This window comes from Microvirga terrestris, assembly GCF_015694425.1.
GTDB lineage: Bacteria > Pseudomonadota > Alphaproteobacteria > Rhizobiales > Beijerinckiaceae > Microvirga > Microvirga terrestris.
In genome coordinates this window covers 1-229,859 of sequence record NZ_JADQDN010000004.1, presented here as the reverse complement: position 1 = coordinate 229,859, position 229,859 = coordinate 1, and the positions used below count along the sequence as shown (strand labels likewise).

Here is a 229,859-nt window from a genome sequence, read left to right as displayed (position 1 = left end):
GGTGGAATCCAGAGCGGCAAAACCAGCCTCACGGTGAAAGGGATCAGCGTTCCGGCGGCTTCATTCGTTGCGGCAGGCAAAACCTCGATCAGATCCGATGACTTCGATCTCTTGAAGAAAATCCTGTCCGGGAACGATAAGATCACGGGCGGCAATGGCCTCTACATGTTGAACAAGTATGTCGGGGACAAGCTGGAAGGCTTTGGCGGCAATGATGTGCTGTACGGACGCGTGGGAGCGGACCGGCTTTATGGTGGCACCGGAGCCGATACTTTCGTCTTCAAAAAAGTCAAAGAAAGCACTGTGGCCTCGAGTGGCCGCGACACGATCTATGACTTCTCTGCCAAGCAAAAGGACAAGATCGACCTGAAGGCCATCGATGCCAAGACAGGTCTGGGCGGCAACCAAGCCTTCACGTTCATCGGTAAGAACGGCTTTCAAGAGAAAGCCGGCGAGCTGCGCTACGACAAGGTCTCGGGCGGTTCCGTTGTGAGTGGGGATGTGAATGGCGATGGAAGCGCGGATTTTGCAATCTATGTGAAGGGTGTCTCCATCCTCTCCAAGGGCTACTTCATTCTCTAAGCGGCCGGTGAGCCGAAGTACGGTCAAGGTTACTCTGGCGCCTTACCCCGACGGGAGCAGGCGCGTCTCCAAAGAGCCGCTCCCAGGTTCTGGCCGAAACGACGATGGCAGGCTATCCAGATGGCCCGATCCAAGGTTGCCCCTACGGATCGAACCTAAGCGCCGGCCTTCGGGAGGCGCTTCTTTTTTGGTCTGATATGCGCGAGCGCCCTGTTCTCTGTTCATGCAAGACCGACGGCATGCCCTGACCCCGCGACAGTTCGGCTGGGTGGAAGCCGTGGAAATCGCGCTATACTCCTATGGAGGCAATCCCTAGGAAGACCTGTGGCATGGTAATCGCTTACTCGGCAGCCGCTTTGATTGGCGGTCTCATAAGCTGCGCCCTGCTGTGGCCCTATGGTGTTGCCATTGCGCTTCTGAGCATGCCGTTCGCAGGGAGCTTGCTCGCACTCGCCGTTGCGGTTCTGATCTACAGGCGAGCCTCAAATGACACTGATACGAGCAATGATCGCGCGGTCTATGTCGAACAGCGCCAGAAGCTACGAACAACGCAAAGCCGTTAGCAGGTCCGGGTGACCGTGCAATCCTAGTCTCCATCTCCTTCATTCAGGCGTGGCCATGTCCTTAAGGGCCGGGGAGCGCGCGGATGTACCGCCTTCCAGGCTCTCTTTCCCTCGACAGCAGCAAGTGGTAGTCCCGGCGTCCTGAAGGGAACGAGGAAGTTGGCCATGGGTGTGAGCGGTGCGTATGAATCCTCCGATGCGCTGATCGGGCGCTTTCTCGCCCTGCATCCCAAGGCCATCGACCTCTCGCTCGGACGCATCCAGCGGCTGCTCGCCCGTCTCGGACATCCTGAGCGCCGCATGCCGCCGGTGATCCATGTGGCGGGCACCAACGGCAAGGGCTCGACCATCGCGTTCATGCGGGCGATCCTGGAGAGCGCTGGGCTTGCCGTCCATGTCCATACCTCGCCCCATCTCGTGCGCTTCCATGAGCGCATCCGGATCGGGCGCATCGGCGGTGGGCAGTACGTCACCGAGGACCGGCTCGTGGAAGCCTTCCGCCGCTGCGAGGCGGTGAATGCGGGCGAGCCCATCACCGTGTTCGAGATCACGACCGCCGCGGCCCTGCTGATCTTCTCCGAGGAGCCCGCCGACGTGCTGCTGCTCGAAGTGGGCTTAGGGGGGCGCTTCGATGCCACCAACGTCATCGACAGGCCGGCCGCGGCCGTCGTGACGTCCATCGGCCACGACCACGCGGACTATCTCGGCACGACGCTGACGGCGATTGCCGGAGAGAAGGCCGGCATCTTCAAGCGCGGCTGTCCGGCGGTGATCGCGCCGCAGGATTACCAGGAGGCCGACCGGACCCTGCGCGATGCAGCCGAGCGCATCGGCGCCTCGCCAATCCTCGTCGGCCAGCAGGATTTTTCCGTGCATGAGGAGGGCGGCCGCCTCGTCTATCAGGACGAGAAGGGCCTCTTGGACCTGCCGCGCCCGAAACTCATCGGCCGCCACCAGTTCATCAATGCCGGCACGGCCATTGCCGCCCTGCGCGCTGCCGGCTTCGAGGGCTTCGAGACTGCGGCCTTCGAGGCGGGCCTCACCCGCGCCGACTGGCCCGGCCGCCTGCAGCGCCTCAATCGAGGCCGCCTGCCGGAGATCGCGCCCAAGGATTGCGAGATCTGGCTCGACGGCGGACATAACCAGGATGGCGGCCGGGTGCTCGCCGCCGCCATGGCCGACCAGAGCGAACGCTCCGACGCGCCGCTCGTGCTGATCGCCGGCATGCTCGGCACCAAGGATGCCCAGGCCTTCTTCAAGAACTTTTCGGGGCTGGCCCGGGAGGTGATCGCCGTGCCAATTTCCGGCCAGATCGCCGCGCGCCCAGCCGAGGAGGTTGCCTCCATCGCGGCAAGCGTGGGCCTCACGACATCGATTGCGTCCAGCGTCGAATCCGCCCTCGCGGCGCTCCACAACTACGTCTGGGACCGCCCGCCCCGCGTGCTGATCTGCGGCTCGCTCTATCTCGCCGGCGAGGTGCTGGCGGCGAACGGGACACTGCCGGAATAGGGCTGGATCCAGCTAATCATTATCCAAAATCGGATCAGGCAGGTTGTACTGCTCCCAGAGGCGCTTCGGGATTGCCTTTGTAACAGTGAACGCGAAATCCTGCACGGCCTGACGGTCCCTGCTGAAGCCACAGTTGAAGGTCAGGCCATACCATCGTCGATCGCTGCGAAACGCTGCTCCTTCGGCCACGAGCCTGTTGTTGTCGATCCTCACATCCGCCTTCGCATAGGCGACGATCCGGTCCGGGTGAAACTGCTTGAGTGAGGCCGCGATCTGAGCCATCGCCTCCAGGCCGCAAAGCTGCTCCAGCCGGGTGTCTTCCTCGAACAGCGGCAGCATTCCCCGCATCTTTCGGCTGAGCGGGTGAGCGAGAGCGTCCCCCGATAGAATCCTAGTTGCGCGGATCGTGGTGCCTAGCCGAGCAGGGGTCTGATCGCTGCTCCCGGCGGGGTTGGTAAGGGCCTCGACCTGCTCAGGCGTCCAGACCTCGACCGCAAGACCTTCCTGGAGGGGAGGGCGCGGATAATCGAAAGGCCGTGCGAAGATCAGAAGCAGGAGAGCATGGACGACCGACGAGACAATGATTCCGTACGTTCCGACATGCGGCAGGGGGATACACGTCGTCCAACGCCGTACGGTTCTTGTGTACGACGCGTGTTCCAGAACGCCCTCCCGCCATGGCCTAGCTTGGCCTTATCGGGAGACATTGTAGCAAGAGTGGGGCAAGCGCTGATGAGAACGGAACGCTGTCGGAATAAGCCCAAGAGGGTCATCCCGGATCGGTTTCGCTATCCGGGATGACGATAATCAAAAGAAAAGGGGCCTTTCGGCCCCTTCCTTCATCTCAGATCGTCTCAACCAATCAGGCCGAAGCCTGGATCCAGCGGGAGAGCTCACCCTTGGGGGCGGCGCCGACCTTCTGGGCCACGACCTTGCCGTCCTTGAACAGCATGAGCGCCGGGATCGACCGGATGCCGAGCTGGGAGGAGATCTGCGGATTCTCGTCCACGTTGAGCTTGGCGATCTTCACCTTGCCGGCCATCTCGTCGGAAATCTCTTCCAGAGCCGGGCCGATCATGCGGCAGGGACCGCACCACTCGGCCCAGAAATCGACCACGACGGGCTCGGAGGATTGCAGGACATCCTGCGCGAAGTTTGCGTCGGTCACCTTAACGGTCGCCATACCATCACCTTTGACGTTGAATGCGACTCAATAACGAGCCGCTCGGCTATAGGGCCAAGGTAAGAACCGGCCTTGTTGGAATCAAGCGAGGGCACCGGCCCTCACGCCGCTTTGATGAGGGTAAGTGCCGATTCCAGCTCCGGTTCCATGAGCTCGTGGATCACCGGGCCCGAGGTCCAGATCAGGAAGGTGCGGATTGGCCTCCCCGGATAGATCTCGGCCAAGAGCCTCCGGTAGAGCGCAAGCTGCGCCACGTAAGATTGCGGTGGCGGCTGGCCGGGGCGGGGCGGGCGGGCCGTGGTCTTGAAGTCGGCCACAAGGACCTCGCCGTCCAGCACGGCGAGGCGGTCGATCTGGCCCGAAACCATGAGTTCGCCCGCACCCGTCAGAACACGCCCGGCGATGGGGGCTTCCGCCCGCGAGCCGTTGCCGAACAGGGGCTTCAGGTCCCGATGATCGAGAACGTCCAGCGCGTGGGCCAGGATCGATTCGCGCAACTCCGCAGCCAATCGCGGGGCGCGGGCCTTCACGTAGGATCGCGCCATGCTCGCCCGGTGCTCCGGAGACAGGGCGGGCAGGCGCTCCAGCAGGGCATGGACCAGAGTGCCGCGTAAGCGAGCCTCGGGGGCATAGGGCCCGTCGCCCGGCCGGGTCATGCGGTCGGCAGCGCCCAGCGCGCTGGAGGGACGGATCGGGGGCAGGGCCTCGGGTTCCGGCGCCACCGCTCTGGTCAGCCAGTCCGGCACGGCGATGGGATCGAGCGGCGGAACATCCGATTCGGCCGCAAGCGTGCGGGCGAGTGGCGAGCCGTCGCGCCAGACTGAGATCGCGCCATAGGGGGCCTCGTCGAGCTCCAGGCCGCCGGCCTTGGTCACGAGGCCATGACGGATCATCTCGCACCAGGCCTCCTGCGGCGATTCCTTCTTGCCCGTGAGATAAGGCGCGATCACCAGCCGGTCCTTGGCGCGAGTCATCGCCACATAGAGCAGCCGGTTGTGCTCCTCGTGGCCCTTCGCATGCAGGATCTCGCGGGCCTGCATCATCACGCTGGAATCGGAGGTTTTGCCCGGCGCCCAGACAGGGATCTTATGACCTGTTTTCGTTTGCAGCTGCAGCAGTGGCGGATCGCGGCCGAGCACCTCGCAGCCGTCGATGAGCACCACCACGGACGCTTCCAGGCCCTTGGCGCCGTGCACGGTCATCACGCGCACTTCGTCGTTCACGGAATCGAGATCGCGCTTGATGGTGTGATCGGCGGATTCGAACCGGCTCAGGAAGTAGGTGAGCGACGGCGTCTCCGTCATCTCGAACTGATGCGCGAAGCACAGAAAGGCGTCGATGGCATCGCCCGCCTCGCTGCCCAGCCGCGCCACGAGGAGCGAGCGCCCGCCGCGGGGGCCGAGCAGGGTGGCAAAGAAGCCGAAGGGGCCATGGATCCTGACAAGCTCGCGCCACGCACTGAGCGCCTCGCATCCGCGCTTGGCCTTCGCATCGCCGTTGTCGGCGTGACGCGTCAGCGCCGCGTGCAGCGATTCCTCTTCCGAGCGGCTGGCGGCGATGCGGATGAGGTCGTCGTCGTTCAAGCCGACGAGCGGCGATTTCAACGCGGTTGCGAGCGTGAGGTCGTCATCCGGCAGCAGCGCCGCTCGGCCTGCGGCCACGAGATCGAGCACGGCGATGTGCTCGCCGATGTTGAGCCGATCTGCGCCCGCCACCGGTACGCCCGCTTCCTTGAGGGCGCGGATCACCGCCTCGAACGCCGCGCCGCGCTTGCGCACCAGCACGAGAATGTCGCCGGCCTTCCACACGCGGCCCATCTCGTCGCCCTTGGTGGTCCAGCATTTCGCGGCCTGCGCGATGCGCCGCGCCACCACCACGGGAGGCGATTGCTGCTCGGGCTCGTCGACCGGCAGCACCCAGGCCTCGGGCTCTTCCTCCTCGGCCGGTGTCTCGACGGGCCACAGCTCCACGAGGCCCGGCGCATGCGGACGCGCGCTCTCGTGAACGGTGCCGACGGCCTTGTCCTCGAAGGACAAGCCCTTGAAGTGCCGGTCGACCGCAAACGTCGCATCTACGGCCGAGAGCACCGCTCGGCCTGAGCGGAACGACATGGTGAGCGACACGTCCTCGAAGGCGAGTTCCGCCTCGCGCACCTTTTGCGACCAGCTGCGGCGGGTGGTTTCGAATTCCTGCGGGGCTGCGCCCTGGAAGCCGTAGATCGACTGCTTGGGATCCCCCACGGCAAAGAGCGTGCGCACGCGCCCGCCCGCCGCTCCCGCGCCTGCGGTGAAATCCTCGGTGATCTTGCGCAGGATCTCCCATTGCTCCGGGTTCGTATCCTGTGCTTCGTCGATGAGCACATGATCGATGCCGCGATCAAGCTTGTAGAGCACCCAGGCCGTGTCGCCGCGCGAGAGCAGCGCCAGGGTCTTGTCGATGAGATCCTGGAAGTCGAGGGCGCCGAGGCGCATCTTCGCCTGCTCGACGCGCGCGTGGATTTCGGCCGCAAGCGTGAACAATGCGCCCGTGCGCTCTGCCGCGCGGGCGGCCTTGCGCTTGTCGATGAGCGAGCAAACGCGGTCCTGCTCGCGCAAAAGCTCGTCCTTCAGGCTCTCGCTCACGTCCTTGGTGAGGAAGGCCGAGCCCTTGCGCGGCGTGCCGCCATCCGTAAGGAAAACCGAGAGATAGTTCTCCAGCTTCTCAGGTAAATCCTTGGCCTCGGCGGCTGCAATGAGGGAGGCAGCCCGCTTCTGGTCGGTTGCTTTTCCGCCGAGCAGTTCCTGGGCGATGGCAGGCCAGTTCTCCGGCTTGAGGCCGCCTTCCAGCATGGTGCGCTCGATGAATTCGAGCGTCTCGTCCGGCCCCAGCCCGAGCTCCCTGCGCAGCCGCGCGGGGCCTGTCGGGTCATGCAGGAACGTCTTGCATTTCAGGGCCGCGTTGATGGCGGAGGCGAGCGCATCGCCCACCGCATCGACGCTAATGATGTCGAGGGCTTCGGCGAGTGCCGGATAGTTGCCGCTTGCCGCATCGGCCATCACGTTGGAGGTCGCCTGCGCCAGCATCTCGTCGGTCTGGCTCTCGTCGAGCACGGCAAAGCGCGCCGGCACGTTGGCCTCGAACGGCACGAGATGCAGAAGCCGTTCGCAGAAGGCGTGGATCGTGTCGATCTTCAGGCCGCCCGGCGTTTCCACCGCGCGGGCGAAGAGCGTGCGCGCGAGCTTCACTTGGCGACGCGTCGGCCTCTCGCCTTCCAACTCCGTCAGCTCCGCGACGAGGCTTTCCTCGTCCAGCGTCACCCACCGCCCCAAGCGCTCGAAGACGCGGATCGCCATGTTGGCGGCAGCCGCCTTGGTGAAGGTGAGGCACAGGATGCGGCCTGGCAGCGAACCGCTCAGCAGCAGGCGCACGACACGATCCGTGAGCACCTTGGTCTTGCCGGCGCCCGCATTGGCCGACACCCAGGCGGAGGCGCGCGGGTTCGCGGCGCGGCGCTGCGCATCCTTGGTGTATTGCGGGATGACGAGATCGGTGCTCATTCGAAGCCCTCACCGCCGCCGGCACTCGCAAGCGACCATTCCTTCACGCGCGCCAAGTGATCGTATTCCGAGAAGCGCCGCGCATATTTCGGGAAGGGCCGCGAGAGGTAAGCCGCTTCGCCCTTGGCGTAACGCACGATCATTCCCTCGAAGCGGCGGCGATGCTCTTCGACGATCTCTGCGACGGGACGGGTCTCCTTGCCGGATGGCCCGATCTCGCGCGGCTTGATCGGCTCGCGCCCGCCGGTGGTGTGGATGTAGATGAGATCCGGCGTCTCCTTCGCCTTCGGCAGGCCCTTGAAGGCACCCTTCATCAGCATCATCGCTTCGAGCGTGAGCTGCGGCGAGAAGCCGGCATAGACTTCCTTGATGCCGGGCGGCTGGCCCGTCTTGAAGTCGATGATGGCAAAGCCGCCGTCGCGGCGATGCTCGATGCGGTCCGCGCGGGCGCGTAAGCTGAAGAGCGAGCCGTCCGGCAGAGGGATCGACAGGGAGCCTGATCGCTCCGCATAAACATCGACCAGCATGGGACGGCGCGCCTGCTCCCACACGACGAATTCGGTGGCGAGCCGCGTAAAGCGCGGCCACCATTCGGCGTAGAGTTCGGGATAGGCTTCCGCAATGTCTGCAAACTCGACTTGACCGAGACCCAGAAGGATTTCCAGGGCATGAGCAGGAATGGCCTTCGGGTATTGCGTGCCGAATTGGCCGAGCACCTCGTGGATGATCGTGCCGCGATCCGCCGCGCTCGGCGTCACGGCAATCGCATCGAGCGCATCGAGCTTGAGGATGTGGCGCGCAAAGATCGAGTAAGGGTCGCGCACCAGCGTCTCGATTTCCGTAACGCTCAAACTGCGCGGGAACAGCGCTGGGTCGGGCTTGGGTTTCGGGCGCGGCAGCGGCGGCGCGGGCTCGGGCGTGTCGAGGGTACGGGCCAGACGGCGATAGACGTTGCCCACCTTCGTCATCTGCTCCCACGTGTCCTTGCCGGTGAAGGCCTTGAGCCGCTGGAGGAAGCGTGAGGGGACCATGGGCGAGCCGTCGCGCTTGTGAGCGCGGGTGATCACCACGTCGTGCGTGCCGAGCGCCTGCACGAAATCGTGTGCGGTCTGGCCGATGCGCCGCTCCGGCGGCATCAGGCCCACGCGCGAGCGCATGGGCCGGTTGAGGAAAGCGTCCGTCACCGTGCGCGGCGGCCAGGTGCCTTCGTCCAATCCGCCGAGCACCACGCGGTCGACAGACAGCAAGCGTGCTTCAAGCAGGCCGAGGATCTTCAGGCGGCGATGGGTCGAGCGCGGCGAGGGGCTCAAACTGCGCTGCTTGGCGAGTGCGTTGAAGAAGGTGGGATAATCGACGAAACGGCCTGCGAGCGGGTGGCCTTCCTCCGCGCGGATATCGGACTGTTCGAGATCGTCGAAGAGCGCCGCGAGCGCTTCCTTCGAAGCATCGGCGTCGGGCTCCTCTGGGGCATCGTCGGGTCCTGCCCAGAGCTCCTCGACCGCCCGGCGATGGTGCTCCACCAGCGCCATGAGATCGAGCTTGCCCTCGCCGTGAACGGCCGGCGTGAAGGTCTCGAAGGCGACGCCGAGGCGCTGCAGCAATTCGTCCGCGAGATCCCAATCGGCCTCCGTCAGGCGCTTCACCGGACGCGGTGCGCGACGGTCCCTCTCGGCGCGACGGCTGGCGAGCGCTGCACGGATGCCCTCGATGCCGAGCGCAGGCGCAGGCCCGCGCAGCACGCCGATCTCGAGCACGCTGGCGGCATGTTCAATGGTTTCACGCGACAAGCCCAGACGCACCATCGGGTGCGCGATCAGAGCGAGCAGCCGCACGGGTCGCAAGTCGTCGGCAGCCGCTTCCGCCGCAAGCCGCGCCAAGCGCCCGGCCGGTGTGTCGGAGAGGGGAATGCCGGCGGAATCGTCCACGCTCAGGCCCCAGCGGGCGAGTTCCGCCGTTACGCGCGCGGCAAGCGCGCGGTCGGGTGTGACGAGGGCGGCCGTCTTGTGGGGATGAGCGATGGTTTCGCGCAACGCGATGGCGATGGACAACGCCTCTTCGCGCTCGTCCGCCGCCTCGATGATGGCGAGACCCTCACAGCCGCTGCGGCTCATGGCAACGCGATCCTCCGACGAGATCAGCGACCAGCGATCCGTGGTGTCGGCCGGGCGCAGGGCTTCGGAGAGGAGATGATTGCGCGCTCTCGCGGTCTCCGGCGTGTCGCCGAGCACGGTGACGGCGGGGCGTGGAATGCGCAGGTGCTTGTCGAGGAGACGGCGGAGCGAAGCCTGCGGATGGCTGTGCACCGGATCGCTCTCGTCATCGCCATGCCCGCCGATGGTCGACCAGCTCTCCTCGTCGAGATCCATGTCGAGACCGGGCAGCACGATGGCGCCCTTGGGCAGCCGCGCGATCACGCCCATGAGGTTTGCGGTCGCCGGCACCGAGCCGGTCGAGCCCGCGACGATGATCGGATGCTCTGGATTTTCACGAGTGAGGCGCTTCGCTTCCGCCTCCAGCAGGGCGTTGCGCCGCTGGGCCGGGTCGCTCGCCTGCCGCTCGGCCAGGATGTTGGGCCAGTTCTCGCTGGCGATCTGCACGAAGTGGCGGGTGATCTCGAAATACTTCGAGTAGTCGGCATCCACCGCCCCTTCGAGGGCATGCCAGTCGATGCCTTCCGTGGTGAAAGCATCCATCAGAGTCTCGAGATCGCCCGCGAGGTTCACCGCATCGGCCGGCGAGGCCGGGACCATGAAGGGCACCTCGGGGCCGATCTGCAAAAGCGCGCGGTCGACTTCCGCCGACCAGCGCTGCACGAGGCGCGTGAGGATGAGCCGGCGCTCCAGGGGCGGGATCGGCGGTTTCAGGCTCGCGGGTTCCTGCAAGGGCGTGCCCTCTAACCCCGTCAGCTCGAACTCGGCCTCGTCGGTCTCGCCCAAGGGGACGATGCGCGGCAGGAGCTGCGCCCGGCCGTCGCCCCGTTCGGCCAGCAGCGCGATCAGCGCGCGGGTGGCGCGGCGGTTGGGAACATAGATCGTGATGTCGGCAAGAGCCGCGGGATCATCCGGCAGAGGGCCGACGAGACGGCCGTCGAACAGCGCGTCCACCAGAGTCGGCAGGAAGGCGCAACCTGGAGGAATGGAAAACACGCGCGGTACGCTCGGCACGAAGAAACCTCATCGCTTGCTGGCGGCGAGGCATCGTTCGGCCTCGGCAATCGCCTGCGGCTCTCCAACATGCAGCCACTGCCCTTCCAGGCACAAGCCGTAGAGGCGGTCCTTCGCGATGGCCCGGTCGTAGAAGGCGTTGGCCGAGAACGCTCCATCGGGCGTGCCGTGAACCAGTTCCGGCTTCACGATAGCGACGCCCGCATAGGCGAAAGGAGCGTTGTCGTCGGTTCCGCGACGGCGCAGGCGGCCGTCGGGATCCTGGTGAAAATCACCCCGGCCTTCGAATCCGATGCTTGTGGATAACGGTGCGACAAGCATCAGGATGTCCATCCTGTCCGGATCCCAGGCCTGCACCAAGCGTAGCAGATTCGGCTCCTTGCCCTCGATCCAGAGCGAGTCGGAGTTGAAGGTGATGAAGGGTTCTTCGCCCAAAAGCGGCAGGGCCTTCTTCACGCCGCCGCCGGTTTCGAGCAGTTCGCTGCGCTCATCGGAGATCACGATGCGGGGTGTTCCGCGGCCGCGCAGGTGAGCTTCCAACATGTCGGCGAAATGGTGCACGTTCACCACCGCCGTCTCCACGCCCGCCTCGTGCAGCTTGTCGAGGGCGAAGTCGATCAGGCTCCGGCCCGCCACCTTCACCAGCGGTTTCGGCATGGTGGCCGTAATCGGCAGCATGCGTTTGCCCAGACCTGCAGCGAGGACGATGGCTCTGTGGGGTGCGCGCGGCGAGGTCTGGGGCAAGTTGCTGACTCAGGATTCGGGAGGGGGTTCATCCACGGGCGGGATGAGCCGCGGCAGGTGGGTCTCATACCAGCCTTTGAGCTTCCCCAGAGCCGGATGGGCGAGGTTGCGAATGAGGTAGGATTCGATCCGCGGCAGGTGCTTCAGGTAATGCGGCTTGCCGTCCCGGCGGTCGAGGCGAGCGAAGATGCCGAGGATCTTGGTGGCGCGCTGGCCCGCCATGATGGCGTAGGCACGGGCGAAGGCCGACACGTCGAAGCTTGAATCTGCGGTCTTCCGGTCGCGGGCATAGAGGCCGATGAGCTTGAGTTCGAGATCCGGCGGCACGGTTACGCGCGCATCCTGCAGGAGCGAGGCGACGTCATAGGCGGGCGAGCCCAGCACCGCGTCCTGGAAGTCGATCATGCCGACGCGCTGGAGGCCTTCGCGTTTCGGCAGCCAGATCAGGTTGGGCGAGTGGTAGTCGCGCAGGGTCCAGGTGACAGGCGCGGAGAGAACCTCGCCCAGGGTTTCGGTCCAGAGATTGACGAACTCCGCCCGCACCGAGCCCGAGAGCTGCGTGCCGATGATGTGCGGCACATACCAGTCGAGCAGCAGCTCCACCTCGATGAGAAGCGCTTCGAGATCGTAGGCGGGAATCGCGTGGTCGACGCCCTCGGCGACAGGCAGCACCTGTGGCAGGGTCTGGCCGTGGAGCTGCGCGAGAAGCCGCGTGGCCTCACCGTAGCGCTCAGGGATCGGGCCGTTCTCGTCGGTCACGGGCTCGGCGCCGAGATCCTCGATGAGGAGAAGGCCCGCCTCCAGATCCTCGCCATAGATGTAAGGCGCGCTGAATCCTAAGGCCCGCAGGCCCTTGTCCATGGCGACGAACGCATGAACCGTCTCGGCGAGCTTCGCGATCGTCGTGTACGGCTTGCCGCGCCGCACGGCAGGCCCGACCGGGCGCGGCGGCGAGACCATCAGGAGCGCGGTCGAGCCGTCGGGCTTCACGAGGCGCTCGTAGGAACGGATCACGGAGGCGTCAGCCGTCATGGGCTGGCGCCTGGCATCGCCCCAGCCGCAGCGCTCCACGAGATTGCGATAGGCCTTCATGCGCTGAAGGCGCGACGCGAAGGCGCCGGTGCCGGTGAGCATGACGAGCCGGCCCTTGCCCTGACCGCCGGGAGCAAAATCGAGGCGGATGTCGAGATGCTCGGGCTTCAGCGCATCCTCGGCGCGCTCCGGCCACTCGACGAGGGAGACGGCGTTCTCCGTCGTCTCGTCCCAGCCCAGCTCCACCAGTTCGTAGCCGCCGGACAGGCGGTAGAAATCCGCGTGGACGATGGGGCTGCGCGGGCCGTCATAGACCTGCATCAGGGTGAAGGTGGGGCTCGGGACCTCGAGCTCCGGATCGCCCGCAAGAATGCGCACGAGGGCGCGGGCGAGCGTCGTCTTGCCGGCGCCGAGACCGCCCGAGAGGGTGACGAGGTCGCCGGGTTTGAGCTCCTCGGCCAGGATGCGGGCGAAGCCCTCCGTCGCCTCGTGGTCGGGAAGCGTCACGATCCATGCGGCCTGCAAAAGATCCTGCTCGGGCATGAGGGCGGGTCCATTCACCATCGCTGTTCCTACTCGGCTGCGATGGGAGTTAGCGCAGATTGCGCGGATCGGCCATCGGACGGGGTCTCGTGCCGCTCGTTCGGGAAGATGCAGGTGACGGTGGTGCCCATGCCCGGCGCGGACGAGATCTCGATGCGTCCGCCATGAAGCTCCACGAAAGAGCGCACGATGGACAGCCCCAGGCCCACGCCGCGGTGGCGGGTGCCCAATGTGTGACTCTCGAACCGCTCGAAGACCCGGGCCTTGACCTCCGGCGGAATACCGCGGCCCTGGTCCTTCACCTCGAAGATCACTTCGCCGCCGCGCTTGCGGGCCGAGACGCGGATCGTCTGGCCGGGGGAGGAGAAGCCGACCGCATTGGACAGCAGGTTGAACAGGATCTGGCGAACGCGCTTGCCGTCGGCGACAAACGTGCCGATGTCGTCCGGCGTGTCGATGACGAGGTTGAGTGAGGATTCGGCAAGCCGGTCCTCCAGCCCGCGCATGGCGGCCTCGATGGTGGAGCGGATGTCGACGATCTCAGGAGTTAGCTCGAGCGAGCCCGTGTCGATGGAGGCGAGATCGAGAATGTCGTTGAGGATCGCCAGCAGCGCCGCCGAGGAGCGCATGATGTGATCGGCATAATCGCGCTGGCGCGGATTGAGCGCGCCCACCGTCTCGTCGCCGAGAAGCTGCGTGAAGCCGATGATGTTGGTCAGCGGCGAGCGCAGCTCGTAGGACACGTGATGCACGAATTCGTCGCGAAGCCGCGAGGCGCGTTGCAGAGCGTCGTTGCGCTCGGTGAGCGCGCGCTCCACGTTCACGCTCGCGGTCACGTCGGTGAAGCTCAGAAGAGTCGCGCCGTCCGGCAGGGGCTGCGCGGTGCAGTCGAGCGCCGAACCGTCATGCCGCTCGATGCGGCAGGAAAGACCCATTCGCATGTCGGCCAAACCCGCCACCGCGCCACGAATGTCGATCCAGGGCTCGTCGCGGGTTGCCAGCGGACGGCACGCCTTGATCACCGTGTCGATATGCGGGTTCGCGGCCGTCATCTCGGCCGCGAGACCCCACATGTCCGCGAAGGCGCGGTTGTGCAGCTTGAGGCGTCCGTCCGAGCCGAACACCGCAACGCCTTCCTTCAGGGTGTCGAGGGTCTCGCTCTGCACGCGGGTGAGCGAATGCACCTGCGAGGCCAGCTCGAAGCGCTCGCTCACATCGTCGAAGAGATAGGTCACGCCGCCTTGCGGATTGGGATTGACGACCACGCGCAGCGTCCGCCGGTCGGGCAGATGCCACCAGGTCTCCTGCTGCTCGACGGAGCGGTAGCCTTGCAGGAAATCGGTCTTCCAGGCGCGAAAATCCGCCTGCTCGGGGAGCTTTCGCGCGGCGCGCAGGCGGTCGAGGACTTCGCTGTCCGAAGGACGCAGGGCAAGGAAGGCGGCGTCGAGTCCCCAGAGGCGCTGATAGGCGGAATTGCTGAAGATGAGGTTCTGCGCGCCGTCGAAGATCGCCACCGCCGTGGGCAGCTGATCGAGGGTGCGCACATGGGCGTCCATCTGGCGCTGCAGATCGGTGCGAACGGCTTCCAGCTCCGACACGTCGACCGCAATGCCCGCGCTGCCGCCGGCGGTGGGGCGTTCGATCACGTCGAGCACGGCCCGATGTCCGGCAACGACGGCCGTCACGCGGCCGGAATAGGTAGCGCCGGAGAGGCGCTGACGGCGCGCCTCCTCGCGGGTCGGCGCGCCGAGGAGTTCGAGGGAGCGGCCGATGGCATCGTCGAGATCCTTGGCCTCGACGGAGCGCAGATAGGCTTGGTTCGCCCAGAGCAGCTTATCGTCCGCATCGCGGATCCAGAGAGGATAGGCGACGTCGTCGAGCAACATCGTCATGGAACGCAGGTCGCTGCGCGCGGTCGCCAGCTGTCCCTGGATTTTCAGGAGTTCGGCCCGGTCGCCCGTCACGTCGCGCAGGCGTAGGATCGCCCGGCCGCCGATGGTGCGGCCTTCCACGTCGATAAACCGGGTTCCGGCGCAGCGCGCCGTGAGGCGGAAGGCCTGACCCCGGAGCTTGAGCTGATCGAGAGCGCTTTCCACGGCGGCCGCATCGGCCGGGCTGAGCCAGGTGCCGAAGGCCAGAGCCCGCTGGGCCGGCGCATTCTCGCCGATGATGGACGGATCGCCCTGGAATCGCGGCTCCCCGTCGCGGCCGTGCCAGCTGATCAGCAGCTGACGCTCCGAGCCCATGAGGAGAGCCGCGAGGTCGTCGGCGCCGCGCAGGGCCGCAATCTCGTTTCTCAAGGAGCGCTCGATCCGCACCACGCGCTTCTGCTCGCGCATCAGCAGCAGTGAGGTCGTGGTGGAGAAAGCCACAAGGCCCATGAAGAGGCCGAAATAGACCGCGTTGTGCAGATCGAAGCTGTGCAGGAAGCCGAGAAGGTCGGTGGCCTTCTCGGTCAGGGGCGCCAGCAGGTCGTCGGCCAAGGCAGCATGGGAGGTCCCGGCGAGCAGGATCAAGGACAGGGACGTCCGCGCGGGTCCGACGAGAAGGTTTCTCCCGTCTCCGCTGCTTTCGTGTCGTTCCCCGAGCCCGGCCATGCCGTTGCTGCCCTTCCCGTGTTGGCGGCCCGACTATCAGGCCAAGTTGGATCAATCCCCGGCCGCGCCTTTCGACGCCGCAGAGGTCAACCGTCTACGCATGAACGGAACTGCCGGCGCAGGTTCGATGCCGAAGCACAGCCGGTCGATTCGTGTTCACTCTAGACCACCCCTGACTCCGCCAGGAAGAGGGTTAACACCGGCTTAAACTTCCTTTGGAGAACCTGTGCGCAATTCGTCGAACCATATTGCAATCCGGTCACACACATGCCGGTGCGACAGGTTGTCGATTCGGCGAAAGTCGGGCCAAGAAAAAAGCCCGGCAGAGCCGGGCTTTCGATCTTCATGAGGGTCAGGCCGATCAGTAGCGGTAGTGATCCGGCTTGAACGGGCCTGTCTCGGACACGCCAATATAGGAGGCCTGGTCGGGGCGCAGCTTGGTGAGCTTCACACCGATCTTTTCAAGGTGCAGCGAGGCCACCTTCTCGTCCAGGTGCTTCGGCAGGGTGTAGACCTTCTTCTCGTACTTGCCGGCATTGTTCCAGAGCTCGATCTGGGCGAGCGTCTGGTTGGTGAACGAGGCCGACATGACGAAGGACGGGTGACCCATGGCGTTGCCGAGGTTCACGAGGCGGCCTTCCGACAGCAGGATGATGCGGTGGCCGTCCGCGAAGGTGATCTCGTCCACCTGCGGCTTGATGTTGTTCCACTTGAGGTTCTTGAGGCCGGCAACTTGGATCTCGTTGTCGAAGTGGCCGATGTTGCAGACGATCGCCCGGTCCTTCATGGCCCGCATGTGGTCGAGGGTGATCACATCCTTGTTGCCGGTGGCGGTGACGAAGATGTCGGCGCGCGGAGCCGCGTCCTCCATGGTCGTGACCTCGTAGCCTTCCATGGCAGCCTGAAGGGCGCAGATCGGGTCGACCTCCGACACCAGCACGCGGCAGCCGGCTTGGCGCAACGAGGCAGCCGAGCCCTTGCCCACGTCGCCGAAGCCCGCCACCATGGCGACCTTGCCGGCCATCATCACGTCCGTGCCGCGGCGGATGCCGTCGACCAGCGACTCGCGGCAGCCATAGAGGTTGTCGAACTTCGACTTGGTGACCGAGTCGTTGACGTTGATCGCCGGGAAGAGGAGCTTGCCCTCCTTGGCCATGATGTAGAGGCGGTGAACGCCCGTGGTGGTCTCTTCCGACACGCCCTTGATCGAGCCTGCGACTTCGGCAAACCAGCCCTTCGGCTTCTCCTTGAGGAGACGCCTGATGAGCGTGAACAGGACTTCTTCCTCTTCAGCCCCGGGCTTGTCGAGGAAGGCCACGTCGCCCTGCTCGGCGCGCAGGCCGAGATGAACGAGCATGGTGGCGTCGCCGCCGTCGTCCAGGATCATGTTGGGAACGCCGCCGCCGTGCCAGTCGAACAGCTTGGCGGTGTAGTCCCAGTACTCCTCCAGCGTCTCGCCCTTATAGGCGAAGACCGGGATGCCGGCGGCCGCGATGGCGGCGGCGGCGTGGTCCTGGGTGGAATAGATGTTGCAGGAGACCCAGCGGATGTCGGCGCCGAGAGCCTTCAGGGTCTCGATCAGCACCGCAGTCTGGATGGTCATGTGAAGCGAACCGGCGATGCGCGCGCCCTTGAGGGGCTGCTTCGGGCCGTATTCCTCGCGGACAGCCATGAGGCCCGGCATCTCGGTCTCGGCGATCGAGATCTCCTTGCGGCCGAACTCAGCCAAGCCGATGTCTTTGACGATGTAATCCTGTGCCATGACGGCCTCTCTTCTGCGCAGTTCCGGGTGAATTGGCGCCGTCTCTACCAGAGAGCCGCGGCAGAGGCAATCAAGATATAAAGATGTCTTTATATGTTTTCTGAGTTCACTCGTCTTCGCCGAACCTGTTGGCGAGGAGGTCGTCGATAGCCTGCAGGCAGGCCGGCGCATCCGCTCCCTTCGCCATGACCGTGATCGTGGTGCCCTGGGCGGCCGCGAGGGTGAGCAGGCCCATGATGGAGCGTCCGCCCACGGTCTCGCCGCAGCGGGTGACGGTCACGTCGGCGTCGAAGCGCTCGACGGTCTGGACGAATTTGGCCGAAGCGCGGGCGTGCAGGCCGCGGCGGTTGATGATGGGCAGTTCACGGACCTCGGCCCCGTCAGGCACAAGAGCAGGGGGGCAATCCTCATCGCTGAGCCGGTCCATGCTGGTTACTTTCCCGAGAGGACGCGCGAGGCGATGTTGATATATTTGCGCCCCGCTTCCTGGGCATGGGATACCGCGTCGGTCAGGGGTTCCTCGTCGCGCACGCTGGCAAGCTTGATGAGCATGGGCAGGTTGATGCCGGCCACCACCTCGACGGAGCCGCCATTCATGCAGGACAGGGCCAGATTGGAGGGGGTGCCTCCGAACATGTCCGTCAAAACCACAACCCCCTGGCCCGAATTGACTCGGCACACGGCATCCATGATGTCCTTGCGCCGTGTCTCCATATCGTCATCAGGGCCGATCGTGATCGTTTCAAGCTGCTCTTGAGGCCCCACCACATGCTCAAGCGCCGCCTTGAATTCGGTCGCGAGCTGCCCGTGGGTGACGAGCACCATTCCAATCATAATGTTACAGGTCCGAACGCTCCGAGAGCGGAGCCGCTATTTTGTGCACCGCGAAGCCAAGCGCAAGAGCAATGAGAGCAAAAGTTCATCACAGTGTCACGACCGTGTCGCAAACACCACTCAGGCAGGCCACAGCAATGTCCACCGAGACTGCTCCGGCCTGCATCCGAATGCGAGGGACCATGACGCCGCAGAGGGTGACCTGCCCGTCCTGCTCGCCCGGGTAGCGGGCCAGGCTTTCGCAGAGGTCGATCACGAGGCGAATGACGGCCGCAGGCTCATGGGACTGCCGGACGATCCCGAGGCCGAACACCTCGATGCACCCGTTGAGCGGCTCGACCGGCTCGGCGACGAGCCGGCCATGCCGCGCTTCGATCCTGGTCCGGTCATCGCTGACGAGGCGCCCGAAACGGCCCGTCTGGAGAGCCCGGGACACCACTTCGCGGGCCAGCGTCGACTTGCCGGAGCCCGACGCGCCCCGGATCAGGAGGCCGGCTTCCCCGATGAGCACGCAGCCCGCATGGATGATCTGAGGATCGCTCACGGTCCGGCCTTCTCTGCCGCGCGTCTGTCGCGATCCTTGTCCTTCTTTCCCTGGTCCCTCCTGGCCCTGCCGCCCTCCACGGGAAGGCGGATGACGAAGCGGGCGCCGAGACGCCGGGGCTCTCCGCTCTCATCGGGCGGCCCAAGCCGGTTCTCGGCCCGGATCGTGCCCCGGTGCGCTTCTATGATCTGGCGGGAGATGGACAAGCCAAGTCCCGAGTTCTGGCCGAAGCCCTGCTCGGGCCGGTCGGTGTAGAAACGCTCGAAGATGCGGTCGAGCGCATCGGGCTCAATGCCGGGCCCGCCGTCCTCCACCAGGATCTCCACATCGTTCCGGCGCCGGCGCATGGAGACCCTGACGGTCTCGTCGGGTGGGGAGAAGGAGCGGGCATTGTCGAGCAGGTTGTTGAACACTTGGCCGAGGCGGCTGTCGTGGCCGAGCACCAGGAAGGCATCGCGATTTTTGGCCGCGTTCTCGATATTCAGCGTGATGAGCGCATCGTGCTCCTGGCGGCGCTCATTGGAAACCGACACCACAGCCTCGAGCAGGCGCGTCATGTCCACGGGCTCCGCATCGGCGCGGGCGAGTTCCGCATCGAGGCGTGAAGCATCCGAGATGTCGCTGATCAGCCGGTCGAGGCGCTTCACGTCATGCTGGATGATCGACAAAAGCCGTTCGCGGGAATCGTCGCTGCGGGCAAGCGGCAGAGTCTCCACTGCGCTGCGCAGGGAGGTCAGGGGATTTTTCAGCTCATGCGCCACGTCCGCCGCGAAGCTCTCGATGGCATCGATGCGGTTGTAGAGGGCCTTGGTCATGTCGCGCAGGGCACCGGACAGGTGGCCGATCTCGTCGGCGCGGGCGGTAAAGTCGGGGATCTCCTGACGTGATTTCGTGCCCCACCGCACCCGTTCCGCGGCCTCCGCCAGGCGCCGGACCGGGCCGGCGATCGCGCCGGCGAGGAACAGCGACAGCACGATCATCACGATTGCGGCCACCAGGAAGACCTGGAGCAGGGCGAAGCGTTCGGACGCGATGATGGCGTCGATGTCGCCTTCCTGGGTCGAGAGCAGGAGAGCGCCTTGCACGGTGCGGAAGCGCTGGATCGGCACGGCTACCGACACGATGGTTTCGCCGCGAGCGTTGACGCGCACCTCGCTCGCCTGCTGGCCTGCATAGGCCTGCTGCACTTCGGCCAAGGACTTGCCGTTCACCGGTCCAGCTTCTTCCTGCACCGGCCGTTTGGTGCGCCGGAACATCTTGCGGATGCTGTTCCAGGTGCGCTCCATGACGGTCATCGTGTCCTCCACGGTGGCCACCGGAGGAAGGTCCATGCGCAGGATGTCGCCGCGGGAGTAGAACGACCGGGAATCGAGCAGGAGCATGCCCTCGCGGTCGAAGATGCGGGCGCGGGTCTTGGTTGGCGTCACCAAGCGCCTCAGGAGAGGCGCGACGCGTTCCGGGTTGATGGAGAATTCGAGGGACGAGAGCGATTCGTCGTTGAAGCGCTCCGTTTCTCCGGCCTGCATCTGCAGCAGTTGGTCCGGATCAATGGTGATGGTGTTGGTCTCCACCGTGGCGGAGCCGGCAATGGCGCCGGCGATGATCTCACCCTGGGTGAGCAGGCTCTGCACCCGGGCCTCGATGAGACCCTCACGGAACTGATTGAGATAGAGGAAGCCAACGAGAAGGGCCACGAGCCCGGCCAAGTTGAGCACCACGATCCGGCGCGTCAGGCTGGACGAGGCACGCTGCACGAGCATGCGGCCGAACTGCTTCAGCCGTTCTAGGGTGCTCTGTGGAGCAGGCGGATCGTCGAAACCCGCCTCGACGTGGATGGGGTCAGCCTTCATGCCACTCGTTTAGGCACAACCCGATGGGATGAACCGGATCATGCCGTCTTTCCAGGTTGCTCGCGCTTTCAGCGTCAGGCTTCCTTGAAGCGGTAGCCCACGCCGTAGAGGGTCTCGATCATTTCGAAACTCTGGTCAACCGACTTGAACTTCTTGCGCAGGCGCTTGATGTGGCTGTCGATGGTCCTGTCGTCCACATAGACCTGATCGTCATAGGCCGCATCCATGAGCGCATTGCGGCTTTTCACCACCCCGGGACGCGTGGCGAGCGCCTGCAGGATCAGGAACTCGGTCACGGTCAGGGTGACCGGCTCGTTCTTCCAGGTGCAGGCGTGGCGCTCCGGATCCATCTTGAGTTGCCCGCGCTCCAGGGCCTTCGGATCGGCTTCCTTGGGGGCGCTCTGGTCCTTGGGAGCGAAGCGGCGCAGCACCGCCTTCACGCGCTCGACCAGCAGACGCTGGGAGAAGGGTTTGCGGATGAAGTCGTCGGCGCCCATCTTGAGGCCGAACAACTCGTCGATCTCTTCATCCTTCGAGGTCAGGAAGATCACGGGAAGGTCGGATTTCTGCCGCAGGCGGCGCAGCAGCTCCATGCCGTCCATGCGCGGCATCTTGATGTCGAAGATGGCCAGATCCGGCGGCGCGTGCTTGAGCCCGTCCAGGGCGGACGCCCCATCGGTATAGGTCTGGATGCGGTAGCCCTCCGCCTCGAGGGCGATGGAAACAGAGGTCAGGATGTTGCGATCGTCATCGACAAGGGCGATCGTTGGCATGAACTCTTCCTTAGCTTGGCACGGACGAATGTCCGCTTTTTGCCTCGTATGACAACGCAGAAGGCCCTAAAACGTCCCCAACTGCGCCTTTCTCGTGGCATAAATATGGTTTTCCCCTGGGTGTGGACCAGGGGCAGTCTTCATAGTGGGGTCTAAGGATCGCCGCTTCAACCGTGGATGAACGGCACATTACAGATCGCACAGTTTTACCCGGTGCCTCAGTGCGGAGCGCTGCCTTGAGGCTTGGGAAAGCCCACGTTTCCGCTTGGGCAGTCTGTCAATCATACGAAAGAACTCCCTAAAAGCTCGAGAATCCTTGAAAATGGGGCTGTCAGGCGTCTGGTTCTGGCAAAAATAGAATGCGATGAAACGGCTTGAGTTGACGGTCTCGTCAGCTGACCTAAAGAAGGTTCTATGTTCAAGCGAGGCGGCAAAGTTTTCGCCGCATTGTTTGAGCCATCCCATGTGACGGCCATCGGACGGCGGCACATCCGGCTGCGCGGCGACTGGCAATCAGGAGACATCTTCCGTGGAAAATATCGGCGTCTTCAACAGCGCGCAGGGCGCTGAGGTCTTTGGCCTCCGCAATCTCAAACGGGTCTACTGGAATCTCGAGGCGCCCGCACTCTACGAGCAGTCCCTGACCCGGGCTGAGACCAAGCTCGTGAAGGGCGGCGCGCTCCTGGCCGAAACCGGCGTCCATACGGGCCGGTCGCCCAAGGATAAGTTCGTGGTGCGCGACGACGCCACGGAAAGCACCGTCTGGTGGGACAACAACGGCTCCATCACCCCGGGCCATTTCGACACCCTGCTCGCCGATTTCCTCGCTCATGCCGAGGGCAAGGAGCTGTTCGCGCAGGACCTCTACGGCGGCGCCGACCCAAGCTACCGGGTCAAGGCGCGGGTTTTCACGGAATTCGCCTGGCACTCGCTCTTCATCCGCAATCTCCTGATCCGTCCCGAGCAGGGCGAGCTCGCCGATTACGTGCCGGGCCTCACCATCATCGACCTGCCGTCCTTCAAGGCCGATCCGGCCCGTCACGGCTGCCGCACGGAGACGGTGATCGCCTGCGACTTCAAGCGCAAGATCGTGCTCATCGGCGGCACGTCCTATGCGGGCGAGATGAAGAAGTCGGTCTTCACCTATCTCAACTACGTGCTGCCCTCGCAGAACGTCATGCCCATGCACTGCTCCGCCAATGTGGGCAAGGAAGGTGATGTGGCGGTGTTCTTCGGGCTCTCCGGCACCGGCAAGACCACGCTATCCAACGATCCGAACCGCATCCTGCTCGGCGATGACGAGCACGGCTGGGCCCCGAACGGCGTGTTCAACTTCGAGGGCGGCTGCTACGCCAAGACCATCCGCCTCTCCCGCGAGGCTGAGCCCGAGATCTTCGCGACCACCGAGCGCTTCGGCACGGTGCTGGAGAACGTGATCGTCGACCCAACGACGCGGATCCCCGACTTCGACGATGCGTCGCGCACGGAGAACACGCGCTGCGCCTATCCGCTCGACTTCATCCCGAACGCGAGCGCGACCGGCCGCGCGGGCATTCCGAAGAACATCGTGATGCTCACCTGCGATGCGTTCGGCGTGCTGCCCCCGATCGCCAAGCTCACGCCGGCCGAGGCCATGTATCACTTCCTCTCGGGCTACACGGCGAAAGTGGCCGGCACGGAGAAGGGCGTGAAGGATCCGGAGGCCACCTTCTCCACCTGCTTCGGCGCGCCGTTCATGCCGCGCCACCCGTCCGTCTACGGCAATCTGCTGCGCGATCTGATCGCCAAGCACCATGTGGATTGCTGGCTCGTCAATACGGGCTGGACCGGCGGCAAGTACGGGGTGGGCCGGCGCATGCCGATCCGCGTCACCCGCCGCCTGCTCACCGCAGCTTTGGATGGTTCGCTCTCCCGCGCCGATTTCCGCCGCGACCCGTATTTCGGCTTCGCCGTTCCGACCTCCGTGCCAGGCGTCGAGCCGCACATCCTGTACCCGGTCAAGACCTGGCAGAACAAGGCGGAGTTCGCCGAAACGGCCAAGCGCCTGATCGACATGTTCAACGAGAACTTCAAGCGCTTCGAGGGGCACGTGGATTCCGATGTGCGCTCCGCAGGGCCGCAGACCTCGATTGCGGCCTGAGAGAAGTTATCTCTTCCCTGAAATCGTGTAGAAGGCGGCCAGCGGCCGCCTTTTTCATGTGGTGCACCCGATGACCGAAACCCGATCCGAATTTCTGGACATCCTGTCCACGCGCCTGGGCGGCCAGCATGTCATCCGCGATGCCGCTTCCATGGAGAGCTATCTCGTCGAGGAGCGGACGCTCTATCGCGGCACCGCCCTGGCGGTCGTCCGTCCCGGCAGCACGAAGGAGGTAGCCCTCGTTGTGCGCGAATGTGCGAAGGCGGGCATCGCCATCGTGCCTCAAGGCGGCAATACGGGGCTGGTCGGCGGGGGCGTGCCGCACAATGGCATTGTTCTGTCGCTTGCGCGCCTCGACCGCATCCGCGAGGTCGACCCGTTCAACGCCACCATCACGGTCGAGGCCGGCTGCATCCTCAGGGCAGTGCAGGACGAGGCCGAGCGGGCGGATTGCCTGTTTCCCCTGTCGCTTGCCTCCGAAGGCTCTTGCCGGATCGGCGGCAACATCGCCACCAATGCGGGCGGCGTGAACGTACTGCGCTACGGCAACACCCGTGATCTCGTGCTCGGGCTCGAGGTCGTGCTGGCCGACGGGCGCATCTGGAACGGGCTCAAAGGCCTGCGCAAGGACAACATGGGCTACGACCTGAAGAATCTCTTCGTCGGGTCGGAGGGAACGCTCGGCATCGTCACGGCGGCAGTGCTGAAGCTGTTTCCGGGGCCGAAGAGCCGGACGGTGGCGCTCGTTGGCTGCGCATCGCCCCATGCGGCGCTCGACCTCTTCGACCGCCTGCGCCGGCGCACGGGCGATCAGCTCACGGCTTTCGAGTTCATGCCGCGCTTTGCGCTGGAGATCGTCCTCAAACATGCGGCCGGGGCCGTTCCTCCGCTGTCAGGCGAGCACGAGGCCTATGCCCTGATCGAGCTGTCATCACCGGATCCCGCGATCGACCTGCGCGAGCGTGCCGAGGCTGTTCTGGGTGAGGCCCTGGAGATCGGCACTATCGAGGATGCCGTCATCGCCGCGAGCGAGGCCCAGGGCGACGCGCTCTGGCATCTGCGCGAGAGTCTGTCCAATGTGCAGAGGCTTGAGGGCGGATCGATCAAGCACGATGTTGCCGTGCCCGTGTCGAGGGTGGCGGACTTCATCGTCACGGCCACCCGAGCCTGCGAGGAGGCGCTGCCCGGCGTGCGGGTCTGCGCCTTCGGGCATTTCGGCGATGGCAACATCCACTTCAACCTGAGCCAGCCCGTCGCCATGGAGAAGGCCGCGTTCCTCGCCCAGTGGGAGCGATTCAACCGCATCGTCCACGACATCGTGCATGGCATGAACGGCTCGATCTCTGCCGAGCATGGGGTGGGCCTCATCAAGCGCGACGAGCTCTTGCTCTACAAGGACCCGGTGGCCCTTGCCCTGATGCGGACCCTGAAAAGAACGCTCGACCCCCAAAACATCCTGAATCCTGGGAAGGTCTTGGCCTTGGAGGCGGATCTGCCGTCCGCTCTGCCTGTCGACTCATAGCTCCCTGGGATGAGCGGCGTGTCAGCCTTGACCTGCTGATGCCCATGCCTACGATGACATAGCCGGGCTTAAGCGTGCCGGCCAACGACGATAGGGAAGGAAGCCCCGTGGCCTCAGTCGAGATTCACAACATCCAGAAAAGCTTCGGGGCCGTATCGGTCATCCAGGGCGTGTCCTTCGATATCAAGGACGGGGAGTTCGTCACCCTCGTCGGGCCGTCCGGCTGCGGCAAGTCCACGTTGTTGCGCATGATCGCCGGGCTGGAGAACATCTCCAGCGGCGAGCTGCGCATCGGACCTCGGGTGGTCAATGACGTGCCGCCGAAAGAGCGCGACATCGCCATGGTGTTCCAGAATTACGCGCTCTATCCGCATATGACGGTCGCGGACAACATGGGCTTCTCCCTCAAGCTCAAACGGGCGTCGAAGGCCGAAATCAAGAAGCGGGTCGACCGCGCGGCCGATATCCTCGGGCTGACCAAGCTTCTCGACCGTTATCCGCGCCAGCTCTCAGGCGGCCAGCGCCAGCGCGTCGCCATGGGCCGCGCCATCGTGCGCGATCCGCAGGTCTTCCTCTTCGACGAGCCTCTGTCCAACCTCGATGCCAAGCTGCGGGTGGCCATGCGCACGGAGATCAAGGCCCTGCACCAGCGCCTCAAGACCACCACGATCTACGTGACCCACGATCAGATCGAGGCCATGACCATGGCCGACAAGATCGTGGTGATGCACGATGGCATTGTCGAGCAGATCGGCGCGCCGCTTGAGCTCTACGACCGCCCGGCCAACCTGTTCGTGGCAGGTTTCATCGGCTCGCCCGCCATGAACTTCCTCAAGGGTCACCTGCAGGGAGGCCGCTTCGTCGCCCAGGACGGCACCGCCCTGCCGGTCACCGTTCCACCTGCGGCTTCCGACGGGCAGGCTGTCGTCTACGGCATCCGGCCGGAGCATTTCATCCTCGATGAAGTCAATGGCCTGCCTGCGGAGGTCGCCGTCGTCGAGCCGACCGGATCGGAGACTCAAGTGTTTGCCAGGCTCGCCGGTACCGATGTGGTGGGCGTGTTCCGCGAGCGAGTCGACGCCCAGCCCGGCCAGCAGATCCGCATCACGCCTGATCCGAAGCTCGTGCATCTCTTCGACGAACGGACGGGCCAGCGCCTCTGATTCACGGCAGGAGGCGATCATAGACGTTCTGGTCATCGGCGCCGGTGTGGTGGGCCTCGCTGCCGCTCGGGCCCTCGCCCTGCGCGGCCACAGCGTGATCGTGGTGGAAGCTACGGGGGGCATTGGCAATGGCGTGTCCTCGCGCAACAGCGAGGTGATCCATGCGGGGATGTATTATCCGTCCGGCTCGCTGCGCGCCCGCCACTGCGTCGAAGGGCGGCGCAGGATCTATGCCTTCTGCGAAAGCCATGGCGTGCCGCATGCGAAATGCGGCAAACTTATCGTGGCCACCAACGATCTCGAACTGGCCAAGATCGAGGGCATCTACGAGCAGGGGCTGGCGAACGGCGTCGAGGGCTTGTCCTTCCTGACCGGCGAAGAGGCGCGGCAGCTTGAGCCGAACCTCTCCTGCACCGGCGCGGTGCTCTCGGGAGAGACCGGTATCATCGACAGCCACGCGCTGATGCTCGCGCTTCAGGGCGATCTGGAGGATGCCGGCGGCGTCATTGCCTTCCATGCGCCGGTTGAGCGCATCACCCGCAGCGGCAAGGGTTGGAACGTGCAGGTGAGTGGCGCTGACGCAACGGAGATTGCGGTGGATGCCGTGGTCAACGCAACCGGCCTCGGGGCTCAGGCACTTGCTCGTGTGACGGAGGGCTACCCGGCCGAGCGCGTGCCGCCGCTCGTGCTGGCCAAAGGCAATTATTTCGGCTGCCTCGGCAAGCCCGCCTTCTCGCGGCTGGTCTATCCGGCCCCTGTCGACGGCGGTCTCGGAACCCATGTGACGCTGGATCTTGCCGGCCGCATGCGATTTGGGCCTGATGTGGAATGGATCGAGCGTGAGGAATACGAAGTCGATCCGCGCCGAGCTGAGAGCTTCTACGCCTCCATTCGGCGCTACTGGCCAGGTTTGCCCAACAGCGCATTGGTGCCGGACTATGCAGGCATCCGCCCCAAGCTCACCGGGCCGGGCGAAAAGGCCGCCGATTTCACGATCGACAGTCCAGCGGAGCATGGACTGGACGGTCTCGTTCACCTCTTCGGCATCGAGAGCCCAGGACTGACGTCGTGTCTCTCGATCGCCGAGGATGTGGCGGAAAGGTTGAGTGCTTAGGATTTTTGCTGTCATTCCCGGCTCAGCTCTCACGAGCCGCCCCGGAATGACAGTAGTGAGTTTTAAGCCCTGAAGAACAGCAGCGTCAGCAGCAGGAATGTCGGGATCAGAATGGCGCCCGACCAGAGCAGGTAGCCGAAGAAGCTCGGCATCTTCACGCCGCCCTCGCGGGCGATCGCATAGACCATGAAGTTGGGTGCATTGCCAATATAGGAGTTAGCGCCCATGAACACGGCGCCGGCCGAGATTGCAGCCAGCGTCATTGCGCCTGCCGTCATCAGCTGCTGCGGGTTGCCGCCGGCGAGCTCGAAGAACACGAGATAGGTTGGCGCATTGTCGAGGAAGGACGAGAGGCCGCCTGAGAGCCAGAAATAGGCGGCGTTGTTGGCGCTGCCATCTGGGTTCGTCACGAGGGCGACGAGGGGGGCGAAGGCCCCGCTGGCGCCGGCCCGCAGCATGGCGAGTACGGGAATGATGGCGATGAAGATGCCGGCAAAGAGCTTCGCCACCTCCTTGATCGGCCCCCAGGAGAAGCCGTTCTCGGCCCGGTTGGCCTCCGAGGTGACTTTCAGCGAAACGATGGTGACGGCGATCATGATGAGATCGCGCAACGTATTGGCGAGTTCGATCTCGGTGCCGAGCACCGTCATGCGCCCCAGATCGACCGTGGCGCTCATGAGGATCGCCGCGATGATGATGAGGATCAGCAGGAAGTTGAAGCCGCCTACGACGCGCACCGGGTTGTCCGGCGTCGGGTCCGGCCGTATGTGGCCTTCCCGGCGGTAGATCACCAGATCGATCACGAAGAACAGGACGAGCAGGAGACCGCTGGCGAAGAGCGTCTCGGGAAAGAGATGCGTGGTCGTCCAGAAGAAGTCGACGCCGCGCAGGAAGCCGAGGAAGAGCGGCGGGTCGCCCAGCGGCGTCAGCGAGCCGCCGATATTCGACACCAGGAAGATGAAGAACACGATCACGTGCACGTTGTGCCGCCGGTCGTCATTCGCGCGCATCACCGGACGGATCATCACCATGGAGGCGCCGGTGGTGCCGATGAAGCTCGCCAGCACCGTGCCGATGCCGAGCAGGATCGTGTTGGTGCCTGGCGCGCCATGGATGTTGCCGCGCACGAGAATGCCGCCCGCCACCGTGAACAGGGCGAGCAGCAGCAGAATGAACGGGATGTATTCAAGAAGCGCCGTATGGGCGAGCGCATGGATCGCCGTCGTCGGTCCGAAAGCGACAGCCATGGGAACCAGCACCAGCAGGCCCCAGAGGGCTGCGATCTTGCCCTGGTGGTGCTCCCAGAAATGAGGCGCCAGCAACGGGAACAGCGCGATGGACAACAAGATGCCCACGAAGGGCAGGGCCCAGACGACCCCGAGGCTCGCGCCGTCGAACTCGGCCGCAAGGGCAACCTGAGGCAGGAGGGTCAGGGCGGCGGCGAGCGCCAAGCTCAGAGGGCGAAACATGCGGAGGGTCCCCAGCGGCCGGTGGCCGGCTCGTTCTTCAAAGATCGAGAACAGCTTGTAGGGGAACGGATTTGAGGCTGCAACGGCGTGGCCGTTAACCGGCTATTCACCATAAGTCAAAGATAGTACAACATCGTTACAAAGCCTTGCTGTGCCAGGGGGTTGCCAGCCGATGTGCCGCTTTCTCGCCTACCGGGGGGAGCCGATCTTCCTCGACGAACTCGTCTGCGCCCCGGCCCATTCGCTGGTGCACCAGTCGCTGCACGCGGTCGAGGCCAAGACCGGCACGAACGGGGACGGGTTCGGCATCGGCTGGTATGGCGAGCGCCCGGAGCCCGGCGTCTACCGGGAGGTCCGCCCCGCCTGGTCCGACGAGAACCTGCGCAGCCTGTGCGAGCAGGTGCGTTCAAAGCTCTTCTTCGCTCATGTACGCGCCTCAACCGGCACCTCGACCACGCGGGCGAACTGCCATCCCTTCACCCATGGCCGCTACCTGTTCATGCATAACGGCCAGATCGGCGGTTACGGGCGCATCAAGAGGCGCCTCGAATCTCTGATCCCGGACGAACTCTACGACCGGCGCCTCGGCACGACGGATTCGGAGGCGATCTTCCTCACGGCCCTTGCCAACGGGCTGGCCGAAGAGCCTGTGACCGCCATGGCCAGGACGCTCAAAATCGTGCGCGGCCTGATGACCGAGGCTGGGATAGAGGAAGCCCTGCGCTTCACCGCTGCCTTCACGGACGGCGAGAGCCTCTGGGCCTACCGCTGGGCCTGCGATGCCAAGCCGCCGACCCTCTATTTCCGCGAAGATAACGGCAACCTTCTGGTCGTGTCAGAGCCCATCGACGACAAGACAAAGGGCTGGCGCGAAGTGCCCAAGGGCTGCAGCCTTCTGGCCAAAGGGGGCAGCATCGCGGTGGAATGTCTGAATGAGGCCATGGGCCGGCTGGCGGCCTGACAGCCTCAGGCGTTCAGCCTGTTCATGGGCTGGGCAATCAGCGACTGCAGCGCGCCTCTCAATGCTTCCATCTGCAGGTCGGTCTCTGCCTGAATAACGCTTTCATCCGGTGCGTGAAGGGCCCGCAGGCGCGCGTTCTCGGCCTCGAGCCGCTCGTTTTCCGCCATGAGGATCGCCACCTTTTCCTGAGCGATGCGAAGGCGGGCCTGCGCGTCGTTGCGCTCTTCCTCGCGCAGCTGTGCGCGGTCGCGCCAGAGGCGGGCGGCAACACTGCCTGCTTCATCACTCATGGCCGGCTCCTCACAGAATCGACGGGTCGTTGGGAAGCGCGATCCTAGAGGCCAGGTCTTAATCGATCGTTGGTGACCGGATGGGGAGCTATGGCTCAAGAACGGGGATGGCCGCGACACTCTCGCCCGACAATGCCAGCCTTGCATGGCGTTCATGGGCCTGCTCGACCCAGTCGGCCGCGATGGACTGGTTGAGAAAGAAGGGTATCAGGCGGCCCTCGTCATGAGCTTTCAGGAACTCTGCCAGAGCTGCGTGCTCGATCCGCCTGTCCTGCGCGGTCTGCAGGCTTTCGGCCCGATCCTCCGAGTGCTCCTCGGCCAGGAAGAAATAGGCTGGAGCATAGCCGGGATGTTCCTTGATGAAGGCAATGAGCCTCGCCTTGCGCTCCGCGCCGTCGAACTGCAGGGCATGGACCAGGGCCGTCGCGCGGGTCGGAACATCCTCATTCAACTCGGCATAGACCTGCCGGGCGATGAACCGCCCTTCGTGGGCCCGCACCAGTGCCGCATAGCGCAGATGCGGATCAACGAATTCAAGGCCCATCCGGGCCAGAGTGTAATATGCGCGATGTGCCCCGATGGACTCGCCTTTCGCCTCAAGGAGCAGGGCGTTGTGATACAGGCCGGGCGCGGAATGCGGATCGTCGATCTGTCCTCCTCTTTGCACAAGCCCTGAGAAGGCCTCAATCGGATTGGTGGGCAGCAGGAGCGTCTGAGCACTCTGCTGGACCGGACGCAGAATCCCGGCTTCGGCTGTCAGTAGGTCCATCGGCCTTGAAGGCTGGTCCTGGGAGACAAGCCCGCCTGCGCCTACGAGGACGATGAGGCAGGCGCTTGCCAAAACCAGGGTGGACATGGCCGGGGTCCGCAGAGAAGAGCGCTGCGGATCCAACGGGATAGCTGCATCCGGGCCGGGGATCGCAAAAGCATGGACCGGGAAGGGGATGTTCTTAACCTGCCGCTCGCCGATGTCGACGAAGGGGACGGCGATATGACCGGAGACGGCCTCATGCACGGCTCGCGAGAGGCAGATGCCTCCCGGCGCAGCCAGAGTCTCCAGCCGGGCCGCGATGTTGACGGCCATCCCGAGGAGATCGTCCTGGCGCTCGACCACCTCGCCCACCGAGATGCCGATGCGGAACCTCACCCGCTTGTTCGGCGCAGAGGGAAGGTTCTGGGCCCTCATGTAATCCTGGATGTCGATGGCCGTACGCGTGGCCTCCACGGCGCTGTCGAACTCGCACATGATCGAGTCCCCGGCCGTGTTGAAGACGCGCCCACCATGATGGGTGACAAAGTCATCCAAGACGTTGCGATAGGATGCGAGCTGCTGCAGCGTTCCGTCCTCATCCTCCGCGATGAGCCGGGAGAAGCCCACGATGTCTGCAGCGAGAATGGCAGCCACCTTCCGCTTCATGGGCGGCCTTTGCGGCGCATGAAGGCTTCAGAGCGAAGCTGTGATGGTCCCCTACATCCCGGCAAGATGAGGCCCCGTTGTTTATATGTTACAATATAGCGCCTGCCGAAGAGGAAGGAAAGAGGCTCCTCCGGAATTGTTATTGGCCAGGCCCGTCCCGAACTCCCGCCTTAACCATCCAGTTCAGGATAGCGCCGAAAGATGCCTTCCTCGTTGAAGGGAATACGCCGTGGGCTTGCGAGGTAAGATTTGATCCGTGATCTTTCCGCTACGGCGATACGCAGGGCTGCGACACGGGGCGCTTTCTTCAAGGCACGCTTCGTGGCTTTGGGGAATGCGTAAGACAAGCCCTCGACAGCCTGAAAGAGAGACAGGTCGACATAGGTGAGCGATTTGCCGACGAGATGCGCGGATCCGGCCGGATTGCGGGCGAGGATCGTTTCGAACCAGTTCAAGAATTTTGGAATGCGGTCATCCCGGAACTCCTGCGCCCGTCGGAGCGCCTCCACTTTCTGGTCCTCGTAATACAGGCTGATACCCACCGGGTGATGAGTGTCGTGCGCCTCCGCCACGACATCACTGAGCGTGAGCTGGATCTGATGCGTCCACAGGCCTCCGGCCGGATCCTTCGGGGCGAGGCCGTGGCGGGCGCCGAGATAGAGCAGGATCGCGGCCGTCTGGCCGATGACGGTCTCGCCGTCCTTCAGGAAAGGCGGCGCGAAGGGCGGATGATCCACGCGCTCCATCATGCGCATCATAACGGCAAGGCCCTCGGATTCCCGCGCTACGTCGGTGTAGTCGGCGCCCGCTTCCTCAAGCGCCAGTCGCACGAACTCGCCGCGCCCCTGGATCGTGGGCCAATAGTAGAGTTCGTAGGCCATCATATGGCTCCTGAATCGGTCATAAGGATGAGCGATTAAAGCCGGCTTGCGCGAGGAGTTCCTTCTTCAATCCATCGTGACCGGGTGCACAGGACGTCCCGTCTGTGCGAAAGAGTCGATATTCGCCAGGGTGATTTCGGAGATGTTGGTGAGCGCCTCCTGGGTGAAGAAGGCTTGGTGGCCGGTTAACAGCACGTTCGGAAAGGTGAGGAGGCGTGCGAACAGGTCGTCTCGGATGATCTCAGCGGAATGGTCACGGAAGAACAGTTCGCTCTCTTCCTCGTAAACGTCGAGAGCAAGGCTGCCGATCGCGCCGCTCTTCAACCCGGCGATGACTGCGTGAGTGTCGATGACGCTCCCGCGGCTGGTATTCACCAGCATCACACCAGGACGACAAGTGCTGATCGCGGCCTTGTCGATGAAATGATGAGTCTCTGGGGTCAGCGGGCAATGGAGCGTGATAATGTGGGATTGACCCAGAAGCTCTGCCTTCGAAACGTAGCGGGCTCCCAGAGCCTCTACATCGGGATTCGGGTAAGGATCGAAGGCGAGACAATGGCAGCCGAAACCCTGGAGAATGCGCAGCACGACTTGGCCGATCTTGCCCGTGCCGATCACCCCGACGGTCTTGCCATGGAGATCGAAGCCGAGCAGCCCCTCGAGGGAGAAGTTGCCCTCACGCACGCGGTTATAGGCCCGGTGAGTCTTGCGGTTCAGCGTGAGGATGAGGGCAAGGGTATGCTCGGCGACCGCGTGGGGCGAGTAGGCCGGCACTCGCGCGATCATGATTCCGTTTGCGCTCGCTGCCTTGAGATCTACATTGTTGAAGCCGGCGCAGCGAAGAGCGATCAGGCGCACTCCATTCTTGGCAAGGTGTGCAAGACAGCGGGCATCGAGGGTATCGTTGACGAAGGCGCACACTGCTTGGGCCTCTCCGGCCAGCGGTGCAGTCGCTGCAGAGAGGCTTGGCTCGTAATAGTCGAGCTCATGGCGATGAGCGTTGGCCGCGTCGAGAAAGCGGCGGTCGTAGGAGGTGGTGCTGAACACGGCAACGCGCATGGGAGCCTCCTGATAGAGCCTGCTCTTGGCGAGACAGTCTCATTCTAGCGCCTTCTCGCACGGAGGGTATCTAATTTCGTGCGGGCGTGTCTTGCGCTGCAAGACCGAGCAGCGCTTCACCCTCAAGACGAAGGTGCCGGTGGGAAAGATCGCGCATGCCGATGGACTCATAAAAGCGAAGTGCCGGGCGATCTTCCTCAACGAAGAGTTCGATCCGCTCCCAGCCTCTCTCCCGAGCCGTTTGCGCCACAGCCGCCATCAGCCGTCGCGCTGCACCCGACCGTCTTTCCGGCGGGGAGACATAAAGTGCGTGCACGATTCCCATCGGCTTGCCACGCCAGCCTGCATAACCGCGAAAGAATGAGACGAACCCGATGGGCCTCTCCGCGCGTTCGGCGATAAAGGCTTCGAAGAGTGGGTCGGGTCCGAAACCATCATTCCGAAGGCGCTCCGGGGATGTCCATGGAGCCTGCCCGGGCAGATGATCGTCGACCAATCCGGCCATGAAGCGGAAGATGGTTTCAGCGTCGCCAATGACAGCCTTTCGGATATTGAGTTCCAAAGCTGTCATGGCGAGCTTAATGTGCCTCGTCCCAGTTCTGCGCGGCTCGTGCGTCCACTGCGAGCGGCACCTTCAGCGACACGGCCGGGAAGGGGGCTTCCGTCATGACGCGGGAGATCACCGGCAGGCTGGCCTCGACCTCGTCGTCGGGCACCTCGAACACCAGTTCGTCATGCACCTGCAGCAGCATGCGGGCGGAGAGGCGCTCGGCTTTGAGCGCATCCTCCATGCGGATCATGGCACGGCGGATGATGTCGGCAGCGGTGCCCTGGATCGGTGCGTTGATCGCCTGACGCTCCACGCCCGCGCGCTCGGACGGGTTGCCGGACCGGATCTGCGGGTAGTGGCAGATGCGCCCGAACAGCGTGGTCACGTAAGTCTTCTCGCGCACGAATTTCTTCGTGTCGTCGATATAGGTGCGGATGCCCGGAAAACGCTCGAAATACTGCTTGATGAAAGCCGAGGCTTCCTGGTTGCCGATGCCCAGACGAACGGCCAGGCCGAAGGCCGAGATGCCGTAGATGATGCCGAAATTGATGGTCTTGGCCTGACGGCGCAGGTCCGACGTCATCTGGTCGAGCGGCACGCCGAACATGGCAGACGCCGTCGCCGCGTGAATGTCGACGCCGTTGGCGAAGGCCTCCTGCAATTGCGGAATGTCGGCGATGTGGGCGAGCAGGCGCAGCTCGATCTGGCTGTAATCCGCCGAAATGATCTTGTGGCCTTCCTGCGCCACGAAGGCCTTGCGGATCTTGCGGCCCGCTTCCGTGCGGATCGGGATGTTCTGCAGGTTCGGATCCGACGAGGACAGGCGCCCCGTCGTGGTGGAGGCCAGCGAGAACGAGGTATGAACCCGCTTGGTCTCAGGGTTCATGTGCTCCTGCAGTGTGTCCGTATAAGTGGACTTCAGCTTGGAGAGTTGGCGCCATTCGAGGATCTTGGCCGGCAGCTCGTGGCCGGCCTGCGCCAATTCGTCGAGAAGCGTCGCGGGTGTAGCCCACTGACCAGAGGGCGTCTTCTTTGCGCCGGGCAGGCCCATGCGGCCGAACAGGATGTCGCCGATTTGCTTCGGTGAGCCGAGCGAGAATTTTTCGCCCGCCATCTCGTGAATCTCGTCTTCGAGGCGCGCGAGAGACTGCGAGAAATCGCCCGAGAGGCGGCTGAGGATCTGCCGGTCGACCATGATGCCGCGCATCTCCATGCGGGCGAGCACGTCCACCATCGGGCGCTCCAGCGTCTCGTAGACGGTGGCGCGGCGCTCGGCGACGAGGCGGGGCTTAAGCACGTGCCAGAGCCGCAGCGTGACATCCGCATCCTCGGCCGCATAGGCCGTGGCTTTGCCGATCTCGACTTTGTCGAAGGTCACCTTGTTCCGGCCCGTGCCGGCCACATCCGAGAAGGTGATCGGCGAGTGGCCGAGATGCCGGCGCGAGAGCTCGTCCATGCCGTGCGAGCCCTTGCCCGCATCGAGCACGTAGGAAATCAGCATGGTGTCGTCGTAGGGCTGCACCTCGATGCCGTGGCGCTTGAACACGATCCAATCGTATTTCATGTTCTGGCCCACTTTAAGAACGGACGAGTCCTCCAGCATCGGGCGGATCGCATCGAGCGCGTCGGTGACGGGGATCTGCCCCTTCACGAGGCCGCCGCCGAAGAGATCGGATTCGTCCCGGTGCTGCAGCGGAACGTAGCAGGCCTTGCCCGGCGCCAGCGCCAGGGAGAAGCCAACGATGTCCGCGCGGTTGGCGTCGAGATCGCTCGTCTCAGTATCGACCGCCACATGGCCCTGCTCGCGGGCGAGCGCCACCCATTCCTTCAGGCGCTCCAGGCTGGTGACGGTCTCGTAGGCCGTCACGTCGATGGGCACGGAAGAGGCTTCCGTCGCGCGCTTTCCGGCTAGTTGCGACGGCGTGCCGAGGCCCTCGACGGGTTTGCGGAGCGTCGCGGTCTCCGGCAGGTCGAGGCCCGCAAAGGGATCGACCTCGCCCGAGGACGCATCGGCCTTCTCGAAGAACGGCACCGCATCGTCGGTGGGAGCCGTCACGCCGGTGCCGGTCCAGCGGATCGCCTCGCCGCCTGGCATCAGGCGCGGGTCGGGTGGGATCGCCGAGGGGTCGGCCTCATAGAGCTCTGCCACGCGGCGCGTAATCGTGTTGAACTCCATGGCCTTGAGGAAGCCCACCAGCGTCTTCGGATCGGGGTCCGGCACGCGCAGCTCGTCGAGCGGCACCGGCACGGGCGCTTCGCAATCGAGCGTCACCAGCTTCTTGGACAGGCGCGCGATCTCCGCGTTGGCAATCAGGCTCTCGCGGCGCTTGGGCTGCTTGATCTCGGGCGCGCGCTCCAGCAGCGTTTCGAGATCGCCGTATTCCTTGATGAGCTGGGCTGCGGTCTTCAGCCCGATGCCGGGCACGCCCGGCACGTTGTCCGAACTGTCGCCCATGAGCGCCAGCACGTCGCCGATCTTGTCCGGCGGGATACCCTCCCACTTCTCGATCACGGCGGCCTCGTCCAGATTGCGCTCGGGCCGGTAGCCCGGCTTGCCCTTGGAGCCGGACTCGAAATCGTAGAAGCACACCTTTGGCCCTACGAGCTGCATCAGATCCTTGTCGGACGAGATGATGAGCACGTCCGCCCCGCGCGCCTTCGCCTGCTGGGTATAGGTCGCGATGAGATCGTCCGCCTCGTAGCGCTGCAGCTCCACCGGCTCGAGCCCAAAGGCGCGGATCGCCTCGCGCATGATCGGCATCTGGACCTTCAGGTCCTCCGGCGCGTCCGGCCGGTGGCCCTTGTAGTCCTCGTAGAGCTCCTTGCGGAACGAGCCCTCGGACTTGTCGAGCACGATGGCCAGATGCGTGGGCTTCAACCCCGCCGCCCCGTCGCGCATGAACTGGAGCAGCTTGGACACGAAAAGCCGCACGGCCCCCGTGGGCATCCCGTCCGAGGAGCGGGAATTGTACTTCTGGTCCTGGTTCATGGACTGGAAATAGGCCCGGAAGATGAAGGACGAACCGTCGACGAGAAACACATGATCGCCGGCTTGGACAGGACGGGAGGACGAAGGCATCGGGTCTCGGGGGCTTTGGGGCTGCTCTACAGAGGAAGAAATAGCGGGTCCGGGGGCGGATGGCTATGGCGTCGGCGGACCGAGCGTCTCTGTGAGCTGTCAGACCCGATCCGGGGCAGGGTGCCGCTGAGGCCGGATCGCGTCTCACTCCGGAGCGGTAGATTTAGGTGGCGATGGATAAGGAGTCTTTCTTCAGAAAAGTCTTTGAAATCAGATACTATTTCCCCATGACGTAACGAGACTCGATCTTTCGCAGGTGCTCTCAAGCTTTACCTTGTGCGTCAACGCACATGAGCACCCCTTTACAAGCTATAACCTTGCATTAAGTGTGGCCACTGCATATTACAACATCACAAGGGCCGCCATGTGATTCCATCGCTGGGCAGGTCACGACATTAGCAAGTTTGGGAGAGATTGATGGCTATCGACGTTTGGAAACCAGAACATTGGGTTCGTGCCGTAGACACTTCCGTAAACAGGGCGAATGTGACGTCTCTCGCAAATGGTGGCTATGTCATCGGCTGGCGTGAGGGCAATATTATCAAGCTCCAGATCTTCGACGGAGCGGGAAACCCGTCCGGTGGGGTCTTCCCGATCGATGCAGGTTCGACGGCCAACCAGACTTACCTCAATATCCAAGCCGCCGGGAGCGACGGCAGTTTCGTCGTAACCTGGACGGAAGTGGATACTCCTTCTGGCGGCTCTACCAGTTACGACGTCAAGGCGCGGGTGTTCAAGCCGAACGCGGCTGGTGTATTCACGCCAGGCAATATCCATACAGTCTCGGAAAATGGCACGGCAGAGCAGACCGTCAACGCAGCGTTGGCAACGCGGCCGGAGGGCGGCTTCGTCAGCGCCTACATGCAGGGATCGAGCATCGTCTTTGCAATGCATGGTGAGGACGGTCAGAAGCTGACCAACGGAACGTTGACCGTCGATACGGGCGTCAACCCAGAAGTGACACGGATCAGGCCTAACAAATACGTCGTCTCGTATAGCGAAGCCGGCGAAATCCATTTCCGTATCATCAATACGTCCAGCGGCAGCCCCGTTTTCGAGGGGGCAGAGGGCACTGCGGGTGCGGGGTTCAGAGGGGAGGTCGTTGCCATCTTGGATCCCAATGGGATTCCAAACGGAAAGTTCACGGTCGTTAGTTACACAACTGTGAGCCACCCATCCCCGACGGGGAACTGGGAAAAGATCGTCTTCACCACACACAACGAAGATGGAACTGTTCAACGCCAATCCACCAAAATTACTGATTGGGCTACTGGCTCCGAAGATATCATGAACGTCACGGCGCTGCGTGGCGGTCGCTTCGCCGTAACATATACCGGCTCGAAGGCGGACGACGGCCGCCTGTCAGAATATGAATTCATTATGTTGAAAATTGTGGAGGCCGATGGGTCCGTATCGGCTCCCTTTGTCCTCAGCGCCAAAGACGACCAATCTTTTCCCACGATCAGCGAAATGGCGGATGGTCGCCTCGTTGCGACATGGCAGGACTGGACGCGGGGGAACAGCGCTATCGCTTCAAAGATCGTCGATCCGCGCATCGCGGGCGTGACGGTCAACGGTACGGAAGGTGCCGATATCTATTATGGGACGAACATCGTAGACAAAGTGGATCGCCTGAATGGGTATGCCGGGACGGATTCACTTTATGGCGGTGCCGGAGATGACTTCCTGGACGGTGGCGCTGGGGCGGATCGTCTCGATGGTGGAACAGGCTACAATTGGGCTTCTTACAGCACTGCCGCGGTGATTGGCACTTCAGAAGGAGTGACGGTCAACCTCAATAACACATCCGAGAACAGGAGCGAGGCTATCGGTGATCAGTACATCAACATTCATGCCCTGGAGGGTTCGAATTTCGATGACAAACTGACCGGCTACGCCACTGTCGGCACGGCTCTCAACGGTGGAGAGGGCGCTGATACGCTGATCGGCGGCACGGGGAACGATGACCTCATTGGAAGTAACGGCGACGATATCCTGATCGGTGGCGGGGGAGACGATGGCTACTTTGCAGGCCAGGGCACCGACACCGTCAGCTATGAGAATGCCAAAGCCGGCATTGCCCTTTACCTCGTCGATTGGGACAAGAACAAAGGCGATGCCGCCGGCGATCGCTTTGATTATAGTGAGATCGAAATCTATGTCGGCACTGCTTTCAATGACGTGATGTCTGCCTATGAAGATCAAAAGAGCGATATTTTCTACGGCGGCAAGGGACAGGACATTCTTCTGGGACGAGTCGGTAGCGATGAGCTCTATGGCGAGGACGGGGACGACACTCTGGATGGCGGCGAAGGCGGCGACGTCCTCGATGGCGGGGCCGGCTTCAACTATGCGACATACGAGACACATGGTAACGGCGTGAGGGCCGATCTTTCCGGCGGGGCTGGTACGGGTCAAGCTTCAGGTGACACTTACGTTAACATCCAGGGGCTGATCGGCGGCGCAGGCAACGACACGCTCATCGGCAGTGACACGAGCGAAGTGAACGTGCTGATTGGCGGCGCAGGGGCGGACCGTCTCGATGGCCTTGGAGGTCACGATGTCGCCAGCTACATCACCTCTGGTAAGGGTCTTGAGATCAATCTCGCGAACACAAGCCTGAGCTCGGATGATGCGAGAAACGACACCTATATCGGGATCGACGCTTGGGACGGTTCGAACTACGCCGATACAATCTCCGGCCGCGAGGTGAATGACGAAATCTACGGCAAGGACGGTGCGGATCGCATCTCCGGTCTCGGAGGCCATGACCACCTGCAGGGCGATGGCGGCAACGACACGCTGATCGGTGGTGCCGGCAACGACACGCTGGTGGGCGGCGCCGGCATGAACACGGGCGTGTTCTCCGGCGCGTTTGGGGATTACACGATCACCCGCTCCGGCAATACCGTCACGGTCGCTCATAAGAGCGGTACCGACACCGATACGCTGACGAATGTCCGCCAGCTTGAGTTTGCCGGCGGCGTGAAGCAGTTCATCAACGAAGCACCCACAGGGCTGTCGCTGTCGAACAATGTCATGGTCGAGAACGCGCCGGTGCGGGCCGTGGTGGGCACGCTGGCGGCCACGGATGCCGATGGCGATGTGCTCACCTACAGCCTCGCAGCCGGCTCGAGCGGTGCCTTTGCCATCGAGGGCAACAGCCTGGTGGTGGCCAGCCCGCTCGACTTCGAGACCAGGCCCCTGCACTCGTTGACCATCGTGGCCAGCGACGCCTATGGCGGCACCACGAGCCTGAACGTGAACATCTCCGTGGCCAACTTCACGGGCGAGACGACGCCGTTCACGATCCGCGGCACCTCACGGGCGGATGCGCTGCGCGGTGAGGCTGGCAACGACACGATCTACGGCAGCACCGGCAACGATACGCTGTATGGTGAGGCTGGCAACGACCGGATCTTTAGCGGGACTGGCAATGACCGGCTGTATGGCGGCTCGGGCAAGGACACCTTCGTGTTCGACACCCGGCTGAGCAAGAGCACCAACGTAGATCGGGTCTACGACTTCAGGTCTGCGGACGACAGCTTCTATCTCGACAACAAGTACTTCACCAAGCTGGGCTCCGGCTCGTTGTCGAAGCCGAAGAAGTTCAAGGCGGACATGTTCGTGGAGGGCCGGAAGGCACAGGATGCCGAGGACCGGATCGTCTACGACAAGAATACCGGCAAGCTGTATTACGACCAGGACGGCACCGGCTCCAAGGCGCAGATCCAGATCGCTACCATCTCCAACAAGACGAAGCTCTACTACCACGACTTCTACGTGATCTAAACGGACGTGAATGGATCGAGCATGGGCCGCCCGGCGAAAGTCGGGCGGTCTTTTTCGTCTGAGATTGCGATAAACCTATGCGGCCTTCAAGCGCGCGAGATCGAGATCAAGCTCGCGCAGGGCCTGCATCACCACGCCTTCCGTCAGCAGGTCCATGGAGGATTCCACCACGTGGATCGTGGCAAGGGCACGCAGTTCCGGGATGGTCTGGGATTCGAGCGCCGCCTCGAAGGAGGGGCGCAGGAGATCCATGGCGCGGGTGCCGGGGCCACAGATCACGATGTGGTCGGGCTCCAGCGTCTGGATCAGGATGCCGACCGCATCGCCCAACACCTCGCCGGCGGCATGGAACAGGTTGACCAGGGCAGGATCGCCGGCGCGCGCCTGTTCGACGATGGCCCCCATGGCCTCCTCGCCCGGCAGCAGCAGGGTCGGGGCGGGGCGATGGTCGATGAGCTGCGCGTCCCGGTGCAGGGCGTAATCGGCGAGATAGGCCTCGATGCAGCCGCGCCCGCCGCAGCGGCATTGCGGGCCGCTTCGGCGCAACCTCACATGGCCGAACTCGGAGCCGCCGAATCGGGCGCCGCGATAGAGTTCGCCCTGGATGAGAAAACCGAGGCCGACGCCGTCGCCCACCATCAGGCACGCAGTGCGGCCGGAGCGCAGATCGGCGTTGCGCTGCGCGATCGCGAAGGCCATAGCGCTGGCGTCGTTCTCCATCAGCACCGGCTTGCCGAGGCGCTGTCTCAGCCCTGCGGCCAGGGGCAGGTCGCGGGTGCCCAGCACCGGGCTCCAGGCCACGATTCCGTCGCGGGTGTCCACATAGCCCTGGCAGGCCAAGCCCACCGCCTTCACGTCCCGTGCGCCGCTCTCCTCGGCAAAGGCCGCGATGGTGTGGGCGAGCACGTCCATCAGCTCCTCGCCCCCAAGATTGCGCAGGGGGCGTTCCACGTGGCGGCTCGCGCGGGTGCGCCCGGCGCTGTCCACGAGCCGCAGCTCGATGCGGTTGAAGCCGGTCCAGACGCCAACGACGGAGCCCAGGGTCTCGGCGAAGTAGAGGCGGGTCTTGGGCCGGCCCCGGAGCAATCCGGGGCTCTGGTCCGGGCTGTCCTCCGCTACCAGCACGCCCTCGTCGAGAAGGGTTGCCGCGAGTTCCGAGACGCTGGCGGGGCTCATGCCGAGGTGCTGGCCGATCTCGACCCGCGCCATGGGGCCTTCCCGGCGCAAGGCATCGAGCAGGCGCCGGCGGGCGGTTTCGCGGGGAGAGAGAGGCAGCGATGTCATGGATGCACTTTATTCACAGCTTGAATAAATCAAAACTGGGAGATGCGGATATCAGACCAAAATATTAGTTCCTGGGCGCTTGAAGGCTGCAATGGCTCGTATAATTATTTCCGCGCTCGAACAATAACGCATGGCAGGTTGAGCCACGTCCGTCGGTCCCGCGGGCCGACAGCTGCCATGAGCGCGGTGCTTTCCAAAGGTGGCGCCGCCCAGGAGGAACACCGATGATTTCGAAGAAACACGCTCTCATCTCGCTTGCCGCTCTGGCCCTGTCTGCCGGTGCCGCCTTCGCCCAGGGCAAGGGCCCCGTGGTCGGCGTCAGCTGGTCGAACTTCCAGGAAGAGCGCTGGAAGACCGACGAAGCCGCCATCAAGGCTGCAGTCGAGAAGGCCGGCGGCACCTATGTGTCGGCCGATGCCCAGTCGTCACCCGCCAAGCAGCTCACCGACATCGAGAGCCTCATCTCCCGCGGCGCCAAGGCGCTGATCGTGCTGGCGCAGGATGCCGACGCCGTCCGTCCCGCCGTCGAGAAGGCCGTGGCCGAAGGCATCGCGGTCGTGGGCTATGACCGCTTGATCGAGATCCCGCAGGCCTTCTATCTCACCTTCGACAATGTCGAGGTCGGCCGTCTCCAGGCCCGCGAAGTCCTGAAGGTGAAGCCCGAGGGCAACTATGCCTTCATCAAGGGCTCGGGCTCCGATCCCAACGCCAACTTCCTGTTCCAGGGTTCGATGGAAGTGCTGAAGGCCGGCATCGATTCCGGCAAGATCAAGAATGTCGGCGAGGCCTACACGGATGGCTGGCTCCCGGCTAACGCGCAGCGGAACATGGAGCAGTTCCTCACCAAGAACAACAACAAGATCGATGCGGTGATCGCCGCCAATGACGGCACCGCCGGCGGCGCCATCGCGGCTCTTGCTGCGCAGGGTCTTGCGGGCACCGTGCCGGTGTCGGGCCAGGATGCCGACAAGGCGGCGCTCAACCGCGTGGCGCTCGGTACCCAGACCGTGACGGTGTTCAAGGATGCCCGCGAACTCGGCCGCAACGCCGCGGAGATCGCCCTGCAACTCGCCGGCGGCAAGAAGCTCACCGAGATCCAGGGTGCGAAGTCCTGGAACCTCGGCCCGAAGAAGCAGAACATGACGGCCCTGTTCCTCACGCCGGTCGCGGTCACGAAGGACAACCTCAACGTTGTCATCGACGCCGGCTGGGCCTCGAAGGACGTGGTCTGCCAGGGCGTGAAGGCCGGCACGGTCAAGGCCTGCAACTGATCGTATCGTCTGACTGACCTCATCCCCGACAGCGATAAGCTGTCGGGGATATGATTCGTTTACTGAAATCCTTCATCCGCCTCTTGAGCGTGACGTCATGACCGCACCCGCTGCCAGTACCGCCCCGCCGCCGACCGCTGCGTCCGGCTCATTCCTGTCAAAGCTCGAGATCGATGCCCGCATGCTCGGCATGCTGGCGGCGCTTGCCGCGATCTGGATCGGGTTCGATCTTCTCTCCGGCGGCGTCTTTCTTACCCCGCGCAATCTCTGGAATCTGTCGGTGCAGACCGCCTCCGTGGCGATCATGGCCACCGGCATGGTGCTCGTGATCGTAACGCGCAACATCGACCTATCGGTGGGGGCGATTCTCGGCGTGGTCGGCATGATCATCGGCGTGGCCCAAGTGCAGTGGCTGCCGGCCTATCTTGGGCTCGAGCACCCGCTGACGGCGCCGCTCGCGGTGGTGCTGGCCATGGTGATCGGCGGATCCATCGGCTTGTTCCAAGGCTGGCTCATCGCTTACATGAGCATTCCATCCTTCATCGTCACGCTCGGCGGCCTGCTGGTGTGGCGCGGTGCGGCCTGGTGGGTCACGACCGGCCAGACCGTCGCGCCCATGGACACGCGCTTCAAGGCCTTCGGCGGCGGCGTGGAAGGAGCGCTCGGCGCCACCACCACCTGGGTGATCGCGGCTGTGGCCTGCGGTCTCATCATCATTGCGCTCGGCTTATCGCGTCGCCGTCGCATGCGCTTCGGTTTTCCGGTGCGCCCAGGCTGGGCCGATGCGGTGATCGCCGCTGTGGCATGCGGCATCGTTCTTGCGGCCGCGACGATCGCCAATGCCTATCCGCTGCCCGCCGGCACGGCGCGCCGCTGGGCGGAGGCCAACGGTCTCGTCTGGCCTGAGGGCGGATTGTTCATCCCGCACGGGGTCGCGCTGCCGGTGCTGATCGCCATCCTGGTCGGACTGGTGATGACCTTCATTGCCACGCGCCGGCGCTTCGGTCGCTACGTCTTCGCCATCGGTGGCAACCCGGAAGCCGCGGAGCTGTCGGGAATCAACACCCGCTGGACGCTCATGAAGGTGTTCGGCCTTATGGGCCTCCTCTGTGGCATCTCCGCCTGCATATCCACCGCTCGCCTCAATGCGGCGACGAACGCGGCCGGCACCCTCGACGAACTCTATGTTATCGCTTCTGCGGTCATCGGCGGCACGTCGCTGGCCGGCGGCGTCGGCACCATTGCGGGCGCGATGCTCGGCGCTCTCGTCATGCAGTCGCTGCAATCGGGCATGGTGCTGCTCGGCGTTGACACGCCGCTCCAGAACATCGTCGTCGGCGCGGTGCTTGTGCTCGCCGTGTGGGTCGACAGCCTCTATCGCCGCCGCATCAAGTAAGGAGAGGCAACATGCAAACGAATGGAACGACGCCTCTCGTCGAAATGCGCAACATCTCCATCGCATTCGGCGGCATCAAGGCCGTGGATGGCGTGTCGGTCGATCTCCGCCCCGGCGAGGTGGTGGGTCTGCTCGGCCACAATGGCGCCGGCAAGTCGACGCTCATCAAGATCCTGTCCGGCGCCTACAAGCCGGATGCCGGCGAGATCTACGTGAACGGCGAGCATGCCGATATTGCGACGCCGCGGGATGCCAAGCGCTATGGCATCGAGACGATCTACCAGACCCTCGCGCTTGCCGACAACATCGATGCGGCCGGCAACATCTTTCTCGGACGCGAGGTCCTCACGCCCTACGGCACCCTCGACGATGCGACGATGGAGGCCGAGACCCGCAAGGTGATGGCGCGGCTCAACCCGCATTTCCGCCGCTTCAAGGAGCCCGTGAAGGCGCTCTCCGGCGGACAGCGGCAATCGGTGGCGATCGCGCGGGCGATCTACTTCAACGCCCGCGTACTCATCATGGACGAGCCGACCGCGGCTCTCGGACCCGCCGAGACCCAGCAGGTGGCCGATCTCGTGCTGCAGCTGAAGAAGGAAGGCATCGGCATCTTCCTCATCAGCCACGACATCCACGACGTGTTCGGCCTCGCCGACCGGGTAAGCGTGATGAAGAACGGCAAGCTCGTCGGTTCGGCCAATGTGCAGGACGTGACGCAGGACGAGGTGCTCGGCATGATCATCCTCGGCAAATGCCCTCCGGGTGCAACGCCGGGGCCGGGCGCGAGTTGACCGGCTGCGAGCTAACAGTTGGCATCATCCCGGACGGAGCGGAGCGACGATCCGGGATCGTATACAGGACAGAGCGCCATACTCGTCATGCGGTTTCGGGTTCTGCTCCGCAGCCCCGAGATGACGACTTTTTCTTTTGAGGTATGTGAGGATTCATGACCCAGACCATTTACGGCTCCCTGAAGGGCAAGACCGTTCTCATCACCGGCGGCGCCAGCGGCATCGGCGAGAGCATTGCGCGTTCGTTCCATGCTCAAGGAAGCAAGGTCGCCATCCTCGACTACAATGCCGAGGCCGGCCAGGCGCTGGAGAAAGAACTCGGCGAGCGTGTGCATTTTGAGCACAGCGACGTGCGCGACATTCCCGCCTTCCAGGCTGCGATCCGGCGCGCGAGCGATGCGGTCGGCCCGATCACCATCCTCGTCAACAACGCGGCGCGCGATGACCGCCACACCATCGATCAGGTGACGCCAGAATACTGGCGCGAGCGCTTCGCCACCAATCTCGACCACCAGTTCTTCGCAGCACAGGCCGTGCTGCCCGACATGGAGAAGGCGGGCGGCGGCTCGATCATCAACATGGGCTCCACGAGCTACATGGTGAGCGACGACTCCTTTGCGGCCTACAAGGCCGCGAAGTCCGCTTCGGTCGGGCTCACCCGTGCACTGGCGCGGGAACTCGGGCCGAAGAACATTCGCGTCAATTGCCTCGTTCCGGGCTGGATCATGACCCAGCGCCAGATCGATCTCTGGCTCACACCGGAGGGCGAGGCGGAGCTGCTCAAGCGTCAATGCGTGAAGCGCAAGCTCGTCCCGCAGGACATCGCCAATTTCACGCTGTTCTTAGGCTCCGACGATTCCAGCGCCATGTCGGCACAGACCTATCTCGTGGACGGCGGCTGGGTTTGATCACTGTGGTCGGCGCTATGTCACTGCCCGGCTAGTACGTTGCGGGACGATGTCTAAATCTCTGACCTCAGGGAGAAAGCGCGTTCCGCAGCCTTTCATCCCTGACTAGGCGAGCTTGGAACTTCGGAAGAAATTGACGAGTCATGAAGGCTTGGACCTGCGGGATCATGTTCTCCGTGAACTTGGTCATCTTCCTCCCAACGCGGGAGCCTACAGGTGTTCTATAAAAATCGTAGAAAGCTCCAATCTCTTCTTCAGTTAACTCCTTCTTGTAGAGATCAACAACGAAGGCGGTGAACTCAGGTTTCATGTTGTTTATCTCGTCCCCAGCGATATTAGCAATGTGTTCAGCAAGCTCAGGGGTGATCTTGTTCGAAGACCTTCGAAGCTGGTTTACCATCAGCGGCTTGAAGCCTTCGAACGCTGCATTCGTAACCCTCTGAAAGTCCGTAATTTCGAGAATATACTTCACCTTTTCATCAACGGATAAGGCTTGGGAAAATGCGTGCAAAGGCCAAGTCAGAAGAGATGCGAGCACTATTGTTCGGAGAGCTTTGGGCATAACCCACCTTGGTCATCATCAATGTCGACGTTCCAAAGTTGCACACGTCGCGCTTCTAGACAACCTTCGCGAAGGTGCTGGCTCTACCGTGCTGCTGCCACCGGAGGGCTATCATCGATCAAAACTCTGTCTTCTTTCTTCTCAACCGTCTTCATCGTATCCCGCCGCACCACGAGGCACAGGAGCACCAGCGGGATAGCGATGGCAGCCGTGCTAGTGAAGAGGGCCGGGTAGCCGTAGGCTTCGACTACAACACCGGAGGCGCCGCCGATGAGCTTGCCGGGCAGCGCATAGAGCGAGCTGAGAAGCGCGTACTGTGTGGCGGCAAATCCGGGCGCTGTCAGGCCGGACATGTAGGCGACGAGAGCCGCGCCTGCGAAACCCCCGGCGAAATTGTCGACGCTGATCGAAAGCGTGAGGTTCCAAAGCGTTGCATTTCCAGACGCTAGCCACGAGAACATCAGGTTCGATCCGGCGGCAATGACCGCGCCGATGAGCAAGGGCCACCAGAGGCCGATCCGTGTGAGCGCCAGGCCACCGGCAAAGGCGCCAATGATGCCGATCCAGACCCCATAAAGCTTCGACACATTGGCGATGTCGGCTTTGCTGAAACCAAGATCGATATAGAGCGGATTCGCCATGATGCCGCTCGCATAATCAGGGATTCGGTAGCACGCGATGAGCGCGAGGATCGGGACCAGCATCATCCCCTTGCGTCTGAAGAGGTCGGATAGCGGCTCCACAATGGCCTTGGCGAGAGGCAGACGCTGCCGGGCCGGGCCTTCATCGATCTTCGGGGCAAGCAGTGTGCCGATCAGGCCGACTCCCATGAGCGCCGCCATGGCGAGATAGGCGCTAGGCCAATTGACGAATTCGGCGATGTACAGCGCTCCTGCTCCTGCTGTGATGAGTGCAAGCCGGTAGCCCAGCAACAGGCCCGCCGCCATCATGCCCTGACGCTCCGTCGGAGCTGCATCAATGCGCCAGCCGTCAATGACCACGTCCTGGGTCGCCGAGGCGAAAGCAACGAGAACCGCGCAGGCAATTGTGAGGGGCAGGCCGCTCTGCGGATTGCTCGCCGCCATGCCGATCAGCCCAGCAGCAACTCCGAGCTGTGCCAAGGCCATCCAGCCCCGTCGGCGCCCGAGCAGGTTGGAGAGGACCGGCACGTCATACCGGTCGACGATGGGGGCCCATAGGAACTTGAACGAATAAGCCAGGGCCACCCAGCTCATCAGCCCGATGACAGTCAGGGAAATCCCGGCCTCCCGCAGCCACGCCGACAGGGTGCTGAAAACGAGCAGGAAGGGCAGGCCCGAGGAGAACCCCAAGGGCAGCATGAGCGCGATGCGCCCGTCGGTCAGGACATCGCGGAGCGAAAGGCGGCGTTTTTCTGCTTCAGCCATGAAATCATCTTGTGAGCTTGCAAGGCCGCCACCTTGGCACAGGGTGGGGGCGGTGCCAATCAGACGTCGCCCTCGTCCTTCTCGACGGCTTTGCTGAGCTTGGTCAGGAACTTTTCGAGCGCCTTTTCCGGCGGGCATTCCTTCTCCATCAGCACCTGCAGGCCCCATTGCTCCAGAACGGCCTGCTCGACGGGGTTGGCACGCAGCATGAACACATAGGATTGCGGCCGGTCGCGCTCGTAGCCCGATCCGGCCCAGGTCTTCCAGAGCCGGTGCATCAGGAAGCGGATGTTGAGATCCGTCATGCTGTAGCCGATGAACAGGATGGTCTTGCCCAGCGCATCCGAGCGGAACTTGATGTCGAGGGGCGATTCGAAGGACAGGCGCTCCAGATAATCGGTCTCAGCGATGACGATGGAGCCGTCATCGTCGAAATCGCCATGATATTTCACGATCTGCGGCACACCCTCCCGGACGCGGGCGATGTCCTTGGCATTGACGATCTTCACATAATCCTTGCCGTGCAGGTCGTAGGCGGTTTCGAGATTGCGGTCGAAATTCGTGGTGTAGAGGATTGGAAAGTCGAGCTTGCAGATCAGCTCGTGAACGCGGGACTTCTTCAGGGTATCCTCGGGAATGGTCCAGTTCCGGTCCATCCAGCTGCGCAGGGGCCCGATGCTGCCCTGCTTGAGCCGGTAATATTCCGCCAGCGTCAGGTAGTTGAGGTCCATGTCCTTGAAGTCGGACAGGTCGATCTTGAGCTCATCGGCGATGTGCTCGATCAGGGTGCTCCAGGAGGGCAGGCCAACGGTCATGGAGACGCCGGCGCCGGCGAACAGGATCGCCTGTTTTGTCCTAATGGCTGCGACCAGATCATTGAGCACGCTGCTCTCCTTGTACTGCCCTGGCCTTAACGCGCGAACCCGCTCTCAAGCTTCACCGTGCAGCAAAGGATAACTTGAGCGTTTCGCGTGTTGTCATAGGTTGAGTGGTGTCGAACAGGAGAGAGCAGGACGTGGCAGGCTACAAGATCAACCAGGTCGAAACCCTCTACGAGGGCTGGCGTAAGCTTCTCAAGCTGACGGTTGAGATGCCGGATGGCCGCACCATGGCGCGGGAAATCCTGAACAGCGCCGATGCCGCGGCCGTGCTTCCTTATGATCCGGAAGCCCGTAAGGTGATCCTCATCCGCCAGTTCCGCGCGCCCGTCATGCATGTAGAGGGGAAACCCGACCTCCTGGAAGCCGTGGCTGGACTGCTCGACGAGGACGAGCCGGAGGCCTGCGCCAAGCGCGAGGCCATGGAGGAGGCGGGCCTGCGCCTCCAAATCCTGGAAAGGGTGGTCACCGCATGGTCGACCCCCGGCATCACCACGGAACGTCTGCACCTGTTCCTGGCCCCCTACACACGTGCCGACCGGGTGGAGGAAGGAGGGGGCTTGGCCGAGGAGCACGAAGACATCGAGGTGCTGGAGATCGGCCTCGACGAGCTTATGGTGATGCTGGAGCAGGGCGCCGTCGCCGACATGAAAACCCTGGTGCTGATCCAGGCTCTGCAACTCCGGCACCCCGAGCTGTTCGGGGCGGGCTGAAAGCTGCTTCTGCAAATATCGGTTGTTCAGAGTTGGGCCGAGAGCGACGTCTTCCAGGTCATGGCCGGGCCTGTCCCGGCCATCCCGATACGGTGAGGCGCAGCGCTTTTCCAATCGAGATCACCGGCACAAGGCTGGTGATGACGGCGGCGATAAACCGCCGTCTAGTCTCTCAGGCAACACCAAGGCGCTTGGCATGCCAGCGTAGGTGATCCTCAATGAAGCTGGCGATGAAGAAGTAGGAATGGTCGTAGCCTTCCTGGCGACGCAGGGTCAGAGGTTGACCGGCCCTGGCGCAGGCCTCCTCCAGCATCTGAGGCTTGAGCTGGCTTTCGAGAAAGCTGTCGGCGGTGCCCTGGTCGACCAGAAGGTCGGGCAGGCGAGCCCCGCCCTCAATCAGCGCGCAGGCATCGTAGTCGCGCCAAGCCGAGCGGTCGGGCCCGATATAGTTCGACAGGGCCTTCTCGCCCCAGGGGCAGTTCATCGGCGAGGAAATGGGCGCGAAGGCCGAGACAGCCTTGAAACGCTCGGGGTTGCGCAGCGCGATGGTGAGCGCTCCATGGCCACCCATGGAATGGCCGGTGATGCCCTGCCGGCTCATGTCCGCCGGCAGGTTTTCCGCAATGAGTTTCGGCAGCTCGCGTTCGATGTAGGAGCGCATGCGATAGTTCTTCGCCCAAGGCTCCTGCAGCGCATCCACGTAGAAGCCGGCCCCGAGGCCGAAATCGTAGGCACCCTCCGGATCGTCGGGTACGCTCTTGCCACGGGGGCTGGTATCGGGAGCGACCAGCATCAGGCCGAGCTCCGAGGCGACCCGCTGCGCGCCCGCCTTCACGGTGAAATTCTCCTCCGTGCAGGTCAGTCCGGAGAGGAACCATGCCACCGGCACCTTGCGGTCCTTCGCCTGCGGCGGCACGAACACCGCAAGCCGCATGGGCGTGGATGTTTCACGGGAAACATGGCGATAGACGAATTGTGTGCCGCCGAAGCAGCGCGATTGCGAGACGGTCTCGAAGCTCAACATCTCTCTCCGGTCAGTAGACGATGACCGAGCGGATCGATTTGCCCTCGTGCATCAGATCGAAGGCGGTGTTGATCTCGTCGAGCGGCATGGTGTGGGTGATCAGATCGTCGATGTTGATCTTGCCCTCCATGTACCAGTCCACGATTTTGGGCACGTCCGTGCGTCCGCGCGCGCCGCCGAAGGCCGTGCCTTTCCAGACGCGGCCGGTGACAAGCTGGAACGGTCGGGTGGCAATCTCCTTGCCGGCTTCGGCCACGCCGATGATGATGCTCTCGCCCCAGCCGCGGTGGCAGCATTCGAGCGCTTGGCGCATCACATCCGTGTTGCCGGTGGCGTCGAACGAGAAGTCGGCGCCGCCGCCCGTGAGATCGACGATCGCCTGCACGACCTTGTCGTTGCCGACCTCCTTCGGGTTGATGAAATCGGTCATGCCGAATTTCTTCGCCATCTCGACCTTGGCCGGATTGATGTCGACGCCGATGATCTTGTCTGCACCCACCATGCGGGCACCCTGGATCACGTTAAGGCCGATGCCACCGAGGCCAAACACCACCACGTTCGCCCCGGGCCACACCTTCGCGGTGTAGATCACTGCACCGATGCCCGTGGTGACGCCGCAGCCGATGTAGCAGATCTTGTCGAAAGGCGCGTCCTCGCGCACCTTGGCGAGTGCGATCTCCGGCAGCACGGTGAAGTTCGCAAAGGTCGAGCAGCCCATGTAGTGGAACACCGTCTCGCCATCGCAGCGGAAGCGGGAGGTGCCGTCGGGCATCAGACCCTGGCCTTGTGTCGAGCGGATGGCCGTGCACAGATTGGTGCGACGGGACAGGCATGATTTGCAGTTGCGGCATTCGGGCGTGTAGAGCGGGATCACGTGGTCGCCGGGTTTGAGCGTCGTCACGCCGGGGCCGACTTCGCGTACGATGCCGGCGCCCTCATGGCCGAGGATGGCCGGGAACTTGCCCTCGGAATCCAACCCTGAGAGGGTGTAGGCATCCGTGTGGCACACGCCGGTGGCCATCACCTCCACGAGCACTTCGCCGGCTTTCGGGCCCTCTAGGCGGATGGTCTCGATGGTGAGCGGCTTGCCTGCCTCCCACGCCACGGCGGCCCTGGTTTCCATGCTCGTGTCCTCGGTTGTGATTCGATGGAGGGACTATGTGAACCCGGGTGTTGGAAGGTCAAGTAAACCCCTCGCGAAGCCTTGAGGCTTCTCAAGGCTGTCTACGACGCTTATGTCTCACGTGACCCCAGGAAGGATTCCAGAGTGCCAGACGTTCGCGCCGCCATCATCCCCGTGACGCCGTTCCAGCAGAACTGCACCCTGCTGTGGTGCGAGAAGACCAAGAAGGCTGCCGTGGTCGATCCCGGCGGCGATCTCGACCAAATTAAGCAAGCCATCAAGCAGAGCGGCGTGACCGTCGAGAAGATCATCCTCACCCACGGCCATATCGACCACGCGGGCGGCGCGGCTGAACTGCGGGAGGACCTTGACGTCCAAATCGAAGGCCCTCACGAGGCGGATCGCTTCCTGCTCGACCGGCTTGCGGAACAGGGGCAGGCCTACGGCTTTCCGGCGCGCGCCGTGACGCCGGATCGCTGGCTCAACGAGGGCGACACGGTCACTGTCGGTGACCTTGTCCTTGATGTGCTGCATTGCCCCGGTCACTCGCCGGGCAGCGTCGTGCTCGTGTCGAAAGATCAGCGCTTTGCCCTCGTGGGCGACGTGCTGTTCCAGGGCTCCGTCGGGCGCACGGATCTTCCCGGCGGCGACAGCAAGGCGCTGATCCGCTCGATCAAGGACAAGCTCCTGCTGCTCGGCGACGACATCACTTTCATCTGTGGCCACGGCCCCATGAGCACCATCGGCCAAGAGCGGCAGACAAATCCGTTCCTGCAAGGCGATGGGATGATTTGAGAAACGCCTAATACCTAACCGCACTGTCATTCCGTGGGCGCACCAATGGTGCGAGCCCGGAATGACAGTGTTGCGGACGAGAAAGACAAAAGCGGCCCAGGACTTCTCCCGGGCCGCTCCAATTCGCCCCTACAGCTTATTCCTTATTCCGCAGCCTGGATCATCACGGCGCCCTTGAGGCCCATGCGGTCCGCCACGCCGAGGCCGTAGGCCTTGTCGGCGAGGTAGAAGTGCACGATCTGGCGCTTCACGATCGCCTCGGGCACGCCCTGCATGGCTTCCGCGATGTTGTCCATGAGCCGGCTCTGCTCGTCCGGTGTCATGAGGCGGAACAGGTCGCCCGGCTGCTTGTAGTCGTCATTGCCGGCGCGGTGATCGTAGCGGTCCGCGTTCCCTGAGATCTTGAGCGGCGGCTCCGCAGCACGGGGCGTCTGCACCGGGCCGTTGAAGGAGTTCGGCTCGTAATAGGCCTCGCCCCGGTTGGGCACGTCGAACAGCATGCCGCCATCGGCATGATAGTGATGCACCGGGCAACGCGGACGGTTCACGGGCAGCGCTTCGTAATGGGTGCCGACGCGATAGCGATGCGCGTCGGCATAGGCGAAGATGCGACCCTGCAGCATCTTGTCCGGCGAGAAGCCGATGCCGGGCACGATGTTCGACGGCGAGAACGATGACTGTTCCACTTCGGCGAAATAATGAGCGGCGTTGCGGTTGAGCTCGAGGGTGCCGACCTCGATCAGCGGGTATTCCGCATGCGGCCACACTTTTGTGACGTCGAACGGGTTGTAGGAGGTCTTTTCCGCGTCCGTCTCGGGCATGATCTGCACGCAGAATTTCCAGCGCGGAAACTCGCCGTCTTCGATGGCTTGGTACAGGTCACGCTGGGCGCTCTCGCGGTCCCTGGCGACGACCGCCTCGGCCTCGCGGTTCGTCCAGGTCTTGATGCCCTGCATGGACTTGAAGTGGAATTTGACCCAGAAGCGCTCACCGGCCTCGTTGATGAACGAGTAGGTGTGCGAGCCGAAGCCGTGCATGAAGCGATAGCCCTGCGGCAGGCCCCGGTCCGAGAACAGGATCGTCACCTGGTGCAGCGTCTCGGGGCTGAGAGACCAGAAGTCCCACATGGCGGTCGGGAAGCGCAGATTCGTGGCGGGGTGACGCTTCTGCGTGCGGATGAAATCGGGGAACTTCACCGGGTCGCGCACGAAGAACACCGGCGTGTTGTTGCCGACGATATCCCAGTTGCCCTCTTCCGTGTAGACCTTCAGGGCGAAGCCGCGCACGTCGCGCTCAGCATCGGCCGCGCCGCGCTCGCCGGCCACCGTCGAGAAGCGCAGGAACACTTCTGTCTGCTTGCCGATCTCGGAGAAGACCTTCGCCTTGGAATATCGGGTGATGTCGTTGGTGATGGTCAGCGTGCCGTAGGCAGCCGAGCCTTTGGCATGAACCACGCGCTCAGGAATGCGCTCGCGGTTCTAGTGCGCGAGCTTCTCGATGAGCTGGTAGTCCTGCAGCAGCAGCGGGCCGCGGGAGCCGGCAGACAGGCTGTTCTGGTTGTCCGCGATGGGCGCCCCAGCCGTGGTGGTCATTGTTTTTGTCATGGTCTTCCCCAATGAATGGGGCGGACAATGGCTTAGCTAGTCGATCAGGTCCAATTGTATTGATTACAAAGAGTGATCAGATATTCTTATCACATGGTCACGCTGCGACAGCTTCGCTACTTCGAAACATTGGCACGGACGATGCATTTCGGCATGGCGGCCGATCAATGCGCTGTCACGCAGCCGGCGCTCTCCATGCAGATCAAGGAGCTGGAACGGGAACTCGGCGTAGAACTGATCGAGCGTCGGGGCAACACCATCGCGATCACCCCGGCCGGACAGGAGATTGCGGCGCGGGCTGAGGCGATCCTCAGCCAAGTGCGGGAGCTCTCCGATTTCGCACGCCAGCATCACGGCGTCCTCACGGGCCCCTTACGTCTCGGGATCATTCCGTCCATCGCGCCCTACCTTCTGCCGGACATTCTGACTGAAACCACGAAGCATTATCCGCAGCTCGATCTTCAGATCCGTGAGACGCAGACGAACGCCCTCGTGGAGGAGTTGATCCGGGGCGGACTGGATGCGGTGCTGGTTGCCCTGCCGATGCAGCAGCCTCAGCTCGAAACCATGCCGCTCTTCAAGGATCGCTTCCTGATTGCCGTTCAGAGCCAGGCGGCTCCGGATTGGATGGCGAGCGATCTGCGCAGCCGCATCGGGCAGGAGCGTCTGTTGCTGCTGGAGGAGGGGCATTGCCTGCGCGATCAGGCGCTTCAGTTCTGTCAGATCGCCAACATGGAGGCCCGCAAGGCGCTGGGCGCCGCCTCGCTCACGACCATCATGCAGATGGTGGCGGCAGGTCACGGGGTCACACTGCTGCCCGAACTCTGCGCCAAGACTGAGGTCGACCGGCAGAGGGTGGCGCTCATCCCGTTTCCCAAGGAGCCGCCCATGCGCATCGTCGGACTCGCCTGGCGGCGCAGTTCCGCACGCAAAGGCGACTTCATAGCGCTCGGCGAACTGATCAAATCTCTCAGGCGCGAGGAGATGGACACAGGACAGTCTGTGAACCGCTGATGCGTCGAGAAGACGGAGTTTGGACGAAGCCGGATTCGCACCCTGCTCAGAAACGAAAAAAGTCTTCCGGTATTAGCCGGAAGACCTCTTTCAAACTCAGTGAAGCGTTCAGCAGCCGGTGAGCTTCACGCGCTCCACTTCGAGACCGAAGAGGGGGCGCACGCGGGTGCCGAGGACGTTGCCGGCAAAGGCCGCGACGAGCCAGACCCAGCCATGCAGACTGCCAGACGCGATGCCGGAGAAATAGGCGCCGATGTTGCAGCCATAGGCAAGGCGCGCGCCATAGCCGAGAAGCAAGCCGCCCGCGATGGCAGCCGCGGCCGAGCGCAAGGGGACCTTCCAGGCAGGAGCGAAGCGTCCGGCGAGGGAGGCTGCCAGCAGGGCACCGACGATGATGCCGAAATCCATCACCGTCGTGATGTCGGTGAAGATGCTGCCGGTGAGTTCGGCTTGACGGGCCGGGGACGACCAGTAGGGCCAGCTCGCCACATCGAAGCCGATCGCGGCTGCGATCTTCGAGCCCCACAGGGCGAAGGCCGATGTCACGCCCCAGGGACGGCCGGCGAGGTAGAGCGTCACGAAATTCAAAAGCGCCAGCGCCACCGCGCCTGCCACGATGGGCCAGGGGCCGCGCAGGAAACGGGCGAGACCCTGACGCGGCGACGGATCGGCCGTGATCAGACGGCCATGGCGACGTTTCTCGAACACGATTGTGACAGCCGCGATAAGAGCGAAGACGATGAGTTGGAATGCCAGCGCCGTCCAGGGACCCCAGGCCTTGATGATCGAGATGGCAGGCAGGCTCGGCAGTGCAACCCACCAATGCAGGTGCGCGGCGCCGATGGCGGAACCGGCGATGAAGGCTGCCAGCGTGATCAGCATGCGGGTCGAGCCGCCGCCCACCGTGTAGAGAGTGCCGGAGGCGCAGCCGCCGCCGAGCTGCATGCCGATGCCGAAGATGAAAGCGCCGAAGACCACGCCGATACCCGCGGGCGACACGTTGCCCGCGACCGGCTGGCCGAACAGGGTGCCGGCGGCAAGAACGGGGAAGAACAGTACGGACGCAATGGCGAGCATCACCATTTGGGCCCGCAGGCCCTCGCCGCGGCGGTCGGCGATGAAGACGCGCCAGGCCGAGGTAAAGCCGAAGGCGGCATGGTAAAGCACGAGGCCGAGCGCTGCCCCAAGCATATAAAGGGCCGCTTGGCGCGGATTGATGATGGCGCCCAGCAGGGCTGCGCCGCCGATGATCCCGGCCGCAGCCGCGAAGGTGGCCGGAGCGTTGATGTTCAGGCTCGCGCGGTTTCCTGCGGAAAGAGGCGATGCCACTGCGGAGCTGGACATGGAGGTTCCTGAAGCTGCGTGGGAGTAAAGTGCCAGGTGCCTCATGCGCCTTGCACAACCAAGATGAGGTTCGATATAAAGAACGTCAAGATGTGTAATTAGTTTGATATCTACATACAATTCATGTGATTATATCGCAGGGCTTTCGTCGCGCGATCTTTCAAGAAGGGCTAAGAGCCTTGCCGCCCTGCAACGAGGTATAACCTAATGACGATCCAGCCTGACGTTCCCGCCGCCATCGGCAACACGCCGCTCATCAAGCTCCGCCGCGCCTCGGAGCTCACAGGCTGCACCATCGTCGGCAAGGCCGAGTTCATGAACCCCGGACAGTCCGTGAAGGACCGGGCAGCGCTCTTCATCATCCAGGATGCGGTCAGGCGAGGCGCGCTCCGTCCGGGCGGGGTCATCGTCGAAGGCACGGCGGGCAATACCGGAATTGGCTTGGCGCTCGTCGCCAACGCAATGGGATTCAGGACGGTAATCGTGATTCCGGAGACCCAAAGCCAAGAGAAGAAGGACATGCTGCGGCTTGCGGGCGCCGAGCTGATCGAGGTGCCGGCGGTGCCTTATGCCAATCCTAACAACTACGTGAAGGTCTCTGGCCGCTTGGCGGAGCGGCTTGCGCAGAGCGAACCGAACGGCGCCATCTGGGCCAACCAGTTCGACAACGTGGCCAACCGGCAGGCGCATATCGAGACAACGGGACCTGAGATCTGGGATCAGACGGACGGCAAGGTCGACGGCTTCGTCAGCGCGGTCGGCACCGGCGGAACGCTCGCGGGCGTCGGCATCGCGTTGAAGGCGCACAACCCGAAGATTGCGATTGCGCTCGCGGATCCCATGGGCTCCGCCATCGCGAACTGGGTTCATACTGGCGAGCTGAAGGCGACCGGCACGTCGATTACCGAAGGCATCGGTCAGGGGCGGGTGACGAAGAATCTCGAAGGGGCATCCATCGACGTGGCGTTCCAGATTCCGGACGAGGAGGCCCTTCCGATCATCTTCGACCTGTTGGAGCACGAGGGGCTCTGCCTCGGCGGATCGTCGGGCATCAACGTTGCGGGTGCGATCCGGCTCGCGATGCAACTGGGGGCCGGGCACACCATCGTCACCGTGTTGTGCGATTACGGTACCCGCTATCAGTCCAAGCTGTTCAATCCCGAGTTCCTACGCGGCAAGAACTTGCCCGTTCCCCCATGGCTCGAGACGAGGAGCACCATCGATCCGGGACTGGTGTAGCGCAGGAACGTTGCATACCTGCATTCAGCGCCGCGCCAGAGCCACTCTGGCGCGGCGTTCCTTCGTCAGGCAGCGGAGGACGTGCTCGTCTCCGCGTTTGAAGGTGTATTGGCCGTTTCATCGGAGCGCTGTTGCTGAGGGCGGCTCAGATTGGCGGGCGAGCGGCTTGTCGAATGGCTTGCTGCCGTCGGCGCCTTCGCATGAAGCGAATGAAGATCGGCCTGGATGCTGTCGATGAGGTCGACGAGCCAAGTCTCTCCGTTTTGAACGCGTTCGCGCAACGCGGATTTCGCGATGTCGAGCTTCGCCGAGACTTCCATGGTGTTGCGCGATGGCAGATCGCTGAAATCCTGCTCGATCGTGGTCAACTCGCGCAACAATTCATCCCGGAGCGGCCGCTGCTCCTCGACCATGATCAGCGGCGAGTTCAGCATGCCGCGCAAGGCAGCCCACCGCAGGCCGAGGGCGCTCACTGATTGCGTTCCATCGAGTCCTGACATGTTTGGGGATTCAGCCACGGTCATTTCCTTTTTGCGAAAGCTCAGAATCGAGACGTGCAGGAAGGAGCATGGTTGTGGCGTGAATCGGGCAGCGGCCCGCAAAAAGCCGTTTGAGACCGCGCTATTTCGAATATGGTTATCGAATTCAGCGGATAAAGAAATACAGTGTCAGTGCTGCGCCAACGGCAATCACGAGCCAGCGGATGATGCCCGCCGGCAGACGCCGGCCGAACACCACGCCGAGATAGCCGCCGATTACGGATGCTGCCCCGACGATGATCGTTTCGGGCCAGCTCACGAGGCCCGCGATGACGAACAGCACGACGGCGACAAGCTGGATCAGCGTGGAGCAGAGATGCTTGGCGGAGTTGATCAGATGGAAGTCGTCCCCCTCGGTGATGGCGAGCGCCGCCAGCATAACGATACCCATGCCCGCGCCGAAGAAGCCGCCATAGACCGCGACACCCGTCTGAAACACGAGGCCGGCCGCCCAAGCCTTCGTGGAAGGATGATGGCCCTCCTGTTTGCCGATGGCGCGTGCGAGCGCGACGATCTTCGGGCTTGCGGCGAAGAGCAGGGTCGCGAAGAGCAGCAGCCACGGCACAAGCTGCCGGAAGGCATCATTGTTGGTGACGGTGAGAATATAGGCGCCGCCGAGGCCGCCGATGAGGCTTACGATGCCCAATGCTGCGAAGCGCCTGGCATTGGCCGCGAGTTCCCGTCGGTAGGCCCAGGCGCTGGAGAGATTGGCCGGCGTGACGGCGACCGCGCTGGTGGCATTGGCAACGACCGGCGGAAGGCCGGCGGCGACCAGGGCCGAGAATGTGAAGAAGGTGCCGCCGCCCGCGATGGCGTTGACGAGGCCGGCCGCAAGGCCCGAGGCGGCGAGCAGCGCCGCAGTGGACAATTCCATGATGATCAGTCTTGTGATGACGACAGGGCAGGATGGATCGAGGTGCCAGCCATAGGCCGGACGCTCTGTGAGCGCAACAAAGGCTGTCGTCGAACCTCGCTCAGGCGGCGGAAATCTGCTTGTAGAACACGGTCGTGTCGCAGAACCCGCCCTTCGGCCAGAGGGCATAGTTCGGGATGATACCCGATTTCACCCAGCCGGCCCGCTCATACAGGCGCTCTCCGTCACTGCCCGTCACCGTGTCCAGCACGAGCACAGTCTTGCCGGCCTTTGCCGCCGCCTCTTCGGCCGCCCGCATCAGAGCGGCGCCGACACCGCGCCGGCGGGCCTGGTTGTGAACGAGCATCTTGGCGATGTCGGCCCGGTGAGGCTGGTTCTCAGGCTGCTTGAGGATCACCTGAACGGTGCCGACGATCATGGGGCTGGATTGGTCCTGAGCGACGAGCAGGATCCGCTCTCCGGCGGCGACGCCCTCTGCAATCCCCTGCCAGAAGGCATCGGCCCTGTCCTGGGTCAGGGGCGACATGAAGCTGACCGAGGCGCCGCCTTCGACGCAATCGATCAGCACCGCCGACAGGGCGCCGATCTGCTCGCGGGCTTCCTGCGGGGTGAGCTGGCGGATGGCGATGGGTTCGTTCATGGGACCTGTCTCATCGGTAAGGGTTGGAAGTGGCGTGCGGATCGGTGGCGAGCGCCACCACGTAGCGGGCAGGGGTGTCGGTCAGGTTGCGAAAAACAATCGGCTGGTCGAGCCGCATGGAGAGGCAGTCGCCGGTATCGACGTGATAGGTCTCCTCGCCCAGCGTGAGCGCGAGGGCGCCCTCGATGATCCAGATCTGCTGATGAACGGCGGCGGCCCGGTGTCCCGTGTCATAGGCCACCCGCGCACCAGGCGGGAGCACCACCTCTACGAGCTCGATGGGAGAGGGAAAGCCCGGTGCGGACAGGTTGCGCCGGATATAGCCGCTCTCCGGGTCGCGCCAGATCCGTTGATCTTCGCGTCGCGACAGGGGAGAGGCGGCGGCCCCCTCCTGTCCCGCGAAGAGGGACGCCAAGGTCACCCCGAGGCCTGCAGCGAGCTTGTCCAGCACGGCCGCCGTCGGGCTGCTCTCGCCCCGTTCGATAAGGGAGATCATGGAGCGGCTGACGCCGGTGCGCTCCGAGAGACCGTCCAGCGTCATGCCTGCTCCCGTTCGGAGGTCGCGGAGGCGCGCGGCAAGATGCATCCCAAGAGCCGAAGAATTCTCCATTAAACTAGAATGGAATTCCAAAATAATGGAGTCAAGCGGTAAGGCCAAGGGTTCTTGGGAGGCGGTTCTTAAGGAAAAAGGGGTCGCCAAGTAGCTTGGCAGGCCTTATGGCTGCGGTTTGCTGTGGATCACGCACAGGCAGTCCATTGCCCTCGGCAGAACAAAAGAAGATTTTCAACCCATGTCGAACGTGATCCCTCTTGCTCCCCGCTTGAAGCCGGGCCGGTCCGCTCACGCGGATGCGGAGGAGAGGGCTGCGCTTGCGGCCGATCTGATCGAGCTGATCGAGCGGGTTCGGGAGCTGACGGAGCACGTGGCCGACCTGCCCGGCCCTCCCTTGCAGATTCAGCAGACGGCGCAGCAACTGCTGGATGCTGGCACCGCTCTCGAGCGCGCCGTGGATTCGCTCACCGAAGGCGGCGAGTGGGTGCCGTTCTAATGCAGTTCGCCACCCTCACTCACCTATCGTAAAGCCTCCAGCCGCTCCCGAGCCTGAGCCATGCCCAGGGTCTGTGCCTGCGTGTAGAGTTCCCGCGCCTTCGCCGCATCGCCCTTGAGACCCAGCGTGCCGAGCTTTGACAGCTCGTTGGGATCGAAGGTTTCGGCCAGTAGGAAGGCCGCACGGGCGTGACCGCTCGCCAGCGCGCGTTCGAGAACAAGCCGTGCGCCGCTCACGTCCCCTCTGCTCAAAAGCTCCTCTCCGCGGGAGACGAGCCGGTCATCCGCCTTGGCCGATTCAGCCTTAATCGAGGTTTCGCTTCCGAGCGGCGGCACACTTGTTATGGGCAAAGGTGAGAAGCTATCCGGCAAGGCCGCGACGACCACTGGGGCAGGAGCCTTAACGGGCAATGATGACCTGGCTTCCTGAGCAGCCGGAGGGCTTTCGGGCGGCAGCAGATTTGCTTGTGCGACCGGTGCAGGAACAGGCTCCGGTTGTGGTGAGCTCAAGGGAGGCTCCGCGCCTGTTGAGGCAAGCCGGAACATCACAGGAGCGGGACCCGGCTGCCGGGGCTCTTTGACAGCGCGCAGTTCATCGCTGGTTGCCGTCAGTTCCTGCGCCAGCACATCGCTTCGCGTTTGCGCCCGTGCCAGAGCCTTCTCCAGCTCGGCCATCCGGGATGTCGTCGACGCCACGATGTCGTCCTTGAGGCTCTGCAGCTCGCGCAGATCCTTGAGAGTGCTCGCGAGCCGGCGCTCTGTCAGATCAAGTCGTTCGCGTTCCTGCTGCACACGATTGTCGGATGCAGCGATGTCCGCCTGAGTGGCAGCCTGCTCTTTTGCGACCTGCAAGGTCTGGTATCCCTCCCGGAGCCTTTGAAGGTCCTGCCTGAACGTTTCGCTTCGTTCCTGCTCCTGCCGCAGCGCCTTCTGCAACTCGACCGATTTGATGTCGTGAGAAGCTGTGTCGGCCTCGAGCCGGGCAGCAAGAGCATTGCGCTCCTGCTCCAAGGTCGCCAAGGTCTGCGAGATCATGCCACCATGCGATCGTTCCCGATCGAGAGCGTCCTGGAGTTCGGCCAAGTTGGCACTGCTTTGCTCAGTTGCTGTCGTGCAAGCTCCCGATGCGTTCATCGCAGGAGCCTGCACCAGGGGTGCTGAATGGGCAGAAGCTTGAACGTTGAGATCCTGCAGCGCCTTGAGCAGGTTCGGATTGCTCAGATGGTCGGAGAGAACGATGGCAAGGGTGCCGACCTCGATGGCCGTGTTGAGGCTGTTCTCGGCCGACTTCATATCACCCTTGCGGATCGAGGCTTCGAGATCGGCCGCAAGCTGACGCCGATCCGTGGAAGTCAACAGCAGCGGCAGAAGCTGTTTCAGATCTTTCTGCACAAGGTCGCTGTCGCGTGAATCCGCCACCGCCTCCGTACCGGGATCGACGCGGGGAGAAACCTGTGCGGCTGTAGGGGTGATGAGCGAAAGGCCAAGAAAGGTCGTGATCAGCAATTCAGTGATGAAATGTTTCGAGCGAAATGATCTGTACTCAATCACGTCGGACCTCCTTCTGTGATCGCCGAAGGCTTGAGGAGCAGTCTTCGGCCTAGGGTCCTGCTAGCGATATCAATCCTGCCGGTTTGCCTTCCGAAGCGACTTCTCCCGATCCCCCTGCCAGGCCAGGAACTCACGGAACAGAACTTCGCGTTCCTGTGCCGAGACGTTGATCCCGCGGTTGGTTATGAAGCTCTCGAAGCTCTGAACCTGGGGAGAGGATGTGCGGGCGGCGACGGCACGATCCAGCCAATCCTGCGCGGGTCTGACGCGCTCCCAACCGGGCACGTCGGCTGCGAGATTGACTTCCTTCCATTTCGGGTGCCGTCCGGGCTGCAGGAACTCATCGAACCGTGAGAAGAACGCATCCACGAAGCGCTTCACCCGGTTGTAACGGTCGGAGTTCTCGGGCCAATTGAATACGGCGAGCAGGCTGCCGACCGCCAGGGTCTCCACAGGCTTGGCTGCGTCGACGAGTTGGGGATAGTCGGCATTGGCAAAGCGCGCCGGGAAGTAGCTTTCGGCGATCTCGCCTTCGAACGGGATCGGCAGAAGATGGAAGCGCCCGTCCGTCTGGAACTCCGCGATGGCGCGCACCGGACGCCCGGCCACATAGACAGCAGCCTGGATCTCGCCGGATTTGAGCTTCGCATAGGACGAAGCCTGATCGAAGGTCGTGACTTCGGGCTTGATGCCGAGCTTTTCGAAGATCAGGCGGGAGGTCAGGTTGGTGCCGCTGCCCGCCTTGTCGATATTGACCTTCTGGCCGTCGAGCTGCCGGATGTCCGTGATCTGCCTGCTGGCAATGATGTGCACCTCCTCATTGTAGAGGCGGGTGATGAAGCGCAGGCGGCGGACCGCGCTGTCCTGGAGCTTCTCTGCCTTGAGCTGCTCGCGGGCATCCATCTGTACGATACCGATGTCGACGCCGCGCAGGAACATGATGTCACGCAGGTTCTGCAGCGAGCCGCGGCCGATCATCGGCAGCACGCGCAGCTCCTCGCCGTCAAGCACGTTGGCGAGGTCTGCCGCGATGCGGATGTACGTGCCGTCCGCGCCGCCGGAGATCACGCCGAGCGTGCCTGCATTCGCACGAGCCGGGTTGAAGGCCGGTGCCGTCTGAGCCGATGCGGCGGTCAAGCCGGACACGAGGAAGGCCGCCACGGCGGCTGCTCTGGCAATGGAAGAACCGAAACGATGGCTGATGGAAGAGAAAACGGAAACCCGACCCGACATTCTTGTCCTCCCCGGAGGTGCCTTGTGGCTGTTGTCGCTTCGATCGTCTCGTTTTCAGGATTTATGAATAAATTGAATTTGAGATAAAGGAAACGAAACGAAAGAACGGCCATCGTATGCTTGTGAAACCTATGGTCAATCGTGCTTTGCGTCCTGATTAGTACTCATGAAGTGATAGAGAATAATCAAAAAGAGATAGGTTTTATCTTTATATTCCTTGTGAAAGCTGAATTTCTTATCCTGCTGTCTAGATTAGGGGACGGGGACTTCGCGGTAGATTGGCCGCGACATTAAGAAATTTATGAGCGCCCGGGTACCTCCTTTAACCGTCCGTTAACCATAAGCGGTCGAAATCATACGGCATTAAAGGAAGCTGAACTCCCGTGACCATTGCCGTTCGAAATCGTCCATCTCTTCGCTTCCGCGGCAGGTCCTTCATGGCCCTGGTTCTCGCGCCGGAAGTGCCGCTGAGGGACTGGCTCGAGGACCTCGATGCCGTCTCCGAGCGCTCACCCGGTTTTTTCACCGGGCGCCCCATCATTGCCGACGTATCGTCCCTGAAGCCGTCGAAGTCTGAGCTGAAATTCCTGCTCGCGGCCTTCAAGATGCGCAACATCCGCGTCATCGGGCTTGAGGGCGCTGCGCCCGAGAACGTCGATGCCGACATGCCACCGCAGATCAGCGGCGGAAAGCCCACGGGCGAGATCGACGTGCCGGATGCGGCCAACGCGGCTATGGCGGCCGCGGGCTCGCCCTTCGCCGATGCTCCCGTGCCGGAAAAGTCGCTCCTCATCGAGGGCTCGGTGCGCTCGGGCCAGTCGATCCTGCATCCCGAGGGGGATGTGACGGTTTTGGGCTCCGTCGCCTCGGGCTCGGAGATCGTCGCAGGCGGTTCGATCCATGTCTACGGCTCCCTGCGCGGCCGGGCGATTGCCGGATGCACCGGCAACGGCAAGGCCCGCATCTTCTGCCGCAAGTTTGAAGCCGAACTGATTGCGATCGATGGCCTCTACAAGACCGCTGACGATCTCGGGGGCAAGTTCCTCGGTCAGCCTGTGCAAGTGAACCTGGATGGCGACTCCATCATCCTGAAAACAATGGATTGACAGAAAGAGAGACGACAATGGCCAAAGTCTTGGTCGTAACTTCCGGCAAGGGTGGCGTTGGCAAGACAACGTCTTCGGCAGCTCTGGGCGCGGCGCTGGCGCATGGCGGCGAGAAGGTCGTCGTCATCGACTTCGATGTCGGCCTGCGGAATCTGGATCTCGTGATGGGAGCCGAGCGCCGCGTGGTGTTCGATCTCATCAACGTGGTGCAGGGCGATGCGAAGCTCAATCAGGCGCTCATCCGCGACAAGCGGCTCGAGAACCTGTCGCTGCTTCCCGCCTCGCAGACCCGCGACAAGGATGCGCTGACGGAAGAGGGTGTCGCTCGGGTTCTCGACGAACTGCGTCAGAAGTTCGACTGGATCATCTGCGACAGCCCGGCCGGCATCGAGCGCGGCGCCACGATGGCCATGCGCCATGCGGATGTGGCCGTGGTCGTGACGAACCCGGAAGTGTCCTCCGTGCGCGATTCCGACCGCATCATCGGCCTCCTCGATTCCAAGACCGAGCTGGCCGAGAAGGGCGGACGCATCGAGAAGCACCTGCTGCTCACCCGCTACGACCCCGTGCGCGCCGAGCGTGGGGAGATGCTGAAAGTCGACGACGTCCTGGAGATCCTCTCCATCCCGCTCATCGGCATCATTCCTGAGAGCGAAGAGGTTCTGCGGGCGTCGAATGTCGGCTCGCCGGTGACGCTCAACAATCCTGCCAGCGCGCCGGGCCGGGCCTATTTCGACGCCGTGCGCCGGCTCAAGGGCGAAACCGTCGAACTCACGATCCCCACCGACAAGAAGGGCCTGTTCGGCAAGTTGTTCGGACGGAGGGCTGCATGAATCTCCTGAGTTTCTTCAACCGGCGCACCTCCGCGCCCGTGGCGCGCGAGCGCCTGCAGATCCTGCTGGCGCACGAACGCGGCATCGTCGGGGGCAAGCCCGACCTCGTCGCGCAGCTGCGAGAGGAGATCCTGGCCGTCGTCCGCCGCCACGTGATGGTGGAGCAGGACAACGTTCAGGTGAAGATGAACCGCGATTCGGACATCTCGACCCTTGAGATCGAAATCGAGATCCCTGCTCCGGTCGCCGCGCGCGCCTGAGATGCGGTGCTATAAAGAATGAGCGGCTCCTGCCGGTGCAGGGGCCGCTTTTTCATGGCTGCTGCTTGCCCCAGACGCCGATCTTGGCCTCGCGGGCCTTGTCGGCCGCGGCCTTCAGCTCCGGCGTCGCATCGCTGGTCGGGCGCCCGCCGCCATTGAACAGCACAACCCGCGACAGATCCTGATTGCCGACCTGACACCGGTAGACATCGTTCGAGCCTGCCGGTTCGCAGGCGACCTCGCGGCCGTTGAGATAGCCGGCCAGATCCTCCGGCTTGCCGCCACCGGGCGCCCACTCGACCCCGAACAGGCGCACCACTTCGCCCTTCAGAGACAGTGTGGCGGTATCGATTACGTCCGGGACACCGCGAAGGGACGCTGACGATGCTGTCGATCCGGTGGTCGACGGCTCAGGGTCCTGAAGCGGAGTGGCCGTGTCATTGCTGGCCACGGTGGACTCTGCCGCGCTGGCCTGCGGAGCGGTTGGATCTTCACCCTGGAACAGGAAGGCGCCGACGCCAAGCAGAGCCAGGAGCGCGACAGCCCCCAACGCTAGACTGGGACGTGCCCAGGAGCGCGTCCGTATCCCGCCAAAAACAGTCTGCTCATGCTCGGCTGTCACCGGAGCAGCTTCGTCGCCGGTTTCATCTCGCGAGCTGAGCTTTGACGCCAGGGAGGTCTTCAAACTGCTGAATGGGTTGCGGGACCATTCGTGAATGCGCGGCTTCCCAACCGGAGGATTTTGAAGAGGAGCAGGTTCTGCCCGTGACGGGGACGCGTCGACCTCGGGCTGCTGCGCTCCCGCGTCGAGTGTAAGCCAGTCCCGCTGCGGCTTCTCACGCTTTTCCGGACGTTGCTCCGTCTGCACATGGGCGATCGCATCGGGCTTTGCCGACCTGAACAGCACTCCATACCTGACGCGCAGTTCCTCCAATAGGTCCTGAAGGGTAAACTCCCTCTGCTGCCCGTCCTTGTCGATCATTCGTGGCTTGCCGTCATGGTCAATGACGGTGAGCTTCAGCTCGCCGTCCACCTCTGATGGACGTAGCGATGACTCAATAATGAGTTCCAGGGCCCGGCGGGAATCATCGGTTGGGTTGATCCTGTCGAGCTCCGCATGAATCGTCTCGCGCATTCTCTCGCGCATTTGGTTCCAGTTGCGGCGCGGATCTGTGGACGGATCGTGAGTCGTTGTGTCGTCAATCATGCGAGACACCCTCCAGGGCAAGATTTCGCTTGCGCTCCTGACCGAGCAGCGTGCTGTGTTCTGCAACAATGACGGGCCTGTCGCCGATGAACTGGACGACGAGTTGCAATGCGCCCGTTCCCTGCGAGACCCGTCGGCGCCTGGGGTGTGACGCCGTGTAGTCGAACACCGCATGAACCGTGCAGATCTCGCCTGCCGGGTTGCAGACGGTGCCGATTCCGTCCTCGCGGGGGCGGTAGTCCCGTTCGGGCCAACGCTTTACGAAGCGGCGCTTCTCATCGAACAATCGCTTCATCGTCACCTCGCGCCCGTGAAAGAGCACGCGCGGCGCATAGAAGGCCGCTGTCGATTCGAGAGCGGTGTCGTTGGGGGCCGACCACGAGTTGAGGTAATCGACGGCAAATCGCTTAGCCGTAGTGGCTCGTGCCTCTCGCCTGTCGTCGGTGGGATCCTGCTTGGGCCGAGCGGTCGTCACAGGCGCCGGCGCGGCCGGTGCCGGGGTCGGAGGAGCGGGAGCGACTTCGGGCTGCTGCGCCTGACGGGTCGCCGGCGTGTCGGGCCGGAGGACAGGAGTCTGCGGTTGGGCCGTTTGCGCCGGTGGTGCAGTGGGGGGTGCAGGGGGCGGCGCTGACGCAGCCTGGGGCGGAGCGGCAGGAGCCGGCCTGACGGCTTCAGGAGCTTGAGGTTCAGGCGCCTGGGACGGCGCCGTCGAGCCCGCTCCGGGAGGGTCGACCCAAGGGCGTCCTGTCTGTGCCGCAGCCACGGAGCCCGCAGCCATCAGCAGGGTCAGGAGAGCGGATTTCGTTGCGAGTGGCCAGCCGATCTGCATGCGTTTCCAAGGCCTCTTCTCGGGAAAAGGTGACTGGGGAAAAGCGGGTGAAAGGCGTCCCGGTTCCATGAATATCCTGGCCGGGAGCCCCGGCCAGGATGGTTTGCAATGATTAGGTGATAAAATGAACTTGGCTAAAAAGGTCTGATCAGAGCTGGGCGAGGGTAACGGATCCCACGCCTGAAATGCCGAGCGCCTGCGCGGAGGCTTTCGAGAGGTCGATCACGCGGCCATGGGCGTAGGGACCACGATCGTTAATCCGCACCACCACCGACTTGCCGGTTTTCTTGTTCACCACTTTCACCTTCGTGCCGAAGGGCAGGGTGCGGTGGGCGGCGGTCATCTCGTTGGTGTTGAAGGTTTCGCCACTCGCCGTCTTGCGTCCGTGAAAGCCGGGTCCGTACCAGGAGGCGGGACCGCTCTGAATGACTTTGCCGGATGTGCTGGCTGGTTCGGCCTGCGCGACAGAAGTAGAGAGGAAAGCCGATCCGGCAATGAAGAAGCTTGCGAGTGTGAGCGATACCTTGCGTTGATCCACGATGCATTCCCTTGTTTGTTATGCAGGGCGTGCAAAATGATGGTTAATGGGGCAACAATAAGACGATCAACAAGATAGATCATCGATCAATTTAGCCTGAGGTGGCTAGATGCGAATAAATCTAATTTGAATTATATTGTAACATTTTGTAGATATAGCCTCGAAAATCTGCTGAACTTCAAGTGAATATCGACATTGTTTGAGCGCTAAGACATCGTTGAGTTCGGCTTGACGTGGCTTGATGGAAGACGCGTCAGCCATATGGCAATCGCCAGAGCCGCAACGAGCAGAACCGCGACAAGAGCTGCGACACCGGGCCACCCACCTCGGGTCCAGAACACGCCGCCCAAGGTGCCGACCGTGCTGGAGCCGAGATAGTAGCAGAACAGGTAAAGGGCCGAGGCTTGTGCCTTCGCGCCGGCTGCCCGGCTGCCGACCCAGCTGCTGGCGATGGAATGGCCGCCGAAGAACCCGAACGTCACAGTGACGATCCCCAAGATGATCAGAAGAAGGTGGTCGAAGAGGGTCAGGGCCACGCCTGCCAGCATGATCACGATCATGACCCAGAACACCCGCTGACGGCCAAGCCGGTCGGCCAAGCCCCCGATCCAGGCCGAACTCCAGGTGCCGATCAGATAGGCCGCGAAGACGGCCCCGATGGCGCTCTGGCTCAAGGCATAGGGTGGTTCCGTCAGGCGGTAGCCGAGATAGTTGTAGAGCGTCACGAAGCCGCCCATGAGCAGGAAGGCTTCGGCGAACAGGGCGCGCAGGCCCGGATCCCGCAGGTGCCCGCCCATGGAGCGCGCCAGATCCACCGGACGAGCCCGTTGGGGCTGGAAGTGCACTGAGGCCGGCAGGCTTCTCCAGGCGGCGAAAGCCGATGCCAGACCGATGCAGCCGATGAGCCCGATGGCGAGCCGCCAGGAGCCCAGATCCGTCAGCAAGCCGCCGATGATGCGCCCGGACATGCCGCCCACCGCGTTGCCGCCGATGAACAACCCCATGGCAAGACCGATGGATTTCGGATCGACCTCCTCGCTCACATAGGCCATGGCCACGGCCGGCAGCCCGCTCAAGGTAATCCCGATCAGCATGCGGGCCATGAGCAGGCTGGTCCAGTTGGGCGCCAGGGCGGACAGGATGGTGAGCAGAGCCGAGAGCAGGAGGGAGGCCACCATGATGGGCTTTCGCCCCGCCACCTCCGACAGGGAGCCGGCGACCAGCATGGCCACGGCGAGAAAGCCGGTGGAGAGCGAGAGAGACAGGCTGCTCGCGGCGGCGCTCACATTAAACTCGCGCGAGAATTCCGGCAGCAGGGGCTGGACGCAATAGAGGATGGCAAATGTCGAGAAGCCGGAGGCGAACAGCGCGAGGTTCAGGCGGCGAAAGGCCGGTGTTCCACCTACCAGGCGGCTCGGTTTTTCCGGCGAGTAATCCGTCATCTGGTCTTCCCGCGCCCGCCAAATTGGCTCGACATAACAACCCTGAACTTCCGTTATCCTATGCTCTCGGCGCAAGTGTAGGTATATCTACCACATGATCCATTCGCTCAAAGCATGCGGCACGTGCTGAGTTTGCACTTCTCCGCTGGCGAAAACAGTATTTGTATGAAGGCCAATACCATCCAGACTCGAGACCCTCAGGCTCGTCGCGGCCCCCGCGCGAGCCTCATTTTTTGAGCGCGTCATGACCTCCTCTCCCGCCGCTCGGGCGAGCGCTTCTCCCGTGGAGCCCGCGACCCTACCGGCCTCCTCGCCGCTGCGGGGCGTTCTGTTCCTGATCGCCTCCACGGTCGTGTTCTCGGTGGCGGACGTGATCACCAAGCAACTGACCTCCACCCTGCCGCCACCGGAAGTGGCGTGGATGCGCTATGCAACCTTTGCGCTCGTGATCGTTCCGATTGTTCTCCTCAAGGGAGGGCCCGCGCTCCTGCGCTCCCGGCGTCCCAAGCTACAGTTGTTGAGGGGCTTCAGCATGGTGGGCTCCTCGCTCCTGTTCATCGAGAGCCTGCCTTATCTGCCCGTGGCCGACGCGACCGCCATCTTCTTCGTCTCGCCTATCCTGATCATGGCCCTGTCGGTTCTCTTCCTCGGCGAAACCGTAGGCTGGCGGCGCTGGACAGCGGCAGCGGTTGGCTTCGTGGGAGTCATGATCGTCGTGCGACCCGGAACGGGAGCCTTCCAGTTCGCGGCGCTCTTGCCGATGATCGCCGCGTCGAGCTGGGCGGTGGGCGCCGTGGTGACCCGCAAGATCGTCGGCGACCATGCCTTCACGACACTGGCCTATTCAGCCCTCGTCGGCACCGTGGTGCTGAGCGCGCTCATGCCGTTCAACTGGGTCACTCCGGATGCGACAGAGATCGGCCTGGGCCTCAGCATGGGCGTGCTGTTCGCCATCGGACACTGGTTCATCGTCCTTGCCTACCGGCATGGCAATGCATCGATGATTGCGCCGTTTTCCTATGTCCAGCTCATCTGGGCCGGCAGCCTGGGCTATCTGGTGTTCGGCACGGTTCCCGATGCCTGGACGACCACCGGTGCCGGGATCATTGCGCTGAGCGGCCTCTACACGGCCTATCGTGAGCGCGTGCGCGCAATGGAGAGGAAGTTCTCGGCCTGAGGCCAGCAGCCCGAAGAGGCCTCAAGCTCCCGAATGGACGACGCGAAGGCGCGGGCGCGCGGTCCGACTGAGGAAGTTGATCTCGATGAAATCCCCGTCCTCGGAGCCTTCGACGAGGCGGTAGCCGAACTGCTCTACGAGCGCGCGCACCTGGCCCAGATTGTCGCGCGAGATCTTGCGGGTGAATTCCGTCAGATCCTGGCTCATGAGCGCCGCCACGATCCCGATCTCGACGCCTTGGTCGAAATCGGCGCTGCGTGCCGGAAAACGAAGCCGCATACCCTCAGCGAGATGGATGTGGTGCATGGGATCCTGGTCAGTTCACGTCCTGTCGGGCGGTGTTTATCGGGCCAAAAATCCTACCGGTTGCTTAAAACAGGCCGGATGGCTCCGGGGCATTCAAGGCGTGGTTAATCCTTCGTGCAGGGTGGATCCCGAAGCTGAGCTTTGCATTAATCCTGCATGATCCGCCCTGTGCGAGCAGGGGTGCGGCAAGACAATGCAATGAGGCGCAGCATGAAGCAGCTTTTGGTCGGGATGGGATTCGCCGCAGGTCTGGTGGGACCGGCGGCTTTGGCCGCGGATGTAGGGGTTCGCTCCAGCCAGGTCCAGACGACGCGCCCCATCGCGAGGCTCGTCGATCAGGGGCTCGGCTATTCGGTGCTGCATGACGTGCCGGGCGTTCCGCAGCGGGGCTATCGCGTGCACGTGACCTGCGCCATCGACGAGAGCTTCATGCAGACCTACTGCCCGACGCCGGTTTATGTCTCCTCCTGCCCGCGGGCTCGCATCAGCTGCGCAGGCGGCACGCAGGAGGTCCGCGCCCTGCGGCTGAAATACTGAATGGCCTAAAGGTTTGCCGCGCAGAGTACGGTGGACTAGAAGTCCCTGGTTCAGCAGCAGGCCAAAAGATTGCACGACTCGACACGAAGCGGCGTCTACGGGACGCCACCGGCCGAATTGGCCGAAGCCCCGGAAGGCGCCACCCAGTTCTCGCCCCTGATCCCAGGCTCCGCAAAGCTGGAGGAGCAGCTGGAGGGCTCATTCAGCAATATGCTGGTGCTGGCGCCGCCCGGCACCGTAGAGCGGCGCTACACCACTGCGTTGGCGCTACGGGCACTTGCTACCGGTGGCACCCTGACGATCCTTGCACCCAAGGACAAGGGCGGCTCGCGGATCGCCAAGGAGCTCAAGGCCTTCGGGTGCGCCGTCTCCGAGATCTCCCGGCGGCACTACCGCATCTGCACCTGTGAGCGGCCTTCGCTGCTGACCGGGATCGATGAGGCACTGACTGAGGGCGGGCCGCGTCTGGATAAGGATTTGGGCCTGTGGACCTGGCCCGGCGTATTCAGCTGGAACCGCCTCGATCCCGGCAGCGTGTTGCTGGAGCAGAGCCTGCCCGCGTTCAGCGGCCGGGGCGCGGATTTCGGCAGCGGCATCGGCATTCTCGCCCGCACGATCCTAGCCTCAGCGACGGTGGAGCATCTTGCGATGCTCGACATCGACCGTCGCGCCATTGAGATGGCTGCCCGGAACATCGCCGATCCGCGTGCCGAGATGCGCTGGATGGATGTCCGCAGCGGCACCGGGCTCCAGGGTCTCAATTTCGTGGTCATGAACCCGCCGTTCCACGATGGCGGCGCCGAGGATCAGAGCTTGGGCCAGAGCTTCATCCGCCGGGCGGCCGAAGCCCTGCGGCCCGGCGGCGTCCTCTGGCTCGTCGCCAACCGCCATCTGCCCTATGAGGGGGTGCTGAAGCCTCTTTTCCGGCGCGTGACCTTGAAGGTCGAGGCCGGCGGGTACAAGATTTACGAGGGGCTGAAATGAGCAAGACACTGAATCTGCGCCTCGATCGGCTCCTGGCCAATCTCGGCTATGGCTCCCGCCGGGAGGTGCAGCAGCTCGTCTGGGCCGGGTTGGTGACGCTCGACGGCGAGGTGATCGAGGATTCCGATCAGCGCATCGCCGTGACCCGCGATCTCTCGGCAAGGATGCAGATCCAGGGCAAGCCCCTTGATCCCCCGCCGGGCCTCATCCTGATGCTGCACAAGCCCTTAGGCGTCACCTGCTCGCACAAGGAAGCCGGCCCTCTGGTCTATAGCCTGCTGCCCGACCGCTGGCGCCGGCGCGATCCGGCCCTCTCGACCGTCGGACGCCTCGACAAGGAAACGTCGGGGCTGCTGCTCATGACCGACGACGGCAACCTGCTCCACCGCATCATCTCGCCCCGTGCGAACATTTCCAAGCGCTACCACGTGACCCTCGACCGGCCGCTGAAAGGGGACGAGGCGGAGATCTTCGCCTCGGGCTCCCTGATGCTGGAAGGCGAGGACAAGCCGCTCCTGCCGGCACAGCTGGAGGTGCTCTCTCCGACAAGCGTCCACGTCACAATTACGGAAGGACGCTATCATCAGGTCCGGCGCATGTTCGCGGCCGTGGGCAATCACGTGACGGCCCTGCACCGCAACCGGATCGCCGCTCTCGACCTGCCGACGGATCTGGAACCGGGACAGTTCCGGATCATGAGCGAGGCTGACCTAGTCCTGATCCTTCCGCCGTCCGGAGCCGCCTCTCATCAAGCCTCATGAGCGGAGAGGTTGCCCTTAAGCCCGTAATCGGGTAGGGAAAGTCCAGGCCCATCGCCTCAAGCACCCGTAGCTCAGCTGGATAGAGCGTTGCCCTCCGAAGGCAAAGGTCACACGTTCGAATCGTGTCGGGTGCGCCACTTCCCATAGAGCAGGAAGTCAGGCGCAACAGGTTACTCTCTCAGACAGTCAGTTGGTCCTCACAGACATCGCAATCAGCAACTGAGAGGTCGCCTGGATCCGTGGTCGTCCGGATAATCCATATCTCTTCGATAAGCCTATCGACCGACGAAGGCGGATGCCAGGATCGTCGTGGCGTAGGCTGAGATCACGAAGAACGGGCCGAGCACGGAAGCCGACACAAGCAGGACAAGCGAGTTCTTGAGGGTACGCATCGTGAGGCTCCTATACCTTGAAGCCTCGATCCTAAAGACGGTAGGGTTAACCTCAGACTAACCTTGGCAGGAAAAATGACTGTGGGGATAAAGACCCCGCATGCGCCGGAATATCCGCTGACATGCGAGGGCCTGAATGCGATCAGTCGCAACGGCGAACCCGCCGCGTCACAGAACCACCCCAGCGGTCCTGCTCCACAATGGTGACATTCCGGCAGGTCTCCTCGTAGGCACCATAGCGCCGCTCATCGCGTCGGGCATCGCGCCGCCCCTGCTCGTATGCACGCTCGGCTTCCCGGCGCTCACGCCAGCGCTCGCGCCGCTCGCGTTCCTCCTGTTGCGGATCACGAACGCCGATCTGAGGGCGGCCATCGGGGCCGATGCCGAACTGAATAGCCGGCTGAGCGATCGAAGGCGTGCCGATGAAGAGACCAGAACCAAGGGCGGCGACAGCCAAAAGAGCAAATTTTCTCATGGTTTCAATTCCTTAGCTGATCGCGACCTAACGTCCGATAACCAAGGCAGTTCCAACCCACAGCCGCGTCGCGGCACCGTGCCTCACACTAAAACAGCGTTCTCAGATTCTAGCCGTGAAGACCTTATTTCAACACCTCATGCTTCGAAGCGTTTACGGGTGGGCTTCCGAGAAGGCAGGCCGGGGGATTTCAAGCCTTCTGCGCCCGACGCTTGGTCTGAACGAACCTGTTGCTCTCCACCGGTGAAGCATTCCTGCCTGATAACCGTCTGGTATCGCTTTCCTGAAAGATCAATCGTGATCTGACGGCCGGAGATGGGATCGAAAATCGTCATCAAGGTCTGCTCTCGTCAGGGGGCGAGGATTACGCTGCCTGCATGAGAGAAACGGCCGAACCTCAACTCTGTTCGGATAACGCATCCTGCAATGTGCGCTCCAGCACGAGGATGAGCGTAGGCTTCAGCGATGAGACGAAGGGTTTCGCCGCGCGATGATCCAGACCGCGTGGACGATGCCGGGGATGTAGCCCAGGATCGTCAGCAGGATGTTGATCCAGAACTGACCGCCGAGGCCCACGGTGAAGAACACACCGACCGGTGGCAGGAGGATGGCAAGGATGATGCGAAGCAGATTACCCATAGGTTCAGGTCATTTGGCCCAGGTCTTGATGAGGATCATGAGTGGAACGGGATCGCGCTTCTCCTGTTCCACTTCTGTCATGCAATCGTAACGCCGCCATCCACGACCACGGTCTGGCCCGTCATGAAGCTGGCCGCCGACGAAGCCAGGAAGGCCGCCACAGGGCCGATCTCGTCAGGCGTGCCAATCCGGCGCAGGGGCGTCTGGCTGTTGCGCTGCTCCAGCGCCTGCGGGTCTTCCCAAAGCGCTCGCGCGAAATCCGTTCTGACCAGGCCCGGGGCGATGCAATTGATGCGCACGTTCTGAGGACCCCATTCCACCGCGAGATTGCGCGCAAGGGCAAAATCTGCCGCCTTCGAGATGCCATAGCCGCCGATCACGCCCGTGCCGCGCAGGCCCGCGATCGACGAGACGATCACGACTGCGCCGCCGCCGCGCTCGGCCATCTCCGGCATGACGAGATTGCAGAGCCAGAGATTGCTCTTCACGTTGGCGCCCATGATCTTGTCGAAGGCCTCGTCGCTGAGGCTGCTCATAGGGCCGTAGACCGGATTGACGGCGGCGTTGCAGACCAGGATGTCCACCGGTCCGAGGCGCTCTCGCGTGCCGGCAACGAGCGCTTCGACCTCGGTTTTGCGCGAGATGTTGCAAGGGATGGCAATGGCCTCGCCGCCTTTTGCGCGGATGCCCTCGACCACGGGCTCGCAAGCCTCGATCTTGCGGCTTGACACCACCACCTTCGCGCCGAGCGAGGCCATGGTCTCCGCAATGGAGCGGCCGATGCCGCGGCTCGAGCCGGTGACGATAGCCACTTTTCCGGACAAATCGAATGGGTTCGTCATGCGGTAGGCCCTGCATTATGCGGCCGGTCGGCCGGATTGTATTTGGCGAGCTCGATCTTGGCGACAGTCTCGCGGTGCACCTCGTCGGGGCCATCCGCGAGTCTCAGCACGCGGGCGCGGGCATAGGCGTAAGCCAAGTGGAAATCCTGGCTGACGCCGCCGCCTCCGCAGACCTGGATTGCGCGATCGACGACCTTCTGCGCCACGTTCGGCGCCACCACCTTGATCATGGCGATCTCGGCACGCGCCGCCTTGTTGCCGACCTCATCCATCATGCGCGCGGCTTGCAGCGTCAGCAGCCGGGCCTGATCGATCTCCATGCGAGATTCGGCAATCCAGTGACGCGTCACGCCGTGATCGGCCACAGGTCGACCGAAGGTGCTTCGCGACAGGGCTCGCTTGCACATGGTCTCCAGGGCGCGCTCGGCCAAGCCGATGGAGCGCATGCAGTGATGGATGCGGCCAGGACCCAAACGTCCCTGGGCGATCTCGAAGCCCCGCCCTTCGCCGAGCAGGATGTTGGAGGCGGGCACACGCACGTTTTCGAACAGAACCTCCGCATGGCCGTGCGGCGCGTCGTCGTAGCCGAACACGGTAAGCGGGCGGGCCACCGTCACACCCGGTGTGTCCATCGGCACCAGGATCATCGATTGCTGCTGGTGCTTGGGCGCATCCGGGTTGGTCTTGCCCATGACGATGGCGATCTTGCAGCGCGGATCCATGGCGCCGGATGTCCACCATTTGCGCCCGTTGATCACGTATTCGTCGCCCTCGCGGCGGATCTCGGTGCGGATGTTGGTGGCGTCCGACGAGGCTACCTCCGGCTCGGTCATGGCAAAGCACGAGCGGATCTCGCCGTCCATCAGGGGCTTGAGCCAGCGCTCCTTGTGCTCCTCCGTACCATAGAGAATGAGCGTTTCCATGTTGCCCGTATCGGGTGCCGAGCAATTGAACGGCTCGGCCCCGATGGGCGAGCGTCCCATGACCTCGCACACCATGGCGTATTCGAGGTTGGACAGGGAATCCGGGTAGTGGCGTTTAGGGAGAAACAGGTTCCACAAGCCCTGCGCTTTGGCGCGGTCTTTCAGGTCTTCCATGACCGGCACCACGCCCCAGCGGTTGGGCATGGCATTGAGCTGCTGCTCGAAGATCTCTTCCGCCGGATAGACATGGGCTTCCATGAATTCCGTGACGCGATGGCGCAAGTCATCGGCCTGCGGGCTTATGGGAAACAGCATCGACGTCTCCTGCGAATAATGATGCCGCATTTTCCAGCGGCGAACCGGATCCACTTCGCCTGAAAATCTTTTAAGCCGCCATGAGGCCACCGGCTTCGGCAAGATTGGAGAGATGATGATCGGCGTCGCCGAACAGGGTGTCGATCATCGTCACGCGCTTGAAGAGATGGCCGACCTTGTATTCCATGGTCATACCGACCCCGCCGTGCAACTGGACCGCCTGCTGGCCGACGAAACGGCCGGAGCGTCCGATCTGCACCTTCGCGGCCGAGATCGCCTTGCGGCGCTCTTCCGGATTCTGCTCCTGCGCCATCATGGCGGCGAACATCGCCATGCTGCGCCCCTGTTCGAGGGCGATGAACATCTCGGAGGAACGGTGCTGCAGCACCTGGAACGAACCGATGGTGGTGTTGAACTGCTTCCGGGTCTTGAGGTAATCGACCGTGAGCTTGAGCATCTCGTCCATGGCGCCGATGGCCTCGGCGGCGAGAGCCGCAATGGCGATGTCGGTCACCTTCTCCACGACGGGCAGGGCGCCTTCCGGGTTGCCGATAACATTCCCGGAATCAACGCGCACGGATTCCAGCGTCACCTCGGCGGCGCGCTGCCCATCCTGTGTCGGGTAGCCCCGGCGAGAGACACCGGGCGCATTCGCATCGACGAGGAAGAGGCCGATGCCGTCCCGGTCGCGGCGGGAGCCTGCAACACGCGCAGTCACCAAAATCTTGTCGGCACTGTCCCCATGCAGCACGACGCTCTTCTGCCCATTGAGGATGAAGCTGCCTCCGTCGCGCTGCGCTGACGTGCCGACATGGAAGAGATCGTAGCGCGACTGCCGCTCCGTATGGCCGAAGGCGAGGCGTAGATCGCCCGATGCGATCTGGGGCAGGTAAGTGGCCTTCTGCTCCTCACTGCCGCCCTGCTTTAGCAGGCCGCCCCCGAGGATGACGGTCGCAAGATACGGTTCGAGCGTCAGCGAGCGCCCGAACGCCTCCATGATCGTCATGGTCTCCACCGGCCCGCCGCCGAAACCGCCATGAGCTTCGTCGAAGGGAAGGGCAAGGAGGCCAAGCTCTGCATAGGCGCTCCACAGGTCCCGGCTCCAGCCTTCCGGCTCCTTGGCATAACGCTGGCGGTTCTCGAAGCCGTAGCGGTCCGCCATCAGGCGATCGACGCTGTCCTTCAAGAGGCGCTGTTCTTCGCTGAGATCAAAGTCCATATCCGCGTTTCCTCAAAGCTCATGTCACACGAGGGGTCAGAACCCCAGGATCGCCTTGGCGATGATATTCTTCTGGATTTCGTTCGAGCCGCCGTAGATCGAGATCTTGCGCCAGTTGAAATAGGTCGGCGCCGCGGTGCTCGCCCAATCCGGTCCGTCGGTCGGCTCGTTGCGGCCTTCCTCCTCCGGGTGGTAGGGCATGGCGAAGGGGCCGACGACCTCCATCAAGAGCTCGGTGGTCGCCTGCTGAATCTCCGAGCCCTTGATCTTGAGGATCGAGGAGGCCGGATCGGGCTTTCCCTTTTCGCGCCGACTCTCGGCGGCCACCACGCGCAGCTGCGTCATCTCGAGTGCCTTCAGCTCCACCTCGACGGCCGCGAGCTTCTCACGGAAGCGCGGAATATCGATCAGCGGCACGTCGCCGATGCGTTCCAGGCTTGCGAGTTCGCGCACACGCTTCAGGCGTGCCTTCGAGATGCCGATGCGGGCGATGCCCACACGCTCATTGCCGAGCAGGAACTTGGCATAGTCCCAGCCTTTGTTCTCCTGGCCGACGAGGTTCTCGACTGGCACGCGCACATCGTCGAAGAACACCTCGTTGACCTCATGACCGCCGTCGATGGTCTGAATCGGCCGCACGGTAATCCCCGACGTCTTCATATCTATGAGCAGGAACGAGATGCCCTCCTGCTTCTTCACGGTGGAATCCGTGCGCACGAGGCAGAAGATCCAGTCTGCGTGCTGGGCGAGCGTGGTCCAGGTCTTCTGGCCGTTGACGATGTAGTACTCGCCGTCTCGTTTCGCCGTGGTCTTGAGCGACGCGAGATCGGAGCCGGCGCCCGGTTCGGAGAAGCCCTGGCACCACCAATCGTCGAGATTGGCGATGCGTGGCAGGAAGCGGCGCTTCTGGTCTTCGTTGCCGAAGGTGTAGATCACCGGGCCGACCATGCTGACGCCGAAGGCCAGCGGCTCGGGGGCTGGCGCCTGCTGCAGTTCGTCACGGAAGATGTACTGCTTCACCGGGCTCCATCCGGTGCCGCCCCATTCCACCGGCCAATGCGGCACGGCCCAGCCCTTGGTATTGAGGATGCGGCTCCAGGTGACGAGGTCGTCCTTGCTCGGGTGATGACCTTCGATCATTTTGCGGCGGATCGAGTCGGGCAGGGCGGTGCGGAAGAATTCGCGTACCTCGTCGCGGAAGGCGAGTTCCTCGTCGGTGAAGCGCAGATCCATGGGCGATAACCTCTAAGCAGAAACACGAAGGGAATGGGGGCGGCTGGTCATGACGTGGCGCTCTCCGCCTTGCGACGCTCGGCATCGCGCAGCTCGATCTTCGACAGCTTGCCGACCGATGTGCGCGGAAGTGCCTCCCGGATTTCGAGAGCGGCCGGCATCTCGTGCTTGCCGATCTTGTCGGCCAGAAACGCCTGCAGCTCTTCCAGGGTGAAACCGGGCGCATCGTTCTTCAACTTGACGAACACCTTAGCAGCTTCTCCCCGATAAGGATCCGGAATGCCGATCACCAGAGCTTCCTCGACCTGCGGGTGCTCGTAGACCGCTTGCTCGATCATCTGCGGGTAAACGTTGAAGCCGCCGGAGATGATCATGTCCTTGCGGCGGTCGACGATGAAGAAGTAGCCGTCCTCGTCCATGTACCCGATATCGCCGGTCAGAAAGCCATCCAGGGTGAAGGCCTCTGCCGTCTCCTTCGGCTTGTTCCAGTAGCCGCGGCTGACATTGAGACCCCGGACGCGAAGCTCACCGGTCTCACTCACCCCGAGCACGCTGCGGGGTTCATCGAGGGACACGATATCGAGCTCGACGCCCGGCATGGGAATGCCGATGGATCCCGGCTTCGGCGGTCCTTTCAGCGGTAGGTTCGTTCCGGCGGGAGAGGTCTCCGTCATCCCCCAGCCGCCGAGAAGGCGCTGTCCCGTGAGGCGATGGAAACGCTCCCCAACCTCGACCGGCAACGGCGCCCCTCCGGAGCTGAGATGGATCACGGAGGAGAAGTCGCGTTTCTCGATGCCCGGATGATTGGCAAGCGCAATCCACATCGTGGGAACGCCGGGAAATGCGGTGGCGCGCTTCACCTCGACGTCGCGCAACGTGGTCTCAGGGTCGAAGCGCAGGCGAAGCAGGATCTCATTGCCGTTCTTGATCTGCCGCAGCAGGATCGTGGTCAGCGCGAAGATGTGGAACAGCGGTAGGGCGCAGATCACCTTCTGCTCGCCGGGGCGCGTGTTCAGCTGCGGGCCGAACCATGCCTCGTACATAGCGACCGCCGCTGTGAGATTGCCATGGGTGAGGATGGCGCCTTTCGGCGTGCCGGTGGTGCCGCCGGTATATTGCAGCAGCGCGATGTCGTCCGGCATGATCGCGGGCCATTGCGCGGGTGGGGCCGCATCACGCGTGAAGGCTTCGAAGGTGGTGACATCAGACCGCTCGGGGATTGGCATGACCGGCGCTGGGCACGGTCCCCACACGGCATCCTCGCCGACGATCAGCCGATCCACATGCCCGGCATCCAGGAGCTTGAGCCCCATCGACAGCATGCTGGTGAGATTGGTGGTCACGAGAATGCGCGCGCCGCTGTCGTGCAGCTTGTGCGCCAGCTCTCGTTCGGCATCGAGCGGGCTCAGATGAGCGAGGCGGATCCCGGCCTTCGCGGCACCGAAGAATGCAAATGGATGATAAGGTGTATTGGGCAGATAAAGGGCGACAGCCCCTTCCGGATTGATCGATGACCGGAGGAGGGCGGCGGCGAATGCATCGGCCTGACCGCCGATCTCGGTGTAGCTGATGGGCCGGTCCCGGTATTCGATGGCAGGCCTGTCGCCATAAGCTGCCACCGCCTCATCAAGGAGCCTGGGCAGCGTCGACGGCACGATGGGAGCATCCCACCGGACGCCGGGCGGGTAGGAACGCTCCCAGGGAAAGGCCGTCCTGTTCATGCAGCGCCCGCTCCATCCATGGTGACGACGATCTTGCCAAGGGCCTTGCGTGCGCTCAATGCCGCGATGGCTTCGCCGGCTCGGGCCAGGGGCACGCGCTCGGAAATCACCGGCTTGATTGTCCCGCCCGCATAGAGGTCGAGGAGTTCTCTCAGATTGGCCCCATTCGCCTTCGGGTCGCGTTTGGCGAAGGCCCCCCAGAACACGCCGACGATCTGGCAAGATTTCAGGAGCGGCAGGTTGAGGGGAAGCTTCGGGATCCCGGCCGGGAAGCCGACCACGAGGAAGCGCCCCTCCCAGGCGATAGCCCGCAGGGCCGCTTCCGAGTAATCGCCACCCACCGGATCATAGACCACGTCGGCACCGTTTGGGCCGCACACGGTCTTGAACTGTTCGGCCAGGGCCTTGATGCCATCGCGGTCGAAGGGGCCAGGCGCATAGACGATGCTCTCGTCGGCGCCATGCTGCTTCGCAAGCGCTGCCTTTTCTTCAGAGGAGACGGCGGCGATCACCTTCGCGCCCATCGCCTTGCCGAGTTCCACGGCGGCAAGTCCAACGCCTCCCGCCGCGCCCAGCACCAGCAGGGTCTCGCCGGTCTTCAGCCCGGCTCGGTCCTTGAGAGCGTGATAGGAGGTGCCATAGGTCATCACGAAGGCTGCTGCCTCGTCGAAGGGCATGGCGTCCGGCATAGGAATACAGCGGTCGGCCGAGAGGGCGAGCTTTTCGGCCATGCCGCCCCAGCCGCAGGAGCCAATCACCCGGTCGCCGGCTTTCAGGAAGGACACGCCTTCGCCCACCGCCTCGACAATCCCGGAGACCTCGCTGCCGGGCGCGAAGGGGCGCTCGGGCTTGAACTGATAGCGGTCCTCAATGATCAGCGCATCGGGATAGTTCACCCCGCAGGCCTTGACGGCCAGCAGGATTTCGCCCGGCTTCGGGCTCGGCTCGGCCACGGATTCCTGCACGAGCGTCTCGGGTCCGCCCGGCTGTTTGCTGAGTAGGGCCAGCATCCTTCGCTTCCTCCCCAGAAAGCGCACAATCTTTATTGGAAGGTAGGGTACCCCCGCCATCTCCAGATGCAAGCCGATTTTTCGAAAAAATTTAGGGACGTGAATTTTCCTCATATTTTCAAAAGGATTTGGGCTAGACAAAAACATACCGCTTTTGTCATTAATAGCACCAGACAAGGTTAGGAGCGCTCGCCGCCGCCGGCGCCGGGTGGCTTGGAATGAAGGGGCCGCAATCGCCCCAGCGATCCAGGGAGGATCCTACAATGCGTGAAGCTGTCATCGTTTCCACGGCCCGCACCCCCATCGGAAAGGCCTATCGCGGCGCCTTCAACGACACCCAGGCCCAGGCTCTCGGCGGCCATGCCATCGCCGAAGCGGTGAAGCGCGCCGGCATCGATCCGGGCGAGATCGGCGATGTGGTGATGGGCGCAGCATTGCAGCAGGGCTCGACCGGATCCAACATCGCCCGTCAGGCAGCCTTGCGCGCGGGCCTGCCCACGAGCGTCGCCGGCATGAGCATGGACCGGCAATGCGCTTCCGGTCTCATGGCTATCGCGACCGCCGCCAAGGAGATCGTCGTCGACGGGATCGGCATCGCGGTCGGCGGCGGTCTCGAATCGATTTCCCTGGTCCAGAACGAGCATGCGAATCGCTACCGCGCCAAGGACCCCGCGCTCGTGGAGACGGTTCCGGCGCTTTACATGACCATGCTTGAGACCGCTGAGACAGTGGCCGACCGCTACGGGATCTCCCGCGAGGCGCAGGACGAATACGCCCTGCAGTCGCAGCAGCGTACCGCCCAGGCCCAGGCCGAGGGGCGCTTCGCGGACGAGATCGTTCCCATGACGACCCGCATGGTCGTGGTCGACAAGGCGAGCGGCGCCACCTCCCAGCGGGAGATCACGCTCTCGCAGGACGAGGGCAATCGTCCGCAGACGCGGCTCGAGGATCTCCAGGCGCTGAATCCGGTCTTCAAGGACGGGATGCGCGTGAAGGAGGGTCGCTTCATCACGGCGGGCAATGCCTCGCAATTGTCGGACGGCGCCTCGGCGGCCGTCCTGATGGAAGCGAAAGAAGCCGAGCGCCGTGGCCTGCAGCCGCTCGGCGCCTATCGCGGCATGGCGGTGGCCGGATGCGATCCGGACGAGATGGGCATCGGGCCGGTCTTTGCCGTGCCGAAGCTGCTCAAGCAGCATGATCTGACAATGGACGACATCGACATCTGGGAGCTGAATGAAGCCTTCGCCTGCCAGGTGCTCTATTGCCGCGACCGGCTCGGCATTCCCAACGAGAAGCTCAATGTCAGCGGCGGCGCCATCTCCATCGGCCATCCCTATGGCATGTCGGGCGCGCGCATGACCGGGCATATCCTGATCGAGGGCAAACGCCGCGGCGCCAAATACGGCGTCGTCACCATGTGCGTGGGCGGCGGCATGGGGGCTGCCGGTCTTTTCGAGATCTACTAAGACACGTCTTCAAGACAAGCGCACCGAATCAGGGGAGAGACAAGCATGAGCCGCGCGGCCGAGACGAGTTCCGCAACCCGCATCAACCCCGTCGTCGAGCTGAGACGCGACGGCGAGATCGCCGTGCTCGCCATCAACTCGCCCCCCGTGAACGCACTCTCGGCGCAGGTGCGCGAAGGCATCGTGGAGGGCGTCCGGCAAGCCGGCACTGACGCGCGCGTCAAGGCCGTGGTGCTCCATTGCGAAGGCCGCACCTTCTTCGCTGGTGCCGACATCAGCGAGTTTGGCAAACCGCCGAAGCAGCCGATGCTGCCCGAAGTCGTGGACTTCATCGAAGCCTCGTCGAAGCCGGTGGTCGCCGCCCTTCATGGCACGGCGCTCGGCGGCGGTCTGGAGACGGCGCTCGCCTGCCATTACCGCGTGGCGGTGCCTTCCGCGAAATGCGGCTTCCCGGAAGTAAAGCTCGGGTTGCTGCCAGGTGCCGGCGGAACACAGCGCCTGCCGCGCCTTGTAGGGCCGGAGCGGGCCATGGACATGATCACCTCCGGCAGCCCGGTCTCGGCGAAGGTCGCGAAGGAAATGGGCATTGTCGATGAGATCGTCGACGAGACTGATCTTCTGGCCAGCGCCATCGCCTTCGCACGCAAGTTGGTTGCCGAGAACCGGCCGCTCAAGAAGGTGCGCGATCTCGACGACAAGATCGCGGCAGCCCGCGGCAAGCCGGAGATTTTCGAGGCTTTCCGCAAGGCGAACGCCCGCAAGTTCCGTGGCTTCCAGGCACCGGAATACAACATCCGCTGCGTCGAGGCGGCGGTGAATCTGCCTTTCGACGAGGGCATCAAGCTGGAGCGCCAACTGTTCCAGGAACTCGTGAGCGGCGAGCAGTCGGCGGCCCAGCGGCACGTGTTCTTCGCCGAGCGCCAGGTCTGGAAGATTCCGGACATTTCCGATGATACGCCGACACTGCCGGTGAAGAAGGTCGGCGTCATCGGCGCCGGGACCATGGGCGGCGGCATCTCGATGAACTTCGCCAATGCTGGCCTGCCCGTCACCATCGTCGAGGCGAAGCCCGACGCGCTGGAGCGGGGCCTGGGCGTGATCCGCCGCAACTACGAGAGCACGGCCAAGAAGGGCCGCATGAGCATGGAGGATGTGGAGCGCCGCATGGAGCTCCTCACCGGCAGCCTCAGGCTGGAGGACCTCGCCGATTGCGACCTCATCATCGAGGCGGTGTTCGAGAACATGGCGATCAAGAAGGAGATTTTTTCGAAGCTCGATGCCATTGCCAAGCCCGGCGCGATTCTCGCCAGCAACACGTCCTATCTCAATGTGAACGAGATCGCCGCGATGACGAAGCGGCCGGAGCACGTGCTCGGCATGCACTTCTTCTCTCCGGCCAACATCATGCGGCTTCTGGAGGTCGTGCGCGGCGAAAAGACCGACAAGCGGGTGATCGCCACTGCGATGCAGCTCGGCCGCCAGATCGGCAAGATCGCCGTGCTGGTGGGCGTCTGCCACGGCTTCGTCGGCAACCGCATGCTCGAGCCGCGTCAGCGCGAGGCCAACCGCCTGATTCTCGAAGGCGCGATGCCCTGGGACGTGGACCGCGTGCTCTACGAGTTCGGCTTCCCCATGGGGCCCTTCGCCATGGCCGATCTTGCCGGTCTCGACATCGGCTGGTCGCGCGAGACCTCGAAAGGCGAGACCGCGCGCGAGATCCTGTGCGAGCAGGATCGTCGCGGCCAGAAGACCGGCGCGGGCTTCTACGATTACGACGAGAACCGCAACGCCAAGCCGTCCGAGCTGGTGGAGCAGATCATCCTCGATCTCTCGGACAAGAAGGGCATCACGCGTCGTGAAATTTCCGATCAGGAAATCCTGGAGCGCTGCGTCTACACGATGATCAACGAGGGCGCGAAGATCCTGGAGGAGGGCATCGCGATCCGCTCCTCTGACATCGATATCGTGTGGATCAACGGCTATGGCTGGCCGGTCTATCGCGGCGGGCCGATGTTCTATGCCGAGCAGGTGGGCTTGGGCAAAGTGCTCGAGCGGCTACGCGCCTACGAGGCCAAGTTCGGGGCCGATTTCAAGCCGGCCGCGCTGCTTGAGCGTCTCGTTGCCGAGGGCAAGGGTTTTCGCGATCTCTGAACGGATCGCTCCCCCTATGAACGATACCGCTCCCAACCCGCGGCGCCAGACGCTGCTCGCATCGCTTGACGGCGCGCGCCCAAGCGCGCCGGCTTGGTTCCAGCAGGCTCTGGAGCAAGCGCCGGATCGTGGCTTCACCGAGGCAGCGGGTGCCCGGATCGAGACGCTCACATGGGGCGAGCGTGGCAAGCCGGGGCTCTTGTTCCTTCATGGCAACGGAGCTCATGCCGATTGGTGGAGCTTCATCGCGCCGTTCTTCTCAAACGCGTATCGCTGCACGGCCCTCTCCTGGTCGGGCATGGGCGGGTCGGATCGGCGCGAGCGCTATTCCTTCGACATCTTCGTCGAGGAGGCGATGACGGTCGCGGAGACGACAGGCTTGTTCGAGAGCAAGGTCAAGCCCGTCTTCATCGGCCATTCCTTCGGGGGCTTTCCCATCATTGAGGCCGCCGCACGGCACGGGGAGCGCCTGGGCGGCGGGATCATCATCGACACGCCGATCTTCTCAGCCGAAAGGCGCAAGGAGCGTCGGGAGAAGGGGTCGGCCTGGGAGATGCGTCCTCACAAGATCTATCCGACGTTGGAGGATGCCCTGCAGCGTTTTAGGCTAGTGCCCGCGCAGCCTTGCGAGAACCTCTTCATCGCGGATTTCATCGCCCGAACCTCGTTGACCCAGGTCGACACTTCGGAAGGCTCTGGATGGACTTGGCGCTTCGACCCGTATCTGTGGCGCGACTACGAATGGGAGGATCCGGCACCGGCCCTCTCGGCTCCCAAATGCCTTCTCGCGGTTCTGCTGGGCGCCCGCTCCACCCTGATGCACGAGGGCGACATCGCGCGGATGCGCAGGATCCTGCCGCTTGGCACCCCGGTAATCGACATCCCCGAGGCCTACCACCACGTGCCGATCGATCAGCCTCTCGCGTTGGTCGCGGCGCTCCGCGCCGTGTTGGCCGGCTGGGCCTCGGCTTCCGCCTCCGGTGAGAACACGCCGATGAACAGCGGTCTGGCGTAGATATCCGCCGCCGTGTCCCGCGTGACGCCTGAAATCCAGCGCTCAAGCTCCGCCGCTGCGTTGATGGCGCTGTCGACCACATGGGCAGCCACGAAGGGATCGAGCGGGCGGATCGAGCCGTCCATCATGCCGTCGACGACGAAGCTGCTGAAGCGCTGCGCCAGCCGGTCCATGGTACGCTTGGTCTGGCCCCTCAAACCCTCCGGCAGGGCACTGAAGGCGGAGATGCGCAGCAGCGGTCCCTGATCTGACAGCTGGTAGCGGATCAGCTCGTTCGTTGCCGCGCAGAGACGATCCCAACCTGTCTTTCCATCCGCTTCCGCGGCCTGCTGGACCTGCCGCATCACCGCGAAGGTGCGCTCGAAGCAGGCGGTCACGAGATCGTCCTTGTTGTCGTTGTGGTGATAGAACGACCCCTTGGTGACGTTCAGCCGGGCCGAGATCTTCTCCACCGAGGCGCCCCGGTAGCCCTGTTCGTTGATCAGGATGGTGGCCGAACGCAGGAACGCCTCGGGTGAAACCTCCTCAACCGAGGGCCAAGTCATCTGCGGCAGAACTGACGGGCGCCACGCCGCCTGCGGAGCGGCGATCCCGTGATTGAGGATGTCGCTGATCCTGTCGGCGACGCGTCGGTAGTCCTGGGGCTCGTAATGATCGATCCAGTGCCGGACGCCGTGCATGACGGAGATCAGCAGATGGACGCGCGCATTTTTCTGGGCGCGGCTCAAAGTCGGTGCACCATCGAGATCGTACAGACTGCGCAGGTGCCGGAACATCTGGTTATAGGTATCGAACACCAGCTCCACATGCGGGCTGGTCAGCGACCGCATGTCGCTAAAGCTCATGAGCGGCGGCTGATCTCCCGAGGCGCTTTCTGCCAGCCTCTCGCAATAAAGCCGCAGGATCGTCCGCAGGCGCTCCTCCGGGGTCTCACGTTGCAGGGCAGTGGCGATGAGCGCATCCAGCGCTTCGATGGAGCGCAGGAGGCAGGCCGTCGCCAGCTCTTCCTTCTTGCGGTAATAATAGGTGACGCTGTTGGTAATCAGCCCGACGCTCTGGGCCACATCGGCCAAGGTCGTCCCCTTCAATCCTTTCTGGTTGAAGAGCTGGACGGCCCCGTCGAGGATGGCTTGTCGCTTCTGCTCGTAGCGCTTGGTCTGGCGCGGGAGAGCGGTGGAGGTCGGCGTCATGGTAGTCTTGTGGCTCCTGGACCGAGGGCTAGCCGAGGGCCGCCCATGGTTGAGCTCCTAACACGAATTGATGCCGGGAGCGATGCCGCGCGTGCAACTCTTCGACTGTACCGGTTGTTCTAAGAGGAAGTCGAGCACGAATTCCGGGCCGTCGAAAGTCGGTGCGATTCTCCTTCCATCATGCGTTGACGAGGCCCTAGTCTCGTGCCAGTCTTCCTTCATACACAGGACAGGGCCAATGAAGCTCTGCCGACGGTGCGAGCCCAAAAAAGGACCGTACCGTTCATTCGAGAGGAAACGATCCGAGGAGCCCGGTTCGTCCGGTTTGAGGGTCTGGTGCCGCAAGTCACAGGCCCTTGGTCCCGCCCCAGCCAGGCGGGAATTTCGGTCGAGCACGGGAGCCCGGAGCCCAGGAGGAGGACGCGGCTCCTTGAACATCTTCTTTCAGCAGGTTCTGAACGGGCTGACGCTCGGGAGCGTCTACGCGCTCGTGGCCCTTGGCCTGACCCTCGTCTACGGGATTCTTCACATCCCCAACTTCGCCCATGGCGCGCTTTACATGGTGGGGGCCTATGCGGCCTTTTACCTTGTGGGCTCGCTCGGGGCGAATTACTGGGTCGCCATGGCCGGAGCGGCCATTGTCGTGGCCGCCCTCGCGGTTCTGTCGGATCGCCTTATCTTCCATCGGCTTAGAAATGCGCCGCCGCTACATGACATGATCGCGGCGATCGGCCTTCTTCTGTTTCTCGAAGCCGGCATTCAGGCGATCTGGGGTGCGGAATTCCACCGCCTTGCGCCGCCTTACCCGCAGATCGTGCGCCTCTTCGATCTCGTGGCTCCCGCGCAGCGCCTGATCATCATCGCGGCGGCATTCGGATTGATGTTTGTGCTCCATCTCTTCCTGACGCGCACGCTCACCGGTTCGACGATCATCGCCATGGCCCAGAACCGAGAGGGGGCCTCCCTGGTCGGCATCGATGCCACCAAGGTTTCGGTTCTCACCTTCGCGATTTCCGGTGCGCTTGCGGCTGTGGCCGCGACGCTCTTTGCACCCATCAACCTGATCTATCCCTCCATGGGCCATCTCGTGATCATGAAGGCTTTCGTGATCATCATCCTGGGCGGCATGGGCAGCATCCCGGGTGCCATCGTCGGCGGTCTCGTGATCGGGTTTGCCGAAAGCTTCGGGGCCTTCTACGTCTCCACGAACTACAAGGATATCATCGCGTTCGCGCTGCTCGTCCTGATCCTGTCTTTCCGGCCCCAGGGCCTCTTTCCCAGCGGGGCCCGGGCATGACGTCGAAGACCTTGCAAAAGCCTCTTCTCGCCATCCTGCTAGTCCTGGCCATCGTCTTCCCGATGGTCGCCGCGAACGACTATTACATCTACGTGATGTCTCTCGCCTACATCATGGCGATCGCGGCCGTGGGCCTGAACCTCATCCTGGGCTATACGGGCCAGCTTAACTTGGCGCATGCGGGCTTCATGGCCATCGGCGCCTACACGGTCGGCATCCTGACCGTCGATTATGGTGTTCCTTATTGGATCGCCTTCGTGGTTGCAGGAATCGTGAGTGCCGTCATCGGCTTCTTTGCCGGTCTCCTCTCGCTGCGGCTGAAGGGTCACTTCTTCTCGATCTTCACCCTCTGCGTCGGCTTCATGATCTATCTCGTCATCGAGAAGTCGGATGCGCTGACCCATGGAACGGTAGGCATCATCGACATTCCGGCGCCCACCGGTATCGGCCCGATCCGCTTCGACAACACTTGGTCGCAATACTACCTTGTGCTGTTCTTCCTGGTCGTGAGCCTGTGGCTGATGAGTCGGATCGTGCATTCCCTGCTGGGGCGCGCCTTCGTGGCCATCCGCAACGGTGAGGACTTGGCTGAGACGCTGGGCATCAACCTGATGCGAACGAAGGTTCTCGCCTTCGTGCTCTCCACCTTCTATGCCGGCATGGCCGGTGCGCTCTACGCAGGCTTCGTACGGTTCATCGGCCCGGCCATGGCGCTGGAGAGCCACACCTTCGATATGATCGCCTTCATCCTGGTCGGCGGCATCGGTACTCTGTTCGGGCCGCTGCTCGGGGCCATCCTGCTGACCTGGCTCACGCAATCCCTGCAGTTCCTGCAGGACTTCCGGATGATCGTATTCGGTCCGCTGCTGATCCTCCTGGTGATGTTCTTCCCGCAGGGTCTCATCGGCTATTGGCGTGAACGGCAGGTCCGGCGGGCAGCAGCTTCCATGCAGGACAGGCGCCTTCAGCGCTCCGTGATCGGCTCGCAGCAGGAGGTCAGCACCAATGCTTGAGATCCAAGGGCTGACCAAGCGCTTCGGCGGTCTGACAGCCGTCCGCGATGTCACCACCACCTTCGAAAAGAACCGCATCAACGCGATCATCGGGCCGAACGGTGCCGGCAAGACTACGTTCTTCAATCTGGTGAGCGGCTATCACAAGCCGACTACCGGGCGCATCATCTTCGACGGGCAGGACGTGACGGGTCTCAGGCCCGATCAGGTGGCAAAACTGGGTGTCGCGCGCACGTTCCAGTCGACCACCCTGTTCGACAAGGCGACCGTGCTCGACAACCTCATCGTCGGGCATCGACTTCGCACCGCCTCCACCTTCTGGGACGTGATTCTCGGCACGCGCCGCCTGAAAGAGGACGAGCATCGCTGCCGCGCCAAGGCCGAGGAGGTGCTCGACTTCGTCGGCCTCTCCCCGGTGGCGCATCATCTGGCGGCGGACATCTCGCAGGAGGAGCGCAAGCGCGTCGCTTTTGCTCTGGCGCTCGCCACCGATCCGAAAATCGTGCTGCTCGACGAGCCCGCCGGCGGCGTCAATCCGGAGGAAACCCTGGGCTTGGCCGAACTCATCCGGAAGATGATCCGCAAGGGACTGACCGTGTGCCTGATCGAGCACAAGATGGACATGATCATGAGCCTTGCCGACAAGATCGTGGTGCTCGACCATGGCGAGATGATCGCTCAAGGGACACCGGCGCAGATCCGGTCCGATCAGCGCGTCATCGAAGCCTATCTGGGAGCTGACTATGCTGCGGCTTGAGGGAGCACAGCTCAACTACGGCAGCTTTCGGGCGCTCGATGGAATCTCGATCCATGCGGAGCCCGGCGAACTTGTGGTAATGCTGGGTGCCAATGGTGCTGGGAAGAGCTCCCTATTCCTTGCCATCAGCGGACTGCGCAAGCTCAGCCGCGGCAATATTTGGTTCAAGGATCAAAACATCGCCGGGCGCAAGCCGTCCCAGATCGTCCAGTCCGGCGTCGTGCATTGCCCGGAAGGGCGCAAGCTCTTCCCCGAGATGTCCGTCCGCAAGAACCTGCTTCTCGGCGCTTATGTCCATCGCCAGGACAAGAAGGAAACCGAGAAGATACTCGATCAGGTCTATGAGATGTTCCCGATCCTGCACGAGAAGCGGAACGACATGGCTGGCTCCTTGAGCGGCGGCCAGCAGCAAATGGTGGCTATCGGCCGAGCCCTCATGGGGCGGCCGCAGGTTCTGCTACTGGATGAGCCATCGCTCGGCCTTGCGCCTCTTGTGGTCAAGCAGGTGCTCGGCGTCATCAAGGCGATCAATGACAAGGGCACGACGGTTCTGCTCGCCGAGCAGAACGCCTATGCGGCCCTGCAAATCGCCCATCGCGCTTACGTCATCGAGAGCGGCCGGATCGTCATGGAAGGTGATCGCGACACCCTGCTCAACGATGAGCGCGTCCGGAAAGCCTATATCGGCGCCTGATCCGCGCCGGTTGTGGAAGCCTGCGAATCTAAAAGATTCGCCAACAGAGAGACGGGAGCCGATCATAGTCGAACTCCTGCACCCTGAAGAAAGAACAATAGGAGAGGAAAGAAATGGCTCTTTGGAAACACCTGGTTCACACCGCAGGCGCAGTGACGCTTGCGGCAGGTTTCGCGTCCGTTGCATCGGCTCAGGAGACGGTGAATATCGGCTATACCGGCCCGCTCAGCGGCGGCGCCGCACTCTACGGCAAGAATACCCTGGTTGGCCTCGAGATGGCCGCGAAGGAGATCAACGATGCCGGCGGCTTCGATGTCGGCGGCAAGAAGTACAAGTTCAACATCGTGGCGCTTGACGACAAGTACTCACCCAGCGAGGCGGCCGTAAACGCCAAGCGCCTGAAGGCACAGAACAACACCCCGATGGTTTTCACGCCCCATTCCGGCGGCGCCTTCGCAATCCAGGCCTTCAACGAGCAGGACAACTTCATTCTCGGCGCCTATACCAGCGTGCCGACCATGACGGAGCGCGGCAACAAGCTCACCCTGCGCATACCGCCGTCCTTCGCGGGCTACGTTCAGCCTTTCATCAGCGTGGAGATGAAGACCTTCGGCAAGAAGCTCGCCATGGCAGGCGGAGATCATGACTACGCCAAGGCCTGGGCCCAGCTTTTCGGACCCGCCTGGACGAAGGCCGGGGGCCAGATCGTGGCCGAGAACCCGATGTCCTACAACAAGGACACGGACTTCTACAGCGGCGTGAGTCGTGTGCTGGCGGCGAGCCCCGACGTCCTGTTCATCGGCGGTGCTTCCGAGCCGACGGCTCTCGTTGCTAAGCAGGCGCGTGAACTCGGCTTCAAGGGCGGCTTCGTCGTGATGGATCAGGCCAAGCTCGATGAAATGGCGGCCGTCACGGGCGGTATGGACATGCTCGAAGGCTCTGTCGGCGTTCTGCCGCTGATCTACGACAAGCGCCCCGGCACGGAAAACTTCATCGCGAAGTTCAAGAAGCTGTATGACCGCAACCCGGGCACGGAAGCCTCTTACCACTATTCGACCCTTAATGCCGTGGCCGAGGCTATGAAGCTTGCTGGCAGCGTCTCCGACCCTAAGGCGATCCATGCCAAGCTGAGCGAAGCCTACGGCAAGCTGCCGCCGGAGCGGAACCCAGCGCGCATCACCAGCGTCGATGATCGCGGCGGCACCAATGCCAACATCGTCGTGGGCGTGGTCAAGGGCGGCAAGGTCGAGACCGTCGAAGCGGCAAGCCTCGGTCAGTAAGGCTCTTGATGAACAGGGCCGGCTTTAGAGCCGGTCCTGTTTCTTTCGCGGAGAGGCAGGCGATGCGCATGGATGCAATCCCATTCGAAAGCCGCGCTGCCGGCATCCGGGAGCGAGTGGCTCTCCAGGGCTTCATGCATCTTGTCGGCGCGCAGATCGACGAGTTGGCGCCCGGCTCCGCGACGATCTCCGTCGACCGTCGCGATGATCTGCTTCAGCAACATGGCCTGTTTCACGGCGGCGTTACAGCCTTCTTGATCGATAACGGCACGACCATCGCCGCCGCGACAGTTCTCAGGCATGGCCTGGGCGTCCTCACAGCAGAATATAAGCTCAACCTGTTCTCGCCGGCCGATGGCGACCGACTCATCTGCCGCTAACGGGTGGTCAAGCCCGGCAGCCGCATGATCATCGTGGCGGCGGACGTGTTCACTCAAAAAGATGGACGCGAGAAGCAGACGGCGGTGGCGCTCGCCACCATTGCGGTCCTGGACCAAGCCTCGATGCCGCCCCTGCGGGAGGCTGGACAAGTCGCAAGCGGCCGATAAATTCCTGACAATAAGTAATAATCGGAGGGAAGAAACCATGCTGAAGGGAATGATGATGGATCGGCAGCTGTCGATCCCGGCAATCATTGATCTGGCCGCGGAGGTGCACGCCAAGACCGAGATCGTCTCGGTCGCGACCGAAGGCGGAATCCACCGCACCACCTACAAGAATATTCATAAGCGCGTCGCTCAGCTGGCCCATGGTCTGCGGGCGCTTGGCGTCAAACCGGGCGACCGCGTCGCGACTCTTGCCTGGAACGGCTACCGGCATTTCGAGCTGTATTATGCCATTTCAGGCATCGGCGCCGTGTGCCACACCATCAATCCGCGCCTTTTCCCCGAGCAGCTCGTCTACATCGTCAATCACGCGCAGGACACGGCGCTTTTCTTCGACCTCACCTTCGCGCCGCTTGTCGCCGCCCTGCGGCCGAAGCTGCCCCAGAACATCACCTTCGTGGCGATGACCGGCCGCGAGACCATGCCGGCGCAGGAGGGGCTCGACGGCCTTCAGTGCTATGAGGATCTGCTCACCGGACAGCCTGACACCATCACTTGGCCCGATCTCGACGAGAACACCGCCGCGGCGCTGAGCTACACCTCCGGCACCACAGGAGAGCCCAAGGGCGTGCTCTATTCGCATCGCTCGCAGGTGATCCATGCCATGACGTCGGTGATCGGCGCCTCGCGCTATTTCGGCATGGGCAAGAAGATCCTCCCGGTCGTCCCGCTCTTCCACGTCAATGCCTGGGCGCTTCCCTATTCGGCGCCTCTCTCGGGCACCTCCCTGATCTTCCCGGGGGCAAAGCTCGATGGGGCAAGCCTGTTCAACCTCATGGAGGCCGAGAAGGTCGACAGCAGCTGGGGTGTGCCGACCGTATGGCTCGGGCTTCTCCATGAGATGAAGCAGAGAGGCCGCAAGCCCGAAGGACTCGATTATGTGATCATCGGTGGCTCGGCGGCCCCGCAGCCGATGATCGAAGCCTTCGAGCGCGATTACGGCATCAGCGTCTGCCACGGTTGGGGCATGACCGAGATGAGCCCCATCGGCACTTTCGGCATGCTCAGCCCCGAGATGGAAGATCTGCCCTTCGATGAAAAAATCGCCCTGAAAGTTCGCCAGGGGCGACGCCTGTTCATGGTCGACATGAAGATCGTGGACGAGAACGGCAAGGAACTGCCGAAGGACGGCGTGGCCTTCGGCGAGCTCTGCGTGCGCGGGCCTTCGATTGCCTCAGGCTACTACAATAACGAGACCGCAACCGCGCAGGCCCTCGATCCGGAGGGTTGGTTCAGAACCGGCGACGTCGCCAAGATCACGCCTGACGGCTTCCTGCAGATTGTGGATCGCACCAAGGACCTAGTGAAATCTGGCGGCGAGTGGATCTCCTCCATCGATCTGGAGAACGCCGCCTTGGGTGCGCCGGGTGTTGTCAACTGCGCTGTGCTCGCCATGCCGCATCCGCGCTGGGGCGAACGCCCTCTCCTCGTCGTCGTTCCGAAACCCGATGCGAAGCCCGCCAAGGAAGACATCCTCGCCTATCTCGCCACCAGGGTGGCGACTTGGCAGGTGCCCGACGACGTGCTCTTCGTCGAGACCATTCCGCTCACGGCGACCGGCAAGATCTCCAAGCTGGAGCTGCGCAAGATCCTGAAGGACTATGTCCTTCCCACGGCCGCGTGAGCGGCCGATGGCACAGGAATATCTCAGCTCATTGTTCTCGGTCGCGGGCAAGACGGCACTCGTGACCGGGGGCGCTACAGGGATCGGCCGCATGATCGCCGAGGCTCTCGTACGGGCCGGGGCGCGGGTGCTGATTGCCTCGCGAAAGGGCGAGGCGTGCGAGGCTGTGGCTCGGGAACTCAATGCCCTCGATTCTGGCGGCACGGCGGAAGGTTTCGCCGGCAACGTGGGGACGCAAGACGGCGTGATGATTCTGGCTTCCGAGGTGAAGGCCCGCACGCCGCACCTCCACATCCTCGTCAACAATGCGGGCAAGACCTGGGGCGAGTCGCTAGAGCAATTCCCGCATAAGGCCTGGGAGAGTGTGTTCTCTGTCAATGTCGCGGGGCTCTTCACGCTGACCCAGCAACTGCTGCCCTTGCTTGAGGCGGCGGCCAGCGACGACGATCCAGCCCGCATCGTCAATCTCGGGTCAGTGATGGGCGCCGCACCCATCGGCGACAACGCTTACTCCTATGCCGCGTCCAAGGCCGCCGTGCATCACCTCACGCGAATCCTCGCAAAAGAGTTCGCCCTGCGCCGCATCACGGTGAACGCCTTCGCACCGGGACCTTTCCAGAGTCGCATGACGGCCTTCGTCACGGGTGACGAGCAGAAGCGCGCGCTGGTTGCCGCCAGTGTGCCCTTCGGCCGTATCGGCCGGCCGGACGATATCGCGGGGGCGCTGCTGTTCCTCTGCGGTCGCGGCGGAGCCTATACGACGGGAGCCATCATTCCCCTCGATGGCGGCATTAGCGTGGAGACCGGGCACAAGATCTTCGGGGAGGCGGCGCTATGAACGTGCATGCGCCTATCTCCGTCCCTATCGACGACCTGAAAAACCGGGTTGGCCAGGAAGTTGGGGTCTCGTCTTGGAAGGTGATCGATCAGGATAGGATCGATCGTTTCGCGGCTGTGACAGAAGACCTTCAGTTTATCCATGTCGATCCTGAGCGCGCTCTTGCGGAGACCCCTTTCGGCGGCACCATCGCGCACGGCTTTCTCACCCTGTCGCTTCTCTCCGCCATGGGGCAGGAGGCCTTGCCGACGATCAGGGACCGGACCATGGGGATCAACTACGGCCTAGAGCGTGTGCGCTTTCTCTCACCCGTGCCGGTGGGGGCACGGGTGAGGGGACGCTTCACCCTGTCCGACGTCTCCATGCGCTCGGCCACGCAGGCCATGCTGCGCTACCACGTGACCATCGAGATCGAGGGCGCGGAGAAGCCAGCCCTCGCGGCCGAGTGGATCACCCTAGCCGTGCTCGGTTGAAGACTCATGACAGCGCAAGCAGCAGCCCATCTCGACACGGAGCACCTCGGCCCCTATCTCGCAGTGCAAGTTCCGCGCTTCGGCCAGCTGGTCAGCGCCGAGAAATTTGCCGGCGGCCAATCAAATCCAACATTCCTGATCACGTCAACGGAAGGCCGTTTCGTCCTACGACGCAAGCCGCCCGGAGCGCTGCTGAAATCGGCCCATGCGGTTGACCGCGAGTACCGCATCATGGCAGCCCTTGCCCAAACCGACGTGCCGGTGCCGCGCGTCCTGCACCTGTGCGAGGATGAGGCGGTCATCGGCTCCATGTTCTACGTCATGGACTATGTGGAGGGACGCATCTTCTGGGACGGCAAGCTGCCGGACTTGAAGCCAGAGGAGCGCACGGCGATCTACGATTCCATGAACGGCGCGCTCGCTGCCCTGCATAGTGTCGATCCCGCAGCCGTCGGCCTCGCCGATTACGGCAAGCCGGGCAGCTATTTCGAGCGCCAGATTGGGCGCTGGACAGGCCAGTACCGCGCGTCGGAAACCCATCCGGTCCCGGCCATGGACGAGCTCATCGCATGGCTGGACGGTAACACGCCAGAGGACGACGGGCGGGTCAGCCTCGTCCATGGCGATTACCGCCTCGACAACATGATCTTCGAGCCTGCGGGAACGCGCATCCTGGCGGTGCTGGATTGGGAGTTGTCCACCCTCGGCCACCCTCTGGCCGATCTCGCCTATCAATGCATGCAATGGCGGCTGCCCTCGGAGGGCGTCTTCAGGGGTCTCGGCGGCATCGACAGGAAGGCCCACGGTATTCCCACGGAAGCCGAATATGTGGAGCGCTACTGCCGTCGAACCGGGTTCGAAGTGGTCGGCCACTGGCCCTTCTATCTCGCCTTCAGCTTCTTCCGCCTCGCCGCGATTCTCCAGGGCGTCTACAAGCGCTCTCTTGACGGCAATGCCTCCAACCCGGAGCGCGCCCGCCTCATGGGCGAGGCCGTGCCGATGATGGCTGGAATGGCTTTGGAAGTGGTGGGTGGCCGCTAGATTTTTAGCGATCCCACTTGATGTTGAGCGCGCTGGTGACGAGCCTATCGACGAGGACCGGCGCGTCGGCAGCCATACGCTCGATTCCTGCCACGGCCTGGCGCGTCATGCGCCCGTTCAGGAATGCATAGTCCATCACGATCGCGCTCACGAGAGCGATTGCGGTCTTGAGGGCGCGCGAGGCGAGATCGGACCAGGTCATGAGGCCTCTTTAGGGAAACGATGTTCGCCTCATGCCCGAAAGGCTCAGGCAGATCAAGCGACAGACGGTCTCAGGCCTGCTTCAGCATCCACTCGTGATCCGGGTCGTTGTGGAACTTCCAGACCCGCTTCGGGCCGGCCATCACGTTGAGATAGTAGAGCTCGTAGCCATGCGGCGCGCCGACCGGGTGATAGCCTTTCGGCACCAGCACCACATCGCCGTTCGCAGCCGCCAAGGTCTCATCGAGGGAGCGGTCGTCCGTATAGACTCGCTGCAGGGCAAAGCCCGAGGGCGGGTTGAGGCGGTGATAGTAAGTCTCCTCCAGCAATGACTCCTGCGGCAGCATGTCTCGGTCGTGCTTGTGGGGCGGATAGCTCGACCAGTGGCCTGAGGGCGTGATGACCTCGACCACGAGCAGGCTCTCTGCTGCTTCCGTTTCCGGCAGGATGTTGCGCACATGGCGTGTGTTGGTGCCCTTACCGCGTGTCTCCTGGCCGACCTGATCGGGGCCGATCACGCGGGCCGGTAGCCTGCCTTCGGCAGGCGCAGTGCAGATGGCAATCTCGCAATCCGTCTCCGCCTGCAGCGACCACTCCGATTGGGCAGGTGCGTAGAGCGACCACGGATCCGCCTCGAACGGCGAGGAGCGCCCGCCGATCGTGCCGAAATTCTGTCCGGCTGCGCTCACATGAGCCTTGCCGGATAGCATCACGATGCAGGCTTCCCGATCCCCCGTCGCTTGCTTCAGGCTCTGACCACGTTTCAGCTGGTAGACCTCGAATCCCACATAGGTCCAACCGGCAGATTCCGGCGTGATCGTGTGAACGCGCCCGTTAGCATCGGGTGCCGACGGTTTGACGAGAAGCTTCGACATCGCATGTCATCCTTATCGAAGGCCGGCTTCCCTGAGGTACCGGGTGAGATTGGCATAGCCCATCTTGGCATAGGTCAGCGGATGCGCTTTCTTCGGATCCTGTTCCGCCTCGATTACCACCCAGCCGCTATAGCCCGGCAGTTCCTTAAACACGGAAACGAAATCCACCATGCCGTCGCCAGGCACCGTATAGACGCCTTCGATGACGGAATCGAGGAAGCTCCAGCCCTCCGCCCTCGACTTCTCCATCACGCTTTTCCGCACATCCTTGGTGTGCACATGGCTGATGCGGCTGCGGTAGCGGCGGGCGAGCACTGCCGGATCGGCGCCACCCCAGGTGGCATGGCCTGTGTCGAGCAGCAGGTGAACCGCCTCGCCGGTCGAGCGCATGAAGGCGTCGATGTCGGCTTCCGATTCCACGATGGTGCCCATGTGATGATGATAGACCACGCGCACGCCTTCCTGCAGCGTGCGCTCGGCCACTTGCGTGATGCGGCGGCCGAACTCGGCCCAGTCACCATCCTTCATAACAGGACGCTGCGACAGGGGCTTGGAGCGGTCGCCATGAATGGCGTTCGAGGTTTCGGCGAAGACGAGTACGTTCGAGCCCATGGCCTTCAGGAGGTCGAGATGCGGGCGCAGCGCCTTCATCTCCGCATCGGCATCGCGCTTCAAGAGTTCGGCGGAATACCAGCCGGACACGCAGGCCATATCGAAGGGGGCGAGTGCCTTCTTCAAGGCCTCTGGCTCGCGCGGAAACTTGTTGCCAAGCTCCATGCCCTCGAAACCGGCTTCCTTGGCCTCAGCAAGGCAGACCTCCAGCGGCGTCTCGCCGCCGAGCTCCAGCATGTCGTCGTTGGACCAGCCGATGGGATTGGCCCCGATGCGGATCGTCATGTTCTTGTCCTTCTGTTGCCATTAATGCCGCATAATCTTTTCGGCGAACCGGTTTCCACTTAGCCGGATCATGCTCGCGATCAATCGCCCACCCGCTGCGCGGCGAGGGCTGTTTCATAGTCCTTGCGGGCGGCCTTCACCTGATCGCGCACGGACACCTCCGGCACCGCCACATCCCACCAGTGGCCGCCTTCATCCGTGGAGGCGAGCGGGTCGGTGTCGATGACGATCACGGTGCTGCGCTCGGCGCCCCGCGCCTTCTTCAGCGCGTCCTCCAGCTCGCCGATGCCCTTCACCTTCACGGCCAGAGCGCCGAGACTCGCGGCATGCGCGGCGAAGTCGATGTCGGGCAGCGTCACGTGGTTCGTGTGCTGCAGCAGATTGTTGAAGCTCTCGCCGCCAGTCGCACGCTGCAGGCGGTTGATGCAGCCATAGCCGCGATTGTCGAGTAGCACCACAGTGAGCTTCTGGCCCAGCATCACCGAGGTGGCGAGCTCCGAATTCATCATGAGGTAGGAGCCGTCCCCCACCATCACGATCACTTCGCGGGAGGGATCGGCCATCTTCACGCCGAGCCCGCCAGCGATTTCATAGCCCATGCAGGAATAACCGTATTCCAGGTGGTAGCCCAACGCAGTGCTTGCCTTCCAGAGCTTGTGCAACTCGCCCGGCAGGCCGCCGGCAGCGCAGACCACCACGTCCGTCGGCTGCGAATTGCGCTGCACCGCGCCGATCACCTGCGCGTCAGAGGGCAGCTCCGCATTGGTCGGATCCGTGAAGCGTGCTGCGGTGTCGAACCAGCGCGTCTTATCCTCCCGCGCTTTCCCAGTCCAGGACTCCGGCGCTTTCCAGCTGCCGAGCGCGCGGCTCAGTTCTTCGAGGCCCACCCGGGCGTCGGCGACGAGCGGCAGTGCATTATGCTTGGTCGCGTCGAAAGCCTGCACGTTGAGGCCGATGATGCGACGGTTCTGGTTCTTGAACAGGGCCCAGGAGCCGGTGGTGAAATCCTGCAGCCGGGTGCCGACCGCGATAACCACATCAGCGTCCTCTGCGAGCGCATTGGCCGCACCCGTGCCGGTAACGCCGACCGCTCCGAGATTGGCCTGATGGTCATGGGGCAGGCTCGACTTTCCGGCCTGCGTTTCACCGACGGAGAGGCCGTGTCTCTCGACGAAAGCCGCCAGTGCTCGTTCCGCACCCGAATAGAGCACGCCGCCGCCGGTCACGATAAAGGGCTTCTTGGCGTTGCGGATGAGATCAACAGCCTGGGCGAGCTCCGCCTCGTCGGGGCGGATGCGGCGTAGTGTCCAGATTTTTTCCGCGAAAAAGCTTTCCGGATAATCGTAGGCCTCGGCCTGCGTATCCTGGCAGAGTGCGAGCGTCACCGGACCGCAATCGGCCGGGTCCGTGAGAACGGCCATGGCGCGCTGGAGGGCCGGGATGATCTGTTCAGGGCGCGCGATGCGATCGAAGTAGCGCGAGACCGGCTTGAAGCAATCGTTGGCCGAGATCGTGCCGTCGGAAAAGCTCTCGATCTGCTGTAGCACCGGATCGGGCTTGCGGTTGGCGAAGACGTCGCCGGGGAGAAGCAGCACCGGCAGGCGATTCACGTGGGCGACAGCAGCGGCCGTCACCATATTGGTGGCGCCTGGCCCAATGGAGGTAGTGCAGGCCATCATGCGGCGTCGGCGCGAGGCTTTGGCGAAGGCGATGGCTGCGTGAGCCATGCCCTGTTCATTGTGCGCGCGGAAGGTGGGAAGCGTATCGCGAACGCCGTGCAGCGCCTCACCCATGCCGGCTACGTTGCCGTGGCCGAAGATCGCCCAGACGCCGCCGAAGAGCGGCATCACCTGCCCGTCGATCTCTGTCTTCTGGCCCGTCAAGAAGCGGGCGATGGCTTGCGCCATGGTCAGGCGGATCGTGCTCATGCGTATTCCTCTCGAATGGCGCCGACCTTGGCGGAGGGGCGCAGCCTTCTCAAGTTGGTCTTCAGGATAACAGGGGCGCAGATGTCATGGGATTGCGCCATCGAACTCACGCGGCCTTTGCGCGGCCGGACACCCGTTGCCAGGCATCGACAAGGCGCTGAAAGCGGGAGGCCATGTCGATGACGGCGGCCTCGTCGGTCATTTCGCCCTTCAGCCAGCGCCGCGCAGCATCATTGAAGATCGTGCGGCCCACCGCAAAGCCCTTCACTTGCGGCTCGCTGGCAGCAGCCGCGAAGGCCGCCTCCAGCTCGTTCTCCGGCGCTTCGAGGCCGAGCAGAACGATGCCGCGGCAAAGGGGATCATTAGCCGAGATCACCTTGCCGATGGCATGCCATGCCGCTTCATCGCGCTGCGGCTCGAGTTTCCACCAGTCCGGCTTGATTCCGAGATCGTAGAGGCGCTGCAGGATACCCGCGACGGTGTCAGACTTGAGCGCTCCGTTCTTGCCGGCGATGATCTCGACCAGCAATTCGCGTCCGATTCGGCGAGCAGCGTCATGAAGGCGCAGCAGATCACGCTCCTGGCGCTCCCGCAGCTCCTGCGGATCGTCGGGATGGTAGAAGCACAGGCATTTGATGGTGTGCCCGACCGGCCATTCCACGAGCCTCGCGCCAAGCGAGCCGCCGCCTTCGAAATCGAGCGGGCGCGAACCCGGTAACTCCACTGGGCGGCCAATCCAGAACGGATGATCGGCGGCGCGGAACAGGGCTTCACGGCCATAGGTGCCGTCGATCAGCATGCCGAAGCCAGGACGGCCATCCGCGACTTTCGCGGCGGCCTGGACGGCGAGAACCTTGAAGTCGGGAATGCGCTCCACCGGCGCGCCGACCTCCTTGGCCATCGCTTCCAGCTGCATGCGGTGATCGATGGCGAGCGCCATAAGCGTGTCGCTTTGCGGTCTGCGCGTCGTCGCCCAGTGGATGTGATTGATATCCTCGTCGAAGCGCAGCGCTTTGTGGCGGCTGCCTGTTTTGAGGAAATGCTGCAGCTCCGGGAAGGTCGGGATCTCCGGCGAGCAGAGCAGGCGCGAGACCGCGAAGGCACCGCTCGCATTGGCATAGGCGCAGCAGGTCTCGAGCGGTTCGTCGCGCAACCATCCGCGCAGGAAGCCGGAGAGGAAGGCATCGCCCGCGCCCAGCACGTTGTAAACCTCGACCGGAAAGCCAGGCCCCTTCACACCATCATCGAGCGAATCCGGAATCGCATCGGGAAACACCACGCAGCCCATGGGGCCGCGCTTGCACACGATAGTGGCATTCGAGATCGCCCGGATGGAGCGAATGGCCGCGAGCGTATCTTCCGAACCGCCGGCGATGTGCAGTTCTTCCTCGGTGCCAACGATGAGATCGCAATCGGCCAGAATGGGTTTCAGGTGCTCCGTCACAGCATCCGAGCGCACATAGCGCGACTCGCCGGCGCCATGCCCGAGAAGGCCCCAGAGGTTGGGGCGGTAATCCACGTCGAACACGACCTTGCGGCCATTGGCCTTCGCAATGCGGATCGCCTTCTTTTGCGCCGCTGCGGTTGTTTCCCGCGAAAAATGCGTGCCGGTGACGACGATGGCCGCTGCGGAGGCGATGAAGCGCTCGTCGATATCGTCCTCGGTCAGCGCCATGTCGGCGCAGTTGTCGCGATAGAAGATCAGCGGGAAGGAATCCTCGTCGCGTACGCCGAGGATCACGAGGGCCGTCAGGCGCTGCTTGTCGGTGACGATGCCTTGCGTGGAGACGCCCTCGCGCTGCATCTGCTCGCGGATGAAGCGCCCCATGGCTTCGTCGCCGACGCGGGTGACGAGGCCCGATTTCAGCCCCAGCCGTGCCGTGCCGATGGCGATGTTGGCCGGGCAGCCGCCGACAGCCTTGGAGAAGGAAGCCATGTCCTCAAGCCGTCCGCCCACCTGCTGGCCGTAGAGATCGACCGAGGAGCGGCCGATGGTGATGACATCGAGGGCTGGCTTCATGCTATTCCTCCCGCTCTCGGGCTTGAAGCACCGGGCGAGGGCCGGTCGGCCCTTGCGGCTGTAGAACGTTTATTCTATTAGCAACTTATGTTGGAATATCAATTCTAAATATTGCCGTAGCCGGCAAAGGATCTGAGGGGAAACATGATCAGGATCGCCGTTCTGGGAGCCGGTCGAATCGGCCGCATTCACGGGCGCAATGCCGCCAGCCATCCCGATGCCCGCCTCGTGGCGGTCGCCGATCCGCACGCCCCGGCGGCGCAGGAACTGGCGGCGGCGACTGGCGCCGAGGTCGCGTCCCTGGACGAGATCGTCGAGCGCTCCGATGTGGACGCGATTCTCGTCTGCACGCCGACCACGACGCACGCCGACCTGATCGAGCGTGGGGCGCGCGCCGGCAAGGCGGTGTTCTGCGAGAAGCCGGTAGATCTGTCGAGCGCCCGCATCGAGGCCTGCCTCGCCACGGTCGAAAAAGCCGGCACGCCGCTCATGATCGGCTTCAACCGCCGCTTCGACCCGAACTTCGCGAGCCTTCGCCGCCGCCTTGCCGATGGCGAGGTGGGCGAGGTGGAACTCGTCACGATCCTCTCCCGCGATCCCGGCCCGCCGCCGGTGAGCTACATCGCCACCTCGGGCGGCCTGTTCCGGGACATGATGATTCACGACCTCGACATGGCCCGCTTCCTGCTGCTGGGCGACGAACCGGTGGAGGTGCACGCGGTCGGCTCCTCCCTGGTGGACCCGGCCATCGGCCAGGCCGGCGACGTGGACACGGCGGCCGTGATGCTCAAGACCGCCAAGGGCCGGATCGTGCAGATCTCCAATTCCCGCCGCGCCACTTACGGCTACGACCAGCGCATCGAGGTCCATGGCTCGAAGGGCATGATCCGCGCCGGCAACATCCATCGCACGACGGTGGAGGTGGCCAATGCTGCAGGCGTCACCGCCGATCCGGTGCAGGACTTCTTCCTGGAGCGCTATGCGGACGCCTATCGCGACGAGCTCACCACGTTTCTGAACGCCATCCGCGACGGCAAGCCGTGCAACCCGACCGGACACGACGGCCTCATGGCCCAGCGGCTGGCCGACGCGGCAACCGAGTCGGCGCAGAGTGGAAGGCCGGTGCGGCTGTAAGCAACACGCGTCATCCCGGATTGGCTTTGCCGCCCGGGATGACGGCTCTGTCAGCCCTCCGCCCGCTTCTCCGCCGTGCCGACCGCCAAGGCCATCGCCAGCGCGAACGACGCCGACAGTGACCGGAAGGCGCCGAAATCGGCCTCCGCCACTTCCAGCCACACATCGGCGCTCGTCACCAGCGGGCTGAAGGCCGAGTCGGTGATCGCCACGACCGGAATGTTGCGCAGTGCGGCGGCGGCCGCGAGATCCGCCGTGACGGGCGCATAGGGTGTGAAGCTGATGGCCAGCACCGCGTCCCGTCCGGCGGCGGTCGCCAGCTGCTCGGGGCCGAGCTGGCCCACATGGTCGATGAGGATCGCCCGCACCCCCAGCTTCCCGAACGCATAGGCGCAATAGGCGATGACCGGAAACACCCGGCGTGCGCCCAGGAGATAGATCGTATCGGCCTTGGCCAGCGTCTCGATGGCGCGGGCCAGCTCCTCCGGGCGCACGGAGCCGCGCATCCGATCCAGCGAAACGGCGGCCGCATGGGAAAAGCCATCGAGCAGGGAGGCTGCATGAACGTGATGCCCCTCGGCGTCGCGCAAGCCTTTCAAGCGTTCGCGATAATCCGGAAAGCGCTCCCGCAGGCGGTCGCGAAAAATCTGCTGCAGGTGGGAGAAGCCGTCATAGCCCAGGCTCTTGGCAAAGCGCACCAGAGTCGAGGGCTGCACGCCCGCATGCTCGGCAATGCCCGCCACCGTTCCGAAAGCCACGTCCTCGGGGTGTTCCAGGGCAAAGGCTGCGAGCTGCTTCAGCCGCTTGGGCATGGCATCGTGGCGGCTGAGCAGAAGGGTCCGAAGTCCGTCGAAATCGTCCGGAGCCTCTGTGGTGACCTCTGCCTCGTCCATGCGCCTGCCCACCCTCATGGCCCGACCTTCTGCTCCAGATCGGGCCTTGACACCAATCCTACAAAAATGGAATAAAAATTCCAATATATAAACAAAAAGGTTCCGGCGTTCCGTTTAATGGAATGACCGAATTGGTAGAGGGAACGCCAGGAAAAGGACGATTCGCTCTCGAATCATCTGGTGTTTCTCTGACCACTCATACCAGCGGCCCTGGAAGCCGCGGCGTTCAACTGAGCCAAATCTCTGGCAGATCGAGCGCATGAGATACCAGTTGGGAGAAAACAGATGAAATCACTCGTTACCAGTCTTGCCGCTGCCGCTGCCCTGACCCTCGCGGCCGTTGCGCCGGCTGCCGCGCAGCAGAATTCCCGCATCATCGTCGTCAGCCATGGACAGGCCAACGACCCATTCTGGTCCGTGGTCAAGAACGGCGTGGCGGCCGCCGGTCAGGACATGAAGGTCCAGGTCGATTACCGGGCGCCCGAGACCTTCGACATGGTCGCCATGAGCCAGCTCATCGATGCTGCCGTGAACCAGAAGCCCGCCGGGCTGATCGTGTCGATTCCGGATGCTTCCGCGCTTGGGCCGTCGATCCAGAAGGCCGTGGCCGCCGGCATTCCGGTGATCTCCATGAACTCGGGCTCCGACGTGTCGAAGAAGCTCGGCGCGCTGCTCCATGTGGGGCAGGACGAGGTCGTGGCCGGACGCATCGCGGGTGCCAAGCTGAAGGAGATGGGCGGCAAGGTCGGCCTGTGCGTGAACCAGGAGGTCGGCAACGTCTCGCTTGATCTGCGCTGCAAGGGCTTCACGGAGGGCTTCGGCGGCAAGGTGACCGTGCTCCCCGTCACCAACGATCCGGCGGATATCCGCGCCAAGGTGAAGGCGGCGGTTGCGGCTGACGCGTCCGTCGACACGATCCTGGCGCTCGGCGCCGGCACGGCCGGCGAGCCATCGGTTGCAGCCGTGAAGGAAGCCGGCAAGACCGGTGCCATCCGGGTTGCCACCTTCGACATGTCGGCGGGCTTCCTCAAGTCGGTGGCCGCCGGTGAGGCGGTTTTCGCCATCGACCAGCAGCAATACCTCCAGGGCTATCTGCCGGTGGTGTTCCTGGCGAACTACGCCAAGTACGGCCTGATGCCGGGCGGCGACGTGGCCTCCGGCCCGAACCTGATCACCAAGGAGAAGGCCGCCCAGGTGGTGGACCTGTCCGCCAAGGGCATCCGCTAAACACCACTCAAAGCCCGCGATCCGTGTGACCGCGGGCTTTTCATGTTATGTATTGTTTCGGGGAGGCGCCCATGGTGAACACCACTCAGCCGACCACGGATCTCAGCCCGCCTCCGACGGTCAAGCAGATCCAGGACGAGCGCCTGAGGGATGTCTCCCTCGTCACCAAGATCATGCGGCGTCCCGAGCTCGGGGCGCTGGCAGGCCTCATCCTGGTCGCGATCTTCTTCGCCTCCACGGCGGATGCGTCCATGTTCACGCTCGCCGGAATCATGAACATCCTCTCGCCGGCCGCCCAGCTCGGCATCCTCGCCATTGCAGCGGCGCTCTTGATGATTGGCGGCGAGTTCGATCTCTCCATCGGCTCGATGGTCGCCTTCACCGGGCTCATCTTCGGCGCGTTTCTCACCCTCAACAGCTGGCCCCTGCTGCTGGCGATCGTCGCCACCTTTGCGGTCGCGGCCCTGCTCGGGGGCCTCAACGGTCAGATCGTCATCCGCAGCCGGCTGCCCTCCTTCATCGTGACGCTGGCCTTCCTGTTCATCCTGCGCGGACTCTCGCTGGTGGGCCTCAAATGGGCCACCGGCGGATCAACCCAGATGCGCGGCATCGGCGATCAGGCCGGTGAGGGCCTCATTCGGGAGCTGTTCTCCGGCGTTGCCTTCGAGGGCGTCTTCGCGTGGCTCGCCGCCAACGATCTCATCGGCAAGTTTCCCAACGGCACGCCGACCGTGACGGGTGTTCCGGTCTCCATCGTGTGGTTCGTCGGTTTCGCGCTTCTCGCCACCTGGATTCTTTTGCGCACCCGCGCCGGCAACTGGATTTTCGCGGCCGGCGGCGATCCCAATGCGGCGCGCAATTCCGGCGTGCCGGTTGACCGGGTGAAGACCGCGCTCTTCATGCTCACCGCCTTTGCGGCCGCGCTGGTCGCCGTTCTCACGGTGCTCGATGCCGGCTCGACCGATGCGCGGCGCGGGTTCCAGAAGGAGTTCGAGGCCATCATCGCGGCGGTGATCGGCGGCTGCCTGCTCACCGGCGGCTACGGCTCGGCCATCGGGGCATTCTTCGGCGCCATCATCTTCGGCATGGTGTCCATCGGCCTCACCTACACGCGGTTCGATTCCGACTGGTTCCAGGTTTTCCTCGGCGCCATGCTGCTGCTCGCGGTGCTGTTCAACAACTTCATCCGCCGTAAGGTGACGGGAGAGCGCTGATGGACGATAATCGTACGCTCATCGAGATCCGCGACCTCGTCAAGCATTTCGGCTCGGTGATCGCGCTCTCGGGCGTATCGCTCAGTGTCCGTCGCGGCGAGGTCATGTGCCTGCTGGGCGACAACGGCGCCGGCAAGTCGACGCTGATCAAGACGCTCGCCGGCGTTCACAAGCCGACCTCCGGCGACTTCCTGGTCGAGGGCAAACCGGTGTCCTTCGCCAGCCCGCGCGATGCGCTCGATGCAGGCATTGCGACGGTGTACCAGGATCTGGCGATGATCCCGCTCATGTCGGTCACCCGCAACTTCTTCATGGGACGCGAGCCGGTGAAGGGCGTCTGGCCGTTCCGCCGTGTCGACTTCGATCATTGCGACGAGGTCACCCGCGAGGAGATGCACAAGATCGGCATCGACGTGCGCGATCCGCATCAGGCGGTGGGAACCCTGTCGGGCGGCGAGCGGCAATGCGTGGCCATTGCCCGCGCGGTCTATTTCGGCGCCAAGGTGCTGATCCTCGACGAGCCCACCTCGGCGCTCGGCGTGGCGCAGACCTCCATGGTGCTGAAATACATCCATCAGGTGCGCCAGAAAGGACTGGGTGTCATTTTCATCACCCACAACGTGCGCCACGCCTATGCGGTGGGCGACCGCTTCACCGTGCTCAACCGCGGTAAGACGCTCGGCACTTACGCGAAGTCGGACATCCAGATCGACGAGCTGCAGAACCTCATGGCCGGCGGCAAGGAATTGCAGGCGGTGTCGGCGGAGCTCGGCGGGATGGTTTAGTGTGTCGCTCTTGCTCTGGTCATGAAAGCATGAGCGGGAAGAATGCATGATCAGGAGCGTGCTTCTTCGCATTGCTGAGATACTCGCGTTCGCATGGTGGCTCTTCGCCTTAAGGGCAACCTTCCTGTTCACGGTCCATCTGCCGTATCATGAGACAGCGCCGCAGCAGGATGGCTGTTACCTGACCTCTGACTGGTTCATCCATGTTGATTGTGGATCGAGCGAAGGCAGTGATCCTCTTGGCGGCGTGCTGACCTGGGCTATGCTTTGGACAAAGGATATCGATGTCCTGATCAGCCTCTCGGCAATTCCGGTTCTCACGCCTCTCGTGCTTCTCTGGCTTGGTTCGGTCTTCCTCGCGGCCAGTTTCCTGTTTCGACTGCTGCTCAAAGCTCAACATCGGAGGTCAACATGACTTCACTCGGCATCGGCCTCATCGGCACAGGCTACATGGGCAAGTGTCACGCGCTGGCCTGGAACGCCGTCGCGGCAGTGTTCGGAGATGTGGCGCGGCCGCGCCTTGCGGTGCTGGCCGAGCATTCGCAGGAGCTGGCTGACAGAAAGGCTCAGGAGCTCGGTTTCGCCCGCGCCACCGGCGACTGGCGCACGCTCGTCGCCGATCCCGCCGTCGACGTGGTGTCGATCACCACGCCCAATGCCTTTCATCCTGAGATGGCGATTGCGGCTCTGGAGGCGGGCAAGCATGTGTGGTGCGAGAAACCGATGGCGACGCGGCTTCCCGATGCGGAGCGCATGCTGGCAGCCGCCCATGCGTCGGGCAAAGTTGCGGCGCTGGGCTACAATTATATCCAGAACCCGATCATCCGTCTGATCCAACGCCTCCTCGACGAGGGCGAGATCGGGGATGTGAACCACGTGCGTCTTGAAATGGACGAGGACTTCATGGCGGACCCGGAGGCGCTTTTCTATTGGAAGAGCGAGGCCACATCGGGTCATGGCGCGCTCGACGATTTCGGCGTCCATGCCTTGAGCCTGATCCGCGTCCTGTTCGGCGGCGTGCGACGCGTGTGCGGTCACATGGCGAAGCCCTATGCGGACCGGCCGGTGCAAGGCGGCGGACGCCGCGCGGTCGAGACCTACGACATCGCGACGACCTTGATCGAGCTGGAGAGCGGCGCTTCAGGAGTGATTGCGCTCAACCGTTCCGCCTGGGGTCGCAAGGGGCGCATCGCCGTGCAGCTTTTCGGCTCCAAGGGCACCATCGTGTACGACCAGGAGCGCATGAACGAGGTGCAGCTCTACACGGTCGGTGGGCCGAAGGAGACACAGGGCTTCCGCACCATCCTCACCGGACCGCAGCATCCGCCCTATGACAAGTTCATCCCGGCGCCGGGCCACGGGCTGGGCTTCAACGACCTCAAGATTATCGAGTGCCGCGAGCTGATCCGGCGCATCGACGGCGAGGCGGCGCATTTGATCACGTTCGAGGACGGCATCCGCATCGAGCGCACGGTGGATGCGATGGCGCGCAGCGCGCATGAGGGGCGGTGGGTGGAGGTGGCGGCCGGTCATGGGACAGGCGCCGCCTGACCCCTGTATCATCCCCGGGCTTGTCCCGGGGATCCACGCCTTCATCATCTCTACCACTCAACCCTCATCCTGAGAGTCTGGCTCGAAAGGCCCTCCTCCCCCTTGTGGGGAGGAGCTGGAGGTGGGGGTGCCGGCGCCAGAGCCTCATAGGCTATCGCTCACACCCCCACCCTGGCCCTCCCCACAAGGGGGAGGGAAACTCGCGCTCACCCTTTATGAGCTAGCCTTTGAGGAGGTCACTTTAGTGACGGTCTCGAATGGTCAGGGCGTTTCCAGTGTTCTCTGGAAGCTCCTTCGAGACGGTCGCTGCGCGACCTCCTCAGGATGAGGGAGAGGATGTGATGATGGGTCTTGAAGATGTGGGGGCCGGAACAAGTTCGGCCATGACGAGGGGAATAGTTTAACCCGCGTGCGCTTTCAGCACTTCAAGAAACGCATCCGCATAGCGGTCGAGCTTGGCCTGGCCGACGCCGTGAATCTCGCCGAAGGCGCGCACGGTCACCGGGCGCTTGGCCGCCATGTCGATGAGGCTGCGGTCTGAAAAAATCACGTAGGCCGGTACGCCCTCTTCCTTGGCAAGCTTCGTGCGCAGACCCTTGAGGTCGAGAAGCAGCGGATCGTCGGAGGGCACGACGGATTCCGCTTCCATGCGGCCGCGCCGGCGGCGGCGCTCGGCCGGCTTCATCAGCACGTCGGAGCGCAGCTCGATCTTCTCCTGGCCTTTGAGCACGGCCACACCCCTGTCGGTCAGGGTCCAGCGGCCGTATTCCGCAAGCTCCAGGCTGATCAGGCCCGCCGCATAGATCTGCCGCAAGAGCGAGCGCCATTCCTGCTTCGAGCGGTCGTTGCCGACGCCGAAGGTCTTGAGCTTGTCATGGCCGAAGCGGCGGATGGAATCCGTGCCGTCGCCTACGAGAATGCTGATGAGATGCTCCGTGCCGAAGCGCTCGCCGGTGCGCACGATGGCGGAGAGAATCTTCTGCGCCTCGATGGTGCCGTCGAAGGACATGACGCCGTCGATGCACAGGTCGCAATTGCCGCAGGGCTCCGTCGTCTCGCCGAAATAAGCCAGCAGGGTCTGGCGGCGGCAGCGCGGCGCTTCGCATAAGGCCACCAGTGCATTGAGGCGCTGGCGCTCGACGCGCTTCTGCTCGTCGGCCGCATCGCTCTCCTCGATCTGCAGGCGGCGCAGGCGCATGTCGTCGAGGCCGTAGAGGGTGAGCGTGTCGGCGGGCGCGCCGTCGCGGCCCGCGCGGCCGATCTCCTGGTAATAGGCCTCGATGGATTTCGGCAGGGCCGCGTGCGCCACGAAACGCACGTCGGGCTTGTCGATGCCCATGCCGAAGGCGACGGTCGCCACCATCACCACGCCGTCCTCCTGCAGGAAGATGTCCTGGTTCTTGGCCCGGTCCTGCTGGTGCATGCCTGCATGGTAGGGCAGCGCGCGATAGCCAGCCTGGCTCAACGAATCGGCGAGCCGCTCCGTGGCGTCGCGCGACGAGCAATAGACGATGCCGCTCTCGTGCCGGTGCTTGTCGAGGAAGCCGAAGAGCTGGCGCTTGGAATTCTCCTTCGACTGCATGGCAAGCCGCAGGTTCGGCCGGTCGAAGCCGTGGATGAAGAGTCGCGGCTCCTCCTCGAACAACCGGTGCATGATGTCGCCGCGCGTCGCCACATCGGCCGTGGCGGTGAGCGCGATGGTCTGCACGTTGCCGAGCCGCTGGCGCACCTCGCCGAGCATGGCATATTCGGGCCGGAAATCGTGGCCCCATTGCGAGACGCAATGCGCCTCGTCGATGGCGAGCAGGTTGACGCCCGAACGGGCGAGCCATTCCGTCGTGCTCGTGTTCGCAAGCCGCTCCGGCGAGGCATAGAGGATGCGCATGCGGCGGTCGCGCACCGCATCGACCACGCGGCGGTTCTCGTCCTGGTCGTTGGCGGAGTTGAGGCTGCCCGCCTCGATGCCGAAATGGCGCAGCGCCGCCACCTGATCGCGCATGAGCGCGATGAGCGGCGAGACCACGAGGGTCAGTCCTTCCCGGGCCAATGTGGGCAGCTGGAAGCACAGGGACTTGCCGGCGCCCGTGGGCATGACGGCCAGAACGTCCTCGCCGGCCAGCACGGCGCGCACGATCTCCTCCTGTCCTTCGCGGAAGGAGGGGAAGCCGAAGACGTCGTGGAGGATTTTAACCGGATCGATCACGTCTGCCGTGTGGCCGATGAAGGCCCCAAGGTCAATGCGGCATCGGGAATCCCTAAAAACGCCAGCACGCCACGGGCGGCGGCGATGCCTGAGGCGAAGGTGGCCTGGAGCAGGTAGCCGCCGGTGGGCGCCTCCCAGTCCAGCATCTCGCCGGCCACGAACACGCCGGGCATCCGGCGCAGCATCAGGTGCCCGTCGAGCTCGCTGAACGGCACGCCGCCGGCGGTGGAAATGGCGCGCTCCAGGGACTTCGTGCCGGTCAGCGTGAGGGGCACGGCCTTGATGAGTCGGGCGAGCGCCTCCGGATCGGTCGGCAGGGCCGGGGAGGCTTCCCGCAGCAGCGCGATGCCGACCGGGCTGAGGCCCGCAGCTTTTCGCAGGAAGGTGGAGGCAGATTGGCCCTTTCGGGGTGTGTCGAGCTTTCTCAGCAGGGTCTCGTGGGGGAGATCGGGCCTGAGGTCGATGTGCAGGAGGGCACTGCCATCTTGTTCGATAGCGTCGCGTAAGCGGGCCGACAGGGAATAGACCGCCCCGCCCTCGATGCCGTCCTGCGTGACGATGGCCTCGCCCTTCACGGTTATGCCCGCGAAGGTGAGGGCGATCCGCTTCAGGGGCTCGCCGGCGAAGCGGCTGCGCATGATCTCGGACCAGGGGCAGAGGAAACCCATATTGGTCGGGCGAAGCGTCGAAACCGCGATGCCGCGCCGGGAGAGAGGCTCCACCCAGCCCCCGTCGGAGCCGAGCCGGGGCCAGCTCGCGCCGCCGAGCGCCAGGATCGTGGCCTCGGGCTTGGCCCGTACGGTCTCGCCGGCGGCATCGGTGAAGATCAGGTGGCCCGCGTCGTCCCAGCCCTGCCAGCGGTGGCGCAGGGCGAATCGCACGCCGAGCGCGTCCAGCCGGCCCAGCCAGGCGCGCAGCAGCGGCGAGGCCTTGAACGCCTTGGGGAACACGCGCCCGCTCGAGCCCACGAAGGTCTCCTGCCCCAAGCCCTCGCTCCAGGCGCGCAGGTCGGCGGGGCGAAAGACCCCGATCAGGGGCTCGAGCTGCGGCCGAGCCTCGGCATAGCGGGCGACGAATCGCTCGAATTCCTCCGAATGGGTCAGGTTCAACCCGCCCCGGCCCGCCATGAGCAGCTTGCGGCCTGCTGAGGGCATCCGGTCGTAGAGTGTGACGGCAACGCCGGCGCGCGCCAGGATCTCTGCCGCGATCAAGCCGGCAGGGCCGCCGCCCACGATGGCGGCTTCAGGGGAGGAGGATTGTGAGGGCATGCGGTTAGCTGACGCGGGAGGACAAGGAATCTGGACCCTCACGCTGCATCATGGCATGCAGCGGCAAACGGGTTCATGGCCTCCTGCACATGAACGCCACAGGTGTTTTTTTCAAGGGGAGCGGCGCCTGAACGCCGCCCGAAGGGGAATGCGATGCGTGCTCTTTTCATCGCCGGCGTGATCGCCCTGGGACTGGCCGGCTGCGCGGGCGATTCGGCTTTGACGCCCAAGGATGCCGTCCTGGCGAGCTCCACGAACGATGCGGCCCAGGCGGCCGCCCTCATCTCGGCCTACCGGGTATCGAAAGGCCTGAGCCCGGTGACGGTGGATCCCCGCCTCAACAAGGCGGCGGAGCACCAGGCGCGGGTGGTGGCGGCGGCCGGGCAGCTCAGTCATGGCAGCTTCGTGAGCCGCATGGATGAGTACGGAATCAGCGGCTATTCCGCCGAGAACCTCTCGGCCGGTCAGGATTCCGTCGACAGCGCCATCGGCCGCTGGAAGGCCTCGCCCGGCCACAACAGCAACCTCCTGATGCCCCAGGCCCGCAAGATCGGGCTGGCCCGCGCGGATGCCGACAATCGCTACGGCCGCTACTGGGCGCTCGTGCTCGGGCAATAGCGCATTGCGCCGTTCATAGAGCGAGCATCGCGTTGATCCCAAAAGTGGCTTCCACTTTTGGGCCTGATGCTTGGTGAAGGCACTATTGTGGAGGTGAAGCGTTAGGACTCCGGTTCCTCTCGCTTCAAGCTCCCCATGACCCACCAGCAAATGCTTTCCTTCGCCATCGTCGCCGGGATGATGGCGCTCTTCGTCTGGGGACGCTTCCGCTACGATCTCGTGGCGGTCCTCTCGCTCCTCGTGGCCGTTCTGGTCGGCGTCGTGCCGGCCGACAAGGCCTTCGAGGGCTTCAGCGACGACATCGTCATCATCGTGGCAAGCGCGCTCCTGGTCAGCGCCGCGGTGGCGAAGTCCGGCATTCTCGAAGCAGGCCTCAACCGGGTCGGGCCTTACTTACGCACGACGCAGATCCAGATCGTGGTGCTGGTGGGCGTGGTGACGGTGCTGTCCGCCTTCGTGAAGAATATCGGCGCGCTCGCTATGATGATCCCGGTGGCGTTCCAGATCGCCCGGCGCACCAACACGCCGCCTTCGAGCTTCCTCATGCCGATGGCGTTCGGTTCGCTCCTCGGCGGCATCGTGACCCTGGTCGGCACCTCGCCCAACATCATCGTGTCTCGGGTCCGGGAGGAACTGCTCGGCGAGCCCTTCGGCATGTTCGATTTCACCCCCGTGGGCCTTGGCATCGCGCTCGCGGGCGTGGTCTTCCTGGCCTTCGGCTACCGCCTGCTGCCGCAGGGCCGCAAAGGTGCCGCTTCGCTCGATGCCGCCCTAGACATCAAGGACTACATAACGGAAGCCCGCGTGATCCCTGAATCGGATGTGATCGGCCAGACGGTGGCGGATCTCCACAGGCTCGCGAACGGCGAGGTCAAGGTGGCGGCCATCATCCGCAACGAGACCCGCAGCTCGAGTCCGCTGCCCGATGCGACCATCCGCGAGAACGACGTGCTCATGCTGGAAGGCGAATCGGATGCGCTCGAGAGCGCCGTCGCCCGTGCGGGCTTAAAGCTCAGTCGCGAGCATCACCAGCCGGAGACGGACGAGGCCACGGACGAGATCGGTGTTATCGAGGCCATCGTCGGGCCGAATTCGGCTCTGACCGGGCTGTCGGCGGAGCGCATCGGCCTCTACGAGCGCTTCGGCGTCAACCTGATTGCGGTGAGCCGCAGCGGCGAGCGGTTCAAGGAGCGCCTGCGCACCATCAATCTGCGGGCCGGCGACGTCATCGTGCTCCAGGGCAATCTCAAGCGGCTGCCCGATACCTTGCGCGATCTCGGCTGCCTGCCGCTCGCGGAGCGCGAGATCCGGCTCGGCAGCGCGCGCCGGAGCCTTGTGCCGGCTGCCATCCTGGCCGGCACAATGGTGCTTGTCGCCTTCAACATCCTGCCGGTAGCCATTGCGTTCTTCGGCGCGGGCGTGCTGCTCGTGCTGTTCGGCTCACTGACGTTGCGGGAGGCTTACGAGACCATCGAATGGCCGATCATCGTGATGCTGGGCGCCCTGATCCCGGTCAGCGAATCGATCCGCACCACGGGTGGCACGGACCTGATCGCCGGCTGGCTGTCGTCTGCCGCCAACATGCTGCCGCCGACTGGTGCTCTCGTGCTGATCATGGTGGCGGCCATGGCCGTGACGCCGTTTCTCAACAACGCCGCGACCGTGCTGGTGATGGCCCCCATTGCAGCGAGCTTTGCCAGCCAGCTCGGCTTCAGGCCGGATGCCTTCCTGATGGCGGTGGCGATCGGCGCGGCCTGCGACTTCCTCACCCCCATCGGTCACCAGTGCAACACCCTAGTCATGGGGCCGGGCGGCTACCGGTTCGGGGATTACTGGCGGCTTGGGCTGCCCTTGTCGATCATCGTGGTGGTGGTCGGCGTGCCGCTCATCATGCTGGTCTGGCCGCTGCGCTAGCCTCAGCTCAATGCAGGAGGGAAGTGAGGAGCAGGGTTGTCCCCACGGCCGATGACGACAGGGCCACGATCATGGCCCAGATGTGCAGCCTGTCCCGCTCCTCCTGGTTGAGCAGGGGGCGATAGCGCGAATCCGAGCGGCCGAAGATGAAAGTGGTGGTACGCGCCGGCCGCGGATCATGAGGCATGACGCAGAAGCTCGACCGCACTGGCTGGTGACGGATGCTGTAGGTCGTTTCGCGGGAGAGCGGCGGGGTCATGGCGGGACGCTACACGGGGCTGGTTTGCGAGCGAGAGGTTCGCCTTAAAGCCGTGAACGAGTCGTAAAGGTGCCGGGTCACCTCTCATCGTCGTAAACCAAACCTTTATTGTTCCCCGATCTTCGCTGTGGATGATCGGATGGATCCTGAAGTGACGGCTCGATTTCCATATCGGAAAAGTTACGTTACGTCGTAACGATAACGAATGAGGTCCGTATGATCAGGATCGCGACCGGTGCCGCAGCTTTGGCCATGATGTTCATGCTGGCTGCCTGCAACCAGACAGGAGCTGGATCGGCCGCAATCTCCGCAGCAACGGCACTGGACCCGACGGGATTGTCCGGCACGGCCATCGGCCTTGCCGAGAGTGCTCAGCCCGAGCGGGATCCGGATCCGAAGGACATGGATTTCAGCAGCTTTGCCCCCCGCCTGTCGGATATCGCAGCAGGCAACATGGCTGGGCCGGATTATCTGCGCGAATTCGACAAGCAGGCAAGCCAGATGATGGCCGAGCAGGCCGCAGATACAGCGCGGTCTGTCGGCCAGGAGGCCATCGATGGTGTACTCAGCGGAGGGCTGAGCCTTGCAGGAGCAGGCCCTTCGCTCGCCATGCAGGGGCTCAGAGGAAGCATGCTGGCAGGGCAGTTGGCAGCCGCTCGAGGCCAGATCAACGCCAGCGTTGCTCAGGGAGAAGCACAGCGGGCCGCCGAACAATTTCTTCCCAATGGGGATCGACCGGCGGAAGCCAGAGCGGTTCTGTCGATCATCGATCGGCCGGTGGGAAGCAACGCCTCGTGGAAAAACCCGGAAACGGGAGCCTCCGGCAGGGTGACGTTGAAATCCAGAGACCGGAATTCCTTCGGCGGGCTCGATTGCCGAATCCTGACACGAGAGGCGACAAGCAGCCGGACGGGACGGATCAGCGAGATGCTGGCCTGCCGCAACAAAGGGGAATGGTACGACTTTTCCTACTGACCGCAGAAAACGGGTCGTGCCAGGGCCTGCTTTGTGTCATTCCGGTTCGCACGATCCGGAAACGCCCAATGACACAAGCCTCCATTCAGAAAACCATGACTGCGTCCGATTGGGCGCTGCTGGCCATTCTCTCCATCGTATGGGGCGGATCCTTTCTCTTCATCGGCGTTGCCGTGCGGGAGTTGCCGCCTTTGACCATCGTGGCGATCCGCGTGCTGACGGCAGCCCTTGCCCTGCTGCTCGTCCTGAAGCTGATAGGCGTGGATCTGCCGCGCAGCCGTCAGGCCTGGGTGGCCTTCCTGGGCATGTCGATCCTCAACAACGTCATTCCCTTCACGCTGATCGTCTGGGGGCAGAGCCATATCGCCAGCGGGCTGGCTTCCATCCTCAATGCCACCACGCCACTCTTCACGGTGATCGTGGCCCATTACCTGACCGCGGACGAACGCCTCACGGGCCAAAAGTTCGCTGGTGTCATCGTGGGCTTCATCGGCGTGGCCATCATGATCGGCGCCGCCGCCATGGCATCCCTGGATGCAAGCATCCTGGCGCAACTCGCTGTGCTGGGCGCAGCCTTGTCCTATGGCTTCTCGGGTGTGTTCGGGCGGCGGTTCAAGACCATGGGCATTCCGCCGCTCGCCACTGCCGCCGGACAAGTGACGATGTCGAGCGTTCTCCTGCTGCCGGTGGCGCTGATCGTCGACCGGCCCTGGAATCTCGGGCTGCCGAGCACGCAAGCCGTCCTGTCCCTCGCGGCGCTCGGCCTCGTGTCGACAGCCTTTGCCTATCTGATCTTCTTCCGGCTGCTCGCTCGGGCCGGCGCCACGAATGTGGGCCTCGTGACCTTCCTCATCCCGGTGAGCGCCATCCTGCTCGGCGTGCTAGTCCTCGGCGAGACGCTCGCGGCGCGGCACGTCGTCGGCATGGGGTTGATCGGTCTAGGGCTCATCCTCATCGACGGCCGCGCAATGTCGGCCATGACGGCGCGTTTCAGCGGGAGGCGGCTGGCGACGCGCGGAAACGGTTGAACATCATGTCGGGCGCGCTGGTGTTGTGGCGCGACGGCACGAGCCGGCCCATCCAGGCATCCGTCGCCTTGCCGCCCCGGAAATTCATGATCATTTCCTCGCGCCAGGAGTGGGCGCCTTCCTCCCGCACGGCGACGCGGGCGACATCCGCATTGAACTCGGTCACGTACATGGACCGCAGGCCCGCGAAGGGCATGCCGGAGACGGCCTGATCGAAGGACACGTCGAGCGTCATACGCTCTTCGTTGAGGGCTTTCATGACGACACTCGCCTTGCCGCCTTGGACGAGGGTGAGAGTGAAGGTCATGGCTGCCGGGTCGAAGGCCACGTCCTTCAGATTCACCACGGGCCGCTGGTCGAACTCCACCGGGCCGACCAGGAAGGAGGACCCGTAGGAGGTCCAGTCGAGATGCTCAGGGGGAAGCGGCTTGATGCGCCAGTAGCCGTCGCCCGGATAGATCACGAGCACCTCCACGGCCTTGTCGCCGCGCTTCTTCAGCAGCTGAAGCAGGTGGATGTTGCGCTCGACTCGTGCGCCGATGGTCACGGTCACGTCGCTGGGGCGCCAGAACTCGGTGAAGGACAGGCCCATGATCCGTATATTGCCGTCCTCGTAGAGGGTGCTCATGGTCGGGTGCGGCTTGGCGGAGGTCTGCTCTGAAATGTCCTCGCAGGCGGTCCAGTCCGGCTCCCAGCGATCCTGGCGGAGAGAGCCCATATAGGCCGGATGCACGGCCTCGATCTGGAAATGCCGCACGTCCGGAGAGGCGAAGTTGATCGCCACATTGTCCTTCTCGGCGCAGAGCACCGGCTCGCTGGTGTTCGTCACCTCGACTGCCAGGCCGTCCAGGGTGGCGGCGCTGGCCGTGGTGGCCAGACCAAGGAAGCCGAGGGCGATGAGCCGGGGAAGGAGCATGGAGATCGTCCGGTGTGTCTGTGAAAGCGGGGCTGGTAGATAGCGCGGACCGACTATGCCGTCGAGCTAGGAGACCTCTGCACCGGGGCCTGTTGATCCGGCATGGCAGGGGTCACATCTCTGGCATTAGAGATCGGATCGTGCCTGTGCTAGGGTGCGGGCGAGCCCTAAAGCGTGACTTGAGGGGCCTGTGGCCCTGAAACATGCGATTTTCCGCCAGATGTGAGGCTGTTTGCCCGAGTTTGCGATGATGCGCCTGACCTTGAGCCTGTCCGACAATCCCGCCACGACCCTGGTCGAGCGGGCGATCATGGAGTTCCGTAGCGCCCGACCCGTCGTGATCGACGGCGTTAAGGGCAGCGCGCTCGTGATCGGCGTCGAGGATCTGGACGAGGCCCGGGCGGCCGAGATCGGCGCCGTTGCAGGCTCTCATGCCCATCTCGTCCTGCCGGCGGCAAGGCTTCGCCGCCTCGGCCTCGAGCGGGAGGTTCCCGGGCGAGTGGCCCTGCCGGTAGCCGACCGCACCCGTGTGGAAACCCTCGCCCTGAAGGTGGACGGCCGCATCGATGCGCCGGTTCGTGCCATCGATGCCCTCGACGAGGAGGCGCTGGAACTCGCCCGCCTGTCCCTGGTCCTGCCGGCCGTGATCGTGGTGCCGCTGGCGGAAGGCATCGAGATCGACCCGTCCCTGATCCGCGTCCCGGGCGAAGCGATTCGGGGCTACCGCCGCGCCAAGGCGGCCGATCTGGCCATCGTCAGCCGCGCACCCGTGCCGCTGGAAGGCGCGCCCACCAGCGAGTTCGTGGTATTCCGCGGGGGAGAAGGATTGCGCGATCAGGTGGCGATCATCGTCGGCAAGCCGGATCTCTCCAAGCCCGTGTCCGTTCGGCTGCATTCGGCCTGCCTCACGGGCGATCTCTTCGGCAGCCTCAAATGCGATTGCGGCGACCAGCTGCGCAATACCGTGCGCTTCATGGCCGAAAGCGAGGGCGGCATCCTGCTCTATCTCGATCAGGAAGGGCGTGGAAACGGCATCAGTAACAAGATCCGCGCCTACAAGCTGCAATCGCAGGGCTACGACACCTACGACGCCGATGAGGTGCTGGGCTTCGAGGCGGATCAGCGCCGGTTCGATTTCGCGGCCGTCATGCTGAAAGCCCTCGGCGTCGGCAAGGTTCGCCTGATGACCAACAACCCCGAGAAGATCGCGGCTCTCAGCCAAGCCGGGCTCGAGGTGATTTCCGACCATCGCGTGCTGGGTCGTCCTACGGCGGAGAACGTCAGTTATCTTGCAGCCAAACGCGACCGGGCCGGGCACTACATTGACCTTGAGGGCATGCTCGCCTGCTCGAGCAAGGATTGAGCGGCCGGCGCCGCTAAATTCCTCTCAAACTCATGTTGTCGCAGTAGAACAACGTTCTAGCTTTCCCTAAAGCGGAAAGACCGCTCCGGCCTGACCGCACGCCACGGACGCCAGTTCGCGCTGGCAGGTTTGGGGGGAGAAGCTCATGTGGAGTCAGGTCTACAACCCGTTCGGCAACGCGACGTTGTCGACCATCGCGGCGGCCATTCCGGTGGTCCTGCTCTTGGTGATGATCGCGTCCGGCAAGGTGAAGGCGCACATTGCCGCCGTGGTCGCCCTTCTGGCGGCGATCGCGGTCTCCGTCTTTCTGTTCACCATGCCCACCGGGCTTGCCACCCGCGCCGCCCTGTTCGGCGTGGCCACCGGCATGTTCCCCATCGGGTGGATCATCCTGAACGTCATCTTCCTCTACCGCCTGACGGTGGAGAGGGGGTATTTCGCTACGCTTCAGCAATCGGTCGGCGACATCACGACGGACCGGCGCCTGCAATTGCTGCTCGTCGCCTTTGCCTTCGGGGCCTTCTTTGAAGGCGCGGGCGGGTTCGGCACGCCGGTTGCCGTGACGGGCGCCATCCTCATCGGGCTCGGCTTCTCGCCGCTGGCAGCCTCCGGTCTCTCGCTGATCGCCAACACCGCTCCGGTGGCCTTCGGGGCCCTCGGCGCGCCCATCCAGGGACTGGCCTCCGTGACCGGCTTCGACCCTTACGTCCTCGGCGCCATGGTCGGGCGTCAGCTGCCTTTCTTCTCGCTCATCGTGCCGTTCTGGCTGATCGCGGTGTTCGCGGGATTGCGCGGCATGATGCAGATCTGGCCTGCGATCCTGGTGTGCGGCGTCTCCTTTGCGATCCCGCAATTCCTGATCTCGAACTACGTCAATCCCTGGATCGTCGACATCGGCGCGTCCCTGATCTGCATGGGGTGCCTCGTCGGCTTCATGCGGATCTGGCATCCGAAGGAAATCTGGACCTCGCCGGCCCTGCGCACGCGCGACGATTCCGTGGGCACCCTCTCGAGCCCTGCGCCGCTGGGCGCCGCCACGCCCAGCATGAGCCCTCGGGCCGACCGCAGAGAGGTCTTCCTGGCCTGGGTGCCGTGGATCATCCTGTCGGTGATCGTGGCGATCTGGGGCACCGGCTGGTTCAAGGCGCTCGTCAACCCGATCTTCACCTGGAGCTACCCGATTCCGGGTCTGCACAACATGGTGCAGAAGGTGGCGCCCATCGTAGCCAGTCCCACGGCGGAGCCGGCGGTCTTTGCCTTCACCTACATGTCCTATACAGGCACGGGCGTGCTGATCGCCGCCATCATCGCGGGCTTCGTCATGGGCTTCTCTCCCTTGAGGCTCATTACGGCCTGGTTCGAGACGATCTGGGTGCTGCGTTACTCGCTCATCACCATCGCGGCCATGCTGGCCATCGGCACGCTGACGCGCTTCTCGGGCGTCGATGCGACCCTTGGCCTCGCCTTCGCCGGGACGGGCATCCTGTACCCGTTCTTCGGCACTTTGCTGGGCTGGCTCGGCGTGGCGCTGACGGGGTCGGATACGGCATCGAACGTGCTGTTCGGCGGCTTGCAGAAGATCACGTCCGAACAACTCGGATTGTCACCCATCCTCATGGCGGCGGCGAACTCCTCCGGCGGTGTGATGGGCAAGATGATCGATGCGCAATCCATCGTCGTGGCATCCACGGCGACGAACTGGTTCGGCCATGAGGGAAGCATCCTGCGTTTCGTGTTCTGGCACTCCATCGTGCTCGCCTGCCTCGTCGGCGGCCTCGTGATGCTGCAGGCCTATGTCCATCCGTTCACGGAAATGGTCCTGCACTGAATGCGTGACAAGAAAAGCGCCGCCAGGCGATCCGACGGCGTTTTCAGACCTGGATCAGGTTATGTTCCGCAGCCTCAAACGAGGTTTTCTGCGGCTCTCTGATGAGCGATGAAGTCCGGGCCGCAGGACAGCTTCTTAGCGAGCGGACTTTTGACATCGACGACCCGCCAGAAGGGCGTGATTTCGCTCGGCTTCTTACCCGATGCGAGATCCTCCAGAGCCGCCTCAGCGGCGATGCGCACGAAGATTCCGGTGGTCATGGGGCAGGTGACCTCGGCACTATGCGCACGAGCCAGATCGTCGCGCAGCTGGGCGATGCTGCGGGATTGGCCACGGGGAACGGCCGCGATGTAGTCCCGGACGATTCGGGGTGTTGCGATCAGCATCATCTGACCGAGCTTGAGACCCGCGAAGGCCTTGTCGACAGGCTCGATCTTTAGCGAGCCTGTCGCGAGTTTTTCATTCCACGTTTTCTTCCTGGGCATCGGCGTCCTCCGTGGAACGGATTAGCTCATCGCATTTATCGCGCAGGCATGCCGGTCTCGACGATCTTCGCCCACAGCGAGACGCCGTAGGGACTTGCTTCGTCGTTGAAGTCGTAGGCCGGGTGGTGGACGCCGGCCGTGTCGCCGTTGCCGAGGAAGATGTAGGCGCCCGGCCGCTGCTCCAGCATGTAGGAGAAATCCTCCGCGCCCATGAGCGGCGGCACGGTGGTGTCGACCGCGTTCTCGCCGCCGACCGCGCGGGCGACGCGGGCCATGAAGTCGGTCTTGTCGGGATCGTTCATGGTGACCGGGTAGCCGCGGTCGTACTCGACCTCGGCCTTGGCCCCGAAGGCCGCGCAGACGTTCTCGACAATGGCGCGGATGCGGGTCTCGGCGAGATCGCGTACCTCCGGCGAGAGAGTGCGCACGGTGCCGAGCAGCATGGCGGTCTGCGGAATCACGTTGAAGGCCTCGCCGGCCTTCACGGTGCAGACGGACACCACCACGGATTCAAGCGGGTCGGCGTTGCGGGAGGCGATGGTCTGCAGAGCCGTAATCACGTGGGCGGAGATCACCACCGGGTCGATGCAGTCATGCGGGCGCGCCGCGTGGCCGCCCTTGCCCTCGATGGTGATGGTGAAGCGGTCGGCCGCCGCCATCATGGCGCCGGGCCGGATGGCGAACTGGCCGACGGGAATGCCCGGCATGTTGTGCATGCCATAGACCTCCTGCACGCCGAAGCGCTCCATGAGGCCGTCCTTCACCATCTCGTTGCCGCCGCCGCCGCCTTCCTCCGCGGGCTGGAAGATCACCACGGCGGTGCCGTCGAAATTGCGCGTCTCGGCCAGGTACTTCGCGGCGCCGAGCAGCATGGCGGTGTGGCCGTCATGGCCGCAGGCATGCATCTTGCCGGGCACCTTGGAGGCATGGGGGACGTTCGTCGCCTCCTCGATAGGCAGCGCGTCCATGTCGGCGCGAAGGCCGATCACGCGTCCTGAATTGTTCGTGCGGCCCTTGATCACGCCGACGACGCCGGTCCGCCCCAGGCCCGTGACGACCTCGTCGCAGCCGAAGCTCTTCAGCTTGTCGGCGACGATCCCGGCGGTGCGATGAACGTCGAACAGGAGTTCCGGGTTTTCGTGGAAGTCGCGGCGCCAGGCGGTGATTTCATCGGCGAGATCGGCGACGCGGTTGATGATCGGCATGAAAGGTCCTCGAACAGGGAAGCAGGAACCCTCAGCCAAGCAGAGGCAGGGGCCTCCCGTCAACCGTTACAAAATACCCGAACTCAAGCTTTAGAACTTCTTGCGCAGGATGGCCTTGGGACGGGTGGTCCGGAACTGGCCCCGTTCGATGGCGACGAAGATCAGCACGAGCACCACGAGCGCAGCGAACCACCACACCTGTGTGGTGCCGATGCCGAGGCAGCCCAGGGCATAAGCGCAGGCAAACGCCGCCATGATGCCGGGCGCCACTGTGGGGCGGTGGCTCTGGATTCCGACAACGGCCCGGTAGAGCAGCAGGCTCCCGGCCACCGCCCCCACGACGCCGAGTTCATACCAGATCTCGAACAGCAGGGTGGAGGGCGCTTTGTGGGGAATCAGGCCGAAATACCGGCCGCGCAGGGCGGTCTCCAGCCCATGGCCCGTGAGCAGCCGCAGCGGCTCGTTGAGGACGATCTGGCGCCAGATGTCGAGGCTCACCGTGACCGGGGCCTTCGCACCGAGGAGGCCTGTCGCGAGAGGCTTCAGCAGAAAGGGCAGGAGAGGGGCGAGCAGCAGGAGGCCCGCCATGACCAGCCCGGTCAGGCGCGGGCCGAGCCTGGGACTGGCCGCGGTCAGGACGAACACGATGGCGCCGGCGGCAAGCCCGTAGAGGGGCATTCCCTCACGGGTGAGAAGGGCTGCCACCGCGACCGCAAGCGCCAGCGCGACGGCTTCGAGGTTCCTGCTGCGGGAATGGAGCCAGGCGAGCGCCGGCCAGACCAGCAGGGCCAGCATGAGCATGCCGCGCTCGAGGCTCAAACCCTCCGGGTCGAAGCGGCTGCTGCCTTGAAGCGCCAGGGGAATGCTGAGCACGGCCGCCAGGCCCACGCCGACGGGCAGGAGATAGAGATTGGCCGCACGCATCCGCTCCGGAACGGCCAAGTAGCCGCCGAGCCCCATGAGGATCATGCCCGCGATGTTGAACAGGCGCTCGGACGCCTCGGGCAGGAACGGGGTCCACACCAGGGACAGCGCGGCCCATAACAGAAGGACGAGCCCGGCGATTCCGCCTGTGGAGGTCGCAAGCGCCAGCGTCTTCTCACGGGCATGTCTCGCGCTGCCGTCCAGCACCGAGGCCAAAACGAGGAGAATGACCGCGAGCGGCGCCATCACCACGAGGGCGCGCCGCGTGAACAGGGCCGCCAGGGGAACGGCGAAAAACAGGATCGCGAAGCCGAGGCGCCGCAGCATGGCGGCGGCATCGGCGGAAGGGTTGGCCGTCTGGGAAACGGGGCGGACCATGCGGTGGACTATCGACCTTGGACGTTCGGGACAGGGAGCCTAATGGACGAAGTCGCTAAAAGCTGTAGGTGTCATGCAACACATCCTGTTCCTGTGTGTCCCCTCGGGAGAGCACGATCTCCATGGAAACGAGCGCTGAAATTCTCGGCAAGCGCCTCCTCCTGGTCGGGGGCGGGCACGCTCATGTTTTGGTGCTGGAAGCCTTCGCGCGCAATCCCGAGCCGGGTCTGACCATCACCTTGGTCACCAAGGATGGCCTGACGCCCTATTCGGGCATGCTGCCGGGCCATCTCGCCGGAACCTATACGCGGGACGAGATCCACATCGATCTGAAGCGCCTTGTCCGTGCCGCCGGCGCCGAACTGATCCTGGACGAGGCTGTCGGGTTCGACAGGGCAGCCCGGCGCGTACGGCTGAAGGGGGGCGAGGAACTGGCCTACGACATCCTCTCGGTCGATATCGGCATCACGCCGGATCTGTCGGGGATCGCCGGAGCGGAGGAGCATGCACTGGCCGTCAAACCCATCGGCAGCCTGCTGGAAAAATGGGATCGGCTCGTGGACAGCGCCCTCGCGCCGGACGGCCCGCGCCGATTCGCCATCGTCGGTGGAGGGGTTGCCGGGATCTGCCTCGCCTTCGCGGTCCGGGCTTTCTTCGCAGCGCGGGTGACCGATCCCATCACAGTGTCGCTGATCGGCGCATCCGAGGCGCCGAGCATCAATGCCGGCATGCGCCGCCGCATCGCGCGGGCGCTCAAGCGGCGCGGAATCGCCGTCCATGCCGAGGATGTGGCTGTGCGCATCGACCGAAGCGGGGTGACACTGGCGAGCGGCAGGCATGTGCCGGCCGACGCGGTGCTCGTCTCGACGCATGCGGCTCCTCCGTCGGTGCTCGCCACAACGGATTGGGCCAAGGACGATAGCGGGTTTCTCGCTGTACGCCCGACGCTTCAGATCCTCAACGACGAGACCGCTTTCGCCGTCGGCGACTGCGCTACCATGGTCGCGCATCCGCGACCCAAGGCCGGGGTCTTCGCCGTGCGGCAGGGGCCTGTGCTGGCCCGCAACCTGAGACGGGCTGTGCGGGGCGAGGCCCTCGAAGCCTACATCCCGCAGCGCGATCACCTGCTGCTGATCGCAACCGGTGACGGCCGCGCCATCGGTGGCCGCGGCCGCTTCCTCGCCTTCGAGGGCCGCCTCGCATGGCGGCTGAAGGACTTCATCGACCGGCGCTTCATGCGCCGGTTCGAGTTCTAGAGCGGTTTGCGTCCCAATGGGATCGCAAACCGCTCCGTCAATCTTTGGCCTGTCGCCATTTCGGACGGAAAACCGGTTCCCACTTTTCCTGAAATGGCTTTAGCTCTTCTGCCCGCGCAGGAAATTGACGATGCCCGAAAAATCGTCGCCGTCATGGCCGGCATTGGCGAAGAGCGCATACAGCTGCGCGGCCTCCGCACCGAGCGGCGTCGAGGCGCCGGACGCGAGCGCCGCCTCCTGGGCGAGCTTGAGGTCCTTGAGCATCAAGGCTGCGGCGAAGCCCGGCTTGTAGTCGTTGTTGGCCGGCGAGGTCGGCACCGGTCCCGGCACGGGGCAATAGGTGGTGAGCGACCAGCACTGGCCCGAGGAGGTGGAGGCGACATCGAAGAGCGCCTGATGCGACAGCCCGAGCTTTTCCGCCAGCACGAAGGCCTCCGACACACCGATCATCGAGATGCCGAGGATCATGTTGTTGCAGATCTTCGCCGCCTGGCCGGCGCCGGCCTCGCCGCAATGGACGACCTTCTTGCCCATCCTGGACAGGATCGGCTCGGCGCGGTCGAACGCGTCTTTCGAGCCGCCTGCCATGAAAGTGAGCGTTGCGCCCTTGGCGCCGCCGACGCCTCCGGAAACCGGCGCATCGAGGCTCGTGAGATTGCGCTCCTGCGCCATCCCGTGCGCCTTGCGCGCGCTCTCCACATCGATGGTCGAGCAGTCGATCAGCAGCGTGCCTTCCTTCACCGCAGGCAGGAGGTCGGTCCAGACCGAGAGCACATGCTTGCCGGCGGGCAGCATGGTCACGACGATCTCCGCATCCCGCACCGCATCGAGTGTGGAGGAGGCGATGTTCACGCCGTCGCTCTTGGCCTGATCGCAGGAGGCGGGTGAGAGGTCGAAGCCGGTGACGGAGTGGCCGGCCTTGACGAGGTTCGCCGCCATGGGTCCGCCCATGTTGCCGAGGCCGATGAAGGCAATGCTGGTCATGAGAATCCTCCCGTGTTGTCGTGTGATGATTGCTTGAACAGCCAGAGCGAGGCTCCCGCCATGACGGCGGCGCTCGCTCCATGGAGCAGCAGGTGGGCCGGTGCGCTGAGGCCCCGGCTGATGAGAACGATCAGCACATCGCCGACCGGGATCAGCACGGTGACGGCAAAGATCCACGCCAGAATGCGCCTGTTCGCCATGAAGGACAGGATCAGCAGGTAAAGACCGAAGGCGAGATCCCGCAGGCCGATGGCGAGGAGATAGCCCACATGGGTCCATTCCGGAGCGGGAAGGCCGAACAGCAGAGTGCCGATGCGCGGTGCGCCGAGGAAGAGAAGCCCCAAGCCGATGAAGAGGAGGCCGAGAGCCCACACGAGCCAGGTGCTCGGCTCGTTTCTCGGCAGTCCGCGCGACACGGTCGAATGCATCATAGGCCCCGCGCTCTCCAGAGCGACCCTGCAAGCGCAAAGCCGTAAAACCACAGCATCAGCGAGCCGAACACCTTGTCGAGTGCGGGGTCGAGGTGCGGGAAGAACACGGAAAAATGCGAGCCGACCGCCGCCATGATCAACATGCCGGGAACGGCGGTCAGCGCCATGGCGTGAGCGGCGCCTTTACGCAACACGCGCAGCAAGCGGTCTATCACCAGCCCGAAACCCAGACCAAGTGCTGCTCCTGCCACGAAGTTGGCCTGGAACGGACGCCGCCCGTCAAGAAAGAACCATGAGCCTGCGAAATGAAACAGCGCGAAGATCGCAGCAGTGATGCCGAAGCCAAGGCCGAGCGACCTCACGATCATCGATTGCCACGTCCTACCAGATCACGCGCCACGATCAGGCGCATGATCTCGTTGGTGCCTTCCAGAATCTGGTGCACGCGTAGATCGCGCACGATCTTCTCGACGCCATAATCGGCAAGGTAGCCGTAGCCGCCATGGAGCTGCAGCGCGTCGTTTGCCACCTGGAAGCCCACATCGGTTGCCATGCGCTTGGCCATGGCGCAGAGCTTGGTGGCATCGAGCGCCTTGGCGTCGAGCGCCGAGGCCGCGCGCCACAGGAATGTGCGCGCCGCTTCGAGCTCGGTCGCCATGTCGGCGATCTTGAACTGCAGAGCCTGGAAATCCGCGATGCGCTTGCCGAAAGCCTTGCGGTCGCCCGTATAGGCGAGGGCCTTGTCGAGGGCTGCTTGCGCGCCGCCGAGCGAGCAGGCGCCGATATTGATGCGACCGCCGTCGAGGCCCGACATGGCGATCTTGAAGCCCTGGCCTTCGTCCGACAGCCGGTTGGCGATGGGCACGCGCACGTCCTCGAAGATCACCGCGGCGGTGGGCTGCGCGTTCCAGCCCATCTTCTTCTCCTGCGCGCCGAAGGACACGCCGGGCATGTCCTTCTCGATCACCAGGGTCGAGATGCCGGAGGGGCCGTCCTCGCCGGTGCGCACCATGGTCACGTAGATGTCCGAGGTGCCGGCGCCCGAGATGAACTGCTTCACGCCGTTGACCACGTAATGGTCGCCGTCGCGCACCGCCCTGGTCTTGAGCGCCGCCGCGTCCGAGCCCGAGCCCGGCTCGGTGAGGCAGTAGCTCGCGATCAGCTCCATGGTGGCGAGGCGCGGAATGTAGCGCTGGCGCTGCTCCTCGTTGCCATAGCGGTCGATCATCCAGGCGGCCATGTTGTGGATCGAGAGATAAGCCGAAACCGCCGGGCAGCCCGTGGCGAGCGCCTCGAAGATCAGCGCCGCGTCGAGCCGCGTCATCCCCGATCCGCCGACATCGTCGCGGGTGTAGATCGCCGCCATGCCGAGGGCTGCCGCCTCGCGCATCACGTCCACGGGAAAATGCTTCTTCTCGTCCCATTCAAGGGCATGGGGCGCGAGGTTGTCCGCAGCAAAAGCAAGCGCCATGTCGCGGACGGCGATTTGATCGTCGGTGAGGGAAAACTGGGTCATGGTCCTAAATCGTCACGGCGGGGGCGGTTGTGCACCCCGACTTTGGATCTAGAGCATCTTTCGGCGAAATGGTCTGAGGTGCCGTCGAAAAGATGCGGCTCCGAAAACAAAAAAGGCCGGGAGCGAGCTCCCGGCCATGATTGTGTTGTCCTACTTCATCGTCGGAATGGAGAATTCCGCGCCTTCCTTGATGCCGGACGGCCAGCGCGACGTGACCGTCTTGGTCTTGGTGTAGAAGCGCACCGCGTCCGGGCCGTGCTGGTTCAGGTCGCCGAAGCCGGAGGCCTTCCAGCCGCCGAAGGTGTAATAGGCAAGCGGCACCGGGATCGGCACGTTGATGCCCACCATGCCTACGTTGACGCGCGAGGCGAAGTCGCGGGCGGCGTCGCCGTCACGGGTGTAGATCGCAACGCCGTTGCCGTATTCGTGGTCGGAGGGCAGGCGCAGGGCATCCTCGTAATCTTTGGCGCGCACCACGGACAGGACGGGGCCGAAGATCTCTTCCTTGTAGATGCGCATGTCGGTCGTCACCTCGTCGAAGAGGCAGCCGCCCATGTAGAAGCCGTTCTCGTAGCCCTGCATCTTGAAGTCGCGGCCGTCGACCACGAGCTTGGCGCCTTCCTGCACGCCGATATCCACATAGGAGCGCACCTTCTGCATATGCGCCTTGGTGATCATCGGGCCGAAATCGGCGGACGGGTCGGTGGAGGGGCCCACCTTCAGGGTCTCGACCCGCGGGATCAGTTTGTCCATGAGCGCGTCGGCGGTGGCGCGGCCCACCGGCACTGCCACCGAGATCGCCATGCAGCGCTCGCCCGCCGAGCCGTAGCCGGCGCCGATGAGTGCATCGGCCGCCTGATCGAGATCGGCGTCGGGCATGATGATCATGTGGTTCTTGGCGCCGCCGAAGCACTGGGCGCGCTTGCCGTTGGCGGTGGCGCGGGAATAGACGTATTGCGCGATCGGCGAGGAGCCGACGAAGCCCACGGCCTTGATGTCCGGATCGTCGAGGATCGCGTCCACCACTTCCTTGTCGCCGTTGACCACGTTGAGGATGCCGGCCGGCAGGCCCGCTTCCATCATGAGTTCGGCCAGGCGCATCGGCACGCCCGGATCACGCTCGGACGGCTTCAGGATGAAGGCGTTGCCGCAGGCGATGGCGGGCGAGAGCTTCCACAGCGGGATCATGGCCGGGAAGTTGAACGGCGTGATGCCCGCCACCACGCCGAGCGGCTGGCGGATCGAATACATGTCGATGCCGGGGCCGGCGCCTTCCGTGAACTCGCCCTTCAGCAGGTGCGGAATGCCGGTGCAGAACTCCGCCACCTCGACGCCGCGCTGGATGTCGCCCTTGGCGTCCACGATGGTCTTGCCATGCTCGCGTGCCAGCATTTCGGCCAGAGGATCCATCTCCTTGGCGATGAGTTCGAGGAACTTCATCATCACGCGGGCGCGGCGCTGCGGGTTGGTGGCGGCCCAGGCCGGCTGGGCGGCCTTGGCGTTCTCCACCGCCTGGCGCAGCTCGTCCTTGGATGCCAGCGCGACCCGGCCCAGAACCTCGCCGGTCATGGGCTGGAAGAATTCGGTGGTGCGTCCCGATTTACCGGCAACCTGCTTGCCGCCGACGAAATGTCCGACCTCGCGCATGGCGTCTCTCTCCTGATGGGTGTTTTTGGTGTCCTTCTTCTATCATTGTTGAAATCGCACGACTATGGGTGAAACCGAGGCACCGTTGTGCGAAAACGCCAATACGCTAAGGGTTGGGCATGAGCGCCTTCGACTGGGACGATCTCCGCTTCTTTCTCGCGGTTGCGCGGGCAGGCCGGTTGACGGCCGCCGCCCGCCAGCTGGAGGCGGACCACACCACGGTGTCCCGCCGCATCTCGGCGCTCGAAGCCTCGCTCAAGGCCAAGCTGTTCGAGCGCAGCCCTCAAGGGTACACCCTCACCGAGCCCGGCGAGCGGCTGCTGAAACACGCGGAGACCATAGAGACCCAAGCGCTGGCGGTGGCGAGCGAACTCGGTGGCACGGATCTCGCGCTCACCGGCACCGTGCGCATCGGCGCGCCGGACGGAATCGGCACCTATTTTCTCGCCCCCGAGCTCGGGGCGCTGGCCGAGCGGCATCCGGGCCTCACGCTGCAGCTCGTGGCGCTGCCCCGCACCTTCTCGCTCTCGAAGCGCGAGGCCGATATCGCCGTCACCCTGGAGCAGCCTACGGAAGGGCGGCTCGTGTCGCGCAAGCTCACGGATTACCGGCTTCGGCTCTACGCCTCAAAGGATTATTTGAAACGTCACGGGCCGATTGCCGATCTCGCGGACCTATCGGGCAAAACCCTCGTGACCTATGTGGCGGACCTGCTCTACAGCCCGGTGCTCGATTACTTCTCGGCCATCGAGAAGCATACCTCCCGCCGGTTCGAGTGCGCCAGCGTGGTGGCGCAGGCGGAAGCCGTACGGGCGGGTATAGGCATCGGTATCCTGCACGATTACGCGGTGCGGCAGTTTCCCGAACTTGAGGTGGTGCTGCCGGATGTCTCCTATCTTCGCACCTATTGGCTCGTGACCCATGCTGACGTCCGGAACCTCCGGCGCGTGGAGGAAGTCTATTCCTTCATCCTGAGCCGGGTGAGGGCCAATAGAGGGCTGTTCGTTTGAGGAGCCGCTTGCCCCACTCCGTCATCACCGGCCTTGTGCCGGTGATCCCGATCTGAAAAGCGCTGAGCCTTTCCTAGTCGGGATGGCCGGGACAAGCCCGGCCATGACGTCGAGGTTTTACCACAAGGGGAAGCGGAAAGGAGTGTCGCGGGCTCCAGGGCTTCACGCGGGCGCCTTGAGGGACTAAGTCAAATCCAAACGAACCCCACGGAGATCCCGATGTCCTCCAAGCTCGACCAATTGCGCGCCATGACGGTCGTCGTCGCCGATACGGGCGACCTCGATGCGGTGCGCCGCCTGAAGCCCCAGGACTGCACCACCAACCCGACCCTGCTCCTGAAGGCGGTCGAGACCCCGGCCTATGGCCATATCATCGACGAGGCCCTGGCTTGGGGCCGGAGCCAAGGCGGCTCCCGCGAAGGTGTGATCGAGGCAATCTGCGACCGTCTGGCTGTCGCTTTCGGCGCGGAACTCGCCGGCATCGTGCCGGGCCGCGTCTCGACGGAGGTGGATGCTGACCTCTCCTTCGACACGGAGGCCACACTCGCCAAGGCGCGGGCCATCATCAGGGCTTATGAGGCCCGTGGCATCGGGCGCGAGCGGATTCTCATCAAGATCGCCGCCACCTGGGAGGGCATCCGCGCGGCGGAAGTGCTCCAGAAGGAAGGCATCGACTGCAACCTCACGCTTCTCTTCAGCCAGGTGCAGGCCCAGGCCTGCGCGGAAGCCGGCGTGTTCCTGATCTCCCCCTTCGTCGGTCGCATCCTCGACTGGCACGTGAAAGCCGGCGGCGGGCCCTACACAGGCGAGACAGATCCGGGCGTTCTGTCCGTGCGCAAGATCTATGCCTCGTACAAGGCGCAAGGCATCAAGACCGTGGTGATGGGCGCCTCCTTCCGCAACATCGGAGAGATCGAGGCGCTCGCGGGCTGTGACCGCCTCACCATCTCGCCTGCGCTCCTCGACGAACTGGCTGGCGCGCAGGGTGAGTTGCCGCGCAAGCTCTCAGCCGATCATGTCGAAAAGACCGCGCCGCTGCCGCGCACGGACGAGAAGAGCTTCCGCTTCGCCATGAACGAAGATGCGATGGCGTCCGAAAAGCTCTCGGAGGGCATCCGCTCCTTCGTGAAGGACCTGCGGTCCCTGCGCAGCCTTGTGGCGAGGCGGCTGGAGGAGAAGGAGGCGGCCTGACACCGCCCCCTCCTTTGACTTGTCAGAGCCGGCTCAACGGTTGTCGGGCCGGCTTCTCACCGCCTGCAAGCCCTGCCGCGTGATGCGGTAAGGCCCACCGTTCGACGAGGCGATCAGCCCTTTCTGGCGCAGCGCCTTGAAAAGATCGAGGGTGCAGAGGGTGAGCAGCCACCCTTCACGGGTGAGACATTCGATTTCGAGAATACGGCCGTTATCGTCCTTGTAATGACGGATAACGCCGCCCTGCGCGAGCACGTGGAGCACGCGCTGCCCATTGCGTGAAACGTTCACGGGAATAACCTGAAGCTTTGATGGTGGTATCGGAGAGTGCGCGCACGTGCGCGTTCGGCTGAATCGTCAGCCGCTGCCCGCTGTCTTGCCAGCGGGCCTTACCGGGTCTCGGTCTCTCCGCGCATAAAAGCTCCAAAAGGAAACGGCGGCGTTATAAGCGCCGCCGTGTCGGATCGTCAAGTTTGTGCGAGTTGCTACCACTGTCATTCCGGGGCCGCGCAGCGGAGCCTGGAATCCATAACCGCTAACGGTGCATGATGAGGTGTGACGCTACTCGCATTTCTTGAAACGTCGTATTTATGGATTCCGGGCTCGGCCTCTGGCCGCCCCGGAATGACAGTGGAGGGTTACTTCTTCTCCGCCAGCGCCTTCTCACGGATCGCTGAGAGCGACATGCTGGGCGTGATCGCTTCCGGATCGAGGATGCAGTGCAGGATGGCGGGCTTGCTGGAGGTGAGCGCGCGCTGGAGGGCCGGGGCGAAATCCTCCGTCAGCTCGACGCGCTCGCCGTAGCCGCCGAAGGCGCGGGCATAGGCTGCGAAGTCCGGGTTCTGCAGCATGGTGGCCGAGACGCGACCGGGATATTCGCGCTCCTGGTGCATGCGGATCGTGCCGTACATGCCGTTATCAAGCAGAATCACCAGGATCGGCAGATCGTATTGCACGGCGGTGGCAAATTCCTGCCCGTTCATGAGGAAGTCGCCGTCTCCGGCAAACACCACCACGGGGCTGTCGGGCCGCAGGCGCTTGGCGCCCACGGCCGCCGGCACGCCATAGCCCATGGAGCCGGAGGTGGGGGCCAGCTGCGTGCCATATTGGCGGAACGGCCAGAAGCGATGCACCCAGGTGGCGAAATTGCCGGCGCCGTTGCAGAAGATCGTGTCGGTGGGCATCACCTCGCGCAGGTGCTGCATCACCTGGCCCATCTGCAGCGCGCCTGGGTGGCGGATCTCGCTCGGGTCGCTCCAAGCTTCGTAGCTTTTATGCGCCGCCGTCGTGCCCTCGCTCCAGGAAAGCGAGGCCGGCGGATGCACGCCCTCGAGCGCTGCCGTGAAGGCATTGGGCGAGGCGTTGATGGCGAGATGTGGCGCATAGACCCGGCCGAGTTCACTCGAATCGGGATGCACATGCACCAGCGTCTGCTTCGGCGCCGGAATGTCGAGAAGCGTGTAGGCCTGGCTCGGGATCTCGGAGAGGCGCCCGCCGACGAGCAGCACGAGATCCGCGTCCTTGATGCGGGCGAGCAGCTTCGGATTCACGCCGAGCCCGAGATCGCCGATGTACGAGGCGTGGTCGGCGGGAAACAGCATCTGACGGCGGAACGTGCAGGCGACCGGCAGCTCGAAGCGCTCGGCGAAGCGCACGAAGCGCTGCACGGCCGTCTCCGACCAGCGGCTGCCGCCGAGGAGCGCGATCGGGTTCTTGGCGCCGTGCAGGAGCTTCTGCAATTCGGCCATCTGCGTGAGGCCAGGGTGGGTCTCGATCACCTGATAGCGCGGCGCATCAGTGACGGCGGCCATCTCGGTGAGCACATCTTCCGGCAGCGCGATCACCACGGGGCCGGGACGGCCCGAGGTGGCAACATGGAAGGCGCGAGAGACGATCTCGGGGAAGCGTGCAGGATCGTCCACTTCCGTGGCCCACTTCGCGAGCGGTCCGAAGGCGGCGCGGTAGTCGAGCTCCTGGAACGCCTCGCGCTCGCGCATGCCGCGCTCGATCTGGCCGACGAACAGGATCATCGGCGTCGAATCCTGCTTGGCGATGTGGATGCCGGGCGAGGCGTTCGTCGCGCCGGGGCCTCGGGTGACGAAGCAGATGCCGGGACGGCCGGTGAGCTTGCCGTAAGCCTCCGCCATCATGGCCGCGCCGCCTTCCTGGCGGCAGACCGTGATGGCGATGTTCGCGTCATGCAGCGCATCGAGTGCCGCGAGATAGCTCTCGCCTGGAACGCAGAAGATGTGATCGACTCCGTGAAGAGTCAGTTGATCGACAAGAATCTGGCCGCCGGTGCGGGAGGGCGCTGTCATGGAAGGCTCGCGATGTAAGAGGGTTTAGATAGCAAAACGGAGGGCTAAAGCATCGGACCCAAAAGTGGAGGCCACTTTTGGGATCCAATCCGATGCTTCTTTATAAATAAGAGCATCGTTAGGTGCGGAAAACCGGATCCACTTTTCCGCACGATGCTCTTGTGCCCTCCGCTGGATGGTGTCAGACGATCAGGCGTCCACGTCGAACTTCACGCCCTGAGCGAGCGGAAGCGTGTTGCCGTAGTTCACCGTGTTGGTGGCGCGGCGCATATACGCCTTCCAGGCATCCGAGCCGGATTCACGTCCGCCGCCAGTCTCCTTCTCGCCGCCGAAGGCTCCACCGATCTCGGCGCCCGAGGGGCCGATATTCACGTTGGCGATGCCGCAATCGGAGCCCGTGGCCGAAATGAAGGCCTCGGCCTCGCGCATATTGAGGGTGAAGATCGAGGAGGAGAGGCCGGCGCCCACCGCGTTGTGCAGTTCGATTACCTCGTCGAAGCTCGAATAGCGCATCACGTAGAGGATCGGCGCGAAGGTCTCGCGGGTCACCGGGCCGGTCTGGCCAGGCATCTCGACGAGGGCGGGACGGGCATAGATTCCGTCGCCTGCCACATCCGTGTAGCGTCCACCGCCATGCACCTTGCCGCCGGCTGCGCGGGCCTCATCGAGAGCACGCTCCATGCCGTCGAAAGCGGCCTTGTCGATCAGCGGGCCGACAAGCGTGCCTTGCTCGCGCGGATCGCCGATCTTCACGCTGCCATAGACCTTGGCGAGACGCGGCACGAGGCTGTCATAGACGCTCTCATGCACGAAGAGGCGACGAAGCGTCGTGCAGCGCTGGCCCGCCGTGCCCATGGCGGCGAACGCGATGCCGCGAAGCGCGAGGTCGAGATCGGCGGAGGGGGCGACGATCGCGGCGTTGTTGCCGCCGAGTTCCAGGATTGCGCGGGCAAAGCGTTCAGCCAACTTCGGGCCGACCTGACGGCCCATGGCCGTGGAACCGGTGGCGGAGAGGATCGGCACACGGTGGTCTTCCACGAGGATCTCGCCGACCTCGCGGCCGCCGAGCAGCACCTCGCACAGGCCCTCCGGCACGCCGCCGAAGCGCTTGGCCGCACGCTCCACGATGGCGTGCGTGGCGAGCGCCGTGAGCAGGGTCTTCTCGGAGGGCTTCCACACCACGCTGTCACCGCAGACGAGTGCGAGCGCCGCGTTCCACGACCACACGGCCACGGGGAAGTTGAATGCGGAGATGACGCCGCAGACACCGAGCGGATGCCAGGTTTCCATCATGCGGTGATCGGCGCGCTCGGTGGCGATGGTCAGGCCGTAGAGCTGGCGCGAGAGGCCGACGGCGAAATCGCAGATGTCGATCATCTCCTGCACCTCGCCGAGGCCCTCGGAGACGATCTTGCCGGCCTCCAGGGTCACGAGGCGGCCGAGGTCGTCCTTCGACGCGCGCAGCTCCTCGCCGAGCAGGCGGATGAACTCGCCGCGCCGCGGCGCCGGGATCTTGCGCCAGACCTTGAAGGCGGCGTCGGCCCGGCCGATGGCGGCCTTGGCCTCGTCCGGCGTGGTTTCCCGCACATGGGCGATCACCTCGCCGGTGATCGGGGAGCGGGCCGGGCGACCGCCGGTGGCAAAGGCGCTGTCCGGCACGCCGAGGCGCGCGAGAATGGCGCGGGCCTCGTCCGCCACGGAGGCAGGCGCGGAGGATACGGGTTTCAGGCTCGCGGTCATGGTCATCTCCCTCGATGCGGGCTTAGGGCTTGTCATGAAGCCCTGGCCGGCGCTTGTCCTTGGAACGAAACGACGGCGGCTGTCAGGCCACCGTCTTAAAGCATTTCGGGACAGGCAGGGAACTGCTTTTCCCGAATAGGGTCATGCGGTTTGGTCAAGAAGCCGGAGGTTAGGTTTTCACCCAACCTTGTCATCACCGGCCTTGTGCCGGTGATCTCGATTATCTGAGGCGCAGAGCTTTTCCCATCGGGATGGCCGGCACAAGGCCGGCCATGACGTCGAGGGTTGCTGCGGCCGAGAGGATGTCTCGCCTCGTCCCTCACGCCACCGCGTCGAGGCGGATGTTCTTTACTGCCGGCTCGTGGCCTTCGTCCAGGCGCTCGCCCGCATAGACGCGGCCGAAGCGGTTGGCCAGGAAGCTGTCGAGGTCGATCTCCTCCTGACGCACGAAACCCTGTTTCGGCAGCTTGCCGGCGACCAGCAGGTCGAGCATGGCGCAGATGCCGGCAGCCGTCGTCACCTGAATGGCGGTGCGCTGGGTGCCGGCGACCTTCTGGCCATAGACGCTTCGGGCATAGGTTTCCTGAACGTAGCGTCCGCCACGCTCACCGGTGACGGTCACGAACACGATGACCATGTCCTGCATGGTGGCCGGCACCGCGTTCTCCAGGATGTCCTTGAGGACCTCGCGGCGGTTGCGTAAGCCGAGGTCGTTCAGCAGCACCCGCATCAGGCCGCAATGGCCCGGGTAGCGGATGGTCTTGTAGTTCAGGTTTCGCACCTTGCCTTCGAGCGTCTCGCACAGGGTGCCGAGGCCCCCGGAGGTATTGAAGGCCTCATAGCGCGTGCCGTCGAGGGAGAACTCCTCAAGCTCCTCCATGGCCGGAACCTCACGCAGCTTGCCGTCGACCACGGCCTCGCAGCGCTCGATATACTCGTTGATGACGCCGTCCGTGCTCCAGGTGAGGTTATAGGACAGGGCGTTCGACGGGTATTGCGGCAGGGCACCGACGCGCAGGCGCACCGTGTCGAGCTTGTCGAAGCGGCTGGCAATGTCGTGCGCCACGATGGAGATGAAGCCGGGGGCGAGGCCGCATTGCGGAATGAAGGCCGTGGAGGCGCCCTCGGCCAGCTCCTTCACCATGCGGGTCGTGGCCACATCCTCGGTGAGGTCGAAATAGTTGACGTCCGCCAGGCGCGCGGCCTTGGCCACGTGGCTCGTCAGGTGGTAGGGCGCTGCGCTCAGAACCGCGTAGTGACCCTTCAAGGCATTCTGCAGGGCGACCGCGTCACTGAAGTCGAGCTGGATCGTCTTGACCCCATCCTTGGCGACCGCCTCCAGCGCCTCAGGCGAAGCGTCCGCGACGGTAACGCGGTAATCGCCGGTCTCGTGGAGCATGTCGACAATGGTGGAGCCGATCTTGCCGGCGCCGATGACGAGAATCGAGTGCATTCAAACCTCCCTGTGATGGGAGCAGAAAAAGGCAGATCGCTGCAAAGCGCCATAGACAAGCTGACGGAAAGCCGATTAGGTTTCGGCGAAATGCCGCTTTGACTGGTCATAGTGATGCTTGACGCCACCGATCGTGCCCTGATTGCCCTCCTGCGGGAGAATGCCCGTATCGGCCATGCGGAGGCGGCCCGCCGCCTCAATCTCTCCCGCACCACCGTTCAGGCGCGGGTCGAGAGCCTGGAGCGCCGGGGCGTCATCGCGGGCTATACCCTGCGCCTCGCCGAGGAGGTCACCAGCCGCATGGTGCGGGCGCATGTGACCATCGTGGTGGCGCCCAAGGCCTCGGGCGGCGTCGTGTCGGCGCTTCAGCGCATGCCTGAATTGCGCGCGCTTCATTCCGTCGCGGGTGTCTTCGATCTTCTGGCGGTGGTAGAGGCTCAAGACGTTCCCTCCCTCGACGCGGCCATCGACCGGATTGGCGCAGTCGAAGGAGTCGAGCGCACGCAATCCTCCATCATCCTCTCAACGAAGTTCGAACGATGACCTCTGCAACTTCTCTTCGGGCCGATGTCGTGATCGTCGGCGGCGCCGTCATGGGCTCCTCCGCGGCCTATCACCTGCTGGCCGATTCCGGCTTCAAGGGGCGCGTCATCGTGGTCGAGAAGGACCCGACCTATCAGCTCTCGGCCTCTGCGCTTTCGGCCGCCTCGATCCGGCAGCAATATTCCAGCGCGGTGAACATCCGCATCTCGCTCTATGGCATCCAATTCCTGCGCAGCATCGGCGATTACCTGGCTGTCGATGGCGACCGGCCGGAAATCGGACTGCGAGAAGGCGGCTATCTCTATTGCGCGTCGGACGCGGGCGAACAGGTTCTGCGCGAGAACCAGGCGCTGCAGGCGGCGGAAGGCGCGGATATCCTTTTCCTGAAGCCGGAGGAGTTGAAGAGCCGCTTCCCCTGGCTCAATGTGGAGGATCTCGCGGCCGGCACCTGGGGCCGCTCGGGCGAGGGCTGGTTCGACGGCTGGGGTCTGCTCCAGGCCTTCCGCAAGAAGGCGCGCTCGCTGGGCGCGGAATACGTGAAGGGAGAGGTGGCCGAGATCGAGCGTGAGGGTGGCGCGGTCACGGCGGTGCGCCTCAAGGACGGCACGCGCATCGCCTGCGGCACGCTGGTCAATTGCGCGGGCTCCGGCGGGCGGGCGATCGCCGCCATGACAGGCCTCGACATTCCGGTCCAGGCCAAGCGCCGCTACGTCTTCACTTTCGCCTGCAAGGAGCCGGTGGAGAACTGCCCGCTGCTCATCGACACGTCCGGCGCCTATGTACGCCCGGAAGGCGAGGGGCACTTCATCTGCGGCGCCTCGCCGGAGGCGGACATGGACCCGGATTGGCACGACGATGATCCGGCCAGCCAGGAGATCGACCATTCCTTCTTCGAGGAGTTCATCTGGCCGTCGCTCGCCCATCGCGTGCCTGCCTTCGAGGCGATCAGGCCCGGCCGCGCCTGGTCAGGGCCTTACGACATGTGCCTCCTCGACCACAACGCCATCATCGGCCAGGCGGGCGAACTCAGGAACGTCTATCTCTGCAACGGCTTCTCGGGCCACGGCCTGCAGCAGGCTCCGGCCGTCGGCCGCGGGCTCGCCGAGCTGATCGTGCACGGCGGCTATCGCACCCTCGACCTGTCGGAGCTCGGCTACGACCGGGTGCTCGCCAACCAGCCGTTGCTGGAGCGGAATGTGATCTAGAGCGCCTGACAGGCACACCATAAACCTCACCGCTGCTCCTCAGGATGAGGGGGGTTTTGTTGGCAAGCCTTAAAACCCCATCTCGTCAGAGGTGCGGTAGCCCCGTATTCGGCCGCCGCGGCTCATGTGACGCTGCATCCGGCCTGGTCAGCGGAGGGCTTCCACGGAATCGTCCCGGGCCGAGAGGGTGCGAAAGCCGGAGATCGAGGAGATCTCGCGGGCATCTTCGGTGCCGACGGCGACGATCCTGTGCTGGGCGATTCCCATCTCGAGCAGGGACTGGAGTGCCTGGCGGGCCTGGGCGGGATCCCTGAACAGGGCTGTGATCATCTGGGACATGCGGTTCTTCCGTTCGGTTACTCCCTCAACGAAGAGGCGCTTCGGCCTGTTCCCAAGATCGGCCATTAAGCCTTTTGTATGAAAGGGCTTCCATTTTGAAGCCGGCTATGATTGTCATGGTTTCGTCATAGAACCGTCATCCGGGCTTAACGCCAGGATGGTGAACGACAAGAACGTCCCAGACGGGATGATACGGGAGAGATTAGAATGATGAAGAAGTCGCTCCTCGGCGCCCTGGCCCTCGGCCTTGCGACGAGCACCTCCGCTTTCGCCCAGACGGAGATTCAGTGGTGGCATGCCATGACCGGCGCCAACAACGACGTCGTGAACAAGCTGGCTGAAGATTTCAACGCTTCCCAGAAGGACTACAAGGTCGTCGTCAGCTACAAGGGCCAGTACGCCGACACCCTGAACGCCGGCATCGCCGCGTTCCGCGCGGGCAACGCTCCCCACATCCTGCAGGTGTTCGAAGTCGGAACGGCGACCATGATGGGCGCCCGCGGCGCGATCAAGCCGGTCCAGGAGATGATGAAGGAAGCGGGCGAGAAGTTCGATCCGAATGCCTACCTCCCGGCCATCACCGGCTACTATTCCACGGCCAAGGGCGAGATGCTCTCCATGCCCTTCAACTCCTCCTCGATGGTCATGTGGATCAATAAGGACGAGCTGAAGAAGGCCGGCGTCGCCGAGATCCCGAAGACCTGGCCTCAGGTGTTCGACGCCGCCAAGAAGCTCAAGGCCGCCGGCCACGACACCTGCGGCTTCTCGAACGCCTGGGCGTCCTGGGCCAATGTCGAGCAGTTCTCGGCCTGGCACAACATCCCGATGGCCACCAAGGCCAACGGTCTCGACGGCTTCGACACGGAGATGAAGTTCAACTCTCCGCAGCACGTGAAGCACCTGCAGAACCTCGTGGACCTGCAGAAGGACAAGACCTACGACTATTCGGGCCGCGACTCGAAGTCTGAGGGCCGCTTCACCTCCGGTGAATGCGCGATCTTCCTGACCTCTTCGGGCTTCTACGGCAACGTGAAGGCCAACGCGAAGTTCGATTGGGCCAATGCGCCGATGCCGTATTACCCGGACGTCCAGGGCGCTCCGCAGAACTCCATCATCGGTGGTGCTTCCCTGTGGGTCATGGGCGGCAAGAAGGCCGACGAGTACAAGGGCGTGGCGAAGTTCTTCACCTTCCTGTCCGACACGGACCGTCAGGCGAAGCTGCACCAGGAATCGGGCTATCTCCCGATCACCAAGGCGGCCTACGAGAAGACCAAGGCTTCGGGCTTCTATGAGAAGAACCCCGCTCTCCAGATGGCGCTGATCGAGCTGACCAACAAGGAGCCGACCGAGAACTCCCGTGGTCTGCGCTTCGGCAACATGGTGCAGATCCGCGACGTGATCTCCGAGGAGATCGAGGCTGCTCTTGCCGGTCAGAAGCCCGCCAAGGACGCTCTCGATACGGCCGTGACCCGCTCCAACCAGATCCTGCGTCAGTTCGAGCGTACCGTTCGCTAAGCTGACCTGATACTCACCACGAACTCATCCCGGGAAGCTTGAAGACGCTTCCCGGGATGATCTTATAGATCACCCTCGCAGACCGGTTGCTGCCGTCATCTGCCCCATCCTCGGACAGCCGCAAACGCGATGGAAAAACGAGCTCACATTTCAGGTTGGACGCTACCGCTCCTGCTGATCCTTCCGCAGATGGCGATCACCGTCATCTTCTTCTACTGGCCGGCCTCCCAGGCCATCTGGCAGTCCTTCCTGCGGGAAGACGCCTTTGGCCTCGCGTCCGAATTCGTCGGCTTCGAGAATTACGTCTCGCTGTTCGAGCAGCCAGAATATTACCGGGCCATGGTCACGACGGCGATCTTCTCGTCGCTGGTGGCTTTCTTCTCTCTCGCCTGCGCGCTCCTGCTGGCCACCCAGGCCGACAAGAACATTCGCGGCGGGCAAGCCTTCAAGACCTTTCTGATCTGGCCCTATGCGGTGGCTCCCGCCATCGCGGGCGTGCTGTGGCTCTTCATGTTCCACCCGACGCTCGGCACGCTCTCGAAGCCGATCAAGGCGATCGGCATCGACTGGAACCCGATGCTGAATGCCAACCACGCCATGACGCTTCTGGTGCTCTCGGCCACCTGGAAGCAGATCAGCTACAACTTCCTGTTCTTCCTGGCGGGTCTGCAGGCGATCCCGAAGAGCGTGATCGAGGCGGCCGCCATCGACGGCGCCGGTCCCCTGCGCCGCTTCTGGACGGTGATCTTCCCGCTCCTGTCGCCCACCACGTTCTTCCTGCTCGTGGTCAACGTCGTCTACGTGTTCTTCGACACGTTCGGCATCATCGATGCCGTGACGGGCGGCGGGCCGGCCGGGCAGACCACGACCCTTGTCTACAAGGTTTATGCGGACGGCCGTCTCGGCGGCGATCTCGGCGGCTCGGCTGCCCAGTCGGTGATCCTGATGATCATCGTGATCGCGCTGACTGCCATCCAGTTCCGTTATGTCGAGCGCAAGGTCCAATACTGATGGTCGAGAATCGTCCCTTCGCCCAATTCATGGCCTACCTGACGCTCGCGCTTGGCGTCGTCATCGTGGCCTTTCCCGTCTACCTGGCCGTCATGGCATCCACCTTCGACACGGCAACCATCATCAACGGCAACATGCCGCTGGTGCCCGGTAACCAGGCCGATGAGAACTACACCCGGACGCTGCTCTATGGTGGCATGCATGCCCGCCAGCCCGTCGGCGGCATGATGCTCAATTCGATGATCATGGCGCTGGGGATCGCGATCGGAAAGATCCTGATTTCGATCCTCTCGGCCTTTGCGGTGGTGTATTTCAAGTTCCCGTTCCGCAAGACCGCGTTCTGGATCATCTTCATCACCCTGATGCTGCCCGTCGAGGTGCGTATCTACCCGACCTACAAGATCGTCGCGGATCTGGGGCTGCTCGATACCTATACGGGTCTCGTCATGCCGCTCATCGCGTCCGCCACCGGCACGCTGCTCTTCCGGCAGTTCTTCATGACGATCCCGGACGAACTGCTTGAGGCGTCGAAGATCGACGGCGCAGGCGCGTTCCGCTTCTTCAAGGACACGCTGCTTCCGCTCTCCATGACGACGATCGCGGCGCTGTTCGTGATCCAGTTCATCTACGGCTGGAACCAGTATCTCTGGCCGTTGCTGATCACGACCAAGAGCTCGATGCAGACCATCGTCATCGGCATCAAGATGATGATCACCACCACGGATGCCTTGACCGAGTGGAATGTTGCGATGACCACCGCCGTGCTGGCCATGCTCCCGCCGGTGCTCGTGGTGATCTTCATGCAGAGGCTCTTCGTGAAGGGTCTCGTCGAAACGGAGAAATGACGCGCCGACCGGCGCTTAGCCCTCGCGGTCGGAAGCCGTGAGGGCTCTTTCTTAAAAGCTTCAACGATTTTCGCCCGACGCTTTGAGCCGAACGGGCCACGGTTAAAAGGAAGAGTACGATGGCAGGGGTGACGCTGGATACGGTCAGGAAGATCTACGCGGGCAATGTGGAGGCCGTGAAGGGCGTATCGCTCGGCATCGAGGACGGCTCCTTCTGCGTGCTCGTCGGCCCGTCGGGCTGTGGCAAGTCCACGCTGCTGCGCATGATCGCCGGGCTCGAGACCATCTCGGGCGGCGAGGTGAAGATCGGCGACCGGGTGGTGAACCAGGTCGAACCCGCCGACCGCGACATCGCCATGGTGTTCCAGAACTACGCGCTCTATCCGCACATGAGCGTCTACGACAACATGGCTTATGGCCTGAAGAACCGCGGCACGCCCAAGGACGAGATCGAGAAGCGCGTCAATGAGGCCGCCCGCATCCTCGCCATCGAGACGTTCCTGGCTCGCAAGCCGCGCCAGCTCTCCGGCGGCCAGCGCCAGCGCGTCGCCATGGGCCGCGCCATCGTGCGCAAGCCCCAGGTGTTCCTCTTCGACGAGCCGCTCTCCAACCTGGACGCCAAGCTGCGCGTGCAGATGCGCGTGGAGATCAAGCGCCTCCAGCGCGCCCTCGGCGTCACATCGATCTACGTTACCCACGATCAGGTCGAGGCGATGACGCTGTCCGACAAGCTCGTGGTGATGTCCGGCGGCCAGATCGAGCAGGTCGGCACCCCCTCGGAGGTGTACCGCCGCCCCGAGACCCGATTCGTCGCCACCTTCATCGGCTCGCCGCCCATGAACATCCTGCCTGGCCAAGTGGAAGGCCCCGGCCGCGTCTCCGTCGGCGGGCAGTCCATCGCCGTCACCGACATGCGCGAGGGCCTCATCCCCGGCTCCGCCATCGAGGTGGGCCTGCGCCCCGAGGACGTGCAGGCCGGCGGCGTTGGCACGAGCTCGCTCACCATGGATGTGGACTTCGTCGAAGAGCTCGGCGCCACCCAGCTCTTCCACGGCAAGGTCGCCGGCGCCGAATTCATCGTGCAGGCCTCGACCGGCCAGCTTCCGGCGGATACGCGCAAGCTCACGCTGGCGGTCGACCCCGGAAACGTCCACCTCTTCGACCCGCAGACCACGAAGCGTCTGGGTCGGGTGTGATCGCGATTTCCCTCTACCAATGCAAATGTAAGGCCTCGGCACAGCCGGGGCCTTTTCGTTATGGACCGGTGCTATCCTCCCACCCGTCATTCCGGACGCAACGCAGCGAAGATCCGGGATCGTGGGCAGGATAGGGCGCGGGCGTTCCCTCTCCCACGAAGGGGGGAGGGCAGCGCGCGTTTATGTTCCTATTTTGTTCTTGACAATTCTCCTAACCTCGGCTATATCGTTGTGCAGATCTGCTCCTGTCGAGGGGCGCGCTCGCGAGGCGTCGCAGTGTGGGAGCAGACACGGTCCTGTGGTGCAGCCTCGCACGCTGCACCGACAGGAGGCCCAGGCTGTGGGCCGGTGGTCGGAATCGGTTCCAGGCCCCCGTCGAGCAGACGGGCAACGCCTGGAACGGTCACCGGGCTGGTCCCGCCTGTCCGCCTAAAGAAGCCGTGCGCGAAGAGGCATCCTGGCTCTTCCTTCTCACCATCCATCATCGAGCCGGGATGCCAGTCGCGCCACCCTCGATCACCGCACAGGCTCGCAGCTCACGCTGCGGGCCCCAAGGTGCTGGCTGTTTGACAGGCGCGTCCCCAGGCGGCGGTTGCGCCGCCTGCAAAGCCCCGGTATCCCTTTTGCATCAACGTGAGGAACAGCGATGACGGTCAAGCTCGACGGGGCTACTCTCGGCATTCAGGACGTGGTGCGCGTGGCGCGCCGCGATGCTCAAGGGGCCTACGCGCAGGCAGCCCTGGCTCCCGAGGCCCGTGAGCGGATCGCCGCGACGCGGGATTACATCGACCGCACCTGGATGCATGACGACGCGCCGCTCATGTATGCCTTCAACACCGGCGTCGGCCTATTCAAGGATCAGCGCGTCCTCATCAGCGACATGGCCGCCTACCAGCGCAAGACCGTCTATGCGCATGCCACCGGCGTTGGCGAGCCCTTCGCCGAGGACGTGACGCGCGCCATGATGCTGCTGCGCGCCAATGCCTTCGCGTCGAACTATTCCGGCCCGCAGGTCGAGCTCGTCGAGCGGCTCATCGCGTTCCTCAATGCGGGCCTTCATCCCGTGATCCCGCAGAAAGGCTCCGTCGGTGCCTCGGGTGATCTCGCGCCGCTGGCGCACATGGCCGGCGCCATCTGCGGTTTCGACGAAGCCGACATGATCTATCAGGGCCGCGTCATGCCGGCGCGCGACGCCATTCGCCTCGCGGGATTCGATCCCGATTTCGAACTCGGGGCCAAGGATGCGTCGGCGCTCATCAACGGCTCGACCACGTCGCTCGCGCTCGGTGCTCTCGCGACCCACGATGCGCGCCGCCTGCTGAAACATGCCGACATCGCCATGTGCCTGTCGCTGGAGGCCATGCGCGGCGAGTTGGCGGCCTTCGATCCGCGTGTGCACAAGGCCCGTCCGCATCCCGGTCAGGGCAAGGTCGCACGCAACCTCCTGCGCATTCTGGAGGGCACGAAGCGCTGCTCGCAATCGGCGCGAGACATCGTCTTCCCGGACGAGCCGCGTCAGCCCGGCCAGCCTGCATCGCCGCGCGTGCAGGATGTTTATTCCCTGCGCTGCACGCCGCAGGTTCATGGGCCCGTGATCGAGGCGCTGGAATATGTCGAGCGCATCATCGGCACGGAAATGAACTCCGCCACTGACAATCCGCTCATCTTCGATGACGGGCAGGGTGGCTATGTGTCGATCTCGGGCGGTCACTTCCACGGGCAGTACATGGCGCAGGCCATGGATTTTCTGGCCATCGCCATGGCGGATCTCGGCAGCATCTCCGAGCGGCGCCTCGCGCGCCTCATCGATCCCACGATGTCCTATGGCCTGCCGCGCAACCTGCTCGCTGGCAAGCGCGGTCTCAACACGGGCTTCGCCACGGTGCAGTGCTCGATGTCGGCGCTGGTCATGGAAAACCGCGGACTGGCGACGCCGGGCTCGGTCGACTCGATCCCCGGCAAGTCGAATGCTGAGGATCACATCTCCAACTCCACCTGGTGCGGGCGGAAAGCCCGCACCATCGTGGAGAACGTGGAGCAGATCGTGGCAGGTGAGTTGCTGATGGCGGCCCAGGCGCTGACGCTGGTCGAGCCGCTCGCGGGCGACCACCCGCTGGGCAAGGGCTCGCGCGCCGCCATGGAGGCGATCCGCGCCGTCATTCCGCCGGCCCTCGACGGCGACCGGTGGTACGCCACCGAAATGCGTCAAGCCCTCGACCTCGTGCGCTCCGGCGCCGTCGTCGAAGCGGTCGAGAGCGCCATCGGCGAGCTGGAATAAGCGAAAAAGGCCCGGAGATCCCGGGCCTTTGATTGTTGGAGGCGGTGCCGATCAGCGGCAGCGGCGAACGGTGCGGTAGACCACGTTGCCGTTCGCGCGCACGATGCGCTCGCGGATGGTGCGGCAGCGATCCACCCGACGCTGCCAGGCGGGAACGCCGCAGTTACGGACGGTGCGATAGACCACGCGGCCGTTCGGGCGCACGGTGCGAATGCGGCGCGTCACGCAGGCCACATTGTCGACGAGCGATGGCACCTGGATCTGCTCGGGGCTGAACCGCGCATGAGCCTCCTGGGGAGCGGCGAAGAAGCCTGCACCGAGAGCAAGAGCGAAAGCGGGGAGAACGATGGATCGCATGGTCCATTCCTTATAGTTCGAGGAGGGGCTGACGACAACGGCAAGTCTATGCCATGGTTCCTGAAGCCGGAATGAACCTCATGTTGTCACGCGTTTCGATTCACCCCGTTCAAGCCTCGGATGGCGCCGAGTTGGTGACGGCCAACCTTGCCAGCATTGACCTGCACGAGCCTTGGGTGTCGCCTTGCCGCGATCATGCGAGCTTCCTCGGTTACCTCACCCGCTGCGACGGGGAGCGCTCCATCGGCTTCATCGCCCGCGAGCGGGAGAGCGGGCGCATCGTCGGCGTGGTGAACCTGAGCGAGATCGTGCGCGGCTTCTTTCAGAGCGCCTATATGGGCTATTACGGCATGGCCGGCATGAACGGGCGAGGGCTGATGAGGGAGGCGGTGAGCCTCGTGGTCACGCACGCCTTCCACGACCTCGCGCTGCATCGGGTCGAGGCGAATATCCAGCCCGCCAACCAGCCCTCACGCGCCCTCGTGCAGCGCCTCGGCTTTCGCCAGGAGGGTTTTTCACCACGCTACCTGAAGATCAACGGCGAGTGGCGCGATCACGAGCGCTGGGCGGTGTTGGCGGATGAGTGGAAAGGCTGATGCAGTCTGGATCTCACGTCGCAATCTGCTTGACCGCCGCGAGCAGCACACGCGCAGCCGTATCCGCATCCTCGACCGTGATCGACTCCGCTGGGTTGTGGCTGATGCCGCCCTTGCAGCGCACGAAGAGCATCGCCGATGGGCAGAGATTCGCCATCGCGACCGCATCGTGACCTGCGCCAGAGGGAAGATGGAGCGGCTCGATGCCTAAGCCTCGTACGGCGGCCTCCAACTGCTCGATCAGGCCCTTGTCCATCGGCGTTGCGGGTGAATCCATGAAGGGTTCGATGACGAGTTCAACACCGCGCCTTTGCGCCGCCGCCTGACACTCGGCCATGATGTCCTGCACCATGGCTTCGCGCACCGCATCGTCCGGCGCTCTCGCATCGAGGGTGAAGTCGACGCGAGCGGGAATGACATTGATCGCGCCGGGCTGCACCTGGGCGACGCCCACGGTCGCCACCGTGTCGGTGCGGGTGGAGCCGGCACGCTCCACAATGCCGATCATCTCGGCCACGGCCGCCAGCGCGTCGCGGCGCATGGTCATCGGCACGGTGCCTGCGTGGCCTGCTTCGCCGATCACGTGAGCGCGGGCCCGGGTGATGCCGTTGATGGCGGACACAATGCCGACCGGCAGGTCCTTCGCCTCCAATTGCGGGCCCTGTTCGATATGAACCTCGAGATAGCCACGATAGTGCGCTGGGTCGCGCGCGAGCGTCGTTGCGCCATCCGGATCGCCCCCGAAGGCGATCAGCGCATCACGCAGCGCAATCCCGTCCTGGTCCCGGCCGTCGAGCCAGGCCGGGTTGAAGCGACCGGCGAGCGCGGATGAGGTGGAGAGATTGGTCGGAAAACGCACGTTCTCCTCGTCCCCGAAGGCCACGATCTCGATCGGACAGGAAGGCGTGATCCCCTGCTGGCGCAGAGCCTCGATCACGGCGATGCCGAGCACCACGCCGAGATTGCCGTCATAGCGGCCGGCATCGACGACGGAATCGATATGAGAGCCGATGAGAAGGGCGGGCGCGTTAGGGTCGGTGCCTTCGATGTGGCCGATGACCGAGCCGAGCGCATCGATATGAGCGTCGAGTCCAGCGGCCTGCATCATGCCAAGCGTCGCTTCGGCGGCCCTGCGATGGGCGGTGGACAGATAGAGCCGCGTGATGCGGCCGGGCTCGTCCGTATGCTGGGCGAGATCCTCGATCATCGCCATCACGCGGTGGCCGAGGGTGAGATCGGATGAATGCGTCATCCGCCAAGAGTTTCAGGATCCGGCCCGCTTCGCAAGAGGATGCGAGCCGGATCCAAGTGCATTGTTATGCCGCGACGCCGAGCTTCTTCTGCAGGCTCGTGGACGAGGTCGTGTATTGGAACAGGAGCTTCTTTTCCGGATACACGTAGCGGTGCACTTTCTGCGCCGCCAGCGCGCCCTCGTGGAAGCCGGAGAGGATGAGCTTCAGCTTGCCCGGATAGGTGTTGATGTCGCCGATGGCGAAGATACCGGGAACGTTGGTCTCGAACTTCTCCGTATCGACCGGGATCAGATTCTCGTGCAGGTTCAGGCCCCACTCGGCGATGGGGCCAAGCTTCATGGTGAGCCCGAAGAAGGGCAGCATCACGTCGCAATCCACGAGGTGTTCCGAGCCGTCGTCCTTGCGGATCACGGCGCCTTCCAGCACGTGATTGTCGCCCTTGAGCGCGCTCACCTGACCGAGGTGAAGGTCCATGTCGCCGGAGGCGACTAGGGAGCGCATCTTCTCCACCGTATGGGGCGCCGCGCGGAAGGCATCGCGGCGGTGGAGCAGGGTGAGGCGCTTGGCGATGGGCTGCAGGTTCACGGTCCAGTCGAGGGCGGAATCGCCGCCGCCGACGATCAGCACCTTCTTGTTGCGGAACATCTCCATCTTGCGCACGGCATAGAACACGCTCGTGCCCTCGTAAGAATCGATGTTGTCGATGGGCGGTTTCTTGGGCTGGAACGAGCCGCCGCCCGCCGCGATGATCACCGACTTGCACACGAACGTCGTGCCGTTCTCGGAGGTCCTGACCCGGAACAGGGGCGCCTCGGGCGTGCCGATGGATTCCAGGCTCTCCACCATCTCGTTGAGATGGAAGGTTGGGTTGAACGGCTCGATCTGCGCCATCAGGTTGTCGACCAGCCCCTGGCCAGTCACCATCGGGAAGCCCGGAATGTCGTAGATCGGCTTCTCAGGATAGAGCTCGGCGCACTGGCCGCCCACTTTCGGCAGAATGTCGATGAGGTGGCATTTGATATCGAGGAGCCCGAGTTCGAACACAGCGAACAGGCCCACGGGCCCGGCACCGATGATGACGACATCCGTTTCGATATGGTCGGTCATAAACAGGCTCCTTCGAGAGGCCCTTTCGAAAGCACGGCCTCTCCGTCTTGGCAATGTGGCAGGGTGTCGGTCAGGTGCTAGGTGCTAGCGTGACCTCAAGGCCGTCGAGTTCGGGGGTCCACAGGATCTGGCAGGACAGGCGGGAACTGGGCTTCGTCACCACCGTGTCGAGCTGGTTCTCTTCCTCCTCGGTGGGAGGAAAGAGCTTGTCCATCCACTCCTCGGCCACGAAGACATGGCAGGTGGCGCATTCGCAGGCGCCGCCGCACAGGCCCTCGATGGGCAGGCCCCAATCCCGGATGATCTCCATGACCCGCCAGCCCTCGACAGCCTCGAGGGTGTGGCGCTGGCCGGCCCGGTCGGTCACATGGATGACGCCCATGAAGCGGGAATTCCTTTGTGCGGATTCTGGGATAGGGCGCAGGAGGTTGCGCCGGATGGGCTGCATATCGGACTTTCGGTCCGCCCCGTCAATGGTTTAAGGGCTCCGTTTGTTTCCAGCAGCGGGCGGCCTTAGACCCCCAGGGTGTCCGCTCTCAGGGCCTCGTTCGCCATGAGCTCGGCCATGGAGCCCTGGAAGCGAATTTCGCCGCGCTCGATCACGCAGGCCCGGTCGCTGATGCCCGCCGCAAAGGCCCAGTTCTGCTCGGAGAGCAGCACGGCCACACCTTCCGCCTTCATAGCCCGGATCGCCTCGGCCATCATCTGGACGATCACCGGAGCGATGCCCTCGGAGGGCTCGTCGAGCAGGATCGCATCCGGGTTGCCCATGAGGGTGCGGGCAATCGCCAGCATCTGCTGCTCGCCGCCGGACATCTGGCTGCCGCGCCGCCCGCTCATCTCGGCCAAGTTCGGAAAGAGCCGGAACAGGCGCTCCGGCGTCCAAGGCGAGCGGCCGGCGGAGGCGGGCCGGCGGCCCGTCTCCAGATTCTCCGCGACAGTGAGATCGGTGAAGATGCGCCGGTCCTCGGGCACGTAGCCGAGGCCAAGCCGGGCGATCTTGTAGGTGGGCAGCCTGCCCAAGGACTGCCCCTTGAAGGTAGCCTGCCTGGCCGAGGCCGAGACCAGGCCCATGATCGCCTTCAGGGTCGTGGTCTTGCCAGCCCCGTTGCGGCCCACCAAGGCCATGACCTCGCCGGCGTGGAGCCGGAAGGTCAGGTCGAACAGCACCTGGGCGCGGCCATAGAAGGCGCAGAGATCCCAGACCTCGAGAAGCGGCGCATTCATGCAGGGCTCATCCCTCTCAGGGGCTCCAGGGCGCGTGCATCGCCCAGATAGGCGCGCTTGACCTGCTCGTCCTGACGGACCTCGTCCGGACTGCCTGCGGCGATGATCTGGCCGCGCAGGAGCACCAGCACCCGGGCCGCATGGCCGAAGACCACGTCCATGTCGTGCTCAGTGAAGAGAACGCCGATGCCCTGGGACTCGGTAATGGAGGCGGTGAGATCCATCAGCGCTGCCCGCTCGCGCGGAGCCATGCCGGCGGTGGGCTCGTCCATGAGGAGCAGCTTGGGCTGGCCGGCGAGCGCGATGGCGAGTTCCACCCGCTTCACGTCGCCGTAGGCCAGCGCCGAGCAGGCCACATCCGCCGCCTCAGCCATGCCGACCCGCGAGAGCAATTCGACGGCCTTGTCCCGATGGCGCTCGCGGGCTGCGGTCCACAGGCGGTTGCTCTGCCGGTTGCAGCTGATCAGCGCCATCTGGACGTTCTCGGCAGCGCTCATGGAGAGGAACGTCTGCGCCACCTGGAAGGTGCGCCCCACGCCGCGACGGAAGCGCTTCTGCGGCGAGGTGTAGGTGATATCATGCCCATCGAGCAGCACCTTGCCGCGGTCCGACTTAAGCTGGCCGCCGACCATGTTGAACACGGTGGATTTTCCGGCGCCGTTGGGTCCGATGATGGCCAGCATCTCGCCTCGCGCCACCGTGAAGGTTACGTCGCGGGCCGCCACCACGCCGCCGAAGAATTTGTGCAGGCCGTTGACAGTAAGAAGCGTCATGCCCGTGCTCCCCACCAGTCGCGGATTGTGCCCACAAGGCCGCGCGGGAAGATGAGCACCATGGCGATAATGCTCAGGCCCAGAAACAGGCGCCAGAGCGAGGTGATCGGCATGATCCAGTCGCGCAGGGCGTGCAAGGCTGCGGCACCCACGAGCGGCCCGATCACGGTCTGGATGCCGCCGAGCAGCAGCATGGTGAGCGCATCCACGGAGGTGGAGATGCCGAGCAGGCTCGGATCCACCGAGCCGCGGGAGAATGCGTAGATCCCGCCGGCGAGCCCGGCCGCAGCACCGGCGATGATGAAGGCAAGCCAGCGATGCTGACGAACGCTCAAGCCGATGGCCTCGGCGCGGGCTTCCGAGTCGCGTGCCGCCCGAAGTGCGTAGCCAAACGGCGCGTCGATGATGCGCTTCAGGAGCAGCACCGTCACGACGGTCAGCGCGGCGGTCAGGAGGTAGTAGGGAATGGGTCCGCTGGCCCAAGGCGCAGGCCACACGCCGACGATGCCGTTGTCGCCTCCAGTGACCTCGACCCACTGGAACGCCACCGCATAGAGGATCTGGGCTGCGGCCAACGTCATCATGGCGAGATAGATGCCGGACAGGCGCACCACGAAGGCGCCAACCAAGCCGGCTCCGAGGGCCGCCAGTGCAAGCCCGAGCGGCAGTGCCGCCTCCATCGAGACTCCGTACCATTTGACCGCGAGCGCCGCTCCATAAGCGCCGAGCCCAAAGAAGGCTGCATGGCCGAAGCTCACGACGCCACCGACGCCGATGAGGAGTTGGAGGCTGAAGGCGAAGAGCGCGAAAATCAGGATCTCGGTGGCGACCTTCAGGAGATACGCATCGGCAACCAGCGGGATGCCGGCCAGAATGGCGATCACGACCAGCAGGATGAAATGACGGCGGGGCAGGAGAGCCCGGCTGGCAATGCCTACCGCATGCGTTCCGCCGACGATCTCGGCCCGGCCGAAAAAGCCATGGGGCCGGATCGCGAGCACCACGGCCATGAGCAGGAAGACGACGACGAGCGTGCTCTTCGGAAAGACCAGGATGCCGAAGGCCTGCAGCTGCCCGATGATGAGCGCTGCGAGAAAAGCGCCTGGCACGCTGCCCATGCCGCCGACCACGGTGACGACGAACGCCTCCGCGATGATCGACAGATCCATGCCCGCATGGGCCGAAACGCGCGGAATCTGGAGCGCGCCGCCGAGGCCAGCGAGGAAGGCGCCGAGAAACAGCGTGCCGGTGAACAGTAGCGCCTGATTGACGCCGAGCGAGGCCACCATGTCGCGGTCCTGCGTGGCCGCACGCACCAGAACGCCGAAGCGCGTCTTGCGCAGGAGCAACCAGACGAGGCCGAGCACGATGGGACCGGCGGCGATCAGCACCAGTTCATAGGATGGAAAGCGCCGTCCGAGGATTTCGACCGGCGCGCGCAGTCCCGGTGCGCGCGGCCCGAGAATGTCCTGCGGGCCGAAGACCTGCACCACCAGATCCTGCACCACCAGCACGACCCCGAAGGTGGCAAGCAGCTGGAACAACTCCGGCGCGCCGTAGATGCGCCGCAGGAGCAGGACCTCAATGATCACGCCAATAAGCCCGACGACGATCGCCGAGGCCAGGATGCCGGCCCAGAAGGTGACAGGACCGAAAGACAGTTCGAGCAACCGCGGCACCAGGGTCGCGGCCGTGTAGGCGCCGATCATGTAGAGCGAACCGTGCGCGAAATTCACGATCCGCGTGACGCCGAAGACGATCGTCAGACCGCAGGCGGTGATGAAGAGCGAGGAGGCGCTGGACAGGCCGCTGAGGGCCTGAACGGCGAGGAAAGCGGGGTCCAGCGCCAGCAAGCTGCTAGTCCTTCCGAACCGCCTTCACCTCGGCCTCCGTTGGCATGAACGAGGCACCGTCCTTGTAGGTCCAGTCCGTCATGCCGCCGGCAGCACCTTTGAGCACGAGCTTGCCGACCCAGGCGCCCATGGTGGACTGGTTGTCGATGCCGCGCATGGTGACCGGTCCGATCACGGTGTCGAACTTCGCGTCCTCTAGCGCCTTGATGATGGCGTCCGTGTCGGTGGAGCCGGCGCGCTCGATGGAATCGCGGATCATGGTCATGACCATGTAGCCGAGCAGCGAGCCGAGGCGCGGCGTGTCGTTGTACTTGGCGCGATAGGCGTCGATGAAGGCTTTGTGTTTGGGCTCCTTGACCTCGTCCCACGGATAGCCAGTGACGGTCCAGCCTTCAGGCACCTCGTCCTTGAGCGGCAGGAGCCATTCGGGCTCGCCGGTCAGAAGGGACAGAACGGTTGCGTCCTCGAACAGGCCGCGGGTGTTGCCTTCGCGGACGAACTGGGTGAGGTCGGGGCCGAAGAGCACGTTGAAGATGCCGTCGGGCTTGGCCTGCTCGATCGCGGACGCGGTGGCGCCGGCCTCGATCTTGCCGAGCGCCGGGTATTGCTCGGTGACGATCTGAGCGCCCGGCACGCGCTCCTGGATCAGGCGCTTGAAGACGGCGGCTGCCGATTGCCCGTATTCATAGTTCGGCGCCACGATGGCCCAGCGCTTGGCCCCAGAGGCCTTGGCCTGATCCACCAGCATGCCGACCTGCATGAAGTTGTTGGGCCGGACGCGGAAGGTGTAACGATTCCCTTGGGCCATCGTCACGGCATCGGTGAGCGGCTCGGCCGCGATATAGACGATCTTCTTCTGGTTGGCGTAGTCGGCCATGGCGACGCCGACATTGGACAGGAACGAGCCGAACAGCAGGGAGACGCCTTCGCGGCTCACGAGCTCGTCCGCCACGCGGGTGGCGCTGCCGGTGGTGGCGCCGTCGTCGCGGGAGACGATCTCGATCTTGCGGCCCAGCACGCCGCCCTTGGCGTTGATCTCGTCCAGGGCCATCTGCCAGCCGTTGCGGTAGGGCACCGTGAAGGCCGCCCATTGCGCATAGGAATTCAGCTCGCCGATCTTGATCGGGGCCTGCTGCGCCTGAGCTGCCGGGGCCCCGAGGGCGAGCGCCGCTCCAAGAGCCAGCCAGCGGATCGTCGATGTTGTCGCCATCACGGCATCCCTTCAATCGAGAACGTGCGAGGATTTAGGGCCAATCCGATCGAGAAGAAAGACACAAACTGTCAAGGTTCATCGAATCCTGCCTTGCTCATGCCTGGGTGAGGATGACACATTCGCCCCTCCTTCGTTCATTTAAGTGCCAGGCTCATGCTTCTCGACCGCGATCCCGCCCGTGCCTTCATGCCTTACCCGGCCGTTCCGGTTTCCCATGCGCCAGCAGGGCCGCTGTCCGGCCTGACCTTTGCCGCCAAGGATCTGTTCGATGTGGCGGGCTATCCGACGAGCGCAGGATCGCCTCACATGCTGGCCCTGTCGGGAATCAAGACCCGGACGGCCCCCACCGTCCAGAAGCTCCTCGATGCCGGGGCGCGTCTCGTGGGCAAGACCATCACGGACGAGCTGGCCTTTTCCATGAGCGGCAAGAACGCCCATTTCGGCACCCCGGTGAACGGCGGCGCGCCCGACCGGATTCCGGGAGGCTCCTCCTCCGGCTCAGCGGCCGCCGTATCGAACGGGTCGTGCGCTTTCGCCCTTGGCACCGATACCGGCGGCTCCGTGCGGGCACCGGCCAACCATTGCGGCCTATTCGGGATCCGACCAACCCACGCCCGGGTGAGCCTGGAACTCTGCCACGATCTCGCTCCGTCCTTCGACACCTGCGGTTACTTCACTCGGGACGGCGCCACGTTCGAGCAGGTGGGCGCGGTGCTGCTGGGCGAGGATGAAACGCCCCTGCCGCAGAAGCCCCGCGTGCTCTTGGCACGGGATGCCCTCGGTCTGCTGCACCGGGAGGTGCGTGAGGCGCTTGCGCCGGCCCTGCGCCAGACCGAGGCCGTGCTGGGCGAGCCTCAAGAGGTCGATGTGGCTACGGAGGGCTTCACAGCGCTCTACTGGGCCATGCGCTACATCCAGAGCCGGGAAGCTTGGAGCGTCGACGGTCCCATGATCGAGCGCTACAAACCGCCTCTCGGTCCCGGCGTGGCCGACCGGTTCGAATTCTCCAGGGCCGTGACCGACAACCAGTTTACGGAAGCCCAGGTGATCCGCGCCGCTTTCCGCAAGCGATTTGGTGCCCTGCTCGACGGCGCCGTGCTCATCCTGCCAACCATGCCCGATATCGCGCCGCTCCTTACCGAGAGTGACGAGTCGCTGAACGATTACCGTAACAACGCCCTGAATCTGCTCTGCCTGTCGGTGCTGTCCGGCCTGCCACAGGTGTCGATCCCGCTCGCCTCCCGGTCGGGCGCTCCGCTAGGGCTGTCCCTGATGGGGCCGGCTGGGTCGGACCTCGGCCTCGTGCGGCTGGCGCGCCAGATAGCGGAGAGCGCGTAGCCGACGGGACCCATCGGACGCCGCCGGAGTTACCGGCACAGCAAGAAGCACATCACAAGCCTCACGAGGGGAAGCCATGACGCATCCAACCGTTCACCCGGAGACGCCGCATGTGGCGGTCGCCAGCGCCTGCGTGCTGGGGGAGGGGCCGGTATGGGACCACCGCTCGAACACCCTGTTCTGGGTCGATATCAAGAACCCGGGGGTGTGGCGCTACCGGCCGGATGCGAAGGAGCATTTCCGTGTCGATGCGCCCGAGCGGATCGGCTTCATCGCCCTGACGCCTGACGAGAATGTGGTGGTCGCCGGCTTCAAGTCCGGGCTTGCCCGGTTCAACCTTAAGACCGGTGCAGTCGAACCCCTCGTGTCGCCCGACAAGGACAAGCCGAACAACCGCATCAACGACGGGCATGTGGGTCCCGACGGAGCGATCTATTTCGGCACCATGGACGACGAGGAGGAGAGCGCCTCCGGGGCCTTCTGGCGCTGGGACGGCAGGGAGCTGACCCAGTTCCATTCGGGGATCGTCGTCACCAACGGCCCGGCCTTCAGCCATGACGGACGGACGATCTACGCCACCGACACCATGGGGCAGGTCATCCATGCCTTCGACGCTGGTGATGGCCGGATCGGCGAGCCGCGCCACTTTACCCGCTTCGAGCAGAGCTGGGGCCATCCGGACGGTATGGCAGTCGATGCGGAAGGCCATGTGTGGGTCTGCCATTGGGGTGCCTCGCGCATCACGCGGTTTGCTCCCGACGGTTCTGTCGAACGCACCGTGTCGGTTCCGACCGCCCAGGTGACGAAATGCGCCTTCGGCGGGCCGGATCTCACCACGCTCTACATCACAACCGCGGCCATCGGTCGGGATCCGCATATCGACGTGATGGCAGGCCATCTCTTCAAAGTGGAGACCGGCGGCATCCGCGGACTAAGGACCAATATCTTCGAAGGATAAGCACCATGAGCATCGAGCGCTTCGGCTCCCTCAACGGGCAGGATGTCCTGCAGGTCTCGCTGCACGGCCCAGACGGCATGGTCATGCAGGTGCTGACCTGGGGCGCTGTGATGCGCGACCTCGTCGTACCCGCCTCAGGCGGTTCACAGGGCGTATTGCTCGGGCTCAATTCCATCGAGGATTACGTCGCCCATTCCCCTTATTTCGGCGCCATCGTCGGGCGCCATGCCAACCGCATCGGAGGCGCATGCTTCACTCTGAACGGGGAGACCTATCGCCTCGACGCCAATGAGGGCCGCAACCAGCTGCATGGCGGCACCATGGGCTTCGGCACACGGCTCTGGAGCATCATTGATCACACGGACACCAGCGTCACCTTGAACCTCGTGTCGGAGGATGGCGACATGGGCTATCCGGGCCGGCTTATGGCCACCTGCACCTATACGCTCCTGCCCTCATGCGGCCTGCGGATCGTGCTCGAGGCCACCTGCGACCAGCCGACGCCGGTGAACCTCACCACCCACGGATATTTCAATCTCGATGGCAGCGCGGACATTCTCGCCCATCACCTGATGATCGCGGCCGATTACACCACGCCGACCCGTACCGATCTCATCCCCACGGGAGAGATCCGGCGCGTGGCGAATACCGGTTACGACTTCACCACCTTGAGGCCCATCGGCGCGGCCGAATTCATGCAAGAACGCATCCTCTACGACATCAACTACGTGCTTCATGGGCCCTACGGTGAGCTTCGGCACGCAGCAACCGTGGCTTCGCTCAAGAGCGGCGTGTCCATGGAACTCTGGACCACGGAACCCGGCGTTCAGTTCTATGACGGGCACCTGCTCAACATGCCTGCCGTCGAGGGCCTTGGGGGAGCCCGGTACGGTCGGCATGGAGGGCTCTGCCTGGAGCCGCAGCGATTCCCCGACAGCCCCAATAAAGCCCATTTTCCGTCGTCTCTTCTAGTGCCAGGACAGGTGTCTCGCCAAGTCAGCGAGTTGAGGTTCGCTCGCTGATGCAAGGAACTTTGCTCATGGGTGCGGGTTCTTTTTTGTAGGCGTTGCGTTTCCAGACAAACATGAACACTAGGGGAAGGCGCCCATGCCGGTGCTTGATGCAAAAGCCTTGGAAATTGATCCCAAGGGAATGATTTTCCTCAAAAGCATCCTGCGCCCACTCGCCTCTTCCGAGGTAACTCCGAAGGATAAGCCCCGCATCGGTCGCATCCGCCTTTACATGCCGCGACGCGTGCGCGAAGCCGTCACCGGAGCGGCGTGACGAGCCCGCCACCTTTCTCACTCAAGCATCCGCACCCACGGCGACCAGTCCACGCTTGGCCAGGAGAGCGTCTGCCGTGGGCAGACGTCCCCGGAAAGCCGTGTAGGCCTCAGCCGGATCGCGCAGATTGCCGGCGGAGTAGATGAAGCGCTTCAGCTTGTCGGCCATGTCGCGATTGAAGGCGTCGCCCGTCTCCTCGAAGGCCGTGAAGGCATCCGCGTCCAGCACCTCCGACCAGAGATAGCTGTAATAGCCCGACGAATAGCCGTCGCCCGAGAACACGTGCGCGAAATGCGGCGTGCGGTGGCGCATGATGATCTCGCGCGGCATGCCGATCTTTTGCAGTGTCTCCGCCTCGAAGGCCGAGGCGTCGAGATTGCTCAGGTCCTTGCGCCGGTGCAGTTCCAGGTCGACGAAGGCCGAGGCGAGATATTCAATGGTGGCGAAACCCTGGTTGAAGTTGCGCGCTGCCATGAGACGCTCGAGCAGTTCTTCCGGGATCGGATCGCCGGTCCGGTAGTGGGTTGCGTAGCGGCGCAGGATATCGGGCTGCGAGAGCCAGTGCTCGTAGAGCTGCGAGGGCAACTCCACGAAATCCGTCGACACGGCCGTTCCTGCCAGCAGTGGGTAGGTCACGTTCGACAGAAGGCCGTGCAGCCCATGGCCGAATTCGTGGAACAGGGTGCGTGCATCGTCGAAGCTCAGGAGCGACGGTTCGCCCGCGCCACCCTTCGAGAAGTTCATCACGTTGACGATGATCGGTCGCACATCGCCGGTGAGCCGCTCCTGCGAGCGGAAGGCGCTCATCCAGGCGCCGCTGCGCTTCGAGGAACGCGCGAAATAATCGCCGATGAAGGTGCCGATATCCTGGCCGCTGGCATCCACCACCTGCCAGGCCCGGATGTCAGGATGATATTTGGGGAAGTCCTTCAGCTCCTGGAAGCTCAGGCCGAAGAGCCTTTGCGCCGTCTCGAAGGAGGCCTCGATGATCCTGTCGAGCTGGAAGTAAGGCTTGATGATTGCCTCATCGAGATTGTGGCGCGCCATGCGGACCTGATCGGCGTAATAGCGCCAGTCCCACGGTTCGATGACGATGCTGTCGCCGGCGGACTGCGCCTGCGCCTGCAGGGCGTTGCGCTCCTGCTCCGCACGGGCGCGGGCCGGTGTCCAGACGTCGTTCAGGAGCTTCAGCACATTATCCGGCGTCTTCGCCATGGTGTCGGCGAGCTTAAAGTCGGCGAAGGTCTCGTAGCCCAGGAGCTTCGCCCGCTCGGCGCGCAGGGCTGCCGTCTCCGCGATGATCGCCTTGTTGTCAGTCGCATTGCCATTGTCGCCGCGGGCGGCCCAGGCCTTGAAAGCCTGCTCGCGCAGGTCGCGCCGCTTGGAGAACTGCAGGAACGGTTCGATGCTGGAGCGGGAGAGCGTGATGACATATTTGCCCTTCAAGCCCCGCTCTTCGGCAGCCTGTGCAGCAGCCTCGCGCAGGAAGGAGGGCAGCCCTTCGAGATCCGCCTCGCCGTCGAGGACGAGCTGATACGATTTTTCGTCCGCCAGCACGTTCTGCGAGAATTGCGTGCCGAGGCTTGCCAGCCGCTCGGTGATCGCGGCGAGCCGCTTCTTCTCGTCAGTTCCGAGCTTGGCGCCGGCGCGCACGAAGATGGTGTGATAACGGTCGAGAACGCGCATCTGCTCAGGATTCAGACCAAGACTCTCGCGCTTGTCGTAGAGCGCAGCTACGCGCTTGTAGAGCGCCTCGTTCATGAAGATGCTGTTGCGGTGCTTGGCGAGGACTGGCGCCATCTCGCGCTCAATGGCCTGAAGCGCGTCATTGGTGTGAGAGCCCGCGAGGTTGAAGAACACGCTGCCCACTTTCTTGAGGGTCTGACCGCTGCGCTCCAGGGCCTCGATGGTATTGGCGAAGGTCGGGGCGTCAGAGCTTTCCGCAATGGCGGTGATCTGCGCCTGCTGCTCCGCGAGTGCGGTGTCGAAGGCCGGCCTGTAATCCTCCGGCGCGATGCTCTCGAAGGGCGGGAGACCGAATGGGGTTGTCCATGGCGTAAGAAGGGGATTGACTGCGAGAGCCGTGTCGGAAGCCGTCATGATTGCTCCTGCCTGTTGATGAGGTGACCCCAAGTCTTAGTCGTGTCAGCCACCCACGGAAAGAGGGTCTGAATCCACCGCAGCCCGACTGCCGGCAAGGTGTCGCTGCAGGAAGGCGAGGGCCCTGCGGGTCGCGTCCTCTTCCGCAGCGCCTCTGAAGCCATGGCCCTGGCCGGGATAGACCTTCACCTCGTGCGGCACGTTCTGCTGACGCAGCAGGGCCTCCACCGCATAGGCATTGGCCACCGGCACGATGGGATCGGCGGAACCGTGCAGCACCAAAGTCGGGGGCAGGCGGGAGGTGGTGGCGATCGCACCCTGCGGCAGGGGACCGAAATAGTTCACCAGCGTTTTCACGCGAGAATCGGTGCTCGAGACGGCGAGCCCCAGGGCTGCGCCCAGAGAAATGCCCACGATGCCGATGCGGCTGTGATCCGCACCCGGATGATTCGCCGCAAAGGTGAGGGCATCCTGGACGGCGCTCATCCAGGGCATGAAGTTCTGGAACAGAGTGCTGAACGAAGCCCGCTTCTCGCCCGTGCGGTCGAGATAGTGAACAAGGTGAACCTGATAGCCGGCGGCCGCCACCGTGCGGGCCGCTTCACGGTATTGGCTGTTATAGCTCAGGCCATCGGCCCCATGCAGCATGAGAAGCGTAGGGCGAGGCGAAGAGCCGGATCCTTGAAAGGTTTCGACGGCAATGGTTCTGCCGCCGCTCTTGAACGCGTTGCGCTGTGCGGTCACGGGCATCGAGAAAGACTTGTCCTGTTGGGCCAGGGCCGTGGAAGAGGCAGCAATGGCTGCTCCAATCAGAAGGTTGCGTCTGGTGATCGACATGGGAGATTGTGGCCGCTGGGCGGGAATTTCGTAGCCATGAAATGGGTTCGCAGGTCGACGGCTTGCAGATGGCAAAAGGTCCCAGCATTGCAGGCGGCCAAGCTTTCGGCCAAGGTTGAGGATCGTTTCAGGCTTGAGCACGTTGTTTGCAAGCCGGCGAGATCGTCTCGCGGCTTGCAGAGATCGACCGAATGCGTCCCGCACCCACTCCCGTTCCCCCTCCGGAGACGGAAATCGAGCCGCCTGGCGTTCCGGGACTTTCCGGCCTGCTGACCCTGGCCGTGAGCGTCGTCGTGCTGGCCGCACTCTACGTCGGGCGGGAGGTGTTCCTGCCTGTCGTGCTCGCCATCCTGCTGGCGTTCGTTCTTGCCCCCTTTGTCGAATTGCTGCGCCGGACGCGCCTGAGCCGGGTCCCGGCTGTCATCATTGCCGTGCTGGTGGCTTTAGGCATCATCATGTCCCTGGCCACCGTCATCGGCTTCCAGGTGGCGGGCCTGGCAACCGATCTGCCGCGCTATCAGAGCACCATTGAGAACAAGATCGGCCATCTGCGCGAGGGATCGCTTGGCAAGCTGCCTGCGCTCCTGAAGGATTTCGGCCGCCGCTTCGACAAGGCCGTCGCAGAGCCGCCGCCGGAGCAGCAAGCGCCAGTGCCGTCCAACGCCGCCACACCCCCGCCACCCGAGGAGCCGAAGCCTCTCCCAGTGGAGGTGCACGAGCCGGATCCGACACCGGCTCAGGTCGCCCGGAATGTGCTTTTGCCTTTGCTTGAGCCGCTGGCCACTATGGGCATCGTGTTCGTTGTGCTGGTCTTCATCCTCATGCAACGCGAGGATTTGCGCGACCGGATGATTCGCCTGTTCGGGTCGAGTGATCTGCACCGCACCACGGCCGCGATGGACGATGCCGCGCGGCGACTTAGCCGCTATTTCCTGACTCAGCTGGCACTGAATGCATCGTTCGGGGTGGTCGCCGCCGTCGGTCTGTGGCTGATTGGGGTGCCGAGCCCTATCCTATGGGGTGTCTTTGCGGCCTTGCTGCGCTTCGTGCCGTATATCGGCTCGTTTCTCGCCGCCCTGCCGCCGATCCTGCTCGCCGCTTCCGTCGATCCCGGCTGGTCGATGGCCCTCATGACCCTGGCGCTCTACGCCATCGGCGAACCTTTGATGGGCCATGTGATCGAGCCTATCGTCTATGGCCAGAGCACGGGCCTCTCGCCCTTCGCGGTCGTCATTTCGGCGATCTTCTGGACCTGGATCTGGGGGCCGGTCGGCCTGCTGATCGCAACGCCGCTTACCCTCTGCCTAGTGGTGCTGGGGCGGCACGTGGAGCGGCTTGAATTCCTCGATGTGCTGCTCGGCGACAGACCTGCCCTGACGCCTGCCGAGAATCTCTATCAGCGAATGCTCGCAGGCGATCCCGACGAGGCACTCGAATCGGCCGAACTCCTCCTGAAGGAGCGTTCTCTGACGTCCTATTACGATGAGGTCGCCTTAAGAGGTCTTCAGCTCGCCGCCAATGATGCGACGCGCGGCGTCCTCACCCATCGCCAGCTTGAGCAGGTCAAGGACGTGATCCGAGCCCTGGTGCAGGATCTGGGCGGGCATGACGACGTCGAACCCGAACCGCAGAAAACCAAGGACGATCCGGTAGCCGCTCCCGCGAGCGAAAAACCTGCCAACAAGGAACCGGCTTTGCCTGCGCCCATGCCAGAGGAAAGCGGGATTCCGGAGGCGTGGAGAGCGGATGGTGCAGTGCTATGCGTTGCAGGTCGCGGACCCCTCGACGAGGCAGCCTCCGAGATGCTGTCTCAACTCCTGAGCAAGCACGGGCTCGGCATCCGCGTGGTGCCGCATGAGGCCGTATCGCGCCGGCAGATCTTCAACCTGGACATGACCGGCGTCCAGATGGTGTGCATCAGCTATCTGGAGATCAGCGGGACGCCCGCACATCTGCGCTACCTTCTGCGGCGGCTGAAGCAGAAGGCGAAAGCTCCGACCCTGGTCGGGCTCTGGCCTGCGGAGGACGCGGTGCTGAAGAGCGAGACGATGCGCGCAACGCTCGGCGCCAATTATTACGTCTCGTCCCTGCGCGATGCGGTGGTGCAGTGCCTGAAGGTGGCGACCGGCGAGGAGAAGCTGCCGGAGCCGGCCAATGCGGCAGATGCCAATGGAGCAACGGCAGCCAAGCGGCTGCCATTGCCCGCTTGATGGTTCAAGCCGCCTCTTCGTTCAGGAAGTTTTCGGCGTAGTGGCAGGCGACCTGTCGCCCGTCGAGTTCCCGCAGAGCAGGACGCTCGACCTTGCAGCGCTCCGTCACATAGGGGCAGCGGGTCGAGAACACGCAGCCTTTCGGCGGATTGAGCGGCGAGGGTAGCTCCCCTTTCAGAATGATGCGCTTGCGCTTCACGCCTGTGATGCCGGGCGTCGATGACAGAAGCGCCTGCGTATAGGGATGCAGCGGCCGCGCGTAGATCTTTTCCTTAGGCCCATGCTCGACCGCATGGCCCAGATACATGACGAGCACGTCATGGGCGATATGGCGGACCACGCCGAGGTCGTGCGAGATGAAAAGATAAGCCAATCCCATCTCTTCCTGCAGGTCGGCCAATAGGTTGAGCACCTGCGCCTGGATCGACACGTCGAGGGCCGAGACCGGCTCGTCCGCCACCACGAGCTTCGGCGAGAGCATAAGTGCCCGCGCGATCGCGATACGCTGCCGCTGGCCGCCGGAAAACATGTGGGGATAGCGGCCGTAGTGCTCAGGCCGCAAGCCCACCTTCGCCATCATGGCCCGCGCACGTTCGGTGCGCTCCGCGCTTGAGAGCTTGGTGTTGATGGCCAGCGGCTCCTCCAGGATCGTGCCCACCTTCTTGCGCGGGTTGAGCGAGCCGTAGGGATTTTGGAACACGAACTGCACCATTCGGCGCAGATCCTTGGCATAGTTTGCCGGCGTGTTGACAGCATCGATACCATCGAGGGTGAGCTGACCCTCAGTCGGCTTCTCGATCAGCGTCACCATGCGGGCAAGCGTGGACTTGCCGCAGCCGGATTCGCCCACAACGGCCAACGTCTTGCCGGGTTCGATGGCAAAGGAAATGCCACCCACCGCCTGCAGATTGCCAGGCTCCTTGAACAGGCCGCGTTTGATTTTATAGACCTGCTTCAGGCCCTTGGCTTCGACAACGGGAGCCTTCACGATGCAGCCTCCGTTCCAACGGGATGATCATGCTGAATTTCGGCGTCCCGGTTCGGATCGCCGAGAGGATAATGGCAGCGAATGTGGCCGCCGGCCCAAGGCTTCAGGGTCGGGCGCACGTTGCGCGAATGCTCGGTGGCATAGGCGCAGCGCGGGCTGAAGAGGCACCCCTTCGGGCGATCGTAGAGGCCAGGGACCACGCCAGGAATCGTCGCCAAGCGTCCGCCTTCGCTGCGCTCGGGGAGCGCTGCCAGCAAGGCCGCCGTGTAGGGGTGCTGCGGCGAGGCGAAGAGGTCGTCGGCAGAGCGCTCCTCCATGATCTGCCCGGCATACATCACCATCACGCGCTTGGCGGTGTCGGCCACCACGCCCATGTTGTGGGTAATCATGACGAGGCCCATATTGCGCTCCTTCTGGAGCGATATGAGCAGGTCGAGGATCTGGGCCTGAATCGTCACGTCGAGGGCGGTGGTCGGCTCGTCGGCGATGAGCAGTTTCGGATTGCAGGCAATGGCCATCGCGATCATTACGCGCTGGTTCATGCCGCCAGACATCTGGTGCGGATAGGCGGACAACCGGCTTTCCGGTGAAGGAATGCCAACCTGGCCAAGAAGCTCGACGGCCCGGCGTTCGGCGGCCTTGCGGTCCATACCCTCGTGCAGACGCAGCGTTTCCGTGAGTTGGAACCCGACTGTGAAGGATGGGTTCAGGCTCGTCGTCGGCTCCTGGAAGATCATCGCGACGTCTTTGCCGGTAAGCTTGCGCCGGTCCTTGTCCGAGATCGTCAGGAGGTCGCGGCCGTTGAAGGCGAGCTTGTCAGCGCGCACGCGGCCAGGGAAGGGGATGAGGCCCATGAGGGCCAGCATCGTGACGCTTTTGCCGGAGCCGGATTCGCCCACGACGCCGAGAACCTCACCCTCTTCGAGCTTGAGACTTACGCCATCGACGGCACGCATGATGCCGCCTTGAGTCGGGAATTCGACCGACAGGTTTTCAATTTCAACAAGAGCCATGATCAGCGCTTCAGTTTTGGATCGAGGGCGTCGCGAAGACCGTCGCCCAGAAGATTGAAGGCAAGCACCGTGATGAGGATCGCCAGACCCGGGAAGGTCACGACCCACCAGGCGCGGAGAACGAACTCGCGGGCATCGGCCAGCATGGTGCCCCATTCAGGCGACGGAGGCTGCGCACCGAGGCCGAGGAAGCCCAGGGCTGCCGCATCCAGGATGGCGGTGGAGATGCCGAGCGACGCCTGCACGATGAGGGGCGCGGTGCAGTTGGGCAGCACCTCCCTGAACATCAGGCGCGTCGTACCGGCGCCGCTGACACGGGCAGCCGTCACGTAATCCTTGGAGGTTTCGGTGATCACCGCCGCGCGGGCAAGGCGCACGTAATGCGGCAGGATCACGAGGGCCACAGCCAGCATGGCGTTCATCAGGCCTGGGCCCAGCACCGCCACGATCACGATGGCGAGCAGAAGGCTCGGCAGCGTAAGGATGATGTCCATCAGGCGCATGATGAAGATCTCGGTCAGACCGCGGAAGAAACCCGCCACGAGGCCGAGAACGGTGCCGATTGCGATGGAGATCGCCACCACCACGATGCCGATGAGCAGCGACAGCTGGGCGCCGTAGATAAGGCGGGAGAGGATGTCACGCCCGATGGGATCAGTGCCGAGTGGGTAGGAAATCGAGCCGCCTTCCTGCCAGAACGGCGGCTTCAGGGCGATTGCGGTGTTGGTGAGATTAGGATCGTGGGGAGCGATCACATCGGCGAGCAGCGCGACGAGTATGACGGCCACAATGATCACCAAGCCAGCGACAGCGCCATGGTTGGCGCTGAAATAGCCCCAGAACTCGCGCACCGGGTGAGGAGGGGTGGCCGTCGGCACTGCGATGGCCGGAGCTTCCATGGTTTCAGTGGTCATCGCGTATGCCTGATGCGAGGATTGATAAGGCCGTAAGCAAGGTCGACGAGAAGGTTCACGCTCATCACCACCACGCCGAGCAGCAGAGCGCCGCCCTGCAGCACGGGATAATCACGCCGGAAGATGGCATCGATGAGCCACTTGCCGACACCGGGCCAGGAGAAGATCGTCTCGGTGAGGATCGCGCCGGTGAACAACACGCCGATCTGCAGGCCGATCACGGTCACGACCGGGATCAGTGCGTTGCGCAGCGCATGGAGTGCGACGATGCGGAAGCGCGAAAGACCCTTGGCCTTGGCGGTACGAATGTAATCCTCGCCTAGAACCTCAAGCATGGCCGAGCGGGTCATGCGCGCAATCACCGCGAGCGGCACCGTGCCGAGCACGATGGTAGGCAGGATCAAATGATTGACAGCCGACCAGAAGGCTTCGGGTTCATCGGAAAGCAGGGTGTCGATCAGAAGGAAGCCGGTAATGGGCTCGATGTAATACAGAACGTCGATGCGGCCCGAAACGGGCGTCAGGTCGAACTGCACCGAGAACAGCAGAATGAGAATGAGCCCCCACCAGAAGATCGGCATGGAATAGCCCGCGAGTGAAATGCCCATTACACCATGGTCGAAAATCGAGTTTCGCCGGATGGCCGCGATGATGCCGGCGGGAAGGCCTAAGACAAGAGCAAAGATGATGGCGCAAAGGGCCAGCTCGATGGTGGCCGGGAACAGCGACGAGAACTCGTTCAGCACCGGCTCCTGCGTGATCATCGACTTGCCGAGATCGCCTTGGAGGACCCGAGCCAGATAGATCCCGTACTGGACGATGATCGGCTTGTCGAAGCCGTATTCCTTGCGCAGCTGCTCGTGGCGCGCGGGATCGATGCCGCGCTCGCCTGCAAGGGTTTCGATCGGATCGCCGGGCACGAGGCGGATTAGGAAGAAGGCGAGCAGCGTGATTCCGATGAATGTCGGAATGATCAGGCTGACGCGGGTCAGGATGAATCTAAGCATGGCCAAAACGGAAAAAGGCGGAGCGGCCATGAGGCCGCTCCGCCAGGTTGACGGGATAGAAGCTTATTTGCCCTTGATGTCCACGCCGTAGAAGGTGTGGCGTCCAAACGGCGAGAGCTTGAAGTCCACCACTTCCTTGCGGACCGGCTTCAGCTGCACGGCGTGAGCCACCGTGAACCAAGGAGCCTGCTCCTTGAAGATCTTCTGAGCTTCTTCATAGAGCTTGGTACGCTCGGCCTGGTTGGTGACGACTTTGGCCTTGGTCACGAGATCATCGAAGGGCTTGTAGCACCACTTGGCGATGTTCGAGCCGGAGTTGCTCTGCGCCGAGGCGCAGCCCAGCAGGGTGTGCAGGAAGTTATCCGGGTCGCCGTTGTCGCCGGTCCAGCCGAGCTGAGCCATCTGGTGTTCGCCAGCCTGGGCCCGCTTGCGGTACTCGCCCCACTCGAAGCTCTTGATCTCAGCCTTCACGCCGATCTTGGCGAGGTCGGCCTGCATGAGCTCGGCGATGCGGCGTGCATTCGGGTTGTAGGGACGCTGCACCGGCATAGCCCAGAGGTCGGTCTCAAGACCGTTCGGGTAGCCAGCCTCGGCCAGGAGCTTCTTGGCCGCTTCGGGATTGTACTCGTCGTCTTTGATGGACTTGTTGAACGACCACATGGACGGCGGGATCGGGTTCGTTGCAGGAACGCCCGAACCGAGGAACACGGCGTCGACGATGGCCTTCTTGTTCATGGCCATGTTGAAGGCCTTGCGGACGCGTACGTCGTCGAAGGGCTTCTTCGTGGTCTGATAAGCGAGGTAGCCGACATTCAGCCCAGCCTGCTCCATGAGCGTGACGTTCGGGTCCTTCTTGATGGCCTCGATGTCAGCCGGATTCGGATACGGCATGACGTGGCATTCGCCCTTCTGGAGCTTCGCCCAGCGGACGGAAGCATCAGGGGTAATCGCGAACACGAGATCGTCGATCTTCGCCTTGCCTCCCCAATATTCCGGGAAAGCTTTGAAGCGAACGATGGCGTCCTTCTGGTAGTTGACGAGCGTGAAGGGGCCCGAGCCGATCGGATCCTGGTCGATCTTCTCCGGGGTGCCGGCCTTCAACATGGCGTCGGCGTATTCCTTCGACTGAACGCCCGCCCACTGCATGGCAAGGTTCGCCAGGAATGGGGCTTCCGGCTGGTTGAGCGTGATCCGGACAGTGTAGTCATCAACCTTCTCGACAGACTTCAGCAGCTTGGGCATGCCCATGTCGGTGAAGTAGGAGTGGTTCGGGCTCGTCACCTTAAAGTAAGGATTGTCTTCCTTCCACTGACGCTCGATCATGAACACGATGTCATCGGCGTTCACGTTGCGGGTCGGCTTGAAGCTCTTGTTGGAGTGGAACTTGGCGTTCTTGCGGATGTGGAAGGTGTAGACCGTGCCGTCAGCCGAAATGTCCCACTTTTCGGCGAGCCCTGGAACGACCTGCGTGCCACCGCGCTCGAAATCAACGATGTTGTCGTAGATATGCTCGTTCACATCGAACGAGGTGCCGGTGGTGTTGATGCCGGGGTAAAAGTTCTCCGGGCTACCTTCGGAGCAGTAGACGAGGGTTTTGGCGGCCAGGGGAGCGGCGGCCAGGAAGGCCGGAACGCAGATAGCTGCGAAGAGGGCTGATTTTTTCATTACCTTGATCCTCTGAGACGGCTCTACTCATGGCCGTTCTGTGACGGAGTTAAGGTGCGAAGCCCCGATATTGTCAATCTGTCGATGCAACAATGGATAATTTTTAGAGGAAATTAACCATTTTCTGTGCCTGCGGCAGCCTCTAAGAGCAGCTTTCTGGTCAAATTTCCGCGATTCTTCACAACTTTGGACAGCCCTGCCAAGAACAGGGTTGTCCACAATCCAGCCAGGGGTCCGGCCGGCAGGAAGCGCCATCATTCCTGCTTCTGCCCGGCCGCCTCACGGACCTTTACGGCGAGGTCGGCGCGAGTGAAAGGCTTGTGCAACATCAGGTAGCCGTCCGGCACACGTTTGGGATCGGCGTAGCCGGTCACAACCATGATGCCAAGGCCGGGACGGGCCTCGCGCGCCTTGTCGGCGAGTTCGATCCCCGTCATGCCGGGCATGGCAAAATCCGCGATCAGCACATCGAGCTGATCGTCGGTTTTCAGGATATCGAGGGCTGAAGATCCGTCGGCGGCCTCGACGACACGGTGACCCATCTCGTTCAGGTAAGCCGCCGTCACCGTGCGAACTTCCGCATCGTCATCTACAAGCAGGATCCGCACTTTGGGAGCATCGAGGGCGATGGACTGCTCCTCGTGAGGTCTGCCGTCCTGTGCCTCTGTGGCACGTGAGAGATAGAGTTCCACCGTCGTGCCGACGCCGAGCGTGCTGTGGATCGTCACAGTGCCGCCGGATTGCTGCGCCAGCCCATAGACCATGGGAAGCCCCAGACCCGTACCCTTGCCCACCTCCTTCGTTGTGAAGAAGGGCTCAAGCACCCGCGCCAAAACCTCCGGTGGAATGCCGGTGCCGGTATCCGCCACCGAGATCAGCACGTAATCCCCGCCGGGGAGATCATTGATCCGGCCTTCCTCGACCACCTCGTTGCGGGTCGAGAGGGTGAGAACCCCGCTCTCGGTTATGGCGTCGCGGGCATTGATGCACAGGTTCAGGATGGCCAGTTCGAGCTGGTCCGGATCGACCATGGCGGTCCACAGTTCATCTGCGAGGTGCTTCTCGATCCGAATCACGCCGCCGAGCGTGCGGATGAGCAGATCGCTCATGCCGGTAATGACCTGGTTCACGTCAACAGCCTGCAATCTCAGGTCCCGCTGGCGGCTGAAGCTCAGGAGCCTCTGGGTCAGGGATGCACCCCGCTCCGCCGCATAGGTGGCATTCTGCAGAAGGCGCGTCAGCCGTGGATCGTCGGGAGCCCGGCGCGACGCGAGGTCCAGGCTGCCGAGCACGGCCATCAGCAGATTGTTGAAGTCATGTGCCACACCGCCGGCGAGGGTGCCGAGAGCCTGCATCTTGTCGGCCTGACGCAGGCGCAACTCCATCAGCTTGCGTTCCGTGATGTCGCGCTCGATGGTGGCGAGATTCGTCACATTGCCCTGATCATCGAGGATCGGGATGTGGTTGATGAGAAACCACTGCGTCTTGCCGTCGGGCAGGGTGCGCTCCTCGATCACCTCGTCGGGCTGACGGGCTTGGATGGCGCGCCGCTCGGCCTCCTCGATCATCGTCGCCCGCTCAGGCGAAATGTAATCCCTCTCCTTGTGGCCCAGGCAGTCGCCGGCCGTGCCACCGAGGCTCCTGGCCTTGCCGGCGTTCAGGCGCACGAAGCGGCCTTCCGGATCTTTGAACGAGATCAGATCGCCCGTGCTCTCCATCAGCCCGTGCAGAAGCGCGCGCTCGGTATCGAGTTCCCGTGCAAGGAGGCGCCGCTGATAGGCCGCGGCCACCATATTGGAAAGGGCGGTGGGCTCCCAGGGCTTGGGTACATAGGCCATGATGCGGCCCTTGTTGACCGCGCCGATCACCGCTTTCAGGTCCGCATATCCTGTAAGGAGAATCGCCTCTGCGTCGGACACATCCCGGGCCTTGGCCAAAAACTCATCGCCTTGCATTTCAGGCATGCGCTGGTCCGAGATGATGATGGCGACTTCCGGTTCGTGCCGGAGGATCTCGAGCGCTTTGAGCGGAGACGAGGCTGTCAGCACCCTGTAATCGTTCTCGAACAGATCTTCGAGTGCGACCAGAATATCCGGCTCGTCGTCGACCACCAGGATCGTGCCATTCGTTGAAGTCATCTCGCTCGGCAAGGTCATGAAACAATCTGCCTCGGGATCGTGATGATGAAGCTGGCCCCACCGGCCGGCCCCCCAGTCACCGTGATCGATCCTTTGTGGGCCTGGACGACGCTATAGGCGATGGCCAGGCCAAGTCCAGTTCCAGACCCAACGGGTTTGGTGGTGAAGAACGGTTCGAAGATGCGCTCCCGCAATTCCGGTGGGATTCCCGGCCCCGTATCGTTGATCCTGATCGTATAGGTTGTCTCGTTGCTCTCGGTTTCAATGTCTATGCCGCCGGTCCCCTTGATGGCATCGGCCGCATTGCCGAGGATGTTCATCACGACCTGATTGAGCAGGGCGGGCGAGCAGTAGAGATCCGGAACCGCCTTGTAGTGGCGGCGCACATCGATTCGGGTGCCCAGTTTGTGACCCAGGAGAGCCAGAACGGTCTCGATTGATTCGGGCACGTTGACGGTCTGGAAATCGCCTTCGTCCAGACGCGAGAAGCGCCGGAGATTCAGGACGAGTTCCTGAATCCGGCCGAGCCCGAGTTTCATGGCGCCGATCCGGTCGAGGGATTTTCGAACCTGCCGCTCAAGCCCAGCCTCAGGTGGGAGCTTTCCTTCGATTTCCGTGAGTAGCCGTTCAACGGTTCCCTGGTGCGCCTGGATGAAGGCCAGGGGATTGTTGATCTCATGGGCGATGCCCGCCACCAATTCGCCCAGCGAGGCCATCTTGGCCGCTTGGACGAGCTGGGCCTGGGTTCCCTTCAGGAGGTCATTGGCCTCTTCTAGCTCGCGGTTCGCCTTGGCGAGCGCCTCGGCCGAGGCGGCTTCGGCCCGAGCGCGGGCCAGCGCGATCTCACGCTCGCGCAACTCCGCCTCGATGCGCCAGTTCTCATCCTGCATGAGCTTGCGCCGCACGAGCGCGCGGATCCGCACCCGCATCCCGTCGGCCTCGATGCTGGTCGGGATGATATCGTCCACCCCTGCGGCAAAGGCCCGGGCGAGAAGCTGCCCACCCTCTTCGTTGCCCAGGCCCACGATGGCAAAGCTCGGAGCGTCTGCTCCCGGCAGGGGCGCCAAGCCCCGGTACAGGTTCAGCTGGCGGCAGAGTTCGATGCCGTCGAAGCCCGGACTGAGCAGGTTCACCAGGATGCAGTCCCAGGTGGCATCCACCGAGTGCACGAGCCGCAGGGCCTCGCCAGGATTGGGAGCGGCGGTGACCGCATAGCCCTCGTGGGCCAGCATGTCCTGAAGGTAGGTGCGGCGGGTGATGCTGTCGTCCACGATCAGGATGCAGGCCCGACGAAACGTTCCGAAACTGGGAGACTGCCGCTCCTCCTGCTCATCGCTGGTGAGCGATGGACGCCGGCGCAGAAGCGCCTTGATCCGCAGGATGATCAGCTCCTGTTCGGCGGATTTGGAAATGTAGGCGTCGGCCCCGCTCTCCAGGCCCTGCCGCTCGACGGTGCGCTCCCGGGCTTCCGTGAGCATGATGACCGGAATGGCGCGGGTGCGAACGTTCAGGCGCATCTGCCGGGTCAGCTCATCCCCGTTCATGCCGGGCAGGTGGAAATCGGCGATAACGAGGTCGGGAAGCTTCTCGTTCAGCCCGTCGAGGGCGGCCTCCGCAGTCGAGCGCCAGGAGACATGAAAGCCGTTCGTCTCCAGCATGTGGCGCAGCTGCAGCGCCTGGGTCTCCGAATCCTCGACAAGAAGGATCTCGGCGGCCTGCGCTATGGGGCCCGTGCTCATTCGCCGTCTCCTCGGGCCAGGCGCAGGATACGGGGGGCGATCATGTCGAGGGGCACGCTGACATTGACGCCGCCCATGCGCGCGGCCGCCGCCGGCATGCCGTAGACGACAGCGGTGCTTTCGTCCTCCGCCACCGCATAGCCGCCAGCCTGGCGCAGCTCAACGAGGCCCTGGGCACCGTCCTCGCCCATGCCGGTGAGGATGACACCCAGGCTCCTGCGACCGAGCGAGCGTGCCATCGATTGGAACAGCATGGTGGCCGAGGGTCTCTGGTTGCCGAGGGGCGGCTCGGCGCTCAGCTTCAGGGTGCCGGCCGAGGAGAGAAGCAGGTGCCGGTCCCCGGGCGCGACATAGACCCGGCCGGGTATCGGGGTCTCCTGATCCTGGGCAAGGCGCACTTCGAGAGGGACCAGTCCGTTCAGCCAGGACGCGAAGCCTTCCATGAAGGGAGCTCCCATGTGCTGGACGAGGAGAATCGGCAGTGGAAAGTCCGGGGGCAGGGCACCGAGGATTTTCGCCAGCGCGGGCGGTCCGCCGGTCGAGGCAGCAATCCCCATGATGCTCGGACGCGTCGTGCTCCATTCTGGGTCGCGCCTGGGGGCGGCGGCCTCACGCCAGGGCGTGAATGCACGCTGCCTGACGACGGGCACCTGACTCATAATGTAGAGCTGGGTGCAGATGGTGCCGGCGATGGCGGCATAGCCGTCGCTGGAGAGACCAACGGGCTTCTCCACCACCGTGAGCGCCCCGGCCCGCAGGGCGTTCATGGAAATCTTGAGCGAGGAATCCTCGATGCTGTCGGCAATGACCACGATGGGCGTCGGCTGCTCCGCCATGATCCTGCGCGTCGCCTCCAATCCGTCCATTCCCGGCAGGCGAATATCCATGGAGATCACATCCGGCCGGATGCGGCCGATCTCCCGCAGCGCCTCCTCGGCGGAGCCCACGGCTGCGGCCACCACAAGGCGTGGATCGCTAGCGATGATATGGACGAGCAATTGGCGAACGACGAGGGAATCCTCGACGACCATCACCCGGACACGCAACTGAGGCGCCATACTCATCACCCGGAACTCACAATACCTGTCCGATCGTCGCCAGCAGCTCGCGCTGATCGAACTTCTGCTTGGTGATATAGGCGCTCGCGCCAAGATCGAGACCCCTGCGCACGTCCTCGGGGTCGGCGCGGGACGTCATCAGGATCACCGGGAGGGCGGAAAGCCGCGGGTCGTTCTTGATCACCTGCAGCAGACCGAAGCCGTCCATACGCGGCATTTCCACATCGGCGATCACGAGATCGATCATGGCTTCGCCCGAGCGCAGCACATGGAGGGCATCGATACCGTCGACGCTGAGGACAACCTCATAGCCCTGCGCCTCCAGAATGCTCTTTTCAAGCGTGCGGGTGGTGATGGAATCGTCGACCACGAGGATCGTCCTGGCTTGGCGTTCCTCCTCCTGGGCCCATCCCGTGAGACCCAAACCTCCGCTCGCGAGGCCGCTTTCGTTCCTGATCCAATGTTCGATCAGTCGATCCGGGCTGAGCACGAGAGCCGGCATCTCGTCGTCGAGCAGCACGGTTCCTGAGACCAGATCGTTCAGCCCAATGGCCTGACCATCACTGACGAGCATCGTGCGGACGTCGTGGAACCCGTTGACGGCAAAGGCGCAGGTTCGTGAGCCGTGGCGAATGAGAACAGCCTTCACGTGTCCGTTCTCGGTCGGGAGGGGGGCATGGGGGGATCCTGTCAGAGCGGCAAGGGCGATGACCGAAACGACAACGTCCTGCCCCCCGAACTCGATCCGGGCGGCCGGCCGGCCTTCCACACTCTCCAGTGCTTCGGTCCGGAGGCGCAGAAGGCGCTCGACCGCGTGGGCGGGCAGGCCGAACATGCGGCCTTCCGCCTCAAGCAGCAGCAACGGCTGCCGTGCGGCCGTGAACGGTACGTTCAGCAAAACCTCAGTACCGTGCGGGTAGCGGGGCCGGAGCAGAACCGACCCTTGCAGCCTGCGAACGGCTTCCGCCACGACAGACAGGCCGATGCCACGGCCGGACAGCCTGTCGATTTCGCCTGCCGTCGAAAAGCCCGGCGTGAAGACGAGAGCGAGCAACTGATCCATCATCGGCGGCGGATGGCCTGGAGGCCTGGGCTGAAGCAGCCCGCGCTCGATGGCGACCTGCTCGATCCGGGCGAGATCGGGGCCGCGTCCATCATCCCGAATGCTGACGACCAAGCGGCCGCCGCGCGATGTCAGCTCCAGGATGACCTCGGCCCGCTCGGGCTTGCCATTGGCGATCCGTTCCTCCGGGAGTTCCACGCCATGGCTTACCGCATTGCGCAGGAGATGCATCACGGGATCCTTGAGGGCCTGAAGCACCTGCCGGTCGACCTGGATGTCGAGGCCGGTGCTGCGCACATGCGCATCCCGACCGGCCTCTCGGGCAATCTCGCGCACCATGGGCCCGAAGCCGCCGAACACCGTCTCGGCCGAGACGAGCGACACCCGGTCGATGTTTTCGCGCAGCTGGCGGGCGGCCTGTTCAACGGACCAGCTCGAATGCCGCCGCTCGCGGGTCAGGGCGGATATCCTGCGGAACAAGCCTTTCAAGCCTTGGTCGAAATCGCGCAAGCGCGGAGCGAACGATGCGGCCTTGCGCGAGGTTGAATAAAGTTCCTGTTGTGTGGCTGCGCCCGAGGCGTTCATCTGCTCTTGCAGCTGATCCCAGCTCCGTCGCAAGCCACGGACCTCGAGCTCGACTTGCCGCAAGTCATCATCAAGGCTTTCGTTTGCCTGCAGCACGGTCAGAAGCTGGTGCATAGAGGTGGAGAGTTCCTCCATCTGTTCGGCCGCCACGCGCAGGTATGCGCTGCCGCCGGCGTCAGCGGGAAGGATTGCGTCGGTTTTCGCAGGTGAGGGCTCCGGGTCGCGAGGTGCCGTGGCCATTGCAGGCGCTGGCTTCGCCTCGACGGGAGGCGCTGAGGGCTTGAGAACGCCGGCGACGAGATCCTCGATCAGATCGAGATTGCGCCGCACCGTCGCAATCGTCGGCTCGTCGAGGGATTGCTGCCCTTCCAGAACCTGTGAGAACAGCGACTCAAGCTGGTGCGCAACCTCCTCTACGGAGGGCAGATCAACCGCGCGGGCCGCGCCTTTCAGGCTGTGCGCCCGGCGAAAGACATCCGTCAGGTCGATCTCGCCCCGGCCGGCCTGATCGAGCGCAGATCGGATCACACCGAGATGCTCCCGATGCTCCGCGTCGAAGGCTGCCAGCAGCTGTTTGCGGATATCCGTCACGATGCGCGCATCTCCATGTCCGCCGCGTTAGAGACGATAGCGTTCGGCGAGGCCGAGGAGCTGCTGCGCGAGCTGGGACAGATTGGCCGCTGCCGTGTCGAGCTGCCGTGTGCCGGCTGCCGTCTGCTGGCTCGCCTGACGAATGTTCTGGAGGGCGCCCATCACCTGCTCGATGCCGAGCTGCTGCTGGTTGGTGGAGGCGACGATCTGCTGGAAGGTCTGCACGCTTTCCTGGATCTGGCCCGAGATGCCGGTGATCGTCTGCTGCGTGATGTCGGTGCGCTCCTTGCCGGCGCTCACGCGCTTGACGGCCTCCTCGGTCAGCATCACGGACGAATTGATGCCGCGCTGAATGTCGCCCAGGATCGAGCGCACCTGGGTGGTCGCGTCCTTGGCCTGATCGGCAAGCGTCTTCATCTCGGACGCCACGACCGCGAAGCTGCGTCCGTTCTCGCCGGCTGCTGCCGCTTCGATCGCTGCGTTCAGCGCCAGAAGATGCGTACGTTCTGAGATGTCGTTGACGGAGGAGATGATCTCGCCGACAGCCTGCGTCTTCTCGCTCAAGGCGACGATGTTTTCCGCCACCGCTTCGGCCTGCTCGCGGATTGCATCCATGGCGCGTGCGGTGTCGTCGACAGCTTGCAATCCAGCCATGCTGGTCTGGGCCGCAGCCTGCGCGGAGGCGATGACCTCCTGAGCACGCTTGCCGATCTGGGCTCCCGAATGGGTGATCTCATCGACGGTTGCTGCAGTTTCCTGAACGGCCGCCAGCTGCTCTTCGACGGAGGCCGCCTGCTCCTGGGTCGAAGCGCGGATTTCCGCCGCCGCCGCATTCAGGTTCTCGGTGGCCTCACGGCTTTGGCGCGCGAGCTGCCGCAAGCCCTCGACCATCGTATTGAGCGTGGCGCCGAGATGTCCGATCTCGTCCTTGCCGGTCACGGCCATCTGGCCGCCCAGCTCTCCGCGCCCGATCCGCTCGACAAAGCCCATGAAAACACCGAGAGGCGTGATGATGGACGAGCGCAGGAGATAGCTGATGATCAGGCTCAGCAGGGCGATGCCCGCCACTGCCACGATGATCGATGTTCGGCTCCTCTCGTAGATTTCGCCGGCCTGCCGCTGCCCGACCGCATTGGCCTCGAACATGACGGCTCTGACGCTATCGAGCGTTCTGACCCAGTCGCTGCGCCGCGCATCCAGGATCGTCTGCGTCCTCTGCATGGTGGCGAGATCACCACTCCGCAGTTCCGCGAATTGCTGTTCGCTCGCGGTTCGCAACTGGCGGAGACCTTCGCTGGCCTCCTTGAGAAGAGCCGTAACCCGCTGCCAGGCGGCTCCGCGCTCCCGGGAGATCGACTGCGCGGCGAAGCCGCTCACCATGGCTGTCGCTTGAGCGATATCCGCCTCTGTCTTTGACGCGACCCTATTCCACTCCTGAATGCGATCTTCGAAGGAAACCTGCTGGCCCAGGGCGCGAAGCAGGTAGCCTGCCATGATCTGCTGCCGGAGGTTGCGCATGACGTTCTGGTCATCGTCGATGACCTCCAGCTGACGCATCAGTGAGATGTCCCTCGAGACAATCCTCTCGGTTGTCTGCCGAACGTCGTCGAGCCGGTTGATGGAATAGAGGCCAAGCCCGACCATGAGGGCGACAATGACGGCGAAGCCGAGAAGAATACGGTTGGCGATCGAGATCGTCACGTCAGACTCCAGAAACAGGGGAAATGTACAGGAAGGAGCGCAGAAGCCGCTCGGTATCGAGAAGAGACAGGATATCGGCCGGGTCTCCGGCGGCGTCTAGCACGCGGGCATAGCCGGTCACCGCCTCGGTTCGGAAGCCCGTGGCCTCACCCGTCAGCAGATGAATGTCAGCGACCGCATAGGCGCGCTCGACCCTGAGAGCCACCTGCGGCTGATCTCGGCGGAGCAGTACGACATGATGGTCTCCATCCTCCGTAGAGGATGGTTCGATGCCCAGCGCGAGCGCCAGATCGATCACGCTCACCAGTCGTCCACCTCGACCGAACAAGCCGACCAATGCCTGTGGTCCATCCGGAATTGGCATGACTTTCTGTGGAGGCAGCACTTCGGCAACAGTCTCAACCGGAATCCCGAAGCGCTCGCGGCCTGAGCCGCAGACAAGGGCGCGCGGCAGGGCCTGAACCGGCGATGCTTCATCCCTGCGCCGCGATGCGAGGCTCTCGGTTCTCTCATCGAGGATATGCTGCACCCGTTCCTCGGCCGAGCGGATCCCGCCTCTTTCGATCTGCCTCAGCTTGCGCCGCACCGATTTTGCCATTGTCATGCCTTCCGTCTGGACGGCGCTGCAGCGTCGAGGTGGATGCGCGCCAGCTCACGCAGCTCCTTCGCGGTGACCCCATCGCCTTCGTCGAGTGGGCAATCGTCAGCCATCGCCGCGACGCTCTGGGCCGCATGGGTGAGGGAGCGTCGCCCCGGGGCCGATTTTCCCTCGGCGAGCAGCAGGAGTCCGAGATGGTAATGAGCCATGGCGAAGTTTTTATCGAGATAAAGGCTCTTAAGGAAGCTTTTCTCAGCCGCGTCAGGGCGCCCTAGTGCTCGAAGAACGAGGCCCTGGTAAAAATGCAGTGCGGCGCTCAGCGGCTCGGTAATGAGAGCCTTCTGGCAGAGGTCCGCTGCCGCAGCGAGATCGCCCGCATCGGCACGCGTCTTGATATCGCCGAGGAGGTCCCCGGCTGCCTGAGGAACAGGAAAGGCGGACGCCTTTTGTGGAGCCTTCGTGAGGCGCGGGAGGGCTGGTCTGCGATTTGGCGCTTCAGGCTTGGGTTCAGGCAGGAGCGGCTTCCACTCCTGCAGGGTGGCCCTGGGCTGCAGCGGGGCAGGCGTCGGCGGTGGCGCAGTGCCGGCCCCACGCCGGTAGGCGACGGTTCCCGGCAGGTTCAGGGCCTGCATCATCGTCGAGAAGACAGGATTGGGTTCGGCATGGCCCAGCAGCATCCAGCCATCGTCGTCCAGGCGGTCGCGCAAGGCTCCCACAATCCGGGTCACGGTGTCGGGATGGAAGTAGATCAGGACATTACGGCACAGGATCAGATCGAAGTCGGTGAGTTCGAGCGGCGATGTCCCGTCGAGAAGGCTCAGCAGGTTGTGCCGCTCGAAGCGGACCAGGGAGCGAAACTCCCGCCGCACCTCCCACTGCTCCTTGCCGGTGTTCAGAAAATATCGGTCCCGCTGCTCATCCGGCATGGAGCGCAACGCCCATTTGCCGAACCGGGCCTGCCGGGCGGTTCTCAGGACACTGTCGTTGATATCGGTTCCGAGAATGCTGACGCGCCACGTCCCAACGCTCTCGCCGAGGATTTCATTCGTGAGAATGGCCAGGGAATAGGGCTCGGCTCCGGTGGAGCATCCGGCGCTCCAGATGCGCAGCCGCCGCGTAGCGGCCTTCCGGGCGATGATCTCGGGCAGAATGGTCTCGCGCAGGGCTGCGAACTGCTCCGCGTAGCGGAAGAAGAACGTCTCGCCGATGGTGATCTCGGCCTCGAGCTTTCCCCATTCCGCCGGGCCCGAGATCGAGTCGTCGAGAAGGGCCAGGTAGGCGCCGGAATCGGACAGGCCCGTGGCGCGCAGACGCTTGCGCACGCGCTCCCACAGGAGGTCGTCCTTGTCCTGGTAATAGAAATGTCCCGTGCGCTCGATCACACGGCTTTTCAGTTGGGGAAAGCCGGCATCGAGCAACGGAACAGGATCGGGTCGTGCGGCCATCAGGCCGGGACCGCCCATTCGTTGAGGCGGCTCTGCATTTGGCGTCCGAGCTCCGCCAGGGCTTGCTGTTCTTCTGCCAGCAGGATCCGCTCAGCGGAGAGAAGATGAACCAGCCGGTCACTCCAGGTGACCTCCGCCTCGACGCAGCCGTTCAGGGTCCCCGCCTGCCTGACGTCAGAGATTTGAGCGGTATTTACCGTCGCCACATCCAGAACGCGGTCGACAAGGAGCGCATTGGGGCCAGCTGAGCCACTCGCTCCGATCAGGATCAGGTGCCGGTAGAGATCGGCCTCCGGCTCGCCCTCACCCTTCTGGAGGCCGAACAGCACGTCGAGCCGGAGGACCGGAACCGCATCTCCGCCGAGGTTGAAGAAGCCGGCGACCGGCCGGGGCAGCGCCGGTGGACGCCACAGGCGGGGCAGCGGCAGGAACTCGCGCACGGCGCCCCGGTGCAAGGCACAGGCGGTGCCGCACACGTCGAAGATGATGATCTGCAGGCTCGCCATGGATCAGATCGCTGGACGTTGGTTCCGGGTGAGGGGTAAAGGTTTGGTGAGCATTAGATAGGCACCGGGCCGCCTCCGGCAACCGCGCTATCCGGCTACTGAGACGCTTGGTCCGTAGCCTCTTGAATGGCGTTCAGGCCGATGCTGGCCTCTTCCGAATGACCCGTCCGCTGGACGGCGCGGAAGACCTGCTCGGCATCTTTGTAGCGGCCGAGATTGAAATAGGACCAGCCGCGAATCAGCAGGAGATCGTTCTGCTCCGGCACAAGCCGCGCTCGCTCGCCCAGGGCGAGAAGGGTTTCCACGTAGCGCTTGTCTCGGTATGCGGCCAACGCCCGCTGGGTCAGGATCGAGGCTCCAAGCTCCACCTGACGCGAACGGGTCTGCGGCGCCTCGGCTGCCGCGATTGCGGCCTCGGAGGTCAGGTTCTTGCGCAGATAGGCCAAGGACTTGCCGTAGGCGGCCTCTTCGCGGGCGCGACCGCTGCCGGTGGCGATGGCCTGGTCGAAGGCGGCAACGGCCTCCAGGGGCCGGTTGATCTCCATCAGGCACCAGCCGCGGGTGAGAGCCGCGTCGCCTGAAAGGTTTGTTGGATTGCGCGTCATGGCGCAACTGCGCCCCAGAGTGGACCGAGCCTGGGTCTGGCGGACCCGCACGCCCTCCTCGGTTCGGACGAGTGGCTGTTCGACCTCGACACGCTCCACGGCGACCTGACGGGGCACGGCAGCGCGCGGAGCGGCATCCATCTCGGCCCGAGGCTGGTCCGGAGCGGGTCGCCGCCCGGAGCCGGGACCGGTGCCGTCCGCGAGATCGGCGATGCGTTCGGAACGGTTCCTCCACTGGGCGACGATGGCGTTGAAGGCTGCGCGCTCGTTCAGTCGCTGCGTCGACAGGGCGAGGCCATAGGCCGAGGGTTCTTCCTCGGGCTTCCAGCCGAGAGCCGTGCGGAACCAGTCCCGCGCAGTCCGGATCTGCTGCGTGTTGTAGGAGTACCAGCCCAGGGCCTGGGCTCCGTTGGAGAAACGCTGCGCCGTCACAACCGGCACGATCCGCGCGACCACCCGCGCCTCGAGCCGCTGCGGCGGATCCTGGCTGAGGAGTGCCGTGGCGATGTCCAGGTAGATCTTCATGTTCTCGGGAGCGCGCTCACGCCACTCATAGGCGAAGGCCTCGGCGTCCGTGAGCCGCTCGAGCGCCCGCAGCGACATGGCGTAGCCTTCCGCCGCCTTGGCGCCGCCGTTGCGGTCGAGGCCTGTCTTGAACAGTTCGAGCGCCCGCGCCGGATTGCCATGGTGGTAGTTGTACCAGCCGAGGATCAGCACGGGGCCGGCTTCATTGGTGTTTCGCATCAGCCTCTCGACTGCCGCGAGATCCTCGGCCGATGCCGTCATTTTGCTGTCGAGGGAGGCGCGCTCGACCCTGCGGCGGGCCAGCTCGTCGCGGATGGAGCTGAAATCGTCCGGGGTCTCGCCTGCCCTGCGCTCGAACTGGAGCAGATCAGCCACCTGCTGTTCGGGCAGGAGGGTGAGGGCCTTCTGCAAGGTCGCGAGGCGTTCGGCCGGATTGGCGCAGTTCGTCAGGAGATAGGTGTAGACATCCCGAGTACGAGCGGGCCGATCCGTCCTGGCGAACGCCTCCGCCACGCGCCAGAGCACGTCCACATTGGTGCAGGTGAGGAGGCTGGGAGCCTCGGTCGCCACGGACAGCACGGTCTGCCATTGGCCGGAATCGGAGGCATTGACCAGGCGGCGGCGCGCCTCCACCGTTTCCAGAGCCGTGACCAGCTCCTCCGGCGGCTTCCAGTTTTGGTCCGAGGTCTGGCGTTCGGCAATCGCGGCACGGACTTCGGCGATCCGGTCCTCGCGATAGAGATTCCACAGGCGCTCGATGATCGGATCAGGTGCCGCTGCGGCGCCACCGGCGGAGAGCTGCGACAGGTCGCTGGGCGGTGTCCAGTTGGGATAGAGCGCTCTGAGCCGGGCGATCTCCGCATTCACCCTTCGAGTATCGCCCTGGGATGCGAAATAGCGAAGCGCCGATTCATCGACCTGCGACTGGGAGCCGTTGGCAGGAGGCGACTCGGACGGCGGCGATCCGGCGGGCGGCTGAGAGCCGCCGGGGCCGGTCTGCTGCGCGATCGCTGCAAATCCCAGGATCAGGATCGCAGTCGTTATGGCGCTGCCGACGAGACGCATTGCGGATATTTCTCACCCAGCAGGGATTTCGCCAAAAGGTACAGGGTGGACGGATAATAGAGGCTCGGCTCGAACGTCCTCAGCGCTGGCGGAACAGATGTTCCTTCGAGCGCGCAGGCCAGAGCCGCGTGAAGAATGGCATATCCCTGGTCCGTGAGCCGCTCCCGGATCTGTCCGGTCACCACGTTGACCACGGCAACGCCTTCGTTCTCCGCAGACCAGCGCTGCTTAAGGGCTCTCAGCCACTCCAAATCAGTCATCCCTGCTCTCAACAGGTAAAGCGGTATCCTTAAGGAGTTGTAACCAAACTCAGGCGGAAAGCCGTCTGCCGGCTTGGGCTGCAATCCGCTTTGAAGAGATAGCCAATCCGCCGGAAGCCGCACGCGGCCCGCGGTGGCCTGCTGAAGCAGCAGGACCCCGTCGCGCCAGACGCGGGTCCATTCGTATTCCGGCGCGAGCGCCGCCATAATGGGAAAGGTCTCGAAAACCCAATAGGAGAGGTTGACCACCGGGCCATCGGGGCGGTCTCCTTCTCCGAAACCACTGGCGCCGGGCAGAAGTATGAGAGAGCGACCGCTGCGACCGAGAGTGTTCTTGCCGATCGCTCTGGCGATTTTCTGCGCGGCGGTGGTGTAACGGGGCTCCTGCCAGACTTCCCCAGCCTTTGCCAGCGCATAGGCGATCAGAAGATCGCCATCGGTGGCGTTGTTGCGGTCTGTCACTCGAGGCTTTGCGCCAGGGTCCCACTTCCACACCGCCAGGCCGTCGTCCCGGATCAGGAGTTCGGTGAAGGTGAAGCTCCAGATCTGCTCGAAGGAGCGCCGGTCGGAGGCCGCCAGGGCGAGGAGGAGGCCATAGCCCTGCCCCTCGCTGTGGCTGATATTGCCGTTGGCGGTATCGACCACACGACCGCTGTCCTCGACAAAGCGGGAGCGGTAAGCCTCCCAATCGACCGACGACACGGTTCCCGCGATCTTCAGCCGCTGCACGGCGAGACTCTGTGAGAATGCCATTGGGGCCATGACGAGGGAGAGCATGGCCAGGAGCCATGGTAGGAATGGTGCTAAGCGCGGCACCCGACGCGTCATGAGCGTCGGCCCAATCGGCTCAGGAGCAGGGCGGTGGCAACGCCGAGGAACGTGCAGCATGCCAGCATGATGAGAGCATACTGAAGGATGTTGGCGGACATCCAGTTCGCTGCGACGAGGCGAATATTCGTCAGTGAGGGCGGCTGTGTCTGCACGAAGCGATAATCGTTGATGGGCTCGACCTGCAGCTTCATCTCCCTCGGCTCCAGCGCGATGGCGCGTCCCGAGACCTGAGACCAGAGCAGGGGATTGGCCAGGCGGGCCATCTCGTCCGCCAGCGCACGATCCGTGCGGGCCGTCACAAGGGTCCAGACTCCCGTTCCCTCACTGCGGCTCTGCGCCATGAGCAGAGATGCACGCTGAGGCGGTTCGTAGGGTGCATCAGGTTGCTCTTCCAGCTTCAACGACGAGAGGGAGAGGCTGAAGGTCTTTTCCAGCCAATCCTGCACGGAACCGATCGTCTGCTGAACGATGCCGCGGCGCTGGAATGTATCCGACCAGCGCCTGCGGACCTCGTCGGTCGAAGCCGTGGCCGTGCGGTCAGGTGATCCCTCGCTGAGCGGCATGGTGAAATCCGCGCTTGCCGTCTGTGACCCACCCTTGTTGTCTGCGACCGGCGTCGAGGGCCACATCATGCGCAGATGCTCCGTCACCCTCACACGATTGAGCATGCCGGCCGGGATCTGGTCGACGGCGCCGATGAACAGAACGGATTCGTCGTCGGCTGAAGCCGCATTGGCGAACTGCGCCCGCACCGGCTGGTTGGCGTTGCGCGCCATGCGGGACAGCAGGGTCCCGGCGGCGGACAGGTTCAGCGCGTCGGGACGCGCCAGGACGACGGTGGTGGGAAGGTCTTCGTCCGAGAAACGGCCGGCTCCGAGAACCGCCAGATCGGGCAGGCGTCCGATACGGCCGAATTTCGGAAACTCGAGGGTGGTGGTGTCGAACAGAACGAAGCGCTTCGTTTCAGAGAGAGTTTCCCCCGGGGCGCAGCGGGCGTCCGCGTCCGTCATCAGAGCCGCCTCGAGGGTGATGCGGTTGAACCCGGATTTGAAGTTCTTGAGCGGAACCCGGACGGTATGCCGCCGGACGATGTCTCCCTGCGTGGTGATCGTCATCTGCGTGCTGATCTGGCCGTTGACGAACACGTTCACATGGCTGCCGGGCCGGACTGCCGACGTATAGGCGGCATCGAGATGCAGGATCGCTTCCCCGTACTCGGTGGCATAGAAGTCCGAGGGCAGATTGATGGCGAGATCCACCTTCAGGCGCCGGCCGGAAAACTCCTGCGTCGGCACGCCCAGATCCGCAAAGCGGAAGGTCTGATCGCCGAATGCCGTGGGAACCTCGGGCCAGTGCCAGGAGGCCGTGTCGATGATCCCGCGTTCGGCGTTGAGAGGGTTCAGGGTCTGCGCCCTGACGATCCCGATCGCCGTGTCGAGATCCTGCCAGGTTGGTCCTGAAACCACCAGGGTTGAGCCGATGGAGGAGCCCGGCTCCTGCATCATCATGGTCAGGGGCTGCACCGAAGCGGCATCCGGAATGCCAGGCACGAGGCCGCGCAGCTCGCCGGCAAGGCCCATGGCAACCTTGATCGTCCCGACAGGCGATGGGCCCGGATCGGATTCCAACACCTGGATCACGGGATGAGCATAGCGTCCGCGCAGGGCAACGGTCTGCGCGAGACGCAGCAGCCTGTCCCGGATTTCCGGCCGGTAGATTTTGGGCGCAACCACCCGGATCGTGGTGACGCCTGTGCTGTCGACCCCCACGGCGGGCAGATCATCCAGACCACGCAGGGTCTTGGTCGCCCCTTCGGCGAAGATGAGGCGCGTGGATGCCGAATCCACATCGGTCCAGAGCTCATAAGTCGCTGCGATGGTGCAGTCCGTCCGATGGCGCTGAAGGGTTTCCATGCGGATGATGTTCTGTCCCGGGCGAAGAAGACCAGGGCGGATCGAAGCCGTTACGCGCTTGATGTCGTTCGATGAGGCGACTGGCGTGTCGAGCACGGATTCGCCGTTGATCGCGACCCTCAGGCGGGAGCCCTCTGGCATGACCACGACGGCGTTCTTGTACCCCATGGACAGGGTCGTGCCGCTTGCAGCCTCGTCCTGCGTGAGATGGAAGGTCCAGGACCTGGCGTCTGTTTCACCCTCAAAACGGAGCGTCTCGAAGGGAAGGATCGGCCGCTCAATGCGCGCGACGCTGCGTGCTGCCGGAGCATTCGTGACGACGGGCGCACGGGCAGGCGGAGGTGCACTTCCAACCGCTCCTGCAGGCGGAACGGTGTTGCGCGGTCCCATGCTGAAGGGCGCGGCCGCGCCAGCCGGGGGCGCGGGCTGCGGATCGGCCGGTCGTGGTGCCGGTGCTGCGAACGGTGGCGAGCCGGGCTGGCGCATGTCGAAAGGCCCGGCAGGCGCTGCTTGATTGGGGGCTGGCGCAGGGCTGGCCTGTGGCGCGCTTGAGCCGCCGGGCGTCATACTGAACGGTGTGGCCTGGGCGAGTGCGTTCGGTGCGCTGATCGCTTGCAGGCCCAGAAGGAAGGGGATCAGAACGCGGCGCACGACACACCTCTACTTGACGGTTGCGGCGACTGATGGAGCCGGAGGGGATGAACTGCCGATCCGCTGCAGGCCCAAGAAGTAAGAGAGGCCCCGGCCGGTCTGGTAGAACGCAACCATGAAGAACCAGAGCGTTCCGCGCAACACGCCGATGTCGTAGTGCCGGTTCCTTTGGAAATCGCTCCACTGATCCGCATTGGCGAAGACGAGGTCCGCGATCATCTTACGATGCTCGGCCTTCTCGATCATGAAGCGGCAGCCCAGTAGCAGCCCGTCGTCGTCCATCCCGACCTTGCGGATCTCCACCGGCAGATGCTGAATCGGAAGATTGGCGAAAGGCTGGAACTCGATGGTGCCTGCGGCACCCTTCTTCAGCCTGGGCTCGACCGAGGGAGGCACGTGAACCCTCGCGCCGCCGACCGACACGTCCCGTAGGACGGCATCGATGACCTCGCCGCCCATGACAAAGCGGCAGGGACGCTCGACGCGGACCCGGTGGCTCAGACGGCGCGTCGCCCGCTCCGACACGACGCCGAGAGCGCAGCCCGCGATGATCAGGTTGAGGATGTTCCAGGCTCCGGTGACGAGGGTCAGGTCGGCTTTGTAGGGCTCCGCCCAGACCCTAACGCCGGTGGCGACGACGCCCAAAAGCAGAATGCCGAAGATGATGAAATAGGGCGTTCCCAATTCCGAGACCCGGCTCTCGTCCATGGTCTCGTTCTTCGACGTGACCTTGAAGGTGGGCTTGCTCGGATTGGCGATCACCGACAGGACGGCAGGCAGAAGGTAGATCGTCTGGACATATTCATAGAGATCCGAAATCCACGGCCAGCGATAGCGGCCATAGAGGTAGTTCTGCATCATGAAGTTCACCATCATGTAGGTGAACGTGTAAGCGAAGAACTCGCCTCCCGATGCAGTGAAGATTTCCAGCGAGAAGAAGAGATAGCAGAGCGGCGAAACGAGAAAGCAGAAACGCGAGAACGGGAACAGCCAGAACATGCTGCTCGACATGTAGCACAGGCGCTGCGACAGCTTCAGCCCGCGTTTGAAGGGCGGGAACTTGTAGCGCAGGATCTGCATCATGCCCTGTGCCCAGCGCGAGCGCTGGCCGATGAAGCTGGCAAAGCTGTCCGGTTGCAGGCCCGCAATCAGGGGCTTGTCCACATAGGCGCTCGTCCAGCCGCGGGAATGGAGCTCAAGGGCGGTTTCGCAGTCCTCCGTGATGCTGACGCCGCTGAAACCGTTGGTCTCCTGCAATGCCTCGCGCCGGAGCACGGCGGCCGAGCCGCAGAAGAAGGCTGCATCCCACTTGTCCAGGCCGCGTTGGATGACCCCGTAGAACATCTCGTTCTCGGACGGCATGGTCTGGAACGTGCCGAGATTGCGCTCGAGCGGATCGGGATTGATGAAGAAATGCGGCGTCTGGACCAGAAACAGGTTCTTGTCCGCCGTGAAGTAGCCGACGGTTTCGGTCAGGAAATTCCGCGCCGGGGCGTGGTCGGCGTCGAAGACGGCAACGAGGTCGCTCGTGGAGTGATCGAGGCCGTTGTTGAGATTGCCGGCCTTGGCATGCAGGTTTCGGGCGCGGGTCAGGTAACGGATATCGAGCGCAGTGCACAGGGCCTGCAACTCCGCACGGCGCTCCCGGGCCTGCAAGGCGGCGAGGGCATTCTGCGAACTGCATTTCTCGTCGGTGCCGCCGTCGTCCAGAAGCCAGACCGTCAGCTTGTCCGCCGGATAGGTCATGGCCTTGGCGGCCGCGAGCGTGGTCGCGAGGAGATCGGCGCCTTCATTGTAGCTCGGAACGAAGACATCGACGGTAGGCAGGTTGTGCGGGTCGATCTGCGGTGCCTTGCGCGAGGGCATCGGGCTGGAGACCACGAAGAGGCTCAAGAACAGCATCATGACGCTGTACATCTCGGCCAGGTACAGCAGGAAACCCGGGATGAAGTTCGCCACTTCCGTGATCGGCGGGATGGTGCTGGTCGTCCGCCAGAAGACGTAGCGCAGGACGATGGCGGTGCCCAAGGCCAGGGCGATCTGGCGCCAGATGCCTTGCGCCCGGAAGAACTTGATGATGATCATGCAGGCCACGACCGTGAGGCCTGCCACGAGATGCGCCTGAAGGCTGATGGGAAGAACGACAAGCGAAACAATCAGGATCGCCGCCACTGCCCAAAGGGCCACGATAAGACCTGCGCGCATTTGTCGGGATTCTCGGCTTGAGTGTTCGCGTGAGTGGGGGCACGCTTAATTCAACATTGAGGGACAGTCTATTAATATATCTCTATCTTTGCTTAGGCCTATTGTCACATCGGTAAATAAAAATATATATAATGTTATTACATAAAGTAATCTAGACTTGGCTTTACTCGTCTGGCGGCAGTGGCACCACGGGAAAACCCCCCAGCGGAGCTGTCGTCTGCGGTATGGGTAAGGCAGGCACGACCGTATCCTTGTCGATGAGGCGTCCCGATATCTCATCTGCAGAAGGCGTGCGGCTTTCCGACGACAGGACGCGCCGGCGGATGACGGTGGCGTCCTCCTTGTTGTCGAGCCCCAGCGGATACATCGGCGCACCGGGTTGCCCGAAACCGGCAGGCGGTGATGGCGGATCGCCATAGGGGTTCCAGGATTCCTGGCGGTAATACGCCGCGATTGTATAGCCGTACATGATCCGCAGGAGTTGATCGACACTGGCATCCGCATCGCACAGACGCAGGCGGACTGAAATCGCGCCCCCTGGCACCAGAACGGCAGGCTTGTCGGGTTCGATCTGCTGCCAGGCGTAAAGGCAAAGGTCGCCCCTGGAAGAGCGCCCTGTGGCAAATCCGAAGGGCCCGAACTTGTTTTGGACGTAGACCAGGGACGTCTGCATGGCGACCCCGGGGATTCGCTCCTCCATCTCCCTCTCGATCCGGTCCGGGGTGAGAGAGGGGAGGGAGAGGGTCTCCGGGAGCTCCGTATTGCCCGCAGTGTTGTTGAGCAGGCTCACATAGAAGGCGTTCTGCCCGCTTGTCAGCGAGGCCGTCGACAGGGCGATCTCCTGTGAGATTCCGTTCTGGTAAGCCTGCTGCAGAACAGCCACGACGGAGGGCCCTCCCGGCGGCGTGACGATGATCGCGCGGGTTGCCGGCACTTCAGAGTTCAGGGCAGCATAGCCGAGATCTGAACGACCTGCGCAGGCGGCGACGCTCATCAGAGCGGCCGCGGCAGTGAGCCACTTGAGGATCTTGCCAGGTCCGCCCGCAGGCCGATGGTCACAGGCGATGCAAGCCTCGGGCACCGCAGCGCCGAAGTGCATCTGAATCCTGGGCATCGAAGCGGTCATGCGGAACGGGAAAACTCTGGTGGCTGGCCAGCCAAGGGGGCTTGCTCGCTGGAGGGATGCCCCTGGAGCGGATGGGCCCATTCAGCTGAATGGTTTAACCAGCTATGACCATTCATGGTTAACGAACAGTAAGCATCGTCCTGGGGGCGGACTTTAATCCGGCTCCGATGGGACTGTGCCTTGACCTCTCCGCCGGACGGCATACAAACGGCTCACCGCCCTTCGAAACAATTGGCTCTGGGGCGCCTTCCGGATCTTCCGATGACAGTGCTCCGGCCCGCCTGCTGAAGCGGGTAGGTCGAATCCCCCGGTCCCGACAGACGGACCGTGTTTCAAGAAAGCCTCTTTCGATGCAGTCCGCCTTTCTGCGCAATGCGCTTGTCCTCGGCATGCTTTCCGCCGTCGGGCCGTTCGCCATCGACATGTACCTGCCTGCCTTTCCGGCAATCGCCCGGGAGTTTCAGGTCGATGTGAGCGGCGTACAGATGAGCCTCATGAGCTTCTTCCTGGCAGTCGCCCTCTGCCAGAGTGCGTATGGGCCGCTCTCCGACCGGTTCGGACGCAAGCCGCCGCTCTATTTCGGGCTGGGATTGTTCGTGCTGGCCGGTATCGGCTGCAGCTTCGCGCCGAATGTCGAGACCCTGATCGCCTTCCGCTTCCTTCAGGGCGTCGGCTCCTGCGCAGCCATGGTGATTCCCCGGGCGATCATACGCGATCTGCATACCGGGCACGAGGCAGCCCGCCTGATGGCGACCAGCATGCTGGTTTTCAGCGTCTCCCCCATCCTGGCGCCGCTGGCCGGAAGCGCCCTGACGGCGTTCTTCAGCTGGCGCGTGATCTTCTGGGCCATCGCGCTGATCGGATTGGGCGGTCTCGCCGTCGTGCTCTTTCTGCTGCCCGAAACCCACAAGTCGGATCAGGGCAAGGGAGGTATCGCTCAGGCCTTCCGCACTTACGGGAGACTGCTGGAGGATCGGCGCTTTCTCGGACTCGCTTTCATCGGCGGGTTCAGCCAAGCGAGCTTCTTCGCCTATCTCGCCGGCTCTTCCGTCATCTTCATCGAGCATTTCGGCATGACGCCCTCAGCCTACAGCATGGTCTTTGCGTCGAACGCCATTGCCTTCATCGGCAGTGCCCAGTTCAACAGCACCCTCATGCGCCGCTTCGGCGCCGAGCGAGTCGTTCGGATTGCAATCTCATGCTTTGCCAGTCTCGTGACGCTGCTCTTCCTGCTGACCGTCTCCGGCGTCGATAACGTCTTCGTCCTATGGGGGCTTCTCTTCGTGTCGTTCGGCTGTCTCGGATTCGTCATTCCGTCCACGGCGGTGCTCGCCCTTGAGGAACACGGCCCTATCGCTGGCACGGCCTCGGCCCTGATGGGCACGCTTCAGCTTGGGACGGGCGCGGTGATCATCGCGCTGGTCAGCGCTCTGTATGACGGCACGTCCGTCTCGATGGTCAGCGCCATCTTTGTCTGCGCCCTCGTGGCGCTCACCTTGAGCTTCCGGACGATGAAGCCGAAGCGGATCTATCCCTGATGGATCTGATCGAGGATCCAATCGCGGAAGGAGCGCAGGAGCGGCGTCTCCGCCTTGTGCTCTGGGTAGACCAGGTAATAGGCGCCGCCGCTGACAAGGCTGTTCGGGAAAAGGATTTCCAGGCGACCTGACGCCAGCTCGTCGGCGATCAGGAAATGCGGAATGAGAGCGGCGCCCAGGTCAGCGGCTGCCGCCTGGGCCACCATGGCGAATTGCTCGAAGCGCGGGCCGCGGAGCGGATTGCTCGCCTCCACGCCAATGCTGGCGAACCACTCCGCCCAGGCGGTGGGGCGCGTGCTCTGCTGGAGCAGGGTGGCTCGGGCTAGATCCTGCGGCGAACGCAGGTTCTCGCGCTCCCGGTAGGCCGGGCTGCAGACGGGCACCGCCTCCTCCGTCCGCAGCAATTCGCACACGGCGCCCGGCCAGTGCGGCTCGCCGAAATGAATGGCTGCGTCGAACGGCTCGGTGGCGAAGTCGAAGGGCACGAGCCGGACGCCGAAATTCACCGTTGCCCCCGGATGCTGGGCGAAGAAGCCGGGAATGCGCGGGATGAGCCAGCGGGTGCCGAAGGTCGGCAGGGTGGCGAGGTTGAGCACCCCGGTCGTGCCCGAGAGCGCAATGGCCTGATGGGTCGCGTCAGACAGCTCGGACAGGGTAGCCCGCACCTGGGACGCATACAGGCGCCCCACATCGGTGAGCACCACCCGCTGCCGCGAACGGCTGAACAGGGAGACGCCGAGCGATTCCTCCAATTGCTGGATCTGGCGCGAGACGGCGCTCTGCGTCAGGTTGAGCTCTTCGGCTGCTCGTGACACGCTGCCGTGGCGGGCCGTGGCCTCGAAGGCGAGGAGATTGCCCACATTGGGCAGGAAACCGCGACGAAACACACGTTCATTCCGATTGTGAATAACCTGCTGCGAAGATGTCGATTTACTTTTGGCCTGTCCAGCGCGATTTTGCCGCTCAAATTCAATGGGTTTGTCTGGCCTGACGCCGGCGCCCAAAAGCACTCATGGGAAGGATGATCATCATGGCCGGTGCTCAACAGGAACTCGCGAAGCTCAAGTGGGAGGACCCGCTGCTCCTCGACGAGCTTCTCACCGACGACGAGCGCATGATCCGCGACACGGCCCGGGCTTATGCCCAGGACAAGCTCCTGCCCCGGGTGATCGAAGCCTATCGCGAAGAAAAGACGGACCGCGCAATCTTCAACGAGATGGGCGAGTTGGGCCTTCTCGGCGTAACCCTGCCGGAGGATTATGGCTGCGCCGGTGCGTCCTATGTGGCCTACGGTCTCGTGGCCCGCGAGGTGGAGCGGGTCGATTCCGGCTACCGCTCCATGATGAGCGTGCAGTCCTCCCTCGTGATGTATCCCATCTATGCCTATGGCTCCGAGGAGCAGCGCCGGAAGTACCTGCCGAAACTGGCGTCGGGCGAATATGTGGGCTGCTTCGGCCTCACCGAGCCGGATGCGGGCTCCGATCCCGCTGGCATGAAGACCCGCGCTGTGAAGACCGATGGCGGCTATCGCCTCACCGGCTCCAAGATGTGGATCTCCAACTCCCCCATCGCGGATGTGTTCGTCGTATGGGCGAAGTCGGAAGCCCACGACAACCAGATTCGCGGCTTCGTGTTGGACAAGGGCATGAAGGGGCTGTCCGCCCCGAAGATCGGCGGCAAGCTGTCGCTCCGCGCCTCCATTACCGGCGAGATCGTCATGGATAATGTCGAGGTTGGTGAGGACGCCCTGCTGCCGAACGTATCGGGCCTGAAAGGTCCGTTCGGCTGCCTCAACCGCGCCCGCTACGGCATTTCGTGGGGTTCGCTGGGAGCGGCGGAGGATTGCTGGCACCGGGCGCGCCAATACACGCTGGACCGCAAGCAGTTCGACCGGCCGCTGGCCGCGACCCAGCTGGTGCAGAAGAAACTCGCCGATATGATGACCGAGATCACGCTCGGCCTGCACGCCAGCTTGCGCGTCGGCCGCCTCTTCGACGAGGGCCGCGTGGCGCCCGAGATGATCTCGCTGGTCAAGCGCAACAATTGCGGCAAGGCTCTGGAGATCGCACGCATCGCCCGCGACATGCACGGCGGCAACGGCATCCAGGAGGAATACCACGTGATGCGCCACGCGCAGAACCTGGAGACCGTGAACACCTATGAGGGCACCCACGACGTGCATGCGCTGATCCTCGGCCGTGCCCAGACGGGCCTTCAGGCATTCTTCTGAGAGAGGGCACATCGATGGCGCTTCGGATCACCCTGGCAGGATCGACCGGCTGGGTCGGCAAAGCTCTCGTGGCGGCGATTGCCGCCTCCGATGATCTCGTGCTGGCCGGCGCCGTCAGCCGCAGTGCGGCGGGGCAGGATGCGGGCGAAGCCGCCGGCCTTTCCCGCCTCGGAGTTCCGATCAGCGCCACACTGGAAGAGGCACTGCGCGAGCCGTCCGACGTGGTGATCGACTACACCAAGCCCGATGTTGTGAAGGCCAACACCCTCACGGCCCTGGCTCAGGGGCGGCACGTGGTCGTCGGCACCTCGGGGCTCAGCGCTGAGGATTACACCGAAATCGACGGAGAGGCGCAGAAAGCAGGGCGGGGCGTGCTTGCAGCCGGCAACTTCTCGATCACCGCGACGCTGCTGCGCCGCTTCGCCCTTGAGGCAGCGCGCTACGTGCCGGATGTCGAGGTCATCGATTACGCCTCGGCCAAGAAGCCGGATACACCGTCGGGCACTGCTCGCGAACTGGCCGAGCTTTTGAGCGAGGCGCGCCAGCCTGCCACCTCGAAGCCTGTCGCCGAACTCACCGGCGTTCGCGAGACCCGTGGCGGGGCCCTGGGAGCCAAAGAGCCCGTGCAGGTTCATTCCCTGCGCATGCCATCCTTCGTCCTGTCCTGCGAGGCGGTTTTCGGGGCCGACAACGAGCGCCTCGTGATCCGTCACGATGCGGGCTCGTCGGCGGCTCCTTACGTCGCCGGCACCCTGCTGGCCGCCCGCCGCGTCGGATCCTTCACTGGCCTGCGGCGCGGCCTCGACACGATCATGGATTGATCCGCATGAAACCGCTCGCTGGCCTCAAAGTCCTCGAACTCGCGCGTATTCTGGCAGGCCCCTGGGTCGGCCAGCTGCTCGCCGATCTCGGTGCCGATGTGGTGAAGGTCGAGCGGCCAGGCGCGGGCGACGACACCCGCGGCTGGGGACCGCCCTTCGTGGAGGCAGCCGATGGCGGCGATCTCTCGGCGGCCTATTTCCATTCCTGCAACCGCGGCAAACGCTCCATTGCGGTGGATTTCGAGACGCCTGAGGGCCAGGAGCTTGTGCGAAAACTTGCCGCCCATGCGGATGTGGTGATCGAGAACTTCAAAGTTGGAGGCCTGAAGAAATACGGCCTCGACTATGAGAGCCTGAAAAAAGTCAATCCCCGTCTGGTCTATTGCTCGATCACCGGTTTTGGCCAGAACGGGCCTTACGCGTCGCGTGCCGGTTACGACTTCATGATCCAGGGCATGGGCGGGATCATGGACCTTACGGGCGATCCGGATGGCGAGCCGCAGAAGATTGGCGTCGCCTATGTGGACATCTTCACCGGCGTCTACTCGGTCGTCGGCATCCTGGCCGCCCTTCGCCAGCGCGATGCCACGGGGAAGGGCGCGCATCTCGACATGGCTCTCCTCGACGTGCAGACGAGCGTGCTGGCGAACCAGGCCATGAACTATCTGGCCTCTGGCAAGTCGCCCCGGCGCATGGGCAATGCCCATCCCAACATCGTGCCGTATCAGGTTTTCCCGGTGGCGGACGGTCACGTGATCGTGGCGGTGGGCAACGATGGGCAGTTCGCCCGGTTCGTGTCGGTCCTCGGCAAGCCTGAGCTGGCCCGGGACGAGCGTTTCAGCTCCAATGCAGGCCGGGTGGGCCGCCGGGCCGAACTCGTGCCGATCCTCACCGAGCTCACCCTGAAAACCACCCGCGATGCGCTGCTGTCGGCACTCGAGAAACAGGGTGTTCCGGCCGGTCCCATCAACACGGTGGCGGATGTCTTCGCCGATCCGCAGGTCATCGCCCGCGGCATGAGGATCGACCTGTCCTCGCCCGAGGCCATAGGTGGGGCCATCCCGTCCGTCCGCTCGCCAATCGTGATGAATGGGGAGCCGATGGCGGCCCAGCGGCCTTCGCCGCGGCTCGGCGAGCATACGGACGAGGTGCTGAGCGACCCATCCTGGATGGCCTAAGCGGCAACTGTCTATTCGGCGATCCCTTTGGTGACGAGGCGCTCGATGGCCCTCACAATCCGATCCCTGTCCTCATCCGAAAATGGGCTGAGATTGTGCATCTCCAGACTGCTCAGCCCTTCCGTCGCCAGCCATGCCAGCAGGGCGGAATCGAGGTCGTCCGAGGTTGCCTTCAACTGCTCCAGAGTGGTGCGGATCACCTGGCGCACGGGGTCGAGAAGACGCGGATTCTCGGCCGTAGCGGCCATCATTCCGGTGGCCATGTCCTGCATCTTGCCGCCGCAGCATATATTCAGCAGCGTCTTGGTCACGACCCTGGCTTCCAAGTTGGGGCCAGGATGGGCCTTTTCGCGCAAGACCTCCTTTTCAGAGGCGACCTGGTCGATCATGCGCTGAATCATCCCCTGCAGCAGCGCATCCTTAGTCGGAAAGTTGTAGAGCAGCCCGCCCTTGCTGAGCCCAGCCTTCTCCGCCACGGCCTCGAGCGTCAGCCGGCCGGCGCCGATCTCGCCGACAAGTTCTGCGGCCGCATCAAGAATTTTTTCTCGGGAACTCTTACGGCCTCTGGTACAGGGAAACAGCATCCATAACTCTTGTTTCGTGCGTTGACGCACTTGCGACTAAACCGTCCAGACGGTATATAAATTGTTCCACGGTATTGGCGTCAAGGGAAAGCCGCGTTAATGCCGCACCTCCTTAGTCTTATATGAGCCCGTTGATAGGGGTTCGGAATTTCGGAAGAAGCCTATGAAACGGCGCCTTGTAGTCGGTCTTGTGTTCATTCTCGCGGTTGGCCTCTGCGGCGGGTTGATCTGGTTCAACTTCTTCCGCGACAAGATGATCACCCAATTCTTCGCCACCATGCAGCAACCGGCGCAGACGGTTTCGGCTGCCAAGGTCGAGGCGAAGACTTGGTCCCCGAGCATCGGCGCCATCGGCACGGCCAAGGCTGCCAACGGGGTCGAACTGGCCTTCGAGACGGCTGGCATCGTCAGCCAGATTAAGTTCAAGGCAAACCAGAATGTCCGTCAGGGCGAAGTTCTCGTCCAGCTCGACGACACAGTCGAGCGCGCGGACATTCAGGATGTCCAGGCGAATGTGAAGACGGCTGAAAGCAACTTCGAGCGCGCCAAGGCCCTGTCAGCTCGCGGTTACGGTACGGAAGCGAACCTCGATCAGGCCAGCGCTTTGTTCGCGGCTGCGCGGTCGCGTCTGGCACGCCTGCAGGCCACGATTGAGCAAAAGGCTCTGAAGGCGCCGTTCTCCGGCGTTATCGGCATCCCGCGGATCGATGTCGGGCAATACCTGCAGCCGGGAACGGTCATCGCGAGCTTCCAGGATCTGTCGTCCATGAAGGTCGACTTTACCGTTCCGGAGCAGCGGGCTGCTGAAATCAAGCTCGGTCAGGAAGTTCGGGTCGGTGTGACCGAGGCGAACCTGCCCTTCAAGGGGCGCGTCGTCGGCAAGGATCCTCGTGTCGATCCGGCGACCCGTCTGGTCTCCGTTCAGGCGATCATTGACGAAAACAAGGACGGGGCCATTCTCCCCGGTCAGTTCCTCCACGTGGAAGCGATTCTGCCGGAACAGCCGAACGTCATGACCCTGCCACAGACGGCGGTTATCACCAGCCTCTACGGGGATTACGTCTACACGATCGAGCAGGAAGAGCGGGCAGGCCAGCAGGTTCAGGTCGTCAAGCAGGTCTTCGTGAAGACCGGCCGTCGCCGCGGCGGGGCTCTCGAGATCCTCTCCGGCCTCAACCCTGGTCAGCAGGTGGCTGCCTCGGGGCAGAACAAACTGCAGGCTGGCTCGACCGTCAAAATCGACAACACCATCGATGTGACCAAGCTCGACGCGACGAAGCTCGCAAGCGGGCAATAGGCTTCAGCCATGAGTTTCACAGAACTTTTCATCCGCCGCCCCGTTTTGTCGATGGTGGTGAGCCTCCTGATCCTGCTGCTGGGTGCGCAGGGTCTGATGAACCTCCAGGTGCGCCAGTATCCTGAGGTCGAGGAAACCACCATCACGATCACGACGGTCTATACGGGCGCCAGCGCCGACCTGATCCAGGGCTTCATCAGCACGCCCATCGCCAAGTCCGTGTCGAGTGCGGAAGGCGTCGACTACGTGACGACGCAGAGCCGTCTGGGCGTGAGCACGGTGTCCGTGCGCATGCGCCTTAACACCGATCCGAACGCGGCGCTCACGGAAGTCACCTCCAAGGTGCAGCAGATCCGCGCGCAGCTTCCCTCCGAGGCTGAGGATCCGGTGATCATGAAGGGCACGGGCCAGAGCTTCGCCCTCATGTACATCACCTTCGGCAGCACGGAGATGAACCCGGAGCAGGTCTCCGAATTCCTCACCCGCGTGGTGCAGCCGCGTTTTGCGACGCTCGAAGGCGTCGGCAATGCCGAGATCCTCGGCGGGCGCGACTTCTCCATGCGTGTCTGGATCGATCCCGTGCGCCTGGCGGCTCGCGCTGTGACGGCCGGCGACGTGGTGGCGGCGATCAGGGCCAACAACTTCCTCGCGGCGCCCGGCAAGACCCAGAGCGAGTATGTCGCCTACCGGCTCGACATGCAGACCACTCTGCAGACGCCCGAGACTTTCGGCACGCTGCCGATCCGCTCGAACGGCGACCAGGTCGTGCGCCTGCGCGATGTGGCGGATGTGGAACTCGGGCCTGAGAGCACGGACACTATCGTCAGCTTCAACGGCAGCCAGGGTACCTTCATCGGCATCACGCCGACACCATCGGCCAATCCGCTGACCGTTGCCGAAGAGGTAACAAAGGCCATTGAAGGCATCCGCTCGACCCTGCCTCAGGGCATGACCGTCGAGATCGTGTACGATGCGTCGAACTTCATCTCGGCCTCGATTGAGGAGGTGTTCAAGACCATCGGCGAGGCGGCGCTCATCGTCGTGGTGGTGATCCTGCTGTTCTTGGGGTCTTTCCGCTCGGTGCTGATCCCCATCGTGACCATCCCGCTCTCACTCGTGGGCGTCTGTTTCTTCCTCTATGCGCTGGGCTACTCGATCAACCTGCTCACCCTGCTGGCCATGGTGCTTGCCATCGGTCTTGTGGTGGACGACGCCATCGTGGTGCTGGAGAATATTCACCGCCACATTGAGGAGGGTTTGAAGCCGGTCGAGGCAGCCGTCGTGGGCATGAAGGAGATCTTCGTGCCGATCGTCTCCATGACGATCACGCTGGCGGCCGTCTATGCCCCCATCGGCTTCACGCAGGGCCTGACGGGCTCGCTCTTCCGTGAGTTTGCTTTCACCTTGGCCGGAGCCGTGATCATCTCGGGCATCGTCGCCGTGACGCTCTCGCCAATGATGTCGTCGAAGCTCCTGAAGTCGCATGGGGCGCAGGGCCGCTTCGCCGCTTTCGTCGACCGGGTCTTCACCCGGCTTGAGAACTGGTATTCCCGCCGCCTCAAGGGTTCGCTGGACTATCGTGGCGTGACGCTCGTCATCGTGGCCGTCCTGCTCGGCACCACGGCGTTCATGTTCACCAAGACCTCCTCCGAGCTTGCGCCGGAAGAGGATCAGGGCGCCTATCTCGGCATTCTGAATGCACCGAAATATGCGACCGCCGATTATACCCAGGCTTTCTCAAAGCAGTTCACCAATGCGGCCGAGAAGATCAAGGAAATCGACGACAGCTTCCTGATCGTCGGCATCGACGGCGGCGGCGGCGGCTTTTTCGGCTTCAAGCTGAAAGAGTGGAGCGAGCGTGACAAGAAGGGTGCTCAGACTAAGCAAGACATTCAGAACCTTTTGAATGAAAACGCTGGCCTGCAGGCCTTCGCCTTCGCGCCTCCATCCCTGCCCGGAGCCGGTGACGGCCTGCCGATCCAGTATGTTCTGCGCACGATCGGCGATTCCTCCCAGGCCTATGAGACTGCGGATGAAATCCGCAAGCGGGCGATGAAGTCGGGCAAGTTCATCGTCGTCCAGAACTCCATCTCCTACGAGACGCCGCGGGCGCGCATCACGGTTGATCGCGACCGGGCTGCCGCGTTGGGTGTGCCCGTGTCCGAGATCGGCAACACGCTCGGGGCTCTGGTCGGCGGTGCGCCGATCTCCAAGTTCGACCGAGACAACCGGAGCTACGACGTCGTCAGTCAGGTTCGGCAGGTGGATCGTCTCAATCCTGAGCGGCTTTCCGAGTATTATGTCCGCGCGTCCGACGGTTCCATGGTTCCCTTGTCGGCTCTCATCAGTATCAAGACGGATGCTGCGCCGGCTGCCATCGAGCAGTTCAACCAGCTCAACTCGGCAACCCTGTCGGCCTTGCCGCTCCCAGGCGTGACCACGTCCGACGGGTTGGCCACCCTGCGCTCGATCGCCAAGGAGGTTATGCCACAGGGCTTCTATGAGGATTATGCCGGTCAGTCGCGCCTGGAAATCCAGGAAGGCAATTCGATCTTCCTGGCCTTCGGGCTCGCCGTCATCGTGATCTATCTGGTGCTGGCGGCGCAGTTCGAGAGCTTCCGCGACCCGTTCATCATCATGATGTCGGTTCCGCTCTCCATGTTCGGCGCCATGATCTTCCTGAATCTGGGTCTGGCGACTCTCAACATCTACACGCAGGTTGGATTGATCACTCTTGTGGGCCTGATCACCAAGCACGGCATTCTGATGGTGGAGTTCGCCAACGAGCAGAAGGAGAAGCACGGAGTCGGCAAGCGCGAGGCCATCGAGGAAGCGGCGCGCGTCCGTCTGCGCCCGATCCTGATGACCACGGCTGCCATGGTGCTCGGTGTCGCGCCTCTGCTCTATGCCAGCGGCGCCGGTGCGGCTGCCCGTTTCTCGATGGGCTTGGTGATCGCGTCCGGCATGTCCATCGGCACGATCTTCACCCTCTTTGTGGTGCCGATGTTCTACACCTTCATCTCACGGGAGACGGTCCGTGCTCACCGGGCGGAGGATAGGACGCCCGAGAAGCACCATCATCATCAGCCCGTTGCGGCGGAGTGACAAAACAAAAGGCCGGGCATTGCCCGGCCTTTTGTTTTGTTCTGAGAGGCAGGTCGAGGTCGATCCTGCCTCATTTTGCATTATTGAGCGATCTCGCCTTCGACTTCCATGAACGGCGAGACCGATTTGAAGCCGGCCTGCTCGGCGGCCTTGCGTACAGCCTCGGCAACCTCGCTCGAATGAACCTCGACGGTTTCACCGGTCTTCGCATCCACGAACATGATCTTCATCGCGTTCATGTCCGGCTGGCCGTGGGAAATCACATAGGAGTTCTGGGTGGCCAGGCGATGGACGAGACCTGCGTCGCGCAGGAAATCCAGGGCACGATAAATGGTCACCGGAGCAAGACGCTTCTTCTCATTGCTCAGGCGATCGACCAGATCGTAAGCCCCGACAGGGCCGCCGCTCTGGACCAACTCACGATAGACGCGTTCCCGGATCGGCGTGAGCCTGAGATTGTTCTGCCGGCACACATCGTCGGCACGACGGAGGAGGTTGTCCTCTTCTTCCTTCCTGAGGGCCTTGGTGCTCATGAGCCACACTCCTGTTATTACGGAACCTATACATTCATATAGGTAAAATGTGGCTTTGACAATGTGCTATCGTTGCGAAAGGGGCCAGAATTACATTTTTTCCTCAACGGAAGGCAGAGGACAGCCGTCAAGCATCCAACTTGTGAGCGAAATATTATGTAATAACGTGTTGTACTTGCTAAGGTTCCAGGCCGAAGATTATTTGGCGCAGGTCTCGCAAAGTCCCCGGATCTCGACCGTCACCTTCTTGGCCGAGAACGCGTGATCGTCGCTCCAGTGGGACAGGCGCTCGCTGATATGCGGGTCGGTAAATTCCTTGACCAGACCGCAGTTCTCGCAGATCGCAAAGGCTGCCATATCCTGATGGTCATGGGGATGCTTGCAGGCGACGTAGGCGTTCAGGCTCTCGAGCCTATGGGCGAGACCCTTCTCGATGAGCTTGTCCAGAGACCGGTAGACCGTCGGCGGCGTGACCGCTCCCTTGCCGCGCATCTTGTCGAGGACGTCATAGGCCGAGAGCGGGTTCTGGGCGGAGCACAAAATCCGATGAACCCGCTTCTGGGTCTCGTTCAGGTCGTCGATGCTGTGGTGATGCGTATGGGCCATCTGGTATCGTCGGTTCCGCCGGGCGTGGTCGCCCTATACGTCATGATTGCGGAAGCGATTTCAAGACACCTGCGCCGATTGCCCTGCCGAAGCGGCTCCGGCAGGGCTTCTTTCGTGATCGGCCGCTTTACAGATCCACCCAGGCTGCCTTGCGCTGCGAGGAGCGCACCGCCGCTTCGATGAAGCGCACGCCGCGCACGCCATGATCGACCGTGGGGACTTGAAGCGAGAAGGGATTGGGCTCGCGCTTCTCGATGCGTGCCGTAATCTGCTCGGCCACATCCGTGTAGAGTTGAGCGAAACCCTCAAGATAGCCCTCCGGATGCCCGCCCGGGATGCGCGATGCGGCGCGGGAGGTCTCGTCGGCGCCATAGCCATTGCGGCGGATGGTGCGGGGCGGCTCGCCTAAGGCTGAGAAGGTGAGATAATTTGGGTTCTCCTGATGCCACTCCAGGCCTGCCTTCTCGCCATAGACGCGGATCTTAAGACCGTTCTCAAGGCCGGCTGCCACCTGGCTGCACCAGAGCATGCCTTTCGCGCCGGACGCGAAGCGCAGCATCATGTGGGCATTGTCGTCCAGTCTGCGGCCCTCCACGAAGGTGTGAAGCTCCGCCGAGAGGGACGCGACCTCGTCGCTCACGATGAACTCGGCGAGATTGAAGGCATGCGTTCCGATGTCGCCCACGGCGCCCGCTGGCCCCGAGCGCGCCGGGTCCGTGCGCCATTCGGCCTGCTTGCTGCCGGTCTCTTCCATGCGGGTGGCAAGCCAATCCTGCGCGTATTCCACCTGTACGACGCGAATGGCGCCCAGTTCCCCCGCCTGGATCATGGCGCGCGCCTGCCTCACGAGCGGGTAGCCGGTGTAGTTGTGCGTCACCGCGAAGATGAGGCCCGACTCGCGGGCAAGCTTGGCGAGCTGATCGGCCTCGCGCCGCGTCGTCGTGAGCGGCTTGTCGCAGATCACATGGATGCCGGCTTTCAAAAACGCACGGGCTGCGGCAGCATGGGCGTGGTTCGGCGTCACGATGGCCACCGCGTCGATGCCGTCCTTCAGCCGCCGCTCGCGGCGCGCCATCTCGTTGAAGTCGCCATAAATACGGTCGGGCTTCAGGAGCAGATCCTCGCCGGAAGCCTTGGCGCGCTCCGGATCGGACGAGAGCGCGCCCGCCACCAGCTCCCAACGGTCGTCGATGCGGGCGGCGATGCGGTGCACCGCGCCGATGAAGGCGCCACGCCCGCCGCCGACCATGCCGAGGCGCAAGCGGCGGTTCACCTTCTGATCCGGAGATCCTGCAATCGTCATGAACGTGCCCCTGATAGATTATGCTTGAGCGATGCCGAGCATCCGGCGGTTCGCCGCCTCGTCCGTTCCGCCGGCGGCGAAGTCGTCAAAGGCTTTTTCCGTGACGCGGATGATATGCGCCTTGATGAACTCGGCGCCTTCCCGGGCGCCATCTTCTGGATGCTTGAGCGCGCATTCCCATTCCAGCACGGCCCAGGAATCGTAGTCGTATTGAGCAAGCTTGGAGAAGATCGAGCCGAAATCCACCTGCCCGTCGCCGAGCGAGCGGAAGCGGCCGGCACGGTTGATCCAGCTCTCATAACCCCCATAGACGCCGATGCGACCGGACGGGTTGAACTCCGCGTCCTTGGCATGGAATGCCTTGATGCGCTCGTGATAGAGATCGATGAAGGCGACGTAGTCGAGCTGCTGCAGCAGGAAGTGGCTCGGGTCGTAATTGATGCAGGCCCGCGCATGGCCGCCGACCGCATCGACGAAGCGCTCGAAGGTGGCGCCGTCGTGAATGTCCTCGCCGGGGTGAATCTCGTAGGCCACGTCGCAGCCCGCTTCCTCATAGGCGTCAAGAATTGGCCGCCAGCGCCGTCCCAGTTCCTCGAAGGCAGTCTCGACCAAGCCGGCTGGGCGCTGCGGCCATGGATACATGAAGGGCCAGGCAAGCGCCCCAGAGAACGACACGCTGACAGTCAGGCCCAGACGCTTCGAGGCTTTTGCCGCCATCAGCATCTGGTTGACGGCCCATTCCTGACGCGCCTTCGGGTTGCCCCTGACTTCGGGAGCTGCAAACCCGTCGAAGGCTTCGTCGAATGCCGGATGAACCGCCACGAGCTGGCCCTGCAGGTGAGTGGAGAGTTCCGTGATTTCCAGACCATGGGAGCGCACCAGCCCTAAGATCTCGTCGCAATAGGTTTGCGACTCCGCCGCCTTCTTCAGGTCGATGAGGCGCGCATCCCAGGTGGGGATCTGCACGCCCTTATAGCCGAGGGAGGCCGCCCAGCGGCAGATCGCGTCGAGCGAGTTGAACGGAGCCTCGTCGCCTGCGAACTGCGCAAGGAAAAGGCCGGGGCCCTTCATGGTCTTCATGGGTGAACTCCCGAGATGGCGTGGGAAAAGCCGGCAAGGGGAAGCCGCCCGAATGTTGAGCAGCTTGCCGTTGCCTCGCCCCTTCCTAGAGGAAGGGGCGAGAGCGACGCCGCTTAGAACGGAGAGTTCGGGAAGTAGTGATCCTTGGCGTTGTCCTTGGTGATGAGCTGCGCATTCAGCACGAAGGTGCCGCGCATCGGGGCGTTCGAGTAGAAGTTCGCAGCCGTCACATGCATGGCCGTTGCGACCAGAGCCGGCGGATAAGTGACATCGACCGGGATCATCTTGTCGCCATCCATGACCCGCTTGACCATTTCCTTCATGCCGGCACCGCCGACCACGAACTTGATGTCGTCACGCTTGGCCTGACGGATGGCTTCGAGAACGCCGAGCGCCATGTCGTCGTCCGCAGCCCACACCGCATCGATCTTCTGATGCTTGGAAAGGAAGTCCTGCATCACCTTGAAGGCATCGTCGCGGTTCCAATTGGCGTATTGCCGGTCGAGGATCTTGACGCCCGAGCCCTGGATGGCCTTCTCGAAGTTCGTCACGCGCTCGTCGTCGAGCACGGTCGGGATGCCGCGCAGCACGACGATGTTGCCCTGCTTCAGGGTGTCGGCAAAGTACTTGCCGGCAATTCGGCCAAAGCCTGGATTGTCACCTGCCACATAGATGTCCTGGATCGACGGATCCTTCAGACCACGGTCGATGACGGTGACGAGGACGCCCTTGTTCTTCACCTGCCTGACGGGATCCGTCAGCTCGTCGGAATTGAAGGGCAGCACCACGAGCGCGTCGATCTTCTGGGCGGTGAGATCGTCGAGAGCGTTCGCCTGCGAAGCGCCGTCCGGAGACGTCTTGACGATCACCTTGAGGCCAGGATGCATCTTCTCGAGCGCCTTGGCGGTTTCTTGCGCATGATACACGGCGCCGCCGGTCCAGCCGTGTGTAGCGGCCGGGATCGAAACGCCGATCGTGACATTCTTCTGCTGGGCCACCGCGCCGGTGGCGACGCCGGCCATGAGGCCTGCCGCCATGGCGATCTTCAGTACCGTTGCTTTCATCTCATTCCTCCCTGGAGGGTTGGTCTTCTAAGCCCTTTGTCCTTGTGTCCGGTGGGCTTAAGCCCGGTTTCATCGCCCGCGGTGGACTGACCGCTGCACGAGCATGGCGATAATGATGATGGCGCCCTGAACCGCGCCCACGAGAAACTCGGAGACGAAGTTCGACAGCACCATGATGTTGGCGACGAGTTCGAGGATCACCGCGCCGACGACGGTGCCCCAGACGCGGCCGATGCCGCCCTTCAGCGCCGTGCCGCCGATCACCACGGCGGTGATGGCCTGCAGTTCCCACAACAGGCCTGTGGTCGGGGTGGCGGAGCCGAGGCGCGGCACATAGACCAGCACGGCGATGCCTACGCAGATGCCCTGGATGATGTAAGTCAGCGTCCGCACACGCCAGATCGGCACCCCGGAATAGCGGGCGACATCCTCATTGGAGCCGAGCGCCACCACGTGACGGCCGAAAGAGGTTCGGTAGAGAATCAATGCGCCGATGCTCGCCACCGCGAGAAAGGCGATAATCGGGACCGGAATGCCGAAAACGCTGCCGAAATAAACGGGTCGGTAGAGTTCACGCAGTTCCAGGTTACGTATGGTGATGGTGCCGCCGGCGGCCAGCCAGATCACGAGGGAGCGGAAGATCCCCATGGTGCCGAGAGTCACGATGAAGGGCTCGATGCGCCCGAAGGTCACGATGAGGCCGTTCGCCAGCCCGCAGGCAGCACTCAGGGCAATGGCCGCCAGCATCCCCAGCGCCAGGGTGCCCATGTCGGCACTGCCTTGCGAATTCAAGGTCAGGATCATGACGCCTGCCGTCAAAGCCGCCATGGAGCCGACCGACAGGTCGAGGCCGCCGCTGGCGATGACGAAGGTGGCGCCCACCGCGATGATGGCGATGAAGGCCGAGCGCGTCACTACGTTGAGCAGGTTCGAGGCGGTCAGGAAGTCGGGATTGATCAGCGCCCCTGCGATGATCAGAACGATCAGCGCAATGAAGGGCGAGAGTGCCCGCATGTCCATCTTGAACTTGCGCTTTTCGGCGCGGGTGGGAAGCACGGTTTCGGTCATGCGTGGCCAGCGGCGATTTCCGCCGCCCTTTCCTCGTGAACGCCTGTGGCGAGATAAACGATAGCGTCTTCCGACAGATCGGACTGCGCGACCTCGCCGGCAACGCGGCCGTTGCGCATCACGACGACCCGGTGGCAGAGGCCAATCAGTTCCTGCATCTCGGAGGAGATGACGACAACGGCCTTGCCCTCCGCCGCGAGCGACGCGATGAAGCGGTAGATCTGTTCCTTGGTGCCGATGTCGACGCCCCGTGTCGGCTCGTCGATGATGACGATGCGCGGCTCCAGCAGCATCATCTTGGCAAGCAGGAGCTTCTGCTGATTGCCGCCCGAGAGCTGGCCCGCCAGCAGGTCGCGGCTGCGGGTGCGGATGTCGAAATCCTTGATCGCCCCGTCAAGCGCCGTCTCCTCGGCGGCTATGTCGATGAACGAGCCGCGGGTGAACTTGTCGAGAGCGGCCAGGGAAAGGTTGATCCGAAGATTCTGCTGCAGCAGCAGGCCTTTGCCCTTCCGATCCTCGGAAAGGTACACGATCCCGGCCGCCATGGCCTCCCGCGCATCGCGGAAGTGAACTTGTCCGCCGTCGAGGGTGATGGCGCCGTGGCCGGGGCGCAGGCCCACCAGAGCCTCAAAAAGTTCGGTGCGGCCGGCGCCGATCAGGCCGCCGAAGCCCAGGATCTCGCCGCGGTGCAGGGTCAAGGACGCATTTTCCACAAAGCCCGGCACGGCCATGTCGCGAACAGTCAGAACCGTCTGCTCGGAGGCGGTCGCGGGCTTCTCGGGATAGAGCTTGGACATATCGCGGCCGACCATGAGGCGGGCCATCTCAAGAGGCTCAAGCCCTTCGATGTCGCGGGTTGCAACATGACGCCCGTCGCGCAGAACCGTCACGCGGTCGGCCACCGCCTTCACCTCGTTGAGGCGATGGGAGATATACAGCACCGCCACGCCCTGGGCCCGCAGCTTGCGGATGATCTCGAACAGGCTTTCGGCCTCAATGGGCGTCAGAACGGCGGTCGGCTCGTCGAAGGCGACCACCTTGTGCGGCACGAGAAGCGCGCGGGCGATCTGGACCAGCTGCCGGTCGGCGATGGAGAGGTGGCGGACCTCGCGGTCGGGATCGATATTGGTGCCGAGCTCTTGCAGGATGGAGTGCGCCCGCTCTCGCATGGCCTTGTCGTCCACGAAGCCGAAGCGCTTGATCTCACGCCCCAGGAAGAGGTTCTGCGCAACGGTCAGATCGGGAGCGAGCAGAATCTCCTGGTGCACCAGAACGATGCCGTGAGCTTCGGCGTCCACCGGATCCGAAAAGGTAATCGGATGGCCGTTGAGGTGCAGGCGTCCCTTCGTGGGCGGAAGATGGCCCGACAGGATGCGCATAAGGGTCGATTTGCCGGCCCCGTTCTCGCCGATGACGGCATGAACCTCGCCTGGCCTCAGATCCAGCGAAATGCCGCTCAGGACCTCAATCGGTCCGAAGGATTTCGAGATGTTCTCTGCGCGAAGAACGGAATCCATCACCTGCTCCGGATGAGCAAAATCGCTCGCCTTCGATTGCGTGAAGGCGGTCACAAGAGGTCTTTACCGGATGCGGATCAACTGGACGGAACGGGAGCGGTCATTCGTTTCCTCCTGCTTGTCGACTGTTCCTCTGGCGGGACCCTTTTTGAAGTAGGGTTGTCGAACGGCTCTGCAACAACCCTATGTAATCGATTACATGCAACTTTACCGAAATGATGGCATCTGTCAAACAGAACCATAGTCGGGGGATAACCATGGACGAGTTGGGGCACAAAGACAGGGCTGAGCCGGAGGATACGCGGATCCGTGCCGCGCGAATCCAGGATGTCGCCCGTCTTGCCGATGTCTCGACCGCGACCGTGAGTCGGGCGCTCGCCAACCCGGAGCGGGTATCTCCCGAAGCCCGCGCCCGGGTTCTGGAAGCGATCGCGAAGACCGGCTATGTGCCCAACCCTGCCGCCCGTTCGTTGCGGTCGCAGAAGACCTTCATGGTGCTGGTCGTCCTGCCGGACCTGTCGAACACCTTTTTTTCCAAGATCCTGCGCGGCATCGAGGAGACGCTCTTCGAGGCCGGCTACGGGATGATCATCAGCGATCTCGACGGCTCGCCCGAGAAGGAGGCGCATTTCGCCGCCTTCACGGCGGCAGGCCGTGTGGATGGCGCTATTCTGCTCAACGGGCATCTGTTCGGGCAAAGCCGGGGCGGGGAGGGGCAGCCTGCCCGGATCGGGATCCCGCTCGTGGCTTTATGCGAGGCGATTCCGGGCGCCGACATTCCGCAGATCGAGATCGACAACCGTGCTGCCGCCTCGCGCATGACGCAGCATCTCGCCACATTGGGGCACCGGCGCATCGCCTATGTGAGCGGACCGGCGAACAACATCCTGGAGCGGGAGCGCTTCCTAGGCTTCAAGGAGGGATTGGAGGCCGTAGGTCTGCCGTTCGATCCTGCTCTCATTATTCCGGGTGACTATACGATCGAGGCGGGCGTAAGGGCGGGTCAGGACCTCGTCGCGCGATCCACCCGTCCGACTGCCGTGTTCTGCACCAGCGACGAGATGGCCATTGGCCTCATGCGCACGCTCTTCTCCGCCGGATTAAAAGTGCCCGACGACATCTCGGTCGCGGGGTTTGATGATATCGAATTCGCCGCCGTGGCCGAGCCATCGCTGACGACGATCCATCAGCCGCGGCGGGAATTGGGGCAAGCCGCGGCATCGGCCCTGATCGATCTCCTACAGGGACGCTCATCACCTAAAAGGATCCGTCTTGATACGGAATTGGTGATCCGAGACAGTGTGGCTTCGCTCTAGCGCAGGCCCAGGCTTGAGTTGGCTCTTCAAGGAAAGGGGGCGTCTGGCTAATCCCAAAAGGCGGTTCCAGTTGAGGGACTGATGTCTTACCATTCTCTGCCTCAATCTTCGGAAGTATGTTCGACGCCGCGCAGCCTTGCAGGAGATCGACCCGATGACCAAAATCGTCACTTCTCTCTTCCATACTGAGCAACATGCGATCGCTGCGGCAGATCGTTTGGAGCAGGCCGGTATTCCGAGAGCTGCGATCGACATCTGGTCGACCCCACACAATCTGGCTCCTCTTCTGGAGGATGACGGCGTGTCCCGTTCGGACGCCTATGCTTATGTTGAGGGTGTCGTGCGCGGCGGGTCGGTCGTCATCGTGAAATGCGATGATGCCAAGGTTGGCCAGATCGTCAGCATTCTGGATCAGGAGGGAGTACTGGACCTCGATGAACAACGGGCCGTCTGGCGCGCCGAAGGATGGGAAGGCGATCAAGCCACCGCTCAGCCTAGCGAGGCGAGCCACGGCCGGGTTCGTATCCAGCCACCGGTGCAGAAATAAGCGTGTCAGAACATCGAGAACGCGCCGATGAACAGCACCAGCACGAGGGCGATGAAGCCGATGTAGCCAGCAAGCGCTTTGCGTGAGTGCTGATGGGCATAGCTGTCCTTGCCGTTGCCATTCTGCCAGCGCACTGACGTTTCCTGATGCCGGGCGATATCGACCTGCTCCGGTTTCATAGGGTTGCCACCCGCTTCATCGTCCGTACCGAGAGGGGAAAGGCCAGGGTCGAACACCTCGTTCTTGTCCCCCGTGCGGCCGCTGTTGATGTCGCCCTTCAACTGAGCCGTGGTCGAGCCCTCGTTCATGGGAGGGGCATCCATCGGCTTGATCGTCTGTGTCGGAGGAATGTCGGTTTGGATGGGGTTGTCTGAACGCGTGGACATGGAAACGCTCCCGGGCTCCGCCGATGGGAAAACCACTGGGGGAGTGCGAGGTTCCTGCTCCGCACCTGCTATGCGGGCTGCTCGGTCAGGCCGGAAGCTGTTGTGCAGGCAAGAAAAAAGGCCGTTGTTGCCAACGGCCCGAAGTTTAGGGAGGAAACGCCCTAGAAGGGCTACAACGCGGCGACGCCAATCGCCGTGCTGCACCGCAATAAGTAGATGGAGCATCGGCAGGTTTCAAGATTAAAAGGTCAGCATCGTTGCCCAATTTTTCGCCTCCTTGCCAATCCGAGCTTCAGAGAGGTCTAGACAGGAGAGTGTCGGCAGACGCCAAATGAGTGGCATAAATATGCATGAGGTCCAGGATGCCGAAGCTGAACGCTGTGCTCGAATCCGCTCTCTATGTCGACGATCTGTCCCGAGCCAGAGAGTTCTATGAAGGCAGTCTCGGGTTGCCACTCCTGTTGTCCAACCAGCGCATGTGTGCGTTCGATGTCGGTGGCCGAAGCGTGCTTCTCGTCTTTCTCCGCGGAGGGTCAGTTGAGGACATGACAACGCCTGGCGGCACGATCCCCGGCCATGACGGACACGGTCCCCTTCATATAGGCTTTGCGGTTGCGGCCGAGGAGCTTGCCGCATGGGAACAGCGGCTGGAGGAGCGCGGGATTGCCATCGAGAGCCGGGTGAACTGGCCCCGGGGCGGCACTAGCGTCTATTTCCGCGATCCGGACGGGCACGTTCTCGAACTGGCGACGCCCGGGCTCTGGGCTACCTATTGATGGCCGGAACCCGGGCTGATCGGGATCAGGTGATGACGCTGGGCTCGTCGCGCCCCGTGCGCGCTGCGATCTCCGCAATCTCATTCGCCGCCTGCACGACGGGGGCCAGAACGTCGGCGGTCGGCAGGTCGTGCCGGTCGGTGTCGGGCTCGAAGCGTTCCAGATAGACCCGCAGCGTCGCGCCGGAGGTGCCGGTTCCCGACAGGCGGAACACGGCGCGGGCGTCCTCTTTGAACAGGATGCGGATGCCCTGCTTCGGCGTTACCGATTGGTCGACAGGGTCGGTATAGGCGAAGTCATCGCAGGACTCGACCGTGAGATCACCGAGGCGCTGACCGGGAAGAGTCGGCAGCTTTTGGCGCAGGGCGTCCATGAGTTCGTTAGCCGGTGCGGTCTCGAGCTCCTCATAGTCATGGCGCGTGTAGTAGTCGCGGCCGAATGCGGCCCAGTGCTCGCGCACGATCTGGTCCGCCGGCTTCTTCGTGACCGCCAGAATGTTGAGCCAGAGCAGCACAGCCCAGAGCCCGTCCTTCTCGCGGATGTGGTTGGAGCCCGTGCCCGCGCTCTCCTCGCCGCACAGGGTGATGAGGCCTGCGTCCAGGAGGTTGGCGAAGAACTTCCAGCCCGTGGGAGTCTCGAAGAAATTGATGCCGAGCTTCTTGGCCACTCGATCGGCGGCGCGGCTCGTCGGCATGGAGCGCGCGACTCCAGCCAGACCCTTGGCGTAGCCGGGCGCGAGATGTGCATGGCTCGCGAGGATCGCGAGACTGTCGCTCGGCGTCACGAAAAGCCCTCGCGCCACGATCATGTTGCGGTCGCCGTCGCCGTCGGAGGCTGCGCCGAAATCGGGCGCATCGGGCCCGAGCATCAGGTCCATGAGGTCATGGGCATGAACTGGGTTCGGATCGGGGTGGTGGCCGCCAAAATCGGGCTTCGGCTCCCCGTTCACGACGGTGCCTGCCGGCGCGCCGAGACGGCTCTCAAGAATGGCCTTCGCGTAGGGGCCGGTGATGGCGCTCAAGGCATCGAAGCGCATGCGAAAGCCCGAGCGGAACAGATCGGCGATCTTCTCGAAATCGACCAGCTGCTCCATCAGCTCGGCATAATCGGCCACCGGATCGATGACCTCGACGATCATGTCGCCGACCTTGGTCGGGCCAATGCGGCTGAGATCGATATCGGGCTCATCGACGATCTTGTATTCGGTGATGGCGCTCGCCCGCTTGAACACGGCTTCCGTGAAGGATTCCGGCGCCGGCCCGCCATGGGCCATGTTGAACTTGATGCCGAAATCGCCATCCGGGCCACCCGGATTATGGCTTGCGGACAGAACGAGGCCACCGATCGCCTTGTGCTTGCGGATCACGCAGGATGCGGCCGGTGTCGATAACAATCCCCCTTGTCCGACGAGAACACGGCCGAAGCCATGGGCGGCTGCCATCCTGATAGCGATCTGAACCACGGAATCGTTGAAGTAGCGCCCGTCGCCGCCGATCACCAAGGTCGAGCCTTGCGCCCCTTCCACATTGTCGAAGATCGACTGGATGAAGTTTTCCACATAGCGGGGCTGCTGGAAGACAGTGACCTTCTTGCGCAGGCCGGATGTGCCGGGGCGCTGATCGGAAAACGGCGTTGTCGGGATACGGGTCGTCACCATCGGGGCTGATCACTTCCTTGCGTGGCTCTTGGAGGACGCTTCGCGGGCCTTCTCTGGTCTTGGGAAGGACCAGCGACCATTCTAGGGTCGTTTCGACCAGATGCCACTGCCAAGATGAAGGCAGCATGAAAGCCGACTTGCCATTCATCCGCCCGCAGCCCTGACCTCCGGGGTGCCGGCTCTGGTCGCGGCGGATGCGCTTCCTATGTGCAGACCTGATACCTGAACCATAAGCTCAATATTCCCGGGAGAACGCGATGAACCAGACCCGCCGGAGCCTCCTCGTGACGATGGCCGCCGCTTCCGCAGCCTCAGCCCTTTCGCCATGGCAGGCTTTGGCGCAATCCGATTACCCCACGAGGCCGGTCCGGGTCACCGTCCCCTATGCGGCCGGCGGCGGAACGGATTTCTTCGCGCGGCTCGTCTTCGGCGCCATGGGAGAGCAGCTGGGGCAGCAGTTCGTCGTCGAGAACAAGCCGGGGGCAGGCACCAATATCGGGGCGGAGGCCGTCGCCCGGGCCGAGCCCGACGGCTACACATTGCTTTTGGGCGATTCGGCCACCTTCGCGACGAACCGCTCGCTCTATCGCAAGCTCTCCTTCGATCCTTACAAGGACTTCAGCCCGATCTCCTTGACTGGTCGTTTCGCGCTCGTGCTGCTCGTCAACACGAACAAGCTGCCGGTGAACTCCGTCCAGGAACTGGTGGCCGAGGCGAAGAAGACGCCCGGACGGATCAACTATGCGACTCCCGGCTTGGGCAGCCCGTTCCACCTGGCGACGGAACTCCTCTCGCAGGGCGCTGGCATCAAGCTCACCCATGTGCCCTACCGGGGTGCCGCTCCTGCCGTGCAGGATCTGGTAGCGGGACAGGTAGATATGATGTTCATCGACTTCGCAACGGCCCGCTCGCAGCTCTCTGGCCCCGTCAAGGCCATCGCCGTGGCTTCCCCGAAGGAGTTCTCCGGCCTGCCGGGAGTGCCACCCGTCGCTGCCGATTTCCCAGGCTTCGAGGCCTGGGCCTGGCAGGGCTTCGTCGGCCCGGCGCGCCTGCCGCAAGAAATCGTCACCAAGCTCAATGACACCTATCGGCAGGTCGTCGCGAGACAGGACATTCGCGACAAGCTGACCGGCGCCGGGATCGACGTGCTCCAGAGCTCGCCTGCCGAAATGGCCTCCTACATGCAGGAAGAGGGCTCCAAATGGGAGAAGGTGATCAGGACCGCCAACATCACGCTGGAATGAACTGTCAATCGCTGGGGCCGCCTCAGTTGCGGTCCCAGCGATACATGCGCTGCTCACCCTCGAAGCAGCTCACCGCTGGCTCGACTTGAACTTTTTGGATCGTCGGCCTGTCTGGCAGTGCCGCGATCTCGCGGATGATCTTGGTCCGGATCGCATCGGCGAAGTGCTGGCTCTCCCGAACCGGCACGATGAACGAGCCTTCGCCGCCGATGACGCAGTTCCTGTAGTAGTGGTCGAGATGCTCCATGTCGCCGAAGCCACTTGGCCGTTTGAGCATAATGGGAAGGCCGTTGATGGTGATGCCCTTGGCGACGGCCTCGTCCCGCGCTGCGACGACGCCTCGGCCGCTGCTGTTGGGACCATCCCCGGAGATGTCGATGACCTTGCGGATCGGCTCGACGCCGGTCTGCTCCAGGAGCTTCGCGCCGAAATCGATGGCGCCGGAGATCGAGGTTCGACGGACGCGGCCGATAGGAGTGCTGCTCAAGCCATCGGCGAACTTTAGAGCGCCCTCAGGGCCGTCGATGATCGTCCAGGGCACGATGACGTTCTGATACTCCGCGCCCGACCATTCCACATAGGTGACGATAATCCGCCCCACCATGCCGTTGCGGATGGCCTCATGCACTTGCGGCGAGCGGAAGGCCTCCATGAATCCTTGGCGCTGAAGTTCCTGCTCGTCGGGGTCCATGGAGCGCGAGACATCGACGGCCAGCACCAGGGCGACATCGACCTCGCTCTCCGCCCGGGCGCCGGGTGAGCACAGCCACAGACCCGACAAGACAGCCGCGAGAGCCCCAAGAAGCCTTCGATTCATCTGTGCCTCCGTTCACCAGAGGCAAGAAGCTGACAGGAAACCTCCGGCCGGCAAGGTTCGATGACCCTGAGAAATGCCCCGCGGATGTCAATTTAACGTGACTTCTATGTCAAACGCGGGTGTTTGCCCCCGCATACACGCCGGTGGTGGACATCACGCCGAGCGGACTTCTCCTCCTGGCTTTACGCTTTATATGGGCGGCACGAAGGTTCGCCCATCAGGCCGGCGGTGCTCAGAAGGGACTCCCGCACATGTTGTCTATGCTCGATCGCTGGTCACCTTACGCCTTGGCTGCCCTGAGGATTGTCGCGGCGCTGCTCTTCATGGAGCATGGAACGCAGAAGCTGTTCGGCTTCCCGTTGCCTCCCGAAGGCGGCACGCCGCCCCTCCTGTCGCTCTTCGGCATCGGGGCCATCCTGGAATTCGTCGGCGGCTTGCTGATCCTGGTCGGGCTGTTCACCAGACCTGTTGCCTTCGTGCTCGCCGGCGAGATGGCTGCTGCCTATTGGATGTTCCACGCTCCCCAGAGCGCCTATCCCGTTCTGAACGGCGGGGATGCGTCCATCCTGTTCTGCTTTGTTTTTCTCCTGCTCGTCTTCACCGGTCCAGGGGCCATGAGCATCGACGGCGCAAGGCGGCCCGCTGGACCGCGTCATTCCTGGGAGCGCTGATCGGCCCAGTGTTCCAGAAACCTTTCGGCTCAACAGCAGAAAATTCCGGGTCCGCGGTGCGGGCTCCAGAACGGCGCCGCCGTTATCTACTCCGGAAGAGTTGGGTGATGACCCTGACGCCTGCGACTATGAAGTGGAAAGGCTGCCGTTAACCTTATAATTTTTGTTCATGACGCATGACCTTTGTGCGGCGAAAGCGTTAAGAGCACAGGCAGGTTGGTTGCGTAGGAGTTTGAACATGGCCGAGATCATCGCCTTCAAGGATCTCAAGAGAATCGCCGACAGGTGCGAGGTGCTGGGCCTTTTCGAACCCAAGCGCCCTTCAAAATCCAAATCCCGCTCCGAGAACGGATCCTTCGATTTTCCGAGCGCCCGCCCGTTCATCTCCGGTAACCTCACGGATCTGTTCGAGCACGCCAATGCGGTCGCGATGCGCCACCATCATGGGGACCCCAAGGTCTCGGCTATCATAGCCGAGAAGTGTTTGGAGCTGATCCAGGCCTTGGAGGAACATGCGAAGCCGGAGTAAGCTCTCAGGTTAAAGAATAAGACCAGCTTATCGAGACTTCGCTTTCGACCTTGAAGAGAATGCTGCCTGTAGGAGCACGCTCCCTTTGCGAAAGCAGGCTGTGAAAAGAACAATTAACTCTAAATCTCGAAGCATACGCCCGGGTGAATTCTTTTATTGATTTTTGGGGCATGTGGTCGCAATTATCATCGTTACAGTAGCACCTGTGGCAGGTTGAGTTCGCGCCCGAGTTCATGCGCCGCTCAAAGGCATGATGCCTCCCTGTCAGGCCGGTGAGAGTCCGGCAGGTTCGTTCCCAAAATTCATTTGCCCGAGGTCGATCGTTCGGCATGCCGCCGTTCGGTCGAGGTCCGGAGGCGTTCCGGTGCGGCCATGTTGAGTCTTTTTCTGTCGTCCGTCCGCTCAGAACGACCCTTTATCCGCGGCGTTCTGTTGCCTGTCGTCCTGGTCGCCTTCACGACATTATCGATGGGGGCAGGGGCAATTCTCTGGGCCGTCAACAGGAGCAACGACATCTCCGCCGAACGTCAGCTCCGCACAACCGAGGCCAGCATAAGGGCCGCTGTTCAGGAACTCGCTCAGCAGCAGGAAATGGTCGCCATCTGGGACGACGCCGTGGTGGAGCTCAGCAAGCGCTCCCTGGATCTCAAATGGGTCGATGCCAATTTCGGTATCTGGCTCAACAAGACCTTCGGACAGGATGAAATCTATATCCTCGATGAGCGCAACGAGCCGCTCGTCGCGACTGTCGGGCCTAACCGCGTGCCCGCGCAGGAATACGAGCGGGTGAGAGCGAGCGTCAGCGACCTGATCGCCGGCATCAGGGGCATTCCAAATTCCCTGCATCATGCTCACGTGATAGACCCTGCGAGAGCATCCTACCTGAAGACCGGCCATGCTATTCACGACGCCCATCTGCTCGAGCTCAATGGCCGGCCGGCGGCCGTGAGCGTGATGAAGATCATCCCCGAATCCGAGGATGTTCCCTATCCTCATGGCAGGGAGTTTCTTCTGCTCGGCATCCGCTTCCTCGATGGAAGCTTCATCACGCAGCTGTCGGAGCAGAATCTGATCGACGGCCTGCGGTTCTCCAACACCGATACACCACAGTTGGGTGAAGTCTCGGTGCCGGTGAAATCGGATGTCGGCCATCTCATCGGCTATTTCATCTGGAACCCTGACTTGCCGGGGGACCGCGTCCTCAGATCGGTCGGCCCGGTGATGGCCGCTGCTGCTGCCATGATCCTTCTCTTGCTCGGTGCTTTGGTGCGTCGTTTGCGGCAGTCCACGCGGACACTGGAGAAAACGGTTCTCGAGCTGAAGGCCAGTGAAGCGCAGGCCCACCATCTTGCTTTCCATGACGTGCTGACGGGCCTGCCCAATCGCGCCCTGTTCGAGGATCGGCTCAACCATACGATTGCCAGGATGCGGGACGGTGAGCGGGTTGCCGTCATGATGCTCGACCTGGATCGATTCAAGCATGTGAACGACACACTCGGCCACCATGCAGGTGACAGCCTCATTCAGGAGTTCGCGGCCCGTCTCTCGAAGCTTGTGAAGGGTGAGGTTATTATCACCCGGCTAGGCGGAGACGAGTTTGCCATCGTACAGACCCTCACGTCAGGAACCGATGCACCGCAGGCCTTGTGCGAGCGCATTCTTGCGGCATCTACGCAGCCCTACAATGTTCTCGGCAATCAGATCTTCGTCAGCGCCAGCATCGGACTCGTGCTCGCTCCGGACGCCGGATTGGATCGTATCGATCTCCTGCGCAAAGCGGATATTGCTCTGTATCGCGCCAAAGGCGAAGGGCGGAACTGCTATCGTCTCTTCACGCCGGAGATGGACGAAACCATCAGTGCCTCCAGGGTCATCGAAGAGGATCTCCGGGCGGCGCTTGCGACAGGAGAAGGGCTTGAGGTTGCCTATCAACCGCAGATTTCCCAAGGCGGTTCGGTTGTCGGCGTGGAGGCCCTTGCCCGGTGGCGCCACCCAACACGCGGCTATATCCAGCCAAGCCAGTTCATTCCTGTCGCGGAGCAGACCGGTCTGATCGTTCCACTGGGAGAATGGATCCTGCGTCAGGCCTGTCATGCCTCCCGGCGCTGGCCCGATCTCTTCGTTTCCGTCAATCTCTCGCCCGTTCAGTTTCGGTCGAACAACTTCGCCAGCCGCCTGATCTCCATCGTTCGTGAATGTGGAGGACATCCTCACCGGATCGAACTTGAAGTCACGGAAGGTGTCCTTCTTGAGGAAGATGCGAGGACAACGGATGCTCTTCGGAAGCTGCGGGAATCAGGCTTTCGCATTGCCCTGGATGATTTCGGAACCGGCTATTCGAGCTTAGGCTATCTTCACCGCTTCGAAGTCGACAAGATCAAAATCGACCGTTCCTTCACCCAAAGCCTGGGAGAGGGGGGCAAAGCCGCGACCGTCATCAGGGCAATCGTTGCACTGGGCCATGCCATGTCGATTACCGTGACGGCAGAAGGTGTTGAGACAGAAACACAGCGGAATTTCCTGGATACCGCAGGCTGTAACGAGATGCAGGGCTTTCTGTTCTCGAAAGCCGTACCGGAAGAGCAAATCATGCGGCTGCTCAGCCGCTCGTCGTCAGATAAGGCGCAGCATTATGTGAATACGATGTCAGTCACAAGTATTGGATGAGTTGATCTTACGCGTTATGGTCAAGCTTATCTTGATCTAGGCTCTATGGAATTGAGATGCTATCACAGAACCACGATGAAAGGACGGGGTACCTCTTAGGTGACGTTAAGGAAGAGGAACTAAATCTTCCAGCCATCGTTGTCGCCACGCCTGATCCAAACGGATCGGTTCCCTGGACATGGTTCCCGCTTCTTTTGTTCTAGCCTGCGTATTCTAGGTAGGCGGCGCCATGATCCATGACTTCGATGAACACTACCAAGGGGCTAGAGCCAGCATGGGCCATAACGTCGTCTACAAAGAGCAAATCCTCCCCATCGCTCAGGATCCTTTTCAGAACATCACCACAGTTCTCATCTGCCAGAACATTCTTCTCCGAACCGGCATTAGTCATATCCTTTCGGGTACCCGCTTCGACATCGCGGAGGAAGCCGGAGACCTCTCGACTTTCCCCGAAGGGGTCCCAATGCTCTTCCTCATCTGCGATGGGCGCTCCCCTGGAGAGTATTCTCAGACGGTCCAGGAACTGAAGGCGCAGCACCCTCATGCCCGGGTGGTGATCCTTACAGACAACATGGCTCCACAAGAAATCGTGCAAATCTGTAAAGAGGGTCTGGACGGGTTCTGCACGACGACAATGGCTCGGCATGCGATCATCAAGGCGCTGGAACTAGTGATGCTGGGTGAGACCTTCATTCCAGGATCGGTCGGGCTGGACCTGCTCGACCAACTCCGCGGCAGCCAGGCCGGCAGTCTGGGCCAAACGGTTTCCCTCATGCCTGCCAACGATCCGGCTCTTCTCCTGAATAAACTCTCGGAGCGCGAGTCGCAGATTTTGCGCTGCCTGACCCAAGGGGCCTCGAACAAGCTGATCGCCCGTGAACTCGGAGTGGCGGAAGCGACCGTGAAGGTGCATATCAAGGCCATCCTGCGAAAGGTGAAGGCCGTGAACAGGACCCAGGCAGCCATGTGGGCCGCCGGTCACTTCGCCTCAGGGCAGGAAAGGGAGTCCTTGGTTCCAGGCGAGTAGGGAACGCTCAGGACTCTGTAAGGATTCAGGTTTATCGTCCATCCGGAACAGGGCGCGCGAAAACCTCGCGCGCCCTACCTCTTTGGGGGTAGCTCAAGTGGCGAGTTGCGGATCAGTCGACACCGGCGCTAAGCCTGACAGCACCCTGATGGTGCGCCGGATAAAGACTCCAGTGACAGCGTACTGACGCCCCAGGCTTGAACTGAAAACAAACATCTAAATGATGCGGTGGGGCAAAGATGGATTACCAGGTGGAATTGGTGGCTCGTGCATTCTTTGAGGCCGAGCACGAGGACTTCTTGTGGGACAGCGAAGCGGAACTGGTCAGGGACGAGTTTCGCGAATACGCCCGCAACGCCATCAGTCTTCTCGAAGAAGACATCGGCGTTCTCCTGATGGCATTGCAGCGTGCCACGGCCGAGGAGCATCCTGAGCGGTCCCGGGCCGCAGCCTAAAAATCTGCCTTTTTGATCAAGTTGCTTGAGATCCCTGACGAAGCGCGGGCATCTCAAGCACGCTGGCGCTTATCCTTATCCAAGCACGAGAGTGCCAGTGATCAATGGGTGTCCGGTGGCAGATCCGCAATCCGTTTGATCTCATAGACAACCAGCATCAGAAAAACCGACATGATCACAAGCCCGAGCGCGCTTGTGAAAACGCTCGCGCTGACGCCTGAAGCCGAAGACACGATGGCCAGCAGGATCAGGAAGGGAAGCCCAAGGGCAATGGCGAGAACGGCAAGAAACGACCGTGGCATGGAATGGACGCCCTTCATTCGAGAAAGAGATTTTAAGGAATTCAATAGCCTTCAAATCGTGGAGAAAATGAGATTGCGCTCTGGCTCCGCCTGTCTCAAGTCTACCCGGTGAATATAACTCGCAAGAGTTATCCGGTCAGAAACCCCATCGCTGTGCCTTCGCGACGAGGAAGTCACGAAAGACCTGAACCCGTGCGACCGAGCGCAGCTCCTCCGGGTAGACCAGGTAACTGTCGAGGACCGGCATCTGCACATCGCGGAGAACCTGCTTCACCCGGGGATTGCCGCTCATGGCGTAATCCGGCGCCATGCCGATGCCGGCTCCGTTCTCGATGGCCGTGCGCAGAGCAAGGCTGTCATTCACCACGAAACGGCTCGGACGGGGATCCTTGGGATCGCGTCCCAAGCTGGTCAGGCGGTGCAGGTCGAGGATGAAAGTCGGCTGGTCGCCTCCCAGGCAGAGGAGCGAGTGATTGTCGAGATCCTCGATCCGCTCAGGCTCTCCGGAGCGCTCGAGATACACATGGGCCGCATAGGCGTGATACTGGATCGTGAAGAGGCGGCGCTGGATCAGGTCCGGTTGTGCCGGCCGCCGCAAGCGGATGGCGATGTCGGCTTCGCGCATGGAAAGATCCAACTCTTCGCTCGTCAGGATCAGTTGAACGCGGACCTCCGGGTACAGGTCGAGAAATTCCTTGATGCGCCGCGCCAGCCAGATCCCCCCGATGCCGACCGTGGCGGTGACCCTGAGCTCTCCGGCCGGCCGCTCGCTGGTTTCCGTGAGGCGCTGACGGGTCTCATCCAAGCGCAGGCGGATGTCCTGAGCGGCGCGGAACAGCACCTCTCCATGCTCGGTGAGAATGAGCCCCCGGGGATGGCGATGAAAGAGCGGGACCTTCAAGTCGTGTTCGAGGGCGCTGATCTGGCGGCTCACCGATGACTGGTTGACCCCGAGCTTCTCGCCGGCACGGGTGAAGTTCCCGGCCTCGACCACCTCGTAGAACAATCTGATTTTGTCCCAATCCAAGACAGATCCTCAAAACGGAAGCGGGTTCACCGTGCCTGATTTCCGATGGGAAGGCGGCATGGGTAACTGGTCAAGTGCTTCAATTGCAAAATGCAATCCGATCCTGCGCCTGACGAAGGATTATTCCAGATCGCGGGAACCCGCTACAGGAAAGACGATCAGGTCATCTCCAAAGAATGACATTGATGTCGACCGATGAGCGGGCCTTGTTGCGATAGTATTCCATGAGGCTTGGTGAATGCCGAAGAGCAAATTTCGTTAACTTTACCCAAGGGTAGATCAAACGAAGTGAAGGCATTTATTGACTTCTTGAGCCATCGTGTGAAAATTCAACGTAGCGATACGCCACAGACATGGCGGGTTGGACGGCATACCCTAGCGATGTGCGTCCAAAGGCATGATGCCGCCCCGCCATACCGGTGCAAGCCCGGTATGCTCCCCCTCAAAATTGAAGCTTTTGCACCCCCACGGCCGCATGGCCAAAGGTCGCGTTATGAACAGGTCTGCTGCCGCATCCGAGGCATTGGCGGCATCCTCGGGCCCATGGCTGACACGCCCCTTCCGGGGGCTGATCGGCCGGTTCGGGATCGCCTTCTTCATGCCGGTGCTCGAGGCGACGCTGCTGATCACCCTGCTGGCGCTGGCGCTGCCCGCTGCCCTGTTGCAGGTCTACGACCGGATTCTGCCGAACAAGGCCACCGGAACGTTGGTCGTTCTCGCCATCACGGTGGCTCTGGCCATTCTGCTGGAGGCGCTGCTTCGGCATGTGCGGGGCAGGCTTCTGGCCCGAATGGCCGCCACCTCTGAGGCGCAGGCGCATCGTCAGGCCATGGAGTGCCTGCTTCATGCTCCCCTCTCGGCCCTGGAAGCCAACGGCAACGGCTATTACGCCGAGCGCCTTTCCGCCATCGGCACCCTGCGCGAGGCATGGTCGGGCCCGGCCCTTCAGGCCATGCTCGATCTGCCCTTCGCACTGCTTTACTTGGCCGGGATCTGGTATCTCGCCGGCCCGCTCGTGCTGGTGCCGCTGGCGTTGCTGATCGGTGTCGCTCTGCTTGCCGCCTTGACAGGCCGGCGCGTGCGTCGCGCGGCCCAGAACCTCGCACTCGCCGAGGAGCGCCGGTTCAACTTCCTGTTCGACACGTTGAGCTGCATCCATCCCATGAAGGTTCTCGGCGCCGAACCTCTGCTCGAGCGCCGCTACGAGCGCCTGCAGGGCGGCTCCGCACAGATGCGCCGAACCCTGGCTCAGGCCATATCAGCCGGCCAAGAGGGCGGGCAACTGCTGGCCCAGGCCGCCACCATCGGCGTGGCGGCTTTCGGCTGTCACATGGTGCTGAACGGGCAGCTCAGCGTCGGCGGCCTTGGTGCCTGCACCATGCTGGTGGGACGCACGATGCAGCCGCTGCTCGGTGGCGTCGCTCTCTGGTCGCGTCTTCAGTCGCTCGCGGAAAGCCGGCGGCGGGTCGCGGAGATTGCGCTCTTGCCGCAGGAGCGGCATCTCGACCGGCCGGCGCTGCATGTTTCGGACGGCCATGTGGTTCTCGACAACGTTCGTCTGCGCAATCCTCCCCACACGGATTGGCTGTTCGATGGTCTGACCCTCGATATCAAGCCCGGGGAGATCATCGGCGTCACCGGTGCGAACGGCTCCGGCCGTTCCGCCATGCTGCGGCTGATCGCAGGCGACCTTCCTCCAACCGAAGGCCGCATTACGATCGACGGACAGGATCTCGCGCAGGTCGAGATGGGGCCGGCACGCCGGCATGTTGCCATCGTGCCGCCCGATCCGGCCCTGGTGCGCGGCACGCTCTTGCAGAATCTCACCATGCATCAGCCGCACCGGGAGGCCGCTGCACTGCATCTCGCGACGCAACTCGGTCTGGATCAGGTGGCCGGCGCATTGCCCGGCGACTGGCACACGCCCGTCGGCGTTTCGGCCACGCCCCTGCCGCGTGGGGCAGCCCAACGCATCGGCGTCGTACGTGCGCTCATCGAGGAGCCGCGCATCCTCCTGCTCGACGACATCACATCGCAGATCGACGGCGACAGCGATGCGAGGCTCGCCCGGCTCCTGGCCGGGCTGCGCGGCAAAGTCACGGTCATCATCGTCACCCACCGTCCCTCGACGCTCGGGATCGCGGACCGCGTCTTCGCGATACGTGACGGGAGACTGGAGCCTGTGTCATGACCCTCGTGATGGAGTGCGGCCCTCAGGCTCCGGTGCATGTGTCGGAGGACCTTCTGACGCCGTCCGATCTGGCCCGCTGCCTGCCGGTTCTGCTGTGGCTGATGGAGTGGTCGGGCAGCGCGGACGATCTGCTCTCGGCACTTCCGCATGCGAAACCCGACATCGATCTCACGGATCTGCGCAACACGCTGGCCGTACTCGGCTACCCCACACGGATGCAGGGGCTTAAGCGGGGAAGTCTCGACCTGCGGTGCCTGCCGGCGATCCTTCTGCCGCCGGGAAGGGCCGCCGCCGTCGTCTACCGCGACGAATCCGGTCAGCTGCTGATATTCGATGGCGCTACCGGGGATGTGAAGCCCTGTGCGCCGGAGAAATTGCGCGGCACCTTGATCCTGACCACTGATGCGAATGCTGAATCACCCCGCCAGAGCTGGTTCAGCGGTATCGCACGACGGTTTCGCGGATCCCTGCCGCCTTTGCTCGCGATCAGCGGGCTGATGGCCGTGCTCGGGCTTGCGGTTCCGATCTTCACGATGGCGGTTTTCGACACGGTGGTTGCCGGCTACAGCCCGCAGACGCTGCCCATGCTCATCATCGGCGTTGCCGCTGCTGTCGTGCTGGAGGTCCTTTTCCGCAGCATCCGCCAGCGTGCCCTGCTGCGCATCGCGGAACGCCTAGATCGCCTGGTTCCGAGCGCCGTCTTCACCCAGCTTCTATCCTTGCCGACCGCGCTCGTGGAGCGGGCAGGCACCGCATCCCAGGTCTCCCGCCTGCGCGACTTCGCGGCGATCCGCGAGTTTCTCACCGGCAGTTTCGCCGTCGCTCTTCTGGACCTGCCCTTCACGATCCTCGTCGTGGTGCTGATGGTGGTTCTCGGCGGATGGATCGCGCTCGTGCCTGTTGGAACGGCAGTTGGATTCGTTCTTCTGTTTTGGATCTCCCGCAGCCCCATGCGCTTGGCCATCGATCAGGCCGCTCGCGCTAATCAGGCGCGGGAAGCCCTGGCTGTCGAGGCGCTGGAAACAGTGCGCACGCTGAAGCTCGGGGGAGCGGAAGAACGTTGGATTGACCGTTACGCTGCCGCTGCCGCCGCCGCCGCCGTGGCCTCGGCACGGGTCGGCACCCTGACGGGTTCGGTGCTCGCCGCAAGCCAGGCGCTCGTCACCCTGTCGGGTCTGGCTGCGGTGGTATTGGGCGTCCTCGCGGTTCTGTCCGGTGCAATGACGGCTGGTGCACTGATCGCCGGCATGATGCTCATCTGGCGAGTCTTAGGCCCGATGCAGACATGCTTCGTGATGCTCTCGCGTTGGGAGCAGACGCAGGCCTCGATCCGGCAGGTGGACGGATTGATGGCTCTTGAAACGGAGCGCCCGCCGCCGCTCGAGGCCCGCATGGCGCCGCCCGAGCAGGGCGCCATCGTGTTCCACCGGGTGACCTTGCGCTATCTGCCGCAATCCGAGCCCGTGCTGGCCGGCGCTAGTTTCGCCATTCAGCCCGGTCAGGTTGTAGCCGTCACCGGTGCGGAGGGTACGGGCAAATCGACCCTGCTGCTGCTGACCGCAGGCCTGTACCGGCCGCAGGGCGGTCTCGTGCGCATCGACGGGCATGACGTGCGTTCCTTCAATCCGGCCGTTCTTCGTCGCAGCATCGGCTGGGTGCCGCAATCGCCGGGTTTGCTCTACGGCACGATCGCCCAGAACCTGCGTCTGGCGCGGCCCAGTGCCTCCGATGCGCAGCTGCGCGCCGCTGCCGCGGAGGCCGGCGTGCTGGACGCCATCGAGGCGCTGCCGCGCGGCTTCGATACCCGGGTTGGCGACAACCACAGCGGCCGCCTGCCGCGCAGCATCCTGCAGCGGATCGCGCTCGCCAGCGCCTTGCTGCGCGACGCGCCCATCCTGCTTCTCGACGAACCTGTCGCCGGACTGGACGATGCCTGCGCCAAGGCGTTCACGGACGTCATCGCCTCCCGAAAGGGACGCTGCACGATCCTCATGGCAACGCACAGACCGAGCCACATTCGGCTGGCCGACCGGATCCTGCGCCTGCGAGACGGGCAGGTGGAGGAGGTGGATCAGCCTGCTCCCGCTGGTCCACGTCCGACACGCACGCCGGTGGGCATGCCGCTGGCGAACGCAGCCTTCGCCAATCTTTCTGCTAACAATCCCAGAGTTGGTTGATGAGCACCGCCGCAACACCCGCCTCCATGGCACCTCTGCCCCGCGCCGGCCGTCAGCCGCGTCCCGACAGCCACGTGCTCGCCCTCGAGGAACTGCGCATCTACGGTTTGGAGCGAGCCGTCGTTCTTGGAACGGGCCTGCTGGTGGCGACAACGCTCGCCTGGGCTGCGCTCACCCATGTGCCGGAGGTGGCCATCGGCACAGGCGATCTCGCCCCGACGGTCGCGCCAGCTCCCGTTCAGCATTTCGAGGGCGGCATCGTCACGCAGGTGCTGGTTCACGAAGGCGACGTGGTCGAAGCCGGTCAACCCCTGCTGCGCATGAACGATGCGGCAGCCCAGGCCGAACTGTCCCAGGCGCGTCTGCGCCTGGAGTCGCTGCAGTTGCAATCTCAGCGCCTGACGGCGGCGGCGGAGGGCAACATCACGGCGGTCGAATGGCGCGGTCGCGAAGGAACTGCTAGCATCACCATTGCCGATGCAGGAGGGGAGGGCAGCGCGATGCCGTCCCTGACCACCAGTCTCTTCGTTGCGCCCCAGCGTGCCGCGCTGGATTCACGCCTTCGTTCTCTGAGCGACAGGATTGCCGTGCTGCACGAGCAGGTGGCGCAGCGGCGCAGCGAGATCGCAACCCTGTCCGGGCAGATCTCGGCCCTGCAGGAGCAGATGGCGCTCCATTCCAAGGAGCTCGGCATTCGCGAGGAACTCGGCCGCAATGGGCTGACCACGCGGCTCGCGGTTCTTGAGGCGCAACGTCTGCTGATGAGTGCGAAGGCCGAGCATGAGCGGCTGAACGGCCAGCATGCCACGGCCCTGCGCAGTCTGGCCGAGGCGGAGGCCCGCATCTCGGAAATGCAGTCCGCCGCTGTGGACGAGGCCCGGCAGGAGGCTGCCCGTGTGGCGTTGGACATTGCCGAAACGGCGGAAGCCGTCCGCAAGCTGGAGGATCGTGCGGAGCGGACGCTGCTGCGCGCGCCGGCTGCCGGTGTCTTGCGTGGGCTGGCGGTTCACCGCTCCGGCACAGTGCTGCCGCCCGGCGGGTTGATCGCCGAGGTCATGCCGCAGGATGCACCGCTCGTGGCGGATGTGCGGATCATGCCGCGCGACATCGGGTTCATCGAGGTCGGTCAGCCCGTGCATGTCAAGGTGCAGGCCTTCGATTATGCGCGCTACGGTGCCGTCGACGGCGTTGTGGAGCGCGTCTCAGCCGGCACGTTCCTCGACGAGCAGCGGCAGCCGCATTACCGCGTGCGCGTCGCGCTCAGGCAGCAGCATGTGGGCCGTGATCCCGGCAAGGCGCAGCTCGTGCCCGGCATGACGGTTCAGGCCGACATCACGACCGGCAACAAGACAGTGCTGCAATATCTGCTGAAGCCGATCTATTCCGCCATGGCGGCATCTTTCCACGAGCGTTGAGGACGCCGATCGCATGAGCCAGCAACCCGATCCGACCATCCCGTTCGACGCCAGTGTGGTTGATGAGGAGGCGCTGCGCGCCCTGCGGGCCGTTCAGCGCAGCCTCCCGATGGGTGACGGAGGTGCCAGCGGAAATCTGGTGGGCGGAACGGAGGCGGTTGCAGCCTTCGGAATGGTGAGAGGCGGGCCTTCGGGTGGCATCACTCTCGGCGCCCATGAGATCGACCCTCTCGAATGGAACCTGGCGCCGGCGCCACAGGACGGGTCCCTGAAGCCGCTGGATCTCGCGCCCCCAGCCAAACCTGCGATCACGCTGGATGAGGGACCAGCCGGTATCGATCTATCGGAGTCCGCAGCGCCGGCTCCCTTCGTCGGCCTCAGGGCCAACCTTGCACGGTCCTCGTCGCGTTACATCGGGACTGAATCGAATGATTCATCCGTTCAGATCACGTCTCCGGTATTCGCCGACACTCCTGACAATCCAGCTGTCGTGACGCCGCCCACTACCTCAAGGCCGAATCCGGAGGAATCGGCCGACACCCTCGCCGACCCACCTGACGTCATTGCGCGCGATGTTGTTGGTATGGAGGACGGTTCGATCCGTCTTGATCTGTCGGCGGGGTTGGTGGACCGGGACGGCTCGGAGGCGCTCACCCTCAGCATCCTGGGCGTGCCCGCAGGCGCGGTGCTCTCCCACGGCACCCGGCAAGCGGACGGCTCCTGGAGCATCTCCGCCTCCGATCTTTCCCAGCTCAGCCTGACCCCGCCCGAGCACTTCTCCGG

The 229,859-nt window shown here is 63.6% G+C and carries 197 protein-coding genes, 1 tRNA gene and 2 pseudogenes (1 of these 200 running past the window's edge); 85 read left to right on the top strand and 115 right to left on the bottom strand.

The features are described 5' to 3' along the window. Positions 1–582, top strand: partial view of a M10 family metallopeptidase C-terminal domain-containing protein gene (locus I2H36_RS10165; RefSeq protein ID WP_196263773.1) — the 3' portion only. 210 nt of this gene lie to the left of the window's left edge; only the last 582 of its 792 coding nucleotides appear in the window; its start codon lies beyond the left edge, outside the window; it ends in the stop codon at positions 580–582. Between the two features lie 728 nt (positions 583–1,310). Further along, on the top strand, positions 1,311–2,654 hold the full coding sequence (locus I2H36_RS10160) for a bifunctional folylpolyglutamate synthase/dihydrofolate synthase (RefSeq protein WP_196263772.1): 1,344 nt from the start codon (positions 1,311–1,313) through the stop codon (positions 2,652–2,654). Between the two features lie 12 nt (positions 2,655–2,666). Here I2H36_RS10160 and I2H36_RS10155 read toward each other — a convergent pair whose 3' ends face one another. The 13 genes from I2H36_RS10155 to I2H36_RS10095 form a co-directional block, all read right to left on the bottom strand. Continuing rightward, on the bottom strand, positions 2,667–2,993 hold the full coding sequence (locus I2H36_RS10155; protein WP_196263771.1) for a DUF930 domain-containing protein: 327 nt from the start codon (positions 2,991–2,993) through the stop codon (positions 2,667–2,669). A gap of 523 nt (positions 2,994–3,516) precedes the next feature. Further along, on the bottom strand, positions 3,517–3,837 hold the full coding sequence (gene trxA / locus I2H36_RS10150; protein WP_196263770.1) for a thioredoxin: 321 nt from the start codon (positions 3,835–3,837) through the stop codon (positions 3,517–3,519). 101 nt (positions 3,838–3,938) lie between these two features. Next, positions 3,939–7,373, bottom strand: coding sequence for a double-strand break repair helicase AddA (gene addA / locus I2H36_RS10145; protein WP_196263769.1), 3,435 nt, complete (start codon positions 7,371–7,373; stop codon positions 3,939–3,941). Continuing rightward, positions 7,370–10,537: a double-strand break repair protein AddB gene (addB, locus tag I2H36_RS10140; RefSeq protein ID WP_196263768.1), complete on the bottom strand. Its 3,168-nt coding sequence runs from the start codon at positions 10,535–10,537 to the stop codon at positions 7,370–7,372. The genes addA and addB overlap by 4 nt, the downstream gene beginning before the upstream one ends. A gap of 9 nt (positions 10,538–10,546) precedes the next feature. Beyond that, complete coding sequence (locus tag I2H36_RS10135; protein ID WP_196263767.1) at positions 10,547–11,281, bottom strand: nucleotidyltransferase family protein; 735 nt, start codon at positions 11,279–11,281, stop codon at positions 10,547–10,549. A 9-nt stretch (positions 11,282–11,290) separates the two neighbouring features. Continuing rightward, a complete protein-coding gene (tsaE, locus tag I2H36_RS10130; RefSeq protein ID WP_196263766.1) occupies positions 11,291–12,877 on the bottom strand; it encodes a tRNA (adenosine(37)-N6)-threonylcarbamoyltransferase complex ATPase subunit type 1 TsaE in 1,587 nt (528 codons plus the stop codon). 8 nt (positions 12,878–12,885) lie between these two features. Continuing rightward, a complete protein-coding gene (locus tag I2H36_RS10125; protein ID WP_246718742.1) occupies positions 12,886–15,453 on the bottom strand; it encodes a sensor histidine kinase in 2,568 nt (855 codons plus the stop codon). Between the two features lie 361 nt (positions 15,454–15,814). Further along, the gene (gene ahcY, locus I2H36_RS10120; protein ID WP_196263765.1) at positions 15,815–17,215 is read right to left on the bottom strand and encodes an adenosylhomocysteinase; all 1,401 of its coding nucleotides are present in this window, start codon (positions 17,213–17,215) and stop codon (positions 15,815–15,817) included. 106 nt (positions 17,216–17,321) lie between these two features. Beyond that, entirely contained in the window at positions 17,322–17,642 is a 321-nt protein-coding gene (locus tag I2H36_RS10115; RefSeq protein WP_196263764.1) for an HPr family phosphocarrier protein, read from the bottom strand. A 5-nt stretch (positions 17,643–17,647) separates the two neighbouring features. Further along, positions 17,648–18,049 (bottom strand): PTS sugar transporter subunit IIA, encoded by a 402-nt coding sequence (locus I2H36_RS10110; protein ID WP_183451906.1) that lies wholly within the window; start codon positions 18,047–18,049, stop codon positions 17,648–17,650. Between the two features lie 88 nt (positions 18,050–18,137). Further along, positions 18,138–18,593 carry a serine/threonine protein kinase gene (locus I2H36_RS10105; RefSeq protein WP_196263763.1) on the bottom strand — a complete coding sequence of 152 codons (456 nt, stop codon included), beginning with the start codon at positions 18,591–18,593 and terminating at the stop codon, positions 18,138–18,140. Then, positions 18,590–20,443 (bottom strand): sensor histidine kinase, encoded by a 1,854-nt coding sequence (locus I2H36_RS10100; protein WP_196263762.1) that lies wholly within the window; start codon positions 20,441–20,443, stop codon positions 18,590–18,592. The genes I2H36_RS10105 and I2H36_RS10100 overlap by 4 nt, the downstream gene beginning before the upstream one ends. Before the next feature lie 74 nt (positions 20,444–20,517). Then, positions 20,518–21,216 carry a response regulator transcription factor gene (locus I2H36_RS10095; RefSeq protein ID WP_190845168.1) on the bottom strand — a complete coding sequence of 233 codons (699 nt, stop codon included), beginning with the start codon at positions 21,214–21,216 and terminating at the stop codon, positions 20,518–20,520. A 529-nt stretch (positions 21,217–21,745) separates the two neighbouring features. Here I2H36_RS10095 and I2H36_RS10090 point away from each other — a divergent pair. From I2H36_RS10090 to I2H36_RS10075, 4 genes are all read left to right on the top strand, one after another. Next, positions 21,746–23,356 carry a phosphoenolpyruvate carboxykinase gene (locus tag I2H36_RS10090; protein WP_196263761.1) on the top strand — a complete coding sequence of 537 codons (1,611 nt, stop codon included), beginning with the start codon at positions 21,746–21,748 and terminating at the stop codon, positions 23,354–23,356. Between the two features lie 70 nt (positions 23,357–23,426). Continuing rightward, positions 23,427–24,878 (top strand): FAD-binding oxidoreductase, encoded by a 1,452-nt coding sequence (locus I2H36_RS10085; RefSeq protein WP_196263760.1) that lies wholly within the window; start codon positions 23,427–23,429, stop codon positions 24,876–24,878. 107 nt (positions 24,879–24,985) lie between these two features. Beyond that, entirely contained in the window at positions 24,986–26,041 is a 1,056-nt protein-coding gene (locus I2H36_RS10080) for a sn-glycerol-3-phosphate ABC transporter ATP-binding protein UgpC (protein ID WP_196263759.1), read from the top strand. Between the two features lie 19 nt (positions 26,042–26,060). After that, on the top strand, positions 26,061–27,155 hold the full coding sequence (locus I2H36_RS10075) for an FAD-dependent oxidoreductase (RefSeq protein WP_196263961.1): 1,095 nt from the start codon (positions 26,061–26,063) through the stop codon (positions 27,153–27,155). A gap of 62 nt (positions 27,156–27,217) precedes the next feature. On the opposite strand, the gene I2H36_RS10070 is transcribed toward I2H36_RS10075, so the two are convergent. Continuing rightward, positions 27,218–28,624, bottom strand: a complete 1,407-nt coding sequence (locus tag I2H36_RS10070; protein ID WP_196263758.1) for a sodium:proton antiporter — start codon at positions 28,622–28,624, stop codon at positions 27,218–27,220. A 172-nt stretch (positions 28,625–28,796) separates the two neighbouring features. Between I2H36_RS10070 and I2H36_RS10065 the strand changes: the two genes are divergently transcribed. Further along, entirely contained in the window at positions 28,797–29,585 is a 789-nt protein-coding gene (locus I2H36_RS10065) for a class II glutamine amidotransferase (protein ID WP_196263757.1), read from the top strand. A gap of 5 nt (positions 29,586–29,590) precedes the next feature. Here the strand turns inward: I2H36_RS10065 and I2H36_RS10060 are convergent, their stop codons facing one another. The 6 genes from I2H36_RS10060 to polA form a co-directional block, all read right to left on the bottom strand. Then, positions 29,591–29,875, bottom strand: coding sequence for a hypothetical protein (locus tag I2H36_RS10060; protein WP_196263756.1), 285 nt, complete (start codon positions 29,873–29,875; stop codon positions 29,591–29,593). 88 nt (positions 29,876–29,963) lie between these two features. Beyond that, positions 29,964–31,280 (bottom strand): adenylate/guanylate cyclase domain-containing protein, encoded by a 1,317-nt coding sequence (locus I2H36_RS10055; RefSeq protein WP_425523298.1) that lies wholly within the window; start codon positions 31,278–31,280, stop codon positions 29,964–29,966. Positions 31,281–31,462: 182 nt separating this feature from the next. Next, complete coding sequence (locus tag I2H36_RS10050) at positions 31,463–32,173, bottom strand: glutathione S-transferase (RefSeq protein ID WP_196263960.1); 711 nt, start codon at positions 32,171–32,173, stop codon at positions 31,463–31,465. A gap of 66 nt (positions 32,174–32,239) precedes the next feature. Then, a complete protein-coding gene (locus I2H36_RS10045; protein ID WP_196263754.1) occupies positions 32,240–33,232 on the bottom strand; it encodes a 2-hydroxyacid dehydrogenase in 993 nt (330 codons plus the stop codon). 70 nt (positions 33,233–33,302) lie between these two features. Further along, positions 33,303–33,803, bottom strand: a complete 501-nt coding sequence (locus I2H36_RS10040) for a GNAT family N-acetyltransferase (protein WP_196263753.1) — start codon at positions 33,801–33,803, stop codon at positions 33,303–33,305. A 7-nt stretch (positions 33,804–33,810) separates the two neighbouring features. Continuing rightward, positions 33,811–36,861 (bottom strand): DNA polymerase I, encoded by a 3,051-nt coding sequence (gene polA, locus I2H36_RS10035; protein ID WP_196263752.1) that lies wholly within the window; start codon positions 36,859–36,861, stop codon positions 33,811–33,813. A gap of 486 nt (positions 36,862–37,347) precedes the next feature. Here polA and I2H36_RS10030 point away from each other — a divergent pair, with 486 nt between their 5' ends. Beyond that, positions 37,348–40,653, top strand: a complete 3,306-nt coding sequence (locus I2H36_RS10030) for a cadherin domain-containing protein (RefSeq protein WP_196263751.1) — start codon at positions 37,348–37,350, stop codon at positions 40,651–40,653. Positions 40,654–40,728: 75 nt separating this feature from the next. Here I2H36_RS10030 and I2H36_RS10025 read toward each other — a convergent pair whose 3' ends face one another. Then, positions 40,729–41,937, bottom strand: coding sequence for an ROK family protein (locus I2H36_RS10025; protein ID WP_196263750.1), 1,209 nt, complete (start codon positions 41,935–41,937; stop codon positions 40,729–40,731). Between the two features lie 224 nt (positions 41,938–42,161). Here I2H36_RS10025 and xylF point away from each other — a divergent pair, with 224 nt between their 5' ends. From xylF to I2H36_RS10005, 4 genes are all read left to right on the top strand, one after another. After that, positions 42,162–43,208, top strand: a complete 1,047-nt coding sequence (xylF, locus tag I2H36_RS10020) for a D-xylose ABC transporter substrate-binding protein (protein ID WP_196263749.1) — start codon at positions 42,162–42,164, stop codon at positions 43,206–43,208. Between the two features lie 97 nt (positions 43,209–43,305). Next, positions 43,306–44,604: a sugar ABC transporter permease gene (locus I2H36_RS10015; RefSeq protein ID WP_196263748.1), complete on the top strand. Its 1,299-nt coding sequence runs from the start codon at positions 43,306–43,308 to the stop codon at positions 44,602–44,604. Positions 44,605–44,615: 11 nt separating this feature from the next. Further along, positions 44,616–45,395 (top strand): ATP-binding cassette domain-containing protein, encoded by a 780-nt coding sequence (locus I2H36_RS10010; protein WP_036354117.1) that lies wholly within the window; start codon positions 44,616–44,618, stop codon positions 45,393–45,395. Positions 45,396–45,550: 155 nt separating this feature from the next. Then, positions 45,551–46,303, top strand: a complete 753-nt coding sequence (locus I2H36_RS10005) for an SDR family NAD(P)-dependent oxidoreductase (protein ID WP_196263747.1) — start codon at positions 45,551–45,553, stop codon at positions 46,301–46,303. A 67-nt stretch (positions 46,304–46,370) separates the two neighbouring features. Here the strand turns inward: I2H36_RS10005 and I2H36_RS10000 are convergent, their stop codons facing one another. From I2H36_RS10000 to I2H36_RS09990, 3 genes are all read right to left on the bottom strand, one after another. Next, complete coding sequence (locus I2H36_RS10000) at positions 46,371–46,865, bottom strand: DUF2059 domain-containing protein (protein ID WP_196263746.1); 495 nt, start codon at positions 46,863–46,865, stop codon at positions 46,371–46,373. An 83-nt stretch (positions 46,866–46,948) separates the two neighbouring features. Beyond that, positions 46,949–48,271, bottom strand: a complete 1,323-nt coding sequence (locus I2H36_RS09995) for an AmpG family muropeptide MFS transporter (RefSeq protein ID WP_196263745.1) — start codon at positions 48,269–48,271, stop codon at positions 46,949–46,951. Between the two features lie 59 nt (positions 48,272–48,330). Then, positions 48,331–49,155 (bottom strand): SIR2 family protein, encoded by an 825-nt coding sequence (locus I2H36_RS09990; RefSeq protein WP_196263744.1) that lies wholly within the window; start codon positions 49,153–49,155, stop codon positions 48,331–48,333. Positions 49,156–49,286: 131 nt separating this feature from the next. On the opposite strand from I2H36_RS09990, the gene I2H36_RS09985 reads away from it, so the two are divergent. Further along, a complete protein-coding gene (locus I2H36_RS09985; protein ID WP_343234427.1) occupies positions 49,287–49,862 on the top strand; it encodes an NUDIX domain-containing protein in 576 nt (191 codons plus the stop codon). A 172-nt stretch (positions 49,863–50,034) separates the two neighbouring features. Here I2H36_RS09985 and fghA read toward each other — a convergent pair whose 3' ends face one another. Then, complete coding sequence (gene fghA, locus I2H36_RS09980) at positions 50,035–50,883, bottom strand: S-formylglutathione hydrolase (RefSeq protein WP_281432988.1); 849 nt, start codon at positions 50,881–50,883, stop codon at positions 50,035–50,037. Between the two features lie 13 nt (positions 50,884–50,896). Beyond that, on the bottom strand, positions 50,897–52,009 hold the full coding sequence (locus I2H36_RS09975; RefSeq protein WP_196263742.1) for an S-(hydroxymethyl)glutathione dehydrogenase/class III alcohol dehydrogenase: 1,113 nt from the start codon (positions 52,007–52,009) through the stop codon (positions 50,897–50,899). Positions 52,010–52,153: 144 nt separating this feature from the next. Between I2H36_RS09975 and I2H36_RS09970 the strand changes: the two genes are divergently transcribed. Further along, entirely contained in the window at positions 52,154–52,804 is a 651-nt protein-coding gene (locus I2H36_RS09970; protein WP_196263741.1) for an MBL fold metallo-hydrolase, read from the top strand. A 143-nt stretch (positions 52,805–52,947) separates the two neighbouring features. On the opposite strand, the pseudogene I2H36_RS09965 reads toward I2H36_RS09970, so the two are convergent. Further along, positions 52,948–54,408 (bottom strand): annotated as a pseudogene (locus I2H36_RS09965) (catalase). A 93-nt stretch (positions 54,409–54,501) separates the two neighbouring features. On the opposite strand from I2H36_RS09965, the gene I2H36_RS09960 reads away from it, so the two are divergent. Further along, positions 54,502–55,422 (top strand): hydrogen peroxide-inducible genes activator, encoded by a 921-nt coding sequence (locus I2H36_RS09960; RefSeq protein WP_196263740.1) that lies wholly within the window; start codon positions 54,502–54,504, stop codon positions 55,420–55,422. A 108-nt stretch (positions 55,423–55,530) separates the two neighbouring features. Here the strand turns inward: I2H36_RS09960 and I2H36_RS09955 are convergent, their stop codons facing one another. Further along, on the bottom strand, positions 55,531–56,766 hold the full coding sequence (locus I2H36_RS09955; RefSeq protein WP_210331022.1) for a YeeE/YedE family protein: 1,236 nt from the start codon (positions 56,764–56,766) through the stop codon (positions 55,531–55,533). 207 nt (positions 56,767–56,973) lie between these two features. On the opposite strand from I2H36_RS09955, the gene I2H36_RS09950 reads away from it, so the two are divergent. After that, complete coding sequence (locus I2H36_RS09950) at positions 56,974–58,005, top strand: cysteine synthase A (protein ID WP_196263739.1); 1,032 nt, start codon at positions 56,974–56,976, stop codon at positions 58,003–58,005. Positions 58,006–58,070: 65 nt separating this feature from the next. Here the strand turns inward: I2H36_RS09950 and I2H36_RS09945 are convergent, their stop codons facing one another. The 4 genes from I2H36_RS09945 to I2H36_RS09930 form a co-directional block, all read right to left on the bottom strand. Next, entirely contained in the window at positions 58,071–58,523 is a 453-nt protein-coding gene (locus tag I2H36_RS09945) for a hypothetical protein (protein ID WP_196263738.1), read from the bottom strand. A gap of 127 nt (positions 58,524–58,650) precedes the next feature. Further along, complete coding sequence (locus I2H36_RS09940) at positions 58,651–59,418, bottom strand: sulfite exporter TauE/SafE family protein (protein ID WP_196263737.1); 768 nt, start codon at positions 59,416–59,418, stop codon at positions 58,651–58,653. Positions 59,419–59,518: 100 nt separating this feature from the next. Continuing rightward, entirely contained in the window at positions 59,519–60,058 is a 540-nt protein-coding gene (locus I2H36_RS09935) for a GNAT family N-acetyltransferase (RefSeq protein WP_196263736.1), read from the bottom strand. Positions 60,059–60,068: 10 nt separating this feature from the next. Continuing rightward, on the bottom strand, positions 60,069–60,644 hold the full coding sequence (locus I2H36_RS09930) for a helix-turn-helix domain-containing protein (RefSeq protein ID WP_281432987.1): 576 nt from the start codon (positions 60,642–60,644) through the stop codon (positions 60,069–60,071). Positions 60,645–60,849: 205 nt separating this feature from the next. Between I2H36_RS09930 and I2H36_RS09925 the strand changes: the two genes are divergently transcribed. Next, on the top strand, positions 60,850–61,107 hold the full coding sequence (locus tag I2H36_RS09925; protein WP_196263734.1) for a hypothetical protein: 258 nt from the start codon (positions 60,850–60,852) through the stop codon (positions 61,105–61,107). A gap of 23 nt (positions 61,108–61,130) precedes the next feature. On the opposite strand, the gene I2H36_RS09920 is transcribed toward I2H36_RS09925, so the two are convergent. Beyond that, a complete protein-coding gene (locus I2H36_RS09920; RefSeq protein ID WP_196263733.1) occupies positions 61,131–62,657 on the bottom strand; it encodes a coiled-coil domain-containing protein in 1,527 nt (508 codons plus the stop codon). Between the two features lie 69 nt (positions 62,658–62,726). Next, positions 62,727–63,890, bottom strand: coding sequence for a TAXI family TRAP transporter solute-binding subunit (locus tag I2H36_RS09915; protein WP_196263732.1), 1,164 nt, complete (start codon positions 63,888–63,890; stop codon positions 62,727–62,729). Between the two features lie 437 nt (positions 63,891–64,327). Between I2H36_RS09915 and minC the strand changes: the two genes are divergently transcribed. Genes minC through minE form a run of 3 tightly spaced genes read left to right on the top strand, consistent with a single transcriptional unit; the run spans position 64,328 to position 66,089 of the window. Beyond that, a complete protein-coding gene (gene minC / locus I2H36_RS09910) occupies positions 64,328–64,996 on the top strand; it encodes a septum site-determining protein MinC (protein ID WP_210331021.1) in 669 nt (222 codons plus the stop codon). 17 nt (positions 64,997–65,013) lie between these two features. After that, on the top strand, positions 65,014–65,829 hold the full coding sequence (gene minD / locus I2H36_RS09905; RefSeq protein WP_036354063.1) for a septum site-determining protein MinD: 816 nt from the start codon (positions 65,014–65,016) through the stop codon (positions 65,827–65,829). Continuing rightward, positions 65,826–66,089, top strand: coding sequence for a cell division topological specificity factor MinE (minE, locus tag I2H36_RS09900; RefSeq protein WP_036354060.1), 264 nt, complete (start codon positions 65,826–65,828; stop codon positions 66,087–66,089). Before minD ends, minE begins: the two co-directional genes overlap by 4 nt. A 52-nt stretch (positions 66,090–66,141) precedes the next feature. On the opposite strand, the gene I2H36_RS09895 is transcribed toward minE, so the two are convergent. From I2H36_RS09895 to I2H36_RS09880, 4 genes are all read right to left on the bottom strand, one after another. Then, positions 66,142–67,296, bottom strand: a complete 1,155-nt coding sequence (locus I2H36_RS09895) for a thermonuclease family protein (RefSeq protein WP_196263730.1) — start codon at positions 67,294–67,296, stop codon at positions 66,142–66,144. Then, positions 67,289–68,125, bottom strand: a complete 837-nt coding sequence (locus tag I2H36_RS09890) for a hypothetical protein (protein ID WP_196263729.1) — start codon at positions 68,123–68,125, stop codon at positions 67,289–67,291. The genes I2H36_RS09895 and I2H36_RS09890 overlap by 8 nt, the downstream gene beginning before the upstream one ends. 148 nt (positions 68,126–68,273) lie before the next feature. Then, complete coding sequence (locus I2H36_RS09885; RefSeq protein ID WP_196263728.1) at positions 68,274–68,663, bottom strand: septal ring lytic transglycosylase RlpA family protein; 390 nt, start codon at positions 68,661–68,663, stop codon at positions 68,274–68,276. Positions 68,664–68,869: 206 nt separating this feature from the next. Beyond that, positions 68,870–70,105, bottom strand: a complete 1,236-nt coding sequence (locus I2H36_RS09880) for an MFS transporter (RefSeq protein ID WP_196263727.1) — start codon at positions 70,103–70,105, stop codon at positions 68,870–68,872. Between the two features lie 244 nt (positions 70,106–70,349). Here I2H36_RS09880 and I2H36_RS09875 point away from each other — a divergent pair, with 244 nt between their 5' ends. Then, entirely contained in the window at positions 70,350–71,282 is a 933-nt protein-coding gene (locus I2H36_RS09875) for a DMT family transporter (protein WP_196263726.1), read from the top strand. A 21-nt stretch (positions 71,283–71,303) separates the two neighbouring features. Here I2H36_RS09875 and I2H36_RS09870 read toward each other — a convergent pair whose 3' ends face one another. Next, a complete protein-coding gene (locus tag I2H36_RS09870) occupies positions 71,304–71,588 on the bottom strand; it encodes a hypothetical protein (protein ID WP_196263725.1) in 285 nt (94 codons plus the stop codon). 210 nt (positions 71,589–71,798) lie between these two features. Between I2H36_RS09870 and I2H36_RS09865 the strand changes: the two genes are divergently transcribed. From I2H36_RS09865 to I2H36_RS09850, 4 genes are all read left to right on the top strand, one after another. Beyond that, a complete protein-coding gene (locus tag I2H36_RS09865; protein ID WP_196263724.1) occupies positions 71,799–72,125 on the top strand; it encodes a hypothetical protein in 327 nt (108 codons plus the stop codon). Positions 72,126–72,194: 69 nt separating this feature from the next. Then, the gene (locus I2H36_RS09860) at positions 72,195–73,109 is read left to right on the top strand and encodes a class I SAM-dependent methyltransferase (RefSeq protein ID WP_196263723.1); all 915 of its coding nucleotides are present in this window, start codon (positions 72,195–72,197) and stop codon (positions 73,107–73,109) included. Beyond that, the gene (locus I2H36_RS09855; RefSeq protein ID WP_196263722.1) at positions 73,106–73,870 is read left to right on the top strand and encodes a pseudouridine synthase; all 765 of its coding nucleotides are present in this window, start codon (positions 73,106–73,108) and stop codon (positions 73,868–73,870) included. Before I2H36_RS09860 ends, I2H36_RS09855 begins: the two co-directional genes overlap by 4 nt. A 60-nt stretch (positions 73,871–73,930) precedes the next feature. After that, a tRNA-Arg gene (locus tag I2H36_RS09850) sits at positions 73,931–74,007 on the top strand. Positions 74,008–74,404: 397 nt separating this feature from the next. Here I2H36_RS09850 and I2H36_RS09845 read toward each other — a convergent pair. From I2H36_RS09845 to I2H36_RS09805, 9 genes are all read right to left on the bottom strand, one after another. Beyond that, on the bottom strand, positions 74,405–74,737 hold the full coding sequence (locus tag I2H36_RS09845; protein WP_196263721.1) for a hypothetical protein: 333 nt from the start codon (positions 74,735–74,737) through the stop codon (positions 74,405–74,407). A 137-nt stretch (positions 74,738–74,874) separates the two neighbouring features. Then, positions 74,875–75,072 (bottom strand): hypothetical protein, encoded by a 198-nt coding sequence (locus tag I2H36_RS09840; protein WP_196263720.1) that lies wholly within the window; start codon positions 75,070–75,072, stop codon positions 74,875–74,877. Positions 75,073–75,196: 124 nt separating this feature from the next. Next, positions 75,197–75,376 carry a YqaE/Pmp3 family membrane protein gene (locus tag I2H36_RS09835; RefSeq protein ID WP_196263719.1) on the bottom strand — a complete coding sequence of 60 codons (180 nt, stop codon included), beginning with the start codon at positions 75,374–75,376 and terminating at the stop codon, positions 75,197–75,199. Between the two features lie 77 nt (positions 75,377–75,453). After that, the gene (locus tag I2H36_RS09830) at positions 75,454–76,218 is read right to left on the bottom strand and encodes an SDR family NAD(P)-dependent oxidoreductase (RefSeq protein ID WP_196263718.1); all 765 of its coding nucleotides are present in this window, start codon (positions 76,216–76,218) and stop codon (positions 75,454–75,456) included. Next, the gene (locus tag I2H36_RS09825; protein ID WP_196263717.1) at positions 76,215–77,456 is read right to left on the bottom strand and encodes an acyl-CoA dehydrogenase family protein; all 1,242 of its coding nucleotides are present in this window, start codon (positions 77,454–77,456) and stop codon (positions 76,215–76,217) included. Before I2H36_RS09825 ends, I2H36_RS09830 begins: the two co-directional genes overlap by 4 nt. A gap of 70 nt (positions 77,457–77,526) precedes the next feature. Beyond that, on the bottom strand, positions 77,527–78,675 hold the full coding sequence (locus I2H36_RS09820) for an acyl-CoA dehydrogenase family protein (RefSeq protein WP_196263716.1): 1,149 nt from the start codon (positions 78,673–78,675) through the stop codon (positions 77,527–77,529). A 36-nt stretch (positions 78,676–78,711) separates the two neighbouring features. Further along, positions 78,712–79,908 (bottom strand): pimeloyl-CoA dehydrogenase large subunit, encoded by a 1,197-nt coding sequence (gene pimC / locus I2H36_RS09815; protein ID WP_196263715.1) that lies wholly within the window; start codon positions 79,906–79,908, stop codon positions 78,712–78,714. A gap of 47 nt (positions 79,909–79,955) precedes the next feature. Next, on the bottom strand, positions 79,956–81,629 hold the full coding sequence (gene pimA, locus I2H36_RS09810) for a dicarboxylate--CoA ligase PimA (protein WP_196263714.1): 1,674 nt from the start codon (positions 81,627–81,629) through the stop codon (positions 79,956–79,958). Then, on the bottom strand, positions 81,626–82,639 hold the full coding sequence (locus I2H36_RS09805; protein WP_196263713.1) for an NADPH:quinone oxidoreductase family protein: 1,014 nt from the start codon (positions 82,637–82,639) through the stop codon (positions 81,626–81,628). The genes pimA and I2H36_RS09805 overlap by 4 nt, the downstream gene beginning before the upstream one ends. A gap of 263 nt (positions 82,640–82,902) precedes the next feature. Between I2H36_RS09805 and I2H36_RS09800 the strand changes: the two genes are divergently transcribed. From I2H36_RS09800 to I2H36_RS09790, 3 genes are all read left to right on the top strand, one after another. Beyond that, positions 82,903–84,105, top strand: a complete 1,203-nt coding sequence (locus I2H36_RS09800) for an acetyl-CoA C-acyltransferase (protein WP_196263712.1) — start codon at positions 82,903–82,905, stop codon at positions 84,103–84,105. 81 nt (positions 84,106–84,186) lie between these two features. Next, complete coding sequence (locus tag I2H36_RS09795) at positions 84,187–86,256, top strand: 3-hydroxyacyl-CoA dehydrogenase NAD-binding domain-containing protein (RefSeq protein ID WP_343234436.1); 2,070 nt, start codon at positions 84,187–84,189, stop codon at positions 86,254–86,256. Positions 86,257–86,272: 16 nt separating this feature from the next. Further along, complete coding sequence (locus I2H36_RS09790; RefSeq protein WP_196263710.1) at positions 86,273–87,271, top strand: alpha/beta fold hydrolase; 999 nt, start codon at positions 86,273–86,275, stop codon at positions 87,269–87,271. Here I2H36_RS09790 and I2H36_RS09785 read toward each other — a convergent pair. Further along, the gene (locus tag I2H36_RS09785) at positions 87,169–88,461 is read right to left on the bottom strand and encodes a TetR/AcrR family transcriptional regulator (protein ID WP_196263709.1); all 1,293 of its coding nucleotides are present in this window, start codon (positions 88,459–88,461) and stop codon (positions 87,169–87,171) included. The genes I2H36_RS09790 and I2H36_RS09785 overlap by 103 nt on opposite strands. 430 nt (positions 88,462–88,891) lie before the next feature. Between I2H36_RS09785 and I2H36_RS09780 the strand changes: the two genes are divergently transcribed. The 10 genes and pseudogenes from I2H36_RS09780 (at position 88,892) to I2H36_RS09735 (ending at position 98,083) form a co-directional block, all read left to right on the top strand. Beyond that, the gene (locus tag I2H36_RS09780; protein ID WP_196263708.1) at positions 88,892–89,758 is read left to right on the top strand and encodes a branched-chain amino acid ABC transporter permease; all 867 of its coding nucleotides are present in this window, start codon (positions 88,892–88,894) and stop codon (positions 89,756–89,758) included. Then, the gene (locus I2H36_RS09775) at positions 89,755–90,771 is read left to right on the top strand and encodes a branched-chain amino acid ABC transporter permease (RefSeq protein ID WP_196263707.1); all 1,017 of its coding nucleotides are present in this window, start codon (positions 89,755–89,757) and stop codon (positions 90,769–90,771) included. The genes I2H36_RS09780 and I2H36_RS09775 overlap by 4 nt, the downstream gene beginning before the upstream one ends. Next, a complete protein-coding gene (locus I2H36_RS09770; protein WP_196263706.1) occupies positions 90,764–91,528 on the top strand; it encodes an ABC transporter ATP-binding protein in 765 nt (254 codons plus the stop codon). Before I2H36_RS09775 ends, I2H36_RS09770 begins: the two co-directional genes overlap by 8 nt. Continuing rightward, positions 91,515–92,222, top strand: a complete 708-nt coding sequence (locus tag I2H36_RS09765) for an ABC transporter ATP-binding protein (protein WP_196263705.1) — start codon at positions 91,515–91,517, stop codon at positions 92,220–92,222. Before I2H36_RS09770 ends, I2H36_RS09765 begins: the two co-directional genes overlap by 14 nt. Positions 92,223–92,335: 113 nt before the next feature. Next, positions 92,336–93,502, top strand: a complete 1,167-nt coding sequence (locus I2H36_RS09760; RefSeq protein WP_196263704.1) for an ABC transporter substrate-binding protein — start codon at positions 92,336–92,338, stop codon at positions 93,500–93,502. 62 nt (positions 93,503–93,564) lie between these two features. Then, positions 93,565–94,050, top strand: a pseudogene (locus tag I2H36_RS09755) (PaaI family thioesterase). Positions 94,051–94,087: 37 nt separating this feature from the next. Then, on the top strand, positions 94,088–95,731 hold the full coding sequence (locus I2H36_RS09750; RefSeq protein WP_246718740.1) for a long-chain-fatty-acid--CoA ligase: 1,644 nt from the start codon (positions 94,088–94,090) through the stop codon (positions 95,729–95,731). A gap of 7 nt (positions 95,732–95,738) precedes the next feature. Continuing rightward, entirely contained in the window at positions 95,739–96,569 is an 831-nt protein-coding gene (locus I2H36_RS09745; RefSeq protein WP_196263703.1) for an SDR family NAD(P)-dependent oxidoreductase, read from the top strand. Further along, positions 96,566–97,042 (top strand): MaoC family dehydratase, encoded by a 477-nt coding sequence (locus I2H36_RS09740; RefSeq protein WP_196263702.1) that lies wholly within the window; start codon positions 96,566–96,568, stop codon positions 97,040–97,042. The genes I2H36_RS09745 and I2H36_RS09740 overlap by 4 nt, the downstream gene beginning before the upstream one ends. A gap of 6 nt (positions 97,043–97,048) precedes the next feature. After that, a complete protein-coding gene (locus tag I2H36_RS09735; protein WP_196263701.1) occupies positions 97,049–98,083 on the top strand; it encodes a phosphotransferase family protein in 1,035 nt (344 codons plus the stop codon). A gap of 4 nt (positions 98,084–98,087) precedes the next feature. On the opposite strand, the gene I2H36_RS09730 is transcribed toward I2H36_RS09735, so the two are convergent. From I2H36_RS09730 to I2H36_RS09710, 5 genes are all read right to left on the bottom strand, one after another. Next, a complete protein-coding gene (locus I2H36_RS09730; protein ID WP_196263700.1) occupies positions 98,088–98,285 on the bottom strand; it encodes a hypothetical protein in 198 nt (65 codons plus the stop codon). A gap of 70 nt (positions 98,286–98,355) precedes the next feature. Then, on the bottom strand, positions 98,356–99,159 hold the full coding sequence (gene iolB / locus I2H36_RS09725) for a 5-deoxy-glucuronate isomerase (RefSeq protein WP_196263699.1): 804 nt from the start codon (positions 99,157–99,159) through the stop codon (positions 98,356–98,358). Positions 99,160–99,171: 12 nt separating this feature from the next. Then, positions 99,172–100,056 (bottom strand): myo-inosose-2 dehydratase, encoded by an 885-nt coding sequence (gene iolE, locus I2H36_RS09720; RefSeq protein WP_196263698.1) that lies wholly within the window; start codon positions 100,054–100,056, stop codon positions 99,172–99,174. An 80-nt stretch (positions 100,057–100,136) separates the two neighbouring features. Then, on the bottom strand, positions 100,137–101,990 hold the full coding sequence (iolD, locus tag I2H36_RS09715) for a 3D-(3,5/4)-trihydroxycyclohexane-1,2-dione acylhydrolase (decyclizing) (protein ID WP_196263956.1): 1,854 nt from the start codon (positions 101,988–101,990) through the stop codon (positions 100,137–100,139). Between the two features lie 100 nt (positions 101,991–102,090). Next, positions 102,091–104,004 carry a bifunctional 5-dehydro-2-deoxygluconokinase/5-dehydro-2-deoxyphosphogluconate aldolase gene (locus I2H36_RS09710; protein WP_196263697.1) on the bottom strand — a complete coding sequence of 638 codons (1,914 nt, stop codon included), beginning with the start codon at positions 104,002–104,004 and terminating at the stop codon, positions 102,091–102,093. A gap of 144 nt (positions 104,005–104,148) precedes the next feature. On the opposite strand from I2H36_RS09710, the gene iolG reads away from it, so the two are divergent. Next, positions 104,149–105,138 (top strand): inositol 2-dehydrogenase, encoded by a 990-nt coding sequence (gene iolG / locus I2H36_RS09705; RefSeq protein WP_196263696.1) that lies wholly within the window; start codon positions 104,149–104,151, stop codon positions 105,136–105,138. 50 nt (positions 105,139–105,188) lie between these two features. Here the strand turns inward: iolG and I2H36_RS09700 are convergent, their stop codons facing one another. Further along, the gene (locus I2H36_RS09700) at positions 105,189–106,031 is read right to left on the bottom strand and encodes a MurR/RpiR family transcriptional regulator (RefSeq protein ID WP_196263955.1); all 843 of its coding nucleotides are present in this window, start codon (positions 106,029–106,031) and stop codon (positions 105,189–105,191) included. Positions 106,032–106,316: 285 nt separating this feature from the next. Between I2H36_RS09700 and I2H36_RS09695 the strand changes: the two genes are divergently transcribed. The 5 genes from I2H36_RS09695 to I2H36_RS09675 all read left to right on the top strand — a co-directional run bounded on the left by I2H36_RS09695 (position 106,317) and on the right by I2H36_RS09675 (position 110,808). Further along, a complete protein-coding gene (locus I2H36_RS09695) occupies positions 106,317–107,258 on the top strand; it encodes a sugar ABC transporter substrate-binding protein (RefSeq protein WP_196263695.1) in 942 nt (313 codons plus the stop codon). 71 nt (positions 107,259–107,329) lie between these two features. Then, the gene (locus I2H36_RS09690) at positions 107,330–108,472 is read left to right on the top strand and encodes an ABC transporter permease (protein WP_246718739.1); all 1,143 of its coding nucleotides are present in this window, start codon (positions 107,330–107,332) and stop codon (positions 108,470–108,472) included. Then, on the top strand, positions 108,472–109,257 hold the full coding sequence (locus I2H36_RS09685; RefSeq protein ID WP_196263694.1) for an ATP-binding cassette domain-containing protein: 786 nt from the start codon (positions 108,472–108,474) through the stop codon (positions 109,255–109,257). Before I2H36_RS09690 ends, I2H36_RS09685 begins: the two co-directional genes overlap by 1 nt. Positions 109,258–109,303: 46 nt before the next feature. Next, positions 109,304–109,672, top strand: a complete 369-nt coding sequence (locus I2H36_RS09680) for a hypothetical protein (RefSeq protein ID WP_196263693.1) — start codon at positions 109,304–109,306, stop codon at positions 109,670–109,672. Then, positions 109,669–110,808: a Gfo/Idh/MocA family protein gene (locus I2H36_RS09675; RefSeq protein ID WP_196263692.1), complete on the top strand. Its 1,140-nt coding sequence runs from the start codon at positions 109,669–109,671 to the stop codon at positions 110,806–110,808. The genes I2H36_RS09680 and I2H36_RS09675 overlap by 4 nt, the downstream gene beginning before the upstream one ends. Positions 110,809–111,208: 400 nt before the next feature. Here the strand turns inward: I2H36_RS09675 and recQ are convergent, their stop codons facing one another. Next, a complete protein-coding gene (recQ, locus tag I2H36_RS09670; protein WP_196263691.1) occupies positions 111,209–113,011 on the bottom strand; it encodes a DNA helicase RecQ in 1,803 nt (600 codons plus the stop codon). Next, complete coding sequence (locus I2H36_RS09665) at positions 113,008–114,279, bottom strand: BaiN/RdsA family NAD(P)/FAD-dependent oxidoreductase (RefSeq protein WP_196263690.1); 1,272 nt, start codon at positions 114,277–114,279, stop codon at positions 113,008–113,010. Before I2H36_RS09665 ends, recQ begins: the two co-directional genes overlap by 4 nt. A 153-nt stretch (positions 114,280–114,432) precedes the next feature. On the opposite strand from I2H36_RS09665, the gene I2H36_RS09660 reads away from it, so the two are divergent. After that, positions 114,433–114,897 carry a CAP domain-containing protein gene (locus I2H36_RS09660; protein WP_196263689.1) on the top strand — a complete coding sequence of 155 codons (465 nt, stop codon included), beginning with the start codon at positions 114,433–114,435 and terminating at the stop codon, positions 114,895–114,897. A 135-nt stretch (positions 114,898–115,032) separates the two neighbouring features. Continuing rightward, positions 115,033–116,811, top strand: a complete 1,779-nt coding sequence (locus I2H36_RS09655) for an SLC13 family permease (RefSeq protein WP_196263688.1) — start codon at positions 115,033–115,035, stop codon at positions 116,809–116,811. Between the two features lie 7 nt (positions 116,812–116,818). Here the strand turns inward: I2H36_RS09655 and I2H36_RS09650 are convergent, their stop codons facing one another. Beyond that, the gene (locus I2H36_RS09650) at positions 116,819–117,070 is read right to left on the bottom strand and encodes a hypothetical protein (protein WP_196263687.1); all 252 of its coding nucleotides are present in this window, start codon (positions 117,068–117,070) and stop codon (positions 116,819–116,821) included. A 216-nt stretch (positions 117,071–117,286) separates the two neighbouring features. Here I2H36_RS09650 and I2H36_RS09645 point away from each other — a divergent pair, with 216 nt between their 5' ends. Beyond that, positions 117,287–118,045 (top strand): hypothetical protein, encoded by a 759-nt coding sequence (locus I2H36_RS09645; protein ID WP_196263686.1) that lies wholly within the window; start codon positions 117,287–117,289, stop codon positions 118,043–118,045. A gap of 68 nt (positions 118,046–118,113) precedes the next feature. Beyond that, the gene (locus tag I2H36_RS09640; protein ID WP_210331019.1) at positions 118,114–119,073 is read left to right on the top strand and encodes a DMT family transporter; all 960 of its coding nucleotides are present in this window, start codon (positions 118,114–118,116) and stop codon (positions 119,071–119,073) included. On the opposite strand, the gene I2H36_RS09635 is transcribed toward I2H36_RS09640, so the two are convergent. Next, on the bottom strand, positions 119,036–119,989 hold the full coding sequence (locus tag I2H36_RS09635; protein ID WP_196263685.1) for a hypothetical protein: 954 nt from the start codon (positions 119,987–119,989) through the stop codon (positions 119,036–119,038). The genes I2H36_RS09640 and I2H36_RS09635 overlap by 38 nt on opposite strands. A gap of 250 nt (positions 119,990–120,239) precedes the next feature. Between I2H36_RS09635 and ribA the strand changes: the two genes are divergently transcribed. Further along, a complete protein-coding gene (gene ribA / locus I2H36_RS09630) occupies positions 120,240–121,352 on the top strand; it encodes a GTP cyclohydrolase II RibA (RefSeq protein ID WP_196263952.1) in 1,113 nt (370 codons plus the stop codon). Between the two features lie 145 nt (positions 121,353–121,497). Then, positions 121,498–123,180: an L-lactate permease gene (locus tag I2H36_RS09625; RefSeq protein WP_196263684.1), complete on the top strand. Its 1,683-nt coding sequence runs from the start codon at positions 121,498–121,500 to the stop codon at positions 123,178–123,180. Positions 123,181–123,254: 74 nt separating this feature from the next. On the opposite strand, the gene I2H36_RS09620 is transcribed toward I2H36_RS09625, so the two are convergent. The 3 genes from I2H36_RS09620 to I2H36_RS09610 form a co-directional block, all read right to left on the bottom strand. Beyond that, positions 123,255–123,665 carry a hypothetical protein gene (locus I2H36_RS09620; RefSeq protein WP_196263683.1) on the bottom strand — a complete coding sequence of 137 codons (411 nt, stop codon included), beginning with the start codon at positions 123,663–123,665 and terminating at the stop codon, positions 123,255–123,257. 35 nt (positions 123,666–123,700) lie between these two features. Next, complete coding sequence (locus I2H36_RS09615; protein ID WP_196263682.1) at positions 123,701–124,870, bottom strand: M20 aminoacylase family protein; 1,170 nt, start codon at positions 124,868–124,870, stop codon at positions 123,701–123,703. A 90-nt stretch (positions 124,871–124,960) separates the two neighbouring features. Continuing rightward, positions 124,961–126,172, bottom strand: a complete 1,212-nt coding sequence (locus I2H36_RS09610) for a peptide ABC transporter permease (protein WP_196263681.1) — start codon at positions 126,170–126,172, stop codon at positions 124,961–124,963. A 122-nt stretch (positions 126,173–126,294) separates the two neighbouring features. On the opposite strand from I2H36_RS09610, the gene I2H36_RS09605 reads away from it, so the two are divergent. Next, entirely contained in the window at positions 126,295–127,428 is a 1,134-nt protein-coding gene (locus I2H36_RS09605) for an FAD-dependent oxidoreductase (RefSeq protein ID WP_196263680.1), read from the top strand. A gap of 99 nt (positions 127,429–127,527) precedes the next feature. Here the strand turns inward: I2H36_RS09605 and mmsB are convergent, their stop codons facing one another. From mmsB to I2H36_RS09580, 5 genes are all read right to left on the bottom strand, one after another. Further along, entirely contained in the window at positions 127,528–128,412 is an 885-nt protein-coding gene (gene mmsB / locus I2H36_RS09600; RefSeq protein WP_196263679.1) for a 3-hydroxyisobutyrate dehydrogenase, read from the bottom strand. Then, entirely contained in the window at positions 128,409–128,843 is a 435-nt protein-coding gene (locus tag I2H36_RS09595; RefSeq protein ID WP_196263678.1) for a DUF4267 domain-containing protein, read from the bottom strand. The genes mmsB and I2H36_RS09595 overlap by 4 nt, the downstream gene beginning before the upstream one ends. Beyond that, positions 128,840–129,211: a DUF5367 family protein gene (locus I2H36_RS09590; protein WP_196263677.1), complete on the bottom strand. Its 372-nt coding sequence runs from the start codon at positions 129,209–129,211 to the stop codon at positions 128,840–128,842. Before I2H36_RS09590 ends, I2H36_RS09595 begins: the two co-directional genes overlap by 4 nt. Continuing rightward, on the bottom strand, positions 129,208–130,359 hold the full coding sequence (locus I2H36_RS09585) for an isobutyryl-CoA dehydrogenase (RefSeq protein ID WP_196263676.1): 1,152 nt from the start codon (positions 130,357–130,359) through the stop codon (positions 129,208–129,210). Before I2H36_RS09585 ends, I2H36_RS09590 begins: the two co-directional genes overlap by 4 nt. A 150-nt stretch (positions 130,360–130,509) precedes the next feature. Continuing rightward, positions 130,510–132,006, bottom strand: a complete 1,497-nt coding sequence (locus I2H36_RS09580) for a CoA-acylating methylmalonate-semialdehyde dehydrogenase (protein WP_196263675.1) — start codon at positions 132,004–132,006, stop codon at positions 130,510–130,512. A gap of 119 nt (positions 132,007–132,125) precedes the next feature. On the opposite strand from I2H36_RS09580, the gene I2H36_RS09575 reads away from it, so the two are divergent. After that, on the top strand, positions 132,126–133,016 hold the full coding sequence (locus I2H36_RS09575) for a LysR family transcriptional regulator (RefSeq protein WP_196263674.1): 891 nt from the start codon (positions 132,126–132,128) through the stop codon (positions 133,014–133,016). A 219-nt stretch (positions 133,017–133,235) separates the two neighbouring features. Then, on the top strand, positions 133,236–134,207 hold the full coding sequence (gene tal / locus I2H36_RS09570; protein ID WP_196263673.1) for a transaldolase: 972 nt from the start codon (positions 133,236–133,238) through the stop codon (positions 134,205–134,207). 33 nt (positions 134,208–134,240) lie between these two features. Here tal and I2H36_RS09565 read toward each other — a convergent pair whose 3' ends face one another. From I2H36_RS09565 to I2H36_RS09550, 4 genes are all read right to left on the bottom strand, one after another. Then, a complete protein-coding gene (locus I2H36_RS09565; RefSeq protein ID WP_196263672.1) occupies positions 134,241–134,498 on the bottom strand; it encodes a YjhX family toxin in 258 nt (85 codons plus the stop codon). A 347-nt stretch (positions 134,499–134,845) separates the two neighbouring features. Next, positions 134,846–136,525, bottom strand: a complete 1,680-nt coding sequence (locus I2H36_RS09560; RefSeq protein WP_196263671.1) for a thiamine pyrophosphate-binding protein — start codon at positions 136,523–136,525, stop codon at positions 134,846–134,848. 189 nt (positions 136,526–136,714) lie between these two features. Next, positions 136,715–138,265 carry an L-piperidine-6-carboxylate dehydrogenase gene (gene amaB, locus I2H36_RS09555; protein WP_196263670.1) on the bottom strand — a complete coding sequence of 517 codons (1,551 nt, stop codon included), beginning with the start codon at positions 138,263–138,265 and terminating at the stop codon, positions 136,715–136,717. A 319-nt stretch (positions 138,266–138,584) separates the two neighbouring features. After that, entirely contained in the window at positions 138,585–139,718 is a 1,134-nt protein-coding gene (locus I2H36_RS09550; RefSeq protein WP_196263669.1) for a saccharopine dehydrogenase family protein, read from the bottom strand. Between the two features lie 114 nt (positions 139,719–139,832). Here I2H36_RS09550 and I2H36_RS09545 point away from each other — a divergent pair, with 114 nt between their 5' ends. Next, positions 139,833–140,261, top strand: a complete 429-nt coding sequence (locus I2H36_RS09545) for an Lrp/AsnC family transcriptional regulator (protein ID WP_036348044.1) — start codon at positions 139,833–139,835, stop codon at positions 140,259–140,261. Next, complete coding sequence (locus tag I2H36_RS09540) at positions 140,258–141,466, top strand: NAD(P)/FAD-dependent oxidoreductase (RefSeq protein WP_196263668.1); 1,209 nt, start codon at positions 140,258–140,260, stop codon at positions 141,464–141,466. The genes I2H36_RS09545 and I2H36_RS09540 overlap by 4 nt, the downstream gene beginning before the upstream one ends. 147 nt (positions 141,467–141,613) lie before the next feature. On the opposite strand, the gene I2H36_RS09535 is transcribed toward I2H36_RS09540, so the two are convergent. After that, positions 141,614–141,805: a hypothetical protein gene (locus I2H36_RS09535; protein WP_196263667.1), complete on the bottom strand. Its 192-nt coding sequence runs from the start codon at positions 141,803–141,805 to the stop codon at positions 141,614–141,616. 207 nt (positions 141,806–142,012) lie between these two features. On the opposite strand from I2H36_RS09535, the gene ugpB reads away from it, so the two are divergent. The 5 genes from ugpB to I2H36_RS09510 all read left to right on the top strand — a co-directional run bounded on the left by ugpB (position 142,013) and on the right by I2H36_RS09510 (position 148,650). Next, positions 142,013–143,320 carry a sn-glycerol-3-phosphate ABC transporter substrate-binding protein UgpB gene (gene ugpB / locus I2H36_RS09530; protein WP_425523297.1) on the top strand — a complete coding sequence of 436 codons (1,308 nt, stop codon included), beginning with the start codon at positions 142,013–142,015 and terminating at the stop codon, positions 143,318–143,320. Between the two features lie 129 nt (positions 143,321–143,449). Next, positions 143,450–144,331: a sn-glycerol-3-phosphate ABC transporter permease UgpA gene (gene ugpA, locus I2H36_RS09525; RefSeq protein WP_196263666.1), complete on the top strand. Its 882-nt coding sequence runs from the start codon at positions 143,450–143,452 to the stop codon at positions 144,329–144,331. After that, positions 144,331–145,176, top strand: coding sequence for a sn-glycerol-3-phosphate ABC transporter permease UgpE (gene ugpE / locus I2H36_RS09520; protein ID WP_196263665.1), 846 nt, complete (start codon positions 144,331–144,333; stop codon positions 145,174–145,176). The genes ugpA and ugpE overlap by 1 nt, the downstream gene beginning before the upstream one ends. 119 nt (positions 145,177–145,295) lie before the next feature. Then, on the top strand, positions 145,296–146,372 hold the full coding sequence (locus tag I2H36_RS09515) for a sn-glycerol-3-phosphate import ATP-binding protein UgpC (RefSeq protein WP_196263664.1): 1,077 nt from the start codon (positions 145,296–145,298) through the stop codon (positions 146,370–146,372). Between the two features lie 646 nt (positions 146,373–147,018). After that, on the top strand, positions 147,019–148,650 hold the full coding sequence (locus I2H36_RS09510) for an HAL/PAL/TAL family ammonia-lyase (protein WP_196263663.1): 1,632 nt from the start codon (positions 147,019–147,021) through the stop codon (positions 148,648–148,650). A gap of 51 nt (positions 148,651–148,701) precedes the next feature. Here I2H36_RS09510 and I2H36_RS09505 read toward each other — a convergent pair whose 3' ends face one another. Then, complete coding sequence (locus I2H36_RS09505; RefSeq protein WP_196263662.1) at positions 148,702–149,007, bottom strand: hypothetical protein; 306 nt, start codon at positions 149,005–149,007, stop codon at positions 148,702–148,704. Between the two features lie 80 nt (positions 149,008–149,087). On the opposite strand from I2H36_RS09505, the gene I2H36_RS09500 reads away from it, so the two are divergent. Then, positions 149,088–149,603 (top strand): GNAT family N-acetyltransferase, encoded by a 516-nt coding sequence (locus I2H36_RS09500; protein ID WP_196263661.1) that lies wholly within the window; start codon positions 149,088–149,090, stop codon positions 149,601–149,603. A gap of 13 nt (positions 149,604–149,616) precedes the next feature. On the opposite strand, the gene I2H36_RS09495 is transcribed toward I2H36_RS09500, so the two are convergent. From I2H36_RS09495 to I2H36_RS09465, 7 genes are all read right to left on the bottom strand, one after another. Beyond that, complete coding sequence (locus I2H36_RS09495; protein WP_196263660.1) at positions 149,617–150,855, bottom strand: allantoate amidohydrolase; 1,239 nt, start codon at positions 150,853–150,855, stop codon at positions 149,617–149,619. A gap of 64 nt (positions 150,856–150,919) precedes the next feature. Further along, on the bottom strand, positions 150,920–151,963 hold the full coding sequence (locus I2H36_RS09490) for an NAD(P)/FAD-dependent oxidoreductase (protein WP_196263659.1): 1,044 nt from the start codon (positions 151,961–151,963) through the stop codon (positions 150,920–150,922). A gap of 70 nt (positions 151,964–152,033) precedes the next feature. After that, positions 152,034–152,345, bottom strand: a complete 312-nt coding sequence (locus I2H36_RS09485; protein WP_196263658.1) for a 2Fe-2S iron-sulfur cluster-binding protein — start codon at positions 152,343–152,345, stop codon at positions 152,034–152,036. A 131-nt stretch (positions 152,346–152,476) separates the two neighbouring features. Further along, entirely contained in the window at positions 152,477–153,190 is a 714-nt protein-coding gene (locus I2H36_RS09480) for an ABC transporter ATP-binding protein (protein WP_196263657.1), read from the bottom strand. After that, positions 153,187–153,963, bottom strand: coding sequence for an ABC transporter ATP-binding protein (locus I2H36_RS09475; protein WP_196263656.1), 777 nt, complete (start codon positions 153,961–153,963; stop codon positions 153,187–153,189). The genes I2H36_RS09480 and I2H36_RS09475 overlap by 4 nt, the downstream gene beginning before the upstream one ends. Beyond that, the gene (locus I2H36_RS09470) at positions 153,960–155,816 is read right to left on the bottom strand and encodes an ABC transporter permease (RefSeq protein ID WP_246718738.1); all 1,857 of its coding nucleotides are present in this window, start codon (positions 155,814–155,816) and stop codon (positions 153,960–153,962) included. Before I2H36_RS09470 ends, I2H36_RS09475 begins: the two co-directional genes overlap by 4 nt. 4 nt (positions 155,817–155,820) lie before the next feature. Then, positions 155,821–157,026 carry an ABC transporter substrate-binding protein gene (locus I2H36_RS09465; RefSeq protein WP_196263655.1) on the bottom strand — a complete coding sequence of 402 codons (1,206 nt, stop codon included), beginning with the start codon at positions 157,024–157,026 and terminating at the stop codon, positions 155,821–155,823. 156 nt (positions 157,027–157,182) lie between these two features. Here I2H36_RS09465 and I2H36_RS09460 point away from each other — a divergent pair, with 156 nt between their 5' ends. The 4 genes from I2H36_RS09460 to I2H36_RS09445 all read left to right on the top strand — a co-directional run bounded on the left by I2H36_RS09460 (position 157,183) and on the right by I2H36_RS09445 (position 160,609). Further along, on the top strand, positions 157,183–158,367 hold the full coding sequence (locus I2H36_RS09460; RefSeq protein WP_196263654.1) for an amidase: 1,185 nt from the start codon (positions 157,183–157,185) through the stop codon (positions 158,365–158,367). Positions 158,368–158,443: 76 nt separating this feature from the next. Then, positions 158,444–159,325 (top strand): SMP-30/gluconolactonase/LRE family protein, encoded by an 882-nt coding sequence (locus I2H36_RS09455; RefSeq protein ID WP_196263653.1) that lies wholly within the window; start codon positions 158,444–158,446, stop codon positions 159,323–159,325. 5 nt (positions 159,326–159,330) lie between these two features. Next, positions 159,331–160,347 carry an aldose epimerase family protein gene (locus I2H36_RS09450; RefSeq protein WP_196263652.1) on the top strand — a complete coding sequence of 339 codons (1,017 nt, stop codon included), beginning with the start codon at positions 159,331–159,333 and terminating at the stop codon, positions 160,345–160,347. An 85-nt stretch (positions 160,348–160,432) separates the two neighbouring features. Beyond that, a complete protein-coding gene (locus I2H36_RS09445) occupies positions 160,433–160,609 on the top strand; it encodes a hypothetical protein (RefSeq protein WP_196263651.1) in 177 nt (58 codons plus the stop codon). A 21-nt stretch (positions 160,610–160,630) separates the two neighbouring features. Here I2H36_RS09445 and I2H36_RS09440 read toward each other — a convergent pair whose 3' ends face one another. Together I2H36_RS09440 and I2H36_RS09435 are read right to left on the bottom strand one after the other, a co-directional pair. Continuing rightward, on the bottom strand, positions 160,631–162,709 hold the full coding sequence (locus I2H36_RS09440; protein WP_196263650.1) for a M3 family metallopeptidase: 2,079 nt from the start codon (positions 162,707–162,709) through the stop codon (positions 160,631–160,633). A 45-nt stretch (positions 162,710–162,754) separates the two neighbouring features. Continuing rightward, positions 162,755–163,546, bottom strand: a complete 792-nt coding sequence (locus I2H36_RS09435; protein ID WP_246718737.1) for a dienelactone hydrolase family protein — start codon at positions 163,544–163,546, stop codon at positions 162,755–162,757. Between the two features lie 191 nt (positions 163,547–163,737). Between I2H36_RS09435 and I2H36_RS09430 the strand changes: the two genes are divergently transcribed. Continuing rightward, on the top strand, positions 163,738–165,756 hold the full coding sequence (locus I2H36_RS09430; RefSeq protein WP_196263649.1) for an AI-2E family transporter: 2,019 nt from the start codon (positions 163,738–163,740) through the stop codon (positions 165,754–165,756). Positions 165,757–165,760: 4 nt separating this feature from the next. Here the strand turns inward: I2H36_RS09430 and I2H36_RS09425 are convergent, their stop codons facing one another. The 18 genes from I2H36_RS09425 to bcsN all read right to left on the bottom strand — a co-directional run bounded on the left by I2H36_RS09425 (position 165,761) and on the right by bcsN (position 191,936). Further along, positions 165,761–166,744, bottom strand: coding sequence for a dipeptide ABC transporter ATP-binding protein (locus I2H36_RS09425; protein ID WP_196263648.1), 984 nt, complete (start codon positions 166,742–166,744; stop codon positions 165,761–165,763). Then, the gene (locus I2H36_RS09420) at positions 166,741–167,757 is read right to left on the bottom strand and encodes an ABC transporter ATP-binding protein (protein ID WP_196263647.1); all 1,017 of its coding nucleotides are present in this window, start codon (positions 167,755–167,757) and stop codon (positions 166,741–166,743) included. The genes I2H36_RS09425 and I2H36_RS09420 overlap by 4 nt, the downstream gene beginning before the upstream one ends. A 2-nt stretch (positions 167,758–167,759) precedes the next feature. Continuing rightward, a complete protein-coding gene (locus tag I2H36_RS09415; protein WP_196263646.1) occupies positions 167,760–168,671 on the bottom strand; it encodes an ABC transporter permease subunit in 912 nt (303 codons plus the stop codon). After that, entirely contained in the window at positions 168,668–169,678 is a 1,011-nt protein-coding gene (locus tag I2H36_RS09410; protein WP_196263948.1) for an ABC transporter permease subunit, read from the bottom strand. Before I2H36_RS09410 ends, I2H36_RS09415 begins: the two co-directional genes overlap by 4 nt. 63 nt (positions 169,679–169,741) lie before the next feature. Beyond that, positions 169,742–171,343 carry an ABC transporter substrate-binding protein gene (locus tag I2H36_RS09405; protein ID WP_196263645.1) on the bottom strand — a complete coding sequence of 534 codons (1,602 nt, stop codon included), beginning with the start codon at positions 171,341–171,343 and terminating at the stop codon, positions 169,742–169,744. A 254-nt stretch (positions 171,344–171,597) separates the two neighbouring features. After that, on the bottom strand, positions 171,598–173,481 hold the full coding sequence (locus tag I2H36_RS09400) for a response regulator (protein ID WP_246718736.1): 1,884 nt from the start codon (positions 173,479–173,481) through the stop codon (positions 171,598–171,600). Between the two features lie 14 nt (positions 173,482–173,495). After that, positions 173,496–175,220 (bottom strand): response regulator, encoded by a 1,725-nt coding sequence (locus I2H36_RS09395; protein WP_196263643.1) that lies wholly within the window; start codon positions 175,218–175,220, stop codon positions 173,496–173,498. Then, positions 175,217–176,284, bottom strand: a complete 1,068-nt coding sequence (gene cheB, locus I2H36_RS09390) for a chemotaxis-specific protein-glutamate methyltransferase CheB (RefSeq protein ID WP_196263642.1) — start codon at positions 176,282–176,284, stop codon at positions 175,217–175,219. Before cheB ends, I2H36_RS09395 begins: the two co-directional genes overlap by 4 nt. A 10-nt stretch (positions 176,285–176,294) precedes the next feature. Next, positions 176,295–178,517 carry a response regulator gene (locus tag I2H36_RS09385; protein ID WP_196263641.1) on the bottom strand — a complete coding sequence of 741 codons (2,223 nt, stop codon included), beginning with the start codon at positions 178,515–178,517 and terminating at the stop codon, positions 176,295–176,297. 27 nt (positions 178,518–178,544) lie between these two features. Continuing rightward, positions 178,545–180,218 (bottom strand): methyl-accepting chemotaxis protein, encoded by a 1,674-nt coding sequence (locus I2H36_RS09380; RefSeq protein WP_343234425.1) that lies wholly within the window; start codon positions 180,216–180,218, stop codon positions 178,545–178,547. 1 nt (position 180,219) lies between these two features. Next, complete coding sequence (locus I2H36_RS09375) at positions 180,220–180,816, bottom strand: chemotaxis protein CheW (protein ID WP_196263640.1); 597 nt, start codon at positions 180,814–180,816, stop codon at positions 180,220–180,222. A gap of 2 nt (positions 180,817–180,818) precedes the next feature. After that, a complete protein-coding gene (locus I2H36_RS09370) occupies positions 180,819–182,261 on the bottom strand; it encodes a CheR family methyltransferase (RefSeq protein ID WP_196263639.1) in 1,443 nt (480 codons plus the stop codon). Further along, positions 182,261–182,767 (bottom strand): chemotaxis protein CheW, encoded by a 507-nt coding sequence (locus I2H36_RS09365; RefSeq protein WP_196263638.1) that lies wholly within the window; start codon positions 182,765–182,767, stop codon positions 182,261–182,263. The genes I2H36_RS09370 and I2H36_RS09365 overlap by 1 nt, the downstream gene beginning before the upstream one ends. 95 nt (positions 182,768–182,862) lie before the next feature. After that, positions 182,863–184,962 (bottom strand): tetratricopeptide repeat protein, encoded by a 2,100-nt coding sequence (locus tag I2H36_RS09360; protein WP_196263637.1) that lies wholly within the window; start codon positions 184,960–184,962, stop codon positions 182,863–182,865. Further along, positions 184,938–185,999 carry a family 8 glycosyl hydrolase gene (locus I2H36_RS09355; RefSeq protein WP_246718735.1) on the bottom strand — a complete coding sequence of 354 codons (1,062 nt, stop codon included), beginning with the start codon at positions 185,997–185,999 and terminating at the stop codon, positions 184,938–184,940. Before I2H36_RS09355 ends, I2H36_RS09360 begins: the two co-directional genes overlap by 25 nt. Before the next feature lie 47 nt (positions 186,000–186,046). Then, complete coding sequence (locus tag I2H36_RS09350; RefSeq protein ID WP_196263636.1) at positions 186,047–188,617, bottom strand: cellulose biosynthesis cyclic di-GMP-binding regulatory protein BcsB; 2,571 nt, start codon at positions 188,615–188,617, stop codon at positions 186,047–186,049. Positions 188,618–188,626: 9 nt separating this feature from the next. Next, positions 188,627–190,822, bottom strand: a complete 2,196-nt coding sequence (gene bcsA, locus I2H36_RS09345) for a UDP-forming cellulose synthase catalytic subunit (RefSeq protein WP_196263635.1) — start codon at positions 190,820–190,822, stop codon at positions 188,627–188,629. A gap of 163 nt (positions 190,823–190,985) precedes the next feature. Further along, positions 190,986–191,936: a cellulose biosynthesis protein BcsN gene (bcsN, locus tag I2H36_RS09340; protein WP_196263634.1), complete on the bottom strand. Its 951-nt coding sequence runs from the start codon at positions 191,934–191,936 to the stop codon at positions 190,986–190,988. Between the two features lie 362 nt (positions 191,937–192,298). On the opposite strand from bcsN, the gene I2H36_RS09335 reads away from it, so the two are divergent. Next, on the top strand, positions 192,299–193,486 hold the full coding sequence (locus I2H36_RS09335; RefSeq protein WP_196263633.1) for a multidrug effflux MFS transporter: 1,188 nt from the start codon (positions 192,299–192,301) through the stop codon (positions 193,484–193,486). On the opposite strand, the gene I2H36_RS09330 is transcribed toward I2H36_RS09335, so the two are convergent. Next, on the bottom strand, positions 193,477–194,373 hold the full coding sequence (locus tag I2H36_RS09330; RefSeq protein WP_196263632.1) for a transcriptional regulator GcvA: 897 nt from the start codon (positions 194,371–194,373) through the stop codon (positions 193,477–193,479). The genes I2H36_RS09335 and I2H36_RS09330 overlap by 10 nt on opposite strands. 143 nt (positions 194,374–194,516) lie before the next feature. Between I2H36_RS09330 and I2H36_RS09325 the strand changes: the two genes are divergently transcribed. Genes I2H36_RS09325 through I2H36_RS09315 form a run of 3 tightly spaced genes read left to right on the top strand, consistent with a single transcriptional unit; the run spans position 194,517 to position 197,715 of the window. Further along, positions 194,517–195,716 (top strand): acyl-CoA dehydrogenase, encoded by a 1,200-nt coding sequence (locus I2H36_RS09325; RefSeq protein ID WP_196263631.1) that lies wholly within the window; start codon positions 194,517–194,519, stop codon positions 195,714–195,716. Positions 195,717–195,730: 14 nt separating this feature from the next. Then, positions 195,731–196,537 carry a 4-hydroxy-tetrahydrodipicolinate reductase gene (gene dapB / locus I2H36_RS09320; protein WP_196263630.1) on the top strand — a complete coding sequence of 269 codons (807 nt, stop codon included), beginning with the start codon at positions 195,731–195,733 and terminating at the stop codon, positions 196,535–196,537. A 5-nt stretch (positions 196,538–196,542) separates the two neighbouring features. Further along, complete coding sequence (locus tag I2H36_RS09315) at positions 196,543–197,715, top strand: CaiB/BaiF CoA transferase family protein (RefSeq protein WP_196263629.1); 1,173 nt, start codon at positions 196,543–196,545, stop codon at positions 197,713–197,715. 11 nt (positions 197,716–197,726) lie between these two features. Here I2H36_RS09315 and I2H36_RS09310 read toward each other — a convergent pair whose 3' ends face one another. Next, positions 197,727–198,299, bottom strand: a complete 573-nt coding sequence (locus tag I2H36_RS09310) for a TetR/AcrR family transcriptional regulator (RefSeq protein WP_196263628.1) — start codon at positions 198,297–198,299, stop codon at positions 197,727–197,729. A 163-nt stretch (positions 198,300–198,462) separates the two neighbouring features. Here I2H36_RS09310 and I2H36_RS09305 point away from each other — a divergent pair, with 163 nt between their 5' ends. Both I2H36_RS09305 and I2H36_RS09300 read left to right on the top strand, forming a co-directional pair. Then, entirely contained in the window at positions 198,463–199,596 is a 1,134-nt protein-coding gene (locus I2H36_RS09305) for an efflux RND transporter periplasmic adaptor subunit (protein ID WP_196263627.1), read from the top strand. A gap of 9 nt (positions 199,597–199,605) precedes the next feature. Further along, positions 199,606–202,701 carry an efflux RND transporter permease subunit gene (locus I2H36_RS09300; RefSeq protein ID WP_196263626.1) on the top strand — a complete coding sequence of 1,032 codons (3,096 nt, stop codon included), beginning with the start codon at positions 199,606–199,608 and terminating at the stop codon, positions 202,699–202,701. A gap of 80 nt (positions 202,702–202,781) precedes the next feature. Here I2H36_RS09300 and I2H36_RS09295 read toward each other — a convergent pair whose 3' ends face one another. The 7 genes from I2H36_RS09295 to I2H36_RS09265 all read right to left on the bottom strand — a co-directional run bounded on the left by I2H36_RS09295 (position 202,782) and on the right by I2H36_RS09265 (position 209,872). Then, positions 202,782–203,234 (bottom strand): Fur family transcriptional regulator, encoded by a 453-nt coding sequence (locus I2H36_RS09295; RefSeq protein ID WP_196263625.1) that lies wholly within the window; start codon positions 203,232–203,234, stop codon positions 202,782–202,784. A gap of 198 nt (positions 203,235–203,432) precedes the next feature. After that, complete coding sequence (locus tag I2H36_RS09290; RefSeq protein WP_196263624.1) at positions 203,433–203,840, bottom strand: Fur family transcriptional regulator; 408 nt, start codon at positions 203,838–203,840, stop codon at positions 203,433–203,435. Positions 203,841–203,967: 127 nt separating this feature from the next. After that, on the bottom strand, positions 203,968–205,143 hold the full coding sequence (locus I2H36_RS09285; protein WP_196263623.1) for a Gfo/Idh/MocA family protein: 1,176 nt from the start codon (positions 205,141–205,143) through the stop codon (positions 203,968–203,970). Positions 205,144–205,161: 18 nt separating this feature from the next. After that, the gene (locus I2H36_RS09280) at positions 205,162–206,223 is read right to left on the bottom strand and encodes a sugar phosphate isomerase/epimerase family protein (protein WP_196263622.1); all 1,062 of its coding nucleotides are present in this window, start codon (positions 206,221–206,223) and stop codon (positions 205,162–205,164) included. Positions 206,224–206,336: 113 nt separating this feature from the next. Next, positions 206,337–207,287 (bottom strand): ABC transporter substrate-binding protein, encoded by a 951-nt coding sequence (locus I2H36_RS09275; RefSeq protein WP_196263621.1) that lies wholly within the window; start codon positions 207,285–207,287, stop codon positions 206,337–206,339. Between the two features lie 69 nt (positions 207,288–207,356). Beyond that, positions 207,357–208,355, bottom strand: a complete 999-nt coding sequence (locus I2H36_RS09270) for an ABC transporter permease (RefSeq protein WP_196263620.1) — start codon at positions 208,353–208,355, stop codon at positions 207,357–207,359. Continuing rightward, the gene (locus tag I2H36_RS09265; protein WP_196263619.1) at positions 208,352–209,872 is read right to left on the bottom strand and encodes a sugar ABC transporter ATP-binding protein; all 1,521 of its coding nucleotides are present in this window, start codon (positions 209,870–209,872) and stop codon (positions 208,352–208,354) included. Before I2H36_RS09265 ends, I2H36_RS09270 begins: the two co-directional genes overlap by 4 nt. A gap of 257 nt (positions 209,873–210,129) precedes the next feature. Here I2H36_RS09265 and I2H36_RS09260 point away from each other — a divergent pair, with 257 nt between their 5' ends. Both I2H36_RS09260 and I2H36_RS09255 read left to right on the top strand, forming a co-directional pair. Continuing rightward, positions 210,130–211,188, top strand: coding sequence for a LacI family DNA-binding transcriptional regulator (locus I2H36_RS09260; protein ID WP_196263618.1), 1,059 nt, complete (start codon positions 210,130–210,132; stop codon positions 211,186–211,188). 154 nt (positions 211,189–211,342) lie between these two features. Further along, positions 211,343–211,735, top strand: a complete 393-nt coding sequence (locus tag I2H36_RS09255; protein WP_196263617.1) for a hypothetical protein — start codon at positions 211,343–211,345, stop codon at positions 211,733–211,735. Between the two features lie 5 nt (positions 211,736–211,740). On the opposite strand, the gene I2H36_RS09250 is transcribed toward I2H36_RS09255, so the two are convergent. Further along, positions 211,741–212,121, bottom strand: a complete 381-nt coding sequence (locus tag I2H36_RS09250; protein ID WP_196263616.1) for a hypothetical protein — start codon at positions 212,119–212,121, stop codon at positions 211,741–211,743. A 362-nt stretch (positions 212,122–212,483) separates the two neighbouring features. Here I2H36_RS09250 and I2H36_RS09245 point away from each other — a divergent pair, with 362 nt between their 5' ends. After that, a complete protein-coding gene (locus I2H36_RS09245; protein ID WP_196263615.1) occupies positions 212,484–212,897 on the top strand; it encodes a VOC family protein in 414 nt (137 codons plus the stop codon). Between the two features lie 25 nt (positions 212,898–212,922). Here the strand turns inward: I2H36_RS09245 and I2H36_RS09240 are convergent, their stop codons facing one another. After that, complete coding sequence (locus tag I2H36_RS09240) at positions 212,923–214,554, bottom strand: alpha-D-glucose phosphate-specific phosphoglucomutase (protein ID WP_196263614.1); 1,632 nt, start codon at positions 214,552–214,554, stop codon at positions 212,923–212,925. Positions 214,555–214,811: 257 nt separating this feature from the next. Here I2H36_RS09240 and I2H36_RS09235 point away from each other — a divergent pair, with 257 nt between their 5' ends. After that, on the top strand, positions 214,812–215,798 hold the full coding sequence (locus I2H36_RS09235; RefSeq protein ID WP_196263613.1) for a Bug family tripartite tricarboxylate transporter substrate binding protein: 987 nt from the start codon (positions 214,812–214,814) through the stop codon (positions 215,796–215,798). A gap of 22 nt (positions 215,799–215,820) precedes the next feature. Here I2H36_RS09235 and I2H36_RS09230 read toward each other — a convergent pair whose 3' ends face one another. Beyond that, positions 215,821–216,615 carry a DUF1194 domain-containing protein gene (locus tag I2H36_RS09230; protein ID WP_196263612.1) on the bottom strand — a complete coding sequence of 265 codons (795 nt, stop codon included), beginning with the start codon at positions 216,613–216,615 and terminating at the stop codon, positions 215,821–215,823. A gap of 251 nt (positions 216,616–216,866) precedes the next feature. Between I2H36_RS09230 and I2H36_RS09225 the strand changes: the two genes are divergently transcribed. From I2H36_RS09225 to I2H36_RS09215, 3 genes are all read left to right on the top strand, one after another. Then, a complete protein-coding gene (locus tag I2H36_RS09225; RefSeq protein ID WP_196263611.1) occupies positions 216,867–217,286 on the top strand; it encodes a DoxX family protein in 420 nt (139 codons plus the stop codon). A 238-nt stretch (positions 217,287–217,524) separates the two neighbouring features. Then, entirely contained in the window at positions 217,525–217,815 is a 291-nt protein-coding gene (locus I2H36_RS09220) for a hypothetical protein (RefSeq protein WP_196263610.1), read from the top strand. A gap of 372 nt (positions 217,816–218,187) precedes the next feature. After that, a complete protein-coding gene (locus I2H36_RS09215) occupies positions 218,188–220,482 on the top strand; it encodes a bifunctional diguanylate cyclase/phosphodiesterase (protein ID WP_196263609.1) in 2,295 nt (764 codons plus the stop codon). Positions 220,483–220,681: 199 nt separating this feature from the next. Here I2H36_RS09215 and I2H36_RS09210 read toward each other — a convergent pair whose 3' ends face one another. After that, positions 220,682–221,026 (bottom strand): hypothetical protein, encoded by a 345-nt coding sequence (locus I2H36_RS09210; RefSeq protein WP_196263608.1) that lies wholly within the window; start codon positions 221,024–221,026, stop codon positions 220,682–220,684. A 90-nt stretch (positions 221,027–221,116) separates the two neighbouring features. Between I2H36_RS09210 and I2H36_RS09205 the strand changes: the two genes are divergently transcribed. Beyond that, a complete protein-coding gene (locus I2H36_RS09205; protein ID WP_196263607.1) occupies positions 221,117–221,509 on the top strand; it encodes a response regulator transcription factor in 393 nt (130 codons plus the stop codon). Between the two features lie 260 nt (positions 221,510–221,769). Continuing rightward, positions 221,770–221,964, top strand: coding sequence for a hypothetical protein (locus I2H36_RS09200; protein ID WP_343234424.1), 195 nt, complete (start codon positions 221,770–221,772; stop codon positions 221,962–221,964). A 101-nt stretch (positions 221,965–222,065) separates the two neighbouring features. Here I2H36_RS09200 and I2H36_RS09195 read toward each other — a convergent pair whose 3' ends face one another. Together I2H36_RS09195 and I2H36_RS09190 are read right to left on the bottom strand one after the other, a co-directional pair. Then, positions 222,066–222,266 (bottom strand): hypothetical protein, encoded by a 201-nt coding sequence (locus tag I2H36_RS09195; RefSeq protein WP_196263605.1) that lies wholly within the window; start codon positions 222,264–222,266, stop codon positions 222,066–222,068. 136 nt (positions 222,267–222,402) lie between these two features. Further along, positions 222,403–223,293, bottom strand: a complete 891-nt coding sequence (locus I2H36_RS09190) for a LysR family transcriptional regulator (RefSeq protein ID WP_196263604.1) — start codon at positions 223,291–223,293, stop codon at positions 222,403–222,405. 493 nt (positions 223,294–223,786) lie between these two features. Here I2H36_RS09190 and I2H36_RS09185 point away from each other — a divergent pair, with 493 nt between their 5' ends. The 4 genes from I2H36_RS09185 to I2H36_RS09170 form a co-directional block, all read left to right on the top strand. Next, positions 223,787–225,484, top strand: a complete 1,698-nt coding sequence (locus I2H36_RS09185; protein WP_196263603.1) for a peptidase domain-containing ABC transporter — start codon at positions 223,787–223,789, stop codon at positions 225,482–225,484. Further along, on the top strand, positions 225,481–227,661 hold the full coding sequence (locus I2H36_RS09180; RefSeq protein ID WP_196263602.1) for a peptidase domain-containing ABC transporter: 2,181 nt from the start codon (positions 225,481–225,483) through the stop codon (positions 227,659–227,661). Before I2H36_RS09185 ends, I2H36_RS09180 begins: the two co-directional genes overlap by 4 nt. Then, positions 227,661–229,076, top strand: coding sequence for an HlyD family type I secretion periplasmic adaptor subunit (locus I2H36_RS09175; protein ID WP_196263601.1), 1,416 nt, complete (start codon positions 227,661–227,663; stop codon positions 229,074–229,076). Before I2H36_RS09180 ends, I2H36_RS09175 begins: the two co-directional genes overlap by 1 nt. 13 nt (positions 229,077–229,089) lie before the next feature. Continuing rightward, a partial coding sequence (locus I2H36_RS09170; RefSeq protein WP_196263600.1) for a hypothetical protein occupies positions 229,090–229,859 on the top strand: 770 nt, incomplete at its 3' end.

Coding starts and splice junctions, on each gene's coding strand:
- I2H36_RS09660 (WP_196263689.1), top strand. CDS start 114,433: ATGCGTGCTCTTTTCATCGCCGGCGTGATCGCCCTGGGACTGGCCGGC.
- I2H36_RS09490 (WP_196263659.1), bottom strand. CDS start 151,963: ATGACCGACCATATCGAAACGGATGTCGTCATCATCGGTGCCGGGCCC.
- I2H36_RS09195 (WP_196263605.1), bottom strand. CDS start 222,266: ATGCCACGGTCGTTTCTTGCCGTTCTCGCCATTGCCCTTGGGCTTCCC.
- trxA (WP_196263770.1), bottom strand. CDS start 3,837: ATGGCGACCGTTAAGGTGACCGACGCAAACTTCGCGCAGGATGTCCTG.
- I2H36_RS09400 (WP_246718736.1), bottom strand. CDS start 173,481: ATGACTTCAACGAATGGCACGATCCTGGTGGTCGACGACGAGCCGGAT.
- I2H36_RS09405 (WP_196263645.1), bottom strand. CDS start 171,343: ATGAAAAAATCAGCCCTCTTCGCAGCTATCTGCGTTCCGGCCTTCCTG.
- I2H36_RS09365 (WP_196263638.1), bottom strand. CDS start 182,767: ATGGCGAGCCTGCAGATCATCATCTTCGACGTGTGCGGCACCGCCTGT.
- I2H36_RS09870 (WP_196263725.1), bottom strand. CDS start 71,588: ATGCACCACATCCATCTCGCTGAGGGTATGCGGCTTCGTTTTCCGGCA.
- I2H36_RS09285 (WP_196263623.1), bottom strand. CDS start 205,143: ATGACGATTGCAGGATCTCCGGATCAGAAGGTGAACCGCCGCTTGCGC.
- I2H36_RS09315 (WP_196263629.1), top strand. CDS start 196,543: ATGAAACCGCTCGCTGGCCTCAAAGTCCTCGAACTCGCGCGTATTCTG.
- I2H36_RS09410 (WP_196263948.1), bottom strand. CDS start 169,678: ATGCTTAGATTCATCCTGACCCGCGTCAGCCTGATCATTCCGACATTC.
- I2H36_RS09505 (WP_196263662.1), bottom strand. CDS start 149,007: ATGCGATCCATCGTTCTCCCCGCTTTCGCTCTTGCTCTCGGTGCAGGC.
- I2H36_RS09785 (WP_196263709.1), bottom strand. CDS start 88,461: ATGACGCCGACCTCCACCGCTCTCCCGCGCCAGACCAAGCGCTACGAG.
- I2H36_RS09710 (WP_196263697.1), bottom strand. CDS start 104,004: ATGAAGCCAGCCCTCGATGTCATCACCATCGGCCGCTCCTCGGTCGAT.
- bcsN (WP_196263634.1), bottom strand. CDS start 191,936: ATGCCCAGGATTCAGATGCACTTCGGCGCTGCGGTGCCCGAGGCTTGC.
- I2H36_RS10045 (WP_196263754.1), bottom strand. CDS start 33,232: ATGCGCGTTGCCGTGTTCAGCACCACCTCCTACGACCGCCGCTTTCTC.
- I2H36_RS09825 (WP_196263717.1), bottom strand. CDS start 77,456: ATGCTGTTTCCCATAAGCCCGCAGGCCGATGACTTGCGCCATCGCGTC.
- I2H36_RS09500 (WP_196263661.1), top strand. CDS start 149,088: ATGTTGTCACGCGTTTCGATTCACCCCGTTCAAGCCTCGGATGGCGCC.
- I2H36_RS09770 (WP_196263706.1), top strand. CDS start 90,764: ATGCTTGAGATCCAAGGGCTGACCAAGCGCTTCGGCGGTCTGACAGCC.
- I2H36_RS09310 (WP_196263628.1), bottom strand. CDS start 198,299: ATGCTGTTTCCCTGTACCAGAGGCCGTAAGAGTTCCCGAGAAAAAATT.
- I2H36_RS09845 (WP_196263721.1), bottom strand. CDS start 74,737: ATGAGAAAATTTGCTCTTTTGGCTGTCGCCGCCCTTGGTTCTGGTCTC.
- I2H36_RS09325 (WP_196263631.1), top strand. CDS start 194,517: ATGGCCGGTGCTCAACAGGAACTCGCGAAGCTCAAGTGGGAGGACCCG.
- I2H36_RS09645 (WP_196263686.1), top strand. CDS start 117,287: ATGATCAGGATCGCGACCGGTGCCGCAGCTTTGGCCATGATGTTCATG.
- I2H36_RS09550 (WP_196263669.1), bottom strand. CDS start 139,718: ATGCACTCGATTCTCGTCATCGGCGCCGGCAAGATCGGCTCCACCATT.
- minD (WP_036354063.1), top strand. CDS start 65,014: ATGGCCAAAGTCTTGGTCGTAACTTCCGGCAAGGGTGGCGTTGGCAAG.
- I2H36_RS10015 (WP_196263748.1), top strand. CDS start 43,306: ATGACCGCACCCGCTGCCAGTACCGCCCCGCCGCCGACCGCTGCGTCC.
- polA (WP_196263752.1), bottom strand. CDS start 36,861: ATGCCTTCGTCCTCCCGTCCTGTCCAAGCCGGCGATCATGTGTTTCTC.
- I2H36_RS09750 (WP_246718740.1), top strand. CDS start 94,088: ATGCTGAAGGGAATGATGATGGATCGGCAGCTGTCGATCCCGGCAATC.
- I2H36_RS09740 (WP_196263702.1), top strand. CDS start 96,566: ATGAACGTGCATGCGCCTATCTCCGTCCCTATCGACGACCTGAAAAAC.
- I2H36_RS09495 (WP_196263660.1), bottom strand. CDS start 150,855: ATGACGCATTCATCCGATCTCACCCTCGGCCACCGCGTGATGGCGATG.
- I2H36_RS09730 (WP_196263700.1), bottom strand. CDS start 98,285: ATGACCTGGTCCGATCTCGCCTCGCGCGCCCTCAAGACCGCAATCGCT.
- I2H36_RS09775 (WP_196263707.1), top strand. CDS start 89,755: ATGACGTCGAAGACCTTGCAAAAGCCTCTTCTCGCCATCCTGCTAGTC.
- pimC (WP_196263715.1), bottom strand. CDS start 79,908: ATGGATCTGCGCTTCACCGACGAGGAACTCGCCTTCCGCGACGAGGTA.
- I2H36_RS10100 (WP_196263762.1), bottom strand. CDS start 20,443: ATGAAGGCTGACCCCATCCACGTCGAGGCGGGTTTCGACGATCCGCCT.
- I2H36_RS09955 (WP_210331022.1), bottom strand. CDS start 56,766: ATGTCCAGCTCCGCAGTGGCATCGCCTCTTTCCGCAGGAAACCGCGCG.
- I2H36_RS09690 (WP_246718739.1), top strand. CDS start 107,330: ATGGTGAACACCACTCAGCCGACCACGGATCTCAGCCCGCCTCCGACG.
- I2H36_RS09595 (WP_196263678.1), bottom strand. CDS start 128,843: ATGATGCATTCGACCGTGTCGCGCGGACTGCCGAGAAACGAGCCGAGC.
- I2H36_RS09245 (WP_196263615.1), top strand. CDS start 212,484: ATGCCGAAGCTGAACGCTGTGCTCGAATCCGCTCTCTATGTCGACGAT.
- I2H36_RS09790 (WP_196263710.1), top strand. CDS start 86,273: ATGAACGATACCGCTCCCAACCCGCGGCGCCAGACGCTGCTCGCATCG.
- I2H36_RS10060 (WP_196263756.1), bottom strand. CDS start 29,875: ATGAGTGATGAAGCAGGCAGTGTTGCCGCCCGCCTCTGGCGCGACCGC.
- I2H36_RS09455 (WP_196263653.1), top strand. CDS start 158,444: ATGACGCATCCAACCGTTCACCCGGAGACGCCGCATGTGGCGGTCGCC.
- I2H36_RS09820 (WP_196263716.1), bottom strand. CDS start 78,675: ATGGACTTTGATCTCAGCGAAGAACAGCGCCTCTTGAAGGACAGCGTC.
- I2H36_RS09295 (WP_196263625.1), bottom strand. CDS start 203,234: ATGAGCACCAAGGCCCTCAGGAAGGAAGAAGAGGACAACCTCCTCCGT.
- I2H36_RS10110 (WP_183451906.1), bottom strand. CDS start 18,049: ATGATTGGAATGGTGCTCGTCACCCACGGGCAGCTCGCGACCGAATTC.
- I2H36_RS09450 (WP_196263652.1), top strand. CDS start 159,331: ATGAGCATCGAGCGCTTCGGCTCCCTCAACGGGCAGGATGTCCTGCAG.
- I2H36_RS09640 (WP_210331019.1), top strand. CDS start 118,114: ATGACACAAGCCTCCATTCAGAAAACCATGACTGCGTCCGATTGGGCG.
- I2H36_RS10065 (WP_196263757.1), top strand. CDS start 28,797: ATGTGCCGCTTTCTCGCCTACCGGGGGGAGCCGATCTTCCTCGACGAA.
- I2H36_RS09180 (WP_196263602.1), top strand. CDS start 225,481: ATGACCCTCGTGATGGAGTGCGGCCCTCAGGCTCCGGTGCATGTGTCG.
- I2H36_RS10000 (WP_196263746.1), bottom strand. CDS start 46,865: ATGCCCAAAGCTCTCCGAACAATAGTGCTCGCATCTCTTCTGACTTGG.
- I2H36_RS09485 (WP_196263658.1), bottom strand. CDS start 152,345: ATGGGCGTCATCCATGTGACCGACCGGGCCGGCCAGCGCCACACCCTC.
- I2H36_RS09675 (WP_196263692.1), top strand. CDS start 109,669: ATGACTTCACTCGGCATCGGCCTCATCGGCACAGGCTACATGGGCAAG.
- I2H36_RS09235 (WP_196263613.1), top strand. CDS start 214,812: ATGAACCAGACCCGCCGGAGCCTCCTCGTGACGATGGCCGCCGCTTCC.
- I2H36_RS09840 (WP_196263720.1), bottom strand. CDS start 75,072: ATGACGATTTTCGATCCCATCTCCGGCCGTCAGATCACGATTGATCTT.
- I2H36_RS10155 (WP_196263771.1), bottom strand. CDS start 2,993: ATGCTGCCGCTGTTCGAGGAAGACACCCGGCTGGAGCAGCTTTGCGGC.
- I2H36_RS09995 (WP_196263745.1), bottom strand. CDS start 48,271: ATGGCTGAAGCAGAAAAACGCCGCCTTTCGCTCCGCGATGTCCTGACC.
- iolG (WP_196263696.1), top strand. CDS start 104,149: ATGATCAGGATCGCCGTTCTGGGAGCCGGTCGAATCGGCCGCATTCAC.
- I2H36_RS09290 (WP_196263624.1), bottom strand. CDS start 203,840: ATGGCCCATACGCATCACCACAGCATCGACGACCTGAACGAGACCCAG.
- I2H36_RS09695 (WP_196263695.1), top strand. CDS start 106,317: ATGAAATCACTCGTTACCAGTCTTGCCGCTGCCGCTGCCCTGACCCTC.
- ribA (WP_196263952.1), top strand. CDS start 120,240: ATGCGCCTGACCTTGAGCCTGTCCGACAATCCCGCCACGACCCTGGTC.
- I2H36_RS09435 (WP_246718737.1), bottom strand. CDS start 163,546: ATGTCGATCACCAGACGCAACCTTCTGATTGGAGCAGCCATTGCTGCC.
- I2H36_RS09760 (WP_196263704.1), top strand. CDS start 92,336: ATGGCTCTTTGGAAACACCTGGTTCACACCGCAGGCGCAGTGACGCTT.
- I2H36_RS10050 (WP_196263960.1), bottom strand. CDS start 32,173: ATGGCCTACGAACTCTACTATTGGCCCACGATCCAGGGGCGCGGCGAG.
- I2H36_RS09800 (WP_196263712.1), top strand. CDS start 82,903: ATGCGTGAAGCTGTCATCGTTTCCACGGCCCGCACCCCCATCGGAAAG.
- I2H36_RS09735 (WP_196263701.1), top strand. CDS start 97,049: ATGACAGCGCAAGCAGCAGCCCATCTCGACACGGAGCACCTCGGCCCC.
- I2H36_RS09420 (WP_196263647.1), bottom strand. CDS start 167,757: ATGGCTCTTGTTGAAATTGAAAACCTGTCGGTCGAATTCCCGACTCAA.
- I2H36_RS09205 (WP_196263607.1), top strand. CDS start 221,117: ATGGCTCGGCATGCGATCATCAAGGCGCTGGAACTAGTGATGCTGGGT.
- I2H36_RS09580 (WP_196263675.1), bottom strand. CDS start 132,006: ATGCGCGAGGTCGGACATTTCGTCGGCGGCAAGCAGGTTGCCGGTAAA.
- I2H36_RS10040 (WP_196263753.1), bottom strand. CDS start 33,803: ATGACAGCTTTGGAACTCAATATCCGAAAGGCTGTCATTGGCGACGCT.
- I2H36_RS09375 (WP_196263640.1), bottom strand. CDS start 180,816: ATGGCAAAATCGGTGCGGCGCAAGCTGAGGCAGATCGAAAGAGGCGGG.
- I2H36_RS09560 (WP_196263671.1), bottom strand. CDS start 136,525: ATGACAGCGCCCTCCCGCACCGGCGGCCAGATTCTTGTCGATCAACTG.
- I2H36_RS09625 (WP_196263684.1), top strand. CDS start 121,498: ATGTGGAGTCAGGTCTACAACCCGTTCGGCAACGCGACGTTGTCGACC.
- I2H36_RS09270 (WP_196263620.1), bottom strand. CDS start 208,355: ATGACCGAAACCGTGCTTCCCACCCGCGCCGAAAAGCGCAAGTTCAAG.
- I2H36_RS09300 (WP_196263626.1), top strand. CDS start 199,606: ATGAGTTTCACAGAACTTTTCATCCGCCGCCCCGTTTTGTCGATGGTG.
- I2H36_RS09960 (WP_196263740.1), top strand. CDS start 54,502: ATGGTCACGCTGCGACAGCTTCGCTACTTCGAAACATTGGCACGGACG.
- I2H36_RS10160 (WP_196263772.1), top strand. CDS start 1,311: ATGGGTGTGAGCGGTGCGTATGAATCCTCCGATGCGCTGATCGGGCGC.
- I2H36_RS10095 (WP_190845168.1), bottom strand. CDS start 21,216: ATGCCAACGATCGCCCTTGTCGATGACGATCGCAACATCCTGACCTCT.
- I2H36_RS09835 (WP_196263719.1), bottom strand. CDS start 75,376: ATGGGTAATCTGCTTCGCATCATCCTTGCCATCCTCCTGCCACCGGTC.
- I2H36_RS09915 (WP_196263732.1), bottom strand. CDS start 63,890: ATGTCGGGTCGGGTTTCCGTTTTCTCTTCCATCAGCCATCGTTTCGGT.
- I2H36_RS09855 (WP_196263722.1), top strand. CDS start 73,106: ATGAGCAAGACACTGAATCTGCGCCTCGATCGGCTCCTGGCCAATCTC.
- dapB (WP_196263630.1), top strand. CDS start 195,731: ATGGCGCTTCGGATCACCCTGGCAGGATCGACCGGCTGGGTCGGCAAA.
- I2H36_RS09880 (WP_196263727.1), bottom strand. CDS start 70,105: ATGACGGATTACTCGCCGGAAAAACCGAGCCGCCTGGTAGGTGGAACA.
- I2H36_RS09650 (WP_196263687.1), bottom strand. CDS start 117,070: ATGACCCCGCCGCTCTCCCGCGAAACGACCTACAGCATCCGTCACCAG.
- I2H36_RS09215 (WP_196263609.1), top strand. CDS start 218,188: ATGTTGAGTCTTTTTCTGTCGTCCGTCCGCTCAGAACGACCCTTTATC.
- I2H36_RS09260 (WP_196263618.1), top strand. CDS start 210,130: ATGGACGAGTTGGGGCACAAAGACAGGGCTGAGCCGGAGGATACGCGG.
- minE (WP_036354060.1), top strand. CDS start 65,826: ATGAATCTCCTGAGTTTCTTCAACCGGCGCACCTCCGCGCCCGTGGCG.
- xylF (WP_196263749.1), top strand. CDS start 42,162: ATGATTTCGAAGAAACACGCTCTCATCTCGCTTGCCGCTCTGGCCCTG.
- I2H36_RS09185 (WP_196263603.1), top strand. CDS start 223,787: ATGAACAGGTCTGCTGCCGCATCCGAGGCATTGGCGGCATCCTCGGGC.
- I2H36_RS09680 (WP_196263693.1), top strand. CDS start 109,304: ATGATCAGGAGCGTGCTTCTTCGCATTGCTGAGATACTCGCGTTCGCA.
- I2H36_RS09210 (WP_196263608.1), bottom strand. CDS start 221,026: ATGAGGGTGCTGCGCCTTCAGTTCCTGGACCGTCTGAGAATACTCTCC.
- I2H36_RS09975 (WP_196263742.1), bottom strand. CDS start 52,009: ATGGAAACCAGGGCCGCCGTGGCGTGGGAGGCAGGCAAGCCGCTCACC.
- I2H36_RS09440 (WP_196263650.1), bottom strand. CDS start 162,709: ATGACGGCTTCCGACACGGCTCTCGCAGTCAATCCCCTTCTTACGCCA.
- I2H36_RS09445 (WP_196263651.1), top strand. CDS start 160,433: ATGCCGGTGCTTGATGCAAAAGCCTTGGAAATTGATCCCAAGGGAATG.
- I2H36_RS10085 (WP_196263760.1), top strand. CDS start 23,427: ATGACCGAAACCCGATCCGAATTTCTGGACATCCTGTCCACGCGCCTG.
- I2H36_RS09655 (WP_196263688.1), top strand. CDS start 115,033: ATGACCCACCAGCAAATGCTTTCCTTCGCCATCGTCGCCGGGATGATG.
- bcsA (WP_196263635.1), bottom strand. CDS start 190,822: ATGCGCGCAGGTCTTATCGTGGCCCTTTGGGCAGTGGCGGCGATCCTG.
- I2H36_RS09510 (WP_196263663.1), top strand. CDS start 147,019: ATGACGGTCAAGCTCGACGGGGCTACTCTCGGCATTCAGGACGTGGTG.
- I2H36_RS09360 (WP_196263637.1), bottom strand. CDS start 184,962: ATGCGTCTCGTCGGCAGCGCCATAACGACTGCGATCCTGATCCTGGGA.
- I2H36_RS09940 (WP_196263737.1), bottom strand. CDS start 59,418: ATGGAATTGTCCACTGCGGCGCTGCTCGCCGCCTCGGGCCTTGCGGCC.
- I2H36_RS09950 (WP_196263739.1), top strand. CDS start 56,974: ATGACGATCCAGCCTGACGTTCCCGCCGCCATCGGCAACACGCCGCTC.
- I2H36_RS09265 (WP_196263619.1), bottom strand. CDS start 209,872: ATGGATTCCGTTCTTCGCGCAGAGAACATCTCGAAATCCTTCGGACCG.
- I2H36_RS09335 (WP_196263633.1), top strand. CDS start 192,299: ATGCAGTCCGCCTTTCTGCGCAATGCGCTTGTCCTCGGCATGCTTTCC.
- ugpA (WP_196263666.1), top strand. CDS start 143,450: ATGGAAAAACGAGCTCACATTTCAGGTTGGACGCTACCGCTCCTGCTG.
- iolB (WP_196263699.1), bottom strand. CDS start 99,159: ATGTCGAAGCTTCTCGTCAAACCGTCGGCACCCGATGCTAACGGGCGC.
- addA (WP_196263769.1), bottom strand. CDS start 7,373: ATGAGCACCGATCTCGTCATCCCGCAATACACCAAGGATGCGCAGCGC.
- amaB (WP_196263670.1), bottom strand. CDS start 138,265: ATGACCGCGAGCCTGAAACCCGTATCCTCCGCGCCTGCCTCCGTGGCG.
- I2H36_RS09620 (WP_196263683.1), bottom strand. CDS start 123,665: ATGCCCAGGAAGAAAACGTGGAATGAAAAACTCGCGACAGGCTCGCTA.
- I2H36_RS09540 (WP_196263668.1), top strand. CDS start 140,258: ATGACCTCTGCAACTTCTCTTCGGGCCGATGTCGTGATCGTCGGCGGC.
- I2H36_RS09535 (WP_196263667.1), bottom strand. CDS start 141,805: ATGTCCCAGATGATCACAGCCCTGTTCAGGGATCCCGCCCAGGCCCGC.
- I2H36_RS09605 (WP_196263680.1), top strand. CDS start 126,295: ATGGAAACGAGCGCTGAAATTCTCGGCAAGCGCCTCCTCCTGGTCGGG.
- I2H36_RS09220 (WP_196263610.1), top strand. CDS start 217,525: ATGGCCGAGATCATCGCCTTCAAGGATCTCAAGAGAATCGCCGACAGG.
- I2H36_RS10010 (WP_036354117.1), top strand. CDS start 44,616: ATGCAAACGAATGGAACGACGCCTCTCGTCGAAATGCGCAACATCTCC.
- I2H36_RS10125 (WP_246718742.1), bottom strand. CDS start 15,453: ATGGCCGGGCTCGGGGAACGACACGAAAGCAGCGGAGACGGGAGAAAC.
- I2H36_RS09465 (WP_196263655.1), bottom strand. CDS start 157,026: ATGGCGACAACATCGACGATCCGCTGGCTGGCTCTTGGAGCGGCGCTC.
- cheB (WP_196263642.1), bottom strand. CDS start 176,284: ATGAGTATGGCGCCTCAGTTGCGTGTCCGGGTGATGGTCGTCGAGGAT.
- I2H36_RS09240 (WP_196263614.1), bottom strand. CDS start 214,554: ATGGTGACGACCCGTATCCCGACAACGCCGTTTTCCGATCAGCGCCCC.
- I2H36_RS09590 (WP_196263677.1), bottom strand. CDS start 129,211: ATGATCGTGAGGTCGCTCGGCCTTGGCTTCGGCATCACTGCTGCGATC.
- I2H36_RS09610 (WP_196263681.1), bottom strand. CDS start 126,172: ATGGTCCGCCCCGTTTCCCAGACGGCCAACCCTTCCGCCGATGCCGCC.
- I2H36_RS09665 (WP_196263690.1), bottom strand. CDS start 114,279: ATGCCCTCACAATCCTCCTCCCCTGAAGCCGCCATCGTGGGCGGCGGC.
- ugpE (WP_196263665.1), top strand. CDS start 144,331: ATGGTCGAGAATCGTCCCTTCGCCCAATTCATGGCCTACCTGACGCTC.
- I2H36_RS10115 (WP_196263764.1), bottom strand. CDS start 17,642: ATGGACCGGCTCAGCGATGAGGATTGCCCCCCTGCTCTTGTGCCTGAC.
- I2H36_RS09395 (WP_196263643.1), bottom strand. CDS start 175,220: ATGAGCACGGGCCCCATAGCGCAGGCCGCCGAGATCCTTCTTGTCGAG.
- I2H36_RS09700 (WP_196263955.1), bottom strand. CDS start 106,031: ATGGACGAGGCAGAGGTCACCACAGAGGCTCCGGACGATTTCGACGGA.
- I2H36_RS09255 (WP_196263617.1), top strand. CDS start 211,343: ATGACCAAAATCGTCACTTCTCTCTTCCATACTGAGCAACATGCGATC.
- I2H36_RS09635 (WP_196263685.1), bottom strand. CDS start 119,989: ATGCTCCTTCCCCGGCTCATCGCCCTCGGCTTCCTTGGTCTGGCCACC.
- I2H36_RS09460 (WP_196263654.1), top strand. CDS start 157,183: ATGCTTCTCGACCGCGATCCCGCCCGTGCCTTCATGCCTTACCCGGCC.
- I2H36_RS09430 (WP_196263649.1), top strand. CDS start 163,738: ATGCGTCCCGCACCCACTCCCGTTCCCCCTCCGGAGACGGAAATCGAG.
- I2H36_RS09575 (WP_196263674.1), top strand. CDS start 132,126: ATGAGCGCCTTCGACTGGGACGATCTCCGCTTCTTTCTCGCGGTTGCG.
- I2H36_RS09805 (WP_196263713.1), bottom strand. CDS start 82,639: ATGCTGGCCCTACTCAGCAAACAGCCGGGCGGACCCGAGACGCTCGTG.
- mmsB (WP_196263679.1), bottom strand. CDS start 128,412: ATGACCAGCATTGCCTTCATCGGCCTCGGCAACATGGGCGGACCCATG.
- I2H36_RS09830 (WP_196263718.1), bottom strand. CDS start 76,218: ATGACGAACCCATTCGATTTGTCCGGAAAAGTGGCTATCGTCACCGGC.
- I2H36_RS09480 (WP_196263657.1), bottom strand. CDS start 153,190: ATGAATGCGCCGCTTCTCGAGGTCTGGGATCTCTGCGCCTTCTATGGC.
- I2H36_RS09890 (WP_196263729.1), bottom strand. CDS start 68,125: ATGCAGATCGGCTGGCCACTCGCAACGAAATCCGCTCTCCTGACCCTG.
- I2H36_RS09585 (WP_196263676.1), bottom strand. CDS start 130,359: ATGACCCAGTTTTCCCTCACCGACGATCAAATCGCCGTCCGCGACATG.
- I2H36_RS09225 (WP_196263611.1), top strand. CDS start 216,867: ATGTTGTCTATGCTCGATCGCTGGTCACCTTACGCCTTGGCTGCCCTG.
- I2H36_RS09175 (WP_196263601.1), top strand. CDS start 227,661: ATGAGCACCGCCGCAACACCCGCCTCCATGGCACCTCTGCCCCGCGCC.
- ahcY (WP_196263765.1), bottom strand. CDS start 17,215: ATGGCACAGGATTACATCGTCAAAGACATCGGCTTGGCTGAGTTCGGC.
- I2H36_RS09415 (WP_196263646.1), bottom strand. CDS start 168,671: ATGACCACTGAAACCATGGAAGCTCCGGCCATCGCAGTGCCGACGGCC.
- I2H36_RS10070 (WP_196263758.1), bottom strand. CDS start 28,624: ATGTTTCGCCCTCTGAGCTTGGCGCTCGCCGCCGCCCTGACCCTCCTG.
- iolE (WP_196263698.1), bottom strand. CDS start 100,056: ATGACGATCCGCATCGGGGCCAATCCCATCGGCTGGTCCAACGACGAC.
- I2H36_RS09230 (WP_196263612.1), bottom strand. CDS start 216,615: ATGAATCGAAGGCTTCTTGGGGCTCTCGCGGCTGTCTTGTCGGGTCTG.
- I2H36_RS09515 (WP_196263664.1), top strand. CDS start 145,296: ATGGCAGGGGTGACGCTGGATACGGTCAGGAAGATCTACGCGGGCAAT.
- I2H36_RS09275 (WP_196263621.1), bottom strand. CDS start 207,287: ATGAAAGCAACGGTACTGAAGATCGCCATGGCGGCAGGCCTCATGGCC.
- tal (WP_196263673.1), top strand. CDS start 133,236: ATGTCCTCCAAGCTCGACCAATTGCGCGCCATGACGGTCGTCGTCGCC.
- I2H36_RS09935 (WP_196263736.1), bottom strand. CDS start 60,058: ATGAACGAACCCATCGCCATCCGCCAGCTCACCCCGCAGGAAGCCCGC.
- I2H36_RS09250 (WP_196263616.1), bottom strand. CDS start 212,121: ATGTCCACGCGTTCAGACAACCCCATCCAAACCGACATTCCTCCGACA.
- I2H36_RS09930 (WP_281432987.1), bottom strand. CDS start 60,644: ATGCATCTTGCCGCGCGCCTCCGCGACCTCCGAACGGGAGCAGGCATG.
- I2H36_RS10025 (WP_196263750.1), bottom strand. CDS start 41,937: ATGACATCGCTGCCTCTCTCTCCCCGCGAAACCGCCCGCCGGCGCCTG.
- I2H36_RS09865 (WP_196263724.1), top strand. CDS start 71,799: ATGAAGCAGCTTTTGGTCGGGATGGGATTCGCCGCAGGTCTGGTGGGA.
- I2H36_RS09765 (WP_196263705.1), top strand. CDS start 91,515: ATGCTGCGGCTTGAGGGAGCACAGCTCAACTACGGCAGCTTTCGGGCG.
- I2H36_RS09280 (WP_196263622.1), bottom strand. CDS start 206,223: ATGAAGACCATGAAGGGCCCCGGCCTTTTCCTTGCGCAGTTCGCAGGC.
- I2H36_RS09685 (WP_196263694.1), top strand. CDS start 108,472: ATGGACGATAATCGTACGCTCATCGAGATCCGCGACCTCGTCAAGCAT.
- tsaE (WP_196263766.1), bottom strand. CDS start 12,877: ATGGTGAATGGACCCGCCCTCATGCCCGAGCAGGATCTTTTGCAGGCC.
- I2H36_RS09475 (WP_196263656.1), bottom strand. CDS start 153,963: ATGACGCTTCTTACTGTCAACGGCCTGCACAAATTCTTCGGCGGCGTG.
- I2H36_RS09545 (WP_036348044.1), top strand. CDS start 139,833: ATGCTTGACGCCACCGATCGTGCCCTGATTGCCCTCCTGCGGGAGAAT.
- I2H36_RS09895 (WP_196263730.1), bottom strand. CDS start 67,296: ATGATTGACGACACAACGACTCACGATCCGTCCACAGATCCGCGCCGC.
- I2H36_RS09355 (WP_246718735.1), bottom strand. CDS start 185,999: ATGCTCTCCCTCGTCATGGCCCCAATGGCATTCTCACAGAGTCTCGCC.
- minC (WP_210331021.1), top strand. CDS start 64,328: ATGGCCCTGGTTCTCGCGCCGGAAGTGCCGCTGAGGGACTGGCTCGAG.
- I2H36_RS09875 (WP_196263726.1), top strand. CDS start 70,350: ATGACCTCCTCTCCCGCCGCTCGGGCGAGCGCTTCTCCCGTGGAGCCC.
- ugpB (WP_425523297.1), top strand. CDS start 142,013: ATGATGAAGAAGTCGCTCCTCGGCGCCCTGGCCCTCGGCCTTGCGACG.
- I2H36_RS09745 (WP_196263703.1), top strand. CDS start 95,739: ATGGCACAGGAATATCTCAGCTCATTGTTCTCGGTCGCGGGCAAGACG.
- I2H36_RS09370 (WP_196263639.1), bottom strand. CDS start 182,261: ATGGCCGCACGACCCGATCCTGTTCCGTTGCTCGATGCCGGCTTTCCC.
- I2H36_RS09925 (WP_196263734.1), top strand. CDS start 60,850: ATGTCGAACGTGATCCCTCTTGCTCCCCGCTTGAAGCCGGGCCGGTCC.
- I2H36_RS09615 (WP_196263682.1), bottom strand. CDS start 124,870: ATGCCGATCATCAACCGCGTCGCCGATCTCGCCGATGAAATCACCGCC.
- pimA (WP_196263714.1), bottom strand. CDS start 81,629: ATGAACAGGACGGCCTTTCCCTGGGAGCGTTCCTACCCGCCCGGCGTC.
- I2H36_RS10005 (WP_196263747.1), top strand. CDS start 45,551: ATGACCCAGACCATTTACGGCTCCCTGAAGGGCAAGACCGTTCTCATC.
- I2H36_RS09305 (WP_196263627.1), top strand. CDS start 198,463: ATGAAACGGCGCCTTGTAGTCGGTCTTGTGTTCATTCTCGCGGTTGGC.